The organism is Acinetobacter beijerinckii CIP 110307 (genome assembly GCF_000369005.1).
In the GTDB taxonomy this organism is placed as follows: domain Bacteria; phylum Pseudomonadota; class Gammaproteobacteria; order Pseudomonadales; family Moraxellaceae; genus Acinetobacter; species Acinetobacter beijerinckii.
On the sequence record NZ_KB849765.1, the window covers coordinates 1 to 230,686 of the forward strand.

Annotated in this window: 207 protein-coding genes, 3 tRNA genes, 3 rRNA genes and 2 pseudogenes (1 of these 215 cut by a window edge); 103 read left to right on the top strand and 112 right to left on the bottom strand. The window is 38.6% G+C overall.

The window, feature by feature from the left end:
- Window positions 1–501 precede the first annotated feature (501 nt).
- The 7 genes from F933_RS05540 to F933_RS05570 all read left to right on the top strand — a co-directional run bounded on the left by F933_RS05540 (window position 502) and on the right by F933_RS05570 (window position 5,610).
- On the top strand, window positions 502–1,377 hold the full coding sequence (locus F933_RS05540) for an MlaA family lipoprotein (RefSeq protein WP_005059337.1): 876 nt from the start codon (window positions 502–504) through the stop codon (window positions 1,375–1,377).
- Between the two features lie 130 nt (window positions 1,378–1,507).
- Window positions 1,508–2,476 (top strand): RsbU family protein phosphatase GigA, encoded by a 969-nt coding sequence (gene gigA / locus F933_RS05545; protein WP_005051734.1) that lies wholly within the window; start codon window positions 1,508–1,510, stop codon window positions 2,474–2,476.
- A 102-nt stretch (window positions 2,477–2,578) separates the two neighbouring features.
- Window positions 2,579–3,100: an anti-anti-sigma factor GigB gene (gene gigB / locus F933_RS05550; RefSeq protein ID WP_005051732.1), complete on the top strand. Its 522-nt coding sequence runs from the start codon at window positions 2,579–2,581 to the stop codon at window positions 3,098–3,100.
- 28 nt (window positions 3,101–3,128) lie between these two features.
- On the top strand, window positions 3,129–3,953 hold the full coding sequence (locus F933_RS05555; protein ID WP_005059340.1) for a carbon-nitrogen hydrolase family protein: 825 nt from the start codon (window positions 3,129–3,131) through the stop codon (window positions 3,951–3,953).
- A 203-nt stretch (window positions 3,954–4,156) separates the two neighbouring features.
- Window positions 4,157–4,519: a DUF4951 domain-containing protein gene (locus F933_RS05560; protein WP_034710886.1), complete on the top strand. Its 363-nt coding sequence runs from the start codon at window positions 4,157–4,159 to the stop codon at window positions 4,517–4,519.
- 133 nt (window positions 4,520–4,652) lie between these two features.
- Complete coding sequence (locus F933_RS05565; RefSeq protein WP_005059343.1) at window positions 4,653–5,090, top strand: MarR family winged helix-turn-helix transcriptional regulator; 438 nt, start codon at window positions 4,653–4,655, stop codon at window positions 5,088–5,090.
- Between the two features lie 88 nt (window positions 5,091–5,178).
- Window positions 5,179–5,610 (top strand): organic hydroperoxide resistance protein, encoded by a 432-nt coding sequence (locus tag F933_RS05570; protein WP_005051723.1) that lies wholly within the window; start codon window positions 5,179–5,181, stop codon window positions 5,608–5,610.
- A gap of 62 nt (window positions 5,611–5,672) precedes the next feature.
- Here the strand turns inward: F933_RS05570 and gspE are convergent, their stop codons facing one another.
- Complete coding sequence (gene gspE, locus F933_RS05575) at window positions 5,673–7,163, bottom strand: type II secretion system ATPase GspE (protein ID WP_005059345.1); 1,491 nt, start codon at window positions 7,161–7,163, stop codon at window positions 5,673–5,675.
- A 94-nt stretch (window positions 7,164–7,257) separates the two neighbouring features.
- On the opposite strand from gspE, the gene F933_RS05580 reads away from it, so the two are divergent.
- Both F933_RS05580 and F933_RS05585 read left to right on the top strand, forming a co-directional pair.
- A complete protein-coding gene (locus tag F933_RS05580) occupies window positions 7,258–8,079 on the top strand; it encodes a hypothetical protein (RefSeq protein ID WP_005059347.1) in 822 nt (273 codons plus the stop codon).
- Between the two features lie 9 nt (window positions 8,080–8,088).
- On the top strand, window positions 8,089–9,006 hold the full coding sequence (locus F933_RS05585; protein WP_005059348.1) for a mechanosensitive ion channel family protein: 918 nt from the start codon (window positions 8,089–8,091) through the stop codon (window positions 9,004–9,006).
- On the opposite strand, the gene F933_RS05590 is transcribed toward F933_RS05585, so the two are convergent.
- Window positions 9,007–11,874 carry a DUF2339 domain-containing protein gene (locus tag F933_RS05590; RefSeq protein ID WP_005059350.1) on the bottom strand — a complete coding sequence of 956 codons (2,868 nt, stop codon included), beginning with the start codon at window positions 11,872–11,874 and terminating at the stop codon, window positions 9,007–9,009.
- A 186-nt stretch (window positions 11,875–12,060) separates the two neighbouring features.
- On the opposite strand from F933_RS05590, the gene polA reads away from it, so the two are divergent.
- Window positions 12,061–14,826, top strand: coding sequence for a DNA polymerase I (gene polA / locus F933_RS05595; RefSeq protein ID WP_005059352.1), 2,766 nt, complete (start codon window positions 12,061–12,063; stop codon window positions 14,824–14,826).
- 127 nt (window positions 14,827–14,953) lie between these two features.
- The gene (locus F933_RS05600) at window positions 14,954–16,084 is read left to right on the top strand and encodes an acyltransferase family protein (protein ID WP_005059354.1); all 1,131 of its coding nucleotides are present in this window, start codon (window positions 14,954–14,956) and stop codon (window positions 16,082–16,084) included.
- A 42-nt stretch (window positions 16,085–16,126) separates the two neighbouring features.
- On the opposite strand, the gene F933_RS05605 is transcribed toward F933_RS05600, so the two are convergent.
- From F933_RS05605 to ppx, 5 genes are read right to left on the bottom strand one after another with little or no spacing between them, the layout of a single operon-like run.
- The gene (locus F933_RS05605) at window positions 16,127–16,696 is read right to left on the bottom strand and encodes a YggT family protein (RefSeq protein ID WP_005051707.1); all 570 of its coding nucleotides are present in this window, start codon (window positions 16,694–16,696) and stop codon (window positions 16,127–16,129) included.
- A gap of 16 nt (window positions 16,697–16,712) precedes the next feature.
- Entirely contained in the window at window positions 16,713–17,552 is an 840-nt protein-coding gene (gene proC, locus F933_RS05610) for a pyrroline-5-carboxylate reductase (RefSeq protein WP_005051705.1), read from the bottom strand.
- Window positions 17,553–17,555: 3 nt separating this feature from the next.
- Complete coding sequence (gene tilS / locus F933_RS05615) at window positions 17,556–18,827, bottom strand: tRNA lysidine(34) synthetase TilS (RefSeq protein ID WP_005059357.1); 1,272 nt, start codon at window positions 18,825–18,827, stop codon at window positions 17,556–17,558.
- Between the two features lie 56 nt (window positions 18,828–18,883).
- Window positions 18,884–19,708 carry an acetyl-CoA carboxylase carboxyltransferase subunit alpha gene (locus F933_RS05620; protein WP_005059359.1) on the bottom strand — a complete coding sequence of 275 codons (825 nt, stop codon included), beginning with the start codon at window positions 19,706–19,708 and terminating at the stop codon, window positions 18,884–18,886.
- Window positions 19,709–19,736: 28 nt separating this feature from the next.
- A complete protein-coding gene (gene ppx, locus F933_RS05625) occupies window positions 19,737–21,257 on the bottom strand; it encodes an exopolyphosphatase (RefSeq protein WP_005059362.1) in 1,521 nt (506 codons plus the stop codon).
- Between the two features lie 273 nt (window positions 21,258–21,530).
- On the opposite strand from ppx, the gene trxA reads away from it, so the two are divergent.
- The 3 genes from trxA to F933_RS05640 all read left to right on the top strand — a co-directional run bounded on the left by trxA (window position 21,531) and on the right by F933_RS05640 (window position 24,094).
- Window positions 21,531–21,857 (top strand): thioredoxin, encoded by a 327-nt coding sequence (gene trxA / locus F933_RS05630; RefSeq protein WP_005051689.1) that lies wholly within the window; start codon window positions 21,531–21,533, stop codon window positions 21,855–21,857.
- Between the two features lie 326 nt (window positions 21,858–22,183).
- Complete coding sequence (rho, locus tag F933_RS05635) at window positions 22,184–23,452, top strand: transcription termination factor Rho (RefSeq protein WP_005051687.1); 1,269 nt, start codon at window positions 22,184–22,186, stop codon at window positions 23,450–23,452.
- A 387-nt stretch (window positions 23,453–23,839) separates the two neighbouring features.
- Entirely contained in the window at window positions 23,840–24,094 is a 255-nt protein-coding gene (locus tag F933_RS05640; protein WP_005059364.1) for a hypothetical protein, read from the top strand.
- A 97-nt stretch (window positions 24,095–24,191) separates the two neighbouring features.
- On the opposite strand, the gene F933_RS05645 is transcribed toward F933_RS05640, so the two are convergent.
- From F933_RS05645 to pheS, 3 genes are read right to left on the bottom strand one after another with little or no spacing between them, the layout of a single operon-like run.
- Entirely contained in the window at window positions 24,192–24,488 is a 297-nt protein-coding gene (locus tag F933_RS05645) for an integration host factor subunit alpha (RefSeq protein ID WP_004664224.1), read from the bottom strand.
- Window positions 24,485–26,866 (bottom strand): phenylalanine--tRNA ligase subunit beta, encoded by a 2,382-nt coding sequence (pheT, locus tag F933_RS05650; protein WP_005059366.1) that lies wholly within the window; start codon window positions 26,864–26,866, stop codon window positions 24,485–24,487. Before pheT ends, F933_RS05645 begins: the two co-directional genes overlap by 4 nt.
- Before the next feature lie 32 nt (window positions 26,867–26,898).
- Window positions 26,899–27,879, bottom strand: a complete 981-nt coding sequence (gene pheS / locus F933_RS05655; protein ID WP_005059367.1) for a phenylalanine--tRNA ligase subunit alpha — start codon at window positions 27,877–27,879, stop codon at window positions 26,899–26,901.
- Window positions 27,880–28,110: 231 nt separating this feature from the next.
- Here pheS and F933_RS05660 point away from each other — a divergent pair, with 231 nt between their 5' ends.
- A complete protein-coding gene (locus F933_RS05660; protein WP_005059368.1) occupies window positions 28,111–29,112 on the top strand; it encodes a hypothetical protein in 1,002 nt (333 codons plus the stop codon).
- A 52-nt stretch (window positions 29,113–29,164) separates the two neighbouring features.
- Here F933_RS05660 and F933_RS05665 read toward each other — a convergent pair whose 3' ends face one another.
- The 5 genes from F933_RS05665 to rpmI form a co-directional block, all read right to left on the bottom strand.
- Complete coding sequence (locus tag F933_RS05665) at window positions 29,165–29,362, bottom strand: hypothetical protein (protein ID WP_005059371.1); 198 nt, start codon at window positions 29,360–29,362, stop codon at window positions 29,165–29,167.
- Window positions 29,363–29,471: 109 nt separating this feature from the next.
- Window positions 29,472–29,849: a hypothetical protein gene (locus F933_RS05670; protein ID WP_005059374.1), complete on the bottom strand. Its 378-nt coding sequence runs from the start codon at window positions 29,847–29,849 to the stop codon at window positions 29,472–29,474.
- 16 nt (window positions 29,850–29,865) lie between these two features.
- On the bottom strand, window positions 29,866–30,429 hold the full coding sequence (locus F933_RS05675) for an NADAR family protein (protein ID WP_005059375.1): 564 nt from the start codon (window positions 30,427–30,429) through the stop codon (window positions 29,866–29,868).
- 91 nt (window positions 30,430–30,520) lie between these two features.
- The gene (gene rplT / locus F933_RS05680; RefSeq protein ID WP_004664213.1) at window positions 30,521–30,880 is read right to left on the bottom strand and encodes a 50S ribosomal protein L20; all 360 of its coding nucleotides are present in this window, start codon (window positions 30,878–30,880) and stop codon (window positions 30,521–30,523) included.
- A gap of 11 nt (window positions 30,881–30,891) precedes the next feature.
- Entirely contained in the window at window positions 30,892–31,086 is a 195-nt protein-coding gene (rpmI, locus tag F933_RS05685; protein ID WP_004804484.1) for a 50S ribosomal protein L35, read from the bottom strand.
- Window positions 31,087–31,323: 237 nt separating this feature from the next.
- Between rpmI and F933_RS05690 the strand changes: the two are divergent.
- Window positions 31,324–32,577, top strand: a pseudogene (locus F933_RS05690) (MFS transporter).
- Between the two features lie 34 nt (window positions 32,578–32,611).
- On the opposite strand, the gene F933_RS05695 reads toward F933_RS05690, so the two are convergent.
- From F933_RS05695 to thrS, 6 genes are all read right to left on the bottom strand, one after another.
- Window positions 32,612–33,037, bottom strand: a complete 426-nt coding sequence (locus tag F933_RS05695; protein ID WP_005059382.1) for a YqaA family protein — start codon at window positions 33,035–33,037, stop codon at window positions 32,612–32,614.
- Window positions 33,038–33,101: 64 nt separating this feature from the next.
- Entirely contained in the window at window positions 33,102–33,953 is an 852-nt protein-coding gene (locus tag F933_RS05700; RefSeq protein ID WP_005059384.1) for an arylamine N-acetyltransferase family protein, read from the bottom strand.
- Between the two features lie 441 nt (window positions 33,954–34,394).
- Window positions 34,395–35,015, bottom strand: coding sequence for a glutathione S-transferase N-terminal domain-containing protein (locus F933_RS05710; RefSeq protein WP_005059388.1), 621 nt, complete (start codon window positions 35,013–35,015; stop codon window positions 34,395–34,397).
- Window positions 35,016–35,129: 114 nt separating this feature from the next.
- Window positions 35,130–35,459 carry a DUF7709 family protein gene (locus tag F933_RS05715; protein ID WP_005059389.1) on the bottom strand — a complete coding sequence of 110 codons (330 nt, stop codon included), beginning with the start codon at window positions 35,457–35,459 and terminating at the stop codon, window positions 35,130–35,132.
- 153 nt (window positions 35,460–35,612) lie between these two features.
- Window positions 35,613–36,164, bottom strand: coding sequence for a translation initiation factor IF-3 (infC, locus tag F933_RS16990; protein WP_081400523.1), 552 nt, complete (start codon window positions 36,162–36,164; stop codon window positions 35,613–35,615).
- Window positions 36,165–36,169: 5 nt separating this feature from the next.
- Window positions 36,170–38,092 (bottom strand): threonine--tRNA ligase, encoded by a 1,923-nt coding sequence (gene thrS, locus F933_RS05725; RefSeq protein ID WP_005059391.1) that lies wholly within the window; start codon window positions 38,090–38,092, stop codon window positions 36,170–36,172.
- A gap of 265 nt (window positions 38,093–38,357) precedes the next feature.
- On the opposite strand from thrS, the gene F933_RS05730 reads away from it, so the two are divergent.
- Window positions 38,358–40,001: an acyl-CoA synthetase gene (locus F933_RS05730; RefSeq protein WP_005059393.1), complete on the top strand. Its 1,644-nt coding sequence runs from the start codon at window positions 38,358–38,360 to the stop codon at window positions 39,999–40,001.
- Window positions 40,002–40,048: 47 nt separating this feature from the next.
- Here the strand turns inward: F933_RS05730 and yjgA are convergent, their stop codons facing one another.
- The 9 genes from yjgA to mazG form a co-directional block, all read right to left on the bottom strand.
- Window positions 40,049–40,585 (bottom strand): ribosome biogenesis factor YjgA, encoded by a 537-nt coding sequence (gene yjgA / locus F933_RS05735; RefSeq protein ID WP_005051646.1) that lies wholly within the window; start codon window positions 40,583–40,585, stop codon window positions 40,049–40,051.
- 2 nt (window positions 40,586–40,587) lie between these two features.
- A complete protein-coding gene (locus F933_RS05740) occupies window positions 40,588–40,857 on the bottom strand; it encodes an HPr family phosphocarrier protein (RefSeq protein WP_004774692.1) in 270 nt (89 codons plus the stop codon).
- Window positions 40,854–41,705, bottom strand: coding sequence for an RNase adapter RapZ (gene rapZ, locus F933_RS05745; protein ID WP_005051645.1), 852 nt, complete (start codon window positions 41,703–41,705; stop codon window positions 40,854–40,856). Before rapZ ends, F933_RS05740 begins: the two co-directional genes overlap by 4 nt.
- A gap of 28 nt (window positions 41,706–41,733) precedes the next feature.
- The gene (gene panC, locus F933_RS05750) at window positions 41,734–42,579 is read right to left on the bottom strand and encodes a pantoate--beta-alanine ligase (protein ID WP_005059397.1); all 846 of its coding nucleotides are present in this window, start codon (window positions 42,577–42,579) and stop codon (window positions 41,734–41,736) included.
- 3 nt (window positions 42,580–42,582) lie between these two features.
- Complete coding sequence (panB, locus tag F933_RS05755; RefSeq protein ID WP_005051640.1) at window positions 42,583–43,392, bottom strand: 3-methyl-2-oxobutanoate hydroxymethyltransferase; 810 nt, start codon at window positions 43,390–43,392, stop codon at window positions 42,583–42,585.
- A gap of 39 nt (window positions 43,393–43,431) precedes the next feature.
- Window positions 43,432–43,920 carry a 2-amino-4-hydroxy-6-hydroxymethyldihydropteridine diphosphokinase gene (folK, locus tag F933_RS05760; protein ID WP_005051638.1) on the bottom strand — a complete coding sequence of 163 codons (489 nt, stop codon included), beginning with the start codon at window positions 43,918–43,920 and terminating at the stop codon, window positions 43,432–43,434.
- Window positions 43,917–45,371 (bottom strand): polynucleotide adenylyltransferase PcnB, encoded by a 1,455-nt coding sequence (gene pcnB / locus F933_RS05765; RefSeq protein WP_005059398.1) that lies wholly within the window; start codon window positions 45,369–45,371, stop codon window positions 43,917–43,919. Before pcnB ends, folK begins: the two co-directional genes overlap by 4 nt.
- A 139-nt stretch (window positions 45,372–45,510) precedes the next feature.
- Window positions 45,511–45,939 carry a ComEA family DNA-binding protein gene (locus F933_RS05770; protein WP_005059400.1) on the bottom strand — a complete coding sequence of 143 codons (429 nt, stop codon included), beginning with the start codon at window positions 45,937–45,939 and terminating at the stop codon, window positions 45,511–45,513.
- On the bottom strand, window positions 45,908–46,714 hold the full coding sequence (gene mazG / locus F933_RS05775; protein ID WP_005059402.1) for a nucleoside triphosphate pyrophosphohydrolase: 807 nt from the start codon (window positions 46,712–46,714) through the stop codon (window positions 45,908–45,910). The genes F933_RS05770 and mazG overlap by 32 nt, the downstream gene beginning before the upstream one ends.
- A 97-nt stretch (window positions 46,715–46,811) precedes the next feature.
- On the opposite strand from mazG, the gene F933_RS05780 reads away from it, so the two are divergent.
- Complete coding sequence (locus tag F933_RS05780; RefSeq protein WP_005059404.1) at window positions 46,812–47,585, top strand: SDR family oxidoreductase; 774 nt, start codon at window positions 46,812–46,814, stop codon at window positions 47,583–47,585.
- 38 nt (window positions 47,586–47,623) lie between these two features.
- Here F933_RS05780 and F933_RS05785 read toward each other — a convergent pair whose 3' ends face one another.
- The 4 genes from F933_RS05785 to cysM all read right to left on the bottom strand — a co-directional run bounded on the left by F933_RS05785 (window position 47,624) and on the right by cysM (window position 53,232).
- The gene (locus tag F933_RS05785; RefSeq protein ID WP_005059405.1) at window positions 47,624–49,930 is read right to left on the bottom strand and encodes a RelA/SpoT family protein; all 2,307 of its coding nucleotides are present in this window, start codon (window positions 49,928–49,930) and stop codon (window positions 47,624–47,626) included.
- A 73-nt stretch (window positions 49,931–50,003) separates the two neighbouring features.
- On the bottom strand, window positions 50,004–51,389 hold the full coding sequence (rlmD, locus tag F933_RS05790; RefSeq protein ID WP_005059407.1) for a 23S rRNA (uracil(1939)-C(5))-methyltransferase RlmD: 1,386 nt from the start codon (window positions 51,387–51,389) through the stop codon (window positions 50,004–50,006).
- 9 nt (window positions 51,390–51,398) lie between these two features.
- Window positions 51,399–52,220 carry a 3'-5' exonuclease gene (locus F933_RS05795; RefSeq protein WP_005059409.1) on the bottom strand — a complete coding sequence of 274 codons (822 nt, stop codon included), beginning with the start codon at window positions 52,218–52,220 and terminating at the stop codon, window positions 51,399–51,401.
- Between the two features lie 88 nt (window positions 52,221–52,308).
- Entirely contained in the window at window positions 52,309–53,232 is a 924-nt protein-coding gene (gene cysM, locus F933_RS05800; protein ID WP_034710535.1) for a cysteine synthase CysM, read from the bottom strand.
- 148 nt (window positions 53,233–53,380) lie between these two features.
- Here cysM and F933_RS05805 point away from each other — a divergent pair, with 148 nt between their 5' ends.
- The 5 genes from F933_RS05805 to rsfS all read left to right on the top strand — a co-directional run bounded on the left by F933_RS05805 (window position 53,381) and on the right by rsfS (window position 59,506).
- Window positions 53,381–56,191 (top strand): GacS-like sensor histidine kinase, encoded by a 2,811-nt coding sequence (locus F933_RS05805; protein WP_005059411.1) that lies wholly within the window; start codon window positions 53,381–53,383, stop codon window positions 56,189–56,191.
- Between the two features lie 76 nt (window positions 56,192–56,267).
- Window positions 56,268–57,056, top strand: coding sequence for a crotonase/enoyl-CoA hydratase family protein (locus F933_RS05810; protein WP_005059413.1), 789 nt, complete (start codon window positions 56,268–56,270; stop codon window positions 57,054–57,056).
- 278 nt (window positions 57,057–57,334) lie between these two features.
- On the top strand, window positions 57,335–58,201 hold the full coding sequence (locus F933_RS05815) for an NAD(P)-dependent oxidoreductase (protein WP_005059415.1): 867 nt from the start codon (window positions 57,335–57,337) through the stop codon (window positions 58,199–58,201).
- 30 nt (window positions 58,202–58,231) lie between these two features.
- Window positions 58,232–59,026 (top strand): hydroxypyruvate isomerase family protein, encoded by a 795-nt coding sequence (locus tag F933_RS05820; RefSeq protein WP_005059418.1) that lies wholly within the window; start codon window positions 58,232–58,234, stop codon window positions 59,024–59,026.
- An 81-nt stretch (window positions 59,027–59,107) separates the two neighbouring features.
- A complete protein-coding gene (gene rsfS, locus F933_RS05825; RefSeq protein WP_004664160.1) occupies window positions 59,108–59,506 on the top strand; it encodes a ribosome silencing factor in 399 nt (132 codons plus the stop codon).
- Window positions 59,507–59,546: 40 nt separating this feature from the next.
- Here rsfS and F933_RS05830 read toward each other — a convergent pair whose 3' ends face one another.
- The gene (locus tag F933_RS05830; protein WP_005059421.1) at window positions 59,547–60,161 is read right to left on the bottom strand and encodes a hypothetical protein; all 615 of its coding nucleotides are present in this window, start codon (window positions 60,159–60,161) and stop codon (window positions 59,547–59,549) included.
- A 13-nt stretch (window positions 60,162–60,174) separates the two neighbouring features.
- Window positions 60,175–61,497 carry an ammonium transporter gene (locus F933_RS05835; RefSeq protein WP_005059423.1) on the bottom strand — a complete coding sequence of 441 codons (1,323 nt, stop codon included), beginning with the start codon at window positions 61,495–61,497 and terminating at the stop codon, window positions 60,175–60,177.
- Window positions 61,498–61,789: 292 nt separating this feature from the next.
- Between F933_RS05835 and F933_RS05840 the strand changes: the two genes are divergently transcribed.
- Entirely contained in the window at window positions 61,790–62,611 is an 822-nt protein-coding gene (locus tag F933_RS05840) for an SDR family NAD(P)-dependent oxidoreductase (protein ID WP_005059425.1), read from the top strand.
- A 63-nt stretch (window positions 62,612–62,674) separates the two neighbouring features.
- Here F933_RS05840 and F933_RS05845 read toward each other — a convergent pair whose 3' ends face one another.
- From F933_RS05845 to soxR, 4 genes are all read right to left on the bottom strand, one after another.
- Entirely contained in the window at window positions 62,675–64,129 is a 1,455-nt protein-coding gene (locus tag F933_RS05845) for an NAD(P)(+) transhydrogenase (Re/Si-specific) subunit beta (RefSeq protein ID WP_005051599.1), read from the bottom strand.
- A 3-nt stretch (window positions 64,130–64,132) separates the two neighbouring features.
- Complete coding sequence (locus F933_RS05850; RefSeq protein ID WP_005051598.1) at window positions 64,133–64,456, bottom strand: proton-translocating transhydrogenase family protein; 324 nt, start codon at window positions 64,454–64,456, stop codon at window positions 64,133–64,135.
- 11 nt (window positions 64,457–64,467) lie between these two features.
- The gene (locus tag F933_RS05855) at window positions 64,468–65,595 is read right to left on the bottom strand and encodes a Re/Si-specific NAD(P)(+) transhydrogenase subunit alpha (protein ID WP_005059428.1); all 1,128 of its coding nucleotides are present in this window, start codon (window positions 65,593–65,595) and stop codon (window positions 64,468–64,470) included.
- 699 nt (window positions 65,596–66,294) lie between these two features.
- Entirely contained in the window at window positions 66,295–66,780 is a 486-nt protein-coding gene (soxR, locus tag F933_RS05860) for a redox-sensitive transcriptional activator SoxR (protein ID WP_005059429.1), read from the bottom strand.
- Between the two features lie 69 nt (window positions 66,781–66,849).
- Between soxR and F933_RS05865 the strand changes: the two genes are divergently transcribed.
- The 3 genes from F933_RS05865 (at window position 66,850) to F933_RS17375 (ending at window position 69,345) form a co-directional block, all read left to right on the top strand.
- Window positions 66,850–67,269 (top strand): RidA family protein, encoded by a 420-nt coding sequence (locus F933_RS05865; RefSeq protein ID WP_005059431.1) that lies wholly within the window; start codon window positions 66,850–66,852, stop codon window positions 67,267–67,269.
- Window positions 67,270–67,288: 19 nt separating this feature from the next.
- Complete coding sequence (locus tag F933_RS05870) at window positions 67,289–68,482, top strand: MFS transporter (protein ID WP_005051588.1); 1,194 nt, start codon at window positions 67,289–67,291, stop codon at window positions 68,480–68,482.
- A 524-nt stretch (window positions 68,483–69,006) separates the two neighbouring features.
- Window positions 69,007–69,345: a hypothetical protein gene (locus tag F933_RS17375; RefSeq protein WP_005059433.1), complete on the top strand. Its 339-nt coding sequence runs from the start codon at window positions 69,007–69,009 to the stop codon at window positions 69,343–69,345.
- Here the strand turns inward: F933_RS17375 and F933_RS05880 are convergent.
- Both F933_RS05880 and F933_RS05885 read right to left on the bottom strand, forming a co-directional pair.
- Window positions 69,332–69,805, bottom strand: a complete 474-nt coding sequence (locus F933_RS05880; RefSeq protein WP_005059436.1) for a BLUF domain-containing protein — start codon at window positions 69,803–69,805, stop codon at window positions 69,332–69,334. The genes F933_RS17375 and F933_RS05880 overlap by 14 nt on opposite strands.
- 270 nt (window positions 69,806–70,075) lie before the next feature.
- Entirely contained in the window at window positions 70,076–70,294 is a 219-nt protein-coding gene (locus tag F933_RS05885; RefSeq protein WP_005059439.1) for a hypothetical protein, read from the bottom strand.
- A gap of 1,117 nt (window positions 70,295–71,411) precedes the next feature.
- Between F933_RS05885 and F933_RS05890 the strand changes: the two genes are divergently transcribed.
- Genes F933_RS05890 through F933_RS05900 form a run of 3 tightly spaced genes read left to right on the top strand, consistent with a single transcriptional unit; the run spans window position 71,412 to window position 76,799 of the window.
- Window positions 71,412–73,088 carry an Eco57I restriction-modification methylase domain-containing protein gene (locus tag F933_RS05890; RefSeq protein ID WP_034710888.1) on the top strand — a complete coding sequence of 559 codons (1,677 nt, stop codon included), beginning with the start codon at window positions 71,412–71,414 and terminating at the stop codon, window positions 73,086–73,088.
- The gene (locus F933_RS05895) at window positions 73,089–73,829 is read left to right on the top strand and encodes a PaeR7I family type II restriction endonuclease (RefSeq protein WP_005059443.1); all 741 of its coding nucleotides are present in this window, start codon (window positions 73,089–73,091) and stop codon (window positions 73,827–73,829) included. It abuts the gene before it with no gap.
- Window positions 73,830–73,838: 9 nt separating this feature from the next.
- The gene (locus F933_RS05900) at window positions 73,839–76,799 is read left to right on the top strand and encodes a TrlF family AAA-like ATPase (RefSeq protein WP_005059444.1); all 2,961 of its coding nucleotides are present in this window, start codon (window positions 73,839–73,841) and stop codon (window positions 76,797–76,799) included.
- 148 nt (window positions 76,800–76,947) lie between these two features.
- Here F933_RS05900 and F933_RS05905 read toward each other — a convergent pair whose 3' ends face one another.
- The 8 genes from F933_RS05905 to F933_RS05940 all read right to left on the bottom strand — a co-directional run bounded on the left by F933_RS05905 (window position 76,948) and on the right by F933_RS05940 (window position 86,692).
- A complete protein-coding gene (locus F933_RS05905) occupies window positions 76,948–81,237 on the bottom strand; it encodes an NACHT domain-containing protein (RefSeq protein WP_005059447.1) in 4,290 nt (1,429 codons plus the stop codon).
- Window positions 81,238–81,389: 152 nt separating this feature from the next.
- Window positions 81,390–82,322 (bottom strand): recombination directionality factor, encoded by a 933-nt coding sequence (locus tag F933_RS05910; protein WP_005059449.1) that lies wholly within the window; start codon window positions 82,320–82,322, stop codon window positions 81,390–81,392.
- A 159-nt stretch (window positions 82,323–82,481) separates the two neighbouring features.
- On the bottom strand, window positions 82,482–83,645 hold the full coding sequence (locus tag F933_RS05915) for a YqaJ viral recombinase family nuclease (protein WP_005059451.1): 1,164 nt from the start codon (window positions 83,643–83,645) through the stop codon (window positions 82,482–82,484).
- 214 nt (window positions 83,646–83,859) lie between these two features.
- A complete protein-coding gene (locus tag F933_RS05920; RefSeq protein ID WP_005059453.1) occupies window positions 83,860–84,912 on the bottom strand; it encodes a DUF932 domain-containing protein in 1,053 nt (350 codons plus the stop codon).
- 88 nt (window positions 84,913–85,000) lie between these two features.
- Window positions 85,001–85,300: a hypothetical protein gene (locus tag F933_RS05925; protein WP_005059454.1), complete on the bottom strand. Its 300-nt coding sequence runs from the start codon at window positions 85,298–85,300 to the stop codon at window positions 85,001–85,003.
- 137 nt (window positions 85,301–85,437) lie between these two features.
- Window positions 85,438–85,818: a hypothetical protein gene (locus tag F933_RS05930; RefSeq protein ID WP_005059456.1), complete on the bottom strand. Its 381-nt coding sequence runs from the start codon at window positions 85,816–85,818 to the stop codon at window positions 85,438–85,440.
- 5 nt (window positions 85,819–85,823) lie between these two features.
- A complete protein-coding gene (locus F933_RS05935) occupies window positions 85,824–86,414 on the bottom strand; it encodes a hypothetical protein (protein ID WP_005059457.1) in 591 nt (196 codons plus the stop codon).
- Window positions 86,415–86,431: 17 nt separating this feature from the next.
- Complete coding sequence (locus tag F933_RS05940) at window positions 86,432–86,692, bottom strand: hypothetical protein (protein ID WP_004722358.1); 261 nt, start codon at window positions 86,690–86,692, stop codon at window positions 86,432–86,434.
- 709 nt (window positions 86,693–87,401) lie between these two features.
- Here F933_RS05940 and F933_RS17235 point away from each other — a divergent pair.
- The 5 genes from F933_RS17235 to F933_RS05965 all read left to right on the top strand — a co-directional run bounded on the left by F933_RS17235 (window position 87,402) and on the right by F933_RS05965 (window position 91,660).
- A complete protein-coding gene (locus tag F933_RS17235) occupies window positions 87,402–87,551 on the top strand; it encodes a hypothetical protein (RefSeq protein ID WP_005059459.1) in 150 nt (49 codons plus the stop codon).
- Window positions 87,552–87,705: 154 nt separating this feature from the next.
- Entirely contained in the window at window positions 87,706–88,839 is a 1,134-nt protein-coding gene (locus F933_RS05945) for a hypothetical protein (RefSeq protein ID WP_005059461.1), read from the top strand.
- 868 nt (window positions 88,840–89,707) lie between these two features.
- The gene (locus F933_RS05955) at window positions 89,708–90,418 is read left to right on the top strand and encodes a YagK/YfjJ domain-containing protein (RefSeq protein ID WP_005059465.1); all 711 of its coding nucleotides are present in this window, start codon (window positions 89,708–89,710) and stop codon (window positions 90,416–90,418) included.
- Entirely contained in the window at window positions 90,418–91,368 is a 951-nt protein-coding gene (locus F933_RS05960; RefSeq protein ID WP_005059467.1) for a hypothetical protein, read from the top strand. Before F933_RS05955 ends, F933_RS05960 begins: the two co-directional genes overlap by 1 nt.
- 19 nt (window positions 91,369–91,387) lie before the next feature.
- Window positions 91,388–91,660, top strand: a complete 273-nt coding sequence (locus F933_RS05965) for a pyocin activator PrtN family protein (protein ID WP_005059468.1) — start codon at window positions 91,388–91,390, stop codon at window positions 91,658–91,660.
- Here F933_RS05965 and F933_RS05970 read toward each other — a convergent pair.
- Complete coding sequence (locus F933_RS05970) at window positions 91,644–92,792, bottom strand: site-specific integrase (RefSeq protein ID WP_005059471.1); 1,149 nt, start codon at window positions 92,790–92,792, stop codon at window positions 91,644–91,646. The two genes, F933_RS05965 and F933_RS05970, sit on opposite strands and share 17 nt — an antisense overlap.
- 133 nt (window positions 92,793–92,925) lie before the next feature.
- Here F933_RS05970 and dusA point away from each other — a divergent pair, with 133 nt between their 5' ends.
- Entirely contained in the window at window positions 92,926–93,948 is a 1,023-nt protein-coding gene (gene dusA, locus F933_RS05975) for a tRNA dihydrouridine(20/20a) synthase DusA (protein WP_005059473.1), read from the top strand.
- 769 nt (window positions 93,949–94,717) lie between these two features.
- A complete protein-coding gene (locus F933_RS05980) occupies window positions 94,718–95,197 on the top strand; it encodes a CHAP domain-containing protein (protein WP_005051539.1) in 480 nt (159 codons plus the stop codon).
- 16 nt (window positions 95,198–95,213) lie between these two features.
- On the opposite strand, the gene F933_RS05985 is transcribed toward F933_RS05980, so the two are convergent.
- Both F933_RS05985 and F933_RS05990 read right to left on the bottom strand, forming a co-directional pair.
- Window positions 95,214–96,035, bottom strand: coding sequence for a tRNA threonylcarbamoyladenosine dehydratase (locus F933_RS05985; RefSeq protein WP_005059475.1), 822 nt, complete (start codon window positions 96,033–96,035; stop codon window positions 95,214–95,216).
- A 61-nt stretch (window positions 96,036–96,096) separates the two neighbouring features.
- A complete protein-coding gene (locus tag F933_RS05990) occupies window positions 96,097–97,284 on the bottom strand; it encodes an MFS transporter (protein WP_005059477.1) in 1,188 nt (395 codons plus the stop codon).
- 282 nt (window positions 97,285–97,566) lie between these two features.
- Between F933_RS05990 and F933_RS05995 the strand changes: the two genes are divergently transcribed.
- Window positions 97,567–98,328 (top strand): hypothetical protein, encoded by a 762-nt coding sequence (locus F933_RS05995; RefSeq protein ID WP_005059479.1) that lies wholly within the window; start codon window positions 97,567–97,569, stop codon window positions 98,326–98,328.
- A 45-nt stretch (window positions 98,329–98,373) separates the two neighbouring features.
- Here the strand turns inward: F933_RS05995 and acnA are convergent, their stop codons facing one another.
- From acnA to F933_RS16855, 6 genes are all read right to left on the bottom strand, one after another.
- On the bottom strand, window positions 98,374–101,130 hold the full coding sequence (gene acnA / locus F933_RS06000; protein WP_005059481.1) for an aconitate hydratase AcnA: 2,757 nt from the start codon (window positions 101,128–101,130) through the stop codon (window positions 98,374–98,376).
- Window positions 101,131–101,255: 125 nt separating this feature from the next.
- On the bottom strand, window positions 101,256–102,071 hold the full coding sequence (locus F933_RS06005) for a TatD family hydrolase (RefSeq protein ID WP_005059483.1): 816 nt from the start codon (window positions 102,069–102,071) through the stop codon (window positions 101,256–101,258).
- A complete protein-coding gene (locus tag F933_RS06010; RefSeq protein WP_005059485.1) occupies window positions 102,071–102,985 on the bottom strand; it encodes an RsiV family protein in 915 nt (304 codons plus the stop codon). The genes F933_RS06005 and F933_RS06010 overlap by 1 nt, the downstream gene beginning before the upstream one ends.
- Before the next feature lie 118 nt (window positions 102,986–103,103).
- Window positions 103,104–103,925, bottom strand: coding sequence for a hypothetical protein (locus F933_RS06015; RefSeq protein ID WP_034710544.1), 822 nt, complete (start codon window positions 103,923–103,925; stop codon window positions 103,104–103,106).
- Between the two features lie 69 nt (window positions 103,926–103,994).
- Window positions 103,995–105,584 (bottom strand): peptide chain release factor 3, encoded by a 1,590-nt coding sequence (locus F933_RS06020; RefSeq protein ID WP_005059488.1) that lies wholly within the window; start codon window positions 105,582–105,584, stop codon window positions 103,995–103,997.
- A 242-nt stretch (window positions 105,585–105,826) separates the two neighbouring features.
- Complete coding sequence (locus F933_RS16855) at window positions 105,827–106,336, bottom strand: tetratricopeptide repeat protein (protein WP_005059490.1); 510 nt, start codon at window positions 106,334–106,336, stop codon at window positions 105,827–105,829.
- Window positions 106,337–107,697: 1,361 nt separating this feature from the next.
- Here F933_RS16855 and F933_RS06035 point away from each other — a divergent pair.
- Together F933_RS06035 and F933_RS06040 are read left to right on the top strand one after the other, a co-directional pair.
- Complete coding sequence (locus tag F933_RS06035; RefSeq protein ID WP_005059493.1) at window positions 107,698–108,084, top strand: carboxymuconolactone decarboxylase family protein; 387 nt, start codon at window positions 107,698–107,700, stop codon at window positions 108,082–108,084.
- 424 nt (window positions 108,085–108,508) lie between these two features.
- Entirely contained in the window at window positions 108,509–110,017 is a 1,509-nt protein-coding gene (locus F933_RS06040; RefSeq protein ID WP_005059494.1) for a hypothetical protein, read from the top strand.
- Between the two features lie 75 nt (window positions 110,018–110,092).
- Here F933_RS06040 and F933_RS06045 read toward each other — a convergent pair whose 3' ends face one another.
- From F933_RS06045 to F933_RS06065, 5 genes are all read right to left on the bottom strand, one after another.
- Window positions 110,093–111,790 (bottom strand): zinc-binding metallopeptidase family protein, encoded by a 1,698-nt coding sequence (locus F933_RS06045; RefSeq protein WP_005059495.1) that lies wholly within the window; start codon window positions 111,788–111,790, stop codon window positions 110,093–110,095.
- A 309-nt stretch (window positions 111,791–112,099) separates the two neighbouring features.
- Complete coding sequence (locus tag F933_RS06050) at window positions 112,100–113,167, bottom strand: AraC family transcriptional regulator (protein WP_005059498.1); 1,068 nt, start codon at window positions 113,165–113,167, stop codon at window positions 112,100–112,102.
- 206 nt (window positions 113,168–113,373) lie between these two features.
- Entirely contained in the window at window positions 113,374–114,252 is an 879-nt protein-coding gene (locus tag F933_RS06055) for a hypothetical protein (RefSeq protein ID WP_005059502.1), read from the bottom strand.
- Between the two features lie 284 nt (window positions 114,253–114,536).
- Window positions 114,537–116,201, bottom strand: coding sequence for a YadA-like family protein (locus F933_RS06060; RefSeq protein WP_005059505.1), 1,665 nt, complete (start codon window positions 116,199–116,201; stop codon window positions 114,537–114,539).
- A 57-nt stretch (window positions 116,202–116,258) separates the two neighbouring features.
- The gene (locus F933_RS06065; protein WP_005059507.1) at window positions 116,259–117,818 is read right to left on the bottom strand and encodes a YadA-like family protein; all 1,560 of its coding nucleotides are present in this window, start codon (window positions 117,816–117,818) and stop codon (window positions 116,259–116,261) included.
- Window positions 117,819–118,261: 443 nt separating this feature from the next.
- On the opposite strand from F933_RS06065, the gene F933_RS06070 reads away from it, so the two are divergent.
- On the top strand, window positions 118,262–118,612 hold the full coding sequence (locus F933_RS06070) for an IS630 transposase-related protein (protein ID WP_005059510.1): 351 nt from the start codon (window positions 118,262–118,264) through the stop codon (window positions 118,610–118,612).
- An 18-nt stretch (window positions 118,613–118,630) separates the two neighbouring features.
- Here F933_RS06070 and F933_RS06075 read toward each other — a convergent pair whose 3' ends face one another.
- The 6 genes from F933_RS06075 to arsC all read right to left on the bottom strand — a co-directional run bounded on the left by F933_RS06075 (window position 118,631) and on the right by arsC (window position 122,883).
- Window positions 118,631–119,455: a hypothetical protein gene (locus tag F933_RS06075; protein WP_005059512.1), complete on the bottom strand. Its 825-nt coding sequence runs from the start codon at window positions 119,453–119,455 to the stop codon at window positions 118,631–118,633.
- Between the two features lie 381 nt (window positions 119,456–119,836).
- Entirely contained in the window at window positions 119,837–120,541 is a 705-nt protein-coding gene (arsH, locus tag F933_RS06080; protein WP_005059514.1) for an arsenical resistance protein ArsH, read from the bottom strand.
- A gap of 5 nt (window positions 120,542–120,546) precedes the next feature.
- On the bottom strand, window positions 120,547–121,590 hold the full coding sequence (arsB, locus tag F933_RS06085; RefSeq protein ID WP_005059518.1) for an ACR3 family arsenite efflux transporter: 1,044 nt from the start codon (window positions 121,588–121,590) through the stop codon (window positions 120,547–120,549).
- A gap of 7 nt (window positions 121,591–121,597) precedes the next feature.
- The gene (locus F933_RS06090; RefSeq protein WP_005051490.1) at window positions 121,598–122,071 is read right to left on the bottom strand and encodes an arsenate reductase ArsC; all 474 of its coding nucleotides are present in this window, start codon (window positions 122,069–122,071) and stop codon (window positions 121,598–121,600) included.
- 6 nt (window positions 122,072–122,077) lie between these two features.
- Entirely contained in the window at window positions 122,078–122,398 is a 321-nt protein-coding gene (locus F933_RS06095) for a metalloregulator ArsR/SmtB family transcription factor (RefSeq protein ID WP_005059521.1), read from the bottom strand.
- Between the two features lie 59 nt (window positions 122,399–122,457).
- Window positions 122,458–122,883 carry an arsenate reductase (glutaredoxin) gene (gene arsC, locus F933_RS06100; RefSeq protein ID WP_005059523.1) on the bottom strand — a complete coding sequence of 142 codons (426 nt, stop codon included), beginning with the start codon at window positions 122,881–122,883 and terminating at the stop codon, window positions 122,458–122,460.
- A 248-nt stretch (window positions 122,884–123,131) separates the two neighbouring features.
- Here arsC and F933_RS06105 point away from each other — a divergent pair, with 248 nt between their 5' ends.
- Entirely contained in the window at window positions 123,132–124,280 is a 1,149-nt protein-coding gene (locus tag F933_RS06105; protein ID WP_034710898.1) for an alpha/beta fold hydrolase, read from the top strand.
- Between the two features lie 100 nt (window positions 124,281–124,380).
- Here F933_RS06105 and F933_RS06110 read toward each other — a convergent pair whose 3' ends face one another.
- The 4 genes from F933_RS06110 to F933_RS06125 form a co-directional block, all read right to left on the bottom strand.
- On the bottom strand, window positions 124,381–126,441 hold the full coding sequence (locus F933_RS06110) for a putative bifunctional diguanylate cyclase/phosphodiesterase (protein WP_005059526.1): 2,061 nt from the start codon (window positions 126,439–126,441) through the stop codon (window positions 124,381–124,383).
- Window positions 126,442–126,968: 527 nt separating this feature from the next.
- A complete protein-coding gene (ilvC, locus tag F933_RS06115; protein ID WP_004655853.1) occupies window positions 126,969–127,985 on the bottom strand; it encodes a ketol-acid reductoisomerase in 1,017 nt (338 codons plus the stop codon).
- A 102-nt stretch (window positions 127,986–128,087) separates the two neighbouring features.
- Window positions 128,088–128,579, bottom strand: coding sequence for an acetolactate synthase small subunit (gene ilvN / locus F933_RS06120; protein WP_004804329.1), 492 nt, complete (start codon window positions 128,577–128,579; stop codon window positions 128,088–128,090).
- Entirely contained in the window at window positions 128,579–130,303 is a 1,725-nt protein-coding gene (locus F933_RS06125; protein ID WP_005059529.1) for an acetolactate synthase 3 large subunit, read from the bottom strand. The genes ilvN and F933_RS06125 overlap by 1 nt, the downstream gene beginning before the upstream one ends.
- A gap of 517 nt (window positions 130,304–130,820) precedes the next feature.
- On the opposite strand from F933_RS06125, the gene F933_RS06130 reads away from it, so the two are divergent.
- From F933_RS06130 to F933_RS06165, 8 genes are all read left to right on the top strand, one after another.
- Window positions 130,821–131,144 carry a DUF4124 domain-containing protein gene (locus F933_RS06130; protein WP_005059530.1) on the top strand — a complete coding sequence of 108 codons (324 nt, stop codon included), beginning with the start codon at window positions 130,821–130,823 and terminating at the stop codon, window positions 131,142–131,144.
- A gap of 142 nt (window positions 131,145–131,286) precedes the next feature.
- Entirely contained in the window at window positions 131,287–133,911 is a 2,625-nt protein-coding gene (gene leuS, locus F933_RS06135) for a leucine--tRNA ligase (protein ID WP_005059532.1), read from the top strand.
- Between the two features lie 212 nt (window positions 133,912–134,123).
- Complete coding sequence (locus F933_RS06140) at window positions 134,124–134,633, top strand: LPS-assembly lipoprotein LptE (protein WP_005059534.1); 510 nt, start codon at window positions 134,124–134,126, stop codon at window positions 134,631–134,633.
- Window positions 134,634–134,642: 9 nt separating this feature from the next.
- Window positions 134,643–135,638, top strand: coding sequence for a DNA polymerase III subunit delta (gene holA / locus F933_RS06145; RefSeq protein WP_005059535.1), 996 nt, complete (start codon window positions 134,643–134,645; stop codon window positions 135,636–135,638).
- Window positions 135,639–135,675: 37 nt separating this feature from the next.
- Window positions 135,676–136,506 carry an SIR2 family NAD-dependent protein deacylase gene (locus F933_RS06150; RefSeq protein WP_005059537.1) on the top strand — a complete coding sequence of 277 codons (831 nt, stop codon included), beginning with the start codon at window positions 135,676–135,678 and terminating at the stop codon, window positions 136,504–136,506.
- Between the two features lie 109 nt (window positions 136,507–136,615).
- Window positions 136,616–137,953 carry a MacA family efflux pump subunit gene (locus F933_RS06155; RefSeq protein ID WP_005059539.1) on the top strand — a complete coding sequence of 446 codons (1,338 nt, stop codon included), beginning with the start codon at window positions 136,616–136,618 and terminating at the stop codon, window positions 137,951–137,953.
- A 1-nt stretch (window position 137,954) separates the two neighbouring features.
- Window positions 137,955–139,946: a MacB family efflux pump subunit gene (locus tag F933_RS06160; RefSeq protein WP_005059540.1), complete on the top strand. Its 1,992-nt coding sequence runs from the start codon at window positions 137,955–137,957 to the stop codon at window positions 139,944–139,946.
- A gap of 138 nt (window positions 139,947–140,084) precedes the next feature.
- The gene (locus F933_RS06165; protein ID WP_005059542.1) at window positions 140,085–141,485 is read left to right on the top strand and encodes an efflux transporter outer membrane subunit; all 1,401 of its coding nucleotides are present in this window, start codon (window positions 140,085–140,087) and stop codon (window positions 141,483–141,485) included.
- A 24-nt stretch (window positions 141,486–141,509) separates the two neighbouring features.
- Here the strand turns inward: F933_RS06165 and F933_RS06170 are convergent, their stop codons facing one another.
- The gene (locus F933_RS06170) at window positions 141,510–141,926 is read right to left on the bottom strand and encodes a hypothetical protein (RefSeq protein WP_005059544.1); all 417 of its coding nucleotides are present in this window, start codon (window positions 141,924–141,926) and stop codon (window positions 141,510–141,512) included.
- A gap of 363 nt (window positions 141,927–142,289) precedes the next feature.
- Here F933_RS06170 and F933_RS06175 point away from each other — a divergent pair, with 363 nt between their 5' ends.
- Window positions 142,290–142,673: a hypothetical protein gene (locus F933_RS06175; RefSeq protein ID WP_155757853.1), complete on the top strand. Its 384-nt coding sequence runs from the start codon at window positions 142,290–142,292 to the stop codon at window positions 142,671–142,673.
- A 7-nt stretch (window positions 142,674–142,680) separates the two neighbouring features.
- A complete protein-coding gene (locus F933_RS06180) occupies window positions 142,681–143,133 on the top strand; it encodes a hypothetical protein (RefSeq protein ID WP_005059546.1) in 453 nt (150 codons plus the stop codon).
- 173 nt (window positions 143,134–143,306) lie between these two features.
- Here the strand turns inward: F933_RS06180 and F933_RS06185 are convergent, their stop codons facing one another.
- From F933_RS06185 to orn, 3 genes are all read right to left on the bottom strand, one after another.
- The gene (locus tag F933_RS06185; RefSeq protein ID WP_005059548.1) at window positions 143,307–144,110 is read right to left on the bottom strand and encodes an enoyl-ACP reductase FabI; all 804 of its coding nucleotides are present in this window, start codon (window positions 144,108–144,110) and stop codon (window positions 143,307–143,309) included.
- 138 nt (window positions 144,111–144,248) lie between these two features.
- Window positions 144,249–144,983 (bottom strand): Bax inhibitor-1/YccA family protein, encoded by a 735-nt coding sequence (locus F933_RS06190; RefSeq protein WP_005059550.1) that lies wholly within the window; start codon window positions 144,981–144,983, stop codon window positions 144,249–144,251.
- A gap of 132 nt (window positions 144,984–145,115) precedes the next feature.
- Entirely contained in the window at window positions 145,116–145,670 is a 555-nt protein-coding gene (gene orn, locus F933_RS06195) for an oligoribonuclease (RefSeq protein ID WP_034710901.1), read from the bottom strand.
- Between the two features lie 124 nt (window positions 145,671–145,794).
- Between orn and rsgA the strand changes: the two genes are divergently transcribed.
- The 4 genes from rsgA (at window position 145,795) to secB (ending at window position 148,123) form a co-directional block, all read left to right on the top strand.
- Entirely contained in the window at window positions 145,795–146,853 is a 1,059-nt protein-coding gene (rsgA, locus tag F933_RS06200; protein WP_005059554.1) for a ribosome small subunit-dependent GTPase A, read from the top strand.
- Between the two features lie 94 nt (window positions 146,854–146,947).
- On the top strand, window positions 146,948–147,364 hold the full coding sequence (locus tag F933_RS06205) for a rhodanese-like domain-containing protein (RefSeq protein ID WP_005051446.1): 417 nt from the start codon (window positions 146,948–146,950) through the stop codon (window positions 147,362–147,364).
- A gap of 12 nt (window positions 147,365–147,376) precedes the next feature.
- Window positions 147,377–147,637, top strand: a complete 261-nt coding sequence (gene grxC, locus F933_RS06210) for a glutaredoxin 3 (RefSeq protein ID WP_005051444.1) — start codon at window positions 147,377–147,379, stop codon at window positions 147,635–147,637.
- A gap of 27 nt (window positions 147,638–147,664) precedes the next feature.
- A complete protein-coding gene (secB, locus tag F933_RS06215) occupies window positions 147,665–148,123 on the top strand; it encodes a protein-export chaperone SecB (RefSeq protein ID WP_005051442.1) in 459 nt (152 codons plus the stop codon).
- Between the two features lie 58 nt (window positions 148,124–148,181).
- Here secB and F933_RS06220 read toward each other — a convergent pair whose 3' ends face one another.
- The 5 genes from F933_RS06220 to F933_RS06240 all read right to left on the bottom strand — a co-directional run bounded on the left by F933_RS06220 (window position 148,182) and on the right by F933_RS06240 (window position 151,183).
- Entirely contained in the window at window positions 148,182–148,790 is a 609-nt protein-coding gene (locus F933_RS06220; RefSeq protein ID WP_005059557.1) for an alpha-ketoglutarate-dependent dioxygenase AlkB family protein, read from the bottom strand.
- Window positions 148,777–149,022, bottom strand: a complete 246-nt coding sequence (locus F933_RS06225; RefSeq protein ID WP_005059560.1) for an Ada metal-binding domain-containing protein — start codon at window positions 149,020–149,022, stop codon at window positions 148,777–148,779. The genes F933_RS06220 and F933_RS06225 overlap by 14 nt, the downstream gene beginning before the upstream one ends.
- A gap of 4 nt (window positions 149,023–149,026) precedes the next feature.
- Window positions 149,027–149,764 carry a 2OG-Fe(II) oxygenase gene (locus F933_RS06230; RefSeq protein WP_005059562.1) on the bottom strand — a complete coding sequence of 246 codons (738 nt, stop codon included), beginning with the start codon at window positions 149,762–149,764 and terminating at the stop codon, window positions 149,027–149,029.
- Window positions 149,751–150,593 (bottom strand): methylated-DNA--[protein]-cysteine S-methyltransferase, encoded by an 843-nt coding sequence (locus F933_RS06235; RefSeq protein WP_005059564.1) that lies wholly within the window; start codon window positions 150,591–150,593, stop codon window positions 149,751–149,753. Before F933_RS06235 ends, F933_RS06230 begins: the two co-directional genes overlap by 14 nt.
- Window positions 150,594–150,805: 212 nt before the next feature.
- A complete protein-coding gene (locus F933_RS06240) occupies window positions 150,806–151,183 on the bottom strand; it encodes a cytochrome b562 (RefSeq protein ID WP_005059565.1) in 378 nt (125 codons plus the stop codon).
- 297 nt (window positions 151,184–151,480) lie between these two features.
- On the opposite strand from F933_RS06240, the gene F933_RS06245 reads away from it, so the two are divergent.
- Complete coding sequence (locus F933_RS06245; protein WP_005059567.1) at window positions 151,481–151,972, top strand: DUF4184 family protein; 492 nt, start codon at window positions 151,481–151,483, stop codon at window positions 151,970–151,972.
- Between the two features lie 16 nt (window positions 151,973–151,988).
- Here F933_RS06245 and coaBC read toward each other — a convergent pair whose 3' ends face one another.
- Window positions 151,989–153,245 carry a bifunctional phosphopantothenoylcysteine decarboxylase/phosphopantothenate--cysteine ligase CoaBC gene (coaBC, locus tag F933_RS06250; protein WP_005059569.1) on the bottom strand — a complete coding sequence of 419 codons (1,257 nt, stop codon included), beginning with the start codon at window positions 153,243–153,245 and terminating at the stop codon, window positions 151,989–151,991.
- Window positions 153,246–153,355: 110 nt separating this feature from the next.
- Between coaBC and radC the strand changes: the two genes are divergently transcribed.
- A complete protein-coding gene (gene radC / locus F933_RS06255; protein WP_005059570.1) occupies window positions 153,356–154,096 on the top strand; it encodes a RadC family protein in 741 nt (246 codons plus the stop codon).
- Window positions 154,097–154,134: 38 nt separating this feature from the next.
- On the top strand, window positions 154,135–155,046 hold the full coding sequence (locus F933_RS06260; protein ID WP_005059571.1) for a bestrophin family protein: 912 nt from the start codon (window positions 154,135–154,137) through the stop codon (window positions 155,044–155,046).
- 171 nt (window positions 155,047–155,217) lie between these two features.
- On the opposite strand, the gene F933_RS06265 is transcribed toward F933_RS06260, so the two are convergent.
- Entirely contained in the window at window positions 155,218–156,069 is an 852-nt protein-coding gene (locus tag F933_RS06265; protein WP_005059574.1) for a PHP domain-containing protein, read from the bottom strand.
- Window positions 156,070–156,114: 45 nt separating this feature from the next.
- On the opposite strand from F933_RS06265, the gene F933_RS06270 reads away from it, so the two are divergent.
- From F933_RS06270 to mnmC, 4 genes are read left to right on the top strand one after another with little or no spacing between them, the layout of a single operon-like run.
- Entirely contained in the window at window positions 156,115–156,726 is a 612-nt protein-coding gene (locus F933_RS06270; RefSeq protein ID WP_005059577.1) for a septation protein IspZ, read from the top strand.
- Between the two features lie 25 nt (window positions 156,727–156,751).
- The gene (locus tag F933_RS06275) at window positions 156,752–157,054 is read left to right on the top strand and encodes a YciI family protein (RefSeq protein ID WP_005059579.1); all 303 of its coding nucleotides are present in this window, start codon (window positions 156,752–156,754) and stop codon (window positions 157,052–157,054) included.
- A gap of 3 nt (window positions 157,055–157,057) precedes the next feature.
- Window positions 157,058–157,501, top strand: coding sequence for an SH3 domain-containing protein (locus F933_RS06280; protein ID WP_005059581.1), 444 nt, complete (start codon window positions 157,058–157,060; stop codon window positions 157,499–157,501).
- A 17-nt stretch (window positions 157,502–157,518) separates the two neighbouring features.
- The gene (gene mnmC / locus F933_RS06285; protein ID WP_005059583.1) at window positions 157,519–159,417 is read left to right on the top strand and encodes a bifunctional tRNA (5-methylaminomethyl-2-thiouridine)(34)-methyltransferase MnmC2/FAD-dependent 5-carboxymethylaminomethyl-2-thiouridine(34) oxidoreductase MnmC1; all 1,899 of its coding nucleotides are present in this window, start codon (window positions 157,519–157,521) and stop codon (window positions 159,415–159,417) included.
- 79 nt (window positions 159,418–159,496) lie between these two features.
- On the opposite strand, the gene F933_RS06290 is transcribed toward mnmC, so the two are convergent.
- The gene (locus tag F933_RS06290; protein WP_005051405.1) at window positions 159,497–159,811 is read right to left on the bottom strand and encodes a rhodanese-like domain-containing protein; all 315 of its coding nucleotides are present in this window, start codon (window positions 159,809–159,811) and stop codon (window positions 159,497–159,499) included.
- 90 nt (window positions 159,812–159,901) lie between these two features.
- On the opposite strand from F933_RS06290, the gene F933_RS06295 reads away from it, so the two are divergent.
- From F933_RS06295 to F933_RS06305, 3 genes are all read left to right on the top strand, one after another.
- Window positions 159,902–160,390: a YajQ family cyclic di-GMP-binding protein gene (locus F933_RS06295; protein WP_005051404.1), complete on the top strand. Its 489-nt coding sequence runs from the start codon at window positions 159,902–159,904 to the stop codon at window positions 160,388–160,390.
- Between the two features lie 14 nt (window positions 160,391–160,404).
- On the top strand, window positions 160,405–160,899 hold the full coding sequence (locus F933_RS06300) for a DUF4442 domain-containing protein (protein WP_005059586.1): 495 nt from the start codon (window positions 160,405–160,407) through the stop codon (window positions 160,897–160,899).
- A gap of 74 nt (window positions 160,900–160,973) precedes the next feature.
- Window positions 160,974–161,468, top strand: coding sequence for a nuclear transport factor 2 family protein (locus F933_RS06305; protein ID WP_005059588.1), 495 nt, complete (start codon window positions 160,974–160,976; stop codon window positions 161,466–161,468).
- 53 nt (window positions 161,469–161,521) lie between these two features.
- On the opposite strand, the gene F933_RS06310 is transcribed toward F933_RS06305, so the two are convergent.
- From F933_RS06310 to F933_RS06325, 4 genes are read right to left on the bottom strand one after another with little or no spacing between them, the layout of a single operon-like run.
- Window positions 161,522–162,001, bottom strand: coding sequence for a GAF domain-containing protein (locus F933_RS06310; RefSeq protein WP_005059590.1), 480 nt, complete (start codon window positions 161,999–162,001; stop codon window positions 161,522–161,524).
- Window positions 162,002–162,055: 54 nt separating this feature from the next.
- On the bottom strand, window positions 162,056–162,472 hold the full coding sequence (locus F933_RS06315) for an acyl-CoA thioesterase (RefSeq protein ID WP_005059591.1): 417 nt from the start codon (window positions 162,470–162,472) through the stop codon (window positions 162,056–162,058).
- Window position 162,473: 1 nt separating this feature from the next.
- The gene (trxC, locus tag F933_RS06320) at window positions 162,474–162,908 is read right to left on the bottom strand and encodes a thioredoxin TrxC (protein ID WP_005059592.1); all 435 of its coding nucleotides are present in this window, start codon (window positions 162,906–162,908) and stop codon (window positions 162,474–162,476) included.
- Window positions 162,909–163,805, bottom strand: coding sequence for an alpha/beta hydrolase (locus F933_RS06325; RefSeq protein WP_005051392.1), 897 nt, complete (start codon window positions 163,803–163,805; stop codon window positions 162,909–162,911).
- 124 nt (window positions 163,806–163,929) lie between these two features.
- Between F933_RS06325 and F933_RS06330 the strand changes: the two genes are divergently transcribed.
- Window positions 163,930–164,265, top strand: a complete 336-nt coding sequence (locus F933_RS06330; RefSeq protein ID WP_005051390.1) for a protein tyrosine phosphatase family protein — start codon at window positions 163,930–163,932, stop codon at window positions 164,263–164,265.
- Window positions 164,266–164,435: 170 nt separating this feature from the next.
- Here F933_RS06330 and F933_RS06335 read toward each other — a convergent pair whose 3' ends face one another.
- From F933_RS06335 to F933_RS06365, 7 genes and pseudogenes are all read right to left on the bottom strand, one after another.
- A complete protein-coding gene (locus tag F933_RS06335) occupies window positions 164,436–166,487 on the bottom strand; it encodes an Ig-like domain-containing protein (protein ID WP_005059595.1) in 2,052 nt (683 codons plus the stop codon).
- Window positions 166,488–166,728: 241 nt separating this feature from the next.
- Window positions 166,729–167,377, bottom strand: a pseudogene (locus F933_RS06340) (IS5 family transposase).
- A 174-nt stretch (window positions 167,378–167,551) separates the two neighbouring features.
- Window positions 167,552–167,666, bottom strand: a 5S ribosomal RNA gene (gene rrf / locus F933_RS06345).
- A gap of 176 nt (window positions 167,667–167,842) precedes the next feature.
- Window positions 167,843–170,736, bottom strand: a 23S ribosomal RNA gene (locus F933_RS06350).
- Window positions 170,737–171,150: 414 nt separating this feature from the next.
- Window positions 171,151–171,226: transfer RNA gene (locus tag F933_RS06355), tRNA-Ala, on the bottom strand.
- 70 nt (window positions 171,227–171,296) lie between these two features.
- Window positions 171,297–171,373: transfer RNA gene (locus tag F933_RS06360), tRNA-Ile, on the bottom strand.
- 59 nt (window positions 171,374–171,432) lie between these two features.
- A 16S ribosomal RNA gene (locus tag F933_RS06365) occupies window positions 171,433–172,970 on the bottom strand.
- The 16S, 23S and 5S rRNA genes sit together here with 2 tRNA genes alongside, the layout of an rRNA operon.
- A gap of 585 nt (window positions 172,971–173,555) precedes the next feature.
- On the opposite strand from F933_RS06365, the gene yfiR reads away from it, so the two are divergent.
- The 3 genes from yfiR to yfiB are packed head-to-tail and all read left to right on the top strand — an operon-like array spanning window position 173,556 to window position 175,725.
- Complete coding sequence (yfiR, locus tag F933_RS06370) at window positions 173,556–174,008, top strand: regulatory sequestration protein YfiR (protein WP_005059598.1); 453 nt, start codon at window positions 173,556–173,558, stop codon at window positions 174,006–174,008.
- A gap of 5 nt (window positions 174,009–174,013) precedes the next feature.
- On the top strand, window positions 174,014–175,237 hold the full coding sequence (gene dgcN / locus F933_RS06375) for a diguanylate cyclase DgcN/YfiN (protein ID WP_005051921.1): 1,224 nt from the start codon (window positions 174,014–174,016) through the stop codon (window positions 175,235–175,237).
- An 8-nt stretch (window positions 175,238–175,245) separates the two neighbouring features.
- On the top strand, window positions 175,246–175,725 hold the full coding sequence (yfiB, locus tag F933_RS06380; protein ID WP_005051922.1) for an outer membrane lipoprotein YfiB: 480 nt from the start codon (window positions 175,246–175,248) through the stop codon (window positions 175,723–175,725).
- Window positions 175,726–175,771: 46 nt separating this feature from the next.
- On the opposite strand, the gene F933_RS06385 is transcribed toward yfiB, so the two are convergent.
- A complete protein-coding gene (locus F933_RS06385) occupies window positions 175,772–176,782 on the bottom strand; it encodes a metallophosphoesterase (protein ID WP_005059601.1) in 1,011 nt (336 codons plus the stop codon).
- A gap of 169 nt (window positions 176,783–176,951) precedes the next feature.
- On the opposite strand from F933_RS06385, the gene F933_RS06390 reads away from it, so the two are divergent.
- Window positions 176,952–178,514, top strand: coding sequence for a phospholipase D family protein (locus F933_RS06390; RefSeq protein ID WP_378236338.1), 1,563 nt, complete (start codon window positions 176,952–176,954; stop codon window positions 178,512–178,514).
- Here the strand turns inward: F933_RS06390 and F933_RS06395 are convergent.
- Window positions 178,507–179,337, bottom strand: a complete 831-nt coding sequence (locus F933_RS06395; RefSeq protein ID WP_034710912.1) for a lysophospholipid acyltransferase family protein — start codon at window positions 179,335–179,337, stop codon at window positions 178,507–178,509. The genes F933_RS06390 and F933_RS06395 overlap by 8 nt on opposite strands.
- A 448-nt stretch (window positions 179,338–179,785) precedes the next feature.
- Here F933_RS06395 and hflX point away from each other — a divergent pair, with 448 nt between their 5' ends.
- The 5 genes from hflX (at window position 179,786) to F933_RS06420 (ending at window position 183,422) form a co-directional block, all read left to right on the top strand.
- Window positions 179,786–181,129 (top strand): ribosome rescue GTPase HflX, encoded by a 1,344-nt coding sequence (hflX, locus tag F933_RS06400; protein ID WP_005059609.1) that lies wholly within the window; start codon window positions 179,786–179,788, stop codon window positions 181,127–181,129.
- A 46-nt stretch (window positions 181,130–181,175) separates the two neighbouring features.
- Window positions 181,176–181,538, top strand: coding sequence for a hypothetical protein (locus F933_RS06405; protein ID WP_034710558.1), 363 nt, complete (start codon window positions 181,176–181,178; stop codon window positions 181,536–181,538).
- Between the two features lie 11 nt (window positions 181,539–181,549).
- Window positions 181,550–182,218: an LrgB family protein gene (locus tag F933_RS06410; protein ID WP_005059611.1), complete on the top strand. Its 669-nt coding sequence runs from the start codon at window positions 181,550–181,552 to the stop codon at window positions 182,216–182,218.
- Window positions 182,219–182,303: 85 nt separating this feature from the next.
- Complete coding sequence (locus F933_RS06415) at window positions 182,304–182,750, top strand: DUF2147 domain-containing protein (RefSeq protein WP_005051930.1); 447 nt, start codon at window positions 182,304–182,306, stop codon at window positions 182,748–182,750.
- Between the two features lie 228 nt (window positions 182,751–182,978).
- Window positions 182,979–183,422, top strand: coding sequence for a DUF2147 domain-containing protein (locus tag F933_RS06420; protein WP_005059613.1), 444 nt, complete (start codon window positions 182,979–182,981; stop codon window positions 183,420–183,422).
- A gap of 59 nt (window positions 183,423–183,481) precedes the next feature.
- Here F933_RS06420 and F933_RS06425 read toward each other — a convergent pair whose 3' ends face one another.
- Window positions 183,482–185,665, bottom strand: a complete 2,184-nt coding sequence (locus F933_RS06425) for a carboxy terminal-processing peptidase (RefSeq protein ID WP_005059614.1) — start codon at window positions 185,663–185,665, stop codon at window positions 183,482–183,484.
- 237 nt (window positions 185,666–185,902) lie between these two features.
- On the opposite strand from F933_RS06425, the gene nagZ reads away from it, so the two are divergent.
- Together nagZ and F933_RS06435 are read left to right on the top strand one after the other, a co-directional pair.
- Window positions 185,903–186,922: a beta-N-acetylhexosaminidase gene (gene nagZ / locus F933_RS06430; protein ID WP_005059615.1), complete on the top strand. Its 1,020-nt coding sequence runs from the start codon at window positions 185,903–185,905 to the stop codon at window positions 186,920–186,922.
- A 127-nt stretch (window positions 186,923–187,049) separates the two neighbouring features.
- Window positions 187,050–187,892: a class I SAM-dependent methyltransferase gene (locus tag F933_RS06435; RefSeq protein WP_005059617.1), complete on the top strand. Its 843-nt coding sequence runs from the start codon at window positions 187,050–187,052 to the stop codon at window positions 187,890–187,892.
- Between the two features lie 56 nt (window positions 187,893–187,948).
- Here the strand turns inward: F933_RS06435 and F933_RS06440 are convergent, their stop codons facing one another.
- The gene (locus F933_RS06440; RefSeq protein WP_005051935.1) at window positions 187,949–189,265 is read right to left on the bottom strand and encodes an alpha/beta fold hydrolase; all 1,317 of its coding nucleotides are present in this window, start codon (window positions 189,263–189,265) and stop codon (window positions 187,949–187,951) included.
- Between the two features lie 344 nt (window positions 189,266–189,609).
- Here F933_RS06440 and F933_RS06445 point away from each other — a divergent pair, with 344 nt between their 5' ends.
- From F933_RS06445 to pta, 3 genes are all read left to right on the top strand, one after another.
- Window positions 189,610–190,875 carry a glutamate-5-semialdehyde dehydrogenase gene (locus F933_RS06445; protein WP_005051936.1) on the top strand — a complete coding sequence of 422 codons (1,266 nt, stop codon included), beginning with the start codon at window positions 189,610–189,612 and terminating at the stop codon, window positions 190,873–190,875.
- A 292-nt stretch (window positions 190,876–191,167) separates the two neighbouring features.
- Window positions 191,168–192,343, top strand: coding sequence for an acetate/propionate family kinase (locus tag F933_RS06450; protein ID WP_005059619.1), 1,176 nt, complete (start codon window positions 191,168–191,170; stop codon window positions 192,341–192,343).
- Window positions 192,344–192,378: 35 nt separating this feature from the next.
- Window positions 192,379–194,514: a phosphate acetyltransferase gene (gene pta, locus F933_RS06455; RefSeq protein ID WP_005059621.1), complete on the top strand. Its 2,136-nt coding sequence runs from the start codon at window positions 192,379–192,381 to the stop codon at window positions 194,512–194,514.
- Window positions 194,515–194,581: 67 nt separating this feature from the next.
- Here the strand turns inward: pta and F933_RS06460 are convergent, their stop codons facing one another.
- Window positions 194,582–195,487, bottom strand: a complete 906-nt coding sequence (locus F933_RS06460; RefSeq protein ID WP_005059623.1) for a DMT family transporter — start codon at window positions 195,485–195,487, stop codon at window positions 194,582–194,584.
- Between the two features lie 181 nt (window positions 195,488–195,668).
- On the opposite strand from F933_RS06460, the gene F933_RS06465 reads away from it, so the two are divergent.
- From F933_RS06465 to F933_RS06475, 3 genes are all read left to right on the top strand, one after another.
- Window positions 195,669–196,529 carry an AraC family transcriptional regulator gene (locus tag F933_RS06465; RefSeq protein ID WP_005059625.1) on the top strand — a complete coding sequence of 287 codons (861 nt, stop codon included), beginning with the start codon at window positions 195,669–195,671 and terminating at the stop codon, window positions 196,527–196,529.
- Between the two features lie 148 nt (window positions 196,530–196,677).
- The gene (locus tag F933_RS06470; RefSeq protein WP_005059628.1) at window positions 196,678–198,204 is read left to right on the top strand and encodes a fumarate hydratase; all 1,527 of its coding nucleotides are present in this window, start codon (window positions 196,678–196,680) and stop codon (window positions 198,202–198,204) included.
- A gap of 104 nt (window positions 198,205–198,308) precedes the next feature.
- Window positions 198,309–198,851, top strand: a complete 543-nt coding sequence (locus tag F933_RS06475; RefSeq protein WP_005059631.1) for a DUF2059 domain-containing protein — start codon at window positions 198,309–198,311, stop codon at window positions 198,849–198,851.
- An 18-nt stretch (window positions 198,852–198,869) separates the two neighbouring features.
- Here F933_RS06475 and F933_RS06480 read toward each other — a convergent pair whose 3' ends face one another.
- From F933_RS06480 to tig, 4 genes are all read right to left on the bottom strand, one after another.
- Window positions 198,870–199,586, bottom strand: a complete 717-nt coding sequence (locus F933_RS06480; protein ID WP_005051945.1) for a DUF2846 domain-containing protein — start codon at window positions 199,584–199,586, stop codon at window positions 198,870–198,872.
- 153 nt (window positions 199,587–199,739) lie between these two features.
- Window positions 199,740–201,050 carry an ATP-dependent Clp protease ATP-binding subunit ClpX gene (clpX, locus tag F933_RS06485; protein WP_005051946.1) on the bottom strand — a complete coding sequence of 437 codons (1,311 nt, stop codon included), beginning with the start codon at window positions 201,048–201,050 and terminating at the stop codon, window positions 199,740–199,742.
- Between the two features lie 28 nt (window positions 201,051–201,078).
- Window positions 201,079–201,684, bottom strand: coding sequence for an ATP-dependent Clp endopeptidase proteolytic subunit ClpP (gene clpP, locus F933_RS06490; RefSeq protein WP_005051948.1), 606 nt, complete (start codon window positions 201,682–201,684; stop codon window positions 201,079–201,081).
- A gap of 196 nt (window positions 201,685–201,880) precedes the next feature.
- Entirely contained in the window at window positions 201,881–203,212 is a 1,332-nt protein-coding gene (gene tig / locus F933_RS06495; RefSeq protein ID WP_005051949.1) for a trigger factor, read from the bottom strand.
- A 246-nt stretch (window positions 203,213–203,458) separates the two neighbouring features.
- On the opposite strand from tig, the gene F933_RS06500 reads away from it, so the two are divergent.
- From F933_RS06500 to F933_RS06560, 13 genes are all read left to right on the top strand, one after another.
- Window positions 203,459–205,663, top strand: a complete 2,205-nt coding sequence (locus F933_RS06500; RefSeq protein WP_005059633.1) for a TonB-dependent receptor domain-containing protein — start codon at window positions 203,459–203,461, stop codon at window positions 205,661–205,663.
- 409 nt (window positions 205,664–206,072) lie between these two features.
- Entirely contained in the window at window positions 206,073–208,370 is a 2,298-nt protein-coding gene (locus F933_RS06505) for a TonB-dependent receptor (RefSeq protein ID WP_005059634.1), read from the top strand.
- 104 nt (window positions 208,371–208,474) lie between these two features.
- A complete protein-coding gene (locus F933_RS06510; RefSeq protein ID WP_005051952.1) occupies window positions 208,475–209,158 on the top strand; it encodes a Fe2+-dependent dioxygenase in 684 nt (227 codons plus the stop codon).
- Window positions 209,159–209,619: 461 nt separating this feature from the next.
- Complete coding sequence (gene leuA, locus F933_RS06515) at window positions 209,620–211,317, top strand: 2-isopropylmalate synthase (protein WP_005059636.1); 1,698 nt, start codon at window positions 209,620–209,622, stop codon at window positions 211,315–211,317.
- Window positions 211,318–211,446: 129 nt separating this feature from the next.
- Window positions 211,447–212,607: a homoserine O-succinyltransferase MetX gene (gene metX, locus F933_RS06520; protein ID WP_005059637.1), complete on the top strand. Its 1,161-nt coding sequence runs from the start codon at window positions 211,447–211,449 to the stop codon at window positions 212,605–212,607.
- The gene (metW, locus tag F933_RS06525; protein ID WP_005059639.1) at window positions 212,607–213,200 is read left to right on the top strand and encodes a methionine biosynthesis protein MetW; all 594 of its coding nucleotides are present in this window, start codon (window positions 212,607–212,609) and stop codon (window positions 213,198–213,200) included. The genes metX and metW overlap by 1 nt, the downstream gene beginning before the upstream one ends.
- Window positions 213,197–213,784 carry a tetratricopeptide repeat protein gene (locus tag F933_RS06530; RefSeq protein WP_005059641.1) on the top strand — a complete coding sequence of 196 codons (588 nt, stop codon included), beginning with the start codon at window positions 213,197–213,199 and terminating at the stop codon, window positions 213,782–213,784. The genes metW and F933_RS06530 overlap by 4 nt, the downstream gene beginning before the upstream one ends.
- Before the next feature lie 95 nt (window positions 213,785–213,879).
- Window positions 213,880–214,389 carry a hypothetical protein gene (locus F933_RS06535; protein WP_005059642.1) on the top strand — a complete coding sequence of 170 codons (510 nt, stop codon included), beginning with the start codon at window positions 213,880–213,882 and terminating at the stop codon, window positions 214,387–214,389.
- 41 nt (window positions 214,390–214,430) lie between these two features.
- Window positions 214,431–215,054 carry an RdgB/HAM1 family non-canonical purine NTP pyrophosphatase gene (gene rdgB, locus F933_RS06540; RefSeq protein ID WP_005059643.1) on the top strand — a complete coding sequence of 208 codons (624 nt, stop codon included), beginning with the start codon at window positions 214,431–214,433 and terminating at the stop codon, window positions 215,052–215,054.
- A 151-nt stretch (window positions 215,055–215,205) separates the two neighbouring features.
- Entirely contained in the window at window positions 215,206–215,421 is a 216-nt protein-coding gene (gene tatA / locus F933_RS06545; protein ID WP_005059644.1) for a Sec-independent protein translocase subunit TatA, read from the top strand.
- A 12-nt stretch (window positions 215,422–215,433) separates the two neighbouring features.
- Complete coding sequence (tatB, locus tag F933_RS06550) at window positions 215,434–215,877, top strand: Sec-independent protein translocase protein TatB (protein WP_005059645.1); 444 nt, start codon at window positions 215,434–215,436, stop codon at window positions 215,875–215,877.
- 71 nt (window positions 215,878–215,948) lie between these two features.
- On the top strand, window positions 215,949–216,653 hold the full coding sequence (gene tatC / locus F933_RS06555; RefSeq protein ID WP_420805086.1) for a twin-arginine translocase subunit TatC: 705 nt from the start codon (window positions 215,949–215,951) through the stop codon (window positions 216,651–216,653).
- Between the two features lie 185 nt (window positions 216,654–216,838).
- Window positions 216,839–219,169, top strand: coding sequence for a PhoX family protein (locus F933_RS06560; RefSeq protein ID WP_005059647.1), 2,331 nt, complete (start codon window positions 216,839–216,841; stop codon window positions 219,167–219,169).
- Between the two features lie 48 nt (window positions 219,170–219,217).
- Here the strand turns inward: F933_RS06560 and F933_RS06565 are convergent, their stop codons facing one another.
- Window positions 219,218–220,000, bottom strand: coding sequence for an NRDE family protein (locus F933_RS06565; RefSeq protein ID WP_005059652.1), 783 nt, complete (start codon window positions 219,998–220,000; stop codon window positions 219,218–219,220).
- 106 nt (window positions 220,001–220,106) lie between these two features.
- Here F933_RS06565 and lgt point away from each other — a divergent pair, with 106 nt between their 5' ends.
- Window positions 220,107–220,919: a prolipoprotein diacylglyceryl transferase gene (lgt, locus tag F933_RS06570; protein ID WP_005051969.1), complete on the top strand. Its 813-nt coding sequence runs from the start codon at window positions 220,107–220,109 to the stop codon at window positions 220,917–220,919.
- A gap of 39 nt (window positions 220,920–220,958) precedes the next feature.
- Here lgt and wrbA read toward each other — a convergent pair whose 3' ends face one another.
- Complete coding sequence (gene wrbA / locus F933_RS06575; RefSeq protein WP_005051971.1) at window positions 220,959–221,564, bottom strand: NAD(P)H:quinone oxidoreductase; 606 nt, start codon at window positions 221,562–221,564, stop codon at window positions 220,959–220,961.
- Window positions 221,565–221,676: 112 nt separating this feature from the next.
- On the opposite strand from wrbA, the gene F933_RS06580 reads away from it, so the two are divergent.
- The gene (locus F933_RS06580) at window positions 221,677–222,927 is read left to right on the top strand and encodes a YihY family inner membrane protein (RefSeq protein ID WP_005051972.1); all 1,251 of its coding nucleotides are present in this window, start codon (window positions 221,677–221,679) and stop codon (window positions 222,925–222,927) included.
- A 113-nt stretch (window positions 222,928–223,040) separates the two neighbouring features.
- Window positions 223,041–223,847 (top strand): tetratricopeptide repeat protein, encoded by an 807-nt coding sequence (locus F933_RS06585; RefSeq protein WP_005059655.1) that lies wholly within the window; start codon window positions 223,041–223,043, stop codon window positions 223,845–223,847.
- Window position 223,848: 1 nt separating this feature from the next.
- Here the strand turns inward: F933_RS06585 and F933_RS06590 are convergent, their stop codons facing one another.
- Window positions 223,849–224,757, bottom strand: coding sequence for a DMT family transporter (locus F933_RS06590; protein WP_034710563.1), 909 nt, complete (start codon window positions 224,755–224,757; stop codon window positions 223,849–223,851).
- 107 nt (window positions 224,758–224,864) lie between these two features.
- On the opposite strand from F933_RS06590, the gene F933_RS06595 reads away from it, so the two are divergent.
- Window positions 224,865–225,665, top strand: coding sequence for a helix-turn-helix domain-containing protein (locus tag F933_RS06595; RefSeq protein ID WP_005059675.1), 801 nt, complete (start codon window positions 224,865–224,867; stop codon window positions 225,663–225,665).
- A 99-nt stretch (window positions 225,666–225,764) separates the two neighbouring features.
- Here the strand turns inward: F933_RS06595 and F933_RS06600 are convergent, their stop codons facing one another.
- Together F933_RS06600 and F933_RS06605 are read right to left on the bottom strand one after the other, a co-directional pair.
- Complete coding sequence (locus tag F933_RS06600) at window positions 225,765–226,406, bottom strand: fumarylacetoacetate hydrolase family protein (protein ID WP_005059677.1); 642 nt, start codon at window positions 226,404–226,406, stop codon at window positions 225,765–225,767.
- Window positions 226,407–226,440: 34 nt separating this feature from the next.
- Window positions 226,441–226,938, bottom strand: coding sequence for a YcxB family protein (locus F933_RS06605; RefSeq protein WP_005059679.1), 498 nt, complete (start codon window positions 226,936–226,938; stop codon window positions 226,441–226,443).
- 331 nt (window positions 226,939–227,269) lie between these two features.
- On the opposite strand from F933_RS06605, the gene F933_RS06610 reads away from it, so the two are divergent.
- Entirely contained in the window at window positions 227,270–228,568 is a 1,299-nt protein-coding gene (locus F933_RS06610; protein WP_034710565.1) for a hypothetical protein, read from the top strand.
- A 58-nt stretch (window positions 228,569–228,626) separates the two neighbouring features.
- Here the strand turns inward: F933_RS06610 and F933_RS06615 are convergent.
- A tRNA-Arg gene (locus F933_RS06615) sits at window positions 228,627–228,703 on the bottom strand.
- A 549-nt stretch (window positions 228,704–229,252) separates the two neighbouring features.
- Between F933_RS06615 and F933_RS06620 the strand changes: the two genes are divergently transcribed.
- Window positions 229,253–230,686: the 5' portion of a beta strand repeat-containing protein gene (locus F933_RS06620; protein ID WP_005059682.1), read on the top strand. Its footprint extends 1,545 nt past the window's final position; the window shows 1,434 of its 2,979 coding nt (coding positions 1–1,434); the start codon lies at window positions 229,253–229,255; its stop codon lies off the right edge, out of view.

Genomic DNA, 230,686 nt, shown 5'->3' on the forward strand with positions numbered 1-230,686 from the left:
TTCGAGTAATTTCTACCATCTAATCAATGAAATATTTTCGATCGATTAACCAGTAAAAATCCACACAAGTTGTTCTTCTATTCTCTTAATGATCTTCTCAATGATTCGTCATCATCAAGCTAGGTCGGCTATATTACTCTGAATTTCTTCAAAGTCAACAGGTAATTTAGATATTTATCAAACTTATCAACCAATCCAAGAATCCAACCTTTCTAGCCAAATCCTTGTTTCTCAACAAGTTTTTATCTGCATCACCGCCGATGGATGTGCATTCTACAGCATTTCCAAACAGGCGCAACCCCTTTTCTCAATTTCTTTTTGTTTATTACTCCAAATGATCAGATTTTAAACAAAAACATCTTTTTACTTATATTTTTTGAGCAAATTTGCTTTAATACGGACAGAACAATTAATTTTTGCTCTTGCTATATATTATGATGGGTTCTATTCAAACAATCACTTAATGACTGCATTTCGCATTTTCAGCGACTAAGGACTTTTATGCATTATTCAAATTTTATCTTGCTTGGGTTGTTATCTGCTGGAGCTTGCTCATCCTTATTTGCAGCAGACACTGCAAATCAAGCAAGTAATGCCATTACAAACCAAACCGTTGAACAAAATACTTCAACACTACAGGCTATAAAAGATTTAAAACATATTACAAAAAACGATTTAAAAGTGAATGCGAATGCCGCACAACCTGATCAAGTGAAAGATCCACTACAACCACTTAACCGTCAAATCTTCGCTTTTAACGATGCTTTAGATCGTAATGTATTAAAGCCTGTTGCAATTCAATATGTTGCCAAAGTTCCCGAACCCGTTCGTAATCCTTATCGCCAATTCCGTAAAAATTTAGGTGAACCGTGGAATGCAGTAAATCAATTAATTCAAGGTCGTCCTAGCCGAGCAGCCAAAACATTGGGGCGATTTACGGTTAATACCTTAACAACTCTAGGTTTTGCTGATCCTGCGCGTCGTTTAGGGCTGCCAACAGAAGAGGAAAGTTTTGGTGTGACATTAGGTTATTATGGTGTTGCCTCTGGCCCATATGTGATGCTTCCATTTTTTGGACCAAGCACTTTCCGTGATGGTTTTGGTTTAGCTGCAGACAGTTTTGGTCGCCCTCAAAAATATTTATTAGATGATCAAGATGGCATACTTTGGTCGACTAATGTTTTACAAGCGATTGATGCTCGCTCACAAATTTTAGATATAGAAGAAAGTTTAAAAGGCGATAAATATGCAATGATTCGCGATTTCTACCTACAAAGAAAAGCTTTCCAAATTGCTGAAAAGAAAGGCGATTCAAACGATATTTCCTTTATCGGCGATGTTGATGATACCGATGAATCATCTCCAGATGAGCAATAACTTTATAATCATTTTATTACAAATCTAAGTATTGCTTGGGTTTTAAAAGCTTTAGCAATACTATGTTTTTCATCATATTTCATCTATGATGACTTAAAAAATGATCACTTAAAGGATCGGCAATTTATTTATGTATTTCATCCAACCCACACGCTCAGTAACTTATCTAGATCAAGCATTAAGTGAGTTACCAAGCCTGCAAATCATTCAAGTGGATGATTTAGAATTGTATGATCAAACCATTATTGCAATTGCTGATGTACAAGATTTTTTAAAATATCAATGGAAACTCCCAACAATTGTTCTTGCTTTTGAACATGAAGGAGCTGCACTTGCTCAAGCTTGGGAGTTAGGTGCGCTAGCAGGTTGGATGTGGGATAATTTACCTAAGAACCCAGTACACTCTTTATTTAAAATTGACGCACAATATAAACGTAATCAAGATAGTCGTGATTTACCATCCGCAGCTGAATTACAAAAGCGTTTATTACCAAATCCAATCGAACTTCCAAATTATCAATTTGAATCTCTGTTTCAGCCATCCGCTTATTTGTCTGGTGATTGGTATGATTATTGGAGATTGAATGATCATGAAGTTTTATTTTATTTAGCAGATGTTTCTGGTCATGGTGTTACTAGTAGCTTACTCACATCGTGGATGGCTGCTTTTCATGGTCGCTCCAAAAGACCAAGCCAATTAATTCAAAAGCTAAATGCCATGCTGATGCAAGAGAATATTGAAAAACACATCACCATGGTGGCAGGTATATTAAATCTAACAACCAATGAAGTGTGTTGGTCTAGTGCAGGACATTATCCACCACCCATCATTTTTGAACCAAACAAACCGCCACAAATTTTAACCACCAGTAGCTTTCCACTCGGCTTAACTGAAGAACTCGAGGTTGAAGAGCACTGTTGTGTGTTAAGTCGTCATGCACGATTTATTTTATGTTCAGACGGTGCACTTGAACCATTTGATGGTGGTTTAAATGATCAGTTCAATCAATTAGTCGAACATCTACAAAATGATTCCTTTCAAGCACCAGAACATGTAGCTGATGACATTGCAATTCTGAGCTTATGTCGAATGAATTAATTTAAATATCAATATTTTAATTAGATCACACCATCCAACCACTTGTGTCTAGAATATCACTATGGGATAATTTTATATCCTTTCTCTGAAAATGGCATTTATATGTCAACAGGTCATGTTGAATATGCAAGTTTGAACGGAACGCATATTTTCAAACTTATTGGCGAAGTGCGTGCTCACTCTTGTATAAGTTTAGACAAACTACTTAACAGGATTGAACAACAGCAAAATGTTGTTGGTGCAATCGTTGATTTGACTGAAACCACATTTATTGACAGTACTGTATTAGGCATACTGGCAAAATTGGGGTTAAAGCTCAAGCAAGCTCATCACATACAAGCAGTTATGCTATCGACAAATCCAGATATTACAACCTTAGCCAATAGTATGGGGCTAGGACAGGTTTTTGTGATCTTAAATTATTGTGGCGATCCAAATGTATGCACATTAGAGCTTACTGAGGAACATGTTACTCATAGCGCTATGTTAAATACCGTACTTGATGCACATAAAACGTTGATGCGTTTAAATGACAACAACCAAAATATGTTTGAACCACTCGTTAAGCAATTGCAAAAAGAGCAAGATTGCTTGAATACTGACGTACAAAAACAAAATGCTTGATTGTTAAGCTAACTACATTGGCTGCTCTATGACCTTACTCTCTGTTGCTCAAATGAATTCTCAGAATGACATTGAAGATAACTTCATTGTTATAGAAAGATTATTACAACAGAGCAAGGCACAAGCAGCTAACCTGATTGTCTTCCCTGAAAATTTCGTGTGCTTTGCCGCAGGTAAACAACGAGAAACTGCTGCTCAGTTTGAAGCAATCCAACAACGTTTAGAACAACTCGCACATCGATATCAAATTTGGATTATCGCTGGTACATTACCTTGTCCTTTTCGTCCTGATGGTTCAATCATTACTGATGGTCGTGTGCGAACGGTCAGCTTATGCATTAGTCCTGAAGGCACTGAAGCACGTTACGATAAAATTCACTTATTTGATGTTCAAGTCGGTGATGCTGTTGGTGGATATCAAGAATCTCAATTCTTTGAATCAGGCGATCAAGTGGTTGTCGCGAAAACACCATTTGGTAATATCGGTCTCATGGTCTGTTATGACCTACGCTTTCCTGAACTTGCTTTAACCTTACGTCAGCAAGGTGCACATATACTCTCTGCCCCAGCAGCATTTACCTACACCACTGGCAAACTGCATTGGCAATTACTATTACAAGCACGTGCGATGGATAGTCAATGCTATGTTTTAGGTGCTGCTCAACAGGGATGGCATGGTGAAAAACGCCAAACTTGGGGACATTCAGGCATTACCGACAGTCGCGGTCAACTATTACAAATCGTCAAAGATGAAGGTCAGGCATTAATTACCAACTCGTTCGATATCAAAGAACAGGAATCAACTCGCCTATCCATGCCATTAATGCAACATCGAAAATTAATCAGCTATTGATATATTCCTATTGGAAGCCCTCATTTCTTCCATTGAAAATTTATAATTGTAAAAATAACTGACTAACCTAATCATATTTTATGCATGCATGATCGCTAGAATGATGATTTAATAAGAATTAATAATCATCGTAGAACAAGTTTAAACATTTTCTCACCATGAATCGTGTAACATCTGGCCTTAAATTGCCTCAAGCTCTATCTATGTATAAATTTATTCCTTTCTTCTTTTTTTTAGGGACAACAGCACACATACATGCAATGACAGATGATGTCTTAATTGATCCATCCACTCAAGTACAAAACACATTACCCACCCCGCAAAATTTATCTATAAACAGTTTTGGACAATGGATAATTGGTTGGGGTACTGGTGCTGAAGGAGCGAGACAACGATTAGAAAATATCAAGCGCGAAGACATCATCATCATAAAGCAGAAAGGAACAACTTTAGAGATGATCCAACTTTGGCAACAATATTTTGAACAACAAACAGTAGCTAATCCAAATAATCCTACAGCACGAAATAGAGCGAAACTATTAAAGAAAATTGCAGATCTTTGGTAATTCCAAAATCAAATAAAGTTGGCAATATAGGCTTTTGAATATCCTTTCAATTATTGATTGATTCTAAAATTGCTTAATCAATGCTTTAAGACCAATATATACTGAGTAAAGTTAACTATTTATTGAGAGCTGCATGGGTGAAGAACACCAACAACTATTATTAGATAATCAGTTATGTTTTCTAGTTTATTCGACTAATTTAGCAATCAACCAAGTCTATAGACAGTTGCTTGCGCCGCTTAAACTTACCTACCCTCAATATCTTGTAATGTTGGTTTTATGGGAAAAAGATCAAGTTACTGTTTCTGAAATTGGTGATCGATTATTTTTAGAGTCTTCGACATTAACACCTATCTTAAAAAAACTAGAGTCTGCACAACTGATTCATCGTAAACGCTCAAAAAAAGATGAAAGACTGGTGATCATTTCACTCACTGAGCAAGGTATAGATTTACAATTACAAGCTATTGATATTCCACATCAGATTGCCCAAGCTGCTTCATGTAGTCCAAAGACTTTATTTGAGTTGAAAAACCAACTTGCAGAACTACGTCACAATCTAACCAAGTGATTGCCCTCTTTACAATTTGATTACTTGTTTTTGATTTTATATCGTGTACGATTTAATTGAACTCAATATTAATTCAGGAATAATAATCATGTCTCTAGAACAAGTCGTATATCGAGCAAAAGCCAAAGCAACAGGTGGTCGTGATGGTCGAGCTACATCATCAGATGGTGTCTTAGATGTTCAATTAGGTGTGCCAAAAGAAATGGGCGGTGCTGGTGGAGCAGTGACTAACCCTGAACAACTTTTCGCAGCTGGTTATTCTGCATGTTTCCTTGGTGCAATGAAATTTGTAGCAAATCGCGATAAATTAAAAATTTCAAAAGATGCATATGTTGAAGGTGAAGTTGGAATTGGTCCGATCCCAAACGGTTTCGGAATTGAAGTGACGTTAAATGTATATTTAATTGGTTTAGAACAAGCTGAAGCAGAACAATTAGTAGCAGCAGCACATATCGTTTGCCCTTATTCAAATGCAACACGTAACAATATCGATGTGAATTTTAATATCGTTACTGCATAATTAAATTTATAAAAAAAGCAGCAAGATTAACCTTGCTGCTTTTTTAGTAACTATTTTAAAACTTACTCTTCTGCCGCTTCATTGGTCACACGTAGAACCTCTTCTAAGGTTGTCTTGCCAGCCAAAACTTTCAATAAACCATCATCACGAATCGATGCAGCATGACGGCGAGCATAATTTTCTAACTCATATTCAGCGGCATTACCGTGTATTAGTCGGCGCATAGATTCATCAACAGGCACAATTTCATAAATTGCTGTTCGTCCACTAAAGCCAACATGTGAACAACGTTCACAACCATGTGGCTCTGGTAATTCCATATGCTCATCTACTTTTAGATGCTGAAACACTTGTCTCTCAAATGCATCCGCTTTACGCCATGTCACGCAGTGCGGACAAAGTGTGCGAACAAGACGTTGTGCAATAACACCAATCAATGAGCTCGCTAATAAGAATGGCTCAATCCCCATATCTTTTAATCGCGTCACAGCACCAATTGCAGTATTGGTATGCAAGGTAGAAAGTACCAAGTGACCTGTGAGTGACGCTTGAACTGCAATTTCAGCAGTTTCAAGATCACGGATCTCCCCGACCATAACCACATCAGGATCTTGACGTAACATCGCCTTTAAGGCACGGGCAAAGGTCATATCAACTTTGGTGTTAACCTGCGTCTGCCCAATCCCTTCTAATTGATATTCAATCGGATCTTCAGCTGTCAAAATATTACGCGTATTGTCGTTTAAATCAGAAAGTGCGGCATATAACGTTGTGGTTTTACCCGAACCTGTTGGACCAGTCACCAAAATAATGCCATGTGGACGATGCACCAATTGTGTCAAACGATCATAATCATTTTGCATCAAACCCAAATGAACCATGTTCAGGCGCCCAGCTTGCTTATCGAGCAAACGCATTACCACACGCTCACCATGTGATGAAGGTAATGTCGAAACACGGACATCCACTTCACGCCCAGCTAAACGCAATGAAATACGACCATCTTGCGGAATTCGTTTTTCTGCAATATCCAGTTTAGCCATGACTTTAATACGTGATACCAATAATGGTGCTAACTCACGGCGTGGCTGAACAATTTCTCGAAGTTGGCCATCTACACGTAAGCGTACTGAAAGTTTTTTCTCAAAAGCTTCAATATGAATATCTGATGCACTGACACGAATTGCTTCTGACAACAATGCATTGATCAATCTGACAATAGGCGCATCATCTTCTTGGTCCATTAAGTCTTCTGCTTCAGGAACTTGATCCGCCAAACTGAGTAGGTCTGGATGATCCTCTAAACCCGCCGCAACCTGTTGCGATTCACCTGTATCGCCTGCATAGCTAGAACTTAATAAAGCATGGAACTCTTGATCAGTACAAAGTTGATCATGCGCTGATTTCCCCAAAACTCGACGAGCTTCCTGCAATGCTATACGTGCAGTGTCCTTTTTACGCACGATAAAAACTTGATCGCCTTCATAACGTAATAAAACGCCATGTCGTTTAGCAAAACTATAAGGAATTTGTATTTGTTTAAGTATTTGCATCACAATTTATAATGATGAAAGAGATGGTTGAGTGTACTCTAAGGAGATTACAGCGTGAAGTCTGTTTAGCATACTCACAAAGGAATTTTGCAACTTGACTCAAAATAATCAATATCAAGCTCCCCATTCCAATACTTTAAAATGGTGGGGTGAACAACAATTTGAACTTCAGCAAGCCAAAGCTTGGCAATTCGGTTCATTGTTATTCCGTCTTACGCGTGGAATAAAAGAGTGGCGCTTGGAATACCATCGTCCTCAGTCTCAGCATGACTACGAACAACAATGGAAAATCTTGACCGATACCGAATTTGCTATGCCACATCCAGCAAAAATTGAACGCTATATGTTTCACAAAACCAATAGTAGTTTTCATTTGATGCCACGCTTGTCTGATCGCTCTGTGGTAATTAAACCCGTTGATCCTATTTACATTCCTGCTGGGCAGCGTGGAACCTTGTATATCAGCACCCCGTTATGGATTGCTGGCTTAGTCAATGGGCTTTCAGAGCCATTGTTCGACATACCTGTAATTCAACCCAAAGATACCTGGTTTGGTAAAAATCCACAGCAGGGCGAAATTTGCTATGCAACCTCTGTGGATGGTCGAACGGATTTAAACCTGCTCAAACCTCGTGCATTCCGTGCGGTTACACCTATTGAGTTCCATAATACCAGCCAACATCAATTACGTTTTGATCGTATGAACGTCCCTGTTCCTGCACTGCCATTATTTTATAGTGAAAGTACAGGACGTTTATGGACGTCACAAATCAAGGTCTATTACGAAGGTTCTGAACATCCTGCACGTATTCGGATTGAAAATAAAACCCCGACCCAAGCAGGTGAAGTGACCTATGTACACCCGCCTCGCGCTCCAGGCAGTAACTTATTTAATATGTTTGATTCGTTTTTTTAAGAGGATGCCATGTCCGATACCAATATCCCAAAAGATGTCGCATCCAGCATCACCAGCTTATATACCAATATTAATTTTGAACGACTGAGTGAAATTCTCGTCGCTATTATTTTAGCTTTTATTGGCTTTGTAATCGCTCGAATTGTTTCAAATGCGTTTATTCGCACCATTGGTAGTCGTTTTAATGCTCATCAACGATTACTGTGGCGTAGAGGAATTTTCTACTTTATTTTCTTACTCTTCATTATGACGAGTTTGAGAGAAGCAGGATTTAAACTCAGCGTGTTCTTAGGTGCAGCAGGGATTTTAACTGTCGCACTGGGTTTTGCATCGCAAACCTCTGCAACAAACTTGATTAGTGGATTATTTTTAATTGGCGAAGGTTCGTTTGAAGTTGGCGATACCATTCAGATCACCTTAATTCGAGGACAAACCATCGAAGGTGAAGTGATTTCGATCGACTTACTCTCTGTTAAACTGTTAACACTCGATAATGTCTATATCCGTTTGCCAAACGAACAATTGATTCGAACGCCGGTGATGAACTTATCAAAGTTCCCAATACGGCGTATTCCGATCACATTAGCGATTAATTTCCATGAAGATATTATCAAAGTGAGACAAGTGCTTTTAGACGTCGCATCAAAATATCCATTGGTCATGGATGACCCTAAACCAACTGTTACTGTCACCGCTTTTAGAGAATCGTCGATTGAACTTCTATTTGCTGTATGGTGTCGTCAAGAAAATGCGTTAATAGTGCGTGATGAAATGCAAGAACGTGTTCGAAATGGTTTCTTAGAAAATGAAATTGAAATTCCTGTACCGAAAATGGGCTTAATTGATCGACCTCTACCTCTAGAAGAAGATGAAATCGATCAATATGCCAATCAAAAAGAGCTCAAAAAAGAAGCGAAAGAAAAATAATTACGATTCTTCGGATTGTTGATCAATCGATGGTGGTAATGGTGCAAGATAAGCGATCACAAGCATGATTGCACCCGAACCAATAAATGAAATGACACGAGTTAATGTACCGCTTTGCGATAAATCTAATAACAAAAGCTTAGCGACAACGATCCCCAATAATGCAGCACCCACAAACCAAACTTGTCGAATGTGACGGCGACTTGAAAAGGTCATCAGAATAAAGGCTAAAACAACCCAAAGTAGCGTTAAACTAAGTTGCACATCACCATTAGACCAAATTTCTACACCCCACAATGGCGTATCGAAATAATGATGCATAGCTCGCACAACAATACTACTCAGAACCAATAAACCAGTTAAAATAGTGACAATCTTTAAGCCTGTTCTAAACTCTGCTTGAATCATCATTTGATGTTGATAAATCGTCCAAGACATTGCTATCAACATGAACAAAGAAGTGGCATCGGTATAGTTTAAAATTGGCATAAGATAATAATGCTCAGCAGAATAGTAATCTAAGCTGATCATTATTAGCCAAATCAGATTTAAACTGATCACAGGTGTTTGTAATAAGATTTCAGAATCTTTTCGCATAAAAGCAATATGATAACCAATCGGTAATATTGCCAAACCGACCAATGGTAAGATTGGAAAAATTGCCAAGCCTATGCTGGCTAAGCTTAACCACAATATAGTTGACCATAGACTCAGATGTTTTTTGTAATCCCCGATATTGGTTAAAATAAATAACAACCCTAATGCAGCAACCATAAAACAACTTTGTTGTAAGATACTTTGCCACTGGTGCTGAGTATAAATTTCAATCGCAAAACTTTCTGCATAAACTAAAAATAGCAAACCTGATATTAAAATGAGTTGTACGCTCGCCCACTGCAATCGTGATTTAAAATGAACGGCTAAACTAAACAATCCAAGCAATACTACCGCTATTGCTATGTAAGGATTTAATCCATACTGCTGCCATTGCATGTACTCAACACCAGCAATCGCCCCAGCATACATACCTAAAATAAGGAAAATTGCACTGAGCATTCGTGCACTGAAATATTTTTCCACTTCTTGATAGTGCAATAAATAGAAAGCTGAAATAAATTGTGCTAACGCAAAAATAACCGTGCTCAATATCGGGAAATGATCATTTGACCAAACTTGAAAAAGCAGCGCGATAGAACTAAGTAAAACTAAAGCTACACCAATATAGCGACTCAAACGATAACGCTCAGTCACGCCCCACACAATCAATGCCGTTCCTTGAATCACCCACCCCACTGATGTCCAATGTGCGCCTTTCGCCAATGGAAAAATCAATGCTGTAAATACCATAGCAAGGATAAAAAAGCTTTTCGCCAAGATAGAAAGTTGTGGATGTTGTCGTTTAATCCATATATTTAATGAGATATAAACAATTGCTAATCCAACTGCACCAAGTGTCAATGATAGAGTCGAATTATGCATGAGATAAGCATGTAGAGAAAAACTTAACACAGGTACGCTAAAAATAAGCCCAACATCTAAGATCGGCTCTAAGCGTTTAGATTCGCTCTTGATTTCAGAATCAACACGAGCATCCTGATTTTGAGCCCTAAGCATTAATTGGCTATAGCGGATACTGAGCCAAATAAATAAAGCGATATGTAGCCACAGAATCAAATCTAAAGTATTGAATTGCTGAGTTTCTGCATAGATTACAATCGTTGCGCCACCAATAAACATAGTGGCAAAAAAAGCAATTTGATGAAGAATTTTCCAAGGCTGAATAAAATTAACCGCCACTACAGCTAAATTAATCACAAAATAATAGCCAAATAAGAAAATCACATCAGGATGTGTATGAGGAATCACTAAAGGAGCGAGATAAGCCATTGTTAAAGCTAAAATAGCTAAATACAAAGCTTGTTGTTTCAAGCTCAGATAAACAGTCGCCAATAATAAAATCACAAATAGAATACTGGCTGTGGTTAAACTTGCAATCACTTCAAAATGATGTGAGAAAATCAGAGTTAAGAATACAATCGCTAGGCCCACACCTTGTAATGCAACTGCAAATAATCGATTTTTCTTTTGCAGCAAATAACCAGCAACAGTGGTTATGATACCTGCGCTTGCGATAAAACTGAGCTTAACACCTAAGCTCAACTGCCAATGCTCGCTTGCAAAACGTAAAAGTAAAATCACACCAACCATCAAAACAGCGACAGCAACACGTAAAATTGGATTGCCATGTATCATCCAATCGATTGCAGGCTGCCACCAAGCGGGTTGTTTAACGGGTTGATGAACTTGATATTCAGAATTATTTTCAGTTTGTTGATTTTGAATTAGCTGTTGATGATCTGCTTGCATCCATGCAGGGTGCTGATTCATGCGAGAAGAAGACATTTCTACCCGCTCAGCTGAATCTGTATGTGTTTGAATAGTTAGAGAATCTGTCACTGGTTGGGTAGAAATATTTTCAGGTCTTGATACTGCGTATTGTTCTAAATGTAATAGCCGAGTTTGAAATGCGCTCATGGTTTGAATCAAACACAATATCAACACCAGTAATGCACCACCAGCCAACCACATCCAAGTATTTGCATAGGCAAAAAGTGCAATCAACGCTGAACTGTAAATTAAAATTTTCTGTGTTCCAACCCCTGTAGATTGAGCAAAATAACTTGGCGCAGCTTGTTCAAGCAGCCTCAAACGCTGATGAATTTCAGAGAGTATGTGTACAATAACAACAGTTAGTCCTATCGCAGCTGCAATCACGGTTGCATGCCAATTAAAAGCAACTGAAGTCGCAAGCAACATGGTCAAAGCAATGAGGACAATAACAATTCCCTGCTTGTCTTTTTTATACATAGACTTAGATCAATTATGACAAGATTATTTAAACTATCTTACTTGATCACTCGATAAGCAGCTATTTTTACATACAAAATTCTGCAATTTTAAACGACATAGATCGTCATCACTTTTTATTGCAACAGGGACAGACCATGCTTTTTCACGTAAAATGGCAGCTAATTTATAATTAGGATGTGTGCAATGCCACCTTTCGTCTTGGTTGATGGGTCTTACTTTTTATTCCGTGCTTTTCACGCCTTACCACCATTAACCACATCTACTGGTCTACACACTAACGCAATTCGTGGTGCAATTTCAGCAATTCAGAAATTGATGCGTCGTACTCAACCGACCCACATGGCTGTGATTTTCGACACGCCTGAGCCAACCTTTCGACATAAATTATCGCCAATTTATAAAGGCGATCGTCCAAGTATGCCTGAAGAATTGTCACAACAGATTCCTTATTTACATGCGCTTATCAGAGCACAAGGCATTCCTTTATATAGCCTCCCCGGTGCTGAAGCAGATGACATTATTGGTACATTAACCAAACGAGCACTTGCTGAAGGTCATCATGTTCTTATCTCTACAGGCGATAAAGACATGGCGCAATTAGTAAATGAAAACGTCAAACTTGAAGATAGTTTTAAAGAGCGTGTTTTGGATGAAGCCGGTGTTTTTGAAAAATTTGGCGTACATCCACATCAAATCATTGATTATCTTACTCTGATGGGTGATGCATCTGACGGCATCATGGGTGTTCCAGGTGTTGGAGCGAAAACTGCGGCTAAACTTCTTAATGAATATGGTTCATTAAATAATATCATCGCTAATGCAGATCAGCTTAAAGGCAAAATTAGCCAAAATATTAAAGATAATTTAGAGAATATAAAAATTGATCACCAACTTGCGAGTATTGTCTGCGATTTAGATTTAGCCTTAGATTGGCATGACCTTAAACTATCGAATCCAAATATTGATCATCTCCGTGATCTTTATACTGAACTAGAATTTCGTAATCAATTACAATCTTTAGATCATCCCAACAACCCGAATACATCGGCTTATCAACAAACATCTCAAAGTATTGTTAAAGCTGAGCAAAAGACTGAACAAGTCACCACCGAAGATCATGCCAATCTATCGAGTCAAGATGATCAGTTAGGTGAAGCGACATATCATATTGTATTAGAACAAGCCGATTGGGATCAATTGTTGCAACGCATGCAGCAAGCTGATCACTTCGCAATTGATACGGAAACAACCAACTTAGATTATCGTATTGCAGAGTTAGTTGGCTTTTCCGTTGCCTTCGATGCTAAAGACGCTTACTACGTACCTGTCGCTCATGATTACGAAGGCGCGCCTCAGCAACTCAATCGCGAGCAAATCTTAGCGCAAATTAAACCAATACTTGAAAATGAACAAGTGAAGAAAATTGGGCATCACCTGAAATATGATGCTCATATCTTTGCTAATCATGGTATTAGCATTCAAGGTTGGTATTTTGACACCATGCTTGCTTCATATGTATTTAATGCTGCGGCAACAAGACATGGTATGGATGATGTAGCTCGAGTTTATCTTAGTCATTTGACCACAACTTTTGAGCAAATTGCTGGTAAAGGCGCAAAACAAAAAAGCTTTAATCAAATTGAACTTGAAGTTGCAGCACATTATGCAGCCGAAGATGCGCATGTAACTTATCGTTTATATGAGGTCTTAGCAGCAAAACTGAAAAGCTCGCCTGAGTTAGTGCATATTCTGCATAACATCGAAATGCCTGTGGCTCGTGTGCTTACAGGTATGGAAGAAGATGGAATTAAGTTGGATCACGCTTTTCTTGATCAACTGAGTGTTGAATTTTCTGAAACGATGCAAACCTTGGAAAACCAAGCCACAGAACTGGCTGGTGAAGCATTCAATATCGCTTCTCCAAAGCAAGTCGGTGAGGTTCTATTCGATCGTCTAGGGCTTAAAGGCGGTAAAAAAACTGCAACAGGTCAATACAGCACCAGTGAAAGTATTTTAGAGAAAATTGAACATCCTTTAGCAGAAGTGATTTTAGAACATCGTGGCTTAGCAAAACTAAAAAATACCTATACTGATCGTTTGGTTGAGCAGTCACATGATTCAACACATCGTGTTCATACCAGTTATCACCAAGCATTAACAGCAACAGGTCGTTTATCTTCGACCGACCCTAATTTACAAAATATTCCGATTCGTACTCCAATTGGTCGTCAAATTCGTAGAGCTTTTATTGCTCCCGAAGGTCGGGTACTTCTCGCAGCCGATTATTCACAAATTGAATTACGTTTGATGGCGCATTTCTCTCAAGATGATGCCTTAGTCCATGCCTTCCAACAAGGTCAAGATGTACATCGTCGTACTGCCTCGGAAGTCTTAGGAATTGCGATTGAAGATGTGACCAATGATCAACGTCGTCAAGCCAAAGCTGTGAACTTTGGACTACTCTATGGCATGTCAGAATTCGGTTTGACTCGTCAACTTGGTTTTAGTCGTGAAGAATCACGTAGCTATATTGCTCGTTATTTCCAACGCTATCCAGGTGTACTCGACTATATGGAACGAACACGCCAAATTGCGCGCGAGCAAGGTTTTGTAGAAACTATACTCGGTCGTCGTTTGTATACGCCTGATATTTTAGCAAGCAATAAAATGATCAAACAGGCAGCTGAACGTGCTGCAATCAATGCGCCTTTACAAGGCAGTGCAGCAGATATTATTAAACTTGCCATGATTGCAGTCGATAAAGTTTTACCTAAAGACCAAGCAAAATTATTACTTCAAGTACACGATGAATTGGTATTTGAAGCTGATGCTGCAATTGCAGATGAACTTTCAAAACAAATTGCAGATGTCATGCAATCTGTTTTAGAAATCTCAGTGCCATTTGTAGTTGAAGTTGGACAAGGTCCAAACTGGGATGCTGCCCATTAAGCCATAATAATCATATTAACCAAGAATGTTTCTTGCAGACAGGAGCTAAATGCTCCTGCGCTACAAGAACACTGAAAATAAAGAATAGCTTATAAAAATTAATTCGCATAGGAGAAAGGAATGCAATATGTCCTTTAATCAACCTCAATTCAACCGCCACTATTCCATCGACAGCTTACGTTTCATTTCAATTATTTTGGTTCTACTGCATCACTTCAACATTCCATACAAGCTATTTGATACCTCAATTAATTTCCAAATTTTTGGTGAAAACATCACTACCCTTTTAGCTCGAAATGGTAACTATGGTGTCACCATGTTTTTTGTAATTTCAGGTTACTTAATCACTTCGCACACCCTCAAGCGTTACGGAACGTTGAATCAAATCAATAGTCGAGATTTTTATATTTCAAGATTTGCTCGGATTATGCCGACGATGATTTTATTGATCTGTCTAGTTAATGTCTTAGGTGCATTTGAACTTAATCCTTTTATGACTCAAGCACCAAATGACATCGTCGTGTCTCAATCAACGGTGAACATAGCAGCACTGATATTTTGGATGAATATCCTGATTATTGAAAATGGCTGGGTTAATTATGTACTTGGCGTATTATGGTCTTTATCTGTAGAAGAAGTGTTTTATCTACTTTTTCCACTCATAGCATTATTATTTAGGAAAAAATCATTTTTTATCATTGTTTGTTGTGCGCTGATTCTATTTGCGCCCTATTTCAGATATTTGCATTACGGCGCAGAAAATGGTGCGTATTTATATCATTATTTTTCAAGCTTTGATGGAATTGCCTTCGGATGTATTGCAGCACTGATTGCACCGAAACTCCAATTTAAACCACAAACATGGTTATGGCTCAAATCCATTGCAATTGTTCTCATGCTGATCATTTATTTTTCAGCATCTATCAAAGAAAATGCGATTTGGGGAATTAGCTTTTTTGCACTGTCGACGGCAATCGTTATTCTCGCGAATGTAGCAAATGAAAAGAAAACTGATCAAATACAACGCTTCAGACTACTCCATAACATCGGCAGAAATAGTTATGAAATTTACTTATTCCATCTGATTATTTTAGGTTTCTTCAAGCTGTTTTATACGCCTGCCGTAACCGAGGGCAACATTAAACTTTTATTATTGTTGGTCTATCTTATTCTTGCGATTGGTCTAGGTGCTTTGATTGCCAGATTTTTTTCTAATCCACTGAACAGTGCCATACGGCAAAAATGGATTAAGAAATAAAAAAATGGGCGAAAGCCCATTTTTTTATTTCACTGAATGATTCTAAAGACCCATTAACAGTGCCTTAGCTGCTTCGTTCATTAAGATTTCAGCAATGTATAAAGTTAAGAATGCTAAAATTGGAGAAAGATCGATCATTCCCATATTTGGCAATAAACGACGGAAAGGAGCTAATAGTGGTTCAGCAAGCTCTTGAATAACTTCAATATAAGGTGAACGTGTTTGTGTAAACATCACCACCCAACTCAAAATAATCGTAGCAAATATTAAATATCGACAAAAACGAATCAAGTCCTGAATCATTGTCACAAATGTTGTAACCACAAGATAGATGGCGCTATGCGGCATTTGCCCCGATAAATACATTAACCCAAAAATTTTGAGTAAATACAGTACGATCAATAAGGCAATCGCGGCTAAATTAACACGACCACTAGCTACTGTTGGCAAAGTTCGACTCAGAACATCAACAATCTTAGTGGCTTTCACCGTAGAAAGCACAACTGGATTGTATGGGCTCACTGCCGCCAATTGCATTAGAAAACGGAAAAAGACCAATAAAATCGCAACATTGATCAAAACACCAAAAATTAGCGCAGAACTTGCACCCATAATTGTCTTATCCTACTTAAACCGATTTAGTCTTGTCACTCAACTCTTGTGCGAGCTCTTGGCTACGCTTCTGAGCTGCTGCAAGCGCTGCCTGAATATTTTGTGAAACTTGTGCACGATCAAACACTTCTAAAGCTGCTTGTGTTGTGCCATTTGGAGATGTCACGTTTTTACGTAATTCCGACGGAGAATTTGAACTGGTAATTGCCATTTGCGCTGCACCTAACGCTGTTTGAAGCGTCAATGCTGTGGCAACTTTTTCATCCAGACCTAAATTTTTACCTGCACGAATCATACTTTCCATCAAATAGAAAAAGTAAGCAGGACCAGAACCAGATACGGCTGTTACTGCATCAATCTGAGCTTCATTATCCACCCAAATCGTCAAACCTGTAGCAGCAAGAATTTGACTGGTTAATTCACGGTCCTTAGTATCTACCGCTTCAGAAGCATATATGCCATGTGCGCCTGTTTGTACTAATGCTGGTGTATTTGGCATCACACGTACAATACGTTGGCTGCCACCAATCAAATCTGAAATAGTTTGAATTTCAGCACCCGCAATGATTGAAATCACGAGTTTATCCGACAACAAACCATTTAATGGTTGTAATACCGTTGCTAATACTTGAGGTTTTACAGCTAAGACCACTACATCTGCATTTTTAATTGCATCAACATTATCTGTTGTTGTCTCAATTCCTTTTTCTTCTAAGATGTGACGAATTTGTTCTACAGGATCAGAAACCGTAATACGTGTTGTTGGCAAACCACGAGAAAGTAGTCCGCCAATCAAGGCTTGCGCCATATTACCACCGCCAATAAAGCAAATATTTTGATTCAATGTTGTCGCCATGTCCTACTCATCATCATAAAAAGACTGCTGCAAAACGTCATTGCAGTCAGAAATTAAACTTGGTTGCCAACCATCCTGCTCCAGATACTCAGATTGCGCCAACCAAAAACCCTTAGGGCTAAAAACCCCAAGCATAACATTATCCACGACTAATATTTGAATTGTATGACGTAACCAAGGCAAAATCTGTGCGTCTTGAATGGCTTTTTTTAAAGGCCAATGTCCAACACGACCATAAAGATGAATTTTTTCACCACCCTCTCTCTTTATTAAGCTCAACTGCTTTCCTAATAATTGCGTTGAAAGACCTACTTTTTGTGATTCAAGTTTAAATTTTCCAGCAGCGACTTGAATCGTTTGCCCCAACACATGGCATTCTAGTTGCGAATTTGAAAGCGGTGATATCTTTTCCGCATACAATTCATTATGCGTTAAACGATATAGTTTTTTCTGGTATCGAACATAGTAATGTTGGTGAATATGTAACGTCGCTTGGGCATCTGGTTTTGCCAAAATTACTTCATTTTTTATACGTTGCACCATATCGTAACTTGGACGATATTGATCTTCACCTTTGATCCAAAGTGATAATAACTGACGTTGCCGAGCATCTGAAAGCTCAGACAGTTCGATTAAGTCGAGTTGATTGGATCTTACGCATTTTTGATAATCAGACTTTAATAAGTCATCCAAAATCTCTGCTGCATCTTGCATTAAATAGCTGGTTCGCGCTATCGCCAATTGCATTTTAGGAAAGCGCTGTTCTAAAACATCCCACAACACTTCTCGACACCATGCCCGATCATAATGAGTATCTGAATTGGTTGGATCAGTAACATATTCAAATCCAATTTGCTGTGACCATTGTGCAATTTGTTGACGACCTAAATCTAAGAAAGGACGCCAGATTGTGAGATCTTGACGAATATCCATTGGTTGCATAGCAGCAAGACCATGAATGCCCGCACCAGAAAATAGTCGCAGTAATAGTGTTTCAGCTTGATCTTGTTGATGATGTGCAAGAACAAGAATGTCATTCTCATTCAAATGTTGTTGAAATGCTTGATAACGAGCATTACGTGCTTGTTGTTCTAAATTACCCGTATCAACAGAAACTTTTTGCAGAATAAAAGGAATATTCAAAGCTTCAGCATGTTTTTGGACAAATGTTCCCCACACAGCACTCACTTTTTGGAGCTGATGATCAATATAAATTGCACGAATACGATGTGGGAAAATTTCAGACATTAGATACAGCAACAGCATGGAATCCATGCCGCCGCTACACCCAATTAAAAATTGAGTTTGTTCAGAAAAATGTTGTGTTTGTGCTAAGACGCGATGCCTAAATTGCTGCTGCCAAACTTCATTAAACGTTGATAACGTGCATCGCATCGTTCTTGAGCATCCATCGGTTGCAATTCATCTAAGGCTTGTTTTAACACATCTTTCAAATCATGCATGACTTTTTCAGGCTGTAAATGTGCGCCTTCGCCTTCATCCACAACATATTCAACAATACCTAATACTTTAAGTTTGTCTGCAGTTAAAGAAAGAGCCTCACTTGCTTGTGCCGCTTTATCTGCAGTCTTCCACAAAATAGAGGCACAACCTTCAGGTGAAATCACTGAATAAATACTATGTGATAGCATGATTACACGATCTGCTACACCAATACCCAGTGCACCACCAGAGCCACCTTCACCCAGAATTGTCGCAATAACTGGAACTTTTAAACTAGAAAGCTGAGCTAAACTGGTTGCAATAGCTTCCGCTTGTCCGCGCTCTTCAGCACCAACACCAGGATAAGCGCCCATGGTATCCACAAAAGTAAAGACTGGTAGATTAAAACGCTCAGCCATATCAAGTAAACGTTGTGATTTACGATATCCTTCTGGATTACACATCCCGAAGTTATGCTGAAGTTTTTCACGTGTGCTACGGCCACGATGTTGACCAACAACCATCACAGGTTGTCCATCAAATCGAGCAAGACCGCCAATCATCGCACCGTCATCACCAAATAATCGATCACCATGTAGTGCATCAAATTCAGTAAAAATTTCACTTACATAATCTAGAAATTGCGGACGTTCAGGATGTCGCGCAATTTGAACCGTAGCCCAAGCCTTGGACTGAGTCGCTTTATTTTTCATAAGTCAAGAATGATCCATAATAATATGGTTAATCAACAAATTGGTCTGACTGAATATTTAACTCAATGTCCCAGTGCTTAAATTGCAATTGTTCATCATGCAAGTCAGCAACCAATAACGGCCATTGTTTAGCATCGCCAGAAACGCTGAGTTGCCATTGTTGATCATTTACAACACTCAGTTCAATGGCAGGAAGCATCTGATCACTACGACTATGGTTCAGCAAAACAGCAAGACGTAATAACAAACAAAGGTAAAGTAAATGACTCCCACCGACCTTTAATACGTCATTTTTTGCATCTACACGTAACTTCCGACGATGATGTGAAACTAAGTGCGAAAGATGATTTTGATCGATTTGCGAGAAACCAGGAATATCTGAATGTTGTAACAAATATGCACCATGACGATGATAACCACCATGGCTTATTGCTAATCCAATTTCATGCAAATATGCTGAACGACGCAGTAAGTCACTGTCTTCAGTCGTTAAATTTAAAGCATCCGCCACGCCATCAAACAAATGTTGTGCTGTGTTTACCACACGTTCTGCTTGCTTAGGGTCAGCATTATAACGTCCCATTAAAGCTTGCACACTACGGTCACGAATATCTTCGTGCTTGAATCGACCTAGCAAGTCGTACATGACACCTTCGCGCAAAGCACCATCAGAATATGCCAATTTATCGATATCTAAAACCTCAAAAATGGCATATAAAATTGCGAGGCCTGCTGGCAAAACTGCTCGGCGATCTTCACGTAGACCTTCAAAATCAATTTCTGAAATATGTTTAAACTTGAGTAAACGATCTTTTAACTTATATAAACCATCACGGGTCAGATTTTCTTGCTCATCACTTAATCCCAGATTAACCGCAATCTGACGACAGGCTTTAATCGTTCCGCTCGAACCAACAACTGTGTCCCACCCTTCTGCTCTATAGGTATTCGCGATAGAAGACATCTCTTTACGAGCAGCCACAACCGCCTTATCAAATGCCTTGGTTGTGATTTCACCATCAGAAAAATAAGCTTTACTGTATGCAACACACCCCATTTGTAAGGATTCGGTATGCAGCGGTTCAAATTCTTCACCGATAATAAACTCAGTTGACCCCCCGCCAATATCCACAACGAGGCGTCGACCACCATTAGCCATGGTATGAGAAACACCTAAATAAATCAGACGAGCTTCTTCACGACCAGCAATAATTTCAATGGGTTTGGGTAATATTTCTGCGGCCTTTTGAATAAATTCATGACCATTTTTTGCTTGTCTTAAAGCATTTGTCGCAACTATTCTTAAACGATTGGGTTGTACTGAGCTTAACCGCCCAACGAATCGGGCTAAACAAGCCAGTCCACGTTGCTGTGCTGCTTCGGTTAAATTCTTATTTTCATCAAGCCCAGCTGCTAACTGCACTTTTTCTGACATAGAAGCAACTTTCTTCACTTCGCCGTGATCGACACGAGCAATTGCAAGATGGAAACTATTCGATCCCATATCAATCGCAGCAAGTAATTCTTCATCAATCAGAAAATCAGACATTCTTCACATAAACCCATGCTCAATTCACGCATTAGAGTAATTCACATGCTTACAATTTTAAAGTCATTTTACGCAATAAAAGTGGCGTATTTTCGCTTTTATTCAATAAATGATTGTATAAGTCGATGATCAACATCGTGAGCATCCATTAGACTTTTCACTTTCAAACTTGAATAATCAGAACAAACCCTTACATTGAGTAGAGGAGCACTGTAATATTCATCATGATGATGATCATATTCGCACTTTATTTCTTAAATTTGGAGCAACCTCATGTCTGCGACTATTGTTAATACAACTGATGAAAACTTCCAAGCAGATGTTTTAGATGCTGGAACTCCTGTACTTGTAGACTTTTGGGCTGGCTGGTGTGCGCCTTGTAAAGCGATTGCACCTGTACTTGAAGATCTTTCAAATGAATATGCAGGAAAGGTAAAAATCGTTAAAGTTGACGTAACTGCATGTGAAGAAACTGCTGTTAAATACAACATTCGTAATATTCCAGCTTTATTAATGTTTAAAGATGGCGAAGTTGTTGCGCAACAAGTTGGCGCAGCACCTCGTTCAAAACTTGCAGCATTTATTGACCAAAATATCTAATATGATAATTTGACTGTCAAAATAGAAATACGTTATGAAATAAATAGCGTATTTCTTGTTAAAAATTGACAATTCAGAAGATTTCAACTATATTTCTTAGTCAAGAAGCTTTGAATGGAATCTACTTCATTGCGCTTCTTACAAGACACAAAACATAAGATCGCCGCTCGGCAATAACAATTGTTTTACATTTCTCTCTGAAACAATGAACCAGACTACTGAATCGTGATTGTACGAATACAATTACATCAGCATGTATGTATGCGGTCGATTTTTATTATTTCCCTAACGTAGTCCTCCACTTATTCCATTCTGTCTGACCACTTATGAACTTAACTGAACTCAAGAAAAAACCCATTGGCGAACTCATTAAAATTGCGGAGTTTATGGGCCTTGAAGGCATGGCACGTAACCGTAAACAAGATATTATTTTTGCCATTTTAAAACGCCATGCGATGAATGGTGAAGAAATTTTTGGTGATGGTGTTCTCGAAATTCTTTCAGATGGTTTTGGCTTCCTACGCTCTGCTGCTGGTTCATATTTAGCAGGACCAGATGACATCTATGTTAGCCCATCCCAAATTCGTCGCTTTAACTTACGTACGGGTGACACCATTACAGGTACGATTCGTCCACCTAAAGAAGGTGAGCGTTATTTTGCATTATTGAAAGTTAATCAAATTAACTACGATACGCCTGAAAATTCGCGTAATAAAATTTTATTTGAAAACTTGACACCTTTATTCCCAACCGAACAATTGGTAATGGAACTAGGCAACGGTACGACTGAAGATTTAACCTCTCGTGTTGTTGATTTGGTTGCGCCGATTGGTAAAGGTCAACGCTCGATTATTGTTGCACCGCCAAAAGCGGGTAAGACGATGTTATTGCAGAACATTGCTCAATCTATCGTCCGTAACAACCCTGAAGTATTCTTGATTGTCCTTCTTATTGACGAACGTCCTGAAGAAGTTACTGAAATGGAGCGTACTGTTCGTGGTGAAGTGATTGCATCAACTTTCGATGAAGCACCTGCCCGCCACGTTCAAGTTGCTGAAATGGTCATTGAAAAAGCAAAACGTTTAGTTGAACACAAGAAAGATGTTGTCATTCTTCTTGACTCGATTACTCGCCTTGCACGTGCTTATAACACTGTCATTCCGTCATCAGGTAAAGTACTCACTGGTGGTGTGGATGCACATGCTTTAGAGCGTCCAAAACGTTTCTTTGGTGCTGCACGTAACATTGAAGAGGGTGGCTCTCTCACGATTATCTCTACTGCATTGATTGAAACAGGCAGTAAGATGGATGATGTAATTTACGAAGAGTTTAAAGGTACAGGTAACCAAGAGATCACGCTTGATCGTCGTATTGCTGAGAAACGTGTATTCCCTGCAATGAATATTAAGAAATCTGGTACTCGTCGTGAAGAACGTCTGATGGATGAAGATAACCTACGTAAAGTTTGGATTTTACGTAAATTATTACATCCGATGGATGAGCTTGCTGCAATGGAATTCTTATTAGACCGTATGAAAGAAACCAAAACAAATGATGATTTCTTTGATCAGATGAAGCGTAAAGCAACAACATAATTTTTATATAAAAAAGCCACCTTATGGTGGCTTTTCTTTTTTCGTTGACATACTTACAGAATATTTACAGAATAATTCAAAATCATCATAAAATATTAAATATCTGTTTTATATAAAGTTAATTTTATAAAAACATCAAAAACTCCTAATAATCCGATTCAAAAATTCATTTTCATAGTTATTTTCTATCAAAAAATAGCCAATTTTTGTCAATTTTTGTCGTTTTGTTGGACAGGACTATAGTAATTCACAATTTGCTTTGATAGGATAGCGATAGACCAGTTAGGCTGCTCCCTGCGTTGTTACCTAAGCGTTTAGGAATATTAAAAGCACAAACAGACTAACTTCCGGTTTTTTTTAATCTCACAATTTTATGAGAGTGATGCCATGTTATTCAAGAAATTCGCTGTTGCTGCTGCTATTGCTACTACTTTAGCTTTCGTTGGTTGCTCTAAGAAAGAAGAAGCTCCTGCTGCTGATGCTAACGCTGCTGCTTCTGAAGCTGTAGCTGCTGCTTCTGAAGCTGTTGCTGCTGCTTCTGACGTTGCTGCTGCTTCTGACGTTGCTGCTGCTGCTTCTGATGTTGCTGCTGCTGCTTCTGATGTTGCTGCTGCTGCTTCTGAAGCTTCTGCTGCACAATAATCTAAAAACTAGATTATTAAAAAAGAGGACTTATAGTCCTCTTTTTTAATGCTTAAAATTTATAGTAAAAAATTATATAAACATTAAAAAAAGCAGATCAATCGATCTGCTCATTTCCAACGCGCTGTCTAAACTTCTGCCCTGCTCTGAATGTCACCACTCGACGAGCAGAGATAGGAATCTCCTCACCTGTCTTAGGGTTACGCCCAGGACGTTCACGTTTGTCACGCAATTCAAAATTACCGAACCCAGAAAGTTTGACTTGTTCGCCCGCAATTAATGCTTGGCTAATTTCATCAAAAAAAAGCTCGACCATCTGTTTTGCTTCACGGCGATTTAAGCTAGTAAGCTCACTTAAATGGTCCGCCATCTCTGCTTTTGTTAATGCTGTCATGAGGCCCTCAATGTCGCTTGGTAAGTGTCTTCCAACACTTGAATAATGTTATCCATACCAGATTTAATTTCAGCATCTTCAAGCGTACGAGCTGGATGTTGCCATAGTACTGCAAAAGCTAAAGAGCGTTTGCCTGCTTCGACCCCTTGCCCTGTATACACATCGAACAACCATGCTGAGTCAAGTAACTCACCACCAGTTTGTTCAATTAACCGCTGAATATCTCTTACCTCAATCTTATCAGAGATTAAAAGCGCAATATCACGTCTAACCGATGGAAAACGTGATAATTCTGTAAAATTAGATACATAAGATTGCAAAACAGCCTGCTGATCTAGCTCAGCCACCCAAGTTATGCCCAAATCGAGTGCATTTTCTAAAGAAGGGTGTAAACGTCCGAAATAACCAATCGATTCACCGTTTACTAAAATTTCCGCAGATTGTCCTGGATGCAACCACGCACGTTCAGTTCGGACAAACTCAACACCTACACGCCCAGCAGCTAAAATTTCCTCAATCTCACCTTTGAAATCAAAGAAATCCATCGCTTGTGGTTTTGCATGCCAAGATTCAGGTACACGAGCACCTACTGCAATCAAGGCCAAAGTTGGAATCTGTTTTAGATCATGAATGTCTTGCGCACCCTGATAATCAAAACGTAAACCGAGTTCAAAGAAGCGCACACGTTGCTGCTGACGGTTTAAGTTGTACTGCACACAAGGAATCAAACTCGATAACAAGGTACTACGCATTGCCGCCAAATCACTTGAAATCGGATTAGCCAACATCAATGGATGTACATTTGGATTGAGTTGCTTTTCAAGTTTTGCATCGGCAAAGCTAAAGCTAATCGCTTCTTGATAGCCTAATGTCGCAATGGTTTGACGTAACTGTGCAATCTCAAAGCGGTCTTGATATTTTTCTAATTTGACATCAATTTTTGGCAAACTAATTTGAATGTTGTCATAACCGTGAATACGGGCAACTTCTTCAATTAAATCTTGATAAATGACCATATCATAACGATGAGATGGTGGAACAATACGCCACTCGCCCTGTGCTTTAGTTTCAACCTCACAACCTAAACGCGCTAACGCATCAGCAATAAAATCACCAGCAACTTCATAACCCAGCAATTGATCAACTTGTGCTTGTTTCAGTTCAATCGCTTCACGCTTCGGCAATAAAGCCTCTTGCTCAGCAACCGTAATTGGACCAAAATCACCGCCAGCAAAAGCTTGAATCAGCTCAGAAGCACGGTGCATTGCAATCATTGGCAACTCGAAGTCGACACCACGCTCATAACGTTGAGATGAATCAGTATGTAAACCAAAACGACGTGCACGACCTGCGATTGCTAAAGGCGCAAAGAAAGCACTTTCAAGGAAAATATCTTGAGCATCATTCGTAACCGATGAGTCCAAGCCACCCATGATACCTGCAATCGCTAAAACTTTTTGATCATCAGCAATGACCATGATGTCATCTTGCAATTCAACTTCTTGATCATTCAACAGCGTCAATTTTTCTTGTGGCTGCGCTTGGCGGACTTGAATCGAACCTTCGATTTTTGCCAAATCAAAAGCATGCATCGGTTGGCCGAGTTCAAGTAACACATAGTTGGTAATATCCACCAGAATACTATGGGTACGAATGCCCGAACGCGCTAATGCCTGTTCCAACCATTCAGGTGTCGGCGCTTTTACATTCACATTTTTAACGATACGACCTAAATAACGTGGCGTACCTTCTGTGCTGATGTTGACCGCTTTGTCATCAGCAATATTTGCTGCAATAGGCTGAATCTTCGGCTCATTTACTCCAAGCTGGTTAATGACTGCAATTTCACGTGCAATTCCACGAATACTAAAACAGTCACCGCGGTTTGGTGTGATACTGATATCAATGACATTGTCATCAAGTTTTAAATATTCACGAATATTCACACCTACTGGTGCGTCAGCAGGCAATTCTAGCAACCCGTCAATTTTGTCTTCTAAATCAATTTCAGATGCGCCACAGAGCATACCTTGAGATTCAACACCACGCAGTTTGCCTTTTTTAATTTTAAAATCGCCTGGCAATACCGCACCAATCGTTGCAACAGGGGCTTTCATGCCCACGCGAACATTTGGCGCACCACATACGATTTGCAACGGTTCGCCTGAGCCAATATTAATCGTGGTTACACGTAAACGATCTGCATCTGGATGCTGCTCAACTGTGAGGACTTCACCAACAACCACACCCGTAAACGGTTTTGCTACAGGTGCTAATTCGTCAACTTCCAAGCCCAACATAGTCAATTGATCAGAGAGTGTTTCACTATCAATCGCTGGGTTCACCCATGTGCGTAACCAATTTTCACTAATTTTCATGTATATAAACCTTATTTAATCCTGAAAAACTTTTAGGCAAACTGGCGTAAGAAACGCACGTCGTTTTGATAGAACATACGTAAATCATTGATGCCATAACGCAGCATCGCAAAACGCTCTACCCCTAAACCAAAAGCAAAGCCTTTGTATTTATCAGGATCAATCCCTGCAGCACGAAGCACATTTGGATGTACCATGCCACAACCTAAAACTTCTAACCAACGACCGCGTTCATCCATGATATCCACTTCAGCACTTGGCTCAGTGAATGGGAAATAAGAAGGACGGAAGCGTACTTTCAAATCTTTTTCAAAGAATTCATTGAGTAAGTTAATCAACAAACCTTTTAATTCGGCAAAACTAGTATTTTCTGCTACGTATAAACCTTCGATTTGATGGAACATCGGTGAATGCGTTTGATCTGAGTCACAACGATAAACACGGCCTGGACATACAATACGAATTGGAGGCTGACTAGTTTCCATGGTGCGAATTTGCACACCTGAAGTATGGGTACGCAGCAAATGCGTTGCATCAAAGTAGAAAGTGTCGTGCATCGCACGTGCTGGGTGATGCCCAGGAATATTTAAAGCTTCAAAGTTGTGATAATCATCTTCAACTTCTGGACCATGTGCAATTTGGAATCCAGCCTTTGTAAAAAACTGGCAAATACGGTCTTGTACTTGAGTCACGGGATGGATACTTCCCATGCGCTGACCACGACCTGGTAGCGTAATATCAATGGTTTCACTTGCCAATTGTTTTGCAAGCTCAGCTTGTTGTAATGTCTGTTGACGCTCGGTCAAAGCAGTATTGATTGCTTCACGAACCGCATGAATCGCAGCACCTTGTACTTTTCGCTCTTCAGGATCCATTTTTCCAAGTGCTTTCGACTGTTCTGCGAGCTGGCTTTTCTTCCCTGTAAATTGCACACGAACTTGATCGAGTGCAGCAAGGTCTTGAGCCGCTGCAATGGCAGCAAGCGCTTCAGTGGTCAGGGCTTCCAGTGACATAGTAACTCTCAAAGCAACAAAATATAGAAATATAATAAAACGCTATAGTTTATCAGCTTTTTACCTAGTTTATGAAGATAAACGACTGTTTAAATAGAGTCCTTTTTTATTCGAAATTTTGAAAATAAAAAAACTGATTCTCCTATCAATCATTTAAATTTTCGTAAAAAGATGCTCAATAACCGAATAAAATGTATAAGATACCGATATCGTCAATGAGAAATTACAACGATGGCGCTTAATCAGATCTGGAAACAACAACTTACACTTGTGACATATGGCAATGAGTTTCTCACAGGAGAACTTAATTTTAGTCGCTGGGTTGAACATCCAATCTTTAATAAAAATAGACTAATTTTTAGAGACTTAGTTTCACAGCATCTATTAGCACAACATTTCCAAATCTGGCTTGAAGGTTTAAAAAAACAAGGTGTTAAAAAACTCAGCTTACATTTATCCAGCGTGTTGAACGATGAGCAAAACCCAAATGCCAATGTTGAGCTACTTCCATTCGCTCATTTTATCGTAAGTCATCAAGGCAATAAAAAAACCGCTTGGATTTGTGGGGATGAACTGGCTGAATGGGATAACAGCGATCAAGACTTTAAAACACCCTCTTCCCAACAAACGCCCCTCCATCAAGAAGTGTTTTGGCGTTATGAGTTGAATGATAAATTCTCTAAGAAAATTGAAGCAGACTTACAAAAAGTAAATTGGAATCAAATTTCCATTTTTCTAGAAAAAGAATTATTTAGTAGCAAATATGTAGAACATTTTTCAGAGCCTGAACAACAGGACTTCCCCTTTTATGGCTATGAAACAAATCCTGAATCTCTTTCTAGCCAAAATCTTGCGATTATTCCAACAGATTATCCCGCAGATTGTGCACACCGCTTATTACATCGCACTCAAGCTTTGACTGATTATTTAGAACAAAAAAGACAACATCCTTATGCACCCATGGGCGAATTAATGAGTCCTGAAGAACAAATTAATCTCCGTAATTTCTCACAGAAAACCGATGATTTGTTTGCCAAGCTGATTGTTAAAACTGCAAATCATTATCAAACGGCACAATTGATCGCAGAAGAACCAGAAATCATTGATCGAACCATGGAGATCCCACATCAGCTTGATAAAACTCAACATCACAAAGTGGGAGCATCAGGTGTGATTAAACTCATTATACTCACTGTGATTATCTGCCTCGTTGCATATTATTTTGGTCTTTAACGATACAAAATATAAAAACCTAGATGACTCATCTAGGTTTTATTTTTATTGATCAATAGGTTGGTCTAATTTTTATAACCACTTTATGTCCGCCATCATGCTGATTAACAATATGATGGACATTTTCAATTTCCCCTTCAACTTCAGCATCCAACCCATAAAAAATTCGAATGGTTTCCCCCTTTCTAGGCAACATACTCATTTCTGTTTCAAATGCACCTTGTTGTAACCCTTCTACACTCACTAACATATTTTTATCCTAATGCTGTTTTCTTTATTAATCTAAAAAGATTCAAAGGCAAAAGTCTAATCAAACATGTTTAGGTTTATGTAATCTTAAACCAACTCACTCACTTGATTTATTCATCATAGTTTAGATCATCTTCACTTACATTGATAAAATCAGGTTCAGGGGTTTGCTCAAAGTGTACCGCTAGAATCTCAGTTTGCTTAAGTAAACTTGCTTTAGCGACACGATGCATACCATCCATCACACGCCCTTGCGCACACAAGATAATCGGATAACTCAGATCAGCCTCTTGCACTAATTGAAAGTGTTCAATGATTTGTTGTGTCGTCGGAGATTGATCCGGAAACCAATAGGCTTCATTGAGTTCTTGAATATTAACCAGTTGTACTCTTTTGGCGACGAACTTATTTGTCAGCTTAACCAAGCGATGGACATCCCAAATATAAATATCTTCGCCAATTTGTCTAAAATGGTATTGTCTGCGCATATCATCACCTAAGATTTCAATCGCATTGTGCCGAAAGTTTTGATCGAATCTGCATAAGTGCAAAACCAAGTAAGTTTAATCCCTGCCATTGGCTCGGCTCTTGGATATGCTCATGATCTTGTGCCATCCCAATTCCCCAAATCTTATCCACGGGTGATGCTTCAACCAAAATACGATCATGTGTAGCAAGTAAAAAATCTCCCAATTCCGAGTAGTGCGAGAATTTTGCTAAGTTTGCCTGTACCACGATATCAAAACGCTTTTTCTGCCACAGTTGTTCGTCATAGTGCTGTATTTTTCGACCTAGTTGTTTTGCTTCATTTGGATGTTTGACTTTCAAAATCTGATTAAATATCTCATCATCATTAAAGAGTTTAGCTTTTTGCGCCATCATATAGTGTTCTGCCGTGAGATATTCAACGCCATTCTGTTTAAATGGTGATGGAAACCACTGGCTAAAACAGCTCTTGTCCACATGATTGGTTTGCTTTGAAGTATGCCCCCAAAAATATAAATATTTAAATGAGCGACCTTGTTGGACTTGTTGAATTAAATCATTTAAAAATTGTTCATCTTGCATCATCTATCTCTGATTATTATCTATTATTGAAAATCCAATTCACTAAAAATAAAAAAGACCGCTAAAAGCGGCCTTTTTTGAATCTCTAAGCTTATGCAGCTAATGCGCCTTTAGCTTTTTCAGCTAAAGCAGCAAATGCAACTGCATCATGCATAGCGATGTCAGCTAATACGCGACGGTCGATGATCACTTGAGCTTTTTTCAAGCCATCGATCATACGGCTGTATGACAAACCGTTTAAACGAGCACCAGCATTGATACGCGCAATCCATAAAGCACGGAATTGACGTTTCTTTTGACGGCGGTCACGGTAAGCGTATTGACCAGCTTTGATTACTGCTTGGAACGCTACGCGATAAACGCGTGAACGAGCACCATAGTAACCTTTAGCGCGAGCAAGAATTTTTTTGTGACGACGATGAGCCACTACACCACGTTTTACACGAGCCATTTATAATCTCCTTAGATGTATGGGCACATAGCACGAACTGATGCAACGTCACTTACGTGAACCATTACACAACCGCGCAATTGACGGATACGCTTAGCAGATTTTTTGGTCAAAATGTGGCGCTTGAATGCTTGTTTGCGCTTAAAACCGTTTGCAGTCGCTTTGAAGCGTTTAGCTGCACCACGGCGAGTTTTCATCTTAGGCATAACAACCTCTTTTGAACACCTGTTCGGAACGTTTGCACCATTGCAATAACGACCTGCAGGTAAGGGAGCCGCTATTCTAAAGCATAGCAACCTAAAATCAAAGTAAAATGCTCATTTTTTGACAGCAAATTGCTTATTTTATATAAATGATATTTTCTATCATCAATTCTCAAATAACGAGAAAAATACACAAAATTAACATCTATAATAAGTACAAGCTCTTAAATTCAAAAGAATATGACCGCACAAAATGATGCTTTTGCTGCATTGCGATATCGAGATTTCTCTATCGTGACCATTAATCAATTTTGTTTAACATTGGCAATCTTGATTCAGGAAATTATCGTTGCTTATTCACTGTATCAAATCACTCGTGACCCACTCACTTTAGGTTTCATTGGTTTAGCAGAAGCAATTCCTTTCATTACATTATCATTATGGGGCGGCTATTTTGCAGATAAACTAAATAAACAGACCATCATGAAAATCTGCTTATTCTTTTCGATTCCTTTACCTTTAGTGCTTTGGGCGCTGTTCCACTTACATGGTTTAGAAAAAATTGGAATCAGCACTCTTTCTTGGGGAATCTATGCCGTCATTTTTGCTTTAGGCACTATTCGTGGCTTCTATAACCCTTCTGCGACCTCACTCAAACCTTTTCTAATTCCGCGTGAACTGTATGCCAATGGTGCAACATGAACCACCATTGGCTGGCAAAGTGGTGTGATCATCGGACCTATGCTCGGCGGTTTTATGCTGGCCTTTATGGGACGTGAAACGAGCCTTTTTACAGTGACTGCATTATTGGTCATCTGCTTTATTTTAATTAATTGCTTACAGAAACGGACTTTTCCAAAAATGGAAACAGAGAATGTCCTGCAAAGTTTGACTGATGGTTTCCAGTTTATCTGGAAAACTAAAATTGTATTATGGGCGATTTCGCTTGATCTTGTTTCTGTTTTGTTTGGCGGTGTGATTGCCTTATTGCCAATTTTTGCCGAAGAAATATTAAAAGTCGGCCCTGAAGGTCTTGGTTATTTACGTGCTGCACCATCTATTGGCGCTCTCATCACCATGATTGCACTGACCAAATTTCCGCCAATGCAACATGCATGGCGAAATATGTTATTAGCGGTAGCAGGTTTTGGTATTTTTACCATTCTGTTCGCCTTCTCAAATCATATGTGGCTCTCATTATTTGCCTTAGCCATGACCGGTGCTTGTGACAGTGTTTCTGTCGTGGTTCGTCAAACCATCTTGCAAATTTTTCCGCCCGAAAATATGCGCGGTCGTGTCGCAGCAGTGAATGGGATGTTCGTTTCGTCGAGTAATGAACTCGGTGCTTTTGAATCTGGTCTAGCTGCCAAATACCTCGGCACAATCACTGCGACTATTCTTGGTGGTTGTATGACACTTGCCGTAGTGAGTTATTGCTGGTTTAAAACCAATGACTTATTCAAAGTCGATATTACTAAAGATTCGGATCACTAAATAAAAGGGAAATAGCCTATCTTTCCTTTTCTGATTAAAAGAGACCGAGATATAAAGCATATAACGTTAAATAACGGCCGCCTTTGGCGATGGTAACAATCAATAAAAATCGCCAAAAGTTTTCCTTCATCAGTCCAGCAATCAAGGTAATTGGATCACCAATCACAGGAGTCCAACTGAGTAGTAAGGAATAAAAGCCATATTTATGATAAATCTGCTGTGCTTGTAACAATCGTTGTTCTGAAACAGGAAACCACTTTTTATCTTTAAAATGTTCAATCTTTAGTCCAAGCCACCAATTCACACAGGAACCCAAGACATTACCAATGGTCGCAACTAAGATAAGATAGAAAGGATTAGAACGCCCTTGTACCAGCAAGGTCATTAATACCGCTTCAGACTGTAACGGCAATAAGGTAGCAGCACCAAAGGCTGAGAGAAACAATAATAAATAAGACATCAAAACAAGGTTCTCTCAAACAGGCAGCAACACAGCATCAAGAGCAGACCATATAACGTGGATGCTATAGATTCAAGGTTAATTTTGCCCAAGTCTCTTTGAGTATCTTCTGTGAAATATCAATCCGAAAAACGCTTTTAATGGTTTGTTCAAAATCATCCAAAGTGGATAACTCTTTCTTGTTAGAGCTTCCTTTGCCATGCGTTCGTAAAACACGATCTTTTAAGGTAATTCGCATTTCGGCATTGACAGTAGATAACATTAAATACTGAGTAAATATGGATTCAGGCGAGGTCGAAATATACCAATTCGCAATCAAGGCATCTGCATCTGCAATCTGCTGTTGAGGGTTAATCGCATAGACATTGACCCATTGATTATGGATACAGACTTGTAGCATATATTTCATTTCCGTCAGCACTGTCGCATCCAGACCACTCTGTGCAAGCTCAACGAATCTGAAAGCTTCGAGTGGTGTCTGCTGTGTTTCACCAATATTACTCAGAGACACGATCGTGGTTGGAGTCATGCCTCCAAAGCCAGGATCGTATAAAAATAATTGCTGCTCAATACGGACCAAGGTCACTAAGTGCGTACGAACCGGAGATGTTGTCGGTGTGCTTTGATAGTACACCCGACCAAGTACGTTATACGTCTCATACCCCAGTTCTGTTAGGGCAATTCTGGTTAGGGTACTGTGTTCTAAACAATAGCCTTCACGATTTTCAATTAATAATTTTTGCACAAGTTGATCTGACGCTAATGAAAGCTCACTTCCTAAAAAAGAGGATAAATTACCAAAAGGAATAGCTTGCACATGAAGACTTAATAGGCTTTTTAAATTAGGTAAGGTTGGAGAGAAATCGCCTTCAAAACCAAGTTTGGTTAAATAGCGTGTAGAAATTTTGGATTGCATGATGCTTTATCTTTGATGAACTTAAATCATCCTATCTTGATCGCAGCAAGACAAGATGAAAAATTACACAATTATAAAATAGTCATGCTTACACGGCTAAAAGCATGGTTTTAGCACAGATTATTTCTTCGTTTTCGCGACCTTGGATCGGACAGAAAAATACATAACAAAAGATATAGACTTAAAAATCCAACGAATCCCACTGTACTGCGATGTGAGTTTCTAGTTTCTAGTTTCTAGTTTCTAGTTTCTAGCTATAGCCAAACAAACAAAGGAGAAAACAAAAAAAGCCTAAAACAGCGATTAAGCTAAAAAACAAAATTTCTAAATGATCATTCGCATAGTGATTTTGTATCAGAGCATCAAGGATTGCTGTAAGCAACAACAATCCCATCGCAATCGTTCCATGCTTCCAGAAGCTATATCGTTCAATGGCTTGATTCATCCAACTTTGATCGATAAAGCTTTTTGTACCGCAGGACGAGCCGTTAAGCGTTCAATATAATCTTTCACATACGGATAGTCTTCAAGCTGAATGCCCTGCCATTCGTAACGCAATGCCCAAGGCAAGATCGCCATATCCGCAATCGAGTATTCGCCTGCTACAAACTTTTGACCAATCAACTGTTTGTTTAAGACACTATACAAACGCTTGGTTTCATTCACATAACGATCAATCGCATAAGGAATACGTTCAGAGGCAAACTTATTGAAGTGGTGATTTTGCCCAAGCATTGGACCAAACCCACCCATTTGCCACATTAACCATTGTTCAACCTCGACTCTCTCTTGCTCATCGGTCGGATAAAATAGACCAGTCTTACGACCTAAATATTGTAAGATTGCACCTGACTCAAATACTGAGATCGGTTCTCCACGCGGTCCATTTTGATCGACAATAGCTGGAATTTTATTGTTTGGAGAGATATTAAGAAAGTCAGGTTGAAACTGATCATTTTCTAAAATATTAATCGGAAATATTTGGTATTCAAGCCCCATTTCTTCTAATGCAATCGTTATTTTGTGCCCATTGGGTGTGCCCCAATAATATAAGTCAATCATTTATGTTGCCCTATCATCTTTATTCTGACTGTTGTTGCGTTATAGCACAGTTCATACTTATTGATCAGCAGCCTAGCACGAAAAGAAACAATAAAAGTCTATGCAAAGAGTATCTTAAAGATGTCTGTCTTGTTTTTCTAAAAATTCTTTTGCCTTTTCCCCAACAAATTTTCGACCGGCATTATTTCCACTTATCCATTCCTCAACGCTAAACAAATCAAATAATCCCACTTTAAATAAGGTCGGAACCGCCACACTCAATTCATTCTCAACTGAACCTCGAACACCAGCATTGTATAAATTAATATTGTGCAACATGGTCGCCACAGTTCCAGTTTGTACACGGCTACCATCTTTCAATGTGACTTGCGGTAAAACTTCACCCTCTTGTACAACTTTCTGATTAATATTAGATAGTTCATTGGTACCAATAATTTTAGACATTGATCTTTCCTATTCTCAATTTTATGTAATTTTCACTCTTTTCATAATAACGTTTTTAAACATATTGAATGTGAGGAATCGTATTTGTTTAACTAGATAAATTTCACACATAAAAAAGCACCGCATATAGCGGTGCTTTTTTTAAGAAAAAAATTACTTTTTCTTTTTCGGACCAATCAACATGCCCATTTGACGACCTTCCATCTTAGGTGCTTGTTCAATCACGCCAAACTCAGCAACGTCAGCTTCAATTTTTTGCAATTGAACTAAACCAAGTTGTTGATGCGCCATTTCACGACCACGGAAGCGTAAAGTGATTTTCACTTTATTGCCTTCTTCAAGGAAACGCAAAATTGCACGCAATTTGATCTGATAATCACCTACATCCGTTGCTGGACGTAGTTTGATTTCTTTCACTTGCACTTGATGCTGTTTTTTCTTCGCATCTTTTTGCTTTTGCTTCAGATCAAATAAATGCTTGTTATAGTCCATGATTTTACAAACAGGCGGTTCTGCATTAGCAACAATCTCAACAAGGTCAAGATTAGCTTCTTCAGCAGCACGTAATGCTTCAGTTAATGAAACAACACCTTTTTGCTCTCCATCTGCTGCAACAAGGCGTACTTCTTTTGCACGGATCTCATCGTTAATCGCAGGACGGTTACTTTTAGCACCTTGTTGTTGGTTACGGTCAGGCTGTTTAATCTTTATTACTCCACAATGTACCGGCCGCGTTCGGCAACGGCAGATTTCACTAGATCAATGAATGCATCCACTGACATAGTACCTAAATTTTTTCCTGAGCGAGTACGCACATTCACTGTACCTTCTTCAACCTCTCGATCACCGAGAACTAAAAGGTATGGAATACGCTCTAGAGTACGCTCACGAATCTTAAATCCGATTTTTTCATTTCTCAAGTCAGAAATAGCACGAAGACCATTTTCTTTGAGTTTTGCAACCACTTGTTCACTTGCTTGTGCTTGTGAATCAGTAATATTCATCACACAAGCTTGAATTGGTGTAAGCCAAGGTGGCATGAAACCAGCATAGTGTTCAATTAGTATACCAATAAAACGCTCAAAACTGCCAAGAATTGCACGATGTAACATGACTGGTTGATCACGTTCATTGTCTTCTGTGACATATGAAGCATCTAAACGAATTGGTAAATTGAAATCACATTGTATTGTACCGCATTGCCATACTCGACCTAAGCAATCTTTCAATGAAAATTCAATCTTCGGACCATAGAATGCACCCTCGCCTGGTTGCAAGTCCCAAGCTAAGCCAGCATCATCTAAAGCATCAGCAAGAGATTTTTCTGCTAAATCCCAAAGTGCATCATCACCGACACGTTTTTCAGGACGTGTTGAAAGTTTCATTTGCACTTCTTCAAAGCCAAAGTCTTTATAAACATCCAAAGTCAGCTTAATAAAGTCGGCAACTTCTTTACCAATTTGTTCTTTGGTACAGAAAATATGTGCATCATCTTGAGTAAAGCCACGTACACGCATAATACCGTGTAAAGAACCCGATGGCTCATTACGATGACAAGAACCAAACTCAGCTAAACGAATTGGTAAATCACGATAAGATTTTAAGCCTTGATTAAACACTTGTACATGACAAGGGCAGTTCATCGGCTTCACTGCATAGTTACGACTTTCAGAATGTGTTGTAAACATATTGTCAGCGTAGTTTGCCGCATGTCCAGACTTTTCCCAAAGCGTAAAGTCTACGATTTGAGGTGTCTTGATCTCTTGGTAACCATTATCTTGCTGAACTTTACGCATATATTGTTCAAGCACTTGGTAAATGGTCCAGCCATTCGGATGCCAGAACACCATACCTGGCGCTTCTTCTTGCATATGGAATAAGTCTAACGCTTTACCAATTTTACGATGGTCACGTTTTTCAGCTTCTTCAATACGTTTGACGTAAGCCGCCAACTGTTTTTTATCAGCCCAAGCTGTACCATAGATACGTTGTAGCTGTTCATTCTTTGCATCACCACGCCAGTATGCACCAGAGATTTTAGTGAGTTTGAATGATTTTAAGAATTTGGTATTTGGTACGTGCGGACCACGGCACATATCTAAATAATCTTGATGGTAGTACAAGCCCATTTGTGTTTCATTAGGCATGTCTGCGATCAAGCGTAACTTGTATTCTTCGCCACGTGCTGTGAATTCTACAATTACATCTTCACGAGGTGTCATTTTTTTGATGACATCATAATCTTGATCGATGAGCTTTTTCATACGCTCTTCAATCGCTGCCATGTCATCTAAAGTAAATGGACGTGGCATCCAGATGTCGTAGTAGAAACCTTCTTCGATCACAGGACCGATCACCATTTTCGCTTCTGGGAACAATTGCTTAACTGCATGTCCTACCAAATGCGCACATGAGTGGCGAATGATTTCTAAGCCTTCTTCATCTTTCGGGGTAATAATCTGAACTGTCGCATCTTCTGTGATTAAATCACAAGCATCCACCAAACGATCATTGATACGACCTGCAACGGTGTTTTTTGCAAGACCTGGACCAATGCTCTGAGCAAGTTCCATCACGGAAATCGGATGATCAAATTGTTTCTGATCACCATTTGGTAAAGTAATGATTGGCATAATAAAATCCTTAAGGAGTGATGCCCCGCACAATGGAGCATATCACCGCGAGATTATGTATTGAGGCGAACCTCAAAAAATAAAAAACGGCGGATAAAAAAGTATCCAAGATTTTACACAGGTTTAGGTGACTATGAAACCTCTGAATCAGAAAAAGCCAAGATCAATAAAGTTTAATCTCAGACTAAAGCCTAAATGATTTAGACTCAATCCCGCACTATGTTGATATAGATATAAATGAAAATAACAGAAATGGAGCAAACACATGGTTAGTGCATATGATGAGTTACCGAGAACAGCCGCAAATTTTGTTGCCTTATCTCCTTTGCGCTATTTAGAACGGGCTGCTTATATTTACCCAAACCAAGCTGCAATCATTCATGGGCAACGTCAAATTACATGGCAACAAACTTATCAACGTTGTCGTCAATTTGCCCATCAACTGACAAATTTAGGGATTCAAAAAAATGATACCGTTTCGGTACTTTTACCGAATGTCCCTGCAATGATTGAAGCACATTTTGCAGTCCCAATGGCAGGTGCAGTGTTAAATACCCTAAATACTCGTCTCGATGCAAAAACAATTGCTTTTATGTTGGTTCATGCTGATTCAAAAGTCTTATTAGTTGATCCAGAGTTTCGACCACTTGCTGAAGAAGCTTTGAAACTGATCACTCAAGATATTATCGTCATTGATGTATTTGATGAGGAATATGATGCTGAGCAAGTTGCACTTGGACAATATGAATATGAGTCTTTGCTCGCCCAAGGTAATCCTGAATTTGAATGGTTGCTCCCACAAGATGAATGGGATGCCATTAGTCTGAGTTATACTTCGGGAACTACTGGCAATCCGAAGGGCGTGGTTTATCACCATCGGGGTGCTTATCTGAATGCAGCCAGCAATATCTTGGCTTGTGGAATGAAACCTCGTGCTGTGTATCTTTGGACACTCCCCTTGTTTCATTGCAATGGTTGGTGTTTTGCTTGGTCAATTGCTGCAAGTGGCGGTACGAATATCTGTTTACGTCGTGTTGATCCGATATTAATTTTCAAATATATCTCAGCTTACAAAGTTGATTATTTCTGTGGTGCACCGATTGTATTATCGATGTTGATCAATACACCTCAAGAGCAAAAAACGACATTTGATCACCATGTAGAAGTCATGGTGGCGGGGGCAGCACCACCCGTCGCAATTATTGAAGGCATGCGCAATATCGGCATTAATGTTAATCATGTCTATGGTTTAACGGAAACTTACGGTCCTTCTGCACTTTGTGCGTCTCAAGCAGGTTGGAGTGATTTATCCATCGAAGAACAAGCTCAATTACATTCACGTCAAGGCGTGCCTTATCCATTACAAGACAGTATGCGAGTACTTGATCCTGAAACCATGCAACCTGTGCCGAATGATGGTGAAACCATGGGCGAAATCATGTTCCGTGGCAATATTGTGATGAAAGGTTATCTTAAAAATCCACAAGCCACTGAAGAAGCCTTTAAAGGCGGTTGGTTTCACACTGGAGATTTAGCAGTTTGCCATCCTGATGGTTATGCCAAGATTACGGATCGCTCGAAAGATATTATTATTTCAGGTGGAGAAAACATTTCTTCCTTAGAAGTAGAGGATGTGTTGTATCGGCATCCTGCTATTCTAACTGCTGCCGTTGTCGCCAAACCCGATGAGCGTTGGCAGGAAGTACCCTGTGCTTTTATTGAGTTAAAGCAAGGTGCATCTGCATCAGCAGAAGAGATTATTGCACATTGCCAAAAAGAGCTGGCTCGCTTTAAAGTACCTAAAGAAATCGTCATTACTGAGATCCCAAAAACCTCAACAGGGAAATTACAGAAATTTATATTAAGAGAATGGGCAAAAGAGCGCGCAGTAGGAAATTTTAAAGATTGAATCCTGCTAAATAAAAAAGAAGTTTCAAATGAAACTTCTTTTTTAAACTAACCTTGCTCTGATAGCAAAGCCACTTGTTGTACATAATTCACAAATTTCAGTTTAGAGGCTGCAAGCTCCTCTTCACTGACTTGCTGTTTCATGTCACGATGAATACGCAATACATGTTGACGTAAAGTATGGCGTTCAGAAGCATTATAAACTTTGCTGAACTCATTAATAATCGGGTCACCTTGATCAATCATACGATCAACCCAACGCATCAATTGCATTTGCTTTTTAGCGCCTTGTTGCGGTGTAAGATAAGATAAAATCGTTGTTTCATCTTCATTACGCAAGAGTTTACCGATACGTAAAAATTGACGGCGACGAGCTTCATGAGAGCTAATATTTTGGATTTCCAATAGGGCATCAATGAGACGCTCATCGACTGGAAGTTTCTGAATCTGCTTTTTATTCAGTTGAGCCAATTGCTCACCCAAAGCAGCCATACGCTGAACCGCTTTTTTTTGCTCAGTTCTACTCGCACGTCCTTCTAATGACTCAAAATCTTCATCGGTATAACGCTGGGTACCACGTGCCACTATTACTCTGCCTCATAAAATTTTGCTGCGAACAGCGTTTGAATTTCTTCCAATGCCTTTTCTTCATCAGCACCGTCAATCACCAATCTTAATGTCGTGCCCTTACCAGCACCCAACATCAGCAATGACATAATATTTTTTGCATCAACTAACTTATCGCCCTTACCAATTTGAATAGAAGAGCGGAACTTCGTGGTGACTTCAATAAGTTTACCAGATGCACGTGCATGTAAGCCGAGTTTATTAATTACATCAATTGTTGTGTCTATCATGACCAGTGCTTCATTTCTCTATGTAAGATTTGGACGGCCCATTTTGCCTCAAGAGCTTGTTTGAGTCTATCCACAATATATACTGAACGATGTTGTCCGCCCGTACAACCAATAGAGATGGTCATATAATGACGATGTCCTTCTGCAAATGCAGGCAACCATTTATCTAAAAAGGCATAAATATCAGCAAACATTTCATTGGTTTGTTGGCTGCCTTCTAAAAAACGTCGTACAGGTTCATCTAAACCTGATAAACGGCGCAATTCTAAATCCCAATGTGGATTTGGCAAATGCCTTACATCGAACACATAATCTGCATCCAATGGAATACCATGCTTGTAGCCAAATGATTGTAAAATCACAATCAAATTATCAGACTGCCCCAGTTTAGACAGTAAAATATGCTTTAAATCATGGACACTTTTGTCTGTGGTATCAATATGTACTGTAGAGCGAAATTGTATCGGAATAAGCAATTGCTTTTCTTCTTGAATACACTGCAACAGACTATTAAAACGACTCGCCAGAGGGTGAGGTCGACGTGATGCGCTAAATCGAGCAATTAAATCTTGATCTTGCGTAGTTAAATAAATCACATCAACTGAACCATGTCTTTTTAATTGTTCAAAAACATGATCAAACTCCTGCATATCTGCACGAGTACTTCGGATATCAACCCCTAAAGCCAATTGCTCAAGATTATTTTCATGATCAAGTTTAGCCACAATTTCGGGCAACAAGGCTAAAGGTAAGTTATCTATACAATAGTAGCCCAAATCTTCTAACACTTGTAATGCAGAGGATTTACCTGAGCCTGATTGTCCTGTAACGATAAGAATACGCTTCATGGCGTGTTGCCCTTTTTATTTTCAAGTTCTAAGTTTTAAATTCGACTTGCAAATTATCGATTAAACGAGTGGCGCCTAATTTTGCTGCAACAAAAATCACGATATTTCGATCGAACTGCTCTATTGGCTGCAAGTTAGTTTGACGAACTTCAACATAATCCACAACCAAACCTGCTTGTGTCAATTGCGCAGAGATATTTGCTAACACTTGTGCAAGTAGTTCTCCTTGATGCAATTGTTGTTCAGCTTGTTTGAGTAATTGATAAATTATGGGTGCGGTTGCACGCTGCTCTGCGGTTAAATAACCATTGCGAGAACTGAGTGCCAAACCATCTTCAGCACGAACAATCGGTACACCAATCACTTCCAATGGCATATTCAAGTCTTGAACTAACTGGCGAATCACCGCCAATTGCTGATAGTCCTTTTGACCAAAGAAAGCAAAATCAGGTTGGACGATATTGAATAGTTTAGTTACTACAACAGCAACACCATCAAAATGACCTGGACGAGATTTTCCACACAAGTCATCAGTAATTTGACCGACACTAATATTAGTTAAACGCGGTTGTGATCCATACATTTGCTCAACAGTAGGGGCAAAAATAATATCGCAGCCAACATCCGCCAATAATCGGCTATCTTGCTCTAATGTCCGTGGATAACTATCAAAGTCTTCGCCCGCTCCAAACTGAATTGGATTGACGAAAATACTCACCACCACCACATCACACAATTTTTTTGCTTCACGCACCAAAGTCAAATGACCTTCATGCAAATTACCCATAGTAGGTACAAAGCCAATCAATTTTTTAGAGCTGCGCGCAGGTGAAAGTGATGCAGTTAAGCCTTGTATCGTTGTTTCAGTTTTCATGAATTAAAGCTCAACTTGGAAAGTATGTTCTTTGGCTGGAAAAGACTGGTCTTGTACAGCAGCATGATAAGACTTGAAAGCATCCACAATTGCGGTTTCGCCCGCTTGCTCTTTCATAAAGTTACGTACAAAACGTGCCACACGCCCAAATGTTAATCCAAGCATATCCTGCACGACCAAAACCTGACCATCAGTTTCATTACCCGCACCGATACCAATAACAGGTGTATTTGGAAATAATTCTGCAATCTCTTTACCCAACTGTGCAGGCACACATTCAAGTAATAACACCGACGCTCCTGCATCAACAACAGCTTGGCAATCTGCAATTAATTGATCTGCTGCTTCACGTGTTCTTGCTTGTAATTTATAACCACCAAAAACATGCACTGACTGAGGTGTTAGACCCAAATGTACACATACAGGTATACCATTTCGGGTTAATACAGTGACCAATTCGCTGAGCCAAGCTCCGCCTTCAATCTTGACCATTTGAGCGCCAACTTGCATGACTGTTTTAGCATTTTTCAAACCATCTTCAAGTGTGGCATAACTCATAAATGGTAAGTCAGTCATAATCAGCGCATGTGCGTTACCACGGCGTACAGCCGCAGTGTGATAAGCCATATCTTCCACAGTCACAGGCAAAGTAGAATCTCTACCTTGGATTGCCATTCCTAGAGAATCACCGATTAAAATCGTATCAATTTCAGCCAATTCCATAGCTTTAGCCATACTTGCATCGTAACAAGTAAGACATGAGAACTTACGTCCTTCGGCTTTAAATTTTCTTAAGTCACTTAGACTAATCATGATGATGTCCTCTACAGGCGTTTCCAGAACGAAACAATCTTAAGCAAGTGCCCAAGATTGATCTGCGATTACAGTCAAGTTTGCTTGCTGTACCAGTTCTAAATCTTTTAAAGAATGGCCATTTAATTTTAAATGAGCATCTAAATCTAATAAGGGAATAACAACAAAATCGCGTTCCAAAATACCGACATGTGGCACGGTCAAACGCTCATTTTCAATCTGTTGTTGTCCATAAATTAATAAATCGAGATCAAGGGTTCTTTCCCCCCAACGTCTCAAGCGCACTCTTCCTGCTTCTTGCTCAATTTGCTGCAATTGATCTAACAAAGCCAAAGGTTCAAGTATTGTATCTAGTTGAATAACTGCATTTAAATAGTTTGGTTGATCTTGAGGCCCCATCGGTGGACTTTGATAAAGCCGAGAAACCTGCACCTCACCCAACATGGATAATTTAGCAACAGCTTCACGGAGAATCTGTTGCGAATCACCTAAGTTACTACCTAAACCGATATAAGTACGAATCGTCATTGAGTCGGCCCAAAAACGACTTGCTGTAAATCACGTTGCACACGTTTGCGCTTTAAAATTGGATGATCAGAATTGATTTGACCCGATTGATTTGATGCCTTTTCAATAAATCGACTCGCAGAATCATCTGCTCTGACACGCTCTTTTTTAGCACGACGATTTCTTGGCTCTGGCACATTGACCAAAGGCTCAATTTCACTCACTTTAGTCTGTTCAATTTCACTCGCTTTACGACGCGTTTTGCTACGTTGACGATTATATTGACGAATAGTCGCTTCTTTTTGGTCAGCAGACATCTCTTGGTATGCTTCCCACCAAACGCCCATACCATCCGTACTATTATCGCCAGATTTCTCACGCAACAGCAAAAAGTCAAAACCTGCACGGAATCGTGCATGTCCAGCCAATGCTTCGATTTGTTGTGGTTTTGGATTCAACAACCGAGTTTGCATTTCCCAAACTTCACGAATAAAGGTTTCAGCAAAACGTGGAATAATCGTGCGGGTTGCTTGACGTTTCAATACATCCAAACCAGCTTGAGCACGTGCTTCTGCTGGCACTACACCTTTATTTAGATAAAAATCACAGCGCTCTAAAAAAGGCCTCCATAACAATACTGCATAGAAAAATGCAGGATTAATGGTCTTACCAATTTGAATACGTTGATCCGTATTTTTGGCTGCACGCTCAATAAACGCTGTTAAATTTGGTGGAATTTCAGCAAACAACTGTTTCCAAACGCCAAACTCGATCAACATCGGTAACACACGAGTTAAGTGCCCCATGGTGAAGAGTTTCTGTGATTCATCATATAAACGATGCGGGGAAACATCACGCAAAAGCTGCGTCATTTCATCATCAAAAACATCAATAATCGATTGATCAATTTGAAAGTTTAATTTGGCAGCAAACCGTAAGGCACGCAGCATCCGCACAGGATCTTCTTCAAAACGCTGCGCAGGTTCACCTAAAAACCGTAAAGTACGGGTCTTAATATCATCAACTGCATGACAGAAATCAAGCACAGTCCCTTGGCGGGGCTGATAATATAAAGTATTAATAGAAAAATCTCGGCGAGCAAAATCCTGCTCTATTGTTCCCCAGTTATTATCCCGAAGAATCATACCAGAGGCACTGGTCACCGCTTTTTTAGGAGGTGCACGAAAAGTCGCAACTTCAATCAGTTCTCGACCCGAATACACATGAGCCAATTCGAAACGTCGACCAATAATACGGCAACGTCGACCAAAGACTTCTTTCACCTGAGCTGGTGTAGCATTAGTAACTGCGTCAAAATCCTTAGGATTAAGACCTAGCATCATGTCGCGAACACCGCCGCCCACAATATACGCTTCATAACCTGCTTTCGTTAGGCTATCAAGCACATCTAATATTGAGGAAGGGAGTTGAGTTGTGGACAAACCACATTTTGACGCACGCAAAGTTTGCAAAAGACACTGTCTCCTACGTCAGGACGTAAATAACAATTTGTCGCTAATCATAGCTCTAACACACACAAAGGGCAATTTATTCTGTTGAATAATCAATAGATCAAAACGCCCCGTATCTGATTTCATTTTCATATTTCCGTTAAAGCATCAGCTTAGCTTTATTCTTTTCAAGTAGTTTAGGGCCTATTCCTTTCACATTCATCAGTTCGTCCACCGTCTTAAATCCACCATTTTTTTGACGATATTCAACAATTGCCTGCGCCTTTTTCTCACCGACCCCATTTAATGTCTGTAATTGCTGTAAATTTGCTTTATTCAAACTGATTTTATCTGATTGAATATTTACAGAAGATGACATCTGTTTTGAATCAGCAGCTACAGTTGGTCGAGATAAGTAATAGTTATTATTCGGTTGTTTCGCCAGTTGCTGATCACGCTGTTGCTGCTGAGCTTTCCATTTTTCATAGGATTGATCAAACTGCTGTGCGTGAAGATCTGTGAAACACCCTACCCATATAAATATAAGTAAATAAACGTTAAGTTTGCTGCGTAATTGCGGCAAAGTCATTAGATTTCCCCTGAAGTTTTAATTGTCGTTTTGCTTGCTCCCAAAGTTCATCCATTTCTGCCAAACTCATTTCTTGCAAGTCTTTATTTTGTCTTTGTGCTTGTTGTTCAATATATGCAAATCGACTTCTAAACTTATGAATCGTTGCCAATAATGCAGTCTCACTCGACAGCCCAAGTTTACGTCCTACATTGATTAAAGAAAATAGACAATCTCCAAATTCTTCTTGTATTTCATCGCTTTTTTGATTATTAAGTGCTTGTTTTAATTCTTCCAACTCTTCATCTAATTTCGCATAAGCGTCATCTACTGTTTCAAAGTCAAAACCAAGTTGCGCTGCTTTTTTTTGAATCTCTTGTGCTTGTATTAGAGCAGGCGCATGTTTAACTGTATCTAATCGTGATTGTGCTTTTCCTTGTTTTTCTTGTCGTTTAATTTCTTTCCACAGCTCACTCACTTGTTCAGGATTTAAATTCTCAAATTTTTCTGCCTGAAATACATGTGGATGACGACGAATCAATTTTTCTGTAATTGCGTTCACAACATCCTGAAAATTAAATGCATCTTGTTCGCTATACATTTGTGCTTGGAAAACGACTTGTAATAATAAATCACCCAACTCATCGCGGATTTCATCAATATTACCCTCTCGAATGGCGGCTTCCACCTCATATGCCTCTTCAATCGCATATGGCGTCAGGCTACTTGGCGTTTGTTGTTGATCCCATGGACATTTTTGTCTTAACTCCTGCATGATTTCTAATAACTTTTCCATGGTTTTCTCCAAATTCAGCCAAAGTATTGCAGCCTAAAGCGGCTTATGCGTAATATACACGCACTCAAGAAGTATCAATATAAAGTAAGGAAGTGTCATGCAGTATAGTGTTTTTATTAGTGGGGCTGCACAAGGGATTGGTGCTGAAATTGCACGTTTATTTCATCAAAAGGGCTATAAAGTTGGTATCTACGATATTAATGAAGAGCAAGCTCAAAATTTAGCAAAAGAGCTTGGAAATGATGCTAAAGCAGGCTATTTAGATGTAAGTAATTATCGTCAATGGCAAATCGCTTTACAGGATTTCAAAAACTGGGCAGGCGAACTGAATATACTCATTAATAATGCTGGGATTTTATATTCTGGTGCATTTGAAAATACGCCGATTCAATCACATCACCGTACCATCGATATTAACGTCAAAGGAATTTTGAATGGCTGTCATTCTGCTTTAGCTCATTTACAAAATGCCAATTTTGCACGTGTGATAAATCTTTCTTCCGCATCTGCAATTTATGGTCAAGCCGATTTAGCATCTTACTCCGCAAGTAAGTTTGCCGTTCGTGGTTTAACAGAAGCTTTAGATGTAGAGTGGCAAAAATATAATATCCGTGTGCTAGATGTTATGCCATTATTTGTACAAACTGGTATGGTCAAAAATATGGATGCTGCAAGTATCCAAAATATTGGTGTGGACTTAACTCCAGCAGATGTAGCAAAACAAGTATTGCATTTGGCACAACAAAAAGATCATGCATTGATTCCAACCCATACACCCGTTGGCATCAAAACCAAGTTGATGTATCAATTGTCGAGCATTAGCCCTCAATTTTTAAATCGCTTAACCAATATCTTTTTATCCAAGCGATAAGCATAAAAAAGCTGCATATAAATGCAGCTTTTTTTGTTTTAACTTCCTTGAACTAATCGTCGCGCGCTGATAATCCCTGGCTGCTGCTCTAATCGAGCCAACAAACGAGATAATTGTGCAAGACCTTTCACCTCAATCAATAATTTCATATTGGCAATACCATCTGCCTCAGAAATCGTATTCACCTGACGAATATTGATTTGATCTGAAAAAATGACTTGGGTTAGATCTTTCAGCAAACCACGGCGATCATAAGCTTCAACCACGATTTGTACACTCTGACCACGTGTAGGCTGCATTTCCCAATCTGCTTCAACAGCACGCTCAGGTTCATGCGTAGTCATGCGCAGATAATCAGGACAAGCAACTTTATGAATACTCACACCACGATTTAAAGTGATATATCCACCAATCGATTCGCCGTGTACAGGTTGACAGCATTGAGCAATATGCAGTTCTACATTGTCCAAACCATCAATCAAAATACCATGTGCGGATAAAGTATGACTTGCTCTTGGATTTAATGCAGGCTTTAAAACCAGCTCAGGTTCATCTTGATCCAAGTGCATTTGACGATTCACTTGATTCATCAAAGCATGAAGACTGATATCACCACTGACCAAAGCGACTAAAATATCATCACCAGATTTCAAATTGAAATGTGACGAATAATCTTTTAAATCAATACTTTTTGGATGAATTGCTAAGCGTGCAAGTTCTTTGTTAAGCAACTCTCGCCCAACATCAACATTCTTACTACGATCTTGTTGTCTAAACCAATGACGCAGCTTGTCACGCGCACGCCCAGTCTTGATATAACCTAGAGAGTTCACCAACCAATCACGATTTGGCTCACGATCTTTCTTGGTTAAAATCTCAACCTGTTCACCCGTTTTTAAAGTGTAGGTTAATGGTACATAACGTTGATTGACACGAGCTGCATAGCACTTATTACCGACTTCGGTATGCACATGATAAGCAAAATCTAGAACGGTCGAACCACGTGGTAACTCTTTGATATCACCATCACGACTGAATACATAAATCTTCTCAAAATTCTCAAAATCTTGAATTTGATCTATGCCATTCGACTCATCATCTTCACCATGTGGTGTGGTTTCAGTACGCTCTTGATAATGTTCAAGTACAGCACGTAAAGAATGTAATCGATGATTAAACGAATGATCGGTATTTTTCGCACCTTCTTTATAGTTGAAGTGCGAACACACACCCAATTCAGCTTCGTTATGCATTTCAAAGGTACGAATTTGCACCTCCAAAGACTTATTTTCAGCAATCACCGCAGTATGTAATGAGCGATAGCCATTCGCCTTTGGATTGGTCACATAGTCATCAAACTGGTTTGGAATATGTCGCCATAACTGATGCACAATACCCAATGCATGATAGCAATCAGGTACATTTTGTACGAGTACGCGGACTGCACGGATATCATAAAGCTGGTCGAAACTGAGGTTTTTGCTTTTCATTTTTCGATAAATCGAATAAATGTGCTTCACTCGCCCAGAGATTTCAGACTGAATATCATGCGCACCCAACTCAGTTTTGAGCTTATCAATCACGAATTGAATGTACTGTTCACGCTCTAAACGTTTTTCATTGAGTAAAGAGGCAATTTCTTTATAACGCTCAGGCGCAAGATAGCGAAAGGCAAGATCTTCCAATTCCCACTTAAGTTGAGCAATCCCAAGACGATGCGCTAAAGGTGAGTAAATGGTTAGAATTTCACGAGCCACACGTTCTTGACGCTCTTTACTTGCTGTTGCAAGTTCTCGTAACGCATAAGTTCGCTCAGCCAACTTGATCAGTACAACACGTACATCTTCAGTGACTGAAATCAGCATTTTATAAATACCGTTTAAGTGTTCACGCTGATTATTATTAAAATGGTCTTCTAAACGTTTATTTTTCTCAATCAGTTCAGAAAGCTTACCCATTGCAAGCGTACCTTTTACAAGGCTTAGAACTTGCTCACCAAATAACTGCTGAATATCCTCTAATGTAACCAGACCCTCACGCACACTACGATAAAGCACTGCCGCTGACAACGTGTCTTCATCTACATGTAAATGCGCCAAAATATCTGCCATACCAATACCCGTACTAAAGGTATTGTTACGATGATTAACCGTGGTTTCTAACTCTTTTGCTAAGGTAAGCTCTGCAACTTGTTGTAGTTGTTTTAGCTCCGCCCCATCCAAGATATCGCGCACTCGATCTAACCAAGAGATTAAACCTCTTTGCGCTTCAGCGGCATGTTCTACAGTCGTTTCCTCAGACAACTCATGAAGTTGCTCAGGTAACTGCTCACGTACTGTGACCATACCATTCTCCTCTGGATATGTAACTCATTTTCTAATCGTTTATCTCTTTCGTTTTTTAAAGCGATTCAACTTTTCAAAACTGTTGTGTTTTCTCAAACAGCGCAATTGATTCAACATGTTCAGTGTGAGTAAACATATCCATCACTGCGGCTTTTTTAAGTTGATAGCCGTATTGTGCCAGTACACCCGCATCCCTTGCCAGTGTTGAAGGATTACATGAAACATAAACGATTCTTTTCGCTCCAAAATTCGGTACATATTGCATAACCTCAAAAGCACCAGATCGTGGAGGATCAATTAATAATGCATCAAATCCTTGTTTTGCCCAAGAATGATGCGAAAAGTCTTTTGTTAAATCTTGTGAAAAGAAAGTTGCTTGAGTCAATTGATTGGCTTTCGCGTTCTCAGTTGCTCGTTGCACCATTTCATCACTTGCTTCAACACCGATGACCTGACCAAGCTCTCCAACACAATGTGCTAAAGGCAAAGAGAAATTTCCCAACCCACAGAACAGGTCTAATACTCGTTCACCTTTCTGTAATTGAAGCAATTCACATGCCAAATCAATCATTTTTGCATTTACATCACTATTAACTTGAGTGAAATCGACAGGGGAAAATGCAAACTTAACCTGAAACTCAGTCAAACTGTAATGCAAACGCATAGATGCTTCAGCATCATCAACACGGTGGAGACTTTCTATACCTTTTGGTTGAAAATATAGCTGCCATCCTTTCTGTAACGTATATTGACGCAATTGGTTGACATCCGACACATTTAATTCATCTAAGTGACGAATTAGTAATGCAACCTCAGTATCGCCCTTTGCTAATTCTATATGACCAATATCAGCTTTGCCTGTTAGACTTTCGAGTAATTTTCTCAGCTCAGGCAATGATTCGGACAAGGTTTGATCAAGAACACTACATTGCTCAATAGGAATTAAGTGATTACTGTGGTGCTCACGAAATCCCATCACTAAACGATTTTGTTTCGCAATATATCGCACCCCGATTCGAGCACGACGGCGATAATCGGTTCTGTCCGAACGAATTGGTGCTAACCATTGTTCAGGTTCCAGTCCAGCAAAATGTTCCAAATGCGATTTCAATACATTCTGTTTCAGCAAAATTTGTTGATCGGGATGAATATGTTGCAAGCTACATCCACCACATACGCCAAAGTGCGCACAAATCGGATCAATACGTTCCTGAGAAGCATCACTTTCAAGTTTAACCATTTCCGCTTCTTCTAAGCGAGTCGTTTGGTTGGTAATCTTCGCTTGAACAGTTTCACCCACCATCGCATAACGAACAAATACTTTCTTGCCATGCTTTTCTTTCGGATGATCAGGATGTGTACCATAATGCGCAATCCCACGCCCTTCATGTGAAAAAGATTCAATCTGAAAGGTATATGTTGGATATTGGGCGGGACGTTGCTTTGTTCTATGTTTCAAAAGATGAACCTAATTTTTTGGCGCAAACGTATTTGCGGTGAATACAGTATATTGCGATGTTTGCTGCCATACCTGTAAAAATTCTGTTTGTTGCGTTTGCGTTTGTAAGTAATTAATTGTCGTTTCAATCAGTAGCTGATGATCTTGTTGATTCAACTGACCTTTTAACAATAACCAACGAATATAAACCAACCATGTATTTAGAACATCCCCTTCGCAATAACTGGTTAATTTTAACCACTGCTTAGTGCGGACATATTCAGGCACTTGATATCCAGACTCGCCACGCTTACCAGGAAAACCCAATAGACACGCAATATCATCAAGTTTTTGGAAGTTTCGACCATTAAACATAGCCATCACATCCATCAAATCCACATGACGGTGATGATAACGATTTTGATAATTATTGAAGCGCTTTTGATTATCTATTTCACCTTGATCAAACAAACTTGGTGCAGATAATCCATGATACATCGCTCGAAATAAAACAACAGGTAGATCAAATTGTGAGCCATTCCAACTGATTAACGTTGGCTGTTTTTTATCAAAAATAGATAAAAACTTAGTCAACATTTCAGCTTCAGAATTTTGCTCCTGACTAAAAGAAAATAGTCGAAAACCCTTTTCATCAATCCACAAACCTGAAATACACACGATTTCATGTAAAGGTAGACGCTGAAAATCCATTCCCGACTCTTGACGGCGAATTTTAGTCAGCGCCTGCTCTACATCTGTCTCAGGTAAATCTAAATGATATAGATGAGCCCCTGCCTTTAAATCGGTCAGTGTTTCAATATCAAAAACTAAAATCGGAAAACGTAAATTCATCTTAAAATCTCTTCAAATCCCTCCCCACCTTCCTTTGATAAAGTAAGGCGTTCCCCATCTTTTAAAAAGAGAGGCTTAGGAGGAGATTCTAATCTTGAACTGAGAATAATCCCGTTGATAAATAACGATCGCCACGATCACAAATGATACATACAATGACTGCATTAGGGGTTTCTTCAGCAATTTTGATCGATGCCCAAACAGCACCGCCTGAAGAGGTGCCTGCACTGATACCTTCGGTACGTGCCAATTTACGCATGGTTTTTTCAGCTTCAATTTGTGGAATATCAATAATTCGATCCACACGACTACGATCAAAAATCGTTGGTAAATAGGCTTCTGGCCATCGACGAATTCCCGCAATGCTCGAACCATCAGAAGGTTGTAGACCCACAATTTGAATATCTGGATTTTGTTCTTTTAAATATTTAGACACACCCATGATCGTGCCTGTGGTTCCCATCGAACTGACAAAATGGGTAATTTTGCCACCCGTTTGCTTCCAGACTTCAGGGCCTGTGGTGATATAATGAGCTTCCACATTATCAGGATTTCCAAACTGATTCAGTACAAAACCATCGCCTTGTTCTTGCATCTTTAACGCAAGGTCACGCGCACCCTCCATGCCTTGTTGCTGAGTCACTTCGATTAACTCTGCGCCATAAGCCAACATTGCATCTTTACGCTCTTGGCTCATATTATTGGGCATGATGAGCTTCATTTTATAGCCGCGCATGGCTGCAACCATTGCCAAGGCAATACCAGTATTGCCACTGGTAGCTTCGATTAAGGTATCACCTGGTTGAATTTGTCCGCGCTTTTCTGCTTGAACAATCATGTTATACGCTGGGCGATCTTTAACAGAGCCAGCTGGATTATTCCCTTCTAATTTCGCCAATACAGTCGCTTGAGTATGACTTGCTAAACGTTGCAAACGTACTAAAGGGCTTTTACCGACATAAGCATCCAGTAAAAATTCATCTGCTAAAAAATCAGTTTGCGTGTTCGTCATGATCGACACCGGCATTAAGGTGGCGACTATTGTATGAAAAAATAAGAAATACTGCACCTTTTCACTGTGCTTTTTATTGACTAGTACATGCCTCGCTTATCTTAAAGCGTGCTAAGATGTTTCGCAGAATGATAAATCTGACCGCACTATGTCAAATTTTAATAAAACCTTATCTAAGCGTTTACGGCTCAATCATGCTTACGGTCAACTCATTGCACTCATTTTAGTTCCAATTGCAATTTTGACGAGTGTAGGAATTTTTTGGGTTTTATCCGAAACCACCAATGCAGCTAAGCAACAACAGCGTTCAGATGCTTCTGCAATCTTGGCGCGTTATCATGAAACTGCAACTGATTTACTTCAATTGGTACAACAACATCCAGATCAATATGATCGCGCCCAAAACATCATGCAAAAAATGTTTGATGAAAAAAATTTACAACGCGCAGTATTAATTGATAGTCAAGGTCAGACGTATTTAAGTGTCGGTTACCAAAACAATCGTTTTTGGCCGACTTTTCCTAGCGATAGCAATTTTTTTGGTCCTATCGCACATAATCACAATAGTATTTACGGTGGAAAACTAGATAAAAATAATTCAAACCCAGTTTGGTTGATGATTGAACTTGATAATCAACCTTTGGAACTTGCGCGTTATAAAATTCTATTATCTCTCGTTGCAACAGGATTGATTACCTTACTTATTTTGCTTTTTTGCTTAAATGTTTTCTCGCGTCGCTGGCTTGCTCCGCTTTATGAAATTCGGATGCAAATGCAACGTTTAAATGCAGACACCTTAGACCAGCATATTGTCGTCAATAGTACTGGCGAATTACGCCTATTACAGCGTGATATTGCCAATGTAGTCAAACGCTTACACTTTAGCTTTCTAGAATTAAAAGAACATACCGAACAAACCGAAGAAGATCTCCGCCGTACATTAGATACTCTTGAAGTTCAAAACATTACTTATCGTCAGGCACGTGACCAAGCGATTTCATCAAACCAATCCAAGTCGGTCTTTCTAGCAAATATCAGTCATGAGCTTAGAACACCACTAAATAGTATTGATGGCTTTATTCACTTATTGCTACGTCAACAAAATTTGAGTAATGAACAAAATTTATATCTGCAAACCATACGAAAATCTTCTGCTCACCTGTTGGCATTGATTAATGATGTATTAGATTTTTCCAAAATTGATGCAGGAAAATTAGAACTCGAAACAGCCCCTTTTGATCTTGAAGAAGCCATCTTTGATGTCATGGATATGCTTTCGCCGTTGGCGGCACAAAAACATATCAACATGGCATTTTACTATGCTGAAAATATTCCACAGCATGTCGTTGGTGATGCCTTACGCTTTAAGCAGATTCTGACTAATCTTATTTCTAATGCCATCAAATTCACACCTGATGGTGAAATTATTGTTCGCGTTCGCATGGAAGATGATGAAATTGGACAATGTTTGCTGCATTTTAGTGTACAAGACAGTGGTATTGGGCTCAGTGGTACAGATCGTAAAAAACTGTTTGAATCTTTCTCGCAAGGAGATGCTTCTGTTACACGTCAATTTGGTGGAACAGGTTTAGGCTTAGCGATTTCGAAGCAACTGGTGCATTTGATGCACGGTCAGATTGGCTTCGAAGACAATCAAGAACGTGCACCAACAGAAAAAGGTTCGACCTTTTGGTTTACAGCATCGTTTAAAGTTGAAGAACAAGATGAATTTGTTGAACATCCTCATTTTGATCACTTACAAGTGGTGTCATATCTAGCGCATCCTGCAACTGCGAGTGTGCTACGTTCATATTTAGAAAATTATCGTGTCTCACATATTGAGACGCAGTCAATTTTAGATTTATTCAGTCGATTAAATCATCTGAATCAGCAAGAAAATACATGGCTTATAGTTGATCATAGTGGTGATACCGAAGCATTACTCAAAGAAATCAGACAACGTTATCAAGGTCATTTAGCCGTTTACGGTTATCAAATGAGTCTTGAGCCAAACATGCTCAATGAATATCGTGCTCGTCCTCTGTACCAACCACTGAGTCGTCGTGAACTGATTCAATTATTGGGTAATCAACCTATTTTTGAACAGGAAGAAGAAGATTTTAACGGTCAAGGCTTACATGTCTTGGCAGTTGATGATCATCTACCCAACTTAATTGTGCTTGAAGCATTATTGGGTGAGTTAAACGTAACCACAACTAAAGCACTCAGTGGACAAAAAGCGATTGATATTATTCAAGAACGGATTGAACAGAAATCACCACCATTTGATTTAGTCTTTATGGACATTCAAATGCCTGTTATGTCCGGTATTGATACTACACGTGCGATTCGCTCATTAGAATCAACATTAGACACGGGTATGCAACTGCCGATCATTGCACTAACAGCACATGCCCTTGCAGATGAAAAACAAAAATTGCTCAAAGTCGGTATGAATGACTATGTGACCAAACCGATACAGATGGAACAGATTATTCAAATCCTTACGCATTGGACCAAAAATAATTTTAGCTCTCAGCCTGTCAATGTTGAACAAAAACGACCGACTGAATCGATTGATCCACAAATTTTAAATTGGCAACAAAGTGTGCAACTGGCAGCCAACAAAGAAGACTTAGCACAAGACCTACTTGGCATGTTAGTCGATAGTTTTGATACAGAGTTGACTGAAATGCAGCAACTGATAGAGATGGAAGATTTCCCACAGTTGGAACATGTATTACACCGTCTTTATGGTGCAACTCGCTATGTCGGCACGCCCAATCTACAGCACGTTTCTGGTGAATTTGAGCAATTTGTTTCTACGTTACGTAAAGAACGCCGTAAAGCCGACGATAGCTTTATTCGAGAAACCAATCATCGTTTTAACGAGTTAAATACGGCAATTGAACAAGTGAGACAAGCTGCCAATTTGGTCTTACACTCTCACGACAGTTAATGTGACTGTGGTGTCATGTTTCGCATGAAAGACTCATGCTATGCTGCCACCATCAAACACAATAAGAGTATGGCGAATGGCACTTTTACGTATTGAAAAGAACAATGGCATTGCAACAGTTTCTTTAAATCGACCAGACAAACGTAATGCAATGAGTTTTGCATTATTAAAAGAATTGGTTGCAACCGCAAAGAAAATCGAAAAAGATCGTTCAATTCGTTGTGTCATTTTAACAGGCGAAGCTCAGGTATTTAGTGCAGGTATCGACCTATCAGACCTCAACAATCCTAAAAATACAGCTTTTGCAGCTTGGGAACTGATCAAGCCAGGACAAAGTCTATTTCAAAAGGCTTTTCTTATTTGGCAGAACTTACCTATTCCTGTAATTGCAGCCATTGAAGGTTACTGTTTTGGTGCAGGTATGCAACTCGCGCTGGCTGCTGATATCCGTATTGCAACACCAAGCACTCAAATGTCCATCATGGAAAGTCGTTGGGGATTGGTTCCTGATATGGGTTTAACACGCTCATTAAAAGGTTTGATTGGTGTTGATTTAGCAAAAGAGCTGACGCTTACCGCGCGTATTTTCGATGCTGAATATGCCAAAAAAATTGGTTTAGTCACACACTTAGATAACGATCCATTAGCAAAAGCGAATACGATTGCACAAGAAATTTTACAACGTTCTCCTGATGCGATTATGGCTGCGAAACGTGTCTTAGATGCGATGGAACATCAACCTGAAAAATCGCTTCGCCTAGAGAAACTTTGGCAACTCAAATTACTATTAGGTAAGAACAGTGCACTTGCACGTAAAAAAGATAAAAATCCTGAAATTGAGTTTTTACCAAGACAATATAAATAACACCCTTCGCCTTATCAGTTATGGTGGATGGATGGTATCAAGGTCACTTGTTGCACAGAGGTAATATGAACCTAGCCTCTGTTCAATAAAGGATTTTGTTACTTTTCATCAATAAAAAATCAGGCTAAGGTCTACCAAAGATATTAAGATTCTTCATCACTGAATTAAGCTATGTAAACTTTAAACACTTATATTACATAGACGACCAATCACATTTCCAAACGTCCTATTTTCAACGAAAAGTTTAAATCAAAATACTGAGGTTATTGAGTTTCTCTATGCACATCGATCATCAAACACCAATCGCTTTTTTAGGTATGGGTTTAATGGGTACTCGTATGACTACCCGCTTGCTTGACGCAGGCTATAAGGTAGCTGTATGGAATCGCAGCCCACAAGCATGTGAACCGCTTATTCAGCAAGGTGCTCAGGCATTAACTTTTGAAAATATTGGAAATTATCCGATTATTTTGACTTGTTTAGCGGATGATAAAGCTGTTCAAAGTGTATATAGTCAAATCAAACCCCATTTGGTGGCTGAACAAATCATCGTTGATTTTTCCAGTCTATCCGTATCAGCCACTCAAGAACTGGCTCAATCAGCTCAACAGCAACATGTCACTTGGATTGACTCACCCGTATCAGGTGGAACGATGGGTGCGGAACAAGGTACGTTGGTCATTTTTGCAGGCGGTAATGCGCAAAAAATTCAAATGTTAGCGCCTATTTATCAAGTGCTGTCTCAGCGAGTGACTCGTATGGGTGATACAGGAACTGGACAAGCCACTAAGATTTGTAATCAACTGATTGTGGCAGCAAATAGCACGTTGATTGCTGAAGCAGTCGCACTCGCTCAGCATGCAGGCGTTGATACAACACTACTCGCGCCAGCGCTGGCTGGAGGGTTCGCTGATTCGAAACCATTCCAGATTTTAGCACCTCGTATGGCCACCCACACATTCGAACCAGTACAATGGAAAGTGCAAACACTATCAAAAGATCTTAACAATGCTTTACATCTAGCACAAAATTTTAATTTAAAGATACCTGTTGCACAAAAAGCACTCACACAGTTACAAGCTCACCAAGAAAATGGCTTTGCCGAGAATGATTTAGCAACTATCATTCAATATATAGAACAATAATTTAAACTTATTATTTCAGGGAGTTTGAACATGAGTAATCTTGCCGTCAATTTATCCATGATTTTTACTGAAGTGCCTTTAATTGAGCGTTTTGCCTTAGCACATGCACATGGCTTTCAGCATGTTGAAATTCAATTCCCTTATGAATTAGAAATTATTGATATTCAAAATCAATTGGAACAATACAATTTATCCTTATGTCTGATTAATGTTCCTGCTGGGGACTTGATGCAAGGCGGGAATGGTTTAGCAGGTATTCCTGGTAAAGAAGTTGAATTTCATCATGCACTTGAGCTAGCTATTCGCTATGCCACTGCATTGAATGTCCCTCGAGTAAACATTCTGGCAGGTAAACAACCTTTAGATGCAGACCTTTTACCCTGCCTAAATACCCTATCTAGCAATCTAAAGCTTGCTTGTCATCTATTATCTGAGCAAGGCATTGAACCTGTTTTTGAAATGATTAATGGCACAGATATGCCGCGTTTTCTTGTCCAAAATATTGCACAAGCACAAGAAATGTTGGAAGCAATTAATCATCCAGCACTGAAAATGCAATACGATTGCTATCATATGGCGATGATGGGCGAAGATGTTTTGGCAGGCTTACAAGAAAATTTGCATCAAATTGGACATATTCAATTTGCAGATTGTCCAAATCGTCATGAACCAGATACGGGTAGTATTGCGTATAAACAGATTTTTGACTGGCTACTTCAAAGTGACTACCGAGGTTTTATCGGTGCGGAATATAGACCACAATATCAATCAGATCAATCACTTGCATGGAAAAAGAAATACTTTTCAAATGATGTGAATACATAAACTGTTACGGCTAAAATTTGAATTTTCTAGAGAAAAACGGTATATTCAAAGATGAGCAATTGTCAGGAAAATATACCCTCTATGAATTTAGAACCATCGCCCAGCGCTTCTAATTCTCACGACCTAAAAATCAAAACAGCTAACAAAGATGTACATGCTTGTTTAAAAGTTGTACATGAAGCCCTCACTGATGTAAAAGCCAAAGATATTCTTGAACTTGATGTAAGTTCTATCAGTAATGTTGCCGATGCAATTGTGATTGCAAGCGGTACTTCAACACGTCACGTTAAAGCACTTGCTGATAACGTTGCTGATGAAGCACGTAAAGCAGGTTTTCGTCCAATCGGTGTCGAAGGTGAACGCGATGCTGAATGGATCTTAATTGATTTAGGTTTCGTCGTTGTTCATGTGATGTTACCTACAGCTCGTAAATTTTATGATCTTGAAAGCTTATGGCGCGCGCCTGAATCAGTAGCTTAAAGTTCTACAAAAAGCGACCCAATTGGTCGCTTTTTCATTTCTACAATAATTGTTTAAAATCAATCTCTGGATTCTTCAACTTTATCTGATTTTTAGTTAGAGCATACAATTGATCAGCTTTTACAGGTCCATAAAAGTCGCAATAAATCACATATAACATCGTGATCATTACACTATACATCTCTTGTGGAATTTGCATTAAACATTTTCGCTCCGAGCCTGCAACATAAAAAAACTGTGCTAATTGCCGATGTTTTTTCATCTTGGTTTGGATTTCCTCAACAAATTCAAGATAATCATCTCGACTGACTGCTTTTAAAACCTCCATAATAAAATCATAAAACACTTCAAATAAACCAAGCTCATTTAAATTTGATTCAATAACAGCAGCATCTTCTTTCTTAACCTTTAATCGTTGTTGCTTTTCTACTACCGATATTTCGTGCAAAACTTGGCGCAACATTTCCTTGCGTTGTTGACGAAGTTCATCATTGGTACAAATTTCATTTAAGAATCGATTTAAAACAAAAGAAGGCTGATGACCATATTCAGTCTCCCAATATTTTAAAACACGCTGTAAAACAGTTTCAGGTAAAAATTGTGCGAGTCCCTTCTCCACAGCCAAACGCTTTTGCTCGATCGTTAACTCAGCCATAGCAACTCCTCTGTTAATGACGATGCGTAATATTGTCTGTTTCAAAAGTTAAATCTCTTTGAAACTCTGGATAAGACAATTCTGCGTGTTCGGTATAGTCCAAACCACGTTGCTCGTGTTGTTGCGAAACTCTTAAGCCACCTAAAATCTTATCTAAAACTTTAAACATAATTAAAGCAACACCAAACCCCCAAAGGAATCCAGCCCCCACCCCTAGTGCTTGGATTGAAATGATGTCTAAATTGAATATATTGCTTTCAAAGAATATCCCCGCCGCAAGTGTTCCCCATGCGCCACATACACCATGTACTGCAACAGCATCTACAACATCATCTAACTGCATTTTTTCAATTAAATAAGGAACAAAACTCATCAGAAAACCAGCCACAGCACCAGTTAAAACTGCATAAATGGGTGACATGGTGGCACAACCAGCTGTAATAGCGACCAGCCCGCCTAATGATGCATTAATGGTACTGCGCATCAACACTGCTTTTGATTGTGCTAGTGCCAGAATCATGTAGGTTACAGCCGCAGCGCATGCCGCCAAATGAGTGTTTAATGCAATCCGACCAATACTTACACTTGCAGAAACAGTCGATGCTGCATTAAAACCAAACCATGCAAACCAGAGAATAAATCCACCTAAAGCAACCAATGGTAAACTATGCCCTGCTAAAAAATGGCTTTGTCCTTTACGACCAAATCTACCTAAACGTGGCCCCAATACGATAATACCTGCAAGTGCAACCCAACCACCGATTGAGTGCACCACAGTTGAACCAGCAAAATCAATAAACCCCAAGGCTTTTAGCCAACCATCACCACCAAATAAACTGCCCCACGCCCAACTGCCAAACACTGGGTAGATCACACCACTTACAAAAATTGCGCTCACCACGTAAGCAACAAAATGGATACGTTCAGCCATCGCACCACTTGCAATTGTGGTCGCAGTGGCAGCAAACATCATCTGAAAGAACAACAAATTCCAATGCCAATCATCCATTTGATTTGGCATAAAATGACTCAGACCTATCCAGCCTGTTTGATTCAACCCAAACATGAGACCGAAACCAAATAACCAAAATACCAATCCCCCAATACAGGTATCCATATAGTTTTTCATTAATACATTAACGGTATTTTTACTGCGAACTGAGCCACTCTCAATAAGTGCAAATCCAGCCTGCATGAAAAAAACTAAAATACCTCCAACAACCACCCAAACACTATCAAGCGAGATACGAATTTCTTGAATATTGGGTGCTGTTTGCGCCGAAGTTTGAGATGAGAGAAATAATAAGAATGGCAAAATAAAAATTATACTTTTCATTGAATTCCCCAAGTAAGACCAAGTAATTCGATGCAAAGACAATGCCAAAACGTTTATATAATTATTTTATACTTTCTGTGATTTATATTTGTTCTCAATAGAATTAAGCTGCTTTAGCTCATATGCAATATACATATTCTTCAATCATCTATTCACTTTCTATAACTCCGTATTTTCATAATCAAAGTTAAGTCTTTCATTTGTAAAATTTGACATGACAAATTGTCAAATTTAAAGCACTATAGGATTGCTTTAAAAACTCAGAAATAAAAAGTAGCAAAGGAGTATATAGATGAAAGTTTTGATTACAGGCGCGAATACAGGAATCGGTTTCGCAACTGCTGAGCAATTGGTCAAACAAGGGCAACATGTTATTTTGGCATGTCGCAATCCACAAAAAGCACAAGCTGCTCAAGATAAATTACGTGCATTGGGTCAAGGACAAGTTGATCTTATTTCCTTAGATCTAAACAGTCTAGGAAATACAAATAAAGCTGCCAATGAAATTGCTGATCGCTACGGCAGTCTTGATGTCCTGATTAACAACGCAGGACTATTTGCCAAAACCAAGCAACTCACCGCTGATGGCTTTGAACAACAATTTGGGGTGAATTATCTCGGTCACTTTCTTTTGACTCAAAAACTACTCCCAGTATTAGAAAAATCAGCTCAAGCTCGTATTGTACATCTTGCTTCAATTGCACACTGGGCAGGTTCAATCAAACCTAATAAGTTCCGTGCAGAAGGTTTTTACAATCCACTGTTTTATTATGGGCAGTCTAAGTTAGCGAATCTTTTATTCAGCAATGCCCTGGCTGAAAAATTCTCAGGCACCACTATTACCAATAACGCATTACATCCTGGCGGTGTTGCATCCGATATTTACAGAGAACTACCAAAACCTGTTTATGAAGTTATGAAAATAGGTTTAATACCAACTTCAGTTCCCGCAAAACTCATCACTGAAATGGCGATTGGAGATCATTGGGCAAACCGCAATGGCGAATATGTTAGTGCACATATGCCAGACTGGAAATCAGCACATGCTAAAAACCAACAGCTTGCACGTGATCTCTATGCTCAATCTATGAATTTTGTAGAAAAATATCTTTAACTTATTAGAACGAAATAAAAAAGCCACCCGAGGGTGGCTTTTACAATCTTGAGCGAGGTCAGATTAGTGACCACCACCATTGATTGCTTTCGTCATATCTTCAACAACTTTCTTCGCATCACCGAAGATCATCATGGTTTTTTCATTATAGAACAAATCGTTGTCTAAGCCAGCATAACCTGTTGCCATAGAACGCTTGATCACCATGATGGTACGTGCTTTATGCGCTTCAAGAATAGGCATACCATAAATTGGTGATGTCGGATCGTCTTTCGCCGCAGGGTTTACTACGTCATTCGCACCAATCACAAGTACTACGTCTGTTGCAGGGAAGTCTGAGTTAATCTCATCCATTTCCAAGATGTCTTCATACGCGACATCTGCTTCTGCTAACAATACGTTCATGTGACCAGGCATACGACCAGCAACTGGATGAATCGCGAAGCGAACTTTTACGCCCTGCTCTTTTAAGATTTCGCACAATTCTTTAACCGCATTCTGTGCACGACCTTGTGCCATACCGTAACCCGGTACAATCACAACGCTATCGGCATTTGACATCAGAAAGCCTGCGTCATCTGCTGAACCAGAACGGTGGTTACGTTGAACTTGCTCACCTTTGTCTGCTGATGCAACTGCTGTACCACCCATCGCACCACCAAACAATACGTTGATGATTGAACGGTTCATTGCCTTACACATAATGTAAGAAAGAATTGCACCAGAAGAACCTACAAGCGAACCAGCAACGATCAACATATTGTTTTCAAGTGTGAAACCAATACCTGCTGCCGCCCAGCCTGAGAATGAGTTAAGAAGTGATACCACAACTGGCATATCACCACCGCCCACTGGCGCAATCCAAACCCAACCAAATGCAAGTGCAAGTGCTGTCATTGCCCAGAAAGCAGTCATGTTATTCGTTAAGAAGAACATAATGCCTGCCGCAAGCATTGCAGCAAAGATAAGCGCTTGAACAGGTTTGACCCATGCACCAGAAATGGTTTTTGCCCATTTCTTCGCAGCTAACTTGCCGTAAGCAAATACTGATGCAGTAAAGGTAATTGCGCCAACAAAGCAGCCAACAAACAATTCAAATAAATGAACCTTACTCATGTGAGCATGTTGTACGCCAGCAGCTGTTAACGCAGCTTCATTTTCAGCAAATAATGCTGTCAATTGGTTGTTATGCAAAATTGCAGCAATTGCAATTAATACCGCAGCCAAACCAACCAATGAGTGCATCAATGCAACTGTTTCAGGCATTTGCGTCATTGGAACTGTTCTCGCACGAGCGATACCAACAATACCACCTAATACCATTGCACCAACGATCATCCAAACTACTGGATGTTCTGCAACAAAGAAGGTTGTTGCTACAGCAATCGCCATAGCGATCATGCCGTAACGGTTACCTGCAATCGCAGTCTTAGGACCTGATAAACCACGTAAGGTTAAGATAAAAAGGACGGCACCGATCAGGTAGAACCATTCCGCATAGTCTCGAATAAATTCCATCGATTAGCCCTCTTTTTTCTTTTGCTTTGGCTTGAACATTTCAAGCATACGCGCAGTTACAGCAAAGCCACCAAAGATATTGATACTTGCCAAGAACACCGCAATCGCACCAAGGACACTGACAACGTTTACGCTTTGAAATGCAACATTTGCATCTAATCCAATCACTGGCATACCCACAGTTTGGATCATTGCTCCAACAACAATAATTGAAGACAACGCATTGGTTACTGCCATAAGTGGTGTATGTAAAGCAGGTGTTACACCCCAAACCACGTAATAACCCACGAAGATAGCAAGGACGAAAATTGTAATCGTTTCAACCATGAGAACTCTCCTTAACCGCGCTTGAGCAGTACTTGACCGCCATGAGTCACGAGTAACGCTTTTTGGATTTCTTCTTCTGGATTAATCGCAAAGTTTTTGTCTTTATCGAATAATGTTTCAAGGAAATTGAAAACGTTACGTGCATACAATGCAGATGCTTCTGTTGCAACTGTGCCTGGAATATTTGGAATACCCAAAATTTTCACGCCATTTTCAGTAACAACAGTTTCGCCTTCTTTAGAACCTTCAACGTTACCGCCCGTTTCAACTGCCATATCTAAAATGACAGAACCCGGTTTCATTTTGGCAACGGTTTCAGCTTTAATTAAACGCGGAGCATTACGACCTGGAATCAATGCAGTGGTGATTACGATGTCAGCATTTGATACAGCTTTATCTACAATCGCAGCTTGATCTTTGATGTATTGCTCACCAGGCTGCCAACCATAACCACTTTTCGCAGCTTCAGCAGCACGTTGTTTTTCTTCATCTGACATTGGTACGTCTAACCATTTACCGCCTAAAGACTCAACTTGTTCTTTAGCCGTTGGACGTAAGTCAGTTGCTTCCACAACCGCACCTAAACGTTTTGCAGTCGCAATTGCTTGAAGACCAGCAACACCAACACCCATGATCACAACACGCGCAGGTTTTACGGTACCCGCAGCAGTCATTAACATTGGGAACATACGTTGATATTCAGCCGCAGCTAACAATACAGATTTATAACCCGCCAAATTTGCTTGAGAAGAAAGTACATCCATATTTTGTGCACGTGAAAGTGTACGTGGAAGTAACTCTAAAGCAAAAGCAGACACTTGCTGAGCAGCAAATTGGTCTAATTCTGGATTGCGGTAAGGGTCAAACATTGCAATAACAGCCGTATTCGCCGCAAGTTTTTGAATTTCGTCACCGCTAGGAGCACGTACCTTCAAAACAATCTGGCTGCCTGTATAAGCATCGTCCGTAATAGTTGCGCCAACTTGTTCATATGCACTGTCAATATAGGCTGCTTTAACACCAGCGCCACGTTGAATGACAATGCTATGACCTGCGTTAATCAACTTCTTAACTGTTTCTGGTGTTGCCGCTACACGACTTTCACCTGCAACAGTTTCGGTTGGGATTCCGATCTGCATGAGCGTTCCTCAAGCTAGTTTTTCTTAAGTAAACATCGCGAGTCGCAATGTTTCCCCCAGGAGTATTCTTTGTTGAATTTTGGATTCTAATGGAACTTTTTTAAAATTCCACCCAATATTTATTTAATAAATACCTATATTTTGAACTGATGATTCAGATTAATGTTTACAACTTGTATAATCAGTATGTTTGTCTGCTTATAAAGAAAATTACTTCATCTTTACAAGCAATATCGGAAAGTCTGATTATTCAGAAACATTGACCGATCTACTGCTATCTTTATCGAACATTTTTTGACAACAGTCCTAACATTTAATAAATAAAAATTAGGTTTAGTCTCATCATCATTGAATAGCAAATAGCCTGTCCCTACATCTAATGCTGTATTGACAGTCATGCTATTAATTATTGATTTGAATTTGCATCATAAGCATGCAATTCATCAGAAGTATTGGCTTATTTAAACTTTTATAGCGTTTTTAGTGCGACTCTTGCGTTTCGGATACAGCCCTAATTTTGTGTGAATAAGCATATAAATTGACTTATGAATATTTGTAGGTCGCTTTGTATTATCACAGACGAGTACTATTAAAAATAAATGTAAAAATTTGAATTGGCATTTTTTCAAGTGATATTTGTATAACTTTGTCTAACCAAACCACGAAAACCGCACAAAATTAGTGCAAAATCTCGTTTATTTAATCTATCGTAATATTTTTCTGATTTAATAAAAATAAAATTTCCTGAAAATGTGCGCCCATAGCCTCTTCTGCAAGGCAATCATTTGGATTTCGGAGTGGGCATTGTTCCAAAGACAAACAACCACAACCAATACATTGATCTAATTGCTGGCGTAACTGGAGTAACATCATAATTTGCTGATCAAGTTGTCCTTGCCATTGTTGTGACATGACTTGCCAATCTTTTTTTGTCGCTACTTGTTGTTTAGGTAAAGTCATAAAGGTTTGTTTAATTTGCTGCAAACTAATTCCTACTTGTTGGGCAGCTTTAATAATCGCAATGCGTCTTAACATTGCTCTCTGATAACGACGTTGATTACCCTCGGTTCGAGTTCCCCAAATCAACTCTTTTTCTTCATAAAAACGAATGGTCGGCACACTTACGCCACTGCGTTTTGCGAGTTCACCGATACTCAACCAAGAATGTGCTTGCTCTTGTTTCAAAATATGCTTGACCTCTAGTTAACTTGAGCTTTGATACTAACATATCTCAATTAAATAGAAGGTTATGCAATGATTACAATAGATACTGGAGCCTTCAGATGTATCAACCCTGAAGCATTATATGACCCAACGCCAAATGGTTATAGCCATGTAGTAGTGATACAACCCAATATGCGAATTATTCATATTGCTGGGCAAGGTGGTGAAAATAAAAAAGGTGAACTTTCACCAAATTTCGACCAACAGCTACAACAAGTATTTTATAATATTGAAATAGCACTTAACTCAGCCCAAGCACAGTTCAACGATATTGCAGTTCTACGCGTACTCATTGTCAATCACAATGCAGAAAAACTTCAGATATTGACAGATGCCATTCTTAATATATGGAAAAAATCTCCTTTGCCAGTATGTACACTTATTCCAGTACCGTGCCTAGCACTGAAAGATATGCAAGTTGAGATTGAAGCAACTGCTTATACCGCATAAATCTGCCCAAGAGAAAATTATGTCTACCTCCCAAGATATTAGTCAAAATAAAGCTTTACTCTGGTTTATGGCGGCAGCATGCGGTTTGTGTGCAGGTGCAAACTATTATAGTCAACCGCTGATTCATTCTATCCAGCAATACTTTTCAGTCAGCCAAAGCCAAGCAGCACTGACCGTCACTTTTGCACAAGTGTCTTATGCACTTGGTTTACTGTTTATTGTTCCAATGGGAGATGTGGTTAACAAAACTAAATTTATTCCATTATTAATGGCACTATGTGCAGTTGGATTATTTATCAGTGCATTCTCTATCAATCTACCCATGCTTTGGGTGGGTACAGTTATGGCTGGATTATTCTCTGTCGCAGCACAAGTTTTGATTCCTTTAGCAACCATGACAGTTCAGCCTGAGAAAACAGGCGAAGTTGTCGGCTTTTTAATGAGTGGTTTACTGGTTGGTATTTTACTTTCTACTAGCTTGGCAGGTTTGTTTTCCAATCTGTTCCACTGGAAAGTTATCTATGTGGTGAGTGGTGTTTTGATGCTACTACTCGCGTTTGCATTAAAAAGCCGCTTACCTTATGTGATGAAAATGAAGCTGAATTATGGACAAGTTTTCATTTCGATGGGGAAACTGTTAAAACAGGAAAAGCGTCTAGTTTTAAGAGCACTCACTGGTGGCTTCGCTTTCGCAGCGGTGAGTATTTTATATTCCACGATTGCCTTACTTCTGAGCTCAGCCTATCAATTACCAGATTTATTAATTGGTATGGTGACTTTAGTCGGTATTTTTGGCGCTTTATCAACTCAATATATCGGCAAATATGCTGATCAAGGGTTTACCAATCAACTCACATGGATAGGTTGTGCTTTGTTTATTCTGAGTTGGATTTTTTTCTATTTCGGGCAAACCTACTTATTCAGCTATATTCTAGGCTTTGCATTAATTCAATTGGCTTTAGCGCTGGTACATACCAGCAATCAAAGTATTATTTTCCGATTACGTCCTGATGCAAAATCACGGATTAATGCCATTTATATGACTGCCTATTTCACTGGAGGCGCATGTGGCTCAGCACTTGGTATATTTGCATGGAATCACGGTGGCTGGACGATGACCTGTTTAGCAGGGATTAGTTTAGTATTTGCCTGCATAATCTTTAGTTTAATTGATAATCTTTTAAATCAAAAACAAAAAAGCATTTCTTGCTAAATATCTCACTGCAAATATTGCCTTCATTTTTGAAGTAATATTTGCAGGCATAGTCTTATTTTCAACCATCTTTTTAAATTGTTTATCTTTCAAAAAATAGCTAAAAATGGAGTCATAATTAATATGACAACATATTGTTGTGTTTTGTTAAAATTGTAAACATCAAAAAACCACAACAATAAAATAAGCACCTGTTTTTTATAAAATTAAATAATCTTAAAAATGTAATTTTTGATCAAATAATAAACTATTGTAAGTCATATCTCACAATCGTGTAAGCCAAAAGCGTATTTTACAAGCAATTGATTTTTTTGATAATTAGCAACGTACATACAAGCAATCTTTACTATTAAATAGAAAGCTGAATATTAATGAAGAGATCTGGAGAAAAAACAAAGCAATCTTTATTAATATAAAAATGCTTAATAATAGAAAAGTATCTCAAATAAAGTACAGCTATGTACAATCTTCCCTCTGGAAACAGAGGGAAGGTTTTCTCAAATTTTTATGATAGGAAATAGAATATGTTTACTGCAAAAAATATTTTTGTATTTTTACTATCAATATTAAGCTTATGCCTATTGCTCATTTTATTTAATTTTTTAGGTTTTAATGAGACACTCAATCTCACCATTTCAGCCAGTATTTTTGGATTATTTATAACTTGGTATTTCAAAGGTAATGAGTTTTGCTTAATCCTCTTTGCATTTTTTTATGCTTCGATGCTCATCATCAGTCAAAGTTTGGATGTGATATTGATGTTCATGACATCCACAGCAATGTATCTACTCACAATCAAAGTTATTCCTAGGTTGAGCAATATTGATAGCAAAGCACTGTTTAATCAAACTAGAACGGATTGACACCTCGGTTCAACATACCAACCTTTTTAAGACCAACGGGTATCTTACTCTGCTCTGCAATCAAAAGCTCTTGTAGAAAAGGGGTTAAACTCTGCTCATTTAAACAGCTAGGATTGAAATTATTCTCTCCTAGCTGAAGAAAAAAATATTCAATATTGGTTTCACGTTGCACATATTTCATTGACCATTTTTTAAAAGAAAATTGTTCAATGACATAACTACTAATATGTTTGACACTATGATGCCTTGAATCTGCGATTATTTTTTCGAAGATGCGCTCTACAGCATTCTTCTCCCCTTCTAAACATTGAAAGAAAGCATTATCAGCATAATACAACACACCGTAAATTTGATGACGCGTATTGAAATCTCTCGCTTCGGTGAGGATATCACGTAAATCTTGTAATAAATCATCGCCTTCATCGTTTCGCTGACTGGAATAACATAGGCGAATTTTCATAAACAATTCCGTGAAACTTATCGTTTCATCATGTATAGATTTTTTAATTTATCATATGTTTATATCAAACAATAAAAAAACAGCAAAAATTCAATTTATTTTAAGTGAATCTCAAATATTGATAAATTTTAGTTTAGATCAAAATCATTGAACCGATACTTTATAAAATATCACTTGGACTTGCTTGAAATAAACCCACAAAAAAATTGTGGATTTATTACATAGATTAATGCAGCTTTACACCCTTTCAATAACGCTCATTTTCCTTACTTAAATTGGGTCGACTGTCTCTACATATCTATAAATGCAACCATCTTTTGGATTTTCATAAAGCAGGTCAATATTGGGTAAAAGGATGTCACCTTCTACTTCAATTTGTTCAATCCGCTTAAACAAAGGAACTTCTTGATCACTCAATTCTTTAATTTTAGCGACTGCTATCTTTTCAGATTCAAATTGATCCTTCACCTTGATTTTTATATTATTCATTAGAAACTCCAGTTCTACTCATTGAAAACCATAAAGAAAGTAAAATGATGGAATTGAAAACAGTCAATTACATCGTAAAAAATTAAAACAAAACGTTAGGCCTGATTTTAATGAAGTAATTTTTGTAGAGAATATTCACATCTTTCGACATCGTCTCAAACAAAATATCCTAAACTTTTAATTAAAATTTATAACTGAGAACACCGACTTGAAATGAAACTGTAAATCCGTTGATTCCAAGTTTAGATTCAAGATGAAGTCTTTAAAAAATTGATCAGAAAATCTCAGAAACAGAATCATTCACACCAATTAATCAAAATAAGCCTCATCTATAGCAAATTCATTTGCTCATCAGTTATGTCAAGCAATATGGCAAATTCAATAATCAATTGTCGATAAAATGGTTGTAACTAAAAATATTGTTTATTGTTTTTATTAAATATAAACAAATAGTTAAATAAAATAGTAGTTTTTCAAAATTACAATCCGTAAATTAATTAAGTGATACACATCACATTTTTACTTTATAAAAGTAATCATTTATTTCTATGGAACGTTAATCATTGATGAAATGTACTGATATTATTTTTATGTTAGTATTGCGCCCCGCTGAGATGTCTAAAAATTAGCATCTTTAGTTCGTTTTTCAATCCACTCGCTTTTCTTCGACACATCACATGTCAATCGTAACTTGCAGAACAGTAATATTCTGCCATTACTTTTTTATGTACTAAATGTGAAGTAAAGATAAACTAATCAAAAGCAGTTTTAAGACTCTGATTATTGTTGTCCAACATTGAATTATAGGTATGATTTTTAATGAATACTGAACAAAACATTAAAACAACTCAAACACCAAGAATCAGTGTCGCCCCAATGATGGATTGGACTTATTTTTTTAAATAATTCATATATTACAATAATTTAAATAAAAAAATAATAATTATGGTGTAAAAATGGTGCAAAATAAAATTTAGCCTTAAAAAAGGCTTATAAATTTTTTATGACATCTCAGTTTTATCTAAATGTAAATGTTAAAATTAAAAAATTATACCCATTCTGATTGATGGTCATACCGACTTTTCTAAAATATTTGACTGTAGTAGATGAAGCACACATGAGCGCTAATTTTTTTAGTAACTATAAAGCACAAAATGAAATGGCATCTCGTGGAGCAATCTATACACGATCAGAAGTTGTAAATTTCATTTTAGATTTAGTTGGCTATACAGATGATTGTGCTTTATACCACATGAGTTTATTAGAACCATCTTTTGGAGATGGTGACTTTCTTCAAGTTGTAGTAAAACGACTAGTCAATAGTTGGAAAAAAAACAAAAGTATCAAAAACTTAAGTTTTGATACCCTTTTCAATGCAATTCGTGCAGTAGAAATCCATAAAAATACTTTTGAATCCACACGCTTTAAATTAATAGAACAACTTAAGAATGAAAATTTCACAAATAATCAAGCAATTCAATTAGTTGATAATTGGCTCATAAAAGACGATTTTCTTCTAACATCAATAAATCAGTCATTTGATTTTGTCGTTGGCAATCCTCCGTATGTTCGTCAGGAATTAATTGATAATCATCTCATCTTAAAGTACCGCTCATTATATAAAACGATCTATGATCGAGCAGACCTTTACATCCCTTTTATAGAGCGATCTCTCTCCCTTTTATCAATAAAAGGATCTTTAGGTTTCATCTGTGCTGATCGATGGATGAAAAATAAATATGGATCACCATTAAGAAAATTCATATCAGATAATTTTCATTTACAAATTTATGTTGATATGACAAATACCGATTCTTTTCATTCAGATGTTATAGCGTATCCTGCGGTTAGTATTATTACTAAGAAGCCTGGAAAATATACACGTATAGCTCATCAGCCTGAGATTTCTTCTCAAGTCTTGTCAAATTTATCTCAATTGATTCTATCAGAGAATATTCCCCAAGATTGCTCATCAGTGAGAGAGCTAGCAGGTGTTGTCAATGGGTATGAACCATGGATATTGGAATCAAAGGACCAAACCGATCTTATTCGACGTATCGAAAATAATTTTCCTCTATTAGAAGAAGTTGGTTGCAAAGTAGGTATTGGAGTAGCTACTGGCGCAGATAAAATTTTTATTGGCAAACATAATGAGCTAGACATAGAAACTGACCGAAAGATCCCTCTAGCTACTACAAAAGATATCATTTCTGGGAAAATGCATTGGATAAATCAAGTTGTGATCAATCCATTTGAAGATTCTGGAGAACTTGTAGATCTTGAAAAATACCCCAAATTGAAAAAGTATCTAGAAAATCATAGAGAAATTATAAGTGCTCGTCATTGTGCTAAGAAGAACCCTTCAAATTGGTATCGAACAATTGACCGTATAACCCCATCTTTATTATCACAAAAAAAATTGTTAATTCCAGATATTAAGGGCCAAGCACATATCGTCTACGAAGATGGAAATTTTTACCCTCATCATAATCTCTATTATGTCATATCTAAGGAATGGGATTTACATGCATTACAAGCAGTATTAATGTCGTCACTTACCAAGCTATTTATAAGCACTTATTCAACAAAAATGAAAGGTGGTTTCCTTAGGTTTCAGGCTCAATATCTACGAAGAATCCGACTTCCACTCTGGGAAACAGTAAATGAAGCTGTACGTAATGATCTAATTAAAGCCGCTAAAGAACGCGATTTATTTATGTGTAATCAAGCCACTTTCAGACTTTATCAACTAACTACTGAAGAACAGACAATCCTAGGGGGAGCTGGAAATTAAATGACTCTAAATTTAGTAAATTATGAAAAAAAAGCAGAAGATGCAGTCAAATTATTTTGGGGAAATCGTGAAGCTGCAAAGCTAAAACAAATTAATATAGGTAAGGCCGATCAAGGAGAACGTGCTAGTGTTACAGCTGGAAAAAATATGGATGGCTTCTTAGAACTAATCCTTGAAGTAATTAAGCAAAATGGCCTAGGGCATGCTGAAATTTATCAGAATAAAGCAATGCTAACATTACCTGGATATTTTCGTCCTACTAAGCTATGGGATCTACTAGTGCTTTATAAAGGAGAGCTCATTGCAGCTATTGAACTAAAAAGCCAAGTTGGACCTTCATTTGGTAACAATTTTAATAACCGCACAGAAGAATCTATAGGTACAGCACATGATTTATGGACGGCATACAGAGAAGATGCTTTTGGAAAACAACCAAGACCATTCATTGGATGGTTGATGATGGTAGAGGATGCTCCTGAGTCGCGTAAACCAGTTAAAGATAGATCTCCCCATTTTCCTATTTTTGAGGAATTTAAAAATGCCTCTTACCTCCAACGCTACAATGTTCTATGCCAACGTTTAGTACAAGAACAGCTATATACAAATGCTACAATTTTAACTTCAGAAAGATCCGCAGTTACCGATGGAAAGTATTCTGAATTATCCAATATGACAGGTTTAAAAACATTCATAACGTCATTAGCTGGTCACATCGCAACTGCTGCTGCACGATTAAACTGAGAACTAAAAATGAATTTACTTCATATTAAAAATTCTAAATACCATATAGGATCTGAATGGAGAAGATGGGATCTCCATGTACATACACCTGAAAGTCAGCTAGGCTCTTCATTTATTGGAACTACTTGGAAACAATATCTTGATACACTAGAAGCTAAAGCTCAAGAATTCGATATAGCGGTCATAGGAATTACCGACTATATGACAATTGATGGTTATAAAAAAATTTATGAAGCTATTAACGACACAGCTAACCCTAGGTTAAGCTCAGTAAGATTTATTTTACCAAATATAGAATTTCGTGCGCAGCCTTCAACAACTGATGGAAAGGCATTAAACATTCACTTACTAATAAACCCAGCAGATTCAGACCATATTGAGAAAATACAACGTGGTCTTCGAAATTTAAAAGTCTCCTACAACTCAACGCAATATGGTTGTTATAAAGATGACTTGATCGATTTCGCGAAAGCTCAAGATCCTAATATTCATGATGATCAAAAAGCTTATAAGTTTGGTATAGAACAATTCAAACCATCTTATACTGATATTTTAAAATGGATTGATAGCGATGCATGGCTTAAAAAAAACTCCTTAATTGGTATTGCAAATGGCAAAGATGGAATTAGTGGTCTACCACCAGATGGGTTCTCTTCTGTAAGAGATGAATTAGTCAGACGATCTCACTTCATCTTCTCTGGAAACCCTAATGATCGAAAATATTACTTGGGTCAAAAAAAAGGTACTAATTCTCAAGAAATTATAAGAATGTATAAAAGCTTAAAACCTTGTTTACATGGCTCAGATGCCCATACAATAGATGACCTATTTAGACCTGATCATGATAGATTATGTTGGATTAAAGCAGACCCTACTTTTGAAGGACTCAAACAAGTACTATGGGAGCCTGATTCAAGAGTAAAAATAAGTAATGTACGACCTCAACACTCTAATTTAAGTAAAATAATTACCAAGATTAGAATCAATAATCCTAACGGTTGGTTCTCTCAAGAAATATTAAATCTCAATTCTGGTCTCATTTCTGTGATAGGCGAAAAAGGAGCTGGAAAAACGGCAATTGCTGATCTTATCGCCTTTGCTGCCGGTGTTCCATTAGATACTAAATCACAAGCTTCATTTATTAATAAAGGTAAACGTCATTTATCTGATATAGAGATCGAGCTGACTTGGGGGAATGGTGAAGTTTCGACGGGCATACTTCCCAATAATGCACCGGCATTTCCTAAACCATTAGTCCGTTATTTATCTCAAGATTTTGTAGAAAGACTCTGTTCTAATGATCATCAAGGATATGAATTACAAAAGGCAATTGAAGAAGTGGTTTTCAACCATCTAGATGAAGACCTAAAAGAAGACTACTCCTCATTCGAAGAGCTTCGCTCTGCAAGAGAAGCAGCATCACAATCTAGACAGAATGAATTCCGTGGTCAAATTGTTGCATTAAATAGAGAAATTGAACGATTACATTCTACTGTAATCCAAAAAACTGAAAAGCAGTTAACATTAGAATCAATTAAAAAGCAAATTGTCGATTTCAAATCTCAATTACCAGCATTAACTCAAACTGCAGATGAGGCAATACTAAAGTTATTAGAAAAGGAACAAATCAATTTAAAAGAGCAAGAATTGTGTTTATCTAAACTGAATCGTTCAAAACGATGTATTGATGAGCTTTTAAAAACCTATAAAGATTTAAAAGAAAAGACAGATAATCAAATTGATCAATTAATAGCAGGTGCACAAGAACATGAAAATATCCAAGGTCTAGACTTCAAGAATCTGAAGCCTATTTGGAATTCAAATATTGAATTTATTCTAGAACAAAAGTCTATAGAAATTCATGAAGAAATTCAGAAAATTAAAGGCAATCAAGATAGCTATAAACCCACTGGAAATACAATCTTTGACATTCAAAAACGTATCATAGATCACCAAAAAAAGTTGAGTAACGATGAAATAAATCGCAGAAGATTACTAGATCTTCAAAAACAAATTAATGATATCGAGCAAACTGAGAAAAGGTTAGAAAAAGAGATACAAGATATAGATCACAAAATTTTACCTTCAATAACTGGGCACACTGTTGAAAGACATCGTATTTATTTGAAATATTTTGAAGCTTTAGCTGAAGATCTCAATGGTTTGAAAGAGCTTTATACACCTATGCAAATGCAGTTAGCATCGCTTGGCACAGATATGACGTTCGAACTCTCAGCTGGCTATAAAATCAATCATCAAGAATGGGTTGATAAAATAGTTAAATTTTTCGATGGTAGAAAGCCTAATGCTCTAGCAAAAAAAGAAGAAATTGAATCTTTCATTGTTGAAAAAATTATTCCAGCTTGGGAAAGCAATGATAAAAATCAAATATCTCAAGTCCTTTCTGATTTTAATCAGAAAGTTTCACCTTTTGACTTCATGCAAAATTGTGCAGCACCTAGCCTAAAGTTAATTGAACTATTTGATTGGATGTTCTCTACTGATCACATTAGTACAACATATCGAATTAAGTATGCTGGATCATATCTTGAACACCTTTCTCCTGGTACAAGAGGAATAGCTTTACTTGTCTTATATTTATTAATGGATGAAGATGATAGACGTCCTTTAATCATTGACCAACCGGAAGGAAATTTAGATAACTCATCGGTGTATGCTCAATTAGTACCATACATCAGGAAGGCAAAAGAAAATCGACAAATCATTATTGTTACTCATAATCCAAACTTAGTGATAGGCACAGATGCAGAACAAATTATTATTGCAGCATCCTCTCGCTCGCCTAGTCAGGTATACCCTTGTATCACATACTATTCTGGGTCTCTTGAGCATAATGAATTTGATGAGACTCACAAAGGTATTAGGCAAACAGTATGTACCTTACTTGAAGGTGGAGATAAAGCATTCAAGGATCGAGAAGGTAGATATTCTATTATTCAACCTACTTAATTCAGCAAAGCATTAATATCAATGGAGTTATTTGTAAATACTCCATTGAACATTACTCCAATTTATACTTACTAGTTCAAATTTGAGCTAACAGTTACACACTTTTTAGTATATCCATCATCATTAGTTCAAATCTGAACTTAAATAATTACGTCGTTGCAACTAATTTTCTTTTACTTAAATCAATAACAATAACTTTGATAGAGTCTATTCCAATCCATTCATGAGCAATACCATACCAATACTCTTGAAGGGCTGACTCTAGTTCATCCAAGCCAACATTCTTACCACTAATTTTCCATTTCTTATCTATGTCTTGGGCAACTAATAAAAATATTCCACAACCAGCAGTTGACTCACGTAAATAATCTCCCACCAATTGATTTCTCAATCTTTCACAGAGTTTTGGACCACTCCAACTTTTATCTAGAATTTTTAATTCAATTGGTACTGGACTGTTTACTGTAGGGTTATCAAGCCTAATATCAGTTCGTTGGCTATTTGCTAACTCATTTTCTTGAGAAATTGAACATTTAGATTGTGCCCTTTTTCTTAACTCACCAGCAATTAGATTTCTCATTTCTGTTTCTTGTTCAACTCTTTGCCAAGTAAGCCAAGGACTATCGTCACCATTTTCAAGCCAGTCTCTTAATTCAGTTATCCTAAGCAGTGCTAACTCAAATAATTCTTTATGTGTCTTTGGCTTGATATTACCCGAATTTTCAAATTGTAATACTTGCTCAATATTCCATGGTTCTGAATCACCACATGACAAGGCAATATTGTGAGCAGTTTTTTCCAACCAAGTACGTCTATTTCCACTTGGATGCTCTTTTAATAAATCTTTAATTGCGTAAAAACTTTCAGCACAAGGGACTTCTTTCAAATATGTAAAAATTAAATCTCTAGCATCTTGTGCCTCATCTCTAAGCCCAGGTGAATATACTCCTGAGTTAGCTCTATCTATGTCATCATCTAGCTTTATATATTTATGCATTAAAGAATATAATTTCTTTAAATATCTAATTTCTTTAACCTTATTGTTTCCTGTTTTTCCATTTATTGAATCTCTTTTACCCATCAAATGGCAAATAAAAACTTGAGATGCTTGTATAGCATCCTCAAAAGTTAACGATTCTAGCCACGTAGTTAAGGACGATATTCCTTCTTCTGGATCACAATCTACATAAACTGCATACCACCATGCTTTGTGCTCAGTTAAACTGAATTCCTTAATTTTTTGTTGGGCTAATAAGCTAAAATCTGACTCTTGAATATCAGAATTTAATAAAATCTGTACTGCATATCTGTAAGTATCTTTATGAAGTAATTTTGAGTTTTCTTTTAACCATTGAAAAATTTTATGTGCGATATCTGTATGTATCCAAGGAGCATGATAGATCAGGTCATACAAGATATGATTGTAATTTTGTTCAGTTTCAGGATTTGATGACCCTAGTTCCCATAAAACTTCTTTGTTAACGGCTTCAACAACTTCATTTGGAAAAATTTTATGAAATTTTTCTAGCCATGACGGAAAACCATTTAACTCCCATGAAAGATATCTTAAGGCATTGCTGATTTCATCTGAATTTAATCTACTATAAAATTCTGGATTCTCTTTAAATTCAAGTTCCAGTCCTATTAAACCAAAAATTAAATCACAAGGAGTACTGTTTTTCTTTAAAATTTCTTCTGAATGTAATTTAGGTTTATAAACTCGCCAAAACTTTATAGCTGAATCACGATAGGCTTGTGCTACTTCTTGCCCAAATTCAGGAATCAGGTCTTTCCAGTTTTGAAATGCATAACGGTCTGTAGATATTCTTCCATACTCACCAAGTTGATCCATTAACCAAATATGATTGTTTGTTAATTCACCATTTAAAATATTAGGTGAGTTCTTAAGTTGCTCAGGATTATTCTTTAGTCTTTGTATCCAATCTAATTTTTCTTTTTTTTCTGTTAATTCTCTTTTCTCACGTTCTGTTTTTCGCTTAATTGCATCTTCTTCAAATTTTTTTTGCATATCACTTTGAACAGGTACAGGTATTAATAAACTTGTTAACTGATCTAAAAGTTGAGAATGGCTTTCACATGCCTCTTGTATTTTGGTTAACATTTCAATCGGTTTATTCTGTTGCGAATATATTATAAATGCTCGATTTAAACAGACTAATTTATCATCTATACAATCTTTAATATCAATATAACTCAATATCCTATCAAAACTATCAATATTAAACTCCCAAAAGTGCCCTAGACATGAAATTGCCCAATCATTAGTTAATCTATTTTTTTCTTTTTGAAGTAAATATTCGCGTGCTATTTCAATTGAATTCCAATATAACTTATCATTAAGCTCTGGCCATGTAGGTATAACTTCTCTCAGTCTATTCTTTTCATTAAAATCATCAAAATCCCCTTGATACTCTAGAGCTGTAGCATTAATTAATATTTCTATTATTCTATCGTCAAGTACTAAGGGATTACGCTCTCTAATTAATTTCTCAATAATTTGAAAAGCTATTTTTAAAGTCCAAGCATATTCTTTCGATATTTGGTATTCTTTTATATTGAAAAAAGGTCCTGAATTTAATAGTTCTGCTATACCAATCAGTAAATCATATCCTAATATAGCATCAAGATTCTGTACAAATTTTTCTAAGACAGCAGTTAACCCACGATGTTCAAATCTTTTATACAAAGATGCATTTCTTAAAGACTCTATGAGTAAACTGATAAACTCTTGATTAGGATCAATTTCATCGACAAGTTCTACAATTAACTGTCTATCTAGTTTTTCTCCGGTTTGATTTAAATTAGCCCAAAGATCGACTTTTTGTTCTCTTTCCCCACATGCCATAATTGCACGTGTCGATACCCTCCTAGAGTACATATTTCTTTTAGAATCAAGAGCAATGGATGTAAGTAAAGAAAGACATTTAGTAAACCTTCCTTGCCAAACCATTCGTCCTAAAAAGAAAATAACATCTTCATTATCATAATAAGTTTTTATCAGTAATAAAACTTCATCTTCTAAATCAAAATCAGTAATTTTTGCAATAGAGTCATTATCTCTAATTGTCCGATCATCTTGGTTTTTTGCAATTCTTTCAACAAATTGTGAAAAAATTTCTTTACGAATAAGCACTGGCAACTGTGCAGGATCACCACTTTCAAAAGCAATTTCTGGTTGAAGTTTCATTACATCTTGGCAAATCCTTTCATCTAACAATATTAACCATGGAAGTATGGATCGAAGTGATGGTACTACAATTTTTTCACCAAATTGTTCACGAAAAAAAAGCCTTTCTGTTAAAAGTCGATTGTCGCCATTTAATAGTTTTGAGAACCATTGAGCTGCGAGAAACTCACGAGTATCCCTGTGTCTAAAACGTACTGCTCCATAAATAATATCGTTAAAAATTCCAGATTCTAATAATCGCAATATTTCATCATCATTCCAATCTGGAAGAATAGTTGAAGCATTTAAATTATCTTTGGCTCGTACAAATGCTGGAATACCTATATTTGTTTTACGAGTTAATATAACTGCTGCTGCAAGACGTTGTGCACCTTCAACTAACTTTTTAAAGCTTATAGGAATAGATTTTCTATTTTGCGTATGTGATTCTCTTAAGCGTTGTTCAATATTATATTGAATAATATCTGAACGAGAGCCCAATTTACCTTCATCATTCCATTTCAAAATAATATTTTCTAAATCAAAAGGTCTTCCAGCAAATTCTAATAAGTCATATCTTTTAATTTGATTAAGTATGTCTGGAATATTTTCTACCGACCTAATATCAAGAAATACCCTTATATCTTCAATACTTAAAGGCGAAAGACCAAAAACTTTTAATGCACTTTTTAATTGCTTATCATTACCTGATTCATCTTGTACTGCCTTAACACCATAAAACAGTTCCGTATCTAGAATTTCTTCATCACTTTTAAATCCCCAACTATAAGGACGACTTGAGATGTAAATATGACTTCTAAGTACAGCAGTTTTTATTTTTCTTGCAAACTTTCTTATAGCTTTATGAAATTGTTTTGGATTTTCTAAACGAGCTTCGTCTACTGAGTCTAAAAAAAACCATGCAGAATCTGTAGAGGCTAACCATTCATTGAATTGGTCTTCATCTCCAATTTCAAATTCATTGACAAAATCATTATCAATATCCTCTATTCGAATGAAAAACGCGTATTTACCGTCTGCTTTAATTCTTCTAGCACACTCTTCAAATTCTTTAGTTTTTCCTGCACCAGCTTCAGCCAAAATCACACATCTATATTCAGTTAATAAATCGTCCCAACTATTTTTTTCTGCATACTTCATGTTTAGTGAATAATCTAAATTAGATACATCTAAATTTTGATCTGACAATATTGGTGAGAATTTACGATTTAATTGAATATAGTCATTCATAATCTATTGATAAAATTATTTAAAGTTACTCTGAGTATAACTATTATTAAAAAAATAAGGGAGCCTAAGCCCCCATATTCTGAACATTGATAATTGTTTTCATTTAAAAGTTTGACGTTGGTCTGTAAACAGACTCATGATGTTTTGCCTGATTAATTCAAAGTTTGCACCGACTGCTGCAACCCTTTCTGGATATCATGTACAAAACCCTTTCCCTGATTGAGTTTAGGTTTTGATTTAGTCTGAACATGCTCATCCTGTTGATGCTTCTCTTCAAAATTCTCATCCATATAAAACTCCTCCACCAAATCCAATCCCTCTTCCGAATTCACCTCAAATCTTGCATTATCATAACCCTGCCTAGCCATTTGATCTAAAGCATGTTGATTAAAACCACTCTGCTTACTTTGCTGATCAATGTCGGTTGCCATTTGAATGGCTTGTTGCAGATTCACGCCATCTCTTAAAGTTAAATCCACGTAATACACAGGCGTTCGATAGCTTTGTGTGGTGGACTTACCTCGAAGTGTCAATTGCAGTGGTAGACATGACAGTAAGCCATTCGATGCAGCATGGTAATAACTCAGTCTCGCAGCCAAAGTTCGAATACTATTAAACCCCGCAGTTCTAAAAATGAAAGTACCCAGTTCATCACTTTCATCTAAGTTGACGTGCAAACGGCCGTAGGGTTTACAGTTGCCTCCTTGTGCCAATGGACACAAATCAGGTGACGGACATGGATGTTGCTCTACGCCTTGATTGGTTAAGCGTTGACAGATTTCACCATTACCCACACAAACAGGTCGCCCAGTTTGACGGTCAAATAAGCTGTACTCTGCCCGCAAACTGAGTTCAGGATCATTAAAGATCATCCGGACTGGTATGGTTCTGAGTTTTTGGTTGGATGCTTTGGCACGAAGTTGTTCATCAAGCGGATGCTTGACCCATCCTTCTTTGCCTTGGATTTGGCTGGTAATCGTAAACTGGTCATCCTTTTCAGGTAAACGTTTGCCGTTCTTTTCTACCACTTTACCGATACTGATGCGCCCAAGTATGGGTGGTGTAATCGCTAAACCTTTGATCATGTTAATGTCCTCTATGCTGTTGTATGGTTTGGAACTGTTTTGCGTTGTTGGTTTAAAAATGAAATCGGCATAAAACATCCCATGCGCAGAGGCATGGGATGTTTAGGCGGTCTGTTTTAATGTTGAGTGCTTGGATATTTTGCTTAGGCTAAATCGCTTTCAATCATCATTGGTATAGATGTTGAAACGCCGTGAACCTGTTTTGCTTTGTGGAAATTGATTCAAATATTCAGGATATTGCTTGAGTAAGGCCTTGCTGTCTAAGCTGATCGAGTCTTTTGACTTTTTCCACGTCACTGAGCCTGTTAAGAATGTTGCGCGTTCTGCCTGCTGCATCTTGGCTTGCAGTTGATGCTTAAGCAGATCGAATTGCTCCTGATGCTTTTCAATTTGGTTGCGCGCTTGAATCAGTTGTTCAAACTGTTGATTGGCACTTTCATCTTCGGATAGATCTGTGGTGCTGAGTGGCACATGTTCGGGATATAAAAGCTGTAAAGCTTTGGCTGCTGATTCACTGGCATCCGCTTCAGGCGGGGTATCATTTTCTACGCATTCCCAAAAGTAACGTTCGGCATTAATGATGTGTTGAATCACTGATTCAGAACGTGTCACTTTAAAAATTCGAGTTTCATGCCCACAAATTAGTACGCAAATATGCGCAGCTTTTTTACCTGTCACTGCCAATTGGTGTTGTACCTGACACAGCACGTATAAAGGCACACCATCTCGCCACAGTTTTGCGCCATATTCCCCTGCGGTTTTACACTCCAAAATCTGTACATCAGCATCACCTGCTACCGAATAATCCAAGTTGGCTAACATGAAATGTTTGTCAGCTTCGGGATGTTGTAGCACGGCATTGACTCTACGGACTTTATAATTGGTGTGCATGCTGTAGTATTCAGCGACTAAGGGTTCAAGCCGGTTACCCCAATACAAAGGTGCATGTCCTTCGCTTTCATCCTCAATGGATTGTTTCACTCGACCTGTTTTAATCATCCACAGTTCGAGCATCGACATATAGGGGTTGAGTCCACAAGCGGCAGCACAGTCACTACTGCCAATGCCTTGGCGTCGGAGGCTTAGCCATTCAGCTTGGCTCATATGTTTGGTTTCAGCCAAGCGCTTGGGACGCAATGTTCCGACACGGCTCTGTCTCTGCCCTTGTTGGGTTTTAGGATAATGCTGCTGTCGTGTTCTGCTTGGACGTTGTGGGGTTTCCGATGCTGAATCGGGTGATGTAGGCAATGGCATCGGCAAGGATGGTATGGAACTGGGGATGACGGGTGTTGAATTTGCGATATTAAAACGTTGAGGATTCATTGATTTATCCTTTTATCTATAAGTTGTGTTGAATTCGAAAGATTTAAATTGAGAGGATTAAATTGAAATGCTTGTGAACTTTAAAAATCAGCAGGCATAAAAAAAGCCACATCGTGTTGATGTGGCTATAAAGGGTTTATGCTCTGGAGATAGTGCAACATAAACTTTGCTTGATTGACAAGATTCAATTTAATCTCAAAAACTTAAAGCTAACTTAAACCAATAAACGCAGTGCTTGTTCTAGTCCACGTTGTTTTAAGCCAGCCCCTACACCGAACCACGCTGAATCCAATCGATGATCCTGACTCATGGCTCGACGCTCGTGATCAGCGAACTCTGTAATAGAACAGAGTAAGCCATAGGCAGTATCTTTGGCTGAGCTGAGTTCTGCCCCTCGTCCATGTCCGTTAAACATAGTCATGACTTTGGACATCGCACGCCCATTCGGTTCAGTTTTGTTGTCTGCTTTGGGGGTTGAGTTGTGTTGATTGGACATTGCAGCATTGCGGTAGTACTGAACAATACTGTCCTCCTGCTCTGCAATACTGAGACTGGTGTTGTTAAATACCGCATCGAAATAAGCAGCGGCTTCTTGTTGAGTGACTTTACGTTGACTGAGCTGTTTCATTTCATACATGTGCTCGTTCCATGCCCGTACTGAAATCCCCAATTGTTGTTTGATCTTCTCTGCATCAAACTTGGTGCTGTGGGGGACTTTGACTACGCCTGCACTTACGTTTTGTCCTTTCAGCGCAATGGCTAAAGTGTTATTGCACACCACACGGATCGAGGTGAATTGTGCAGTGGTGGCAAGAGTGCCATCACAAGCTGTGGCTAAGAGAATATAGCCATTGCTGACGTCTTTGCCTTTTAAAGCCGAGGTCTGCCCTGTTTTTGCCAAAGCCCAGAATTTCTTGCCACCTTTCAGTACCCCAGCGGTTTCCAGTTCAAAACCTGATTGTTCAGTGAGGTCTTTATAGAAGTGTAGAATTTCTTTGGGTTGCACTTCTTGATAGCGCTGACTGACTACGGATAATGGTGCATGGGTGTCGGAACGGTACAACACCCGTTGTTCATCATGCGGGAGGATCAGGTTTTGCCCTTTGTGGTTTTCAGCCATATAGCTGACATTGGAACTTTCAATCTGCCAGTCCATGCCTGCTTGTTTGGCCCAGACTTCGATCGGTTGGTTTGGGGTCAATTGATTGCCTAAACCATGCCAAGGGGTTTCGCCTACATAAGCCATATTTTCAATTTGATGTGCCATGGTGAGTCTTCCTAAAATAAGAGTGTGATATAAAGTTTTAAAGAATCTGTAAATTCAACGATGTAACCGTGTAAAGGCGAAGATGTGATTACTTCGCCCATGCAAAGCTATGTTGGCAATCCAAGCAGAGATAGTGCTCGGCATTGCTGTAATATTTTTCAAAGCAGTATTGGCTGACCACAACAAGGACACCGCCGACGACCACTCCAATCGCTGCACCAATAAAAGGTGAAACGCCTGCTTTTTTGGCGACCTGCATGCCGAACATCGCCATTTGTGTGGGGGAAATACAACGTTGCAGTTGCTCAAAATAATTAAAGTTGGGATTGCCTGTATCAGTCTGCTGAACATGGACAGACTGACAAAAAGGACAGCGAATAAGAGACATTTAATATTCCAAGTAGACTGAATTCAGTACAAAAGCTGAATTGTGGGCATAAAAAAACCGCATCCCTTAAGGACACGGTTTGGTTTGGTGTATAGCTTAAATTTTAATTGAGTGCTTTGGCTTAGCGTTGAACGAGGTTATTGAAAGCTATAGCTTGCAGTGCCTTGGTCAGTTTCAACATCGACACGTACCACATTGTTATAGCCACAACCTGTTAATTTCAGGCTTAAACGTAAACCCATTTTAAAATGTTGTGGGTATTCCAACGATCGGCGATAACCTTCATAACCGCATTCACCATTGTTGATCAGTACATTGGTTACATCGATGGGATCGGCACTGTTGGAACGAATGGTGAGTACACTGGCGGATTGGTTTTGTGCATACCAGTTACTGGTGTCTTTAACATCCAGTTCAACCGTAAAGGTATTCGGATCAAGACCTGAACTACATCCAACGAACATCATGCTGACTGTTGCAGTCACTGCCATGAGGATTGGTTTTAAATATTGCTTCATCACATTCATCCTGAGCAGTAGTTATAGTTGACCTTATAGTCGCCTTGATCCATGTCGGTGCTGACCATGTGAATTTCACAGTCTTTGCCGACCTTGAATTTGTAGACATAATAACGATTACCGACTTGTTCCGATTCAAGCGCACCACGTGACAAGACCTGTATTTGTTGGCTGGATTTCCCTGTGTCTTTCGCAATTTTATCGACAACATATTGCTGATATTGGCGAATATTTTTTTGCTCAAAATCAGGAAGCTCAGCATAAGCCATCATGTACTCGAGTGTTTCTGCTGCTTTTAAGTTCTGATCAAACTCAAAGCTGAGTAACTCAGGTTCATGTTTCGATGTATTTTGACTTTTGCTTCCTGTGGTCAATTCTTTAACATCAATCCCATCCACTTCCGCTGCGGGAATCTCGTTTGATGCTGCTTCTGAAGCAGCAACTTCTGATGCTTGTACGGCACTGGCATTGTTATCGACACTTGTTTGAACAGGCTTTTCTACAGCATGTTTAGGACTAAAGAAATAAAAGCCTGCAATGCTAATCAGGGTCAATGCCAAGATCGCAGCCAAGCCCAATATGGTTTTTTGGTTCATCTCACTGCTCCCAGTGTTTAGTTAGGCACTGAAACTTGACCATTCTTGGCATTGAAATAGACAAAGCGTGGACAACCACCTTGAAAATTCACGGTGAAATTGCGCCAGCCACGGTTACCAGGATTGGTTTTATACATACATTGATAGGCCCCGCCACCCAAGTTACGCGCTTGAACAAAATAGGCTTCGCTTTGTGTGGCAAACCAACCTGCATGTGTCCATGAGGCTGTAGCAAATAGGGTTGAAATCAGGGTAGTTTTTAGGAATGTGTTGATCATCATCATTTTCTCTTTTTTATAGGCATCACCTGTCTTGGTCTTGATCAGACGCGATGTTCCCCATGTCAGTTATGTTTGAATGAATTTCTCTGTTTTTTTTTGAAGTGTTATAGACGATAAAGCACACGGATCTATGACCCTCAAAACAGCATGAGAGATTCATCTTCATATCGGTAATATGTACTTGAAAAAGTTTTATTCTTAGAAAGTCATCGACACAGCGATACATGCACGACAGCACAGCACGAGGTCTAATCACCGCTATGTTGTAAATAGGGTACAAACATGAAAAAAGAGAAATATAAAAGACGGTATTGATGTAAGCGCATGGCGTACTCCTAGATGATTTAGAAGTTCTACCAAGTCACTGTCAAATGATGGTGGCAGAACGAGAAAGGGTTGACAGACCAGTCATCTAGGAACCGGCACGCACAAGGCGTCCCTCCCTCGCCCTACCGCAACGGAGGAGGAACGAACGAGTTCGCCACCAAAAAATTACTTTTTTGATGTGCTAGATGATAACGGTCTGTCAAAACCGACTGACGATGTAGGTCAGCAGGCTAAGGATAATCTGCGCAATGTAGAGCGTCAAGCAAACAGATAATACGTAAAATTTTAATGTTATATTTCATCATCTGTAATATTGAAAAGTTAGAACTTTTTCTGCATATTGATCCAACTAAAAATTATCCACTAAAGAAGGATCAACATGAGAAAAGATTTAAATCTTGAACAGCAAGAAGAAGATTACAAAGAAGCTCGCGAAAATGAGCTTCAAAAAATTGCTGAATCAAATAATGTTTCTATCAAAGAAGCTGGCCAAATCAGGGAAGATCTTCTTAACTCAGCCGAGGAATAATCAATAGTAGCCCTATCATCTAGGGCTTTTTTATACTCTTCGTTCTGAGAAAGCACATAGTGATAATGCTATTTTCAGACACTAACAAAAAGCAATCAAACCTATGAATTTAAAGTTAAAATAGTTAAGTGTGTACACCTATTGAAGCCTTATTATGCGTATTAAAGACAAACAAAAAAAGCCAGACACTGTAACAGACCTGTTTGAAGGGCTTGACGTACCTATAGCAATAAAATCCAATCTAAAATCAGCTAAAAAATTTGTCATGGCATTGTTAAAAGACATGTCAAAACAAAAAAATCCTAGTGTTCATGAATTCCACCAAATACAGACTAATTCAAAGAATATAAGAGAAATTAAAATATATGCTCAAATTGAACTTGAGTATTCAGGTAAAATTTATTCTTACAATTTTCTACGCTTGAAAGGGTCATTTATTCCTGAATACATGCTTAAGGAAATTTACGATTGTAATTTTCTTGATATAAAAATAATGAGCGTTGGTGGTGCACCTAACTCCAAGAATAAAATAAACCAGTTATTTACAGGCATAGCAATAACTATTGCTACAGTCATAGGGTCAATTATAAAAGAAGAACTGCCAATAAAGATGACTTTAGGTGAAGGGTTCCAGCTTATTCAAAAGATTATCAAAACATATGAAAATGATTATCAACAGAAAGTGCAAGAACCAATTAAAGAACTATTACGGACTATAGAATTATATTATCAACTTGATATTGATGATAAAGACATTAGTAAACCTAATTATCCCGACTCTATTCAAGATGCTAATAAACATCCTGATCAATCATATACGGAAGTAGTAGAACACTTAGAAAAAGCCATAAATCAGTGCATCACTATTGGTCTTTTTAAACAATACCAAAGATCTCCGAACTCAAATAAAAAAATAGAGAACATACCCGTTATATGTGAAGGGCATACTTTGTTAAACAATACAAAGTTACTTAAAAAACTAAATGGTTCAACTTTAAATCTAGAAGGTAATTCCAAAAAAAAACAAATCTATAATGTTTTTGATAAGAAAATCATCGATTTAATTTCTGACAACCAATATGAAAAAAAGTATAAAAATAAGACAGAGCTATATAGAGTTTTGGCGGAAGGAATTTCCGAACAGCTATATGAATATATGAAAAATCATCGGCAAGACAACAACCACAAACATGGTTTAATGCCTGACAATCTAGCAACCCGAATTCGTACCATAATTAATAAAAATGATGAATTAAAGAAAAAATTTATACAACAGTTTGAAAAATAATGATTATTCGTTTTTTTTACTTACCTCGGGCCATCCGATAATTTTGTTTACATCCATGTAAATTTACTGTCATTGGATAGTGTCCTTTCTGCTTCAAGGTAGCTATTCAATTTAATGGGCTTTTTCCCATAACTAATCCAACATTTAGGACAGTAAGTATGTACACCGCAATACTTAAAAAACCTTCGGGTTCATCACAAAGTCAAAGTTTAAAACCTCGATCAGGCCGAACCTCTGAATTAAGGATAATATTACTATTAAGTATATATTATCCCAATAGATGTACTACTTATCATCTGGGTAGTTTGTATATACCTATTCCAGTAGTGTTATACAAAACACTACTGATTATTAATCAGTATAGATTTTGCTATAAAGCTAAGGGGTACACTCATGCCTCTTAAACCTTACAAAGCGCAAACACCTGCGATTGTTTATCCTCTCATTAGTGATGGTGCATTTGAACTTCTGCCATCATCAGAGATTGAACAGACCATTTTATATCGTGACCACCGATTGAAATGTATGCTCAATATAGTGTCATTCGTCAGGGAATGTTTAAACGCAAAGCGAATTTGCAGCCAAAGTTGAACCCGATGATTTCAACGTATTTAAGGGTTTCTTTTACTACGCTCAGTGGATAAGACCATTTGTCCCTGTCTTTGATGATATTACAAGCATTGATCTTAATTACCTGAAAGACTTTATCGTCTGTGAAGAAATATTATGTTTCTTCAAAGCAAAAGAACTTTTAAATACCGAATTAGATCTGATTGGGTTATTTGAACAACCAAATTCCCAGCCTCTTGTACATATACAGCCAAGAGCAGATTTATTAAATCAATTCGTTCAACTGATTCGTGAGCAAATGGGTAGCACTATAGTAAAAAATGTTATCCGAAAACGTGAGGAAAAGGCTAAACAAAACTTAAAGTCTTGTCGTAAAGCGATAAACCAATGCTTTGCCAAATTCAGCAAACTTTTGGTTATACGTGTTGATTTTGCCTTTAAGCCACCTTTAGAGAACTTAACCCCTTATTGCCCAGATGAACTACAACACCCTTTTCATTCTGAAGATGCCTTGCAATCTTTAAAAGAGTTGATTGCACGGTTACTAAGGAACAGAAGGCACAACAAAATATTGAACCAAATCAAAGGTTATATTTTGAAGTTTGAACATGGGTTGAAAAAGGGCTTTCACGTCCATGCTCTGTTTTTTATGGATGGCAATTTACATCAAAGTGATGGGTATTTTGCACATGAAATTACCAAGTACTGGAAGAAGCTTACGAACGATCGAGGCTGCACCTATAACTGCCATATGGCAAAACACAAATACAAAACTCTATGTATAGGAATGATTGGCTACACAAATACCGCAAAACGTAAAGCGTTAGATGACTGTGTTCAATATTTCTGTAAAAAGGAACAGTACTTCATGTTTAACAAACTGAAAAGCGTTAGAACAATTCAGACCAGCCAACCACCTCAACGAGGCTCTAATGCTGGTCGTCCAAGAAAAGTAGTTAAAACAGTTAACGCAACTTTGCTGAATAACAGTGATAAAGGGGTATTCTAATGCTGACTAAAAAAGATCTTTCAGTAGCTCATACTGCATATTTTTGTAGCACTGGTGCGCGATTAGCTCTACCACATCCAAGTCCATCTGATTTTTATCAAGCAACATCAATTATTGGAAACTCATCTCTTAAAAGTTTTGAAAAGGCAGCTAAAGGCACAAATGTAGCTCTGATGCAAGCAACGCAAACTATCCCTTGGTTGAATAATACACCTTGGTTTAATGGCAATATGTCAAATATTAGCTTGAATCCATTTAATCTAAACTTAGCGAAGCTAGCTTATGAGCACGGCATAATTCAGCAAAATCAAACTTCTGTGATTAATCCATTTGATGCATTTAATTTATCTATGCATTTCCAATATCTTACACAAACTATCGATTTTGAAAATAGCCTTACAGAATGGTCTAAGCCTTTTGAATCTTCAAAGAAAAAAGTGGATACATTATTTCAAAGTATTGAAAGAAACTCTGCCGGTTTTGAAATTCAAGAGTCGAGTATTAATTATGATGCAGATCAACATAATACAATACATTTTAATAGCTTGAAGGAAGCTACTGGGGATGAACTAAAAGCACAGTTGAATCAGATCGAGCCTGATAAATGTTTAGCCATTTTGTTAAAGAAAGAACCTTGTTTAAATAAGCGTATGAATCTGCGCTATATCGTGATCTTGCAGAAAGACTACATTGATGAACCATCAGGTTTTACAGACCTAAGCTTCTTACAACGTATAAAAAATACTGTTGAGTCGAATAGTTGCTATTACTTTAACTATGATTCTGGATGCCTAAATGGGTTTCTTGCTAACAACCGTTTTAGTAAGAAAAATCCGAATTATAGGGAGCGGATCAGATGCCTAAAAAGCTATCTTATAGGTACAGATGCATTATATAGAGTAGATGGACTACAGACTTCTCTTGAGATTTTGTACTCAAAATTTGTCTAATAGGGTTGAAAATTTAATAATGGGAATGTTTCAGCTTACCACCGCTGACTACCTATTTATGAAATATCGCTCTATGACCGTTGAACTGATGACAATAGTTTCCGACTATTACCCTCATCTTAGTAAAGCTGAAGCACTGAGAAAGGCGAATAATCAAGAATTCCCTTTCTCAGTGTTTAAAATAGATCAAAGTAAACGTGCACCTTTTTTGGTGCACATTAAAGATCTGGCAGATATTTTAGACAGTAAGTATTCAGAAGCTTCTAAAGATTATGCTACGTTTCATCGATGAAGCGTAGTATCTCCTCTAACTGTATAACATTCCTTCTTGCCTTCACCGACACATAACGCTGTAAACTGCTCCAAGAGTCATGCAAACTCACCTTCTGAATCTCAGGAATAGTAAAACTCTGTTCTGCTAAGCGAGTGCAGCCTTCATGTCTCAAATCATGAAAGCGTAAATCATCAATACCTAGCATTTTACAGGCTTCTCTGAATTCTTTACCCAAACTTTTAGGATTCAAAGGTAATAGTAAGTTTTCATCATGCCCAAGCTTCAACATCCGTTCACGAACTTCTGACTGCTTTAATCTTTTAATCATTTCCTTACTAGGATCAAGGACATCAAATGATTTATGATTGCCTTTGGAGCCATTTGGATTCTTTAGATCATGCACTTTCCATGTTGAGTGATGTGAATCATAATCTCGAAGATATAATCGTGTTAATTCAGCTTCACGTCTGCATGAGAAAATAGCAAACCACATAATCAAATGCATTGGATACTTAGAACCGTAACGGTTTAGCTTCCATCGTTCTGTAAAATATTTCGTTAATGCAATCAATTCATCCGTTGAAGGGAGTCGATCTCTTTTTTGGCTTGAGGAAATTTGACGTGTTTTTCTTAACTGAGCCGTAGCCTTATCAAAGCCATTTAAATCAATATCCATTTCCCACATAACAGCAGCATGAGAAAGCACACCACGGATATGTAAAAGCTCATGTTGCTGCGTACTAGTCGCAATAGGTTCAAGTTTTAGATGAGGTACTCCTCCCTTCCTTAAAGCAACATGCTCGGCCAAATGTACTGATTTTATTTTTGTGATAATATTGCGCGCAATTGGTAGCTTCTTAATTAAGAGCAGAGAATAGCGTTTCGTCCTTCCGTACTCGCTCCCGACTTCATCCAAATATTTATCTATGGCATCTGATAAGGTCAGATCAATCAGCTTTTCTTTGCCAAGCAAAATATCAGGATTTTCTTGAATTTCGACTTCTCGTTTCTTAATCCAGTTTTCAGCTAACTTCTTTGAGTGAAATGTTTTACTTTCAGAGAAAGTAGGAAAGCCCATTCGATTGATTCGAATCGCAGCACGATAGTTAACTTTACCATCTGCACCTTTCCTTGCTGTAATTGACCCCATAATTTACACCACAACCTGTTTTTTTGATTATGGTGTAAAATTTGGTGTAAATGCAAACCGATTAACCCACCTAAACACAGGTTAAAACAGATTCGCGCAGGTTGCGAAACATAGATTAAAGGTATGATTTTTAATGACTATTAACAAAAACATTGAAAACACTCAATCTCCGCGAATCAGTGTTGCCCCGATGATGGATTGGACAACAAAAGATTATCGTTTCTTTGCGCGCTTATTTAATCCAAATGTGGTGCTATATACCGAGATGGTCACTACTGGAGCGATTATTTACGGTGGTGCTAACCGTCATTTGGACTTTAATAAAGAAGAGCATCCAATCGTGCTGCAACTTGGTGGCTCCAATCCACAAGATCTCGCCACCTGCACCAAAATGGCTGAAGATTGGGGATACAACGAAGTCAATCTAAATGTCGGGTGTCCAAGTGATCGTGTCCAAAACAATAAAATTGGTGCCTGTCTTATGGCTGAACCAAATTTAGTAGCTGAATGTATTCACAATATGCAAAAGGCAGTCTCAATTCCTGTCACGGTAAAACATCGTATTGGAATTGATGACATGCAGTCTTATGAAGAAATGCTGCATTTTGTCGATACCGTAGCAGCTACAGGTTGTACGCATTTTATCGTGCATGCGCGGATCGCAATCTTGCAAGGTTTGTCACCAAAAGAAAATCGTGAGGTTCCACCACTGCGCTATGAAGATGTATATCGTCTTAAACAAGAACGCCCACATCTCACTATTGAGATTAATGGTGGTATCAAAACTTTTGAAGAAACTCAGCAGCACTTACAGCATGTCGATGGCGTCATGATTGGACGTGAGGCGTATCATAATCCCTATTTATTGGCTGAGATGGGACAGCTATGGGATCTACAACAGCCTAATCGTTTCGAGATTATGCAACAGATGATGCCTTATATTCATCAGCGTGTGGCGGAAGGTGCTCCACTTTCTATTATCACTCGTCATATTCTTGGTTTGTTTCAAAACTTACCAGGTGCACGTAAATGGCGCCAAGCACTAAGTGGTGGCAATGCTAAAACCATCGCAGACATTGAACATGCCATTCAAAATATTCAGGCAGCAATGCAACGTACTGAAGACTATTTAACATTAACAGAGCATCAAAGTTAAATTTTCTCTGCCGTAACAGGCTTCTGTCGCCATTGAAATGTAACGCAATCTAAAATATTGAGTAACAGTTGCAATTGCCGAAACCCAAATTTTTCATTAATCACTTGAGCATAACAACGTGAATGCACAGTTATGCTTGAATATAGTTACACAACTTCACCTTGTTCAAACAATCCAATGGGAAGATTAAATCCTTATTCGATGTTTGATTAATCTACAAAAAATATAAGATATCTACAGGTTATCGATAACTAATTAATCCTATAAATTGGATATTTTACTTAAAAATAGAATATTTAGTCTTTTACTAATTTCTGCATCATGCTTTGAGTGACTTTGTTTTTCCTAACCACATTGAGTGTTAAAATCCATTATACATGCCTGAATTAGTTGCATTATCTGAAGAAAATTAAATAAATGAGTGGGACAAATCAATTTCAATTTTTTCTTTAAATAACCTTATTAAACAATAACTTATTTCAACTCAAAAGATTTTTAAAAAATCTACAAAATGACGCCAATGCGTCTATTTTTTAAACAAAATGAAATATAATCTTACAAATCATTTTATCTAAACTAATCAACCAACAAGCCACTGAAAATAAAAAGATTCTTAAATCGTATTTTGTCGTAAGTGATCTACACCACAGTCTAAATGTTATATTATTACATTACATTTCAGTTTTTTTAAGGTTTTTCGCTTACTATGGGCGCCGTAATAAATTCTGGCACACGTTCAGTTGTTTTGAAAATGCGGTAGAGATTCACAATGATTTATGATGTACCTTCAGTTGACCACAGTATGATTCACCCACCCGCGCAACAGGTGGTTATTCCTTATCGAGAGATGCCAAAAGCTCCGTCAGTACCAGCAATTGATGTGAGTAAGTTTTCTCAGAAGTTAGCCAAACGAGCAGCTTATCGTAGCTCTTCTCAATGTGCTAAATTTGTTAGAATCGCTTTACAGTCAGCGGGTGCAAATATCGTTCAACACCCTGTCGCAGCTTCGGATTGGGGGCGTACTTTACAACAAATCGGTTATCAAAAAATCAAACCTGAGTTTAATAACCCGCAACCTGGTGATATTTATATTATCCACCGTACTAAAAAACATCGTTATGGGCATATTGCTGGCTTTACCGGATCACAATGGGTCTCTGACTTCAAGCAAACCAGTTATGATGTATATAAAGACCCTAACGTTACCTATAGCTACTACCGTTTAGCGCCACAGTACCCACAAGTTTAAATTTTGGGGCTTTCAGTTAAGCCCTCATTTTATCGAGTTTTTTCAGAACTTCAGCCACAGCAACCATTGCAAAACTCGATGTCACTACAACTGCCGAGCCATAACCGCCACAGCGCAGTCCTGAGCCTGGATTAAACAAAGCACCGCTTTGTCCAGGCGCAAGATGAGGGCTCTGCCCGAGTGACGTAGTACAAACATCAGCGCTTGAAAACGGATTGTCGATGGAATAGACGCAAGTTATTCCAAATTTTTCTTTTGGCTTTTTACAAATACCTTTAGAGCGTAATTGTGTTCGCAACTTTGCCAACATCGGATCTTGCTCTGTCTTAGACAGATCTGCCACTCGAATCTTCAATGGATCAAGTTTGCCACCAGCACCGCCCGAAACAATTAACGGGATTTTATTAAAACGACAATGTAGCATCAGCGCAAATTTGGCTTTGACGTCATCAATGCAATCCAAAATAACGTTCGGAACAGGATTTAAAAGCTCTTTAACATTATCAGCTGTTAGATAATCATCAATCACATTCACTTTAATACGTGGATTGATCTGTCTGCAACGCTCTGCCATGACTTCAATTTTTTCTTGTCCTAAAGTAGAAGTCATCGCAGGCAATTGACGATTGATATTTGATGCAGCAACGACATCCATATCCACTAAAGTTAGCTCACCAATTCCTGAACGAGCGAGAGCTTCCACTGCCCAACTGCCTACACCACCGATACCAATCACCATGATATGACTAGTTTCATAATGACTAAATGAACTTTCTCCATAAATTTTAGCCACACCAGCGAAACGGCGGTCATATTCATCATTTTGGAGATCAGTCATCGTAAAAAATTCTACAGCTAAGAGTTAAGCAGCTATTTTAGCGTGTTTATCCAAATTTAGGCTACATTGATGATACTTGTGCATGCTGTCGACGACTCAAACCAATCAAGACTAAAAGCACAACAAAGGTGAGTGAAAGCGCCAATAAATTTGCATTATTCCATCCCAGACTAGTGAGGATTGGTGCAGGTAAAAAAGCACCTAAAGTGGCGAATAATGCAATCACCGTTTCATTGATTCCTTGAACACGATGCTTTTGTTGTTCTTCCAATCCAGCCAATAATGTCGAAGCACCAGAATAAGCAAAGTTCCACCCCACACCTAAAACAATCAAAGCGATATTAATAAAGATACCTGCTTGTCCCATCATCGGTATAAATGCAGACAACATTAATAAAATAAAACCCGTATAAATAATCGTATGGGTTCCCCAACGTTGAATTAGCTTTGACACAAAGAATGATGGGACAAACATTGCCAAAACATGCAACTGGATTGAAATTGATGCGTAATGAAAAGAGTGATGTTCTTTTAAATGCAAAGACGACATAATCATCATCACATTCATAATATAGTATGCAAATGCTCCACTAATAATCGCAGCAACAACCAGATGCTTTGACATTTTTACTCGATTCAGCGATTCAACCTTTGGCTGTGGAGTTTGTTGTAATTTGTGTTTTGAATTCCATAAATACAAAATCGGCGATAACAACAAAGCCAATCCGCAAAAGATCAAATAAATTGCGGTGAAATCTGGCAAGCCGTTCACTTTCTGAAATTGAATGGCTAATACAGGTGCAATTACAGCTGCCACCACGCCACCTGAAATTACCAAGGCAGTTGCCTTAGGGATTAAAGCAGATGACAAACGATCAGATGCTGCAAAACGATAAAAACTCGCTGTAGATAGAAAAAGCCCAAGCGAAAAATGTGTAAGACACAGCAGCCAAAAATCTTGTTTTAATAAAGCCTGATATCCAAAAATACCAGCCGCAAATAAGCAGAGTACGCCAAACTGAAATACAACATGACGCCCACATCGTTTCATCAAAAATGAAAAAATAAAGGTCGTCAGCAACATCGCTAAAAACTGTAAACCGTAAGGAACTGTCGCTAATACCTGCGTAGGTGCGAGCTTTAAACCGACAATAGCAGAAACAGTAACCGATAATACTGCGGCAATTAGATTAAATGCTTGTGCAATGAGTAGATAATACACATATTTAGGTAGCTGATTCAACGCCATCGTTCCATGAAAATTTATTCAGATACCATACTGCTAATCCATCTAAACTCAAATAAAAAGATGAAAATCTAAATTTCATCTTTTAGCTTCTTCATCTTGGATGATTAATACAACCTCAGGTATACCTGAGTATAAATGTTTAGCTCATAAATAGATTTAAAAAGAAATCTAACATAATAATTTAACCCAAATTATCAACTTATCGAAATTAATTAGATCGTAAATAAAGGCAGAAATTAGCAAGAATTATTGTATGATCAAAAAAATAATTCATTAGAAAATATGATTATGAATGAACAAGGTCAACAAAATATTATCTTATGTATTCCTGGTATCTGGCAAAACCATCAAGCCTTGTTGCATGCTCTTCTTACTCATGACACAGGATATATTTACGCAGGGGTGATTATTAAATCTTTAACCAGTGATTATTTTGCTGAGATTGAAGAATTTCAAAATGATCCTAAAGTAAGTCATATATTTAGACAGCAGAGTTTGAATCGTTTCTCTGAACAAGAGTTACAAGAAATTGAACAACATAATATGGTTATTTATGTGATTTGCGAAGCTGGATCAATAGCACTGGTACAACAAGCTTTATTACTGGGTCAGGCTCTACTCAAAGCAGGTGGCTTAGCGATTAAAATAGAAACATCAGGACTTACTCATCCTCGATCTGATTGGCTAAACTTCGATGCACAGAATCCGATTGATTTATATAAAGCATTCATTCCAACTGTTTCAGATCAGGAGCATGTTTATTCTTGTGGCATGCACCAATTCGGCAAAGCTGATGGCTGTATAAATTCAAAAGTAGAGCATGCATCATTTATTTTGAATCAGTTCTTACTCTATCTTCTTATAGAAAGCCCAACACTTTTAGAGAAACAAACTTTTTCTGCGGAAGAAGGTGGACAAATATTAAAACTTTACAGAAAAGAGTCGAGAGACTTCTTTGAAGAAGATTCACTATATTTTAATCAGTTGGGTGTTTGGATGTTGAAACCAACCTTTAGTTTCAAAAAATTATTTAACTTTAGCTAAATTTTTTTTGAAAAAGCCCTATAAATTTATAGGGCTTTTTTCAATCTAAGCAGCAATTAGATTCCGAAGCACATAATGCAAAATACCGCCTGCTTTGAAATATTCCACCTCATTTAAAGTATCAATACGACACAACACTTTAAATTGGTCATGGTGACCATCTTCTCGAATCACACTCACTTCTAAAGTTTGGTGTGGTTGAATATCATCAGATAAGCCATGAATAGAAAGAATTTCACGTCCCGTTAGATTTAAAGTTTGACGAGTTTGTCCATCAACAAACTGCAATGGCAATACGCCCATACCAACCAAATTCGAACGATGGATACGTTCAAAACTTTCGGCAATCACCGCTTTAATCCCAAGAAGATTAGTTCCTTTTGCAGCCCAATCACGAGATGAACCTGTACCGTACTCTTTACCCGCAATGATCACTAGAGGGGTTTTATCATGCTGATAACGCATCGATGCATCATAAATTGCCAATTTCTCATTGCTTGGGATATAAATCGTATTTCCGCCCTCTTCACCATTGAGCATTTCATTCTTGATACGAATATTAGCAAAGGTACCTCGCATCATCACTTCATGATTCCCACGTCTCGAACCATAAGAGTTGAAGTCTTTTGCATCTACGCCCTGCTCTTGCAAATAGCGTCCAGCTGGACTGTCTTTTTTAATATTTCCAGCAGGAGAAATGTGATCAGTCGTTACTGAATCTCCAAGCACTGCCAAGATACGCGCATGCTCAATATTAGAAATGGCTTGCGGTGGTTGGTTAATCTCTTCAAAAAAAGGAGGATGACGAATATAGGTCGAGTCATCTTGCCATGCATAGGTTTGACTGTCTGGAATTTGAATCCCTTGCCAAGTCTCATCTCCATCAAAGACTGCTGCGTATTCTTTATGGAACATCTCCGTATTCACTTTTTGCAGAACTTGATCAATTTCAGCCTGACTCGGCCAAATGTCTTTTAAGTAAACATCTTCGCCATTACTACCTTGCCCAATCGGCTGAGTGGTCAGATCGGTACGAATATTACCAGTTAAACCATAGGCAACCACCAATGGCGGAGAAGCAAGCCAATTTGTTTTTACTAAAGGATGGACACGACCTTCAAAGTTTCGGTTACCTGAAAGTACCGAAGCCACATTTAAATCATGGCATTGAATTGCTTCTTCAACGGGATCTGGTAAAGGTCCAGAGTTCCCAATACATGTGGTACAGCCATATCCGACAAGATTATAGCCAAGCTGATCCAAATACGGCGTTAAACCAGCAGCAGCTAAGTAATCTGTGACAACTTTAGAACCGGGTGCCAGTGAGCTTTTTACCCAAGGCTTACGCTGTAGTCCTTTTTCAATTGCTTTCTTCGCCAATAAACCCGCAGCTAACATAACACTTGGATTTGAGGTATTGGTACATGAAGTAATTGCAGAAATAACGACATCACCATCATTCAAAGGATACGATTTTCCATCAATCATACAAGAAGGGTCTTGATGCGGTAAATTTGCATTTTTTGCTTCAACTGCGGTTCCACCACCGCCTTCATTTTCTAAGTTTTCTTTTGCTTCTTTGGCAGGCTTTAACGTGAGTTCCATCAGCGTATTAAAGGTTTTTGGAACATCTGAAAGTAAAACTCGATCTTGCGGTCGTTTCGGCCCTGCCAAACTCGCTTGTACCGTACTCATATCGAGACTTAATGTATCAGTAAAAATCGGCTCATCGCCTGCATTTCTCCATAAACCTTGTTCTTTGCTATAAGCTTCAACCAAGTCAATACGGTCTTGTTGACGACCTGTGAGTCTTAGATATCCAAGTGTGACCTCGTCTATCGGAAAGAAACCACAGGTTGCACCATACTCAGGCGCCATATTGGCAATCGTCGCTCGGTCAGCTAAAGGCAAGTCAGCTAGACCATCCCCATAAAACTCAACAAATTTACCTACGACACCTTTTTGACGCAGCATTTGGGTAATGGTCAAAACTAAATCTGTAGCAGTAATGCCTTCATTCAATTTGCCATTCAATTTAAAACCAATCACTTCTGGAATCAGCATTGAAACAGGCTGACCTAACATAGCTGCTTCGGCTTCAATACCACCAACACCCCATCCCAAAACACCTAGACCATTAATCATGGTGGTATGGGAGTCTGTTCCAACCAAAGTATCTGGAAAGGCAAACTCCTCACCGTCATCTTCACCCAACCAAACCGCTTGAGCCAAATACTCTAAATTGACTTGGTGACAAATACCCGTGCCTGGTGGAACGACGCTGAAATTGTTAAATGCAGATTGCCCCCAACGGAGAAATTGATAACGTTCGCCATTACGTTGCATCTCAATTTCGACATTTTCAGCGAAAGCGTGTTCATTCGCAAAATGATCCACCATCACCGAATGATCAATCACCAAATCCACAGGAGATAATGGATTTATCAGATTAGCATCACCACCAGCTTTTTCCATCGCAGCACGCATCGCCGCCAAATCAACAACCGCAGGTACGCCTGTAAAATCTTGCATGAGCACACGCGCAGGACGATATTGTATTTCTTGGTCTGAACGTTTGTTTTTTTGCCAATCTACCACCGCCTGAATATGCTCTACTTTTACACTTTTTTGATCTTCAAAACGTAGTAGATTTTCGAGTAAAACCTTTAATGATTTAGGCAACCGATCTATATTACCCAGTGTTTTTGATGCTTGTGACAAGCTAAATATTTGATAGGATTTAGAAGCGACAGTTAGTGTTTGTAATGCATTGAAACTATTGATTTTGCTATATCTGGCCATTAGGTTGCCCTCCCAGTGTGGCGAATTTGTTTATTATGAAGTTGTCTATCTAATGTAACCTTGTTTCGAAAAGGATATGTTCCCTTTTAGTTATCTTATTTGTATAAGATTATTTTCTTATTACTCTAAAATTTTAAATCTAATGCAACAAGCGAGTTTTGCCATAGCTGGTCGGCAAGGGTTTGTTTAGGCAGCCCGACTGTTTGTGCCAAACTTTCCAACACATAAGGCAAATTAACGGGTGTATTTCGAGTGCGATGTTCTGTGAATGTTTGACAGCATAGCGGTGTCATATCAGGACAATCTGTTTCAATGACTAAATGTTCAGCCCCAATCGCCTGCACAACTTGATGTAGTTTTTTTGCATTTGGATTGGTGATTTGTCCAGTTATACCGATTTTAAAACCAAGCTTGATCAAAGCTTTGGCTTCTTCCACGCCTCCACTAAAGGCATGTGCAATACCACCGAATTTGAATTTTTGTGCTTTTAAAATGGCAAGGGTTTCTGCATGAGCTTTGCGAATATGCAATAACACAGGTTTTTGATATTGCGTTGCCAATTCAAGTTGCGTATTAAAATAGTCTTGCTGTTTGGAAAACAATTCAGGTTGCTTATGTTGTTTTAAAAAAGTATCTAAACCAATTTCCCCAACTGCAACGCAATCATATTGTTGTAAGACTTGTTCGAGCCGCTGTAAATGTGATGAGTGATGCTGCTCGATATAAAACGGGTGTAGCCCTGGCGCGAGATAAGATTGCGGAACATTTTCCCACGCATTTAATTGTTGATGCGTTTGAATCAATTCGTCAAATCGAGATTCAATAAAACCAATCAAAACTAAAGCATCGACCCCAACTCGTTTTGCTTGCATAGCCAGTTGTTGCCGATCGTGATCAAAATCGGCAACGTCAAAATGAGTATGGGTATCAAACAGTTGCATTAAGACTTACTTTTATCTGTTGTTGCAACAGTAGAGGCAGCAGGACTCTCAACTTTAGGTAAATATTCAGGTTTCAATACACCCTGCAATTGATCAAAGGGAATCACCAAACGTGGTAATCCAACGACATACGGTCCAATCTCATATTCAGCATATTGAAGAATTAAGCCCTGCTCACCTAGCAAGAAGTTATCTGTGACTGAAAATGGCCAAGCTTCTTCATATTCCGCAGCGTTATTGGCTAGTTTAGAATCAACAATCCACTTCTTAAACGCTTCATGCGCGAGCTTATCTAAATTTGCTTTTTGCTTAGGTAATAACAAATCTGTTAATTGCACTAGCTTTTGATTCTTCAAATCAAAATTGTAATAGCGTTGGGCGGTTGCACCATGTGCACCACCTAAATAACTACTGCTATTTAGTACTACCGTTGCCAATACACCTTTGGACTGTAATATTTTTGGCTTAACCATCAAACTGATTTGATGACTGCTACTTAAAGCTTTTAGCTCTTCATCAATTTTAATAAATGAATTTGCATACAGTTGAGCTTGTGTATCTAAATTTTGTTTTTGTTCATTTGCCTTTACTGCAGATGCAACATCTTTATCCGCATCAACGACTTCTAACATTTTGCTTAACTGATCTAAAATTTGCTGATCGAGTAATTGATCAATAAATGGAAAATTCGTTTCTAATCGTTCAACTGAAAATTCTGGGCAGGTATTGCCTTTACATTCTGGTAAAGTCACTGGCAATTTAATTGTTTCGCCACGTAAAACGGGTTCAGCATCTTGTTGTACAACAGGCGTATCTTGTGGTTTATCTTCTACATCTTTCGGCTCTGTCTTGGGTTGGCACGCAGCAAGGAGAATGGCGCAGGCAAGAACACTATATTTATAAAATGTTTTCATTGGAAAGTTACAACCGTTGTTATTACACACTATTTTTAAATGCTATCTAACTTCATGCAAATCCGCTATAAGCACATGCAATTTCTATACGAAACTTAGAAATATAATCTTTAAAAGCTTAAAACATCTTTTGATAAACTTCAGCCTGTAGCATTTGTTTAGTTTGTTCGGTGGTTAAATAAATATCTAACTGTGGTGCATCTTTACTAATTTCATTAGCACGGTAATGTAACCCAATGCCTTCCCCATCAAAAAACCAATCGGCTTGCCCCCAATACAATTTTTTAGGAACTTGTTTTTTTACTTCTGATGATTGTTTTTCGATCCATTGTTGATAATGTGTTTGCACAATATCATTCATAGCATTTTGCTGATTTTTTTGAATCACATCGAGTACGGTTAAATTCTTTTGTAATTTACGATCTGCTACGAAAAAATAATAACGATCTTTAACAGCAATATCCTCTTGTTTTGAATCAAGTCCAACTTGCAACAACACATATTGATTACGCTGCGAGGCAATACGTGTATTTACATGTAATTCATAGGCTTTATTTTTAGAATATTTATCTTGCCATTCATCTGACTTTTTCACATAAGCATTGATGGCTTGCTGAAGTGTCAAATCCTTATTTTGCTCAATTTGTTGTTGAATAACTTTTGCCTGATTTTTTGCAATCCAAGCATTCAGCCATTCATCTTGAGTTTTAATGGTTTGAACATCGAGTTCAATACAGTTTTTCTTTTCACAAAAGGGTAAAGCATAATTCGCTTTGGTTTCTTGCATATTTAAATAAGGAAGAACTTCTGCTTGCTCCATTTTTTCAGTCTGCTGCGCAGTTTTAGAGTCCGTTTCATTCTTTTTAGGATGATCACATGCTGTTAAAGCCATCATTCCAATCATTAAACTGATAGCAAAAATTGGTTTTACAGTGTTCATCACATCATCCTTTATTTTCTGATTATTCAATTAAAAACAGCCTCTAATTAGAAGCTGTTTTTGACTATATTAGTGTTCTCGTGTGTTACGGAACTGAATATCTGGCCAACGCTCTTGCATTAACTGTAAATTTACACGGCTCGGTGCAAGATAAGTTAAATGACCACCACCATCTACTGACAATTGATCATGTGCTTTTTTCTTAAATTCATTGAAAATCTTTTCATCATCACAATGAACCCAACGTACGGTATGCACACTCACTGGTTCATAGATACAGTCAACTTTATATTCTTCTTTCAAGCGGTAAGCGACCACATCGAACTGTAACACACCGACTGCACCGACAATCAAATCGTTACTAATCTGTGGCATAAATACCTGTGTTGCACCTTCTTCAGATAATTCTTTTAAACCTTTTTGCAATTGCTTCGATTTCAAAGGATCACGCAAACGTACACGACGGAACATTTCAGGCGCAAAGTGAGGAATACCTGTGAAATGTAATTTCTCACCGCTGGTAAAAGTATCACCAATTTGAATCGTACCGTGGTTATGTAAACCAATAATATCGCCTGGCCAAGCTTCTTCTAGTTGCTCTCGCTCACCTGCAAGGAAAGTCAAAGCATCACTAATACGCACGTCTTTACCAATACGCACGTGATTCATTTTTAGGCCTTTTTCATATTTACCTGAGCAAATACGCATAAAGGCAATACGGTCACGATGTTTCGGATCCATGTTGGCTTGAATTTTAAAAACAAAACCAGTAAAGCCCTCTTCGTTGGCATCGACGGTACGTTCTTGAGTCGGATGCGCTTTAGGTTCTGGTGCCCAATTGATAAATGCATCTAGTACGTGATCAACAGCAAAGTTACCTAATGCTGTACCAAATAAAACCGGCGTTTGCTTACCTTGTAAGAATAACTCACTGTCTAATGGCTCATTCGCCATTTGAACTAACTCAAGCGACTCTTCAAATGATGCCCAAGCTAACTCGCCGACTTTCTCACGAATATCTGGATAATCGTATCCATCACGGACTTCAATATCGGTAATGGTTGAACCAAAACCCGCTTTATAGACATACAATTTATTTTCGATGAGGTTATATACACCTGCGAAATCTCGTCCCATGCCTAAAGGCCAAGTGATTGGCACACAGCGAATCTTCAAGACACTTTCAATTTCATCAAGTAATTCTAAAGGCTCACGGATTTCACGGTCCATTTTGTTTACGAATGAAATGATCGGTGTATCGCGCATACGACACACTTCCATTAATTTAATGGTACGTTCTTCAACCCCTTTTGCACCATCGATCACCATCAGTGCAGAGTCAACCGCGGTTAGAGTACGATAAGTATCTTCCGAGAAGTCTTCATGTCCTGGAGTATCAAGTAAGTTAATGGTGTGCTTTTTATATGGAAACTGCATCACCGACGTGGTAATAGAGATACCACGTTCTTTTTCCATTTCCATCCAGTCCGATGTTGCAGCGCGGTCAGACTTACGGCTTTTTACCATACCCGCAACCTGAATGGCTTTACCCCATAACAGCAGTTTTTCTGTCATGGTGGTTTTACCCGCATCGGGGTGGGAAATGATCGCAAATGTGCGTCGTTGGGCAACTTGCGCCGCTAATTCATCTTTAAACATGAGAAAAATCTACACTAAATTGTACCCATCTGTATCTGTAAACTAAGGCAAGAATAGATGGCGTACGAAAGAATTTAAAATTGGCGGCAATTGTAGCAGATTTAGAGTTGTATAGGCATAGCTGATAATCAGTCGCTCAATTGGAATTAAGCCACTATCCAAGCCAATAGAATCACTTTCAACTAACATCAAATAACAGGATCATAATCCCTAAGTGTTTATAAAATAGATTTACTTCCACATCACTGCTCAGACAAAGTTTTCACCTTATGTTGATTATTGTCTAAAGTTTGCATGGAATCTAAAAGTACTTTTAATTTATCTATACTATCTTCAGACATATATTTTTCATCAACTTGAGATGCAATAAGTAATAAATCTTTAATTTTATTTATGTTTTTCGATTTCCTTTCAATTAATACCATTGCATAGTCTAAGGCGCTATCTCCATCACCTAAAAGAATACCTTTATTCCACCAATATTTAGCTTGTTCCATTTTATTTAAATTTTTATAAAAATTAGCAAGATTTAATATTCCAGCAATATCTCCAGATTGAGCTGACTTTTTATACCATTCAAATGCTTTATTTTTATCGACATTTACCCCAACCCCTTCATCATAAAAGTAGCCAAGAGTGTTAAAAGCGTAAATATCTCCTTTTTTTGCTGATAATTCCATAAGTTGAAATGCTGTTAGAAAATCATTGTTTTCCCATGCTTCATTAGCTTGATCAAATAATTCACTATCCATTTTATTTCCTAGTTTTTCAAACTATTGTATAGAGTTTATTATATTTTCATAATTGAAAATAATGGTTTTATTAACTGCTGGCTCCCATTTTCCTCTTTTCATCGATAGAACACACTGATAAATCATCATTACAATTCTTATTTAATCCAATAGCTTTACAGATGGGATTACATGGATCAATCTCACATGCGAGAAATAGTGGTAGTATTCCTATTGATTTTGGCCAATCTTTTGGTTTTGGCTTGATAATTTTCTTACCAGATGGATGTTACAGATAACCTCTCTCAAATCTATATCATGTTTTTTACAATTAGTTGACATTAAAACATAAATTATTTAGATTACGCCTAATAACGGCACGATATATAAATCTTGCTAAAAAGATCAATCAGACCCTACAATAGTTAGTGTCATAATTTTAGTTAAGCCATATAGATTAAGATTCTTTTTAAAATCTTCTGAATAAAGTATTCTTACTTTACAATTTTCTTTCTCTATCTCACAAAATCGGCCATAGATATCTATCCCTTTGAATGCCCCATAAATGAACAAAAAGATAAAGATAAATAACAAAAATAAGAATATCCTGATTTTAAAGGAATTAAAATTATCTTTAAAAAACTCAAATAGACTGGAGTATAAAGAGCAAAACAACATCTGAGTCAATACCAAAAAAAAGAGTGCGTAAAAATTTGTGTAAGAGGTAACTCCTACCTTTAAATAAATTAATAGATCAACTATTAATGCAATTATAAGTAATATTACTGTATTTAATCGCAACATGTTTTTCTCCAATCATTTTCAACTGAAGTGATACCATACAGATCTTCTAGCATGAATAAATCGCTTGTAATTACCCAACCAGATAAATCTCCTTTTGCTATCCACATAGTCTCTTTTGCATAAGTATATTGAAATCCTATTGTTAATTTTTCCCGTCAAATATATAAGGATCAATACTTAAAACTATTATATTCAAAAGTAATTATTCAGCTATTATAAGTATCAGGTATTTAAAAAACGACTCGAAATTCCCTAGCACCCACTTTAGCAGAGACTTATTTTTCCACTAATACACCCTATTATTGAATGTATATTAAATACGTAAAAATTACTGATGAATGGATATTAATACTTTTCAAAGCAGCTACAAAGTTCAATTCTCTATTTTTATTAGCACAAATTAGACTAAAGCGATGGTCAAATAGCAAAACATAAGCACATGATAATAATAATTTCCTCTATTCAAATTCAGGACATCACAGTCAACCAGAATGACTTTATCTTAAATAATGATTAAATTAGGATAAGTTGCTATTGATGGGCAAATCCAATCTTTTCCGCTGCTATAAGAGTAAAATATGTCAAAACAAGATTATGAAAATGGACTTAAAGTACGTACCGAAGTGATGGGTGAATCATTTGTAAAACGAGCACAGGATAATACAGTGCCTTTTACTGAACCTCTACAGAACTGGATTAATGAACATGCTTGGGGTTCTACATGGCAACGTGAAGACGTATTGCCTCGTAAATATCGCTCGCTAATTACTATTGCATTTTTGACTGCACTCAAAAGCCCAACCGAACTCAAAGGTCATATTCGTGGTGCTTTAAACAATGGGGCAAGTATTGAAGAAATTCAGGAAGTTTTATTGCATAGCCTACCGTATTGCGGTGCACCAGCTACTCAAGAAGCATTTCGAGCTGCGCTTGAAGTCATTCAAGACTACACGCCTGAAACTTAAATTAAATCTCAACTAAGCATTACTCAGGTTAAAAAAGCTAACGCCGAATCAAGAATTTTTCGGCGTTTTTGTATTCAATATCCGCTGCATTGGATATCAGCTACATGATTCATTCTGTTTAAATGCCCCAAATCAATAATCAAATGCCCCATTTACGTTACTTCTTTCTTTATTTTTAGTTTTATGCTTTGAAAATAATAAGTTAAGTCTTTAAATCCTATTTGTCTCGATTGGGCTGTATGAAAGGTTACAGTGAAATAGAAAAATACAAGCATATTTCAATTTTCTCTGACTAAATTTTCCTCAATATCAATCGAATAAAGCTTAAGCGTTATTAATACACTTTTTGCCATCATCTTTAGCGCCTGAACTTACTAAGATGTGCAAGATAATGAATGAATTTTGAGTAAAGTGGAGCAATCAATTGAGTAAAAAAATACAATTTGACCATGATGGCATACAATTCCCTCTTCAGTCTGGGAAAAAATCACCAAGTACCACCCACACTGCTAAACAAATTTTAAAGTCAGCACTACAAAGCGTAGATTCTCGTTATGTCGCACAATTGGCTAGCGAGAAAAACTGGCGAAAAAATTATCCATTTTATTTTCATGAATTGGTCAAGGTCGGGATCGAATCTGTCGATCATCCTGCACGTATTGCACAGCAAGGTTTAGAGACAGCCAAAAGTTTATTTAATTTTAATCGTGCTGAACAAAGTCAAACTTTAACTAGTGCAATGGCAAATATTAAAGATCAGCCTTTTGAGTCTTTTATATTAAAAGGCACAGGTAGCTCAACCATTGAACCTTGGTTTATTCCCTATCATGGAAAAAAATTACAAGGCGAAGCACTATTACAGCAAATTGAACTTTGGGAACAACAACAAGTCATTGAACCAAGTCATGCCAAGGCGCTCCGCTTACTCAATCAACATCCTGAATGGTTTGATTTATCAAAGCGCACTATGGTGTTGTTCGGTGCAGGTTCTGAAGCAGGTCCTTTAAGTTGGCTAGCAAAATGGCGTGCTAATATTGTAGCGATTGATCTCCCCCATCCAGCCATTTGGGAAAAAATCACCAAAGTGATTGAAAAAGGTAATGCCACCTTAATCGCACCACAAATTAAGGTCGCTGATAAGCAGCAACTCGGTGCAAATTTACTGACTCAAACACCAGAGATTGCCAATTGGTTAAACACCTTTTCTGAGACTTTAGATTTGGCAGGTATTGCATATCTAGATGGTGAAAAACATGTCCGTGTTTCGATTGCGATGATCAGTATCATGGAACAAGTGAGTCAACACAAACCTGATAGCAGTATCATGTTTATGCTCACGCCGACCGATATCTATGCCATTCCAAAAGCAGTCGTACACTCTATACAGGATAAAATTAAACAGCGTCCGATCGTAGAAAAACTACTCACTAAATCCATTCACAATATTTCTCTTACTAACTTTTTCAAACCCAATTTGAAACAGTTAATTCAATCAGATAATGGTCAACAATATGGTATTTCCGACTGTATGGTGATTGAACAAGGTCCAAACTACGCCCTCGCGAAGCGATTGCAACAATGGTTCGCTATTTCAACACGTGCGCGTGGTCAGAAGACAGTCATCAATATTGCGCCGTCTACCACAACACACTCGGTCGTTAAAAATCCAATTCTGAAAGCAGCTTTTTCGGGTGCTGATTTATTTAAGGTTGAAACTTTTAATCCTGAAACGACTAATGCCATTATGGCTGCGCTTTGGATTCATGATCTAAATAACCCAGAGAGCGCAACGAATCCAGATAAGCAGTTAGATCATCCATTAGAACTGATTATGGAAAATGCAAATCACGGTGGTTTATGGCATGTACCATATTTGGCAAGAACAGCCCTACCATTCGCAGCCGCATATGGTTGGGTGAGAGAAAAGTTTTAATTTAATACAAACAAATAAGGAGGAAATCTCTAGACTTCCTCCTTATAAATTAGACAAAACCTTTATATTTCTTCATCAATTGACGGTACTTGGCGCATCCTCTATACCGCTATTCGTGTTATGTAAACAAACAAGTTTTCCTTGCTCGCCAGCCGCTCTCCAAGCGGTATAAGGTCCATCAATTTCTGCTTTAGTATGATTTTGCAAAGCCAAAACACTATCACCAATCGCTAATAACTGTTCTCGCATTAAATTAAAATCAACAGCATCTTTGCCAAATGATGGCGCCCAAAGTGACCAAGGTCCTGAAATTGTCGCCATAGTTGGGATTAAGTTTTTATGTGAAGCATTTCCGATTCCCCCAAAATCACACTGTTTTGGTAAGCGTTTAGCATTAGGTACATCCTGGCCCGTCGATATCATCACCGCAGGTAATTTACGTCTTTGCGCAGCTTCGGTTGCAACTTTCTGCATTAACACATGATCTTCGGGTACAAACCAAGCTTGTGGTTCTGGCTTACCTGAAAATTCTAACGTTCTTCCAACACCACCATCTGTTCGTGGTTTAGCAACGATTTCGCGTGTTCCTAAATGCTCTACTGCAAAAACAAAGCTGACTTTACCTTGTTTATATTCTTGATCGAGTTGTTCCATATATCTAAAGGTTCCCTCTTTCGACATATGTAAATGACCTGTATTGAATGCAAACTCATAGGTTTTCGGGCGGCATTTTAACGGTAGTTTTGCAAAATACTGCGCCAATGCAATCATGCCACTTACACCATTTTCTTGTACCCATGTATTCCCATCTGTATTTGCGACAAATACAATTTTTTCATCACTTAAACCCGGCAGAGTGGCAATCAAATTGCGGGTAGTAGCAGTATCTCGTTCAGCCTGAACCACAATTTTTGCTTGTGTATTGCTCGATGCTAAAGCTTTGACTTCAGCAAATTCATCCACACCTAAAAATACTGCTGGAAGTCGATAATGTAATCCGTTGTGCGGATCAAAGTAGTCTTTAACCTGATCTCGAGGTACATCAAAACCAAGAATCAGACCTGCAGCTCCCACTTTTCCAGCAGCAATTAAGTCTTGATTCATTAACTCACCAGCTAAGAAAGGTTTGTCATATCGTTGTGTTTTAAGTTCATTTAGCGATGAACTTAAATATTTTGCGAACTGAAATAAAAATGCATAAGGTGGTGCAACCATATTGGCATATACAGGGTCTTGTGACGTTGGAATCGCACGCACAATAATTTTACCTTTATGTTCAGCCGTAATAGGTTGATTGCTTGTGAGAAAGACCAATTCGCCACTGTTGCCAGTTAAAGTTGTACCTAATGAATAAGGAACAGCTCCAGCAATCGGGATCTCTTTTCCATTCACGGACAATTGCCCAGAACGTAATAAACTGCGACCTTTACCATTTTCAGCCATAATCATCGGTTGCCAACGCTGAATCTCGTATTGATCTGATTTTAGCTGCATACCCGGTATTTTCTTGGCTTCAAGTTCGATCCAATTGATTAACTGTTGGTGCGCTTGACTCCCTGTTGTACGTAATTGTGCCAAGTCAGGGCCGACTTGTACCATTTTTTCTAAAGTTTTAGCGTCCGTAAATTTTTTTTCATCGATAAAACTTGGGCAACTGTCTCCAATAACAGGTGGATTAACGACAACCGTATTACGATCACTTCCACAACCCGTCACTGAACATCCAAGTAAAACCAAACCGATAGATTGCTGATAAATCTGCTTTATTTTCATATTCATTCCCTTTATTTACTCAAACTCAACACATCTTGATGTGAATAACTCGATGTTTTAAAAATCACGAGTTTTGAGTGAAAATATCCATATTCCTACCGAACTAACGTTCTTATTCATCATCAAAATCATGCTAATCCCTACAACACTACAGTGAGTCACTGTTAGCAACTAGAATTCATTGATGATTCACTAAGTCATCTTTCAAATCCTATAATGAACTCATCATTTAAAAATAACGCTTCTGAGTCACCTCATTTCTAATATGGGACAAACTGAAAAATGGTCTGTTTTAAGCATCTATAAGTTTTAGTCTTCGACCACTTTAGAATTTGCATTTTTACGATATTGAGTTGGTGTTAACTGAGTCTGCAATTTAAACCAAGAAATAAAGGAATGGCTGGTATAAAAGCCTAATGCTTTTGAAATAAATGAAACTGAATGCTGATAACTTTCCAAATAATTGACGGCTAATTCAAAACGAACCTCATCCAGTAGTTTGCTATATGAACTTTCTTCAAGCTGCAACTTCCGACTTAAAGTTCTTACATTAACACCTAATTGTTCTGCAACATTTTCGCGAGACAATCGCTCATGGTGAAGTAATAAATAAATTTGTGCCTTCACTTGTTGTGCAAAATTTTGTTCAACTCGTTGTTGCTCTAATAACTTTGACGCGAATAATCTGACACTGTCATATAAACCTGCATTTCCTGTCTTCAATGTCATGGTTAATGATTTAGGTGACAATAACAAAGCTGTTTCTGCTTGATCAAAATAGACAGGACAACCAAAAAACGTTTCATAATATGCTTGTAATTCGGGCTTAGCCAAAGAGTGCGTAAAGTGAACAGCCTTGAGAATGGAAAACTCTTCATTTCTGACTAAACGAAGTAAACTGAGCCACCACGATAAGTTATATTCATTGGCACAACGGCTAAAAATCGGATCGTTTGATCTGCATTTCCATTTCCAATAAACCACGTCAGATTCTGCTTGTAATGAAATATCACCAATACAGCCAATCAGTGGTTGAAACTCCTTTAATGTTTCAATTGCTTTATTCAAACTAGAAGCCAAAGGTACTAAATGACCTAATACACCATAAGCAGTGGAGTCCATTTTTTGGAAAAAGCTTAAAGCAATTAATGGGTCTTTACAGGTGCGATATGTATAAGCAACCACACTTTCAAAATAATGCAGCGGAATACATTGGTTTGAATCGCCAAGTTGTTCTTCTGTCAGACCGCCCTGTAGCAATAGTTCTTGCCTATTGATTCCAAAAAAACTGGCATGCTCTAAGAAATGATTTACGAGGCCTACGAGTACTCTAGTTGGACTATTCCCATCAACTTTTCTTTGTAAATCAGTAGTCATCCTTATCATCTCATCCTAGATTATCTATTGCCAAATCTTAAGATTTTAAATCCCTGTTTAAAGCTATTTAATTGAAGCAGTCCCCCATATTAAGCTTTATTTAGTCAAACGATCAAAACATAAAATTTCAAAACTGATTTTTTGACTTTTAAAGCACTTGAAAAACAAAAAAGCCATCAATCGATGGCTTTTAAATCATTGTTTATTTATGGCCCATCACCTAAACCAAAACCGCCAAATATAGGTAATTCGGTATCTTCTTCACCCAAATCAAAACCACCAAAAATTGGCGGAGGATTGCCTGTATCGGTTGGTGGATGGTTGGTAGAGCCTGAATTGTTACCATTTCCAATATTTGTTGATGGTGGAGCGCCATCTTTTGTTGATGGGAATTCATCAAGTAATAACATGGTACTTAATGGATCACATTGTGTTCTATCTTTTATACTTTCATCATCATAGCTACTACCTAGAGTTTCTGCGTAGAATTTTTTAGAATATTGCGCATGGTAGCTTGCTGTCCAATTTTGTAAAATATTCGGCAAATTAAATGTATAAAAATATGCCCGTGATTCATTGGGTTGATAAACACTCACTGTCTCATCATTTAAACAGTAGTCTGTTTGCGTGGTTTTTGTTGTTTTTGTACCTGTAAGCTGAAAAGCTGCTTTACAACTATTTGTATATTCATATATTGGAGATGAAGTTGTATTTTTGACAATGACTTGAAGTTTAAAACGGATTCGTAATGACTCTTTCATACCCACAAGATCTGTCCGATCTCCCATCATCATTGGGATATGAGGAGCATAATGACGAACAAATTGAATGGTACGTTCAACACCATCACAATTTTGCGTAACAGGATTAGGATATGCAACTGCATATACCACCCCATCCTCTTCCATTCGATCTGGTTTAACATCAGGTTTTGGCAGTGGACTTTCAGTTCCCACTGATAAGCCACCTGTACCTGTTCCCCCTAAACTGACACCAACATTAAAATTGCCATTTTCATCTTCACACCCAGTAAAAACTAAAGTCCCTAATAAAATTAAGCAAAGCTTGGAATGTAAATATGCCATTCATACTGCCCCAATAAACATTGTTATATTGAACAGATGATTTCCTATCATCTGTTTGAATTACCCCACACTATTTTATTTTAACAGATACTTAAACCAACTAAATTGCTCAGATATATCAATCTATCAATTAATTAAGCTGATTCAATCGAAAAAAAGGCTACCCCCATGCTGAAAAAAGGTAACCCAAGAAGAGCTTTAATCTAAGAGCATTTAAGCCAAAACTTTGCCAATCTAAAGCTTAAATGCTCTTATTTTGAATATTCATTCAGACCATAAATCATCTAGAATGAATAACTGATACCAACACGTCCACCGACTTCATTTCCACCAGCGAAACCTACAGCACCGCTCAAAGAAATGCGATTGGCAATAAATGAAGTCACTACACCAACTGAACCTGCTGTTTCACCTTCGTAATGACCAACACCTGCAAATAATGCAACTTGACCTGAACGAATGTTTGGAACAGCTTGTTGTGCTGCTAATGCAATCGCCACACCACGATAAGCACTTTTCTCAATATCATCTAAGCGACGACTTGCTTGATCAAGGCGACCATCTAAACGATTGACTTCACTGGTACGTGTTGCTGCTTCTACATTTATACGATTTGATAAAGCAAGGTCTGCATCAGCGCGGGCTGCCGCCTCTGCTGCATCCCCCGCGATACGCGCTTGCGCTTCAGCATTAATCGCTGCCGTGCGTGCTGCTTTTTCGGCTGCATCACTTGCAATACGAGCTGTAGCTTCAGCTTCATCACCAGCAATACGCGCTGCTTTTTCAGTTGCGTCTGCCGCAGCACGAAGTTGTGCTTCATTATCAATTGCTGCTGTACGAGCAACCACTTGATCAGCATCAGCTTGCGCTCGTTTTTGAGCTTCATCATTTAATGCATTTTGCAAAGCTGCATCACCCGCTGCACGTGCTGTAGCCTCCGCGGTAATTGCATTGACTGCCGCTGCATCTGCTGCAATACGTTGATCCTTTTCTGTTGTCAGTAAACCATCTGCGTGTGCAATCAATTCAGCACCAGAGGTCAGACTACCAACAGCATCATTGAGCTGAGATACATTAATAGCATCTTGGTCATTCACCCCGTTATTCACCTGCGTAATACGACGAATTGCACCACCAAGTAAACCACCAACACTCACTGTATTTTCATTACCGCCAGCCTGACCTTGTGTGTCAGAACCATAGCCAATCGCAACTGAATTTTTGTCATCGGCAATTGCTGTTCCAACATTTCTCGGATCTGTCATACCACCTGAACCGAGTAATACCACGTCTTCAGCCGTACCAGTTGCATGGCTACCGATCACCACGGAATTCAAACCTGAACCAGAAGATTGAGCGCCTATACGAAGTGTATTTTCACCGCCTGTTTCTGCATTAAAACCGAGCGTCGTTGCATTGTTAGCATTTGCCCATGTTTCGCTACCAATCGCAGTTGCACCATCGCCACCCGTCCAAGCAAGGTGTCCCAAAGAGCTAGCTTGGCTACCATTAACGAGACTGCCACGACCAACCGCTGTTGCATTATCACCGTTAACTGTTTGACTATTACCTACAGCTACACTATCTGTACCTCCTGCTGTAACTGTGGCACCAAGCGCAATACTATTATCTCCATTGGCATTCGCGACACGACCTACAGCAACAGAAGAATCACCAGTGGCATCATTTGCTGACCCAGCAGAAAAACTTCCTGCTCCCATGGCATTGCTGTTATAACCGATCCCAATACTGGTGTTATCAACATCATTAAGTTGACCTAAAATAATACCATTGGCTGAGGGGTCAACATTTGCATAATTTCCTTGTCCCCCCATCGCATTACTGAGACCCGTACCTGTTCCAGTTGGACCTTCCCATACGGGTGCGGCATACGCATGACTTGCCATTAAGGCAACTGCGATTACTGATAATTGAAAAGTTTTTTTCATTACATCATCCTTCTTATTGTGACTAAATCAAACCCAGTGTTAATAACCAAGTACGACTTAGTTCCCTCCGATGACATAAGCGACACCCGCACGACCACCAAATTTTCCGCCATCTGCAACACCAACTGCGCCACTTCCAGAGAAACGATCACTGAACGATGTTACGACGCCGAATGCACCTGCAGCTTCACCCTCGTAATAACCCATACCACCAAAGATTGCGACTTGCCCTGCTTGAATGCTTGGAATGGCTTGTTGAGTTGCTAAAGAGATCGCAATACCACGATTTGCAGTGGTTTCAACATGATCTAAACGGGTATTTAATTGGTCAACACGACGATCTAAACGACTTACTTCTGAAATTCGTGTTGCTGTTTCAGTATCAATGCGATTACCTAAAGCAATGTCTGCATTTGTACGCGCTTGAGCTTCAGCAGCATCACCCGCAATACGCGCATCTTTTTCTGTATTAATCGCTAGAATACGCGCTGCTTTTTCAGCTTCATCACCTGCAATACGCGCAGTCGCTTCAGCTTCATCTCCAGCAATACGTGCTGCTTTTTCAGTTGCATCTGCATTTGCGCGAATTTGAGCTTCATTATTAATTGCAGCAGTACGTGCAGCTGTTTCATCTGCATCAGCTTGTGCACGAATTTGTGCTTCGTTATCAATCTTCGCTTGCAAGTCTGCATCACCCGCTTCTCGCGCTGTTTTTTCTGCCGCTAATTTACTAGCTTGATCTGCATCACCTGCTTCACGTGCCGCTTTTTCGGTCGTAATTTTATCGTTGATCGCATCAAGGTCTGCTTGGCTTGGTGCAGTATCAACACTCGCAAGCGCATCTTTTAATTGTTTGACATTCACTGCATCATTATCGCCAATACCATCAGCAACCCAAGTCACACGGCGATCACCCATCGCCACAGTATTTTCTTCATCAGCCACAGTGTTGGCACCAATTGCAACTGAGTTTTTTGCCGTTGCTTTTGCTCCATTCCCCAGTGCAATAGCACCTTCTACACTTGCTTCAGCATTATTACCAATTGCAATTGAGTTCAAACCACTTGCAACTGAATTGCTTCCTGTTGCAATTGCATTATCAGCAGTTGCTTGCGCACCATAACCAAGGCTTGTTGCATACTGCCCTGTGGCTTGCGATGTAGAACCGACTGCGGTTGCACCTGTACCATCAACCGTAACAGAGTCTCCAAATGCACTAGCATATTGACCTTTAATATCAATATTTCCACCAACTGCTGTAGCTTGGCTATCATGAATCGTAATATTATTACCCACAGCCGTACCACCAGCACCTGTCACCTCATTATTACTACCCACAGCAACAGCATACTGATCATGGGTCGTATTGTTATTCCCGATGACGGCAGAACCAAAACCGTTTACAGTGTTCCCGGCCCCTCCCACAAAGCCTTCCCCACCGGTTCCGCTGTTTTCCGTACCTACTACTGTTGTATTCGCAGCAGCGTTATTAGTACCAACAACTGTCGTATCTGGTCCAGTCGCAGTATTTCCTGTCCCAATATTTGTTACTGCCGCATATGCATTTACAGTCAATAATGCCGTTGCAATCACTGATAATTGAAAAGTTTTTTTCATTACGTCGTCCTTTTGAAACTCATTACTTGTTGATAAAAATAGGTTTTTTAACAATATAAAAGTTGAATTTATGTATTCTGTGGTATGCGTCATTAAAATAAATATTTAATGTGTATTATGCACATATTTAAAAAACTAACATATAGTTGTTGGCTGTGCAATAGTTCATAAACTATGACTAAAATTAGATAAAATTAAGATAAACCATTTATTAATTTGAATTATTTTTATAAAATTTATAAAAAATGTTTAGTTTGAAATAAAAAATATTTTTAAATATGTTCAATATGTACATTATTTAATTTTAGTGGTACATTTCTGCCTGTTAACGCTTGAATCGACCAATGAAAAAGTATCAAAAGCCAATGATTTGATAGGAACTTAAATTATTTTTGATACATAACACTGACCAGTTCTTGAAAAGGAAATAGCAAGTAAATTTTATGCGAGCATATTCATTAGATCTTCGAAAGAAAGTCATGGCAGCATACTTACAGACCAAACATAAATCTAAAGTTTGTCAGCAATTTAATATCGCAAGATCCACCTTAGACGAATGGATTTCTTTAGAAAAAAATACAAAAGATCTCAAGCCTTTACCAGCAGTTCGCAATGGTAGACCTTTTACAATCAAAGATTTAAAAAGTTTTGAGGAGTTTGTCGACTCAACGCCTTATAAGCGCATTCAAGATTTACTTGAACCATTTGAGCAAAAATTTGGTTATAAGATTTCGTATTCAATACTTTGGCGAGGTTTAAGTAAAATTGGAAGAATAAAAAAACAGAATAGCTAAACCAATGACTTTAATTGTTTATTGATTATATTGATACACACCTAATCTAAAGCGCTTATTTGCGTCAGCATCACCCTCATCATTTTTACAATAGTCGATTGCTGCTGAAACAATTGCTTTAGACATCAAGTTCCACAGATCTACACTCAGTTGATTTAATTTCTCAATAGACTCTTGACTCAATTCATCTGCAAAAATGGCTTGCTCTAAAAAATTTGTGTTGTTGGTTAAGTTACTTATACCCGCAGACAAATGATCTGAAATGTTTTGTGTAAATAGCTGTTTACTTTCATCGGCTTGTGGATTCGGTGTAAAACTAGAATTTTGCAAAATGACTTGGTCTTCTTCTTCTACAATAATTCCCAAACGCTTTAGTTCTAATAAAATTGACTTAGGATGTTTTTCTGATGAAATTTGCTTCACCAAGCTTTCAAAACTATTTTCCTCACCTTGAAAAGGAATCTGTTGAGGTAGTTTTTGATTGATCCACATCCCCACCACACGCGCTGGAACACTAATCGGTAACTGTAAATTAAACTGATCCACAAGCGTGTATTCACCATAAGTTTGGCAAAAACTTCTTACGTCACGACGATTCAGGCCTGCCAATAAACTAATTGCAGAATCCGTTTTCTTTTGTTTGATGGCATCCAACTCTTTGAGAGCTTCGTTATAAAACAGGGCCTTGAGCGCCGTTGTAAACTCGTTATAACCGATACCCGACTTAATGAGCCAATGGATTAATTGAGGCATAATACTGACAACATGCTCTAAAGTCGTTTCAGTATCGTGAGACAAGATTGCCTCATCTGAAACAACTAAAGCTGATGTGTCTTTACTCATGCAAACTCCATTATCAAACACAATATAAAATTAACCTTTCACAAATTGTTTTAATCTCTCATCTTATTCTAGACGAATTTAGATCAATTGAGCGTCAGGATTGTAGCCTTTTTTTAATAAAACTATTAAGTTTTTTACCTTGGAATAAAATCACATTAAATAAAACAATTATTTTTCAAAAACATAGTTAATAATTAATTATTCAACACGTCTTGAAAATATATTTTTAATAAAATAAACCTTCATTTCTAATTATTTAATTTTATTTCAATGGTTCAATAATATTTTCTGATTGCCGATCATGACGGAAATCATTCCATAAAAAAACCTAGTAATTTCAACTAGGTTTAAGTCATTCATCTAAAAATTGTTTTTTTCATTTTATAAAGCACGCTGATTCACACGTTTAGATAACTCTTCAGCAGATTCTTTGCGCTCTGAATAACGATCTGTGAGGTACTGACTTTGTCCACGAGTGAGCAAGGTGAACTTATATAACTCCTCCATCACATCAACAATTCGATCATAAAATGCAGAAGCTTTCATTTTGCCATCTTCATCAAATTCTAAAAAAGCTTTTGGAATAGAGGATTGATTTGGAATCGTGATCATGCGCATCCAACGACCTAAAATACGCATTTGATTAACACTATTAAAAGATTGCGAACCACCACTCACTTGCATCAATGCCAACGTTTTTCCTTGCGTCGCTCGAATCGCGCCGCCAGCCAATGGAATCCAATCAATCTGCGATTTAAAAATTGAACTCATTGAACCATGACGTTCAGGTGAGCACCACACCATACCCTCTGACCACGCCAACAGTTCATGTAGCTCGTTGACTTTTGGATGTTGCATATCTGCATCTTCAGGTAAAGGCAAACCTTTAGGATGAAAGATTTTCACTTCAGCACCAAACTGTTCCAAAATACGCCCAGCTTCCATCACCGCCAATCGGCTGTATGAACGCTCACGGTTTGAACCATAGAGCAATAAAATACGCGGTGGATGATCTAAGGCTTTTGCCTGAACTTTTTCTAAACTTGGTTGATCGAGAAGATTCATATCTACATTTGGGAGAGTCATAGAAATTACACCTCTGCTTTAAAAAACTTTTTTCTGAGCCATAAGGACACACTCACTAAAGCGATCAAAACAGGTACTTCAACCAGTGGACCTATTACCGTGGTAAAAGCGACTGGTGAAGCTAAACCAAAAGTTGCAATCGCGACAGCAAGTGCCAATTCAAAGTTATTCCCCGCAGCAGTAAAAGAGATTGCTGCTGTCTTCGGATAATCATTGCCCATCCATTTGCTCATAAAGAAGCTAATAAAGAACATCAAGACAAAGTAAATTGTTAAAGGAATTGCGATACGCAGAACATCCATTGGCAGGCTTACAACGTCACCACCTTTGAGACTAAACATCGCCACAATCGTGAATAACAAAGCCAACAAACTCAGTGGACTGATCTTAGGTAAGAAGATATTTTGATACCAATCTAAACCTTTAGCTCGAACCAGAATGAATCGACTCATAAAGCCAAGGAAAAATGGAATACCTAAATAGATCAATACCGCATGGGTAATCGTCCAAAAATCGACATTGATCACTTGCCCAGCAACGCCAAAATACGGCGGTAAGAAGGTCAGGAATAACCAAGCATAGGTACTAAAGAATAGAATCTGGAAAATACTGTTAAATGCCACCAATGCCGCAACATATTGGTTATCACCACAGGCTAGGCCATTCCAGACTAAAACCATCGCAATACAGCGCGCCAAACCGATCAGGATTACGCCTGTCATGTATTCGGGATAACTCTGCAAAAATATAATCGCCAATGCAAACATCAAAACAGGTGCAATAAGCCAGTTCTGTACCAAAGACAAAGTTAAGGTTTTTTTGTCTTTAAACACTTGTGGTAGCGTAGCATAGTCCACTTTTGCCAAAGGTGGATACATCATCAAAATCAGGCCAATCGCAATCGGGATATTGACTGAATCCACACTCATTTTATCTAATGCCACTGAGGCTTGGGGAAAGAACACACCGATTGCAATCCCCAACGCCATGGCAATAAAAATCCATAGCGTGAGGTTACGATCTAAAAAAGATAATCTTTGTTGAGCCATGATGATCTCATTCAATATGCGAAATTTGATTGATCGCTGCAATCAACTCAGGACGAGACATATGTGCTGTATCGAGTGCAAATAAAGCATCTAAACGGCGGTTGATATGATCGACTGTCACTTGAAAAGCTTTGAGCTTTTCTTCTTTCGGCAAATCTAAATGTGATGGATCAGCCAAGCCCCAATGTGCTTTGATCGCACCACCTAAATAAAGTGGACACGCTTCTTGTGCTGCTGAATCACAAACAGTAATCACCACGTCAGGTTGATATTGTTCGCAGTCATCAATGGTTTTACTCCACAAGCCATCTGTTGAAAGACCAAGATTTTCTAGAGTTTCAATGGTCAACGGATGCACTTGTCCTGACGGCTTACTACCAGCACTGTATGCCTTCCAACCTTCAGGCGCACGACTGTTAAAAAGCACTTCAGATAAAATGCTACGGCAACTATTTCCAGTACATAAAAAAAGGAATTTCATTATTTTTTACTCACAATAACTTTTAATTTGTAGGGTTTGGCAATCTTGATTAATTACAGGATGATGTCTGACCAATGTTGTTAAAATGTCATGGCACCATGTCGGCAACTCAGGATGAATGCTGTAATACACCCATTGGCTTTGTCTTCGATCTTGAAGTAATCCAGATGAACGTAATAATGCTAGGTGACGAGAAATTTTGGGTTGGCTCAACTGCAATTTTTCAGTTAAATCGCATACGCAAAGCTCTTTATTTTCAGCAACTAGGGCTACAATACTGAGACGTGTTTCATCAGATAAACATTTAAAAAAATTGACTTGATCCATAGTTGCGCCTTATCTCATTATTGGGATATACAGATAATCAAATATAACAGTTAAATTTTTTATTTCAGTCGTTGCCCATTTTCATCAATCACTTTCTCACCATCTTCTTTGGTAAAAGCACCCTTTTGCGCTAATGGTAAAATCTCTAAAACAAGTTCAGATGGACGGCTTAATCGAGTACCAAGATCGGTTACAACAAATGGTCGATTAATCAAAACCGGATGTTCAAGCATAAATGCAAGCAACTGCTCATCAGTCCAATCCTCACGATCTAATGCTAAATCACGATAAGGAGCAACATTCTGACGAATCGCTTGTCTTACAGTTAATTTTGCATCCTGAATCAATTTAACTAATTCGTCATGCGTCGGTGGTGTAATGAGGTATTCAACAATGATGGGCTCAATACCCGTATTCCGAATGAGTGCCAAGGTATTTCGTGAGGTGCCACATTCTGGATTGTGATAAATCTTAATTTTGCTCATTTTTTAGTAACTATCTTCAAATATATATCACTTTATATATGAAAAACCATATATATGCAATATCATATATAGTGCATTTATTCAGTCTCACAAATAAGATTAAAAAAACCGCTAATTGATAGCGATATGAAACACTGTTATTAACAAATTGATCATTTTGGAAAGTAAGTTAAGCAGTTGAGTCACTGAGCTTATCAGTGTTTTCTTCTAAGATGCCGCTACAGAATGCAACCTTAGAGTTTTATCCGATGACTCAATTGCCAAAAGTGAAACAGACCTTGCTCAAATCTAAAACTGCCCAAAAAGTGTTGAATAGCCGAAAGAGTCAACGAACTCGGCATGTATTTTCAAATGCGGCAGATCGTATTTTGAGAGGTGGTCAACTTGCTTTGTCAGGTAAAACACCTTTTGATGTGATCTATGAACGTGAAATTATCAGCTTACGCCACTATAAAGATGACAGCATTGAAGTGCCGGAGAAGCCTCGTACACCATTGGTCATTGTTCCACCTCTTGCTGCTAACATGCTGATTTTCGATTTATTTCCAACACGTAGTCTTGTGCGTTATTTTCTATCACAAGGCTTTGAGGTGTATTTAATAGATTGGGGAACGCCAAGTCTTCACCAAGCAAAATATAATCTTGGTACCTATGTCAAAATATTTATGCCAGATTTTATTGAGAAAATTCGAGCACATAGTGGTCAACAACAATTATCTTTGTTTGGTTGGAGTTTAGGTGGCGTGTTATCGCTATGCTATACCTCATTATTCAAAGACCAAGATATTAAAAATTTAATTATTTTAGCTTCGCCGATCAATACGCATAAATCAGGTTATATGGGGAAGTTTTATCAACGCCTTACATTGCCTGCACAGTGGGTTCGAAACAATACCAAATTCCGTATTAATCAAATTCCAAGTCGGGTTTTTCATGTTCATGGCTGGCAGAATACGCTTGGATTTAAATTAACAGATCCTATTGGAAATTTAAAAAATTATTGGAAATTATTCAAAAACTTAGATGATCGTCAATTTATTATTAATCATGCAACTTCAAGTTCATTTGTCGATAATATGCTTGCATATCCTGGCGGCGTGATGCGAGATATTATTTTGCGTTTTTGGATTGATAACGAGCTTTCAACAGGCAGTGTTAAATTTGGTGAGCAAACAGCAAACCTAAAAGATATTCACTGCTCAGTACTTGCGATTGGTGGAGATACTGACATCATAGTCACCTCCGAAGCAGTAAGACCATTAATGGATTTGATTAGTAGTACAGACAAGCAATTTAAAATTGTTTCAGGCGGACATATGGGATTGGTTTCTGGCAGCCAAGCACCACAAGCAGTTTGGCCAGTGATTAATCAATGGTTAACAGAGCGCTCTCTTTAATTTGTAAAATCACTTTGGAAAGCACATCTCTATTTTATTCAGAAAGAGATGTGCAATATATGCACATAAACTACTCAATATCATTCAGTTAGGCGAGCTATTATGCAAAATGATGGCGGCTTAACACTAAACTTTCCACATTGACAGGCGTCCCCAACAAATAGCCTTGCAATTGATTGCATCCCAAATTAGTTAGAATATCTGCTTGTTGTTGCGTCTCTACCCCTTCAGCCGTAACGATCAAACCTAATTTTGCGGCAAGATGAATAATACTTTCTAAGATTGCCTCTTCTTTGGAGTTTGGCTGTAAATCGATTAAGAAACCTCGATCAATTTTAAGCTCATCCACAGGTAAATCTTTTAAATATAAGAAACTCGAATAGCCTGTACCAAAGTCATCAATCGCGATACGTATCCCTAATTTGCGCAAGCGCTCCAAAGTACGAATACTTGAATCAATGTGATGCATGGCAGTGGATTCAGTAATTTCTAAAATAAGGTTGTGAGGTTTAATTTGATATTTTTCTAATAATTGTTGTAGGACATCGAAGAGTTTCTTATTTTCAAATTGCAGAGCAGATAGATTAACGGCAATTGGATAAAATGGACTATGACTCAACTCCCATTTTTGGATCTGCTGACACGCCTGCTCAAGTGCCCAATATCCCATTGGGATGATTAAACCCGTTTTTTCAGCCCCCTCAATAAACATTTGCGGTGTTAAAAGCCCTAGACTCGGATGCTTCCATCGAATTAATGCCTCTACGCCACAGACTTCATAATTTGAGGTAAATTTTGGCTGATAGAATAGTACGAACTGCTGCTCTTCAACTGCTTTATATAAGTCATTAATCAATTTAGACTGACTTCGTACATCCTGCTGATTGTTTACTGAATGAAAAACTGTGTAAGTATTACGACCTTGATCTTTGGAAGCAAGCATTGCAATATCAGCATTAATCAATAAATCCTGTACATTAGTTCCATGCTCAGGATACATTGCTATTCCAAGACTGGCTGAAATGTTAATTTCTTTTGCAGCAATTAAATATGTTTCTTGAATAAAATGTAGCACTTCCTCAGCAAGCTTCATTGCTTCATTTACATCTGTATTCTCAGATAATAATACAAATTCATCACCGCCGATTCTAAACAACTTATGGCTTGAACTTAACTTATCATGCAAACGATTTGCCATTTGAATCAAAAGTTGATCACCAACATGGTGTCCAAAAGCATCATTTACCGATTTAAATCGATCTAAATCTATATATAAAAAAGCAGCTTTTTGATCGTTTAAACGATGATGGGTAAATATGACTTCAGAACTTTCAGTTAAGTGCAAACGGTTAGGTAATTTGGTTAATGAATCATGTAAAGACTGAGAAGCTAATTCCTTATTTATCTTGGTGAGTTGCTGATTACGTTCTTCCAATCTGGCTTCCAAGATGGCTACAGCAAAGCCAGCAACAAAGACTAAGCTGGTAATAAAAATAATGGTAAATAACAAAACGCTTTGTTCAGTCTGTGCTTGGCTTAAAACTCTTGCAATACTCTCATCAAAGTATGTCGCTGCCATTCCAGTATAATGCATCCCAACGATGCTAAACGCCATGAGGATTGCAACAATTGCTTTTAATGTTGTTCGATACTTCACGGCTGTTTTGTACTTGAAAACAAATAGGAAACTTAAGCCAGAACCACTAATCGCAATCAAAACAGAACAGATCACCAATAGAGGATCGTAATGCATTTGATGGTGTTGAACGGATAATGCAAGCATTCCAGTATAATGCATACCAGAAATACCAAAGCCCATAAATACTGCACCTAATATTAAGCGAGGTATAGGCAAAGTCGGTCTTGTCGTTAACCAAACAGCAAAAATAGATGCGATCGCACCAACCATATAAGACAGTACGGTTAAACTAAAATCAAAATGATAGCCTTCCGGCAAGTGGCTAGCCAGCATCCCCACAAAGTGCATTGACCATATCGCTAATCCTAAGATTAAACCACTCGTAAACAAGATGCTTTTTTCAAACTTTTTATAAGCGGCTTTGAAAACGAGTTCTTCCATCGAAACTGCAGCATAACATGTCGCTACTGCAACCAGAATGGAAACGATGACCAATGTGCTATCGTAATCAACGTGTACCATAAAGGACTTCCATGATTATTCAGTACTTTTTTTTATTTGCTGAGCGAATAGCCCAAAATCAGAACGATCCTTCACACTCAAAAAAGATACAAATCGTAAATTCATAAACTTTCCTTAACAATAACATCATCTAGCATAAGGTCAAGTCTTTTTCACTTTATAAATCAATAGAATAAAAACATATAATCATTTCAAACCAATGAAAAGTCTTGTTTTTTTTATCTCAATTTTTTACCGAAAGACTAATTTATTTTTGCCAGCTAATTTTTAGTTTTTAATCGCGTAATTTTCGTTCGTTTTTTAAATCAACTGCACGATAAAAGAATGCAGCAATTTTGTTGTTTTATTTCCGCTATAACTACTTTAATAGACATAGATATAACATATATATAATATGCTTTTTTAATTTCGATATTGTTATAACTCTGTTATTGAAACTAAAGCTCAAAACTTAACGAGTTTTTCTTATAATTTAACTAATAAAAAACCCTTGTAGAAACAAGGGTTTTTAAAGATTAAACTAAAACTTAGTTTTTCTCTTTATCTACGATTTTGTTCGCTTGAATCCAAGGCATCATCGCACGTAACTTGTTACCTGTTACTTCGATACCATGAGCAGCGTTTTGACGGCGACGAGCAGTCATAGATGGGTAGTTTAACGCACCTTCTTGAATGAACATTTTTGCATATTCACCAGATTGGATACGTTTTAATGCATTGCGCATTGCTTCACGAGACTGTTCATTGATGACTTCAGTACCAGTCACATATTCACCGTACTCAGCGTTGTTAGAAACTGAGTAGTTCATGTCCGCGATACCGCCTTCGAACATCAAGTCAACGATTAACTTAAGTTCGTGTAAGCATTCGAAATACGCCATTTCTGGTGCATAACCAGCTTCAACCAAAGTTTCGAAGCCCATTTTAACCAATTCAACCGCACCACCGCAAAGAACTGCTTGCTCACCGAATAAGTCAGTTTCAGTTTCTTCACGGAAAGAAGTTTCGATGATACCCGTACGACCACCACCTACACCTGAAGCGTAAGAAAGAGCTACGTTACGTGCATTACCAGAAGCATCTTGGTGAATTGCGATTAAGTCAGGAACACCTGAACCACGTTGATATTCAGAACGTACAGTGTGACCTGGTGCTTTTGGAGCAACCATAATTACGTCTAAGTCTTTACGTGGAACAACTTGGTTATAAAGAATTGAGAAACCATGCGCAAATGCCAAAGTCGCGCCTTCTTTAATATTCGGCTCAATTACATCACGATAAAGTTGAGATTGAAACTCATCAGGAGTCAAAATCATAACTAAGTCAGCTTGAGCAACTGCAGCAGGAACTTCTGATACTTTAAGACCAGAATTTTCAGCTTTTTTCCATGAAGTAGAACCAGCACGTAAACCAACAGTTACGTCTACACCAGAATCTTTCAAGTTAAGTGCGTGAGCATGACCTTGTGAACCATAACCAATAATTGCAACTTTCTTGCCTTGGATGATTGATAAGTCACAGTCTTTATCGTAAAAAATTTGCATCTGTTTTCTCCGCTAAAATTTTTGTCATTTCCCTTGTTGTACAAGGAGAGATCTTTATAACCCTCAATTCTTGCATGTCTATATGAAGAATTGAGGAAGTTATTAAATAGTTAGAACTTTTTCACCACGAGCAATGCCGGATACACCAGAACGCACAACTTCAAGAATCGTATTTTCAGCTAAAGCATCAATAAAACCATCAATCTTATCAGTGGTTCCTGCAATTTGAATCGTATAAGTGGTTGGTGTCACATCAACAATTTGCGCACGGAAGATGTCTGCGGTACGCTTAATTTCAGCACGGGCAGCACCTAAAGCTTTGACTTTGATCAACATCAATTCACGTTCAATATGTGAACCTTCTGAAAGATCAACCACTTTAACCACTTCAACTAATTTGTTGAGTTGCTTGGTGATTTGTTCAATTTTATGATCATCACCATAAGTGGTCAGCGTCAAACGAGATAAGGTTTCATCTTCAGTTGGTGCAACATTGAGTGTTTCAATGTTGTAGTTACGTTGAGAGAATAACCCCACCAAACGAGAAAGCGCACCTGCTTCATTTTCAACGAGTACAGAAATAATGTGTCTCATTATGTACGCTCCCCTTTGCCTAACCACATATCTTTCATTGATTGCCCAGCAATCAACATTGGATACACATGCTCTGTACGATCAACCATGACATTAATGAAAACACACTTATCATTAATCGCCATTGCTTCAGCAAGTTTAGATTCCAACTCATCTGCATGATTAATTTGAATGCCTACATGACCATAAGCTTCCATTAATTTTGCAAAATCAGGTAATGAATCTACATAAGAACTTGAATGACGTCCTTCATAATTCATATCTTGCCACTGCTTCACCATGCCTAAAGCTTGGTTATTTAAGCAAAGAATTTTCACATTCAAGCCATATTGCTTACATGTTGATAATTCTTGGATACACATCTGGATAGATGCTTCACCTGTGATACACACGACTTGTTGGTCTGGAAATGCAAGCTTCGCTGCCATTGCATACGGTAAACCCACACCCATAGTGCCTAGACCACCAGAGTTAATCCATTGGCGCGGACGTTTGTATTTGTAGTAGTTTGCACCAAACATTTGGTGCTGACCTACGTCAGAGGTAATAATCGCTTCACCATTTGTTACACGATCAAGCGCTTCTACCACTTGTTGTGGTTTCATTTCACCATTTTGAGCAGGTTCATAGCGTAAACCATGAACTTTACGCCATTCGTTAATCTGAGACCACCAGCCAGCAATCGCTTCAGGATTAGGCTTAGAAACATTCATCTGCTTCAACTGAGCTAACATTTCTTGAAGAACTGGTTCAACAGCACCCACAATTGGAATGTGCGCCATGATCGTCTTAGAAATTGTTGCTGGGTCTACATCAATATGAATCACTTTCGCATTAAGACAGAATTTTGCAGGGTTATTAGTCACGCGGTCATCAAAACGCGCACCAATTGCCAAAATCACGTCAGCATTATGCATTGCCATATTGGCTTCATAAGTACCATGCATCCCTAACATACCCACGAATTGTGGATCATTACCTGGGAAAGCACCTAAACCCATTAAAGTATTGGTTACAGGATAGCCTAATAAATGTGCAAGTTCAGTCAATAAAGCAGACGCATTACCTTGAACAACACCACCACCCGTATAAATCATTGGGCGTTTTGCAGTAATGAGTTCATCAATCGCTTTGCGGATTTGACCAGAATGACCACGAGAAGGCGGCTGATATGAGCGCATCTTCACTTTTTCAGGGTATTCGTAAGCAAATTTTTCGGCTGGATTGGTTGCATCTTTTGGAATATCAATAACCACTGGACCAGGACGGCCAGAAGACGCGATATAAAATGCTTTTTTAATAATTGCAGGAATTTCGCTTGCGTGACGCACTTGGAAACTATGCTTTACGATTGGACGAGAAATACCAACCATATCCGTTTCTTGGAATGCATCCTCTCCAATCAAATGGCTTGCAACTTGACCAGACAAAATCACCATTGGGATTGAGTCCATATAGGCTGTAGCAATTGGAGTGACGGTATTGGTAGCGCCCGGCCCAGAAGTGACCAGTACAACACCTGTCTTACCTGTTACGCGTGAGTATGCATCTGCCATGTGACCAGCAGCTTGCTCATGACGTACGAGGTAATGGTTGATTTTGTCTTGTTGAAATAGCGCATCATAAATATGTAATACAGCGCCGCCTGGATACCCAAAAACATGCTCTACGCCTTCGTCCGCAAGCGCACGAACGAGCATTTCACCACCAGATAAAAGTTCCAACGTGATTCACCCTAGTATTTTGCACAATTTATGGGAGACATAAATTGTGTTTCATTCATTAACTTTTGCACTTCTTATAAGTGTGCGTATTCTACTCGTTTTTGCTGCAATAGGAAAAATTTTCTGAGACTCATCAGCCGTATAAACTTGATGACATCTCGAATCAAAATATGCTGGGATAAGCAAATTTCAAAACAGCATTCTCTCGGCTAGAAAGAATGTCCATTGCAAGCCATGACATTTATTCGAAGGGTGATCAAATAAACGCATATAAAACTTGAGAAAGCATTCTTGTTTCTTTCATAAGCAAAGTCAAGAACTAAGAAAAGGTTTTTAACGAATATTTTTTAGCTGTTGTTTTTTTAAACACACTTCACAAAATATTTTAGTCTTTTTTACCGCCCTTTTGTCCAAAATCTATTTTCTTTTTAGGTAAAACTAGGCATCGTAATTTACTTATTTTAATCAAGATAGATTGAAAGATAGAATAGGTAAAATTCTCTTGGGGAGATCAAATATGAAAACATTTTACTTAATAACAGCGTTAACACTATTAGCTTTTTCAAATTCAACATTTGCTCAACAATACTATAAATGGGTGGATAAAAATGGTTCGACACATTACACCACCACTCCACCACCTAAAGGTGCAAAACGTTTAGATAAAGTTTCGACTTATGGTGCAAGTCAGCCTACGCAACCTCAAACGACAACGGCATCAAATCAAGCAGAACAGGCAGCTCAAGAAGCATCTCGTGCAGCAAGTGCTGCGACTGAAACGGCGGCAAGAAACTCGTCAATACCTCAATCTGAGTCAAGCTCATCCCATTCAGATCGCTAAAATACATTAAGTATATAAAACCAAGGTGGTTGTATGACCACCTTGAAGATAAAATCCTCAGCTAAAAACTGACATTCGTCCCTATTTTGCGCTATGCTGTGCGGCAATCTTAACTTTAATTTTTGTTGTATCGCATATCCCTATGACGACTTCTCACATTGACTCCGAATATCAAGCAAGTGCCATTGAGCCTCAAGTTCAACAAGACTGGGACAATCGCAAAGTTTTCAAAGTTGCAGACACTGTAGAGGGCAAGCATCGCTATATCCTATCGATGTTCCCCTATCCAAGTGGCAAACTGCATATGGGGCATGTGCGTAACTACACCATTGGTGATGTGATCAGCCGTTTTTATCGTTTAAAAGGTGAAACGGTATTACAACCAATGGGTTGGGATGCGTTTGGTTTACCTGCTGAAAATGCAGCAATAGCTCATCAAGTTGCACCTGCAAAATGGACTTTTGAAAATATTGCCTACATGCGTGACCAATTAAAAAAATTGGGCTTGTCTGTGGATTGGGATCGCGAATTTGCGACCTGTACACCAGAATACTATCACTGGGAACAATGGTTATTTGTCCAGCTCTATAAGAAAGGCTTGATCTATCGTAAGCTTTCAACCGTAAACTGGGACCCAGTTGACCAAACTGTACTTGCGAATGAACAAGTTGAAAATGGTCGTGGTTGGCGTTCAGGTGCATTGGTTGAAAAACGTGATATCCCAATGTACTACTTCCGCATTACCGACTATGCACAAGAATTATTAGACGATTTGGACACCTTGAAAGACGGCTGGCCGCAACAAGTCTTGACCATGCAACGTAATTGGATTGGTCGTTCTACAGGGATGGATATTACTTTCCCTTCTGCAAATACTGAAATTTATGCTGATAGTTTAACTGTTTATACCACACGTGCTGATACCTTAATGGGTGTGACCTATGTTGCGGTTGCAGCAGAACATCCAATGGCACTTAAAGCAGCAGAAAATAATCCTGAACTTGCGGCATTTATTGAAGAGTGCCGTATGGGTTCTGTTGCAGAAGCTGACTTGGCAGTTGCTGAAAAGAAAGGTATGGCAACTGGCTTATATGTGAAGCACCCAGTGACAGGTGAAGACCTCCCTGTTTGGATCGCAAACTATGTATTGATGTCATATGGATCAGGCGCAGTGATGGCTGTTCCTGCACATGACGAACGTGATTTTGAATTTGCTAACAAATTCAATTTAGCCATCAAGCAAGTGATTGATGCCAAAGGTGCTGATGATGCTGAATACTCTTCTGCTGAATGGCAAGAATGGTATGGCTCTAAAGAAGGCAAACTGGTTAATTCAGGCGAATTTGATGGTTTAAATTTCCAAGCCGCTTTTGATGCGTTCCTTGCTAAATTAGAACCACAAGCCTTGGCAAATTCTAAAGTTCAATTCCGTTTACGTGATTGGGGTGTTTCTCGTCAGCGTTACTGGGGTTGTCCAATTCCAATGATCAACTGTAATAGTTGTGGTCAAGTGCCAGTACCAGAAGATCAATTACCTGTGGTATTACCGACTGATGTGGTTCCAGATGGTTCTGGTAACCCATTGAACAAAATGCCTGAATTCTATGAAACCAAATGTCCAAGCTGTGGTGGCGATGCTCGTCGTGAAACAGATACCTTGGATACCTTTGTAGAATCATCTTGGTACTATGCTCGCTATGCGTCTCCAGACTTTACAGGTGGTATGGTAAAACCTGAAGCGGCACAAAGCTGGCTTCCTGTGAACCAATATATCGGTGGTGTTGAACATGCGATTCTGCACTTACTTTATGCACGTTTCTTTCACAAGTTGATGCGTGATGAAGGCGTAGTACAAGGCAATGAACCATTTACCAACTTGTTAACACAAGGCATGGTGTTGGCGGATACCTTCTATCGTGAAGCAGAAAGCGGCAAGAAAACTTGGTTCAACCCTGCTGACATCGAATTAGAGCGTGACGAGAAAGGTCGTATCCTGTCTGCAAAATACTCTGGCGATGGTCAGGAGGTTGTGATCGGCGGACAAGAAAAAATGTCGAAGTCGAAAAACAATGGTATTGATCCACAAGCGATTATTGACCAGTACGGCGCAGATACTGCACGTGTATTCATGATGTTTGCTGCGCCACCTGATCAATCATTGGAATGGTCAGATGCAGGTGTTGAGGGGGCTAACCGCTTCTTGAAACGTGTCTGGCGTTTGACTACGGGCTTCTTGGAAAAAGGCAATCAATCGACTGCAATTGATACAGCAAATCTTTCTAAAGATGCACAGGATTTACGTCGTAAAACCCATGAAACCATCCAAAAAGTCGGTGATGACATTGAACGTCGTCATGCTTTTAATACCTCTATTGCAGCATTGATGGAATTACTCAATGCCAGCAATAAGTTCGAAGCAAAAGATGACAATGATGTGGCTGTGGCACGTGAAGCAATTACCACTTTATTGACGTTACTTGCGCCATTTGCACCACATTTAAGTCAAACACTTTTGGCGCAGTTTAGTATTGATATTAATACGACGCTGTTCCCTCAAGTGGATGAGTCAGCATTAACGCGTAATACGCAAACGATTGTTGTACAAGTGAATGGTAAGCTTCGTGGTAAGTTAGATGTCGCAGTTGATATCTCTAAAGATGAGTTATTGGCATTGGCAAAAGCATTACCAGAAGTGCAACAATTCTTGACAGGTCCGACCAAGAAAGAAATTGTCGTTCCGAATAAACTTGTTAATTTAGTGGTTTAATTTTCTGCTTAGATTCCCTCTCCTGAGAGGAGAGGGCTAGGGAGAGGTTATTAGCCTCACCCTAGCCCCTCTTTAAAAAAAGAGGGGAATTAAAAGCAATAAACAAAACCTCATCAAAGCCCGCTGTTATTCAACGGGCTTTGATTCTAAAATGTGGTCAATTTATCAAGATTAAATCTTCCATATTTGTTGGAATATCATAAGGACAAAGCATGCATTTAGTTCAACGTGTTGCAGCAGTTGTATTAACTTTAGGTCTAAGTGCAGGCTTAGTCGGCTGTGGCTTTCACCTAAAAGGCACTAACCCAACCGCTGCACCATTGGTCTACAATAAACTCACCTTGGTGATGCCTGATAATACCGATGAGTTAGAAAATCAACTGAGTATTTATCTCGGCGCAACAGGGGTACAACTGAGTAACGCCAATGATGCTTATGTACTCCGTGTTTTGGATTACACCCCTCGCCGCCAGTTACTCAATGGTAAATTGACGGAAGTGTTATTACGTTTGACTGTGACTTTCCAAATTGAAGATCGTCAAGGAAAGAAAATTACAGAACCTCGTACGTTAACGGCTTCTCGTACCTATCAATACGACGTGGCAACAGTTAACACTGACAATCAACAAGAAGCTTATTTAAACCGTATTGTAACTGATGATGTCGCACAACAAATTACCCGTCAAATCGCAGCCAATCGTTTACCTAAAGCTCAGCCATAAACTTTAATTATGAAACTAGATTATGTTCAAGCCTTAAAACGCATTGAAGAAGCTCGCGGTGCATGGATCATGCATGGTCAAGAGCCGTTGCTTGAACAAAATCTGCTGGATGCGTTTCGTAAAAACTGGCAGCAGCAAGAGGTTGAGCGTCAGCGTTATGATATCAATAGCGTTAATGACTGGAAAAATGTCTTTAATGCGCTGAACAGTTTGTCATTGTTTTCACAACAACTGGCAATAGAAGTACATGGCAATATCAAACCAGATGCCAATGGCTTAAAACAACTAAAAAGCTATATCCAGCATAATGAACATAACCTCTTGCTGATTGTTTTACCGAAACAGGACAGCAATAGTTTAAAGTCGGCATTCTTTCAAGTGATCGAAGCCAATGGAGTTGTCGTTGCATTAACGGCGACATATCCACAAGATCGACAACGTATTTTAAATATTGAAGCAGAAAAGCTCGGAATCCAGTTAAATAATGATGCATGGCAATGGCTAATGCAGCATCATGAACACAACCTACTTGCAGCCAAAAACAGTTTGATGCGAGTTGCGGATACTTTTCCAGATATTCAACAGATTCAAATCGAACAGCTGTATGCTTGTTTACAAGATCAATCACGCTATACCACTTATGATTTAAGTGATGCTCTACTGGCAGGAAATTTAGCGCAATCTGTGAAAATCTATCAATATCTAATTGCTGCGGGTGAACCTGATAGCCTGATTTTATGGACGCTAAATAAAGAAATGCGTTTGCTGATGCAGTTATTTGAACAACCACACAATGCGATTCAACTCGGCATTTGGAAAACTAAAGTTTCTCAGTATCAACAAGCTTTACGTCGTTTGAATCCAAGACAATTTTTAACATGGTCTGATTTATTGTTGCGAATTGATGCAGCGATCAAAGGCATATCTAAAGAAAATTCTGAACATTTAATGCTGCAAGCTTTAGCTGAACTCTGTGGTAAAAGTTTATTCACGCCATCTGCATAGAACATTAACCTAAGGCTAAACATAAAAACGATGCCCTATGTCCTTTCATTTAACCCAAAATCAAATTGAGCAGATCAAATCCATTTTCAAAGATGCTGATAGCCTATTGATTAGTGCTGGTGCAGGTATGGGGGTTGATTCAGGCTTGCCTGATTTTCGCGGCAATCAAGGCATGTGGCAAGCTTACCCTGAACTAGGTAAACAACGAATTGATTTTACTGAAATTGCCAACCCGAATGCTTTTAAACAGCATCCTGCTTTGGCTTGGGGATTTTACGGACATCGTCTAAAACTTTATCGCCAAACAATGCCGCATCAAGGTTTTTATTTACTTAAACAACTCTCAGAACAACTGGCATTACCTTATTTTGTATTTACTTCAAATGTGGATGGACAATTTCAAAAATCAGGCTTCGATCCTGATCGAATTTATGAATGCCATGGTTCAATCCATCATCTGCAATGTCTGAAAACCTGTACACCAAACATTTGGTCTGCTGAAGAATTACAACCTAAAATTGATACGCAACAATCCAAGTGGCTAGGACAACAACCTCAATGTCCGAATTGTGGCGGGTTAGCGCGACCAAATATTTTAATGTTCAATGATATGACATGGTTAAGTCAGCAGCATGATCAGCAAGCAAAACGCTTACAAGCCTTTTTAGAGCAGCATCATCACCCTATCGTTATTGAAATCGGTGCAGGTACAGCTATTCCGACAGTACGTTATTTCAGTGAACGATTCGCACCGTATTTGATCCGAATCAATCCAAGAGAATATGGATTACCGAAGCAAAGTGGCGTCGCTTTGGCAACTCAAGCTCAAGTAGGAATACAAAGTATTTATCAGATTTTTATCGATTAACCCATTCACAAAATAGCAAACAATCCGCATTCTAGATAAAAAATATTCACGCTTTATCCTTATTTCACTTCTATACTAGGCTCAGTTTCTTCATTTTTGACCTGTCGCCATGCAAAAAAAAACGTCTAAAAAAATTCAGCCTCGCAAAATAATTATGATCGCTATCGGAGTACTGATTATTGCAGTACTTGGATGGATGTTTTTTAAACCTAAAGTAGAAACACCGCAATATATCAGTGCCGAAGTTTCTCGTGGTGATATCGAAAACTCAGTATTGGCAACGGGTGTGCTTGAAGCGACTAAAATGGTCAGTGTCGGTGCTCAGGTTTCTGGTCAAGTCAAAAAAATGTATGTGCAATTAGGCGATCAAGTTAAGCAAGGTCAATTGATCGCGCAAATTGATTCCATTCGTCAAGAGAATGATTTAAAAACGGCGGAAGCCAACATTAAAAATCAACAAGCACAACTTGCAGTACAGCAAGCAAATTTGGCGAAAGTAGAAGCTGAATATAAACGCCAACAAGCGATGTTTAGCCAAGATGCGACCTCACGAGCAGAACTTGAAACAGCTTTAGCAAACTATAAAACTGCACAAGCTCAAATCAATGCAATCAATGCGCAAATTGAGCAATCACGTTTAACACTTGCAACAGCAAAAGAAGATTTAGGCTATACCCGTATTGTTGCACCCATGAACGGTACAATTGTGGCGATTGTAACGGAAGAAGGTCAAACAGTTAACGCGAATCAAACTGCTCCGACAATCGTTAAGTTAGCAACCTTAGATACCATGACCATTAAAGCTCAAATTTCTGAAGCTGATGTCATGAAAGTTGAAAAAGGACAAACCGTTTATTTCACAACTTTAGGCAATAGTGAGAAAAAGCATTACGCAACTTTACGCCAAGTTGAACCAGCACCTGAATCGATCAATACTGAAAATTCATCAACCAACTCATCATCATCTTCAACTGCGATTTACTACAACGCTTTATTCGACGTACCGAATGAAGATGGCAAACTGCGTATTGATATGACTGCACAAGTTTATATTGTCCTAGCAGAAGCTAAAAATGCACTAACGATTCCTTCGGCAGCGATTCAAACCCAACGTGGGAATCGTAAAGAGCGTCCAAGCAATGCGAATAAGTCAACTGAACAATCAAAAACGAACGATGCTAATAATGCAGAACGACCAAAACGTCTAGACCTAAATGAGCAAGACAAAGCACTGATTGCACAAGGTAAGGCATCAACAGGTATGGTTCGTGTATTACAGGCCGATGGTACTGCACAGCCTCAACCTGTATTGATTGGCTTAAACAACCGAGTGACTGCACAAGTGCTTAAAGGTTTAAAACAAGGCGATCAAGTGGTGATTGCTGATGCATCAGATAGTTCGAATGAATCTGCAAAACGAAGTAATCAACGTGCGATGAGAATGTAATATGACTCAAGATCAAAGACACTCATCACAACCATTACTTGAGGTCACAGACCTCACCCGTGAATTTCCTGCGGGTGAAGGAACAGTACAAATCCTCAAAGGAATTAACTTAAAGATTTATGCAGGTGAACTGGTTGCCATTGTTGGGCAGTCAGGCTCTGGTAAATCAACCTTAATGAATATTTTAGGTTGTTTAGATAAACCTACCGCTGGTAGCTATTTGGTCAGTGGTCGTGAAACGCGCCAACTGGAACCTGATGAACTGGCGCAATTACGTCGCGAATATTTTGGCTTTATTTTCCAACGCTATCATTTACTGGGTGATTTAAGTGCCTCAGGTAATGTGGAAGTTCCTGCAATTTATGCAGGTGTAGAGAGCAGCCGTCGCCAAGAACGCTCTGCCGAATTGCTATCAGAATTGGGACTTGAAGAACGTTTACACCATCGACCAAGCCAACTCTCAGGTGGTCAGCAACAACGTGTTTCTATCGCTCGTGCTTTGATGAATGGCGGTGATGTCATTTTAGCCGATGAACCAACAGGCGCATTGGATAAAAATAGTGGTGTTGAAGTCATGCGTATTTTGCGTGAGCTGAATGCCAAAGGTCACACTATCATTCTAGTTACCCATGATCTTAATGTCGCTAAAAACGCAACACGCATCATTGAGATTAGTGATGGTAATATTATTTCAGACCGTGAAAACATCCCTGAGAATAATGATGCAACTCTAGAACATCAAACCCTACAACGCACAACTCAAAAGAAAACCTCGGCTTGGCGATCTTTCTTTGATCGTCTTGGTGAAGCATTTCGTATGGCATTGCTTGCCATGAATGCGCATCGAATGCGTACCTTTTTGACTATGCTTGGCATTATCATCGGGATTGCATCAGTTGTATCTGTTGTTGCACTTGGTAATGGTTCGCAGAAACAAATCTTAGAGAATATTAGTAGTTTGGGTACGAATACCATCACGGTTTATCAAGGTCGAGGATTTGGTGATAATTCAAGGGCATCACAGACCAAAACCTTAGTTCCTGCTGATGCAGATGCGCTCGCAGAACAACCTTATGTCGATGGTGTCAGCCCATCGGTCAATACCAATTTGACGTTACGATATAAAGAAACTGAGGCTTCAGCCACCATCAACGGTGTCAGTAATGATTTCTTCTATGTCCGAGGCATGACGTTTAAATCAGGGCAACCCTTTGATAAAGAAAGCGTGACTCAACGTACTCAAGACGTAGTGATTGATACCAATACGGAAAAAACCTTCTTCGCAGATGGGACTAATCCAGTTGGACAAGTGTTGTTGTTAGGCAGTGTTCCAAGCCGAATTATTGGTGTGATTGATGCGCAACAAGGCTTTATGGGAAGCTCAGACAGTTTAAATGTCTACCTTCCCTATTCCACAGTCATGAGCCGTATGTTAGGTCAATCCAATGTTCGAAGCATTATTGTGCGTATTAAGGATACCTATCCAAGCAGCGCGGCTGAGAATGCAATTTTAACTTTGCTTGAACAACGTCATGGTGCGCAAGATGTGTTTACCCAAAACTCAGACAGTATTCGTGAAACCATTCAACAGACTACGGCAACCATGACGCTATTGATCTCAGCAATCGCGGTAATTTCGCTGGTTGTTGGCGGTATTGGCGTGATGAATATTATGCTGGTATCGGTGACTGAACGTACCCAAGAAATTGGTGTTCGTATGGCAGTAGGTGCTCGACAAAGTGATATTTTGCAGCAATTCCTGATCGAAGCCATTTTGGTCTGTTTACTCGGTGGTGTACTGGGTGTGTTGCTTTCATTGGGTATTGGACAGATTATTGGGCACTTTGCCAAAGGCATTATTGAAATGAGTTATTCAACCACATCCATTGTTGCTGCCTTTGTCTGCTCAAGCTTAATCGGTATTGTATTTGGCTTCTTACCTGCAAGAAATGCAGCTCAGCTCGATCCTGTAGCGGCTTTAGCGAGAGAATAAAATCTCCTCTAGCCCCTCTTTAAAAAAGAGGAGAAGCTCCCTTTAAATGGGACTTGTGTAGCAAAGCTACTTAGGTGAGATTTCAAGAATAGATCAAGACAATCATGCTATTTCAAATTATTAAAGGAATGACAAACAATGTTATTCATACAACATAAAATCGCACTTGCACTATGTCTCAGCACATCATTAGCGGGTTGTTCGGCTGTAGTCAAAACACCTTACAATGCACCCGTCGTACAAGTACCACAGCAGTTCCAATACGATGCACAAAAAAATAAAAATGTGAATCTAACCGATCAATGGTGGACGCTATTTAATGATGCTCAGCTCAATCAATTGGTTGACCAAGTTCTAGCTAAAAATAATGATTTAATTGTTGCGGGTATCACGTTAAAACAAGCACGCTTACAAGCGGGTTTGGCTGAGAACCAACAAGGCATACGCACCAATTCGAGTGTTTCAACTGGCTATAATTATGATCTACGCTCAGGTGACGGATCGGATCGTGGTTTATCAACCAGTGTTGGTGTGAGCTATGAGCTCGACTTATTTGGTAAGCTCGCCAATCAAACTGAAGCAAGTCGTTGGGAAGCTTTAGCAAGTGCGCAAGATTTACAAGCTACTGCTCAAAGCTTAGTTGCAACAACAGCGAAACTGTACTGGCAATTGGGCTATTTAAATGAACGCTACCAAACTATTCAGCAGAACCTAGCATCTACTCAAAAAATTTATTCTTTGGTGCAATCACAGTATAAAGCCGGCGCGGTTTCAGGTTTAGATTTAACCCAAGCTGAACAATCAGTTCAAAGCCAAAAAGCCAGTCTGAGCCAAATTGAGCAACAACGAGTCGAAGCACGTACTGCCATTGCGGTATTGCTACATCAACCTATTCAGCAATTGAATATTCAAGAGCCAAAACAGCTACCACGAAATGCTTTACCGAATATCGCTGTGGGTTTACCTGCGGATATTTTATCGCGTCGCCCAGACTTACAAGCTTCAGAATTGCGCCTACGCAAAACTTTAGCCACTAAAGATGCAACTAAAGCAAGTTACTACCCATCGATTAATCTTACCGGTAGTTTAGGTTCTTCGAGTACCTCACTCACTCAATTATTGAAGAATCCTGCTTTGACATTGGGGGCGAGCCTAAGCCTGCCTTTTCTGCAATATAATGATATGAAAAAGAATATTGAAATCAGTGATCTTGAATATGAGAAAGCGATTACACAGTATCGTCAAACTTTATATCAAGCCTTTGCAGATGTTGAAAATGCTTTGTCAAATCGAACGCAACTGAATCAACAAGTTCAGTTACAGCAACGTAATGTCGAGTTAGCAGATAAAACCGAACGTTTAACTGAAGTGCGTTATCGTAATGGTGCGATTGCATTAAAGAATTTACTGGATGCACAGGAAACCACACGTAATGCACGACTCAACTTAGTTGAAACCAAGCAGAATCAATACAATGCCTATGTAACATTAATGCAAGCACTTGGCGGAAGTCCTGTGAAAGAACTGCCAAAACAATAGCTCTTGCGCTATTGTTTTGCGCACTTATTCTTTCACTAGATCTGGATTATTCTGGATCTGTTGAATACGTTTAATCTTGTCCTGATCATCAAAAACAACTTCATACGAAAGTTTCTGACCATTGAAATACATCTCAGTTGGAGAGCCAATCACTTCCCATAGACCAATGGTGGCAATATCTGCAGTCGTGTGCCATAGCGTACGGCTGATTCTAGCTGCTTTTGAATACCCTTGCTGGAAAGTATAAATCTCTTTACGTTCTCCATTTACGGTTTCGGAAGTGATAGGTGCGCCCAATTCAGGAATCACATAATTTCGATGTTTCCCCACTTCTAAAACAGCCATATTCTTTTTATGCGGTTGGTTACTTGCCATCACTGCGGCACAACCTTGAAGTGAAAGAAGAGTAACTAATCCTAAAACAACAGCTATTTTCTTCACGTTTTAATCTATCCTGAAATCTAAAATAATATGTTTATCGATATTTCCTTAAAATTTTCGATTAAACAAAAACCTGCTTTAATTAGCATATAAAGGACTGAATTACAAATGATTAATTATATTGATCAGTAAATTTCTCATCACCAAATTAAGCATTAGATCGAAGACTTAAAGAATGCTATTTCACATCGTTTTATATTGACGCAAATACTGCTGTTTTATATGCTGATCAAAATATAATTACATTGGATAGATACAAACTTGGTTATATCGCATGTCCATTTTGGTTATGCAGAAAATTTGCCGTATAACTATAGTCAGCTGTATGCACTAGAAACGAATGAGTACTTAAATGGAGAATATGTGAAAACGGATCAAGAGTTGGAGCAAGATGGGTTTACTTCATCTGGACTAACAAGATATCAAGAAACAGTTAAAGCATATGCTGACACTTTGCATAAAAAAGCTGTCACTTTTGGGGAGGCCGATAAGGCCCCTGATTTACCGCTAGAAGTGACTCATGATCATGTTCGAGCAGCAACCCACCTTATTTCGAATTCCTTTGGTAAAGACAAAGCTTCTCCTTGGTGGGTAGTTAGTCAAGTTTCAGAATACCTGCTTACAGCAACTAGTGCTTTTGCTCTTGGTAATACCGCGAAAGCATGGGGTACGCCTGTATTTGTAATTTCTGCAGTAGTTGCCGGGATTCTAATTGCGGTCCGCCTGTCAAATACCAAGTCGAAGTGAGGAAAAAATGAAGATTATTTATACAGAATCGGCAATGGAAGAGCTTGAGAGATTTCAAAAACAAAGAAAAGATGAGTTAGAATTATTTCTTAAGAATAAAAAGTATATTTTTGGTGACGATATAGTTGAGATTACTGCATCAGATATAAGAGAAGCGGATAAATTTTTTAAAGTTGTAGAGTTTTCCAAAACTAAACTACCATTAACTAATATGCTATTAAAAGCTTACTTAATAGGTGGCTTTGCAATGGTAATTTTAGGGCTTTTCTATCCTACTATTATGCAAATGCTTGATCGTAACCCGACACAGCTTGCGCTCGTTATAGGTGGCTTAACTTTATCTTTGGTATCTTTTTTCGGAAGTTATTACTTGCGATTTCGTGAAGAAAGACATATAGAGCTCGAAAACCGCTATAAAAATTTCGAGTCAAAACTAAGTACAGAAGATAAAGACAAGTAACTAATGGCTGCTACGGACTCAAAACAGTCAGCACATTTTCCGCCCGCTTCTCGACGTTAAAGTCGCCGACTGTTTTGGCCACAAAGCCATGCATTATGATTTGAAGGCTCTACAATTTTGAAGAATAAAGCCGCTATATAAGCGGCTTTATCATATGCTTTTGAATAAAAGAATTATTCATCATCCATCATTGACTGGCTCATACCAACAGTATTAAAACCGCCATCAACATACATGATTTCACCCGTAATACCTGAAGCCCACGGTGAGCAAAGGAACAATGCAGCATTGCCCACTTCTTCAATCGTCACATTACGTTGTAATGGAGCGATCTTTTCATTGGCATCTAACATTTTACGGAATGATTTAATCCCAGAAGCAGCCAAAGTGCGGATTGGACCCGCAGAGATCGCATTCACACGGATCCCCTCTTTACCTAAGCTTAATGCTAAATAACGAACACCCGCTTCCAAAGATGCTTTTGCCATACCCATCACGTTATAGTTTGGCATCACACGCTCAGAACCTTGATAAGTCAAAGTCAATAAACAACCTTGGCGTACTTGTAACAATGGTTTAGCAGCACGCGCCATCGCAACAAAACTATATGCGCTAATGTCATGTGCAATTTTAAAACCGTCACGATCAGTCACATCAGTAAAATCACCATCAAGCGTATGTGCTGGCGCAAAACCAATTGAATGCACAACACCATCCAAGCCATCCCAATGTTTTGCTAGCTCAATAAAGGTATTGTCAATTTCTTGGTCAATCGCAACATCACAAGGAAAAACCAAAGTTGAACCAAACTGAGCTGCAAAATCATCAACACGCTTTTTCAGCTTTTCATTTGGATAAGTAAACGCTAATTCTGCACCTTCACGGTGTAAAGCCGATGCGATACCAAAAGCAATTGATAATTTACTTGCTATACCGGCAATTAAAAAACGCTTACCAGCTAAAAGTCCTTGTGACATCTTATTCTCACTCGAAAAATTTTCACCACATCATGCCAATATTCCGTCTGTTGCGGAATTGCATAATCCACCTTTTTTACAATCTTGCATAAAAAAATCGCCTGATGACAGGCGATTTAAAGTTCAACTTACTCGAATTTAGTCATCGCCTTGAATTAAGCTCAATAAGCGCAAGAACGAATAGTACATCCAAACCAGTGTTGCAAGTAATGCAATCGCACACACCCATTCAAAGGCTTTTGGCGCACCTTGTGCTGTTGCATTCTCAATTAAATCAAAATCTAAAATCAGATTCAGTGATGCAATCACAGCCACAAATGCAGCAAATGCAATCCCCAACCAATTGCTTTCAAAAATATAAGGAATACTTGAACTGAAAGCCAAACTTAAAACAATTTGCACGACAAAAACTAAAGCAATCGCAATCGATGCCGAAATAACAACAGCTTTAAACTTCTCAGTGGCACGAATCACCTGAAATTTGTACAGTGCAAATAAAACCAACGTCGTAACAAAGGTAGCAAGTAACGCTTGTAACGGTACGCCAGGAAATTTCAGTTGGAAGATAAAAGAAACTCCACCTAGAAATGCACCCTCAAATAAAGCATAAGGAATCGCTAAAGCAGGTGCAGTATTTGATTTAAACGTAGTGATTAATGCAAGGATCAAGCCCCCAACTGCGCCCACAATTGTTGCAGCATAAGCAATTGAAATATTTGCAGTGATCACACAATAAAGAAAAAGTGCCATGCCCAATACCGCAGCAATGACAGTCAATAAAACTGACTTTTGAATTGCACCCTGAATCGTCATGGGTTCAGCTAAATCACTATAGGTTTCAACTCGAGTTAAAATTGGATTATTACTTTGCATATATGCTCTCTTTTTATAGTTAACAATCAAAAGCTGAGTTTAAGTTATTTTTTAATCAAGCCCAATATTTTTTTACATTCATTAAAAAAGGAGCTTGTTTCAAGCTCCTTTAATATCTATCAAGTATGACGTTTAATCATTCATGATAAAAAAGTATTGACGATAATATTTCAATTCAGCAATCGAATCACGAATGTCATCCATTGCCAAATGTGAAGCATTTTTCTTTAAACCACTCATAATTTCAGGTCTCCAACGTTTAGCCAACTCTTTGACTGAAGATACATCTAAATTACGATAATGGAAAAATTGTTCAAGCTCAGGCATTAAGCGATGCAAGAAACGGCGGTCTTGGCAAATCGAGTTACCGCACATTGGTGAAGATTTTGGATTCACCCATTTTTTTAAGAATTCGAGTGTTTGCTGTTCAGCATCTTGAGCCGTTAATTTACTACGGCGTACACGTTCAATCAGACCTGATTGACCGTGTTGCTTAGTATTCCACTCATCCATTGCATTTAAAATAACATCAGATTGATGTACTGCCAGCACAGGACCTTCAGCTAATATATTGAGATTATCATCTGTAATAATTGTTGCGATTTCAATAATCTTGTCGTTATCGGTATCGAGACCTGTCATTTCAAGGTCGATCCAAATTAATCGTGTATCTGGGGTGCTGCTCATAGATGGCAATTCTAAAGTGCTTAAAAACATCAATAGTAGCAAATTTATTACATCTTGGCTGTAATTCTATAGCGGCTTCATGCTATTTTTGCGATCTTAAACCTGTGGATTTTTTGGGACATGAATGGCTTTAATTCGTAAGCGTCGTTTAACTGAGCAACAGCAGCGTCGTATTGAGAAACAGCATAAATCTCGTCAAGACGACATTGACACATCACAAGATTTAGATGGACTGGTTGTTCAGCATTATGGTCGTCAACTCGAAGTACAAGCCTTATCTATACCTGATCAGCATCCTGAAAAACCCCAAGTGGCCGAAGGCGAACCTGAACCATTCTGGAAACCAATTGAGATCGATAGTATTTGGCGTTGCCATACGCGGACAAACTTAGAGTTATTGGTGACGGGTGATCGCGTCAAATGGCAAGCAGATCCGAATACAGGTTTAGGTATTATTACCGCGATCTACCCAAGACAGTCACTATTGACTCGTCCAGACCGCTATCACAAAGTAAAACCAGTGGCGGCAAACATTAGTTTGATCGTGATTGTTTTTGCACCATTGCCAGAACCAGCCCCGACATTAATTGATCGTTATTTAGTGGCTTGTGCGGATGCCAATATTCCTGCTTTGTTGGTGTTGAACAAATCAGACTTGCTCACTGAAAATGATCCAATTTTAACCTTACTGAGTGAATACGAGTCGCTCGGTTATGAAACGCTCATTTGTCATTCACAAGGCGACTTATCGGCGCTTTCAGATCGTTTGGATAATGAAACTGTTGCCTTCGTTGGGCAATCAGGTGTTGGTAAAAGCTCATTGATCAATACCATTGTTCCTGATGCAGCACAGAAAACCAATATCATTTCAGAGAATTCTGCACTGGGTCAGCACACCACCACTTCTACTCGTTTGATTAAATTTGGAACAAACGGTGCGTTAATCGACTCTCCTGGAATTCGTGAATTTGGACTGTGGCATCTGAGTTTAGAGAAGGTACGTACAGGTTTTCCAGACATCGAAGCACATTTAGGGCTGTGCCAGTTCCGTAATTGCACCCACACGCATGAGAAAAATTGTGCATTGAAACAAGCGGTTGATGCTGGTGAAATTTTAGCGCGACGTTTAGATAGTTATCTGCGCTTACTGGATGAAATTCAGGAAGCGCAGCAAAAAAGTTAATTTTCTTGGTCTTTTGCCCTTGAACTAACATTTTTGATCACCATTGAGATAAGTTATACTCAGGATCAATTTTGATTTTAACTTTAGGTGACTTGTGGAACGCTGGTTAGAGTTTATGGGGAATCACCCCTTCTTATTTGGTGCGCTCGGCGTGTTAATCGTGTTGTTCTTTGTTTTAGAAGGACAACGCAACGGTCGTAAAATTTCACCACAATCTCTAGGTATTTTGGTCAAGGCAAAAAATGCCATCTTGATCGATTTACGTGATGCAAAAGATTTCCGTGATGGACACATCAGCGGTAGTCGCAACATTCCATACAGCCAAATCACAAGTCATGTAGATGAATTAAAAGCAAGTGATCGTCCATTGGTATTTATTTGTAACTTAGGACAAGTTGCTGGTTCAGCATTACAAAAAATTGGTCATGCTGATAGTTATCGTTTAGATGGCGGTATCAGTAACTGGAAAGCTCAAGGCTTACCTCTAGTTAAAAGTAAAACCAAAGCTTAAGGAGAGATGAAAATGACAACTGAAAACGTCACAATCTATTCAACGCTTTCTTGCCCATATTGCGTACGTGCAAAACAATTACTTGAACGTAAAGGCGTTGCTTTCAAAGAAATTAATCTTTCCAATGAAGCGCCAGAAGTTCGTATTGCATTAATGCAACGTACCAATCATCGTACAGTGCCTCAAATTTTTATCAAAGACCAATTTATTGGTGGTTTTGACCAACTTTATGCTTTAGAGCGTGAAGGCAAACTCGATCAATTATTAGCTTAACAACACTCCAAGATTTAAGGAAAAACAATGAGCGAAGAACAAGTTCAACCACAACTCGCATTAGAACGTATTTATACTAAAGATATTTCTTTTGAAGTTCCGGGTGCGCAAGTATTTACTAAACAATGGCAGCCAGAGCTGAACATCAATTTATCTTCTGCTGCTGAGAAAATTGATCCAACTCATTATGAAGTGTCTTTAAAAGTTGTGGTTCAAGCGAACAACGAAAATGAAACTGCGTTCATCGTTGATGTAACTCAATCAGGTATTTTCTTGGTTGACGGCGTAGAAGAAGATCGTCTTCCTTACATCTTAGGCGCTTATTGCCCAAATATCTTGTTCCCATTCTTACGCGAAGCGGTAAATGATTTAGTAACTAAAGGTAGTTTCCCACAATTGTTACTTACACCGATCAACTTCGATGCTGAATTTGAAGCAAATATGCAACGCTTACAATCGGATGCTGATGCGCAAGGTCAAGCATAATCGATTTAAGATTGCTGTGAAAAGGACTGGTTACAGTCCTTTTTTATTACCTATTGATTTAAGTGACAATAGTTCGAAAGGTTAAATTAATTCGTGCTGTATTTATCTTCTTGGTTGGCGGTAAGCGGTGCAACCAGTAGCTTTGCGTCGTATCTTTCATGATCAATAAACTGCCATGCTCTAAATACAACTCAACTTTTTCTTTGGTCTGTTTATGTTTAAAAGCAAATTTACGCTCTGCTCCAAAGCTGAGTGAAGCAATTGCTCCATGCTTTTTCAGATCTGTTTCAGCATCACTATGCCAAGCCATACCCTCTTCACCGGTATGATAAAGATTGAGCAGACAAGAATTAAATGTTTCACCTGATAATCTTTCAACGATTGCTTTTAATTCAATCAATTCATCTGTCCACGGCAACGCATATTTATTGATATTGGAATAAGTATATTCAAAGCGTTGATCTCCATACCAAGCCACTTTGCGCTTAGTGATAATATTTCGACCAAAAATAATCGCCTGATCGTTTTCCCATTCGATACTGTAGAATAGCTTCTCAAAATAATGATCAGCCTCCAAATGTGAAATGATTTTCCCGTAATAATTTACCGTACCATCATAAGGTAACTGATTTTGCTTTGGGTCAGCATCAATATCAAATAATTGCATCTTTCCATTTCTTATAAGCAGTTTTCATACAGTGCCCACAAGGTCGATATCCTTGGGTTATGGCTTCGTGCTCATTTGTAAAAAATACACGATTTATTTTCAGCATGCGCTTGCCCGCGTTGCAAGTCAACGTACCATAAATTTTAAGCTTACGATTTCCAGCAAAAACAATATCTCCATTTTTTAACTTTGCCTTTAAATCGATTTGTGTGAGATCAATATGTTGCCACATCAAATTAATTCACCGCATCATGGAAAATAATCCCTAAGCTATGCCGTTCACCTTGCAAAATAGGGCTGACCCCATGTTTCATATTCACTCGATGATAGCCTCTACTTCCCCTTTCAGGTTTAAATTGAGTAGTAAAAATCAATAGATCACCTTGATTGGGTTGTAACACCATTACCTTAGACTGTGCCCGTGGATTTTGCTGCGTCATCACAAATTCACCGCCTTTAAAATTAATATCTGGTTGATCCAAAACAATCACCAATTGCATAGGAAAGTAAATTTCACCATAAATATCTTGGTGCAAAGTATTAAAACCACCTTTCTGATATTTCAAAATTAAGGATGTTGCTTTGGTCTGTTGATGTTGCTGACACAGATTCAAAAATTCAACATATGTATTTGGAAATGAATTGCCTAATCCCAAAACCTTGAACCAAGCGTTTGCCACTGGCACTAGTCTTGGATAAACCTCATTACGTATCTGTTCAATCAAGTTTGGTAAGGGATAATTAAAATATTTATATTCGCCTAAACCAAATCGATAACGCTGCATATTTACAGTTTTTCGATATAAATCTGCTTGGCAATAAGCAGCTTTCAGCTCTCCACATTGTCGCTCTGAGAGAACTTGTTCAATCATGGCGTAGCCATGTTGATGTAATTGCTCACTGATTTGATTCCAATCCGCATTTTGAATACGGTCCGTCATACACTCCATTTGTGAACATTCAACTTGAGACATAAGTTTGCACCCCCTCCCAACCAATGAGCGCGGTTTTACGAGTGATACCCCACTCATAGCCCCCTAATGCTCCCGTTGATTGAATCACACGATGACATGGAATTAAAAAGGCAATTGGATTACTGCCTATTGCTGTTCCGACAGCACGGGCAGCTTTAGGGTGATCAATCGCTTTTGCTAATTGTCCATAGGTTGAAAGATGCCCCATTGGAATTTTAAGCAGACTTTGCCAAACTTTTAATTGAAACTCAGTGCCTTTTAAATGCAATTTGATTTCATTTAAAGGAATTTGACCTTGTTGAAATAAACTTAAAGCTCTTTCTTGAAATAAGTCACTCTGCTCATTAAAAGTAGCTTTCGGAAATTGTGATTTTAACTGTGCCAAAGCATCGATTCGATTTTCTATAAATGTCAGTGCACAAATCCCCTTACCAGTAGAAGCAATCAACACCTCACCAAATAGCGTCTCAGAAAACTGATAAGAAATGATCAGTGTTTCACCACCATTTTTATATTCTGCTGGTGTCATTCCTTCAATTTGAATAAAGAGATCATGTAAGCGACTGGTACTTGAAAGCCCTGTTGCAAATGTTGCATCAAAAATACTACTCGAATCCTGTTTCAGAATCTTTTTTGCATATTCAATACTCATAAACTGCAAAAACTTTTTAGGACTCGTTCCAGCCCATTCAGTAAACAAACGTTGGAAATGCGCTGGGCTTAAATGGACAAAAGCCGCTATTTCTTCTAACTGTGGCTGTCGTTTAAAATTTTGCTGAATATAGCCAATTGCCTGTGCAATGCGCTCATAGTTTTGCTGAGAGGACATATCATCACCTCTGATCATTTATAAACTCACTGTAACAACTTCAGATTGATGTAAAAATCCGAATCATGCTCAGTTTTATTTTAGATTGAATCCCGTGCTCACAGAAAAAAGCTGCATCTATTCGATACAGCTTTTATAACGCTTAGATTCGCTTGAGATGACTTTAGCCAGTAATAAAATCCTTCATAGCAATAATTTATAAATACTGATGTTTAGTGTGAGTAGTATTTATGCCCTTGATCACGCAACTCAGCAATTTTCTTTCCTTGTTTTTTTGCCTCATCAAGCTTACCTGCTTGTACGAGCAATTTAGCTTTATCAATTTCAACAATAATTTGATCAAATAAACCCGTTGAAGTTGATACTTTTTCAGTCGTATTTGGCGCTAATTTATATTGTCTTGAATGGGTTGCCGCAGCACGCATATTATTTAAAGCAGTCGTCGCAGCTTGTGTGTTATCCGCTTGGTTAAATGCTTTGTAGTTTTTACCAAGCACTTTCATATCATCGGATAAGCCCGCAGCCATCACATGACTGGTAAATGCAAAAGAAGACAACATAATAACGGTGGCTAAAGTTTTTTTAATCATCAGAATATCCTATAAAAACTGTGGCTATGATTCGTACGCCATTAGCAGATAAATCGCCGCATGGCTCTAATTTATATACATGCTAAGTTGATTCAGCATACATAAAAAATGCAAAGCTTTGGTTGCATTTTGATAAATGAGTAACCGTAATTTGTCTTAATTTATAACGTTCAAGGCTGAGTATTGATATTTAATCATCTATAGCCTTGAATATCATAAAATCTACTGAAGATTAACCATGTCTTTTACTATTGCTTTATGATGTTGTTGAGGTTAATCAAAACAAGAAAAAACGCTATGCCAGTAACTCCCTTACATTTAGGAATAGGTGCTTGTTGTAAAGCTGTAGGACAGAAACGTTTTAGTTTTATGATTTTTGCAGGTACACAAGTTTTAATGGATATCGAACCATTGTTGGGTTTGATCTATGGCTGGCCCTACCTACATATATTCACACACAATCTTATTGGAGCAACGCTTATAGGAAGTCTAGCCTTTATTATAGGTAAACCAATAAGTCAGAGGGTATTACATACGGTTTTCAAATCTAGTGATTGGATGATTTCATGGAAAACTGCGGCCATCAGTGCTTATATCGGCAGTTATAGTCATATTTTCTTAGATGCTTTTATGCATCATGATGTCTATTTTTTCTATCCCTTGATCTTAAAAAATCCACTACAGGGTCTCGTACCCTATTCAATTATTTTTTATAGCTGTATTTTTAGTGCAGTTTTAGCTGGCTTATACTGGTTTTATCTGAATCAAAGAAAAAATAAAGGAGTGTAAAAACACTCCTTTATTTTTATAAGCGACGGCGCAAGGCATCCGCAATCGACTCAACCAATTGCTGAGAAATCTCTTGTTTAGATGCTTTTTCTAACTCGCGTTTTTCCATGTGGTAAGACTGAGCAAAAAATACAATCATTGCATTCTCATCTGAAGCAAAACCGATATCAGGACGAGATACGTCATTACACGCAATCATATCGAGTTTCTTAGCAACGAGTTTTCCTGCTGCATATTCTTCAACATTTTGCGTTTCAGCCGCAAAACCCACCATAAATGGGCGTTGCTGTTGTTGTGCAATTGTCGCAACGATGTCAGGATTTTTTACCAAGGAAACGGCTAACTCATCGCCTGCTTTTTTAATCTTATGCTCAGCAACTTGGGCAACGCGATAATCTGCAACAGCAGCTGTCGCAATAAAGATATCGCAGCCCTGTTCAAGCTGATTCATACTGACATTTAGCATTTGCATGGCTGATTTTACATTAATTCGATCTACACCATTTGGTGTATCTAAACTCACAGGTCCTGCGACCAATGTCACTTTGGCTCCTGCTGCATAACATGCTGCTGCTAAAGCAAAACCCATTTTTCCAGTACTGTGATTTGAAATATAACGTACAGGGTCAATTGCTTCACGCGTTGGACCCGCTGTAACCGTGACACGCTTACCCGCCAATAAACCAAATTTCTCGGCTATCGCACGTTGCGCTTTGTGAAAATAAGCAGCTACTTGGCGCGCAATTTCTTCTGGTTCAGGCATACGTCCTAAACCAACATCACCGCAAGCCTGTTCACCAGCATCAGGCATAATCACATGCACGCCATCTTCAACCAATGTTTGCAAATTTCGTTGCGTGGCTTTTGCCGCCCACATCTGTTGGTTCATCGCAGGTGCAACCCAAACAGGTGCTTTGGTGGCTAAATATAAAGTACTCAGTAAATCATCTGCCAACCCATTTGCAAATTTTGCTAGTGTGTCACAGCTTGCTGGCGCCACTAAGACCAGATCAGCCCAACGTGCCAACTCAATATGCCCCATGCCTGCTTCTGCTTCAGGATCAAGTAATTCAGTATGTACTGGATTTCCAGACAAGGCTTGAAAGGTTAAGGGGGTAATAAATGCTTGTGCACCATGGGTCATGACCACACGGACATCGAAACCAAAATCTTTTAAACGGCGTACCAAAATGGCACTTTTATAGGCAGCAATACCGCCTGTAACCGCTAATATAATGTTTTTATTTGGAATAACACTTAGATCAAAGCTCACAAACAGGATACCTTACTGTTGCAGTGGCGCTCACAATAGCATTAAATATCGTCATACCCAAGTAATGAGCTTGGAAAAATCACCATCATAAAAAAATTATGTGAATAAAAATGAATCAACCAATAAAACAATCCATCAAAGCATGGCCTGAACAAGAACGACCTAGAGAACGCTTATTAACTCAAGGTGCACAAAGTTTATCTGATGCAGAACTATTAGCGATTTTTCTCCGTTCAGGCTCCAAACAACATTCTGCTGTTGAGCTATCACGCATTCTCATTCAACATTTTGGTGGGCTAAATCCAATTTTTGATGCCTCATTAGAAGACTTATCTCAATTTAATGGCATCGCTTCTACTAAATATGCCCAACTGATGGCAGTCAAAGAGTTAGGTCGACGTTATTTGAATAATTATTTTCATCAACAACGACTATGCCTCGATCATTCTTCTCTGGTGCTTGATTATTTACGTTATGAACTACAAGGTGAAAAACAGGAAGTATTTGCAGTCCTCTGTTTAGATGCTGAACTCAGAAAATTACATTTCAAAAAACTCTTTTTCGGTTCACATCATTCCTGTGCTGTTTCATTAAATCAAACACTGAGATATGCCCTTCAGCATCAAGCTTGCCAAATTGTGGTTGCGCACAATCATCCCTATGGCGTTGCACAACCTTCAAATGAAGATATTTATCTCACTCAACAGCTGAAACAAGCGTGTAAATTAGTTGAAATCAGTTTAATTGATCATTTTATTATTTCACCTGAAGGCTATTTTTCCTTTTCTGAACAACAACTACTCAACCCCATTAAAACCAAGCAATCTAGTCTTGACAAAGCACAAATCTAACCTGAACATCGACAGATAAAATTAAAGATTCAAATAACATGATTGTTCGTGACCAGCCCAGTATTTTTAAAGTTTTATTTTCGTGGCGCGGGACGATTTTACCCAAAATTTTACCTTCACTTGGCTTTGTCATGCTGATCTCTGCGATTATCGGTGGAGTCGAATATGTCGGACTCTATCGTTTTCCAGAAATCCCTTTAGTTGGTTTCACTTTAATTGGTGTCGTACTGTCTATTTTCTTGGGGTTTAAAAATACGGCTTGTTACGATCGTTGGTGGGAAGCTCGAAAACTTTGGGGCGTTTTGATTGCTACATCTCGTCACTTTGATCGTGATTGTCGGGTACTATCACAATCTCGTCGTGAACGAGTGATTCAAAATGTAATTGTATTTGCCAATGTTTTACGAGATCGCTTACGTCATCAAACCGCGAATCCAACAGAGTTGACGGAAACAAGTGGTTTAAGCCAACAAGCATTGACTCAACTTTACCAGCAACATAATGCACCACAATACACTTTGAGCCTGATTCAATGGGAATTATTACAGGCAATGAAAGATGGTGAAATCTCCGACATTATTTATACACAAATGAATCGTCATGTTGCTGCTTTAAGTGAGATGCAAACAGGTTGTGATCGTATTGCCAACACACCTATTCCTTTTGCTTATTCTGTTTTGTTGAATCGTACAGTGTACTTTTTCTGTTTCATGCTACCGTTTAGCTTAGGCTCTTTATTGGGTTTAGTAACACCTCTTTTGGTGGGTATTTTGGCTTATACTTTTTTAGGATTAGATGCATTAAGTTCTGAAATCGAAGAACCTTTCGGTACACAAAGCAACGACCTCCCTTTAGATGCAATGGTGCGTTCAATTGAGATTGAATTACTCAGTACATTAGGAAAACCAACACCACCACCAATTCAAGCACAGGATCATAATTTATTGTAAATCATAATTTAAACTTGCAAAACTGAGCATACGCCATATATAGGTCATATGCTCTGTCCTAGAATTTATGATCAGATAGCCTAAAATTAACAAAACATCCTTTAAAATATTTCTCGATTAAAATATCTTCCCACGCTTTATTGAAAGAAATTAAAATATTTTAACGAAATATCATCGAAAGCGTTCCCAAATCCCTTTTTGACCTTCTTTCACTCGCGGGGTATTACCCAATTTAATCCATGGCATGTTGTCACCATGAAAATCACTACCAATCGAGACAGCCAAACCAAATTGCTCAATCATTCGATCCACCATTTGCCGAGTTGAAGCTGGCTCTATACTGGGCGGCAGCTCAACTGCATCACCGCCACATTCAGCAAAAAGTTCAATCAAATAACGGATATTCGTCGCTGATAAATCATATCGTGTCGGATGCGCTAAAACGGCGAAACCTTGGCTGGCATGAATCACATCGATGGTTTCTTTTAATCCAACCCCATCAAACTTAACAAATGCTTTTTTCCCCTCTTTTAGAAATCGATCAAAAGCTTGCTGAGGACGACTGACAATATTTTTTTCAACCAATGTTTTAGCAATATGAGTCCGAGTTACTCGATCTGCGTGACCATCCACTTGGGCGATTACATTTGGATAAATATCAAAATCGATACATTTCTCTAATAAGTGACAGATCAACTTTGCACGTTCTGCTCGTATTTTTTTCTGATTTTCAAGCATCGCTCTTATTGGAGATTCATCTTGCATATTTAGAGCGATAATATGTACACCATAACTTTTTTTAGTATTTGGTCTTGACCATTGACTAGAGATTTCCACCCCAGAAATGATTTTAACATCATGGTCTTGTGCATATTTATTTGCAGAAATCAACCCATCCATTGTGTCATGATCTGTCACAGCAAGCATATGTATTTTTAAGTCAACAGCAGCCTGTACCAGTTGCTCAGGAGAGAACGTACCGTCTGAAATGAGTGTATGTGTATGTAAATCGACACCGAACATGGTTTGTATTATGCTATCTGACCTATTTCATCATCGTACTGTAACATGAAAGCGTTGCTCGACTATCTTCCAATTATTATCTTCTTTTATTTCTATAAAACCACTGACCCCAAAGATAGTCACCACCCCTTATTGGAGCTTGTAGGAAGTGCAGGAAATACTGATCAAAATCATATTCTTGTTGCTACTTGTGCCTTACTTATTTCAACGCTCGTTGTTTATGGTTGCCTATTCTTTTTCCAAAAATTTAAATTGGAAAAAATGCAGTGGTTCATCGTTGTCATGTCGATTATTTTTGGTGGAATCACCCTCGTTTTCAGCGACGTGACTTACATCAAAATGAAAGCAGTGATTATCAATGTGGGAATTGGAATAGGTTTCTTGGTAACACCATTATTTAATAAAGAGCGTATGCCGATTATTAAAAAACTTTTAGGCTCTTTACTTGAACTGAGTCCTCAGGGTTGGATGCGTTTAAACTGGGCATGGTGTGGTCAATTCTTTTTACTTGCAGGCTTACATTTCTTCTTTGGCTTTGTCTTTATGCAAGGAAAATATTGGGGCGAATTCACGGCTTTTGGCGATATTATCGTTTCTATCAGTTACCTAGCTGCTATACTGTTCTTCTTAAGAAAGCATTTTAAAACCACTGACTAGAATTTTGATTTATTGAGCTGCTGCTATGCCCTATTTTGTGCTGACTTGTACTGATCGTGAAGGTACTTTGGAAAAACGTTTAGCGATTCGCCCACAACATATTGAACGATTACAGAAATTAGATGATGAAGGACGTTTAATTGCTGCGGGTGCTCATCCAGTTGATCCAAACAATCCTCAAGCAGGCTTTATCGGCAGTACAATCATTGTTGAATTCGATAGTCGTGAAGCACTCGATGCGTGGATTCAAGAGGAACCATTCTTGATCCAAGGGATTTATGCAAATATTGAAGTAAAACCGTTCAACAAAGCTTTTCCAAAAGGATAAGTCATGCACATTGTAGTTAAAAGCCTCTTTGCTTTATGTTTAATTAGTTCTACAGCATGGGCAGTTGAACCTACCACGCCAATCACAACGACGTCTCAAGCAGCAACACCACAACAAAAATTGACAACTGCTACGACTACAACAGTTAAGCCGTTAACCGCTGAACAAATCGCCAAAGCGAAACAACAGCAAGATGCGAAGGTAAAGGCGTTAGTGCAAGATCAAGCGAGCCGTTTAAAGCAACTCGAACGCGCCAACCTTGAAGCATTGTCTCAAAATCAAGAATTACAGTTAAAAAATGATAATTTAACTGTTCAAATTCAAGTATTACAAAGTGAGCGTAGCGCGCAAATGTTTTTATATGGCGCAATGACAATTGCTGTTGGTGTGATTCTTGGTTTTCTTATTGCCAGTTATATTCACACTAAACGTCGTCGCCAGTGGTAAAACACAAGCTTTAATTTATGCCTTACTCCTCAAAAATCCAAACAGCCGAATTAGACTGGGAATTTATCGATGGTATCGAGATTCCCATTTCTAAGCAGTTTGGTGATGTCTACTTTTCCAAAGATAACGGTCTACTCGAAACTCGTCACGTTTTTTTAAATGGAAATGATTTATCTGAGCGGCTGTCACAACTCAATGACTATCAATACTTTTGTGTTGGTGAGACAGGATTTGGTACAGGTTTAAATATTTTAACCCTGTGGCAACTTTGGCAACAGGTTCGGCCTAATAATCATAGTCATTTACATGTTGTTAGCGTTGAAAAATTCCCATTAAGCAGAACAGATCTCATTCGTGCACTCAATGTTTGGTCTGAACTAAAACCTCTATCTGATCAATTACTTGAACAATATCCTCTAGCGATCGCAGGCTGTCATCGTCTTAGCTTTCCTGACGAAAGATTCAGTATTGATTTATGGTTAGGTGATGCACAAGATATTTTTCCAAGTATCCCTAAAACACAAGCCGTTAATGCATGGTTTCTCGATGGTTTTGCGCCATCCTGTAATCCTGACATGTGGCAACAAAATGTCTTGAATCACATTGTGAAATTATCTGATTTTGGAACCACTTTCGCTTCATTTAGTGTTGCGGGTGTATTGAAACGTGGATTAAAACAACACGGTATTCAAATCAGTCGACCTCGTGGTTTCGGGCATAAACGTGAAATGCTGAAAGCCATTTGGTTAGATACCTCACCCACAACATATGACCTAGCTGATGCAGAACAAAATCATGTAAGGTCACAATCTGTCTTGAAACCAGTACAACGTCAAATTGCGATTATTGGCGCTGGAATCGCGGGTTTAAGCTCAGCATGGGCATTTGCTCAACGTGGTCATCAAGTAACGGTTTATGAGCAAAATGAGCCTCTCTCAGGCGCATCAGGTAATCCTCTAGCCTTACTTAACCCCAAGCTGTGTTCAATTGAACAGGCACACGAACATTTGATGACTTTGAGCTGGCAACATGCCTTGAATTTTTATTCAAGCTTTAAGGCTTTTCGCTCCATTCAAGTTCAGCAACTGGCATTAAAGAATGCAGAGGAATTGCTCGACTTAGTTGAACAATATCCTACAGCCGTTTTATCTGCTCAAGATCAGCAAGATACGACACCTGAAACGAGCTATCCAAGTTTAACGCTACGTCAAGCAGGTGCTGTTTCTCCGCAGCAACTACGTGATGAGATTTTGCAGCATCCAAATATCAAAATCGAAAGAGCAAAAATTTCACGTTTAAATAATGATGGAAATCAAACCGAGCTTTGGCAAGAACAACAACTCATCTCAACCGCAGATGATGTGATTGTCTGTTGCGCTAAGCAAAGCGCGGAACTATTTGAAAACTACCCTGTATTAAAACCAATTCGTGGACAAGTCAGCTGGGTTGAGAATCGCAAACAACCGTTAGCTTTGGACCAAGCATTTAGCTATGGCGGTTATTGCATGCAGCTTGACTCATCACATTTAATCCTAGGTGCTTCTTTTTATCCAAATCGAGAAGATACGGATCTATTAAAGGAAGATCATGTGCATAACTATGATCTTATCCACAGCGTCTTTCCTGAATATGCACAACAGCTTCCCTCGGTAGACTCATGGCAAGGAAGAGCATCGGTACGCGCTCAAAGCTTGGATTACTTTCCTTTAGTTGGAAAAATGCAAAATCATGAGCGAATTTATACCTTTGCAGGCTTAGGCTCTAAAGGTTTTTTATTTGCACCACTGTGCAGTGAGATTTTGGCCGCTTTGGTTTTAGGGGAACTTTGTCCAATTCCACAGCGTTTATTAGATAAACTGAATCCGCAACGTTTTCAAAAGAAAGTAAAAATTAAAAAGCCGTATTTTTCAGGTTAACTCATTATTTTCATCATTATGATTATTTTATTTTTTAATTTGCCAAAATACTGAGTATTTTGGCAAATTTTTGGGTCATTTAAGCACCTTGTTCTAAAGGCAAGCCAGCATCACGTGCTGCACGTGTGCCACCCATTAATACGACATATTCACGAGAACCATCGATACCGTCTAAAAGTTCTGCTGCTCGAGGTGCTTTACTTCCACCACCACATAAAATATAAATCGGCTGATCCGCTGCAACTTGAGTCAAACTATCCGCATTGATATCAGCAATAGGACGATTGATTGCCCCTTTGACATGAGCCTCTGCATACGCTTTGGTATCTCGGACATCCCAAATAACAGCATCCTTTGGGAACTCAAATGTTGTAATTTCTTGTTTACGGATCATTGTGCACTCCTTTGATGTAAACAACACTTGGCAAATGAAGAAAACCCCCTTAGCATCTCAGATATTCTTTCCCTTTGTAAAGGTCTAACCATGCCTTCTTTTGATATTGTTTCTGAATTAGAGTTATTTGAAGTCAATCATGCTGTACAAAATACAGAAAAAGAGATTGCAACTCGTTTTGACTTCCGCGGACAAGATGTTTCGATTGAGCTAAATGAAAAAAATAAAGAAATCAAGATCTCGACTGAAAGCGACTTCCAATGTGAACAAGTCTATTCAATGCTTGAAAATCATTTCTTTAAACGCAAAATTGATATTCAAGCCTTAGATCCACAAAAAGCAACGGCTTCGGGTAAAAATGTAGTGCAAGTGATCAAACTCAAAGACGGACTTGACTCTGATACCGCAAAAAAAATTAATAAAGCCATTAAAGAAAGTGGCATCAAAGCGCAATCTTCTATTCAAGGAGACAAAATCCGTGTCACGGATAAAAAGCGCGATACACTGCAACAAGTAATGAACTTTTTACGTGAACAGCAATTTGGTCTACCACTCCAATTTAATAACTTCAAAGACTAAGCAATAGGTTCACTATGGCAAAAGATAACCGTCTTTATACGCTGGTTAAAACCACTTCTAAATTTCCCAAAGGTATTCGTAGCACGCTGTGGAGCAAAGCTTTTGGGCGTATTGTTCCAATGGTGGGAACTGCGAATATTCGCTATTTAGAAGTTGATAAAGATCATGTGACTGTACGCATTGAAAACCAACATAATATGCAAAACCATATTAAAGGCGTTCATGCGGCAGCGATGGCGTTATTGGCTGAAACGGCAACGGGCTTTTTAACAGTTTTACATATTCCAGATGATCGAATTTTATTAATTAAATCATTACATGTAGATTATTTAAAAGTTGCACAAGGTGGTTTAACGGCAACAGCAACATTATCAGCCGATCAACAAAAGTTTATCGCTGACAATGAAAAAGGCGAGTTATTGATTCCGGTGACCGTTATTGATGATTCTGGCAATGAGCCCATCCAATGCCAAATGCTTTGGGCATGGTTACCAAAACGTAAAAAATAGTCACTGATCTAAACTTCTTTGAGATTAGTTTTCAGCCCAAGATAAATACACTTGTGTTTCTTGGGCTTTTTATTATGAAAAAAATTTATTTTATTCCAATTGTACTCTTTGCAACAGCTCTTAGCGCCTGTACCTCACTTCCCTCAAACACTCGTCACATCCATTCATCAGAACTAACAAATACAAGTAATCTCTCTGAACAAAATAAGAAAATTGTGGTTGATTTCTATGAAGGTGTTTTTTTAAAACATCAAGTTGCAGCATACGCAGATCGCTATATTGGTGATCAATATATTCAACATAATCCGAATGTACCTGATGGTAAGATGCCTTTTGTAAACTTCTTTACCCAAAAATTTAACCATAACCCTCAGGCAAAAAATGTCATCAAGAAAGCACTTGCTGAAGGAGATTTAGTCGTTCTCCACGTGCATTCTACAGAAAATGACAGTGATCGAGGCAGAGCGATTATTGATATATTCCGTGTGGAAAATGGCAAAATTGTAGAGCACTGGGATGTGATACAAAATATTCCTGAAAAGAGTCAGAACTCAAATACTATGTTCTAAATAGCACACAAAAAATAAAGCCCAAACTGATTTGGGCTTTATACTTAAAATACTTAAATAAATTTTTCAATCATCAGCATCAACTGCTGTAAATATTCCGCATCAACTTCATCGAATTGATTCAGCTCATCACTATCAATATCTAAAACTCCAACACAGTCGCCATTGCTCATTATCGGTAGCACAATCTCCGATTTTGAGGCAGAACTACAGGTAATATGTCCTAGGAACTGATCCACATCTGGCACAATAATTATTTGCTGCTGTTGCCATGCAGTACCACAGACACCACGACCTTTAGCAATACGTGTACAAGCAATTGGGCCTTGGAATGGCCCTAAAACTAATTCATTGTCTTTGACTAGATAAAAGCCAATCCAAAACCAGTCAAACTGCTGTTTCAATGCCGCGCAGATATTTGCAAGATTTGCAATCATATCTGTTTCATCTTCGATGATTGCCTGTATCTGAGGAAGAATACTTTGATATTGATCAGCTTTATGCCCTTGCTGTAAAACTAACTCTTCAGCCATTTTTTTAGTCCGAATTAATTGTGTTGATACAGGCGATTTAGAATACAACTAAGCTTATAGGCTTGCTGCAAATGTTTGCCTAATCTCTTCTGAGATCAATCGTTTCTTACCATTCACATCCACCGCAACAAAAGTAAATACTCCAGCTGTGATGCGAACAGGATCACGAGAGTTATCATGACTATTCCAAACTTCAATTTGCACTTGAACAGACGAATTACCAACTTTTAAAATTTTGGTATAACAACTAATGACATTACCGACTTTTACAGGCACAAGAAAAGTCATCTCATTAATTGCAATCGTTGCACAACGACCTTTACTAAAACGTTCAACATGAATCGCGCCAGCTAAATCCATCTGTGAAACAATCCATCCACCAAAAACATCACCGCTCCAGTTCGTGTCTGCTGGCATTGCGATATTTTGTAAAGATAAAATCCCTTCAGGATGGTTTGAACGTTCGGTCATGTTAATGTCCTTGCTGCTGTAATTGCTGATCTAACCACTGCTGTAATTCTGGTGCACGTAATGCCCCACTGATACGTGCCAACTCAGTAGTTTTATTCATTAACACCAAAGTTGGAATGCTTCGGACATTAAATGCTGCACTTAGGCGAGGATTTGCTTCAGTATCAATTTTAGCGAAAATCACATAAGGATTTTGCTTTGCAACCTGAGCAAAATGTGGTGCCATCATCTTACAAGGACCACACCATTCCGCCCATAAATCAATCAAGACAGGTAAGTCAGAATGACTCATAAAATTACTAAAATTTTGTTCGTTTAATTCAATGGCAGCTAATGGCAATAATGGTTGATGGCATTGTCCACAATTTGGATGAATTGACAGTTTTTCTTCAGGTACACGATTTTTTGCACCGCATGACGAACAGACAATAATCATTTACATCACTCCAATATGTTCATGTAAAAATTCTAATTGGGTTGTGACTGCTTTTTCAAACCAAGAACCATGATAAATATCAAAATGTTTCATTTCCCATTCATGATAGCTCACAAATGGCGCAATATTAGTGGCAGCTTCACGACTCGACGCAATCGGAATCAAAGAGTCATGCTTGGCTGCAATGAATAAAACAGGGATATTAATTTTACGTACAAACTGAATCGGACGGTATCGCATTAGATTAAAAAATACACGTGCTGGAACTTCACCACTCCAATAATAATCAGGATTTACTATTGAATGATATCCATAATAACTATCTGCCGTCTGTAAAAAGCATAATTTAAACTGATCAACCACAGGTAAAGTTTTCGGAACCAAACCCATTTTAGAACCCATATAGTCTTGGCTAGATCGTTTCAGTGCTTCTGGATAACGCTGTAAAGGATATAACTTAGCTGTCTCAGCACCATCTACATAAGGTACTTGTACCATAACAGCCTGAATGTTTTTAAGATCGGTAGCCAAACTTAATGCATAGCCACCGCTTAATGACGTTCCCCATAGAATAATTCGACGACTATCAATCAGTTTACAATTGGAAGCATGCTGAACAATCGTCTTCCAATCATCCAACTGTGAGCTTAAAGAAACTAATTCTCTCGGTTTCCCCGTACTCCCTCCCCAATACCGATAATCAAATAAAATAACGGCATAACCTGCTTGCGCGAACCGCTGAGCGTATTGAATCAATTTAAACTGACGTAAACCAGCAAAACCATGCGCCATAATAATTACAGCAGGCTTAATGTTTGATTTGGGAAGATAGAAGTCAGCCGCGATCGTTTCATCACCACTAGGAACATACAACGGCTCTACGGTATAGGTGTGCATGCGCGCTCCATTGCGTTTATCTTATTACTTATCATCACTTATTTACTAAAGACATTTAAACTCAAGTTCAAGCTTAATGCTATGATAGAGCATAAAATGTTTTGTTTGTTTTTGGAGTGACAAGATGTCAGATAATATAGGTTTTGCAGGTCAAATTGGACCAGAACATGTAGAACAAGTTGTTGAAAAAGGTTTCAAATCTATAATTAATAATCGTCCCGATATGGAAGGCGGTCCAGAGCAGCCAACTAGTGCTCAAATTGAAGAATCAGCACGTAATGCAGGACTAGATTATGTTTATCAGCCTGTTGTTGCTGGTCAAATTACTGAGTTAGATGTCCGTACTTTTGCCAATCATTATAATGAACTACCAAAACCTATTTTAATGTTCTGCCGCACAGGTAATCGCTCAAATAATTTATACCAGTTAGCAAAACAAATGGATTTATTGGATGATTAAAATTAAAAAAATATTTTTTAAAACAAATTGCAATAAAAATGCAATAAGGCTTTTATTGCAATATTATCTAATGAGTAAAGAATAAAAAATTACAAGCTTAATTTATAAATAAATGCCTAATGAATTTCATTAGGCATTTTTAAAATAGCTAACTACTTATTAAAAATTAGTTACTTATAATTATTACAAGTACTAATATCTGTACCAAATGGACTCGTCTCATCTGGTCTCCATTTTCCTTCGATATCATCAACATCAACTGCTGCAACAGGTGGTACAAGAGATAATGACATTGTGTTATCTTTCGTTGATACAGTAGTTGAAGCATTTAGGTTTACACGTAACCAATTCGAATAATTTTTACCATAACGGACTTTAAAATCAAACTTACCTTGCGCATCAGTTGTGAATGTTGCTTTAGTTCCAAGTGGAGCATTACTCATACTTAATATTGCAATGTTATTTGCATATTCATTCGAAGGGCATTCAACAAAAGTAGTAATTCGTTTTGCAACACCATTTTCATAAGTCATATAATCTCGTGACCAACGTAAAAAACTGAACCAACCAATAGTTCCATCAGTTGCTTGACCATAAGTATAGTCACGTACCCAATTAAACTTACCTTTCATAAAGCTGACTAGTTCTAAAGAAATACTAATCTCATGATTTGGAATAGGGTTTCCTGCTGTATCTACAACAGAAGCAGAAAACTCCTTATTATAAAAGGTATTAGCCGAAGGATCTGTAGCAACTAAATGGTTTTGAGATATAGTTATATAAGCTGACTGAGTAGAAACGGTTAATTTTAAATTAGGTGAATAAACAGGTTTAGGAGTTACCGCATTACCAGCTGACGCATTAATCTCTACACCACCACCTAGTGTTTGTGCGGCACCAGCTGTATAAATAACTGTAGCTCGACCCGCACTATCGGTCATAGCAGTTGGTTGAGAAATACTACCTGTAGAAGAAGTATCTTTAACAACATTAAAGGATACTTCTGTATTAGGTACAGGCGAACCATTTTTGTCTTTAACTAAAGCTATAACTTTAGTCTTAGCACCTGGAGATAAAACACTTGATTCCGATTGTATTGAAATAGTGGCTGGAACTCCTGGGCTAATTTTTTGAGTAATGTAAATAACATTCACACCAAATTGCGCAGAAACAGTAGCTATTGATGCTATAGCACCGATTAAAGTTGTTGAAGCATCACCAACCCACATTCCATTTTCTTGTCTAATATTAATAATAGAAGCTTGAGATATTACACTACCATTTGTTGTTGCAAATTTAATAGTTTTCCCGCTTAGCTCAGCTTGAGTATTAGCAGCGACTTTGAAAGTTAGTAGCTTAGGTATATCTACACCAACAGGATTTGTATCTGAAGTTAATTGTAAAACATTGTTCACTACATTGGCTGTTAAAACTACAGCATCAGTAGATAATAAGTTACTTATTGACTGATTAGCAGCATCTACAGTTATTTTACCAATTAAGCTTAGTTGGCGATTTGCTGAACTAACAACAGTAGAATATGGAACTTTAAAAATAGCTCGACCATTACTATCTGTTGTTTTTACATCTGTAATAACTTTTCCTGTTGAGTCAACTAAACTTGCTTGTGCATTATGTAAAGGATTTCCAATAGCATCAAGTGCAATTAATGTAACGTTAGCAGTTTCACCCTCTTGTAATAAACTCAAATCAGAAGAAAGAATAATAGCCGTACCATTTACAGGAATTGTTAATTCTTGTTTTGCTTGACCAGAACTTACCACAATTGTGATGGTTCTATTCATACGTTGATTAAGTGTTGAATTCACTAATGAAAGTTTTGTTGTAATTAGTCCATTCTCATCACTAGTTAGAGTGCTTTTAGTGTCTAAACTAGCACCAGCAGTTTGAGCATCTTTTATTTCTATTTTAACATTTGCTTTAGGTATAATGCCGCCAGTTTTATCTAAGGTACGAATAGTTAAAGTTAAACTATCTTCACCACCAGCATTTAAGCTACTTTTACTCTGTCCTACCGATAACAGCTCAGCAGAAACTTGATTCGGTTCTGTTGTCCCACCTGATCCCGATGTTCCCCCGCCATTTGAATTATTTGAGTTTGAGCTATCAAAATACCCTCCACCGCCTCCACAACTAGCAAGCAATATAGACAATGCAACTGCCGATAATTTGAGATTGAGTTGCTTCTTATTCATAATCATCTTTACCCCTGTCAAATCTAAAATGAATAATTAGATTTCTATTTATAAAAATATTGCTAATGTAATCATAATATTTATTTTATGTAAATATAGTTAGTCTTTAATAAAAGAATATTAAAGTGATATTAGTCAAGTTCTTCTTTAAAATAGAGATCTTGCTTAATAATTACATTAAAAAAAAACAACATGAATCCCAGTTACAAGAAAACACTATCCAACTTAACTAGGATCTATTGACATTTCATAGCGGTAGCCAACTAAATATACAGGCTAAAGCAACTGAATTTTCGTAGTTCTGCTTTAGCTTGTCATAACATGTTGCAATTCCCCTAAATTGCTTGAGTCTAGCAAAGCTATTCTCAACTAAGTGCCTGATTTTATATAAGTACCAGTCCATATAATCATTGTTCGATCGTGTATTGGATTTCTTTGGAATGTTTGTTTTAGTCGCTGTTTTTTCTATCTGCTCTCTCAATAATTCTGAGTCATATCCTTTATCTGCACAAAGTACATCGGTATCTTTTAAATCAACACTATCGACTAATGCAGGTGCAACCCTCACATCATGGGTGGTATCATCATGAATGAGAAATTGAATAGGATTTCCATTCGAATCTACGGCTAAATGGATTTTAGAGCTGTTCCCACCGATACTTCTAGAAATAGCTTGATCCTTGAGTCCTGTGGCATGTTGATGTGCTCGAATATAGCTAGCATCAATAAATACCCATTCTAGATCAGCATTTTTTGACAATAATTTAAATATTTTTAATAGCTTATTATCTTTAGACCATCTAGTGAATCGTTTAAATATGGTGTTGGACTTACCAATTGTGGACAATAGATTTCAGCTTTAACCAGTGTTGATCATTCAGCATTGTACGAGGCATAGCGAGGAGTAAATTTGGTTTGGCGATTGAATTTTACTTTCTCCCTATTTTTTTGCACAGTAAATGTCAACAGACCCTATATTTCATTCTAAATTTAATTTTTTCTTTCTATTTTCTTTTCCCCCGCGATAAAAAACACCCCTAACCGTTAGGTTAGAGGTGTTTGAATTTAAAAGCTGGCGATGACTTACTCTCACATGGCAAGTGCCACACTACCATCAGCGCGAAGAGGTTTCACTTCTGAGTTCGGGAAGGGATCAGGTGGTTCACTCTTGCTATTGTCGCCAGCAAACTGTTTTGGCTTTCGGTGGTCTTACTCTTGAACTTAATTTTAAGTTCTTTGCCACTTAGTACCGAAAGAGTTATTAACGGATTAGATCATTGGTCTGTATTGTAACTAGTTTATACACTAAATCAAGTTAAGTATTGAATTTATCTTGAATACAACAACTGTTTGGGTGTTGTATAGTCAAGCCTCACGAGCAATTAGTATTGGTCAGCTTCACACGTCACCGTGCTTCCACACCCAACCTATCAACGTCCTAGTCTCGAACGGCTCTTTAGAGGACATAAAGTCCTAGGGAAATCTTATCTTGAGGTAGGCTTCCCGCTTAGATGCTTTCAGCGGTTATCCCTTCCGAACATAGCTACCCGGCGATGCCACTGGCGTGACAACCGGTACACCAGAGGTTCGTCCACTCTGGTCCTCTCGTACTAGGAGCAGATCCTCTCAAATTTCCAGCGCCCACGGTAGATAGGGACCGAACTGTCTCACGACGTTCTAAACCCAGCTCGCGTACCTCTTTAAATGGCGAACAGCCATACCCTTGGGACCTGCTTCAGCCCCAGGATGAGATGAGCCGACATCGAGGTGCCAAACACCGCCGTCGATATGAACTCTTGGGCGGTATCAGCCTGTTATCCCCAGAGTACCTTTTATCCGTTGAGCGATGGCCCTTCCATACAGAACCACCGGATCACTAAGACCTACTTTCGTACCTGCTCGACTTGTGGGTCTCGCAGTTAAGCGCGCTTTTGCCTTTATACTCTACGCGTGATTTCCGACCACGCTGAGCGCACCTTCGTACTCCTCCGTTACTCTTTAGGAGGAGACCGCCCCAGTCAAACTACCCACCAGACATGGTCCTCGCCCCGGATTACGGGGCAGAGTTAGAACCTCAACATTACCAGGGTGGTATTTCAAGGACGGCTCCATTGGAACTAGCGTTCCAACTTCAAAGCCTCCCACCTATCCTACACAAGTAAGGTCAAAGTTCAATGTCAAGCTGCAGTAAAGGTTCACGGGGTCTTTCCGTCTAGCCGCGGGTACACTGCATCTTCACAGCGATTTCGATTTCACTGAGCCTCTGCTGGAGACAGCGCCGCCATCATTATGCCATTCGTGCAGGTCGGAACTTACCCGACAAGGAATTTCGCTACCTTAGGACCGTTATAGTTACGGCCGCCGTTTACTGGGGCTTCGATCAAGAGCTTCGCTTACGCTAACCCCATCAATTAACCTTCCAGCACCGGGCAGGCATCACACCCTATACGTCCACTTTCGTGTTTGCAGAGTGCTATGTTTTTAATAAACAGTTGCAGCGGCCTGGTTTCTGTGGCTGCCAATAGCTCAGGGAGCAAGTCCCATCACCGTCAGCAGCGTACCTTCTCCCGAAGTTACGGTACCATTTTGCCTAGTTCCTTCAGCAGAGTTCTCTCAAGCGCTTTGGTCTACTCGACCTGACCACCTGTGTCGGTTTCGGGTACGATTCCTGTGTAACTGAAGCTTAGAGACTTTTCCTGGAAGCATGGTATCAGCCACTTCACTGTACAAGTACAGCTTGCTATCAGCTCTCAGCATAGAGCACCCCGGATTTGCCTAAGATGCATGCCTACAGCCTTCCACCTGGACAACCAACGCCAGGCTGACTTAACCTTCTCCGTCCTCTCATCGCATTACACAGAAGTATTGGAATATTAACCAATTTCCCATCGACTACGCCTCTCGGCCTCGCCTTAGGGGTCGACTCACCCAGCCCCGATTAACGTTGGACTGGAACCCTTGGTCTTTCAGCGAACGGGTTTTTCACCCGTTTTGTCGTTACTCACGTCAGCATTCGCACTTCTGATACCTCCAGCATACTTCTCAATACACCTTCATCGGCTTACAGAACGCTCCCCTACCACTTACGCTAATGCGTAAATCCGCAGCTTCGGCACATAGTTTTAGCCCCGTTACATCTTCCGCGCAGGCCGACTCGACTAGTGAGCTATTACGCTTTCTTTAAAGGGTGGCTGCTTCTAAGCCAACCTCCTAGCTGTCTATGCCTTCCCACATCGTTTCCCACTTAACTATGATTTTGGGGCCTTAGCTGGCGGTCTGGATTGTTTTCCTCTTGACTACGGACGTTAGCACCCGCAGTCTGTCTCCCGGATAGTACTCATTGGTATTCGGAGTTTGCATCGGTTTGGTAAGTCGGGATGACCCCCTAGCCGAAACAGTGCTCTACCCCCAATGGTATTCGTCCGAGGCGCTACCTAAATAGCTTTCGGGGAGAACCAGCTATCACCAGGCTTGATTAGCCTTTCACCCCTATCCACAAGTCATCCCCTGGCTTTTCAACGACAGTGGGTTCGGTCCTCCAGTTAGTGTTACCCAACCTTCAACCTGCTCATGGATAGATCGCCTGGTTTCGGGTCTACACCCAGCAACTAAACGCCCTATTAAGACTCGATTTCTCTACGGCTCCCCTATGCGGTTAACCTTGCTACTGAATGTAAGTCGCTGACCCATTATACAAAAGGTACGCAGTCACCGAACAAGTCGGCTCCCACTGCTTGTATGCATGCGGTTTCAGGATCTATTTCACTCCCCTCACAGGGGTTCTTTTCGCCTTTCCCTCACGGTACTGGTTCACTATCGGTCAGTCAGGAGTATTTAGCCTTGGAGGATGGTCCCCCCATATTCAGACAAGGTTTCACGTGCCTCGCCCTACTCGTCATCATTATGTGTGCCCTTTCGTGTACGGGAATATCACCCTCTACGTTCGCACTTCCCAGAGCGTTCCACTAGAACACACATAACTTAATGGGCTGCTCCCCGTTCGCTCGCCGCTACTAAGGGAATCTCAATTGATTTCTTTTCCTAAGGGTACTGAGATGTTTCACTTCCCCTCGTTCGCTTCATAAACCTATGTATTCAGTTTATGATACCCGCCTTATAGCGGGTGGGTTCCCCCATTCAGAAATCTCCGGATCAAAGGATATTTGCCGCCTCCCCGGAGCTTTTCGCAGGCTATCACGTCTTTCATCGCCTCTGACTGCCAAGGCATCCACCACATGCACTTAATTACTTGACTATACAACCCCAAACAGTCGTTAACACATACAAGTGAGTGTTAGCGTTGCAAACTTAATTGCTACTATTCGTTGTCTGTGAACTTAATCACCATACAGCTTCAATCTAAATTCATTACCAAAACGCTTGATTCAGTGTTTTTGCTAGTTCTCAGATTAACTCTTCATCCAACTGAAATACTTACGTATTACTGTTAGTGTTGAATTAATCGAGTTTGAACAATTTATTTCAGACTCAATTTTCTAATCTGTTAATGATTAACTACCACCTCGTCGGTGCGTAGTAAACTGTGATAAATCACAGAAGTTAATAAACTCAAATCAAAATCTCTTTTGATTTATTTAGGCATTTATTAATTTCTATAATTTACTTTAGCTTTGAATTAATTTCGTTTTTACAAACTCTTTTTAATTCATGGTGGAGACTAGGAGAGTCGAACTCCTGACCTCCTGCGTGCAAAGCAGGCGCTCTACCAACTAAGCTAAGTCCCCAGCTTAAATCATAATGAACGACATATCTTTCAATCTAGCAGCTTGTGATTATTCATCACTTCGTCAGTAGTGGTGGGTCTGACAAGACTTGAACTTGTGACCCCACGCTTATCAAGCGTGTGCTCTAACCAACTGAGCTACAGACCCTCAGATACATCTTCGAAGAACAACTTGTTGTGGATTCTTACCGGCCATCAATCTTTCGTTAAGGAGGTGATCCAGCCGCAGGTTCCCCTACGGCTACCTTGTTACGACTTCACCCCAGTCATCGGCCACACCGTGGTAAGCGTCCTCCTTGCGGTTAGACTACCTACTTCTGGTGCAACAAACTCCCATGGTGTGACGGGCGGTGTGTACAAGGCCCGGGAACGTATTCACCGCGGCATTCTGATCCGCGATTACTAGCGATTCCGACTTCATGGAGTCGAGTTGCAGACTCCAATCCGGACTACGATCGGCTTTTTGAGATTAGCATCCTATCGCTAGGTAGCAACCCTTTGTACCGACCATTGTAGCACGTGTGTAGCCCTGGTCGTAAGGGCCATGATGACTTGACGTCGTCCCCGCCTTCCTCCAGTTTGTCACTGGCAGTATCCTTAAAGTTCCCGGCTTAACCCGCTGGCAAATAAGGAAAAGGGTTGCGCTCGTTGCGGGACTTAACCCAACATCTCACGACACGAGCTGACGACAGCCATGCAGCACCTGTATGTAAGTTCCCGAAGGCACCAATCCATCTCTGGAAAGTTCTTACTATGTCAAGACCAGGTAAGGTTCTTCGCGTTGCATCGAATTAAACCACATGCTCCACCGCTTGTGCGGGCCCCCGTCAATTCATTTGAGTTTTAGTCTTGCGACCGTACTCCCCAGGCGGTCTACTTATCGCGTTAGCTGCGCCACTAAAGCCTCAAAGGCCCCAACGGCTAGTAGACATCGTTTACGGCATGGACTACCAGGGTATCTAATCCTGTTTGCTCCCCATGCTTTCGTACCTCAGCGTCAGTATTAGGCCAGATGGCTGCCTTCGCCATCGGTATTCCTCCAGATCTCTACGCATTTCACCGCTACACCTGGAATTCTACCATCCTCTCCCATACTCTAGCTGACCAGTATCGAATGCAATTCCTAAGTTAAGCTCAGGGATTTCACATCCGACTTAATCAGCCGCCTACGCACGCTTTACGCCCAGTAAATCCGATTAACGCTCGCACCCTCTGTATTACCGCGGCTGCTGGCACAGAGTTAGCCGGTGCTTATTCTGCGAGTAACGTCCACTATCCAGTAGTATTAATACTAGTAGCCTCCTCCTCGCTTAAAGTGCTTTACAACCAAAAGGCCTTCTTCACACACGCGGCATGGCTGGATCAGGGTTCCCCCCATTGTCCAATATTCCCCACTGCTGCCTCCCGTAGGAGTCTGGGCCGTGTCTCAGTCCCAGTGTGGCGGATCATCCTCTCAGACCCGCTACAGATCGTCGCCTTGGTAGGCCTTTACCCCACCAACTAGCTAATCCGACTTAGGCTCATCTATTAGCGCAAGGCCCGAAGGTCCCCTGCTTTCTCCCGTAGGACGTATGCGGTATTAGCATTCCTTTCGGAATGTTGTCCCCCACTAATAGGCAGATTCCTAAGCATTACTCACCCGTCCGCCGCTAGGTTAGGTAGCAAGCTACCTTTCCCCGCTCGACTTGCATGTGTTAAGCCTGCCGCCAGCGTTCAATCTGAGCCATGATCAAACTCTTCAGTTTATAATCATTAGTAGCTTATGGCTACAAATCTTGGCTCATCAATTTTCTGACTTTAATTTCTCAAATAAACTTCGAGTAATTTCTACCATCTAATCAATGAAATATTTTCGATCGATTAACCAGTAAAAATCCACACAAGTTGTTCTTCTATTCTCTTAATGATCTTCTCAATGATTCGTCATCATCAAGCTAGGTCGGCTATATTACTCTGAATTTCTTCAAAGTCAACAGGTAATTTAGATATTTATCAAACTTATCAACCAATCCAAGAATCCAACCTTTCTAGCCAAATCCTTGTTTCTCAACAAGTTTTTATCTGCATCACCGCCGATGGATGTGCATTCTACAGCATTTCCAAACAGGCGCAACCCCTTTTCTCAATTTCTTTTTGTTTATTATCTCAAGTGATCATCTTTTGAACTAACCAGTAACTTTTAATGCTTATTCTTTCGAATTAAGAACTTTTTTTAAACAATTAAGTCCAGTAGAATATGTCTCTTGCTTCACATTTTTTGGCATTTTTGATTGAAAATACGGTTCGTTGGTAAAAAAGCACAGTTTATTTTGCTTTTAGCGTCTATAGCTATGAGTGAGCTTTGCTACGCCTTATCAAACCACAGCTATTATGAGTTGGCATTAACGATATTAAGTTATAGTAAGTGGCCTAATACATCACGCCCAGTCATTTGTGTAATTGATAACCCAGATGCCGCCAATCAATTTCAAGCGAATATCAAACAATTGGCTTATGATTATCAGGTTCAAGCGGTTAACACTAAAGATTTTTTAAAAACAGAATGTCATGTTGTTTATTTTTCAACAACTACGGCACAGCAACAACAAAATTTAATTCAATCGTATCCATCACGCTCATTATTATCATTAAGTACAAATAATCCAAATTGTGAGACTGGTAGTATTTTTTGTCTTTATAATCGAAAAACTTTTTCTACATTTAAAGTGAATTTAGATGCTTTAAGTTATTCCAAGGTTCATATCGACCCCAGAGTTTTAATCTTGGCGAAGAACACGGAGTAGTGAAAGTGATTTCAAATTTATATCAATCTACTTCTTTGCATGCTTTGTTCCGTAAATCTCAATTTACGATTTTTGCGATTACCTTTGTGATTTGTAGTTGTACATTTGCAACAATTTCAATGTTTACGATGGAAACTTATGCCAAACAAAATTTAAAACTATTAAGCCAAACTGTATTAGAGCGTGTTCAACCTGCTGTCGTTTTTAAAGATAAAGGTGCGATTGAACAAATTTTAAAAGATTATACAACTGAACATGCGATACGAAGTATTCATGTTTACGATCCTCAACAACAATTACTTTCTGAAAGTACAAAAAAGGTTGCGTATACCCCCTTTCTTCAAAATTTATTGGATGAATGGTTTTTACATGATCCAGTTAAATTGGTTGTGATGCACCACAATAAAAAAGTAGGTGATTTGGTTCTTTATGGTAGTTCTGAAAATATTTTGCATTTTTTAAAGACCATTATTATTGGTTTAGCAATTTCAATGTTTTTTATTGTGATTGCACTTTTATGGTCAATTAATTTGACCTATCGTCAGATTATGCAAGCGATTAAACCATTAACTCATATCGCTCAATTAGTAAGTGACCAAAAAGCTTATAATTTACGCTTTCCGAACAATCATATTAGAGAGTTTCAAAATTTAAATACGGTGTTTAATGAGTTGTTAGAAGAAATTCAAATTTGGAATAACAATCTACAAAAAGAAAATCGTCAACTTTCGTTCCAGGCACATCACGATCAGTTGACCAGTTTACCAAATCGTCATTTCTTCTACGAAGAGCTGCTCAATATTTTTGAAAATCCGTTATACCGTCATAATTCCGCACTGATATTCATTGATAATAATAAGTTTAAAGTAATTAATGACCAATATGGACATTTGGCTGGCGATGCTGTTTTGAAAGAAATGGCTTCGCGTTTAAAGCTTTCTGTTCGACAAGAAGATTTCATTGCTCGTTTGGGTGGTGATGAGTTTGCAATTATTTTGCATGCAATTCACCATGCTGATCATTTACAGGCAATTGCTGAAGGTTTACTTGCAAGCTGCAAAGAACCTTTGGATTTTAATGGGGATGTTATTCATTTTGGTTTTAGTTTAGGTATTGCATTTTCTCAATTTGCTGAAAATCCCGAGGATTTAGTCATGCAAGCAGATCAAGCAATGTATAAAGCTAAAAATTTAAATCCACATTGGTTTGTTTATAAACCAGAAATTTAGGATATGTTATGTACGCTCGCAGCATTAAAATTTCATTCATAGCGTTACTCTGCCTAACATTAGCTGGCTGTTTAAGTTTTGGTCCACTTAAATACCGTCAAGTAAAAATGTTGAAAAAAGAAGGTTTCGTTTTAACAGACGAGGGCTGGAGTTTGGGTTTACCTGAGCGTTTACTTTTCGATTTTAATAAATCAGATATTAAACCTGATCATGCGAAGGAAATTGCTCGCCTTGCAAAACAATTAGAGAAATATGACTTACAGAAATTAAAAGTCGTAGGTCATACCGATGATATTGGCAATCCAGAGTACAACAAAAAGCTTTCTGAAGAACGTGCTCAAAGTGTTGCTTCGATTTTCGTTAATCAAGGTTTTAAGCCAAATAATCTCACCATTATTGGTCGTGGCTCAGATCAACCATTTGTAGCCAACACCTCTGAGGAAAATCGTGCCAATAATCGTCGTGTCGCTGTGATTATTATTCCTTAATTATTATAGTTTAAAAAAGCCGACTTAGATGAGTCGGCTTTTTTATTTATTTTAATTCAATAATATCAATGGTTGGAGGAACTCTAAAACGAAATGGAACACCAACCATCCCCGTGCCTACAGTGACAAATACATCTGCATGCTCATGCGTATAAAAGCCTCTTTTATGCCCTAAAATTGAAACCCTTTTCATAACATAACTGGTAATCCACGGCAACTCGATTTGACCTCCGTGAGTATGACCAGACAGCATAAGCGGTCTCATTTTCAATTCTGGCACCATGTCTACAGTATCAGGGTTATGCGATAAGATTAGCCACGGTTTATCTTGGGGTAACTCAGGCAAAAACCGCATATTTGCTTTTCCCGCCCATAAATCACCGATACCCACCAATCGAAATTCATCAAATTCAACAATCTTACCTTCAATATCCATCACATCATTTTGGCTCAAAGCCTCACTCAGTAAAGCTTGTATCGGTGGTCCAGGATATTGTTCATCATGATTACCGTTGACTGAATAGACTGGGGCTTGGATTTGTTTGAGTACTTCAAGCTCTTGCACTAATCTATTTTCAGGCTCGTAAGTCCAGTCACCAGCAACCACAACCAAATCGGGCTTTGCTTGATTCAATTTTTCTACAATGATTTTTAACTGACGTTCATGACCTGAAAATAGCCCAACGTGCATATCTGCAATCAGCGCCACTTTTACTGATTTTCTAAATTCGTGTTTTGGATTTAAACGATATTGGTGATATTTAACATGGACTAAATGAGGTTCAATAAAACGCGCATAAATTAATAAAGTACTGAGTAAAAAGACAAATGCTGTCTGATGTAAGCTATAAAAACCAGACCATCCTGCATATAAGCTAAAAAACCAAAGTGGGATTAGAAGATAAGATAGATAAAAAGCCAATAAATGAACAAAAGCTTTGAAAGGGTGAATAGTTTCAGTTCTTGCTTGATGTATCCATGCCTGTACCAATCCCCATAATGCCAAGATCAGAAAAATAATATAAAAAACTAAAATAACACTGTCAGAATTCCACATTACCAATCTCATTCATCTCACTATAACGGTATATATCGCATCTCATATTCATAATCTTTGATGAAATGATATACTCAAGCCCAACTTTTAATCAGTAAAGATTATGACGCAATTTTCGGTTTTAAATCGCAAACATACAAAAATAAGTACATCTACTTACAATAAAAGTATGCTTACGATTTCGTTGAGTATTGCGATCACGATCTCAGGTTGTAGCACCTTACCCAAACACTCTATTGAACCGACCCAAGCGATAGCTTTAAAAGTTGATACATCAGAAACCACACTTGCGCAAATCATAGATCCTTTGCAGCAACAGAACCCTGATCTTACTGGATATTATGTCTTATTTGATCCTTTAGAAGCTTTGGCAGCTCGATTACGTTTAATTGATAAAGCCGAAAAAACATTAGATCTGCAATATTATATTTGGGATAACGATAAAGTCGGTGCTGTCGCTTTGCATGCGCTTATTCGTGCAGCAGATCGTGGCGTGAAAGTAAAGTTATTGATCGATGATAATAATGCAAAACAAACTGAAGGAATCTTTTTAGCCTTAGCACAACACCCCAATATTGAGGTAAAGCTATTCAACCCATATCGTTTTAGAAAATATCGTGGCATTGATATGGTGTTGGATTTAAAGCGTATCAATCGACGCATGCACAATAAAAGCTTTATCGCAGATCACAAAGTCGCGTTAATTGGCGGCAGAAACATGACCAATCAATACTACAATGTCAGCGATAACTATCAGTTCTCAGATGTCGATGTCATGTTGGTTGGAGCTGCCGTTAATGACATTTCTAACTCTTTTGATGACTATTGGAATCATGATTATGCTTATGAAGTTCAAGAAGTCGTAAAGCAAAAATCTCATCGCCTAAGCTATGAAAGTTTAAAACAACAATTAGATGAACATTATAAAAAAGTTACCGTTCAAAACTATTTAGATTTAACCAGTAATTCCCAAGCAATCGACTCACTCATCAACCGAGATATTGCTTTAGATTGGGTAAAAGCTGAGGTCGTGAAAGACTCACCTGATAAAATAAAATCAAAAGCAAAGAAACAAGAACATCTCAATTTCCAACTGATCAATCATTTAGAAAAACCTGAAAAAAATATTGATCTGATTTCTGCTTATTTTGTTCCCGAAAAAAAGGGCGCGAAAATTTTAAGTGAATTAGCACAAGATGGCGTTCATGTCAGAGTTTTAACCAATTCTTTCAAAGCAAATGATGTTGCCGTTGTTCATGCATTTTATGGTAAATACCGTCAAAATTTATTAGAAAATGGTGTACAACTTTATGAGTTTTTACCTGCTTTAGATAAAGATGATCTTGATAAACATACCGAAGATTTAGCTAAAAAAGCAAAAGTGAATATCAAAGGATTAAGCCGTTCTAGTTTACATGCCAAGCTTATGGCATTAGATGAAAAGCAAGTTTTTATCGGTTCATTTAATTTTGACCCACGCTCGGCGTATTTGAATACAGAAATTGGGGTGCTATTAAATAGCCCAACATTAGCAAGATCAGTGCATAGCACAATGGATCAAAACTTGAGTAAGTATGCGTATAAATTGGTTTTAAATGCCGAGAATAAAATAACTTGGCAACGGCAAACTCCTCAAGGTCCTGTGATTTATACCAAAGAACCTCGCATGAAGTGGTGGCAAAGAGCAGGAATGAAAGTTATTTCATGGCTGCCAATTGAAGGCTTTATGTAAGCTCATTTGCAGTTGGAGAAACAGCCAGCACTTTATTTTGCAACTCAAGCAAGCCTGCCCGCATTTGTCGATCAACTTCTTTGGTTAAACTATCAACCGTATGACCTTCTACAGGTATCGCAGGTAACGTCAGTAAATGCGCAGTCACTTTTGGCATTTCCAACACTCGCTGTACATGCTCTGCAAAAGTCATTTCACCAATAAAGGGTGCAATTAAATCTAACTCACCTTGTTGATTGACATAGCAAATCACACAAATCTGTACAGGGCGTTGTGCTTCAATTGCAGCACCTAAAAGCCTTCCATGTACTTTTTTAACCTTGGTACCATCAGTCGTGGTGGCTTCTGGAAAAAATAAAACAGGAATATCTTGCTTCAAAAACTCTGTAATTTGCTCACGAATTCTAATTGAATCCCCTGAACCACGCTTAATAAATAGAGTTCCGCCCCCCTTGGCAAGATTACCCAAGATTGGCCATTTTTCCACTTCAGCTTTGGCTAAAAAGAAAATTCGAGCGCCAGAACCCAGTACAGCAACATCTAGCCATGAAATATGATTACTCACCCACAAAGCAGGTTCGCGTGGAATCGTGCCATGCACTTGTACTTCAATATTAAAAACTTCGCACAATCGACGACAAAAATATTGAACATATCGCGTGTTAATTGGATTGTTTGGATCTTTATAAAGTCCATGACGATAAATGAGATAAAAGCCTTCACCAATCGTTTCTAAGCCTGATGCTAGTTTTCTTGTGTATAAACTAAACTTTGAAAATAAATTTAACTGAGTGTTATTCACTGCTGTTGTTTCTTGAGTCATAGAATTATTAAAACCATTGGGCTTGCTACCCTTAACAGATGCTTTCAGCATGAACCTACTATGGCACTTTGCGTTTGCTCAAAGTAAAGCCTGTTATAGCATGCAAATATATAGAGTTAAAAGTTTGCTTTATGACAAAAAGCGAACGTAAGCATAATATTTTTCAATTTTAAATGTTTTATTAGATCAATTATTATAAATAAATCGAATTTACAGATGAATAGGTGTCACTATGAATCAGGAAACAACGACACACGCGGTATCAAATAGAATTCCCTATCGCTACGCTTTGAAAATGTTTTTAGGGTGGTCAATTTTATATATGGGCACATTAGTAGGATTTGTTGAACTTTTACGTCGTAATATCATCTAAATGGGGTAACTCTTTTGCCCTTTGCTTTCGCTTTATTCTAGAATAGTAACTTAATACTAAGGATATGATAATAGCGTGGAAAATTTTGAGCAGCGTCACAGTGGTGAACGAGCAATATTAGTCAGTGTTTCCGTTCAACAGCTTGACGATCTTGATGCCGAAGAGTTCCGATTGCTCGCTCAATCTGCTGGTGCGGAAATCCTAGAGCATATTACTGTGCCAAGAAATAGACCTGATCCAAAATTTTTTATTGGCTCAGGAAAAGTGGATGAAATCGCTGAGCAAGTCCAATATCTTGAAGCTGAACTGGTCATTTTCGATCACTCATTATCGCCAGCGCAAGAGCGTAACTTAGAAAGAATTTTAAAATGTCGCGTAATTGATCGTACTGGATTGATTTTAGATATTTTTGCCTTACGCGCTCGAACGCATGAAGGAAAACTACAAGTTGAACTTGCTCAACTTAAGCACTTATCCACTCGTTTAATTCGAGGGTTTACAGGAAACTTAGAACAACAAAAAGGTGGTATTGGACTACGTGGTCCTGGTGAATCACAACTCGAAACTGATCGTCGACTGATTCGCGTTCGTATCACCCAACTCAAAGATAAACTCGTTAAGGTTCAACAAACCCGCTTACAAGGACGTGCTGCACGTCAGAAAGCTGCCATTCCAACCATTTCCTTAGTCGGTTATACCAATGCAGGGAAATCCACGTTATTTAACATTCTTGCGAAAAGTGATGTATACGCGGCAGATCAGTTATTTGCCACGTTAGATCCGACGCTACGTCGTCTCGAATGGGATGGTGTGGGTACTGTTGTGCTTGCCGATACCGTTGGTTTTGTTAGAAATCTACAGCATGATTTGGTTGAATCATTCAAAGCAACATTAGAAGAAACACTCGAAGCAACATTATTGCTTCATGTGATTGATGCGAGCAGTCCGAATATGTCTGAACAGATCGAGGCTGTAGAAACCGTATTGAAAGAAATTGGTGCAGAAGCTCCTATCTTACATGTTTATAATAAAATTGATATCAGCGGTGATGCTGCAAAAATCATCTATAAAACAGCAGAGTTACCTGAGCGAGTGTATGTTTCAGCCCATTCAGGTCAAGGTCTAGAATTATTAAGTGAAGCAGTACAACAATGCTTAATGGGACAGTTACAACACTTTGATTTAACACTTAAACCTGCTTACGGTAAACTACGCAATCAACTATATAGCTTAAATGTAATTGAATCAGAGCGTTATGAAGAGAATGGTGATTTACATTTGACAGTTTGTATTGCTCCACACAAATTGGAGCAAATCATTAAACAAGCTCATTTACCATTAGACGAAATTCTTGGCAATAAAGCTTCCATATTTCAACGACCTTTGGAAGAATTTGAAATACAACATTCGTCACTTTAAGCTTGATGAGTTATGGTTTAAAAAGAAGACAAGAGCATGAGTAATGATGAAAAATATTGATTGGACAGCATGGTTCTACACACTGCTATTAATCATCATCTTTAGAGAAGGTGCAGTAGCAATCACCAAAATTTTTCATCATCCTGAACTAGGAAATTTGGTTGGATTAATTAGTCTACTTGCGACTTTACTGATTTGGCGAAGATTCAAAAAGATTTCCAATCGTTTAATCGATACAAATAACAAAATCATGAAAGAAAGTGCTTTCGCCTTTTTACCTATTTGTGCAGGCTCTTTAATTATGCTGGTACATTTGGGCAAAGAGATTCCTGTATTTTTATTTGTTCTAAGCTTAAGTACATTATTGCCATTATGGATCTATGCCAAAATGGCAAAACGCTGGTTATAGGAATCTGAAATATGTTTATGATTATTTACGGATTCATGATCACACTGGTTAGCTATTTGATCGCAAAACCACTGAATAAAAAAATGCCACAAATTCCTTTAATTGTTTTCGCCATGTTTATCGTGATTGGACTATTGACAGTTTTAGGTATTCCTTATGAACGCTACATGAATAGCGTAAATAATGTTTTTAATCATTTATTGGGCTATGTCACAGTTGCATTGGCTATTCCGCTTGCTGCGATGCGTTATGACGACTTACCACTGAAATCCATGATTGGTATTTTATGTTTTGCCAGTATTAGTGCAGTTGCGCTGCCTATGGGACTTGCTTATTTATTACACATGTCTGAGCCTACAATTATGGCATTTGCAACACGTGCAGTGACTACGCCAATTGCATTGAATATCGCGACTTTATTACATGCCCCACTTATGATGGTGACACTTATTGTCATTTTATCTGGCGTGATTGGTGCTGCATTTTCGCCTTGGATCTTAAAACATATTCATGATGAACGTGCGTCTGGCTTAGCACTGGGTTTAGCTGCTCATGCGATTGGAACAGCGCAAGCATGGCAACGTGGGCCAGTTACTGGACGATATGCAGCATTCGGAATGGCGGTAAATGGTGTATTTACAGCGATATGGTTGCCTACCTTTATTTTGTCTTTATCTTAAAATTTGCCGCAAATATCACATAAAGATTGAACTAGTTGTCAGAAATCCGACATAATGGAGTTTCAAACGTTAAAAGGATTTTTTAATGATGGGCAAACAACTAATAGGTGCATTACTTTTATCTGTGGCAAGCAGTTTTACTTTTGCAGAAGATATCACAGGTCTTTGGCAAAGTATTGATGACAAAACTGGCGCACCTAAAGCATTAATTGAAATTCGCCAAGAATCGAATGGTACATATGCTGGTAAAGTCGTAAAAATTACACCTCGCGCAGGTTATACACCAAAGGAAACGTGTGTTGACTGTCCTGCTCCATATACCAATAAGCCAATTTTAGGTTTAGATGTTGTAACCGGTTTAAAACATGCGAATGGTCTAAACTACACCAATGGTCGTATTTTAGATCCAAATTCTGGAAAAATTTACAGCATGAAAGCTAAATTAAGCGCCAATGGTAAACGCATGCACTTACGTGGATACTTAGGGGTATCAGCATTAGGTCGTAATCAAATTTGGATTCGTACTGAATAAATAGTAAAACCAAATAGTGCATCCATCATCTTGATATTGTTGATCACGGTTTAATCAAAAAAGCTTCTTCATTAAATATAAAAATGAAGAAGCTTTTTATATTTTAAGATAAAAAATCCTTGAATTTTCAACAATTAAAAAAATACACAATTGTAAAATAATTATTGAATCTATTGTTAGAAATCCGAAATAATAGCAATACAATAAAAGCGGCTGAGCAGCGTCAATATGTTTATTAAATTCCTCTCTATTTTCCTTCTATTTAGTTTTAGCCATATAAGTTTTGCACAAGATATTACTGGGGTGTGGCAAAGCGTTGATGATTTAACTGGCGCACCCAAAGGACAAGTTGAAATAACTCAAGAATCAGATGGTACCTACACTGGTAAAATCACGAAAATAACCCCTCGAACAGGTTATACACCCAAAGAATTTTGCATAAATTGTCCAGCACCCTATGCCAACAAGCCAATCTTGGGTTTAAATGCCATCACTAAACTAAAGCATAAAAAAGATCTTTTATACACTGGTGGAAAAATCTTAGATCCAAATAGTGGTCGTGTTTATAGCCTTACAGCAAAACTGAGTAATAATGGGCAACGTCTACATTTACGCGGTTACGTTGGCGTTTCAGTTTTGGGGCGCAGTCAAATCTGGATTCGTGTAGATTAATTAAAACGTAAAAAACCTGCATTAAGCAGGTTTTTTTCTTACAGAGTTTGATTCAGAAATTATCGACTTTGTAATTTCGAGTAGTCTAGCAATACATTAGCAGCTTCAGTCACGAATGTTTCTTCTTCTGGTAATGCAGGGCGCAAATGTGCTTTCATTTTGGCACGGGCTTCAATCAATGCATCAATAGAAGCTTGGTAACTTTCCCAATTTGCATAAGGCGCTTGACCAGTCGCTTGACGACGCTGATTTTCAGCATCTAAAGTCTGTTTCTCTAAATCAATTAATTCAGCGCGTCGTTGATTGATATCCAAAACGACTTTCTTCTGATCAGAAGTTTTCTGAGCAATCGCTTTACGAGTTTCTAAATATTTAAACTGCGCATCTGCTGCAACACGTTGAGCAGAAAATTCAGACAATTTGGTTACATAAGGTTGTACTGAACCTTCTCGTTTAAACGGCGCTGTTGGAATGGTATCCCACTTTAAAGCATTCTTGGCTTTACGTTCGCCAAACTCCTCATTGTAGATATCAACCAGTTTAATATCTGGAATCACACCTTTATTCTGAGTACTACCACCGGTTACACGATAAAACTTACGTTGAGTAAGTGTTGCTTGGCCATGTGCTAATGAATCCAGTTGGACTTGTGCCGTTCCCTTACCTGTTGTAGTGCTACCGATAATAATACCGCGCTCATAATCTTGAATTGCAGCAGAGTAAATTTCACTTGCTGAAGCAGAAGCGAGATTGATAAGTACAGCCATTGGTCCTGCATAAATTTGCTCACCACCATCTGTATCTTCAAAAACGTTCACATTGCCGTTACCATCACGAATTTGTACCACTGGTCCAGATTTAATGACCTGACCAAGCATACGAGCAACTTCTTCTAAAGAACCACCTGGATCATTACGTAAATCGATCAAGATCCCTTCAACTTTCTTCGCTTTTAGAGATTCAAGTGCCTTAGCGGTGTCTTCAGAAACTGAACGATATTCAGTACCGGCACGGCGAGAACGATAATCAAAATAGAAAGATGGAATTTCAATTACACCAAATAAATGCTTTTTACCATCTCGCGTAATTTCAACTGTGCGTGAACGCACCCCTGCATCTTCCTCTTGAATGATGTCTCGAACTAAAGTGACATTACGCGCCTGACTCATTGCAGCGCCAGTTGCCAATAAACGTACGGTAACTTTCGTACCACGCTTACCACGAATCAATCCAACAATCTCTGAACTTGGCCAGCCAATGACATCCACCATCTTATCGCCATCTTGGGCAACACCGATAATGCGATCGCCAGATTTCACCTGACCAGATTTACTCGCAGGTCCACCTTCGACAATTGTTTCAATCTTAGTGTAGTCTTCATTACCGCGCTCAGGGCGAATAGATACGCCAATGCCCTCTAATTGCAGCGTCGTTTGGCGATTTAACTCCATCGCATCGATTGGTGGGTAATAGTTACTATGTGGATCATATGTAGCCAACATCGCATTTAATGTTTTGTCTAGCACATCATCGCTTTTAACACGACCGATCCGTTCTAACTGACGTGTATAACGCTTTGTTAATGTCTGTACTGGGGTCAAATCTTCAGGGCCTGTCAAATCTTGACCATTGGCAAGCGAAGGATTTGCTTTTAAGGCTTTCTGTTTGGCTTGCTCTTCTTCTTTACTGATCGTCAAATTGATCAATTGAGAGACTAGCATTTTCTGCCAATGATTTTGTTGCTCAGCAGCCGTTTTAAAATAAGGTGCTTTTTCACGATCAATTTCTAAATAAACATCTTTTTGATTGAGGTTTTGCGGCTTTTTCAATTCAGCCAACATGTATTCATAAAAATGTTTTAAACGTTCACGATATTGGGCGTGAATGGCATAAGGTCCTGTTAGATTCCCCGCTTTTAATGAACTACCAAAATTAGAACCATATTTTGTTTTATATTCTTGGACTTCACTATCTAAAAATAATGAATGGTCAGGATCGAGGCTATCCAAATACATATCTAAAATACGGTTAGATGTTGCGGCATCTAAACGCATATTCAAATAATGCTGACGATCAACTAATGTTGCCAACTGACGTGAGACTAAAGCTTGCTCTTGTGATGGCTTGATCACCGTTGAAACGAGCGGAGCTTCCGTCGCCGCAAATGCCTCATTGATTGTATGAGTAAAAAATAAACCACCAGTCGCAACTGCAACTGCACACGCTATCATTTGAAGTTTCATAAAATTTTGGTACTTCCTTGGATATGGCAATTATTACATGCTGGCATCATCAATATGAACAGATTTCATTCGAATTTTAACCAACGTGTAGAACTCATTGGTCGTCATAATTAAATGACCAACAAGTACTTATCATCAATATCATGTAGTTTTATCATATTCTGTACTGACAAAATGTAGCAAATCATTGCACAATTTAGCTATCGTTTTTTACATCAAAATTCAAACGGAATACCTATGATCGGCGCATTGATGCTAGACATTGCTGGCACAGAACTTAATCAAGAAGATATTGAACTATTACAAGCTCCGCAAGTCGGAGGGATGATTTTATTTGGGCGAAATATTGAATCACCTCAACAAGTTCGCGCTTTAACAGACCATATGCGTCAAGTACGTCCAGATATTTTAATCGCTGTAGACCAAGAAGGAGGTCGTGTACAACGTTTAAGACAAGGCTTTACCTTATTACCTGCGATGGGCAGACTGGGTGAACATTACTTAGAACATCCACAACAAACAATTGAATTAGCCGAACAATGTGGTTGGTTAATGGCAATCGAAGTGCTCGCTGTTGGTATCGACTTCAGTTTCGCCCCAGTTTTAGATCTGAATGATATTAGTGATGTGATTGGAGATCGTGGTTTTTCCAAAAATATTCAAGACATTATTCCACTCGCAAGCGCATTTATGCGTGGCATGAAAAAAGCAGGGATGGCAACAACAGGGAAACATTTCCCAGGACATGGCTCTGTTAAAGCGGACTCACATGTCGCTGCGGCAATTGATAGTCGTTCATATCAAGAAATTTATGATAATGATATGCAAAGTTTTATCAAGCTCATGCCACAACTGGATGCGCTGATGCCTGCACATGTGATTTATGATCAAGTCGATCCAAATCCAGCGGGCTTTTCTCCATTTTGGCTACAACAAATTTTACGTCAAGAAATGAAATTTGAAGGCGTTTTATTTTCTGATGATCTCAGCATGCAAGCGGCATGTGTTGCGGGTGGTGCAGATGCTCGCATTCAAGCCGCTTTAAATGCGGGTTGTGATATGGGCTTAGTCTGTAATGACCGCTCAGCAGCATGTCATGCTTTAGATGGCATTCAAACATTAGCACTGCCAAATCAACAACGACTTGAGCGTATGCGTGGTCATATTCCAAATATTCAAATCGGTAATACATTATCTTTAGATGAAAACTGGCAAAACGTCAGAAAAGTCATTGAAGACTTTAAGAATTCGTTTTAATTTGCTGTATAGCTATAGATGATGTAACGATTCATCTGCAATTGACCTATTTAAACCATGATAGGTCAATTTCCTCGCGCAAATGGGTTGTGCATGGGAAACACAATAAAAATTGAGTCTAGGACAGATGACACAACAACTTTCGAAACATCGCCATATTTCATTTACTGCGCACTATACAGGTTATATTTGGTATCAAATGGGGATTTCTCATCCTGCCCTAGCAACTGCAAAAGGAAAAACACTTGCAGCACTGGTACACCCAATTGAAAGTTGGGCTGAGAAATATGTTGGTGGCAGTATGCGAACAACATTAAAGCAACGACATACCATGCTAGATCAACATTTAGAAAAGCTGATTGAACAACATCCTGATTTACAAGTTCTTGAAATTGCATGTGGTCTTTCACCACGAGGTTGGTGGTTTAGACAGCATTACCCAAGCATTCTATATCGTGAATTAGATTTGCCAGATATGGCAGCAACAAAACAAGCAGCCCTACAACAAATTGAGACAGATTCAAAAGATGTGCTATCTGTTGATTTATTTACAGATGCTTTTGCCTCGGCTTTCAAGGTATTTGATCCTCAACGTCCACTGGTCATTATTAGTGAAGGTTTAATTAATTATTTTGAAAAACCTCTTTTACAGCAATTAATACAAGCAATTGCTTCATATGGTCGTAACTTTAAGGAACTTCATTATTTAACTGATATTTATCCTGAACCAACTCAAAATAAATTGGCGACCATTATTTGGAATAGCAGTCGCTTGCTTAAATGGATGTCTCGTAGTGCATTTAGTTTTCATTTTAAAACGCCTGCTGAAGTCGAAACTTTTTTTCACGGTGCAGGATTTGGACAAGTTGAAGTACTGCAACCCAAACAATTTTTTGAAAATGTTGATCTAGAAAGTAATCAAGAACACTTGGGTGATTTAGTTTGGATGATCCAAGCAACCAATAAGTAGTTTATAAAAAAGACAAAAGTGGCAATTTGCCACTTTCTTTTTAGATCAAAATATTCTCAGTCTTTAAGCTCTTTTTGACGCTCAATGAATCGAGTCAGGCGTTCAGCAATATCAAAACTACCATGTTTAAATAAAATACGAAGACCTTGTTCAGAAGCATCAAAATTTAAACATTCAATTTTAAACTCACCCTCTTCGTCAGCTAAATGTAGAGCTAGATCACGAGGATGTTGGCTAACAAAATCAAGCTGTTCCAAATTGTGGAGTTTTAAATACACACCAAAGAAAGTAATGTCTACAATCTTCACTGCGACTTCATTATCTATATGACGATGTGTGAGCTTCGTTTCAGGTTGCTGAACTAAAATTCGTTCTTCACCGCGACGCTCAATTTTTTTCATTTCTTCACGTGTCATTGGAATAATACCATCAAGATTATCGATGGATTCACCCTTTAAGAATGAAGTAAACAAATTCATCGTTTCTTTACGGCGCTGCAACTGTGGCACATGATCCGCATTTGCAATCAATGCAAATTGCATATCTTGGCACTGCAACGCAAAGTCCGCATTTTCATGTGGCAAAGTAAAACTATCGTACTGCCCTGCTGCTACAAGTGTTTTACATTGCGGTACAGGAACATCGCTTAAACGTAACAGGCGATTACAGTTAATTTCATAACGCTCACGCTCAGTCGCAGTAAATTCAGCCATTTGTCTAAAGAACAAACGTTTTGCTGTTGGTGACATACGTGTTTTATCGAGTTTGGCATGATTAACCAAATACAAAATAACAGCCTGACCAAACTCATCCATGCGATCTTCACGCATGAGATGCAGTGATTCTTCAAGTAGCATGCGCCAGCTTTTACGCGTTTTTTGCATCACGCCCATCAGCACCATACGATCGACCAATTCTGGACGTTGATGTGCAAATGAAGATGCAACCACGGAGCCTAGAGACATGCCCATCATTGAAACTTTATCAATTCCAACAATATCGAGCCATTGCCCAAGCATTTTAGATAAATCTGGTAATTCTAAAATGCCTGCAGATTCACCGGTATCAACATTTCGAATCTGTTGATTTGCTCCCATAGACGGTAAATCAATTAAAATGACAGGTCCACTCTCGAAGAGTTGCTCAACACAATACTTATAAGAGTTAAAGTTTTGAAATGCGCCCCCGACAATTACAATCGGCGTTTTGTAGATCGTTTTAGGATCAGCAATCGCCATATATTCAATTTTCCAACCATCTATCCATGTAGTACGCGCTGGTTGTTTAAAACTGTTTTTATTGTAAATGTCGAAAAAACCAAAACCTGTGTAGGTATGATTTAAATCCGAGTCCATTTGGATAATGGAATTCATATCCTTCCTCCATCCTTGTTTATTTTTTTGCTGCAAGAGTCTCATTTTTAGCGATTTCTACTTGCAAGTTAACAAATCTATAAAATTTGTATTACATTTATCCTATACAGTTTCATTCTATACAAATGCATGTTTTATACGCAATCATTTCCTTAACCACTTATCTTGTTTAAGACATTAAACTTTTGCAAAATATGTAATCAAATAATTAGATTGATCTCATTTATATAAAATTATTTGTGCGATTTAACAATTTATAATTTTGGAATTATCGGTTCAAACTATTCATTGTTCCGCATTTGGCTGTTACTATCTTTATAAATACATGCAATCATCAAAATGCTATGCAAGATTCTATTCAAAATTATATGCAACAAGTAGGTGTTCAAGCACGTCAAGCGTCTCGATTACTAACGAGTGCATCGACTCATTTGAAAAATAATGCCTTGTCTGCAATTTATACTGCTTTGGAAAATAATCAAGCACAAATTTTAGCAGCCAATCAAATTGACATGGAGAATGGGCGCCAACGTCAATTAGATACTGCTTTACTTGATCGCTTAGAACTGACCCCTGCTCGATTTAAAGGCATGTTACACGGCTTAAAAGATGTGATTGCATTGGTTGATCCAATCGGTGAAATTACTGATCTTGCTTACCGCCCTTCGGGAATTCAATTAGGCAAGATGCGTGTACCGCTTGGGGTGATTGGGATGATTTACGAGTCACGTCCAAATGTCACACTTGAAGCAGCATCTTTGGCGTTAAAATCAGGTAATGCCATCATTTTACGTGGTGGTTCAGAAGCACTTGAATCAAATAAAGCGATTGCAACAGCGATTCAGCACGGTTTACAAATTTCAGGTTTACCAGAGCATGCTGTTCAAGTCATTGATACACCAGATCGTGCTGCAGTAGGTCATCTGATTACAATGGCTGAATACGTCGATGTGATTGTGCCACGTGGTGGAAAAAGCTTGATTGAGCGAATTAGCAATGAAGCACGTATTCCTGTGATCAAGCATTTAGATGGCAACTGTCATGTTTTTGTTGAAGCACAAGCAGATTTGCAAAAAGCCTTACCAATTGCATTAAATTCAAAAACGCATCGTTATGGTGTGTGTAATGCAATGGAAACTTTGCTTGTTGATGAAGCGATTGCAGAAGAATTCCTACCAAGCATTGCTGAGTTATATGCGGAAAAACAAGTTGAACTTCGTGGTTGCCCAGAGACACAACGCATCTTAGGTGTATCAGTAAAAACAGCGACTGAAGATGATTGGTATACTGAATATTTGGGTCCTATCCTTGCAATAAAAGTAGTCACAGGAATGGATGAAGCGATTGAACATATCAATAAGTATGGTTCACACCATACCGATGCCATTATTACTGAAAACTTTAGTCTAGCGCGTGAGTTTTTAGCACGTGTTGATTCAAGCTCTGTCATGATCAATGCATCGACTCGTTTTGCTGATGGTTTTGAGTATGGATTAGGTGCAGAAATTGGTATTTCAACCGATAAAATTCATGCACGCGGCCCCGTTGGCTTAGAAGGCTTAACTTCGCAGAAATGGATTGTTTTTGGTGATGGGCAAATTCGCCAATAAATCCTTAGCTGTTTAAATTCAGAACACGATAAAGTTTAGTATATTGATCTTTATCGTGTTTTTTCATTTTTCAATACAAAAAAACTTAGTAAAATAAACAGATCCATCCATTGATAATTTTATTTACACGCTATACTCATAAGATTCAATTATAAATCAGTTGTATAGGCTAAAGTCTATCTTCGCCAATATAACAACCCATGTTAAAACATTGCGCGTGATTGCTTCACTCAACACGTTGCAGCAAGATCAAAGTGTTCGTCATAAATTCAAATTTGTTAGGTGTTCAAACGTGGCTAAATCTGTACTTGTAATTAACTGTGGTTCATCTTCAATCAAATACGCGCTTATTTCAGAACGCCGTGAAGATCGTATTTATGGCTTAGCAGAAAATTTAGGTTCTGCTGATGCACGTATTAAAGGGGTAACAGTAGGTGGCGAACCATTGGAACTTTCAATCCCTCACGCAGATCATGCTAAAGCGCTTGAAACCCTTTTAGCCCGTTTAGCAAATTACAATCCTCAGGCGATTGGACATCGAGTCGTACACGGCGGCAACTTAACCAAAGCTGAACTTTTAACACCAGAGATTGTAAAACGTATTGAAACAGCAACACCGCTTGCGCCATTGCATAATCCTGCGCATTTAATTGGGATTGAAGCAACCATGCGCTTATTTCCTGAATTACCTCAAGTTGCAGTTTTCGATACAGCGTTCCATCAAACGATGCCTGAACGTGCATACCGCTATGCCCTACCGCAAAACTTATATAAAGAACACCAAGTTCGTCGTTATGGTTTCCACGGCACAAGTCATGCTTATGTGACTGAACGCGCGAGTGAATTGGCAGGAGCAAAAAATCAGGGTGGTTGGCTCAGTGCTCATTTGGGCAATGGCAGTTCGACTTGTGCCGTTTGGAATGGTGAAAGTTTAGATACGTCAATGGGGATGACCCCACTTGAAGGTGTGGTCATGGGTACGCGTAGCGGTGATGTTGACCCTAGCTTACACTTGTTTTTAGCAAGTAATTTAGGTTGGGATATTCAAAAAATTGACAGTATGCTCAATAAAGAAAGTGGCTTATTGGGGCTATCTGGGCTATCTAATGACATGCGGACATTAGTTGAAGCTTCGCAAAATGGTCATGAAGGCGCTACGCTTGCGATCGAAGTGTTCTGCTATCGTTTAGCAAAATCTTTATCGGCATTAAGCTGCGGATTACCGCGTCTCGATGGTTTGGTATTTACTGGTGGTATCGGTGAAAATTCAGCTTATGTTCGAGAAAAAACATTAGGGTATCTACCACATTTCGGTTTGCAATTTAGTCAAGACAAAAACAATGCCTTGGCACGTGGTAGCGAAGGAAGAATAGATGCTGGAACAGGTCCTCAAATTTGGGTCATTCCGACGGATGAAGAAGGTCGCATTGCTAAAGAGACACGTCAAGTCATTGAGCAAACAGCATAATTTATAGCAAATTTAGATAAGAATTTAAGGTCATTATGAACACAATTTTGCTCATCCCTACTGGGGAAGGTGTTGGTCTAACATCTGCATGCTTAGGCATGATTTATGCGTTGGACTGTAAAGGCATCAATGCGGGCTTTCTAAAACCATTTTCTCAAATTGCTGAGACCACGGTTGATCGCACCACAACCTTATATAGTCATTTATTTAAACATAATTCGGTTGAACCCATTACTTATGAAAAATTAACTCAATTACTCGCATTAGGCGAAACAGATGAGTTACTTGAAGCAGCAGTGGCATTACATCGTCAAATTTCAGCTCATCACGATGTGATTATTGTCGAAGGACTAGTTCCAAATGGACAAGATCATTTTGCCAGTGAAATCAATGCTGCACTTGCTCAAGCCTTAGATGCACAAGTTGTTTTGGTGAGCACAGCAGATTTAACCGATCCACGCAAAACAGCTGAAAAAGTTGATGCGCATTTACGTCAGTTTGGCGGTGCAGCTTCTGCACGCACAACTGGTGTATTATTTATGCGTACCAAAGGACTCCCAGAAGGTACAGCTGAAATTCCAGTCACCCTAGACCCAAGTCTGCGTTTAGACAAACAAATTACTGACTTTGCACTAGAGTTACAACGTTATAACCGCTATATGGGCACAGATGATTTACCTATTATTGGTTTAGTACCGTTTAGTAATACGCTCAGCGTACCGCGTAGTTTAGATATTGCTTCAGTTGTAAATGGTCACTGGCTACACGAAGGTGAGGCAAAACAACGTCGTATTTTACATACCAGTTTGATCGCATCTGATATCGAGTCAGAATTGCATAAATTTGTGGCTGGTGAACTGATTATTAGTGCTTCACAACGTACAGATACATTACTTGCTGCGAGTCTTGCCAGTAGCAATGGCATACCTTTAGCGGGTCTTGTGTTAACTGAACAATCAGCTCCACCATCAAACGTTTTAGAATTTTGTCAAAGCGCAATCAAACAAGGTCTGCCAATTTTACATACTTCTTTAGATACACTAGAAACAGCTCAACGCTTGCATCACTTCGGCAATGAGATTCCAGTGGACGATACTGAACGTGCCGAACAAGTGACTCGTTTTGTATCAAGTCATATTGACAATAATTGGTTAGATCAACATACCCAAAACAATCTGAATCCACGCTTATCTCCTTCTGCATTTCGCTATGAATTGGTTCAGAAATCAATTGCGGCTAAAAAACGCATTGTTTTGCCTGAGGGCGATGAACCACGTACCGTTCAAGCCGCTGCAATTTGTCAATCACGTGGAATTGCACATTGTATTTTGCTGGCTAAACCTGAATCTGTTGCCGAAGTTGCTAAAGCGCGTGGTATTCAATTACCAAGTGATTTAGAAATTATTGATCCTGATACAATTCGTGATCAATACATCGAGCCAATGGTAGAGTTACGCAAAGGTAAATTGGATGCCTTACAAGCCAAAGCACAATTGCAAGATACAGTCGTACTCGGCACGATGATGTTAGCATTGGATCAGGTCGATGGTTTAGTTTCAGGTGCGATTCACACCACAGCAAATACTGTTCGCCCTGCATTTCAGCTCATCAAAACCTCACCAAATTACTCATTAGTTTCATCTATTTTCTTTATGTTATTACCTGATGAAGTCTATGTGTATGGTGATTGCGCGATTAACCCTGATCCGAATGCAGAACAACTTGCCGAGATTGCCATCCAATCAGCAGACTCAGCTACAGCATTTGGTCTTAATCCACGTATTGCCATGATTAGCTATTCAACTGGTACATCTGGTACAGGTGCAGATGTTGAGAAAGTTGCAGAAGCAACCAAAATCGCTCAACAACGCCGTCCTGATTTATTGATTGATGGGCCATTGCAATATGATGCCGCTTCGGTCGAAAGTGTCGGTCGTCAAAAAGCACCTGAATCTAAGGTCGCTGGTCGCGCGAATGTGTTTATTTTCCCAGACTTAAATACAGGCAACACGACCTATAAAGCAGTACAACGTGCAGCCAATGTGGTGAGCGTTGGTCCAATGCTGCAAGGTTTAAACAAACCTGTGAATGACTTGTCACGCGGTGCTTTGGTGGATGATATTGTATTTACCATTGCCTTGACTGCGATTCAGGCAAAGCAACAAGACTAAACTGATTTAGTTATACTAAAGCCATTAACTCAATCAAAAGTTAATGGCTTTTTTATTCATCAATGAATCAAGCATTTTTTGAAGAGTTCAAACGCTTTAACTGCGGAATTTTCACAAAGAAAATTGCATTACCACATAAGATCAAGATCACTCCAATCACTGCATTCATTTGCCAGTGATAATCGTCCCATACTGTCGAGATCAGCAATGCCACTAAAGGAAATAACAAGGTGCTATACGCTGCCTTACCTGCGCCAATCCGCCCGACCAAATAGAAATAAGCAGTAAAACCAATCACTGAACCAAAGATAGCGAGATACAGTAAAGCACTCACTGCACTGAATTGCATACTTGGGAAAAACTCATCTTGTCTAAACCATGAAATCAATGCCATCAACAACGAACCATACAACATGGCATAGGCATTAGTGGTAAAAATATCTAGTCCATGTTTTTGATGACGCGTACTGATCATATTGCCCAAAGAGAAACCATAGATTCCTAAAATGCACAGCCCAATCCCCAACAAAGTATTACTATTTAAAGTCGTACCCGCCACATCATGCCAAAATAAAGCAATTATTCCGAGTACACCTAATAACGCCGCAGGATAAAAGCGCGTCGACACCTGCTGAGCAAAGAAGAATTTAGCGTTAATGGTATTAAAAATCACCGCCATGGAGAAAATCACCGCTTCTAAACCGCTACTGATATATTGCACTGCATAGTAAAAACAGACAAAGTTAAATCCAAAAATACAGCAAGCTTGCAACATACAAAACAGATGATCTTTGCTAGCCAGTTTCTGTAACTTGCGACTTAAAGCAATGAAAACAAATAACACCATGGCAGAAATAAAAAAACGCCAGAACACCGCAACACTGGCTGAAATCCCACTTTGCTGTTGTAGCGTAATTGCAATCCATGTGGTTCCCCAGATCAACACAACCAAAGCATATAACAGCGCATTCATCTCTCTAAAACCATAGTCAATCAGGACTTTTATATTTTGCAGGGTTCGGTCAACTCATTGCTTGCATAATCTTGCGGTGATTATCATGAACTTGCGATTTTAATAAATTTTTTGACCAGATGACAAAACTGGCTGGAAGTCCTACACTAAACTGGATCATATTTGGCACTGCGTATAGAAGATGAAATATCAGATTCTAGATCAATTACAGCAATATAAAGCTCAATTGCTCGACTCGGTAGAACTGGGTTCGGGCATGCAGTTGGCCATGTGGCAAAACAATCAAGACCGTGTCAGTGTTTGTAGCAATCATCACACCTTGAGTATGTATATTCAAGGCGGTTATGAAAGCTATCAAAAAACCCAACAGGGCTGGCACAATGGCGGTGGCCCTGACCGTATGTGTCTGATGCCACAAGATTTCGAGTCAACTTGGGACTTGCGTGATCCGCTAACTTTTGTTCATCTTTACTACACAGAACAACATCTAAAACGTGTAGCAGAACAAGTGTGGGATCGCGAACCCAGCCAAATCATTTTAAATCCGCAAATTTTTGTGGCTGACCCGCAAATTTCCATGATCTATCGGCACTTTTTACTCAATGGTGCATGGCAAGATCGTGAAAACTATTTGCAAATGAGTACGGCGACAACGCTATTACTCAATCATCTGATCAAAAATTATAGTCATGCACAATGGCAGGCACCTGCAGTCAAAGGTGGTCTCTCCCCTTACGGACTTAAGCAGTTACTGGAATGGATTGATCAACATCTACATTTGAGTTTGGCCTTGTCTGATCTGGCTCAGCAAGCGCAACTCAGCGAGTATCATTTTGCGCATATGTTTAAACAATCGATGCAGATGCCACCGCATCAATATGTGATGCAACGTCGCCTAGAACTGGCACATCAAGCACTTGAACAAAGCACCGCGAATCTGACCGAGATTGCAGTGCAATATGGCTTTAGTTCAAGCAGCCATTTTAGCCATCGTTTTAAAAAGCAGTTTGGCTATAGCCCATCTCAACTGAGAAAAAACTAAAATCCACAACGCATCTTTTGTTGCTGCAATTTAGATCAAAGGCTCACTTTAGACCTTTAGCCAAATCTAAGCTAAAACTCCCACATTCTTTCCTTTTTATCATATAATTTAGCCCGCCAGCTAATCGCCCGCTCAAGAGAAATTTGATATGACAACGATCATCAAACAAGATGACTTGATTACATCAATCAAGGATGCCCTGCAGTTTATTTCTTACTATCACCCACAAGACTTCATCCAAGCGATGAGCCGTGCTTATGATCGTGAAGAAAACCAAGCTGCAAAAGATGCTATTGCCCAAATCCTTATCAACTCACGTATGTGTGCTGAAGGTCACCGACCAATCTGTCAGGATACAGGGATCGTTAACGTTTTCCTTGAAGTCGGCTTAGATGTTAAATTTGATTTAACCATGAGCTTGGATGATGCTGTAAACGAAGGTGTACGCCAAGGTTACCTAGAGAACTCAAACGTACTCCGTGCTTCTGTTTTAGCAGATCCAGCTTTTGGTCGTAAAAATACCAAAGACAATACACCTGCCGTGATTCATTACAAACTCGTTTCTGGTAATAAAGTTGATATTACCGTTGCAGCGAAGGGTGGCGGTTCAGAAAATAAATCTAAACTTGCGATGTTAAATCCATCTGATTCAATCGTGGATTGGGTACTTAAAACTGTTCCAACGATGGGTGCAGGTTGGTGTCCACCAGGTATGCTCGGTATTGGTATCGGTGGTACTGCTGAAAAAGCCATGATGCTTGCAAAAGAAGCACTTATGGAAGAAATCAACATGGACGAATTACTTCGTCGTGGCCCACAAAGCAAGATGGAAGAACTCCGTATCGAGATCTTCGAGAAAGTGAATGCATTGGGTATTGGTGCACAAGGTCTTGGTGGTTTAACCACAGTTCTTGATATTAAAATCAAAGACTACCCTTGTCATGCAGCAGGTAAGCCAGTCGGTATGATTCCGAACTGCGCTGCTACTCGTCACGCACACTTCCAGTTAGATGGTACAGGTGTTGCACACATTCAAGCACCGAAACTTGAAGACTATCCAGCTGTAACGTGGGATTCGTCTCAATCGAAGCGTGTCAATCTGGATACCATTACTCAAGAAGAAATGAATGCTTGGAAGCCAGGCGATACATTACTTCTTAACGGTACAATTTATACAGGTCGTGATGCTGCACACAAGCGCATGGTCGACATGTTAAATAATGGTGAAGAACTTCCAGTCGATTTAAAAGGTAAATTTATTTACTACGTGGGTCCAGTCGATCCAGTGGGTGATGAAGTGGTTGGTCCTGCTGGTCCAACAACAGCAACTCGTATGGATAAGTTCACTCGCCAAGTTTTAGAAGCGACTGGTTTATTCGGTATGATTGGTAAAGCAGACCGTGGCCCTGCTGCGATTGAAGCAATCAAAGACAATCAAGCAACTTACTTGATGGCTGTTGGCGGCGCTGCTTACCTCGTGTCTAAAGCAGTTCGTGAAGCTGAAGTCGTTGCTTTTGCAGACTTAGGTATGGAAGCAATCTACAAATTCGTAGTTGAAGATATGCCTGTTTCCGTTGCGGTTGATGTCAATGGTACGTCAATTCACGCAACAGCGCCAAAAATCTGGCAAGCTAAAATTGGTAAGATTCCAGTTGTGGATGCTGCTGCAATCTAAATAATACTCATACAATAATTATAGCCGAATCATCGTATTCGGCTATTTTTTTAGCTCAAGCTTCTGTTAAATTATAAAAAGACATAAGAATAAAAGTGCCAATTATGAATAAACGTATATACACGCTTATGATTAGTTTTTTTCTCATAGGTATGATGCAAAATGTAATCGCCTCTCCTGCGCAAACAAAATCGGTCAGAGAGTTGATCAAACTGAGTGATCTCGAAAATGTTTTGAGCACGTCACTTGATGAAATGCAGCCCACGCTTGATCTCGAAGCAGAAAATATTTTATTGCGTGTTCTCGGTAAAGAAAAGCTAAACACCACTCAAGAATATCTTGCAGTCATCGAACTTAGCCAGCTACTTAAAGACACCAGCTCAAAAGTATACGCTCGCCCTGAAACCTTACAAGCAATTGAAAAAATTTATACAGAGACTTTAACTGAAGAAGAAATACAGGCTTATTTAAAGTTTTTAAGAACGCCTGAAGGAAAATCAATCAACCAAAAGAACTTAAAAATCAGCACCCATGTTTTTCAATACATGAATAATTTAAGTCAACAAACTTTAAGTGATCCTGAACAAAGTTTACAAATAAAAGAGCAGTTTCTTACTATTATTAAACCTTTGATTCAACAACAGTAACACTGCTCATTAATCGAATTACCAAGTCAAAGGATTCCACAATTTAAATGGTTTGACTAAATGGACTTCTGATTTTTCATCATACTTGGCTGGTTTCAGTTCTTGCGGTTTAGAGCGAACTTTACCTGATGCATCTTGAGCCACAAAGTTATAACTTGACGATTTTAAGCGAGTAAAAGCGATTTCCTGATGTGCTACTTTATCTGGAGTTAGCATAAATGGACCTGTATGCTCATTCCGTGCAATCTTATTTTCTTCATCATATTTAATAAAATAGGTTTGCGCAGCATCTACAGTGAAATCTAAATATTTTGGTTTTTGAAAGTGCAATCCAGCCAAAGGACGACTCACACTCAAACGATAAGTACCTGCTGGTAGTTCCACCCAGTAATAATGATTATGCAATAAACTCGGAATACGATGGCCGTTAATAAATAAGTTTGCCGCCGCGATCTCTTGACGATTCCAACGCGTATCAGGTCGATATAAATACACGACCGCTGCTTGTTCATTTTGTGGCTTAATTGGTGCGTAATATTGACCTAGTTTTTGATTGACCCAACCACCTACAGTGAAACCACCCACATGATATTGATCAAAGATGCCAGGTTCTTTTTCTGTATCAACAGGTGGTAAAGTTGCGGTGAGTGCTGTTGGTTTTTCTTCCACTGTCTTATGACTTTGACAGCCAGCCAATACCCCTGCACAACATAATGACAATATTAAATAACGCATGACATCCCTCAAGGCGTTTTCTTCGATTTATTTTTAACAGCGCAAAACTATGCGAATTTTTTAACTTTTTAAAGATTAACATTTCAATGATTAATTGCAAATAAAAAAAGCATGAAAAGCCTAGCCTTTCATGCTTTTTTAGATGAATGAGAATTAAGCTGATTTAGAATCAACCACCTTCAAATCCTTCTTTTCAACCAATTCTGGCGTACCCACTTGTGGTAAACGTTCAGATTTAAATGTTGGTTTAGCCGTGCCGTTAATCACAGCAGCATCAACAATTACCGTACCCACATCAGTACGACTTGGTAAATCATACATCGTTTCAAGCAACACATTCTCTAAGATTGAACGTAGACCACGCGCACCGGTATTTCGCTCAAGCGCTTTCTTTGCTACGGCACGTAATGCAGATTCGTCAAAAACAAGGTCTACATTTTCCATGGTAAAGAGATATTGGTACTGGCGAGTTAATGCATTTTTAGGCTCAGTCAGAATCTGCATTAATGCATCTTCATCCAGTTCTTCTAAAGTTGCAATCACAGGCAAACGACCAATAAACTCAGGAATTAAACCAAACTTCACCAGATCTGTCGCTTCAACTTGACGGAATAATTCAGAGACTTTCTTACTGTCATCTTTATTCTTCACATCGGCAGTGAAACCAATTCCACCTTTCTCTTGGCGTTGTTGTACGATTTTTTCCAAACCAGAGAATGCACCACCACAAATAAATAAAATATTTGCAGTATCAATCTGAATGAACTCTTGCTGAGGATGCTTACGACCGCCCTGCGGTGGAATAGAAGCAACTGTACCTTCAATCATTTTTAATAATGCTTGTTGTACACCTTCACCAGAGACATCACGAGTAATCGATGGATTTTCCGATTTACGGGTAATCTTATCAATCTCATCAATGTAGATAATGCCTTTCTGCGCTTTCTCGACGTCATAGTCTGCTTTTTGCAATAACTTTTGCACGATGTTTTCAACATCTTCACCCACATAACCTGCTTCAGTTAAAGTGGTTGCATCAGCCATCGCAAATGGAACATCTAATAAACGCGCAAGGGTTTGCGCAAGTAAAGTTTTACCTGAACCTGTTGGACCAATCAGCAAGATATTACTTTTTGCGATCTCAATTTCATGATGACCGTGATTCGATTGACCGACTTTCAAACGCTTGTAATGGTTATAAACCGCTACAGATAATGTTTTCTTAGCAACATCTTGTCCAATCACATATTGGTCTAAGGCAGCACGTATTTCGTGTGGTTTCGGCAACTCTTTAGATGCCCAATCACCCGCCTCAACTTGTTGACTTGTTTGCACTAAGTCTAAGCAGACATCTACACACTCATTACAAATATATGCGTCCTCACCTGCAATCAGTTTTCCAACTTCAGATTGCGTTTTACCACAAAATGAACAATGTTTTTGTCCTTGAGGATGTTCGGACATATTTACTCCACAACTTGAATCTTAAAAATTAAGGACGTTTACTCAATACTTGGTCAACCAAGCCGTACTCTTTTGCTGCTTGAGCAGTCATAAAGTTATCACGATCTGTATCACGTGCAACTCGCTCATAGTCTTGACCACTATGCTCAGCCATTAAGCGATTTAAACGCTCTTTGATAAATAAAATTTCACGAGCATGAATTTCAATATCAGATGCTTGACCGCGGAAACCACCTAATGGTTGATGAATCATCACACGTGCATTTTCAAGACAGTAACGTTTACCTTTCGCACCAGCATTCAATAAAAATGCGCCCATAGATGCGGCCTGTCCCATACAGTAAGTCACAACATCTGGTTTAATGAACTGCATGGTGTCATAAATCGCCATACCCGCAGTCACAGAACCGCCCGGCGAATTAATATAAAGATGAATGTCTTTCTCTGGATTTTCAGCTTCTAAAAATAGCATTTGCGCAACGATTAAGTTCGCCATGTTATCTTCAACTTCACCCGTCAAGAAAATCACTCGTTCACGCAATAAACGTGAGAAAATATCAAACGAACGCTCACCACGTGAAGACTGTTCAACGACAACAGGAACTAAAGCATTTTCAATTGTTGGAACATACATATGTTTATTTATTCCTAAATTATTGTGACTCGATCATGCCAACAATATGAGGGATAATCGACTAAATTGCAAAAGGTTCAACCCTAAATATTCGAATATTTAGACTAAAATCTGGTAATTCCTAAACAAATTAACACTTTCATAACACGGATAAAAAAAGGCGCATTAAGCGCCTTTCTTCTGTACTTTTAAAAGATTAGCCACGGCGAGCTTGTTGTTCTTTCAATAAGTCTTCATAACTTACTGCAACATCACTTACTTTAGCAGCAGCTAAAATATGATCAACAACTTGATCTTCTAAAACAACAGCTTCGATTTGAGCACGTTGCTGTTTGTCATTTTTGAAATATTCAACAACTTCAGTTGGATCTTCATAAGAAGAAGCCATTTCATCGATGTAAGCTTCAACACGCGCTTGATCAACTTCAAGTTTCGCATCAGCCAATACCTTGCTTACCAACACGCCAAGTTTTACAGATTTTTCAGCTTGCTCTTTGAACAATTCATCTGGAAGCATGCTGCTATCAAATGCTCCTGCACCTTGAGCACCAAACTGCTGAGTGAATTGTTGAATCATTTGTTGACGTTGACGGTCAATTTCTTGAGCAACCATAGAAGTTGGAACTTCAATTTCGTTTGCAGCGACAAGTGCATCGAATGCAGCTTGTTTAACTTGGTTACGAAGACCAGTGCGAACTTCACGTTCCATATTCTTACGAACGTCAGCTTTTAGCTTTTCTACGCCTTCTTCTTCAGTTAAACCAAAGATTTTTAAGAATTCAGCATCAATCTCTGGAAGTTTTTGTTTTTCAACAAGTTTCACAGTGATTTTGAATTGAGCTGCTTTACCCGCTAAGTTTTCAGCTTGATAGTCTTCTGGGAAAGTAACATCAATTACTTTCTCTTCGCCTTTCTTCATGCCAATGATACCGTCTTCAAAGCCAGGAATCATACGACCTGAACCAAGAACAAGTTTAAAGTCTTCAGCCGCACCGCCTTCAAACTTTTCACCATCAACAGTACCTTCGAAATCGAAAGTTACTTGCATGTCTTTCTTCGCCATGCCTTTAGTTTCAGTCCAAGAAGCACGTTGTTTTTGCAAGTTTTCAATCATCACATCAACATCTGCATCGTTGATTTCTGATGATTTACGTTCAACTTCTAAGTCAGCAAAAGCTTTAACTTCAACTTCTGGATACACTTCTACAGTCGCTTCAAAAACTAATGCATCGTCTTTGTTTTCAACTTTATCAATGTTCGGCATACCAACTGCATTGATTTTTTCTTGCTGGATTGCTTCAAATACGGTGTCACGAATGATGTCATTCACAACTTCTTGATAAATGCTTGCACCATATTCGCGTCGCACAACATTCAAAGGCACTTTACCTGGACGGAAGCCGTTGATCTTCACAGTTTTGGCAGTGCGTTGTAAGCGAGCTTCAAATTGCTCGTTAACACGGCTCGTCGGTACAGAAACATTTAAACGACGGGCAACGCCCGAAACCGCTTCAGTCGTTACTTGCATGGCTTCCTCGATATATTAGTTAGTAATAACAATTTTTAAAGTGCCACATTATATGACAACTTTGCTGATATACAAAATCGGATGCTAAAAAAGCAAATATATTTTTAATTTTAGTGCAAAACATAGTTTTCTTAAAACAATCTTAAAACAAATGTTATCTTTTGTTGTTAATGATAAAGATTATCACTATAATTTGTATTCTTTTTGAACGTATCTCTTTTCTCGTCCAGCTTTGGAACTCTATTTATGAGTAAATTTAATTTGCATCCTCTTTCATTCGCATTACTTGGGGCGATGACCACTACAGCTTTCGCAAATACAACGACAGCATCTGAAAATACCAATACACATCAACTTGCTACAATTGTGGTATCGGCAGCTGGTTTTGAGCAAGATATCAAAAATGCACCCGCAAGTATCACAGTTATTACAGCTCAAGATTTGAAAGATAAAAGAATTAATTCCATTGCAGATGCATTAGTTGATGTAGAAGGCGTTGATATTAGTCCCACAGCTGGAAAAACAGGTGGTTTAAATATTCGTATTCGGGGGATGGATTCTGAATATACGCTGGTCTTAGTGGATGGTAGAAGACAAAATAGTAGTGGGGACATTACTCCAAATGGTTTTGCTGAATCCAATAACAGTTTTATCCCACCAATATCAGCAATTGAACGAATTGAAATTATTCGAGGACCTGCATCTACCCTTTATGGTTCTGATGCAATGGGTGGTGTAGTCAATATCATTACTAAAAAAGTAACGAATGAATGGACAGGTTCAGTAACCTTAGAAGGTACGATTCTGCCTAATTCATCTGAGTTTGGAAACCAACGGGCAGTTGATACATTTATTACTGGCCCGCTTATTAAAAATCTTCTCGGTTTACAGTTACGAGGTCGTAAAGCTGAAAGAGATCAATCCAATGTTGTTCGAAAAGATGACGAATCCAGTGATGAATCATTAAATATGGGCAACAATCCAACTAAATCGGATATTGAAACAATTGGCGCCCGCTTTACCCTGACACCAACAGATGATCATGATTTATCTATTGAATATGAACAAACTCACCAATGGTATGACAATAGTAAGGGACAACTCGGTACATTAGGTGCAAATGGCGGTTATGCTGAGGCGCAAAAGTACAATCGTGATAAATATATTCTTGCGCATACATGGAGAAGTGAGTTTGGTAATTTAGAATCAAGTATCAGTAATATTCAAACGGAAACTGTCGGCCGCCTAATTCCTTCTCGCGCACAGAACGGCTCGAAAGCCATCACGCCAAGATTATTGGAAAGCGAAGATACGACTTTTGATTCAAAATTTACCACTCAATATTTCTCTAATCACAATATCACTTTAGGTGGTCAATGGTGGGAAGCTAATATCAAAGATGGTTTACGTGCCAATAAAGAAATCTCCTTTAAACAGCTAGGTCTTTTCGCTGAAGATACATGGTCAATCACAGATAGTCTGGCACTTACACTTGGCTTACGATATGACGACCATGATACCTTCGGAGACTTCTGGACTCCTCGTGCTTATTTGGTCTGGAATGCGAATGACAACTGGACGTTCAAAGGTGGATATAACGAAGGATACAAAGCACCGAGACTTGAACGCTTAACTGATGGCATCTATAACGTTGGTGGACAAGGCAGAATCCCCCTCTTTGGAAATCCAGATTTAAAACCTGAAAAAAGTAATAACTTCGAAATTGGAACGTATTTTAGTAATGGTTCTAATTTTGATGCAAACATGACAGCATTTTACAGCCAAATTAATGACAAAATCATCACAGGTTCAATTGAAAGAACCTGTGATGCGGCAAGTAAAGATGAATTTGGTGGAAAAATTGCTTGTGAAAAATTTATGGCAAGTATTGGCACACCGTGGTTAATGGAGGATGGAGATACAGGAACTCGCACTTGGAATGTCACACGCCCAACTAATGCCGAAAAAGCTGAAATTTATGGGGTAGAAACAGGCTTTAACTGGGAATTTGTACCTGATTGGAAGTTTGGTATCAACTACACATGGACAAACACTGAGATTAAAGACAAGAGTATTGGAAATCCACCACTTAACGATACACCTGAACATATTGCCAATGCTTCACTTAAATGGCAGGCTGATGACAATATCCAACTTTGGGCTCGTGGTGAGTATCGTAGCGAAAGGGCTCGCTACCTTAAAACTTATCAAAATATGAGTACTGCAGAAAAAAATGCTTACGATGCTTTGGGTGATTACAAAGAATATGCATTATTACATGTAGGCTCTAATTTTAATATCACACCAAACTGGAACTTGGGCGTTGCTCTGTATAATGTTTTTGATAAGAATTTCAATGACTATGAGCGTGTTGGGACTAGCTATTATAACCGCTACAGTAATACCCAAGAAGGTCGTCGTGTCCAGCTTAGTACAACTTTCTCCTTTTAATTTTTCATATTATCAATACAACCATTGGTTATTAGACCATCTAATAACCAATGGTTGTAAAAAAAAGATCTTTTCCACTAAAGCTTAGATAAAAACTTCTCTGTCGATATGTATTATAACGAACTACGATCAACTAAATATCAAAAAATGATATTCAAGTTTTTTCCACCATTAAAATGCAAAACAACAAATCTAAATTAAGAGTTAATATTCAAAAAACAATCGTTTTTATAGATTAAATAAAGAAATCAACAAATTAGCATCACTATGTAACAATAAAGTGTAGAAGTTAATTTAAGTTTCCATTGTAACAATTAGAAACAATTGAAAAAAACAATTCAAAACAAATGAATATAGAAATGACAATGATTATCCTTTGCATGAATTTTTACATACTCAGGCGTGTTCAATGTCTTTTATTAAGTCACGTAAGAAAATAGTCTCTTCTGCAATCGCATCATCTCTTAGTGTTCTTGCCGTTCCAGCTATCGCACAAGAGCAACCTGTGCAACTTCCAACAATTCATGCTCAGGCTACTCAAGAAGAATCTTTTAAGGTCGACCAGTCTGCTAACGCAAAGTTTGTTGCTCCGTTAAAAGACACGCCAAAATCGATATCCATTCTTTCTCAAAAACTCATTAAAGATACTAACTCGAATACTTTACTTGAAGCGTTACGCTATGAACCAGGTATCACATTAGGCGCAGGTGAAGGTGGTACACCTTTTACAGATATGCCATATATTCGTGGTTACAGTGGTCAATCGTCTATTTATGTCGATGGTGTACGCAATACCACATCTCAAAGTCGTGATATGTTTGCGATTGAACAAGTTGAAGTCATTAAAGGTTCTTCTTCTACTCTCGGTGGTGGTGGCAGTGTCGGTGGTAGTATCAATCTTGTACCTAAAGTTGCGCATACAGGTGATGTTTATCAAGGCAGTATCCAAAGTGGTACAGACAATTATCGCCATATTCAATTGGATGCAAATAAAGACTTTGGTAATGGCGTTGCTGGTCGTGTCGTGGTCATGGGCCATGAAAATGAGAAAGCAGGTCAACATAATGGTGCAGAGTTTGCACGTGCAGGTATCGCATCAAGCCTTGCTTTCGGTCTAGATACAGCAACACGTGGAACATTCAATTATTACTATCTTCGTAGTAATGATGAACCTGATGCAGGCATTCCATTTAATAATGCAACCCGCGCCCCTTCTGGTGTTACACTCAACCCAGGAGATGGTCGACCAGCAGATGTTAAGGCAGGAACTTACTATGGCTGGAAAGATCGTGATTTTGATAAACGTCAAAATCATATCGGTACATTCAAACTGGAACATGATTTCACTGAAGATTTAACATTATCAAACGTAATGACTTACAACAAATCGAAGTCTGACTATATTTATACGAATGCTGATGACTCGAATGGTAATATTTATCGTGGAACGATTGCTCGTCGCGCTTTAAGCCGTATTGTAGATACTGATGCTTATAGCGATCAACTTTCTTTAAAAGGCAAGTTCAATACAGGTTCACTCAAACATTCATTTAATGTTGGTACAGAGTGGAGCTATCAAAATACTGATCAAGGCATGCACACCTTTACCGATGCTGCTGGCCAAACTACTTCAACTATTTTGGCATCAAATATCAGCGGTTGCGATACAACTGCTGCTATGGCAAACGGCTGGTGTACTGGCTTAAATAATCCAGGTAATGGTGTATTCACTGATACTTTAGGCAGTATTAAAGGACAATCAACGACACGCAGCCGTACAGCTTCTGTTTACGCATTAGATAGTATTGAATTTAACCCGCAATGGTTACTTAACTTAGGCGTTCGTTGGGATAAATTTGAAACTGAGAAAAAATATAATAAAGATGTTTATAAAACAGATGCAAATCGGGCATATACATCAGAGGTCTCAATCCCTAAAGGCACTAAATATGAAAGCGACTCAGATTTCTTCACGTATCAAGCTGGTCTAGTCTTTAAGCCAACTGAAGCTGGCAGCATTTACGCGAGTTTTGCAACTTCAGCAAACCCAGTTGGTGTTTTAGCTGAAGGTGATAGCAGCGATAATGCTTTAGGCACAACGGATGTTATCAATGCACTTAAGCCTGAAGAGGCTCGCACTTTTGAAATCGGTACTAAATGGGATCTATTTAATGAGCGTGCGAATTTAACTGCTGCTATTTTCCGTACGGAAAAGCAAAATACCCGTATTCAAATTGATCCAACAACGACAACCAATGCTGGTGAAAGTAAAGTAGATGGTTTTGAAGTCAGCTTAAACGGAAAAGTGACCAACAAATGGGATATTTCTGCAGGTTATAGCTATTTAGACAGCGAAATCACTAAAGCCGCTTACACAGCTGTTGCTCAAGAAGGAAAACCACTTCCATTCGTTGCAAAAAACAGCGCAACTTTATGGTCAACTTACCGCGTATTACCAAGTTTAACTCTGGGTGCTGGTGCTGAATATCGTGATCGCGTTTATGTAAATACGACTGCGCCAAAGTTTCTTCCAACTTATACAATCTATAATGCTATGGCGAAATATGATGTAAATAAGAATGTGAATGTACAACTTAACGTGAATAACATTGGTGATAAACGTTACTTCACAAGTGCGCATGCAGCACACTATGCTTTTGAAGGAAATGGTCGTAACGCAGTATTAGCAATCAACTTTAAATACTAAGCAAAAACCATAAAATATTTATGGAATTAAACTGAGTTCGTATAAAATAGCCTCACCATGAGGCTATTTTTACACATGCAGCAAATACTCAAAAGGTGTCTATTGTGATTCATCATATTCCCAATGTATTAACGAAAGAGCAAGTTATAGAGTTCCGTCGATTAATGGAAGATGCAAATTGGGTGGGAGGAAAAGTCACCGCGGGTACACTCTCCGCTTCAGTGAAACAAAATCAACAACTTTCAGAACAAGATCCACTGACCCATGCGCTTAGCGAGATTGTGATTAAAGCAATTTGGCAAAATCCATTATTTCAAGCCGCAGCACTTCCTCATAAAATCATTCCGCCCCTGTTTAACCGTTATGATGAATCTGAGAGCTTTGGTTTTCATGTTGATAACTCGATTCGTCTTATTCGAGGAACTTCAGAGCAAATCCGTACCGATTTATCATGTACCTTATTTTTAAGTGAACCTGAAGAATATCAGGGCGGTGAACTGGTCATTGAAGATACATATGGGTATCATGAAGTTAAACTATCAGCTGGTGATGCTGTGCTTTATCCCTCAACAAGCTTACATGAGGTGAGTAGTATTCAACACGGTAGTCGATTTGCTTCATTCTTTTGGGTACAAAGTCTAGTTCGGGATGATAGTAAACGTCATTTGCTTTTCACTTTAGATGAAAGTATCCGTGAGTTACGTAAAACTCATGGTGATGCTTATTCAGAAGTGATGAAACTCACCAATATTTACCATAACTTGATTCGTATGTGGTCTGAGTTATAAGTCAAACACTTTTCACAGCTTAGAGATAAATTTAACTTTTTTATCTCTAATTTATAAAATAATGGGAAATTTTCCCTATAAAAATTACAATAGTGCAAAAAACAGGGAAATATTTCCCACTCATTCAAATTAAAATGTTTTATAGACCTTTGCAGTCGTCTGTATTTTCGCCTAGACTGAATATAGTTAGATGATTAATATATCTGCAAAATTAAATATCCACTATTATGAATGGTAGATGATGAAAACAAATCGCGGCTTTACCCACCCGTCTCATACAACACATCTCGCTGCTCTTCTCCTGATTCTGCGCCTCGCGCGCGTATAAATTTTTTGCCTACTTTATTTAGGCACTCGATCCCCGAATTCGCTTTAAATTAATTCTTATAGACACCATATATATCTGTAGCACGTTGCTTTTAATTTGACTCAGCAACCATGCTACGACAAGGAGTTATCTCATGATGTTGGCTGACCCAAGCAAAAAATATCGCCGTATGTACCAACGAGTAGATTTACCAGATCGCCAATGGCCGAATAATGAAATCAACCAAGCACCGATTTGGATGAGCACCGATCTTCGTGATGGTAACCAAGCAATTTTTGAACCGATGGATATGGATCAAAAATTAAAAATGTTTCATATGTTGGTTAAAATCGGTTTTAAGCATATCGAAATCGGCTTTCCATCAGCATCTCAAATTGACTTCGATTTTACGCGTAAATTGATTGAAGAAAATTTGATTCCTGATGATGTCTATATCGAAGTTTTAGTGCAAGCACGTGATCATTTGATTGAACGTACTTTTGAAGCTTTAGTTGATGCGAAACGTGCAATTGTGCATATCTATAACTCTAACTCGCCAACCTTCCGTGAAAAAGTATTGAATGTAGATGCAAATGGTGCAAAGCAACTTGCGATTAATGCAGCAAATAAAGTCAAAGAATCTGCTGCGAAATATCCTGCAACAGACTGGATTTTCCAATACAGCCCAGAATGTTTTTCTGCAACGGAATTAGAAGTTGCCAAAGATGTCTGTGATGCGGTAACAGAAATTTGGGAAGCTTCACCGACCAATAAAGTTATCTTGAACTTACCTGCAACCGTTGAAGTGTCTACACCGAATGTCTATGCCGATCAAATCGAATGGATGCATCGTAACTTGGCGCGTCGTGATGGCGTGATTATCTCAGTTCACTGCCACAATGACCGTGGTTGTGGTATTGCTGCTTCTGAATTAGCGATTATGGCTGGAGCTGACCGTGTTGAAGGTTGTGTGTTTGGTAATGGTGAACGTACAGGTAACGTCGATGTTGCTGCGATTGCCTTGAACATGTATACCCAAGGTGTTGCACCAAACTTAGATTTCTCAAACATTAATGAAATCATTGCAACTGTCGAAGAATGTACTGGCTTACCGGTTCACCCTCGCCATCCATATGCAGGTGATTTGGTCTTTACCGCTTTCTCTGGTTCACACCAAGATGCGATCAAAAAAGGCTTTGAATTCCAGAAAAATGAAGAAATTTGGGATATGCCATACTTACCAATCGATCCGAAAGATTTGGGTCGTGACTATGATGCGGTGATTCGAGTGAATAGCCAATCTGGTAAAGGTGGTATTGCGTATTTGTTAGAATCGAATTACAACGTTGCTTTACCTCGTCGTGTACAAATCGAGTTCAGTCAGATCGTACAGCAACATACCGATGAAAATGGCACAGAGATCAGTGCACATGAAATTTGGACCTTATTCCAAAATACGTATGTCGATGTCAAGAACAGCCACTATCAAACCAAACATTACCAATTATCTGATATCAATGGCACACAAATCATTGAGTTAGATATTGAGATTGATGGTGAAATTCAACGCTTACGTGGTGAAGGTAACGGTCCAATTTCTGCAATGCTTGACGCATTACAATTACCGATCGATGTTGTAAATTATGAAGAACGCAGTATTAGTTCTGGTGCGAATGCTAAAGCGCTTGCCTTGATTGAACTTCAAGTCAAAGGCACTGGTAAAAATGCTTTCGGTGCAGGAATTCATGACAATATTGTCACCTCATCTATCGAAGCGATTATTGCATGTACCAATCGTTTAATTGAACAAGGTGTCCTCACAACTGAACAAGTTGCTGCCGCAGCCGTTTAGATAGATGAAATATCATGTAACCGTCAGTAAACCTGAGTTGCAATATCAGAAAAAATGACTTTTGAAAGGATACCTGAATTGGTATCCTTTTATTATTGATAAAAAATTTATACAAGGCGAATTATTCCAGTGTCTTTTCCATCGGATTCAGTGGGTTTAGTCACACCACAAAAATTTCAATTTGAGCAACCATTAGAACTTGAATGTGGACGAGTTTTGCCTCGTTTCGATTTGATGGTTGAAACCTATGGAACACTTAATGCTGATAAATCTAATGCGATTTTAATTTGTCATGCATTATCTGGGCATCATCATGCCGCAGGTTATCATCATCCAGATGATAAAAAAGTAGGATGGTGGGATAGCTGTATCGGTCCTGGTAAAGCGATTGATACCAATCATTTTTTTATTGTTTCACTGAATAACATTGGTGGTTGTAACGGCTCAACAGGCCCTACTTCGCCAAATCCTGAAAATGAAAATCGCCCTTATGGTCCAGATTTCCCTCTCGTCACTGTAAGAGATTGGGTGAAAACTCAAGCGATGCTTTCTGATCGACTAGGTATAGATGCATGGTATGCCATTATTGGTGGCTCATTAGGTGGTATGCAGGCACTACAATGGTCGTTGGACTATCCTGATCGCTTAAAAAAATGTGTGATCATTGCGAGCGCACCAAAATTATCAGCCCAAAACATTGCCTTCAACGAAGTTGCACGCCAATCCATTCTGTCTGATCCTGATTTTCATCATGGTCGTTATTTAGAAAATGATAGCTATCCAAAGCGTGGTTTGATTTTGGCGCGCATGGTCGGACATATCACCTATTTGTCTGAAGAAGCGATGAAACAAAAATTTGGTCGTGATTTAAAATCAGGCAAGTTTATGTATGGTTTTGATGTCGAATTCCAAGTTGAAAGTTATTTGCGTTACCAAGGCGAACAATTTAGCCGTAATTTTGATGCAAATACTTACTTGATTATGACCAAGGCATTGGATTATTTTGATCCGTCGCGTGAATATGAACACTCATTGACGAAAGCGATGAATCAGCCCAAATGTCAATTTTTGGTGATTTCATTTACGACAGATTGGCGTTTTAGTCCAAGCCGATCACAAGAAATCGTGGATGCTTTGATTGATAATCATAAGCCTGTCAGTTATTTAGATATTGATGCTGAGCAAGGTCATGACTCTTTCTTATTCCCTATTCCACTGTATGTGAAAACACTAAGAGCATTTTTAGGTGGTGTACAACAGTTGCAATCGACATCGCAGGAGCTTCACTGATGCGTATAGATCAACAACTCGCTGAAAAATGGATTACCCCGAATACAAGCGTACTCGATTTGGGTTGCGGTGATGGCGAATTACTGGCTCATATGAGTAAACAGCACAATATTCGCGCTTATGGCTTAGAAATTGATCAAGAAAAGATTGCAATTGCGATCAGTCGGGGGTTAAATATTATCCAACAGGACTTAAACTTAGGTTTAAGCCGTTTTGCTGACCAATCTTTTGATTCTGTGGTCATGGCACAAGCTTTGCAAGCTGTAGATGCACCTGATGTATTACTTCGTGATATGGTGCGGGTCGGCAAACAGGCAATTATTACTTTTCCGAACTTCGCGTATTGGAAAACACGTTCTTTTCTTGCGTTAAAAGGGAAAATGCCTGTTTCGGAAGCTTTACCCTATATGTGGTATAACACCCCGAATATTCATTTATGTACTTTCCGTGACTTTGAAGCCTTATGTGCTGAGAACGGAATTAAAATTATTAATCGACTTGCCGTTAATGGTGACCAACAAGGTAGTATGCTCAGTAAGCATATGCCGAACCTATTTGGTGAAGTCGCAATTTATCGAGTGAGCGCTCTATGAAAAAGACATTAATCAGCACATTTTTATTTGGTCTGATCAGTATACAAGCGCACGCTGACTATGTTACTCAACCGCAATCGGTTGCAACACAGGCAGCGCGATACTCAGTGATGAGTATTGATGAATTACAAAGCGCAGCAAAAGCTGGTCAAGCTGGAGCACAATTTTATCTCGCAACACGTTATCAGTATGGTAAAGATGTAGCTAAAGATGAAAAACAAGCTTTTTCTCTGTTTAAAGCAGCAGCAGATCAAGGTATTTCTGCGGCACAGCTCAATGTGGGTCGTATGTATGCAGATGGTATTGGCATTAAAAAAGATGAAGCATTAGCGCGTAAATATTTCGAGAAGGCAGCAAGCCACGGAGATAATCGTGCAAGTTTCAATCTAGCGATGATGGAAGAACAGAAAAAAAACTTTGTTGGTGCATACCAGTGGTATGAGCTTTCAACTCGTGATGGCATGCTTGATACGAAAGTCATTAGTCTTTCTGAAGGTAAGAAAACTGCGTTGGCTGCTAACCTGACTCAAGATCAAATCCGTACCGCACGTGACCGTGCTGATAAATGGATTCAAGCACAATAATCTTATTTAGATCTATTGAGTAATATAGAAACCGACTTGTGATAGCCGGTTTTTTACTTATGAATTCATTATCAACAATAAAAATGGAGATAGACATGTATCAATTTCCCCCTTTGCTAACTCAACTTCATCAGCTTGAGTTTGATTATGAAGATGGCAATGGAATTGATTTTGAACCATATGAAAACTTTTTATTAGAACAAGAAACAAATGACTGGTTAAAAGCATGGACAGGAAATCATGAAATTGATGTGACTCCTTTTTTAGTGTTTGGGCAAGATGGAACTGGAGGATATGCTGCTTTTTGGCTAGTGAATAAAGATAAGGAAATCCTTGAACAACCTATCATTTTTCTTGGATCAGAAGGCGAAATTGGTGTAGTTGCAAAAAATTTTGATGATTATTTATGGTTACTCGCGCACACACATGGGTCATTTGAAGCCACATCTTATCCAGAAAATGATAAAAAGATAAATCAAACATTTTTAGATTTTGCAAAAAAGTATTCAAAATCTGAACATAGAGTAATCATGGAAATCACTAAAGATGCAAAAAATACTTATCCTTATTTTGAAACATGGATTGAAAGTTTAATCCGTTACTAAATTGGTATACTTCACTCCATTTAATATATCGAGATTTTACAATGTCTACTCAATCATGGCTCACCCAAGGCAGCCTTGTGCTTGCAAGTAATAACAAGGGTAAAATTGCAGAATTTGATCACCTATTTCAACAGCTCAATCTACCCGTCGAGATCATTGCTCAAGGCAAACTTGATATTGAAGATGCGATTGAAGATGGTCTAAGCTTTGTAGAAAATGCAATTATCAAAGCTCGCCATGCATCTAAGCTATCAGGTAAACCTGCGATTGCAGATGACTCTGGTTTATGTGTTCCAATCTTAGAGGGTGCACCAGGCATCTACTCTGCACGCTATGCAGGTGAACATGGCAATGATGCAGCCAACAACCAAAAATTATTGGCTGATCTTGCACCTTTGCGTAAAGATGGCGAAACCATTGAAGGCATGTTTGTATGCGTATTGGCACTTGTCACACATGCAGAAGATCCTCTTCCACAAATCTTTCAAGGTATTTGGAAAGGTGAAATTTTAGAAGCAGCACGCGGCGAAAACGGATTTGGTTATGATCCTTTATTTTGGTTACCTGAGCTGAATCTTTCGAGTGCTGAGCTCAGTAAAGTTGATAAAAATAATATCAGTCATCGTGGTCAAGCCATGCAGCTCTTTAAAGCGAGCCTTGTATAAGTTGATTGATAAGCCCAAATGCAAATTTGGGCTTTTTCATATTCTCTCTCGATTTACGTCTATTCATTTGTCTTAAAATTGCAATATAAGTGTCACATCTTTGTCATGCCAAACTGTTGAGATATAACCAAAGTTTTATAGGAATAAAATTATGGCTGGTTTATCAATTTGGCATGTACTCATTTTTGCAATCGTGGTTATTTTATTATTTGGTACAGCCAAACTTAAAAACTTAGGTAAAGATGTTGGTGGTGCAGTAAAAGATTTTAAAAAATCAATGAAAGATGATGAAGCAACTGCATCTCTCAATGAACCTCGTACTATTGATGCTCAAGTAAAAAATACTGAAAGCTCAATAAAAAGCTAAGCGAGCAACCATATGTTAGATGTAGGAATGTCCGAACTATTGGTGTTCGGCATTATTGCCTTACTTGTGCTTGGACCTGATAAATTACCTGAAGCAGCTCGATTTGTCGGGAAATGGTATGGCAAAGTGAAGCGTCTTGTCAGTAATGTGCAAAACGATATTGATCGTGAATTACGTCTATCTGAATTACGCGAGCAAATGCAGCAAGAAATGCAACGTATTGCTGAACTAGAACAAAAAATGCAAGCTCAAATGTCTGAACTCGAACAACAAAAACGAGAAATGTTTGTTCAACCAAGTAAACAAGAACAAACAACAGATAACATTAGTTATCCGATTTATCACTATATGAAAGAGCATCCATCATTTGTGTATGTGGAAAAATATATTCTAAAGGCTCAGACAACTATTTTTTCTACATCAGATCATCAACCAGAATTTAAGGTGGCCGTATGAGTACATCCTCTCATTCTCAGTTACCTGCTCAATCGATTGAGGAATCAAAGCAAAAGATTGAACTTGAAGAAATGCCGATTACCAAGCATTTAATGATCTTGCGTCAGCATTTATTCAAAGTCGTTGGGATTTTGCTACTCTTATTCTTTTGTCTATTGCCGTTTGCAAATCGCACCTATCAGTTACTTTCTGAACCTTTGCGAGCTCAGCTTCCTGTTAGCTCATCAATGATCGCAACAGATGTGACTGCAACATTCATGGCACCTTTTAAGCTGAACTTTTTTGTTGCACTGATGTTAGCAATGCCTTTTATTATTTATCAAATTTGGGCATTTGCTAAACCTGCATTATATGAACGAGAAAAGACACTTGCACTTCCGTTATTACTAAGCAGTATTTTTCTATTTTATGCTGGAATTGCCTTTGCATATTTTGTTGCTTTACCTTCGATTTTACATTTTTTCATTAGTGTTTCACCTGAAACTGTAGCGCCAATGACAGATATCAATAGCTACCTAGCATTCTGCTTAAAGCTGTTTCTTGTCTTTGGTTTAACCTTCGAAATTCCAGTGATCACACTACTTTTGATTCTGATTGGAGTCGTGAGTACACAAAGTTTGATTGAGAAACGAAGATTTATCATTGTTGGATGTTTTTTCGTGGCAATGTTTATTACCCCACCTGATGCAATTTCTATGATCATGTTAGCCGTTCCGATGTGGTTATTGTTTGAGATTGGATTGTTTTTTGGCAAGATCATCGAAAAAAAAAAATAACTTAATAGTTTTGTTCTTATAAATACAAACAGGCTTCACGCCTGTTTTTTAAATTTATTACTTTAATTTTTAATTGATTTTTCACAAAGCTGTCACACAAGTGTCAATGCTTCGTCACATTTAAACATTAAGTTTGTGGGGGGAAAACTTTTAGAACAACTGTTATATTTATTAGGAAAAATTCCATGACCGAGCTATCGCCATATCATGAAGATCAAGAGTTGGATAACAACACATCGGATAATTCTCATTTCCGTGACATTTTAGAACAGCATATTAGCCGTCGTAGTCTCATCACTAAAACTGCGAGTGGTGCTGTAGCATTAACTTTAGCATCGACATTAACTGGCTGTAACGACGACGATAATAATTCGAGCAATAACGGTGGAACACCGCCAACACCTGTTGATCCAAATAAAAAACCAGAAAAACTAAACTTCTCTCCTGTTGCTAAAAATCAAAATGACATCGTAACAGTTCCTGAAGGTTATGAGGCTACTGTATTATATGCTTTAGGCGATTCAATCAATCCTACATACGGTGCATGGGATGATAACAACATTCCTTCTGGCCCAAGTTTCCAATTCCGTTCTGGCGACTGCCATGATGGTATGCACTATTTCGGCATGAATTCAACAACACAACGTTTTGATGAAAGTGTTTCAGATCGTGGCTTATTAGTCATGAACCACGAATATATCAACCCGACGTTCTTGCATCCTAAAGGTCCAACAAAAGTTGCTGGTCGTCGACCTGAAGATGAAGTTATTCGTGAAGTGAATGCTCACGGTGTTTCTGTTATCGAAATCAAAAAAGATAAAAATTCACAAAAGATAGAAGTTGTTAAGAACTCAGTTTTTAACCGCCGCATTACAGGCTCAACTATAATGGACTTTGCAGGTGCTGCTGCAGGTTCACCACTTCTCTCCACTGCTTACTCTCCAGCAGCTCGCCAAACTCGTGGTACACATAATAACTGCGGTAATGGTTATACACCTTGGGGAACATACCTAACGACTGAAGAAAACTTTATTGGTTATTTTAAGCGTTCAGGAACTGATAAATACCAACGTACTGCAACAGAAGAAATTGCACTTAAACGCTATGGTTTAGGTTTATCTATTGATTATCAATATGAAAAGAATCCAGATGGGACGCCTAAGAAGAATGAAAAAGGCGAAATTATTTATATTTTAGATGCTCAAAAAAATAAGATACCAAACTTAGATGAACAAGGGCGAATTAAATATCTAAATACAAATTCACGTTATGGTTGGGAAACTGCAGTTGGCAGTGTCGAATCTCAAGACTTATATGATCGTTGGTCAGCTGATGTAAAAGCTGATGCTGCTACAAAAGACTACCGCAATAGTCCTAATACATTTGGTTGGATGGTAGAAATTGATCCATTTGATGGCCGCCAAAATCCTGTAAAACGTACTTCATTAGGCCGTTTTGCTCATGAGGATAGTGCTTGCCGTGCAATAGCTGGACAACCATTAGCATTCTATATGGGTGATGACTCTCGTGGAGAATATATCTACAAATTCGTTTCAGAAGCAAAATGGGATATCAAAGATATCAACGGTGGTTATGCTGCTGGTGATAAATATATGAATGCGGGTAAACTTTATGTTGCCAAATTCAATAATGATGGTACTGGCCAGTGGATCGAATTAGCTTTTGGTAAAAATGGTTTGAACCAAAGCAATACAGTTTATCCATTTAGCTCTCAAGCCGATGTTGTAACTTTTGCTCGTCTTGCAGCCGATGCTGTAGGCGCAACAAAAATGGATCGTCCAGAATGGTGTACGGTTAATCCAGAAAATGGTGAAGTCTACGTTACATTAACCAACAACTCAAACCGTGGTTCAAGCTATCCAACAGATGCAGCAAACCCTCGCAGTTACGAAGACTTATATAACAATACAAAAACTCAAAAAGGCAATGTAAACGGTCATATTATTCGTTTCCGTGAAAATGCTGACTTAACTACTGCTGAGAGTTTCAAATGGGATATCTATCTATTTGGTGCTGAAGCTTCTATGGCTGCAAACATCAACCTTTCAGGTTTGACAGATAATAATGATCTTTCAAGTCCAGATGGTATGTGGTTTGACCCACGCGGTGTTCTTTGGATTCAGACAGATGACGGCGCATATACTGATGTAACGAACTGTATGATGCTCGCTGCACTTCCAGGTCAGATTGGTGATGGAGCAAAAGCAACGTCTTCAAATGGTACTGAAACCTTAGTTGGTAAGAAAGTAACAGATGAAACCTTGCGTCGTTTCCTAGTTGGACCTAAAGAATGCGAAATCACTGGTATTGCAATGACACCAGATTACAAAGCGATCTTTATCAATGTTCAGCATCCCGGTGAAGAATCTGCAGACTATGCATCTCCTTCAAGTAACTGGCCAGCAACCCAAACGAACCCAAGCAACAAAACTGCACGTCCACGTTCAGCGACTGTTGTGATCACTCGTAAAGATGGTGGTGTGATTGCAGGTTAAGCCCTGAGATCACCCCAAAAGAGCCTATCTGTAATTATAGGCTCTTTTTTATTTTAATAATGGAATAGTTAATTCAATCAAACTTCCTTGCTGGTCACCATGCTGGGTTTTCTCTAGCCAATGCCATTGTTTTGAATCAAGCCTTAAGAAATTAGAACACCGTGTTCCATAAATTGGACTTTGAATAAAAGTTGAAGAAAGCAATTCTTCCATTTCTTTACTAATCCCTGTATCAGGTAATAGATTTGGAATAATTTTTCTTTCGTCCTCTAAAATATCCCATACTGTATGGTGTAAATCTTGTTCAGGGATCTGAGATTGTTGCAACATCGGTAAAAATTCTTGGGTAAAGCGTTTACGTAAATGTTTGGTTTTTTCCCAGTCTTCAGACATCAAACCATTTGAAACGACATACACACCATTTGCCAAAACCTGCGGTGCTTCACCTCGATTGCTCATATACACCGCTTGCTCACGATCACCTACAAACAGGTTGAATCCCGCATAATCCTGTTGTTTGCATTCCAGTTGTTGAGCAAAACGTATAGGTGCTAAATCACTTTCTAAAAAATCTTGAATGAGTTTGCCACGCGAAGTTTCATATTCACTCTGATCTCGACCATTTCTAAAATTGGTTACGATTGCCCATCGTCCCGAAGCAGTCACCCCCATCCATGTTCCACCTGACTTTAAATCTTGTCCTGCTACAATCAAGCTATTCTCCCACGCATGTAAAACAGCACTAGGACGATAATAAAATTCATCACGATTTGAAATTAAACAAAGTGGCATCTCTTCAAGAACTTGCCATGCAAAAGCAACAATACACATTTATTTTGTTCTCACATCTTTACACATTGAATGTACAACATTTTTCACATCATTCCGCTACAATCTGCTCAAAACTTAATTTCAAATTCTAAATTGAGGAACAGCAATGCTGACCTATCCAAATATAGATCCAATTGCCTTGAGCTTAGGGCCAGTGAAAGTGCATTGGTACGGACTTATGTATCTCTTGGCATTTTTATGTGCTTGGGGCTTGGCCTCTTATCGCGCAAAACAGCGTGATGGTTGGACAGGAGATATGATTTCAGACCTCGTCTTTTACGGCGCACTTGGCGTGGTTTTAGGTGGGCGTGTTGGTTATGTCTTGTTTTATGAGTTTGGCAAGTTTTTGGAAAATCCACTATGGTTATTCCAAGTTTGGACAGGTGGAATGAGTTTCCACGGTGGTTTCCTCGGTGTGATTATTGCCATGCTATTTTGGTGTAAAAAATACCAAAAGACATGGTTTGAGACTTTAGACTTTATCGCGCCATGTGTACCTACAGGATTGATGTTTGGTCGTTTTGGTAATTTTATTGGCGGTGAACTTTATGGTCGTGAAGTTCAAGATCCAAACTATGCATTTGGTATGATTTTTCCAACCGATCCTTTAGGTCTAGTCCGTCACCCATCTCAAATTTATCAAGCGATTTGCGAAGGTCTGATTCTCTTCATTGTCTTATGGTGGTTCAGTTCTAAACCTCGCCCGCGTATGGCAGTATCTGCTCTGTTCTTGGTGGGTTATGGGATTGCACGTTTCTTTATGGAATTCTTCCGTCAGCCCGATGCAGATCAGGGTTTTATCTTATTCGGATGGATGACTAAAGGACAGATTCTGAGCTTCCCAATGATCATCATTGGCCTCTGGATGATTTGGTATGCCTACCGTAAAAATATCTATGATTGGCAACTCAAAAAATAATTAAAGGGAGCAAATGCTCCCTTTTTTAATACTGTTCTTTTAATTAGATAGCTTAGAAGATAGCGCTTTTACAACTTGACCTAAACGCTTGCCTTGAGCTTCACATAAGATTTTTTCATCTTGGCTCAAACTCTGATCATGACGTGGTCCACTCACATGACTCGCCCCATAAGGTGTACCGCCTGTTTTTGTATTTGACAATGCAGGTATTGAATTTGGTAAACCTAAAATCATCATCCCGTGATGAAACAAAGGTGGCAGCATGGTCAATAAGGTACTTTCCTGTCCGCCATGCATAGAACCTGAAGAAGTAAATACACAAGCAGGTTTATCATGTAAAGCACCGTTCAGCCATAAGCTTGTGGTTTGATCCCAAAAGTATTTCATCTCACTCGCCATGTTTCCAAATCGAGTTGGTGAACCAAGTGCTAAACCAGAACAGTGTGCCAAATCATCTAAGCTACAATAAATATCGCCATCACTAGGAATACTTGGTTCTACTTGCGTCACAACTGGCGCTAAATTTGGCACCGTTCTAATACGCGCCGTTATGCCAGCAGCTTCAACACCATCGGCTATTAAATGTGCCATTTGCTTAGTTGAACCATATTTACTGTAATAAAGTACAAGGACGTAAGGTTGCATCAGTTTCAAGTATTTTGTTAAAAAGAACACTATACGACATTTTTTATACTTTTCGCGGTAGTAATTCCTATGAATGCATAGGATTTTATTAAAAATAATTAGGATAGAACCCATGAGCATAAACCGTTATCTAAAAAACTTGCCTTTTTTAGAGAAAACATGGTTTCAATTTATTGTATTTGTGTTACGACGTTTTGAGGCTGACCGATGCAGAGATCAGGCTGGATCACTCACCTATACAACGTTATTTGCAGTTGTTCCAATGCTAACTGTTTTCTTGGTGATCATTTCATCAATCAAAGCCTTGGAACCAGCTCGACAACAACTCCAACAACTCATTTATAGTAATTTTTTACCAAAAAGTACCATTGCCTTTGATAAAGCACTCAATGCTTTTACAGACAAATCTAGCAATCTCACCATTATTGGTGTGTTGTTCTTATTTGTCACCACGGTGCTGATGCTGACCTCAATTGAAACGGTGTTTAACCGCATTTGGCGAGTAAAAGAAACCCGTACAGGCTTAGTCGGTTTTATGCGGTATTGGACGATTATTTCTTTAGGTCCGATTGTTTTAGGCAGTGCATTCGTCCTTTCTTCAACTGTAGCATCGATGAATATACTCAGTAATAACTTTGCTGGTTATCAATTAGATGGCTCTTTCATCTTATGGCTGATTTCCTTTCTACTCACTATAGTCGGTTTCTTTATTCTCTATTGGACAATTCCAAATCGTACTGTACCTATTTTCTCAGCTGCAATTGCTGCATGTTTTAGTGCCAGTATTTTTGAAATCTTAAAACGTTTGTTCGGCTGGATTATGAGTAACTTCACCAGCTATGAAATCGTTTATGGTGCTTTTGCCGCTGTTCCAATTTTTCTACTGTGGATTTATTTATCTTGGAATATCATTTTATTGGGGGTTGAGGTCAGTTATGCTCTCACCGCTTTTCATTCTGGCAAAGAAGAAAAGCGCCATCCAATTTTAATGCTACTTGACATGTTGGAACTGTTTTATAAGAAACAACAAATTGGTGAAAGCGTTACTGAGAAAGAATTACTTAACATTGTTGGGCGTGGTGAGTTAGGTCGATTACCTGCATTCATTTTACAGCTTGAAGCGCAGAATCTGATTAAACGAACGGATAAAGATGACTATGTGTTAGTCCGAAATTTAGCGCAAGTTGATTTTTGGAGTTTCTTTACTGCTTTACCATATCCACTGCCCCTTCGAGATGATGTAAATAATGTGCATCAAGATGATGAATGGATAGAAAGACTCGGTCCTTCATTAGTGGATAGTAATGACTATTTAGCTGCCAAGTTATCAATTCCACTTTCGACTATTTTTGAACAGAAATAAAATATCGATTGGTGATGTCATGGCTATGGCATCACCATTTATCTGAATAATTTAATTCCGCTTTGATCTTTGTTTATAATTTAACCCTATGACTTTTAATTATATTTATAACAATGAAGAATAAAATCAGCCTACTGATCATACTCATTCTTAGTTTAAATCTGTGTGCGTGTAGCTCTCCTACAGAAAGAGAATTTCACAAAACTACTGAGCTAGCTGAACAAGGACATGCCAACGCTCAAATTCGTCTTGCACAAATGTATTTTGATGGAATTAGTACTGAAATAGATCATGAACAAGCATTGATTTGGATTAAGAAGGCGGCAGATCAAGGTGATTCTCAAGCTTTTGAATGGTTAAAAGCACAAAGTGTGTCGGGAAATCAAAAAGCTTATGAACTGATTATACAAATCCTCAAGCAAGATAATCCATTAATCGCACGTTGGTTTTTCGAGAAAGCTCAAGCAGGAGATGCTTGGTCTCAATATACTGTCGGCTGGATGTATGATTTAGGCAAAGGACTTATTCAATCACCTCATGAAGCGGCAAAGTGGTATTTAGAAGCAGCAAAACAAAACTATAGCCTCGCACAACGCGTCATTGCCGATAAATACTCGATGGGTAGTGGCGTAAATCTAGATATGTCCAAATCACTTTACTGGTATGAAAAAGCAGCAGAACAAAATGATGTCGAAGCTCAATTTCGTCTAGGTATGTTCCATGCATTAAATTTTAGAAATGAACAGCACTTTAAAGCTGAAATTGCGCGTAAGTGGCTAAACAAAGCTGTGCAAAATGGTCATAAGGATGCAGCTACGATACTCAAACAATTTGAACAAGATTATGCTGAAGTTCAACAAGTAAAAGCTTTTGAATCATCAGCTCAAATGGAAAATGAACACTTAGGCAGCTACAACTAAATTATTTCTTTAACCAGCCTTGTAAACTTACCACCAAGATGCCCATTAAAACCAATGCTGTACCCATTATAAAATTGAGCTCAACTTTTTCATCGAGCAACCACATTCCAAAAGCCATTCCAAATAATGGTGTGAGAAATGAAAATACCCCTAATCTGGATGCTAAATAATTTCGTAGCAACCAAAACCACGCTAAAAAACTCGCAAATGAAACGACCAAAGTATGGAATGCCAAACTCCCTAAAACTAAAGGGGTGAAATTGATATTGGCTTGCCCCATAAAAATAGCCAGTCCAAACAACAATACAAAACTACCCGATAATTGATAAAAAAGTGTTTGTGTTACTGCCGCCTGCGCTAAAGACGATAATCGCACTGTGATTGTTGTTGCAGCCCAAGCAATCGCGGCAGCAAGTGCAAGTAAATCACCCCAAAGCATGTGCTGTTCAATCATCGATGACGCATTAGGTTTTGCTCGTATAAAAGTAACGACAATCCCAAAGAAAGCAATTGCGATACCTAACCATTGCAATACGCTTAAACGCTCTGAAGGCAATTTCCAATGAAGTCCTAATGCAACAAAAATTGGGGCTGTATAAAGCAATACCACAGCATGTGAAGCAGAGGTAAATTGTAATGCTTGAGCTAATAAAAAGAATTCTAGGGAAAATAAAAATGCGACCAAAGCACCTGCTTTCAAATTCTGTCGATTCAAAAGTTGGCTAGCTTTATCAAAGTATAATAACGGCAGCAATAAAAGTGCAGCTAAACCTGAACGTAATGCAATTTGCATCAAGGGAGAGATATCAGGAGCCGCCATTTTTAAAATGACTTGTTGTAAGCCCCAAATCATACAAAGTACGATCATTAGACTAGATGCTTTTGTATCTAGTGCCTTGCGCTCATCCATCATCAAAATCCCTAGCCCATCTTAGAGAACCAATATAGAGCTGTCAGATTTTCATGATATAGTGAAATTCAGACAATAAATGCGTGTTTTTAGGCAATTCTCACATTATGAAAAAATCAGCACAAAGGATTCAGGACTTTCAGCAAATTCCGATAAATAATGAAATTCCTGAGCTCATTTGGCTCAGTATTCGAGATGCACCTGCAGAAACATTTTATCCAGAGCATACTCATGCTTGGGGAGAATTTATCTATACCTTTGATGGTGTTTTAGAAGTTAATATCGATCAAATCCACTATTTAACCCCACCACCCTACGGAATCTGGTTACCGCCAAATTTAAAACACAGCGGTATAAATCGGAATGAGGTCACGCACTGTACGCTTTACATTCATGAAAGTCTTTGTGAAAACATGCCTCGCCAAGCAGGTATATTATTGTCTGCACCACTGGTAAGTTCATTACTTGAACACATCCGTAAAAATGCATTCGAACAAGCCGATCCTGAATATTTAAGACTTTTACAAGTTTTATTGGATTTGCTCGGTCATGCTGAATTAGTGGGCAGTTATTTGCCAACGACTCAACACCCAGCCTTAGCAAAAATACTCCATCATCTACATACTTTTCCAGCCGATAACAGCACACTGGATGAACTCGCTAAAATGATGAACATGACTGAACGCACTTTGGCACGCTACAGCCAAAAAGAATTAGGTATGTCACTACATGAATGGCGACAACGTTTAAAAGTTATGAAAGCCATGTCGATGCTGAACCAAGGGAAGACCATTGAAAGCATTGCATTAGATCTAGGTTATGCGAGTTCTTCAGCTTTTATTTACATGTTTAAACGTTGGATGAATTTAACTCCTGATCAATTCAGAAAGTTGTATCAAGGTCGTTAACAAGACGGTGTGAAATTTAGAATTTATGATTAAAAAGTGGGTGTGCTGAGGATGAAAAGAAAACGTTGATACCAGAATATCAACGTTTCAAATCATGATTTAAGCTTTTACAAAAGTATCCCAATCATATTCACCAGACTGGGTAATCAACTTCATCGTGAGCTGATCATTTGCACGTAATGCTCCAACGCCTGCTGGAGTTCCAGTCATGATCACATCACCTGCTTCCAAGCTAAAACACTGATTAATCTCAACCAGTAAAGTCCCTATATCACGAATCATATCTCGACTGAAACCATGTTGACGTTCTACACCATTGATATTCAAGATCAACTCTAACTCTTGTAAATCCCCGATTTCATCAATCTCGATCCAATCAGCTAATAGGCAAGCACCATCAAATGCTTTCGCGCGTTCCCAAGGCTCGCCTTTCGCTTTTAAGTCACCTTGCAAATCACGTAAAGTTAAATCAAGCCCAGCAGTCACTGCACCAACAGCCTCTAAAGCTTTAATTGGATCTTTCTCTTGCGATAACGGATGAGCAATTTGCAAACAAATTTCACACTCATAATGACACTCACCCAAGTCTAAATTCCAACTGATACCTTGATTTAAAGCAGCAAGACTACTTGGGGGTTTAATAAATAAAATTGCACGGTCAGGAATTGCATTTCCTAGTTCTTTGGCATGCTCAGCATAGTTTCTGCCAACACAAACAATTTTTGATGGACGTGTACTCATGAAAGCTCCTTGTTGCTTGAACCGAGATTAAATTTTATTTTTTGAAGGTATTTTCAAATTTTGTTTGATCGGCTGAACTGGTAAATGCACGCTTAGGCACAATGATGACAGTATGATTTTTCAGCTCCAACATGTAAGTCAGTTTACCAACGGCAAACGATTGTACTTCTGCATATTGTGTAATTTGTGTTTTTCCTGTCGCATATAGTTCAAAATAATCTTGGTATAGATCAATCCCCTGCTCACTTTTTCCAAATTGATAACGAGTGAACTGGCGCTTAAATAGCATCGGCAATAACCAATAACGCATTACAAGCTGCATGATGAGGAAGAACCCACCCAATGCAACGTAATAACGACCGATACCTGAGAATCCTAAATACAATCCCCATAAAATAATGGCAACACTGATGACAGGTGTTAGAAAACGGCTAAATGTCTTTTTTCCAAAAGTGACGAGAGCAAAACCATCTTGTGATTCTTCTAAATTTAGGTAATAGCGCACAGATACGGTTGGACGTTGTTCAGACATTTTTGATTTCTAACATTTGAAAAAACTGACTTATTAGAACACAAATCTTTCCAAGGAAAGTCAACTTTATAGCGTTTTAATACAAAACTTAAGTGCGTTTTTAATCGGTTTTTTTTCATTTCAACAAGTGTTTTCGTTTATTTTTCTAAACAGTTAAAAATTAAAAAACTGGATATATCTTACTCTTTTGTATTTTCATAAAAATATGAGCTTACACAATAAGACTATTTTTTATCCAAAGAAAATCTTATTAATAACCCATCATGATGAACTAAATATCGATAAAGTCAGTCGCTCTGACCTCGTCGACAATCAGAGTCAAAGGGATATAATGCTTCATTTTAATGGATTAATACTGGCAAGTATTTTACTCAGCATCACGCAGTGCTGTTTTGCTCAAATGATTTCATGGAATGACAATATTCCAAGCGCTTTGCAGCCATTTCAAAATAACCCACAAATACTTGCAAGTTATACGCAGAACAATATTTTCATTTATGGGCATCCTGCTGTTAAAACCTTAGTGCCAACCTTGAAAAATAACACTCAACCCAATGTGAGTTTCACATCAGCCGCACTGATCGTACCTGCAAACGTACAACAAGTTTCCAAAACACTGACTGATTTTAATCACTATGTTGGATTATTTCCTACACTTAAATCAGCAAAAAAACTGGAACAGTCTGAAAATATTGTACAAATGAAATATCGTGTCGCTATTCCAACACCAATTCCTGTACTTAATTTTAATGAAGATGTCACGCTACAGCATCAAATTAAAGCCAATAGTATTTCCAGTTTGGTCATCGACTCTCCGATTCCTTATGGTGTTGGTAAGTTAGAATGGTTTGCTTTAGATGAACACCGAACCTTAATTACGTTGACACAATGGGGCGATTTGAATCAGCCCAAAGGCTTTATCATTAAGAAAATTTTAAATGCGATTCCTGAAGTGAAATTGGGGATTCCAAGCAGTACCAATGCTTTTATAATGGAAGCATTGAGAAACCGTTTTGTGAAACCGAATACAATTGCACTCGATCCAGGTCGAATCCCAACACTACAATTAAGCGAAATTCAACTCGCTAAAATAGCCCAACTGTGCCAAAACACTCAGCAACCTGTGAGCTATATTCATGCGCCCACCAGCATACTTTATACACATGGTCGAGAAAACATGCGGTTTTCCACGACTTATCAATTTTACAAACATCCACCGCAGCAATTACAAAAATGGCTGACCCCACAAAGTTATCAAGAATTATTTCCTCGGCAAATTAAAAAAATCGTAATGACACCACTCAAAAATAAAACTCAAGACACTGATATTAAAGTGAATGTTGGTTTAGGTGTTATTAACATTCCTTTTGACTTTAAGTTACGATTTAATTATCCAGAAACAAACGAAAATAATTTTTATGCAAACGGCGGCGATTTACGTTTTATCAAAGGTCAGATGTTTCTCAGCCCGCAAAATCAAGGCACTTTGTTTAAAATAACTACAACGGCGAAAATAGATGAAAAAGCACCCTTTTTATTAAGAGCAATGCGGAGCTTACCTTATCACGATGTCTTACCTGCTATAGGTGGCAACACAGTATTTGTTCAAAAGATTAGAACAAAAATTTAAGACACAAAAAAACCGCATTTAAGCGGTTTTTTCCATTTTATCTTTCGATAAATCAAATTGGTGCGCTCAGAGAGATTCGAACTCCCGACCCCTTAGTTCGTAGCCAAGTGCTCTATCCAGCTGAGCTATGAGCGCTTATTTGATGGGGGCATTATACGCACTTTTATTGAATTGATAAGTTATTTTTAATAGATTAACAATCAAATGGTGATTGATTCACCACATTAAATCTCAGTCTATTTTTAAAACTCGTTAATAAATCAGATAAATATTTGATATAAAACATTTTTAACAAATATTTCTAGTGCCATGTATATTTATTTTCAAATGAATTACAAAACTTATAAACTTCTCTCAAGTATTTAGCTTTCGATTTAAAAATTTATTTTTTAATTTACTGAAATGTTAGATTATATCTTTAAAAAAAAACATTTAAGATTTTGCATAAATTTCTACTTTCCATCCAGTTTAAACTTCTCATTAATTTTTAAATTACTTTAATATTCAATAATTAAAATCATTCATTAACTTGTATTAAACAATATATACATGATGGGTTCGAATTGACAAAAAACCTATCACCTATAACATTAATAAGGATTAATGTGACATTGATCACAAAATAATCACATCACTTTAATAATTACTCAAAACAACACAACTCTTAAAAATATAGGTATCGTTATGCTTTTCAAAAGTCTTTTCTCGCCAATTAAAAGTATTACTTCAAATTTATTAGATAGTAATACATCAACATCAACAGTCGGTGGTTCAACTTTAGCTCCTCTTTCCCTGTCTTCTGTAACAAACATTATTTCACCTACTCCGGTTACAAATACAGTTACTAGCACTGTAAGTAGTGTCACAAGTGGTTCTCTAAGTCCAATCACAGGAATATTAGGGCTTGTAACAGGTAATAGCAGCCCACTATCTAGCGTAACCAGTATTGTTAGTGGCATTACTGGCGGAACAGCAAATCCTTTAGATACTGTAACGGGTATTGTCGGTAGTATTACTGGTGGCACAAGTAGCAATCCATTAGATATCGTCACTGGTATCGTAGGTGGCGTGACTGGTGGTACTGGCGGAAATCCGCTTGAAGCCGTCACTGGGATTGTCGGTGGTATCACAGGTGGTGCTGGCGGAAATCCTCTTGAGGTCATTACAGGCATCGTAGGTGGTATTACTGGCGGTGCTGGCGGCAATCCGCTTGAAGTCGTTACCGACATTATCGGTGGCGTGACTAGCGGTGCTGGCGGAAATCCACTTGAGGTCGTAACAGACATCATTGGTGGTATTACTGGTGGTGCTGGCGGAAATCCACTCGAGGTCGTTACTGACATTGTCGGCGGTATCACTGGTGGTGCTGGCGGAAATCCTCTTGAGGTCATTACAGGCATCGTAGGTGGTATTACTGGCGGTGATCTAGGAAATAATCCTGTAACTGGCGTCATTCAAACGGGCATCGATGTACTACAAGGTGTTGAAAGTCTAAAAACAGATATTATCAATACAGGCATTAATACTGTAGCAGGCACTGTTATTGGACTTATTCATCAATCTGAGCATCCAATTGGAGATTTAGCTAATCTCGGCACACTTACTTTCGAAACTTCTCGTGATACTGTAAACGGCACATTAGAAGTCATCTCTGATTTAGCAGGAGCTGATCTTAATGGCGCAATTGGCTCTGCAACTGGTGTTATTGGAACGCTTATTAATAATGGCACTACTGCATCTAACACCATCCAACACATTGTCGGTGATTTGACAGATATTGGTAGTGGCGGTCCTTTAAGTGCGATTACAGATCTTATTGGTGGCGTGACTGGTGGTACTGGCGGTAATCCACTTGAAGTCGTAACTGATATTATCGGTGGCGGTGCTGGTGGCAATCCGCTTGAAGTCGTAACTGATATTATCGGTGGCGGTGCTGGTGGCAATCCGCTTGATATCGTCACTGGCATTGTCGGTGGTATTACTGGTGGTGCTGGTGGAAACCCGCTTGAGGTCGTTACTGACATTGTCGGCGGTATTACTACTGGCGCTGGTGGTAATCCTCTTGAAGTCGTAACTGATATTATCGGTGGCGTAACTGGTGGTGCTGGCGGCAATCCT

Excerpts from the sequence above, each read along its gene's own strand:
- F933_RS05540 (WP_005059337.1), top strand. The coding sequence starts at position 502 with ATGCATTATTCAAATTTTATCTTGCTTGGGTTGTTATCTGCTGGAGCT.
- gigA (WP_005051734.1), top strand. The coding sequence starts at position 1,508 with ATGTATTTCATCCAACCCACACGCTCAGTAACTTATCTAGATCAAGCA.
- gigB (WP_005051732.1), top strand. The coding sequence starts at position 2,579 with ATGTCAACAGGTCATGTTGAATATGCAAGTTTGAACGGAACGCATATT.
- F933_RS05555 (WP_005059340.1), top strand. The coding sequence starts at position 3,129 with ATGACCTTACTCTCTGTTGCTCAAATGAATTCTCAGAATGACATTGAA.
- F933_RS05560 (WP_034710886.1), top strand. The coding sequence starts at position 4,157 with ATGTATAAATTTATTCCTTTCTTCTTTTTTTTAGGGACAACAGCACAC.
- F933_RS05565 (WP_005059343.1), top strand. The coding sequence starts at position 4,653 with ATGGGTGAAGAACACCAACAACTATTATTAGATAATCAGTTATGTTTT.
- F933_RS05570 (WP_005051723.1), top strand. The coding sequence starts at position 5,179 with ATGTCTCTAGAACAAGTCGTATATCGAGCAAAAGCCAAAGCAACAGGT.
- gspE (WP_005059345.1), bottom strand. The coding sequence starts at position 7,163 with ATGCAAATACTTAAACAAATACAAATTCCTTATAGTTTTGCTAAACGA.
- F933_RS05585 (WP_005059348.1), top strand. The coding sequence starts at position 8,089 with ATGTCCGATACCAATATCCCAAAAGATGTCGCATCCAGCATCACCAGC.
- F933_RS05590 (WP_005059350.1), bottom strand. The coding sequence starts at position 11,874 with ATGTATAAAAAAGACAAGCAGGGAATTGTTATTGTCCTCATTGCTTTG.
- polA (WP_005059352.1), top strand. The coding sequence starts at position 12,061 with ATGCCACCTTTCGTCTTGGTTGATGGGTCTTACTTTTTATTCCGTGCT.
- F933_RS05600 (WP_005059354.1), top strand. The coding sequence starts at position 14,954 with ATGTCCTTTAATCAACCTCAATTCAACCGCCACTATTCCATCGACAGC.
- F933_RS05605 (WP_005051707.1), bottom strand. The coding sequence starts at position 16,696 with ATGGGTGCAAGTTCTGCGCTAATTTTTGGTGTTTTGATCAATGTTGCG.
- proC (WP_005051705.1), bottom strand. The coding sequence starts at position 17,552 with ATGGCGACAACATTGAATCAAAATATTTGCTTTATTGGCGGTGGTAAT.
- tilS (WP_005059357.1), bottom strand. The coding sequence starts at position 18,827 with ATGGATTCCATGCTGTTGCTGTATCTAATGTCTGAAATTTTCCCACAT.
- F933_RS05620 (WP_005059359.1), bottom strand. The coding sequence starts at position 19,708 with ATGAAAAATAAAGCGACTCAGTCCAAGGCTTGGGCTACGGTTCAAATT.
- ppx (WP_005059362.1), bottom strand. The coding sequence starts at position 21,257 with ATGTCTGATTTTCTGATTGATGAAGAATTACTTGCTGCGATTGATATG.
- trxA (WP_005051689.1), top strand. The coding sequence starts at position 21,531 with ATGTCTGCGACTATTGTTAATACAACTGATGAAAACTTCCAAGCAGAT.
- rho (WP_005051687.1), top strand. The coding sequence starts at position 22,184 with ATGAACTTAACTGAACTCAAGAAAAAACCCATTGGCGAACTCATTAAA.
- F933_RS05640 (WP_005059364.1), top strand. The coding sequence starts at position 23,840 with ATGTTATTCAAGAAATTCGCTGTTGCTGCTGCTATTGCTACTACTTTA.
- F933_RS05645 (WP_004664224.1), bottom strand. The coding sequence starts at position 24,488 with ATGACAGCATTAACAAAAGCAGAGATGGCGGACCATTTAAGTGAGCTT.
- pheT (WP_005059366.1), bottom strand. The coding sequence starts at position 26,866 with ATGAAAATTAGTGAAAATTGGTTACGCACATGGGTGAACCCAGCGATT.
- pheS (WP_005059367.1), bottom strand. The coding sequence starts at position 27,879 with ATGTCACTGGAAGCCCTGACCACTGAAGCGCTTGCTGCCATTGCAGCG.
- F933_RS05660 (WP_005059368.1), top strand. The coding sequence starts at position 28,111 with ATGGCGCTTAATCAGATCTGGAAACAACAACTTACACTTGTGACATAT.
- F933_RS05665 (WP_005059371.1), bottom strand. The coding sequence starts at position 29,362 with ATGTTAGTGAGTGTAGAAGGGTTACAACAAGGTGCATTTGAAACAGAA.
- F933_RS05670 (WP_005059374.1), bottom strand. The coding sequence starts at position 29,849 with ATGCGCAGACAATACCATTTTAGACAAATTGGCGAAGATATTTATATT.
- F933_RS05675 (WP_005059375.1), bottom strand. The coding sequence starts at position 30,429 with ATGCAAGATGAACAATTTTTAAATGATTTAATTCAACAAGTCCAACAA.
- rplT (WP_004664213.1), bottom strand. The coding sequence starts at position 30,880 with ATGGCTCGTGTAAAACGTGGTGTAGTGGCTCATCGTCGTCACAAAAAA.
- rpmI (WP_004804484.1), bottom strand. The coding sequence starts at position 31,086 with ATGCCTAAGATGAAAACTCGCCGTGGTGCAGCTAAACGCTTCAAAGCG.
- F933_RS05695 (WP_005059382.1), bottom strand. The coding sequence starts at position 33,037 with ATGTCTTATTTATTATTGTTTCTCTCAGCCTTTGGTGCTGCTACCTTA.
- F933_RS05700 (WP_005059384.1), bottom strand. The coding sequence starts at position 33,953 with ATGCAATCCAAAATTTCTACACGCTATTTAACCAAACTTGGTTTTGAA.
- F933_RS05710 (WP_005059388.1), bottom strand. The coding sequence starts at position 35,015 with ATGATTGACTTATATTATTGGGGCACACCCAATGGGCACAAAATAACG.
- F933_RS05715 (WP_005059389.1), bottom strand. The coding sequence starts at position 35,459 with ATGTCTAAAATTATTGGTACCAATGAACTATCTAATATTAATCAGAAA.
- thrS (WP_005059391.1), bottom strand. The coding sequence starts at position 38,092 with ATGCCAATCATTACTTTACCAAATGGTGATCAGAAACAATTTGATCAT.
- F933_RS05730 (WP_005059393.1), top strand. The coding sequence starts at position 38,358 with ATGGTTAGTGCATATGATGAGTTACCGAGAACAGCCGCAAATTTTGTT.
- F933_RS05740 (WP_004774692.1), bottom strand. The coding sequence starts at position 40,857 with ATGATAGACACAACAATTGATGTAATTAATAAACTCGGCTTACATGCA.
- rapZ (WP_005051645.1), bottom strand. The coding sequence starts at position 41,705 with ATGAAGCGTATTCTTATCGTTACAGGACAATCAGGCTCAGGTAAATCC.
- panC (WP_005059397.1), bottom strand. The coding sequence starts at position 42,579 with ATGAAAACTGAAACAACGATACAAGGCTTAACTGCATCACTTTCACCT.
- panB (WP_005051640.1), bottom strand. The coding sequence starts at position 43,392 with ATGATTAGTCTAAGTGACTTAAGAAAATTTAAAGCCGAAGGACGTAAG.
- folK (WP_005051638.1), bottom strand. The coding sequence starts at position 43,920 with ATGACGATTCGTACTTATATCGGTTTAGGTAGTAACTTAGGTGATTCG.
- F933_RS05770 (WP_005059400.1), bottom strand. The coding sequence starts at position 45,939 with ATGACTTTGCCGCAATTACGCAGCAAACTTAACGTTTATTTACTTATA.
- mazG (WP_005059402.1), bottom strand. The coding sequence starts at position 46,714 with ATGGAAAAGTTATTAGAAATCATGCAGGAGTTAAGACAAAAATGTCCA.
- F933_RS05780 (WP_005059404.1), top strand. The coding sequence starts at position 46,812 with ATGCAGTATAGTGTTTTTATTAGTGGGGCTGCACAAGGGATTGGTGCT.
- F933_RS05785 (WP_005059405.1), bottom strand. The coding sequence starts at position 49,930 with ATGGTCACAGTACGTGAGCAGTTACCTGAGCAACTTCATGAGTTGTCT.
- F933_RS05795 (WP_005059409.1), bottom strand. The coding sequence starts at position 52,220 with ATGAATTTACGTTTTCCGATTTTAGTTTTTGATATTGAAACACTGACC.
- cysM (WP_034710535.1), bottom strand. The coding sequence starts at position 53,232 with ATGACGAACACGCAAACTGATTTTTTAGCAGATGAATTTTTACTGGAT.
- F933_RS05805 (WP_005059411.1), top strand. The coding sequence starts at position 53,381 with ATGTCAAATTTTAATAAAACCTTATCTAAGCGTTTACGGCTCAATCAT.
- F933_RS05810 (WP_005059413.1), top strand. The coding sequence starts at position 56,268 with ATGGCACTTTTACGTATTGAAAAGAACAATGGCATTGCAACAGTTTCT.
- F933_RS05815 (WP_005059415.1), top strand. The coding sequence starts at position 57,335 with ATGCACATCGATCATCAAACACCAATCGCTTTTTTAGGTATGGGTTTA.
- F933_RS05820 (WP_005059418.1), top strand. The coding sequence starts at position 58,232 with ATGAGTAATCTTGCCGTCAATTTATCCATGATTTTTACTGAAGTGCCT.
- rsfS (WP_004664160.1), top strand. The coding sequence starts at position 59,108 with ATGAATTTAGAACCATCGCCCAGCGCTTCTAATTCTCACGACCTAAAA.
- F933_RS05830 (WP_005059421.1), bottom strand. The coding sequence starts at position 60,161 with ATGGCTGAGTTAACGATCGAGCAAAAGCGTTTGGCTGTGGAGAAGGGA.
- F933_RS05835 (WP_005059423.1), bottom strand. The coding sequence starts at position 61,497 with ATGAAAAGTATAATTTTTATTTTGCCATTCTTATTATTTCTCTCATCT.
- F933_RS05840 (WP_005059425.1), top strand. The coding sequence starts at position 61,790 with ATGAAAGTTTTGATTACAGGCGCGAATACAGGAATCGGTTTCGCAACT.
- F933_RS05845 (WP_005051599.1), bottom strand. The coding sequence starts at position 64,129 with ATGGAATTTATTCGAGACTATGCGGAATGGTTCTACCTGATCGGTGCC.
- F933_RS05850 (WP_005051598.1), bottom strand. The coding sequence starts at position 64,456 with ATGGTTGAAACGATTACAATTTTCGTCCTTGCTATCTTCGTGGGTTAT.
- F933_RS05855 (WP_005059428.1), bottom strand. The coding sequence starts at position 65,595 with ATGCAGATCGGAATCCCAACCGAAACTGTTGCAGGTGAAAGTCGTGTA.
- F933_RS05865 (WP_005059431.1), top strand. The coding sequence starts at position 66,850 with ATGATTACAATAGATACTGGAGCCTTCAGATGTATCAACCCTGAAGCA.
- F933_RS05870 (WP_005051588.1), top strand. The coding sequence starts at position 67,289 with ATGTCTACCTCCCAAGATATTAGTCAAAATAAAGCTTTACTCTGGTTT.
- F933_RS17375 (WP_005059433.1), top strand. The coding sequence starts at position 69,007 with ATGTTTACTGCAAAAAATATTTTTGTATTTTTACTATCAATATTAAGC.
- F933_RS05880 (WP_005059436.1), bottom strand. The coding sequence starts at position 69,805 with ATGAAAATTCGCCTATGTTATTCCAGTCAGCGAAACGATGAAGGCGAT.
- F933_RS05885 (WP_005059439.1), bottom strand. The coding sequence starts at position 70,294 with ATGAATAATATAAAAATCAAGGTGAAGGATCAATTTGAATCTGAAAAG.
- F933_RS05890 (WP_034710888.1), top strand. The coding sequence starts at position 71,412 with ATGAGCGCTAATTTTTTTAGTAACTATAAAGCACAAAATGAAATGGCA.
- F933_RS05895 (WP_005059443.1), top strand. The coding sequence starts at position 73,089 with ATGACTCTAAATTTAGTAAATTATGAAAAAAAAGCAGAAGATGCAGTC.
- F933_RS05900 (WP_005059444.1), top strand. The coding sequence starts at position 73,839 with ATGAATTTACTTCATATTAAAAATTCTAAATACCATATAGGATCTGAA.
- F933_RS05905 (WP_005059447.1), bottom strand. The coding sequence starts at position 81,237 with ATGAATGACTATATTCAATTAAATCGTAAATTCTCACCAATATTGTCA.
- F933_RS05910 (WP_005059449.1), bottom strand. The coding sequence starts at position 82,322 with ATGATCAAAGGTTTAGCGATTACACCACCCATACTTGGGCGCATCAGT.
- F933_RS05915 (WP_005059451.1), bottom strand. The coding sequence starts at position 83,645 with ATGAATCCTCAACGTTTTAATATCGCAAATTCAACACCCGTCATCCCC.
- F933_RS05920 (WP_005059453.1), bottom strand. The coding sequence starts at position 84,912 with ATGGCACATCAAATTGAAAATATGGCTTATGTAGGCGAAACCCCTTGG.
- F933_RS05925 (WP_005059454.1), bottom strand. The coding sequence starts at position 85,300 with ATGTCTCTTATTCGCTGTCCTTTTTGTCAGTCTGTCCATGTTCAGCAG.
- F933_RS05930 (WP_005059456.1), bottom strand. The coding sequence starts at position 85,818 with ATGAAGCAATATTTAAAACCAATCCTCATGGCAGTGACTGCAACAGTC.
- F933_RS05935 (WP_005059457.1), bottom strand. The coding sequence starts at position 86,414 with ATGAACCAAAAAACCATATTGGGCTTGGCTGCGATCTTGGCATTGACC.
- F933_RS05940 (WP_004722358.1), bottom strand. The coding sequence starts at position 86,692 with ATGATCAACACATTCCTAAAAACTACCCTGATTTCAACCCTATTTGCT.
- F933_RS17235 (WP_005059459.1), top strand. The coding sequence starts at position 87,402 with ATGAGAAAAGATTTAAATCTTGAACAGCAAGAAGAAGATTACAAAGAA.
- F933_RS05945 (WP_005059461.1), top strand. The coding sequence starts at position 87,706 with ATGCGTATTAAAGACAAACAAAAAAAGCCAGACACTGTAACAGACCTG.
- F933_RS05955 (WP_005059465.1), top strand. The coding sequence starts at position 89,708 with ATGGGTAGCACTATAGTAAAAAATGTTATCCGAAAACGTGAGGAAAAG.
- F933_RS05960 (WP_005059467.1), top strand. The coding sequence starts at position 90,418 with ATGCTGACTAAAAAAGATCTTTCAGTAGCTCATACTGCATATTTTTGT.
- F933_RS05965 (WP_005059468.1), top strand. The coding sequence starts at position 91,388 with ATGGGAATGTTTCAGCTTACCACCGCTGACTACCTATTTATGAAATAT.
- F933_RS05970 (WP_005059471.1), bottom strand. The coding sequence starts at position 92,792 with ATGGGGTCAATTACAGCAAGGAAAGGTGCAGATGGTAAAGTTAACTAT.
- dusA (WP_005059473.1), top strand. The coding sequence starts at position 92,926 with ATGACTATTAACAAAAACATTGAAAACACTCAATCTCCGCGAATCAGT.
- F933_RS05980 (WP_005051539.1), top strand. The coding sequence starts at position 94,718 with ATGATTTATGATGTACCTTCAGTTGACCACAGTATGATTCACCCACCC.
- F933_RS05985 (WP_005059475.1), bottom strand. The coding sequence starts at position 96,035 with ATGACTGATCTCCAAAATGATGAATATGACCGCCGTTTCGCTGGTGTG.
- F933_RS05990 (WP_005059477.1), bottom strand. The coding sequence starts at position 97,284 with ATGGCGTTGAATCAGCTACCTAAATATGTGTATTATCTACTCATTGCA.
- F933_RS05995 (WP_005059479.1), top strand. The coding sequence starts at position 97,567 with ATGATTATGAATGAACAAGGTCAACAAAATATTATCTTATGTATTCCT.
- acnA (WP_005059481.1), bottom strand. The coding sequence starts at position 101,130 with ATGGCCAGATATAGCAAAATCAATAGTTTCAATGCATTACAAACACTA.
- F933_RS06005 (WP_005059483.1), bottom strand. The coding sequence starts at position 102,071 with ATGCAACTGTTTGATACCCATACTCATTTTGACGTTGCCGATTTTGAT.
- F933_RS06010 (WP_005059485.1), bottom strand. The coding sequence starts at position 102,985 with ATGAAAACATTTTATAAATATAGTGTTCTTGCCTGCGCCATTCTCCTT.
- F933_RS06015 (WP_034710544.1), bottom strand. The coding sequence starts at position 103,925 with ATGAACACTGTAAAACCAATTTTTGCTATCAGTTTAATGATTGGAATG.
- F933_RS06020 (WP_005059488.1), bottom strand. The coding sequence starts at position 105,584 with ATGTTTAAAGATGAATTAGCGGCGCAAGTTGCCCAACGACGCACATTT.
- F933_RS16855 (WP_005059490.1), bottom strand. The coding sequence starts at position 106,336 with ATGGATAGTGAATTATTTGATCAAGCTAATGAAGCATGGGAAAACAAT.
- F933_RS06035 (WP_005059493.1), top strand. The coding sequence starts at position 107,698 with ATGTCAAAACAAGATTATGAAAATGGACTTAAAGTACGTACCGAAGTG.
- F933_RS06045 (WP_005059495.1), bottom strand. The coding sequence starts at position 111,790 with ATGAAAATAAAGCAGATTTATCAGCAATCTATCGGTTTGGTTTTACTT.
- F933_RS06050 (WP_005059498.1), bottom strand. The coding sequence starts at position 113,167 with ATGACTACTGATTTACAAAGAAAAGTTGATGGGAATAGTCCAACTAGA.
- F933_RS06055 (WP_005059502.1), bottom strand. The coding sequence starts at position 114,252 with ATGGCATATTTACATTCCAAGCTTTGCTTAATTTTATTAGGGACTTTA.
- F933_RS06060 (WP_005059505.1), bottom strand. The coding sequence starts at position 116,201 with ATGAAAAAAACTTTTCAATTATCAGTAATCGCAGTTGCCTTAATGGCA.
- F933_RS06065 (WP_005059507.1), bottom strand. The coding sequence starts at position 117,818 with ATGAAAAAAACTTTTCAATTATCAGTGATTGCAACGGCATTATTGACT.
- F933_RS06070 (WP_005059510.1), top strand. The coding sequence starts at position 118,262 with ATGCGAGCATATTCATTAGATCTTCGAAAGAAAGTCATGGCAGCATAC.
- F933_RS06075 (WP_005059512.1), bottom strand. The coding sequence starts at position 119,455 with ATGAGTAAAGACACATCAGCTTTAGTTGTTTCAGATGAGGCAATCTTG.
- arsH (WP_005059514.1), bottom strand. The coding sequence starts at position 120,541 with ATGACTCTCCCAAATGTAGATATGAATCTTCTCGATCAACCAAGTTTA.
- arsB (WP_005059518.1), bottom strand. The coding sequence starts at position 121,590 with ATGGCTCAACAAAGATTATCTTTTTTAGATCGTAACCTCACGCTATGG.
- F933_RS06090 (WP_005051490.1), bottom strand. The coding sequence starts at position 122,071 with ATGAAATTCCTTTTTTTATGTACTGGAAATAGTTGCCGTAGCATTTTA.
- F933_RS06095 (WP_005059521.1), bottom strand. The coding sequence starts at position 122,398 with ATGGATCAAGTCAATTTTTTTAAATGTTTATCTGATGAAACACGTCTC.
- arsC (WP_005059523.1), bottom strand. The coding sequence starts at position 122,883 with ATGAGCAAAATTAAGATTTATCACAATCCAGAATGTGGCACCTCACGA.
- F933_RS06105 (WP_034710898.1), top strand. The coding sequence starts at position 123,132 with ATGACTCAATTGCCAAAAGTGAAACAGACCTTGCTCAAATCTAAAACT.
- F933_RS06110 (WP_005059526.1), bottom strand. The coding sequence starts at position 126,441 with ATGGTACACGTTGATTACGATAGCACATTGGTCATCGTTTCCATTCTG.
- ilvC (WP_004655853.1), bottom strand. The coding sequence starts at position 127,985 with ATGCAAATTTTTTACGATAAAGACTGTGACTTATCAATCATCCAAGGC.
- ilvN (WP_004804329.1), bottom strand. The coding sequence starts at position 128,579 with ATGAGACACATTATTTCTGTACTCGTTGAAAATGAAGCAGGTGCGCTT.
- F933_RS06130 (WP_005059530.1), top strand. The coding sequence starts at position 130,821 with ATGAAAACATTTTACTTAATAACAGCGTTAACACTATTAGCTTTTTCA.
- leuS (WP_005059532.1), top strand. The coding sequence starts at position 131,287 with ATGACGACTTCTCACATTGACTCCGAATATCAAGCAAGTGCCATTGAG.
- F933_RS06140 (WP_005059534.1), top strand. The coding sequence starts at position 134,124 with ATGCATTTAGTTCAACGTGTTGCAGCAGTTGTATTAACTTTAGGTCTA.
- holA (WP_005059535.1), top strand. The coding sequence starts at position 134,643 with ATGAAACTAGATTATGTTCAAGCCTTAAAACGCATTGAAGAAGCTCGC.
- F933_RS06150 (WP_005059537.1), top strand. The coding sequence starts at position 135,676 with ATGTCCTTTCATTTAACCCAAAATCAAATTGAGCAGATCAAATCCATT.
- F933_RS06155 (WP_005059539.1), top strand. The coding sequence starts at position 136,616 with ATGCAAAAAAAAACGTCTAAAAAAATTCAGCCTCGCAAAATAATTATG.
- F933_RS06160 (WP_005059540.1), top strand. The coding sequence starts at position 137,955 with ATGACTCAAGATCAAAGACACTCATCACAACCATTACTTGAGGTCACA.
- F933_RS06165 (WP_005059542.1), top strand. The coding sequence starts at position 140,085 with ATGTTATTCATACAACATAAAATCGCACTTGCACTATGTCTCAGCACA.
- F933_RS06180 (WP_005059546.1), top strand. The coding sequence starts at position 142,681 with ATGAAGATTATTTATACAGAATCGGCAATGGAAGAGCTTGAGAGATTT.
- F933_RS06185 (WP_005059548.1), bottom strand. The coding sequence starts at position 144,110 with ATGTCACAAGGACTTTTAGCTGGTAAGCGTTTTTTAATTGCCGGTATA.
- F933_RS06190 (WP_005059550.1), bottom strand. The coding sequence starts at position 144,983 with ATGCAAAGTAATAATCCAATTTTAACTCGAGTTGAAACCTATAGTGAT.
- orn (WP_034710901.1), bottom strand. The coding sequence starts at position 145,670 with ATGAGCAGCACCCCAGATACACGATTAATTTGGATCGACCTTGAAATG.
- rsgA (WP_005059554.1), top strand. The coding sequence starts at position 145,795 with ATGGCTTTAATTCGTAAGCGTCGTTTAACTGAGCAACAGCAGCGTCGT.
- grxC (WP_005051444.1), top strand. The coding sequence starts at position 147,377 with ATGACAACTGAAAACGTCACAATCTATTCAACGCTTTCTTGCCCATAT.
- secB (WP_005051442.1), top strand. The coding sequence starts at position 147,665 with ATGAGCGAAGAACAAGTTCAACCACAACTCGCATTAGAACGTATTTAT.
- F933_RS06220 (WP_005059557.1), bottom strand. The coding sequence starts at position 148,790 with ATGCAATTATTTGATATTGATGCTGACCCAAAGCAAAATCAGTTACCT.
- F933_RS06225 (WP_005059560.1), bottom strand. The coding sequence starts at position 149,022 with ATGTGGCAACATATTGATCTCACACAAATCGATTTAAAGGCAAAGTTA.
- F933_RS06230 (WP_005059562.1), bottom strand. The coding sequence starts at position 149,764 with ATGTCTCAAGTTGAATGTTCACAAATGGAGTGTATGACGGACCGTATT.
- F933_RS06235 (WP_005059564.1), bottom strand. The coding sequence starts at position 150,593 with ATGTCCTCTCAGCAAAACTATGAGCGCATTGCACAGGCAATTGGCTAT.
- F933_RS06240 (WP_005059565.1), bottom strand. The coding sequence starts at position 151,183 with ATGATTAAAAAAACTTTAGCCACCGTTATTATGTTGTCTTCTTTTGCA.
- F933_RS06245 (WP_005059567.1), top strand. The coding sequence starts at position 151,481 with ATGCCAGTAACTCCCTTACATTTAGGAATAGGTGCTTGTTGTAAAGCT.
- radC (WP_005059570.1), top strand. The coding sequence starts at position 153,356 with ATGAATCAACCAATAAAACAATCCATCAAAGCATGGCCTGAACAAGAA.
- F933_RS06260 (WP_005059571.1), top strand. The coding sequence starts at position 154,135 with ATGATTGTTCGTGACCAGCCCAGTATTTTTAAAGTTTTATTTTCGTGG.
- F933_RS06265 (WP_005059574.1), bottom strand. The coding sequence starts at position 156,069 with ATGTTCGGTGTCGATTTACATACACATACACTCATTTCAGACGGTACG.
- F933_RS06270 (WP_005059577.1), top strand. The coding sequence starts at position 156,115 with ATGAAAGCGTTGCTCGACTATCTTCCAATTATTATCTTCTTTTATTTC.
- F933_RS06275 (WP_005059579.1), top strand. The coding sequence starts at position 156,752 with ATGCCCTATTTTGTGCTGACTTGTACTGATCGTGAAGGTACTTTGGAA.
- F933_RS06280 (WP_005059581.1), top strand. The coding sequence starts at position 157,058 with ATGCACATTGTAGTTAAAAGCCTCTTTGCTTTATGTTTAATTAGTTCT.
- mnmC (WP_005059583.1), top strand. The coding sequence starts at position 157,519 with ATGCCTTACTCCTCAAAAATCCAAACAGCCGAATTAGACTGGGAATTT.
- F933_RS06290 (WP_005051405.1), bottom strand. The coding sequence starts at position 159,811 with ATGATCCGTAAACAAGAAATTACAACATTTGAGTTCCCAAAGGATGCT.
- F933_RS06295 (WP_005051404.1), top strand. The coding sequence starts at position 159,902 with ATGCCTTCTTTTGATATTGTTTCTGAATTAGAGTTATTTGAAGTCAAT.
- F933_RS06300 (WP_005059586.1), top strand. The coding sequence starts at position 160,405 with ATGGCAAAAGATAACCGTCTTTATACGCTGGTTAAAACCACTTCTAAA.
- F933_RS06305 (WP_005059588.1), top strand. The coding sequence starts at position 160,974 with ATGAAAAAAATTTATTTTATTCCAATTGTACTCTTTGCAACAGCTCTT.
- F933_RS06310 (WP_005059590.1), bottom strand. The coding sequence starts at position 162,001 with ATGGCTGAAGAGTTAGTTTTACAGCAAGGGCATAAAGCTGATCAATAT.
- F933_RS06315 (WP_005059591.1), bottom strand. The coding sequence starts at position 162,472 with ATGACCGAACGTTCAAACCATCCTGAAGGGATTTTATCTTTACAAAAT.
- trxC (WP_005059592.1), bottom strand. The coding sequence starts at position 162,908 with ATGATTATTGTCTGTTCGTCATGCGGTGCAAAAAATCGTGTACCTGAA.
- F933_RS06325 (WP_005051392.1), bottom strand. The coding sequence starts at position 163,805 with ATGCACACCTATACCGTAGAGCCGTTGTATGTTCCTAGTGGTGATGAA.
- F933_RS06330 (WP_005051390.1), top strand. The coding sequence starts at position 163,930 with ATGTCAGATAATATAGGTTTTGCAGGTCAAATTGGACCAGAACATGTA.
- F933_RS06335 (WP_005059595.1), bottom strand. The coding sequence starts at position 166,487 with ATGATTATGAATAAGAAGCAACTCAATCTCAAATTATCGGCAGTTGCA.
- yfiR (WP_005059598.1), top strand. The coding sequence starts at position 173,556 with ATGAGTGAGCTTTGCTACGCCTTATCAAACCACAGCTATTATGAGTTG.
- yfiB (WP_005051922.1), top strand. The coding sequence starts at position 175,246 with ATGTACGCTCGCAGCATTAAAATTTCATTCATAGCGTTACTCTGCCTA.
- F933_RS06385 (WP_005059601.1), bottom strand. The coding sequence starts at position 176,782 with ATGTGGAATTCTGACAGTGTTATTTTAGTTTTTTATATTATTTTTCTG.
- F933_RS06390 (WP_378236338.1), top strand. The coding sequence starts at position 176,952 with ATGCTTACGATTTCGTTGAGTATTGCGATCACGATCTCAGGTTGTAGC.
- F933_RS06395 (WP_034710912.1), bottom strand. The coding sequence starts at position 179,337 with ATGACTCAAGAAACAACAGCAGTGAATAACACTCAGTTAAATTTATTT.
- F933_RS06405 (WP_034710558.1), top strand. The coding sequence starts at position 181,176 with ATGAAAAATATTGATTGGACAGCATGGTTCTACACACTGCTATTAATC.
- F933_RS06410 (WP_005059611.1), top strand. The coding sequence starts at position 181,550 with ATGTTTATGATTATTTACGGATTCATGATCACACTGGTTAGCTATTTG.
- F933_RS06415 (WP_005051930.1), top strand. The coding sequence starts at position 182,304 with ATGATGGGCAAACAACTAATAGGTGCATTACTTTTATCTGTGGCAAGC.
- F933_RS06420 (WP_005059613.1), top strand. The coding sequence starts at position 182,979 with ATGTTTATTAAATTCCTCTCTATTTTCCTTCTATTTAGTTTTAGCCAT.
- F933_RS06425 (WP_005059614.1), bottom strand. The coding sequence starts at position 185,665 with ATGAAACTTCAAATGATAGCGTGTGCAGTTGCAGTTGCGACTGGTGGT.
- nagZ (WP_005059615.1), top strand. The coding sequence starts at position 185,903 with ATGATCGGCGCATTGATGCTAGACATTGCTGGCACAGAACTTAATCAA.
- F933_RS06435 (WP_005059617.1), top strand. The coding sequence starts at position 187,050 with ATGACACAACAACTTTCGAAACATCGCCATATTTCATTTACTGCGCAC.
- F933_RS06440 (WP_005051935.1), bottom strand. The coding sequence starts at position 189,265 with ATGAATTCCATTATCCAAATGGACTCGGATTTAAATCATACCTACACA.
- F933_RS06445 (WP_005051936.1), top strand. The coding sequence starts at position 189,610 with ATGCAAGATTCTATTCAAAATTATATGCAACAAGTAGGTGTTCAAGCA.
- pta (WP_005059621.1), top strand. The coding sequence starts at position 192,379 with ATGAACACAATTTTGCTCATCCCTACTGGGGAAGGTGTTGGTCTAACA.
- F933_RS06460 (WP_005059623.1), bottom strand. The coding sequence starts at position 195,487 with ATGAATGCGCTGTTATATGCTTTGGTTGTGTTGATCTGGGGAACCACA.
- F933_RS06465 (WP_005059625.1), top strand. The coding sequence starts at position 195,669 with ATGAAATATCAGATTCTAGATCAATTACAGCAATATAAAGCTCAATTG.
- F933_RS06470 (WP_005059628.1), top strand. The coding sequence starts at position 196,678 with ATGACAACGATCATCAAACAAGATGACTTGATTACATCAATCAAGGAT.
- F933_RS06475 (WP_005059631.1), top strand. The coding sequence starts at position 198,309 with ATGAATAAACGTATATACACGCTTATGATTAGTTTTTTTCTCATAGGT.
- F933_RS06480 (WP_005051945.1), bottom strand. The coding sequence starts at position 199,586 with ATGCGTTATTTAATATTGTCATTATGTTGTGCAGGGGTATTGGCTGGC.
- clpX (WP_005051946.1), bottom strand. The coding sequence starts at position 201,050 with ATGTCCGAACATCCTCAAGGACAAAAACATTGTTCATTTTGTGGTAAA.
- clpP (WP_005051948.1), bottom strand. The coding sequence starts at position 201,684 with ATGTATGTTCCAACAATTGAAAATGCTTTAGTTCCTGTTGTCGTTGAA.
- tig (WP_005051949.1), bottom strand. The coding sequence starts at position 203,212 with ATGCAAGTAACGACTGAAGCGGTTTCGGGCGTTGCCCGTCGTTTAAAT.
- F933_RS06500 (WP_005059633.1), top strand. The coding sequence starts at position 203,459 with ATGAGTAAATTTAATTTGCATCCTCTTTCATTCGCATTACTTGGGGCG.
- F933_RS06505 (WP_005059634.1), top strand. The coding sequence starts at position 206,073 with ATGTCTTTTATTAAGTCACGTAAGAAAATAGTCTCTTCTGCAATCGCA.
- leuA (WP_005059636.1), top strand. The coding sequence starts at position 209,620 with ATGATGTTGGCTGACCCAAGCAAAAAATATCGCCGTATGTACCAACGA.
- metW (WP_005059639.1), top strand. The coding sequence starts at position 212,607 with ATGCGTATAGATCAACAACTCGCTGAAAAATGGATTACCCCGAATACA.
- F933_RS06530 (WP_005059641.1), top strand. The coding sequence starts at position 213,197 with ATGAAAAAGACATTAATCAGCACATTTTTATTTGGTCTGATCAGTATA.
- F933_RS06535 (WP_005059642.1), top strand. The coding sequence starts at position 213,880 with ATGTATCAATTTCCCCCTTTGCTAACTCAACTTCATCAGCTTGAGTTT.
- rdgB (WP_005059643.1), top strand. The coding sequence starts at position 214,431 with ATGTCTACTCAATCATGGCTCACCCAAGGCAGCCTTGTGCTTGCAAGT.
- tatA (WP_005059644.1), top strand. The coding sequence starts at position 215,206 with ATGGCTGGTTTATCAATTTGGCATGTACTCATTTTTGCAATCGTGGTT.
- tatB (WP_005059645.1), top strand. The coding sequence starts at position 215,434 with ATGTTAGATGTAGGAATGTCCGAACTATTGGTGTTCGGCATTATTGCC.
- tatC (WP_420805086.1), top strand. The coding sequence starts at position 215,949 with ATGCCGATTACCAAGCATTTAATGATCTTGCGTCAGCATTTATTCAAA.
- F933_RS06560 (WP_005059647.1), top strand. The coding sequence starts at position 216,839 with ATGACCGAGCTATCGCCATATCATGAAGATCAAGAGTTGGATAACAAC.
- F933_RS06565 (WP_005059652.1), bottom strand. The coding sequence starts at position 220,000 with ATGTGTATTGTTGCTTTTGCATGGCAAGTTCTTGAAGAGATGCCACTT.
- lgt (WP_005051969.1), top strand. The coding sequence starts at position 220,107 with ATGCTGACCTATCCAAATATAGATCCAATTGCCTTGAGCTTAGGGCCA.
- wrbA (WP_005051971.1), bottom strand. The coding sequence starts at position 221,564 with ATGCAACCTTACGTCCTTGTACTTTATTACAGTAAATATGGTTCAACT.
- F933_RS06580 (WP_005051972.1), top strand. The coding sequence starts at position 221,677 with ATGAGCATAAACCGTTATCTAAAAAACTTGCCTTTTTTAGAGAAAACA.
- F933_RS06585 (WP_005059655.1), top strand. The coding sequence starts at position 223,041 with ATGAAGAATAAAATCAGCCTACTGATCATACTCATTCTTAGTTTAAAT.
- F933_RS06590 (WP_034710563.1), bottom strand. The coding sequence starts at position 224,757 with ATGGATGAGCGCAAGGCACTAGATACAAAAGCATCTAGTCTAATGATC.
- F933_RS06595 (WP_005059675.1), top strand. The coding sequence starts at position 224,865 with ATGAAAAAATCAGCACAAAGGATTCAGGACTTTCAGCAAATTCCGATA.
- F933_RS06600 (WP_005059677.1), bottom strand. The coding sequence starts at position 226,406 with ATGAGTACACGTCCATCAAAAATTGTTTGTGTTGGCAGAAACTATGCT.
- F933_RS06605 (WP_005059679.1), bottom strand. The coding sequence starts at position 226,938 with ATGTCTGAACAACGTCCAACCGTATCTGTGCGCTATTACCTAAATTTA.
- F933_RS06610 (WP_034710565.1), top strand. The coding sequence starts at position 227,270 with ATGCTTCATTTTAATGGATTAATACTGGCAAGTATTTTACTCAGCATC.